Origin of the sequence: Pseudomonas cichorii (genome assembly GCF_015471405.1) — a bacterium.
GTDB classification, from domain to species: Bacteria; Pseudomonadota; Gammaproteobacteria; order Pseudomonadales; family Pseudomonadaceae; genus Aquipseudomonas; species Aquipseudomonas serbiensis.
In genome coordinates, this window is sequence record NZ_BLVZ01000008.1 from 115,343 (window position 1) to 344,189 (window position 228,847).

At 57.4% G+C, this 228,847-nt stretch carries 213 protein-coding genes, 3 tRNA genes and 4 pseudogenes (2 of these 220 cut by a window edge); 107 read left to right on the forward strand and 113 right to left on the reverse strand.

The genetic code is table 11. From position 1 onward, the window contains the following. The 5 genes in view from metW to JL015_RS14165 are tightly spaced (at most 26 nt apart) and all read left to right on the forward strand, a layout consistent with a single transcriptional unit that may run on beyond the window. Positions 1–248: the 3' portion of a methionine biosynthesis protein MetW gene (gene metW / locus JL015_RS14145; RefSeq protein WP_201003871.1), read on the forward strand. It extends 373 nt beyond the left edge of the window; 248 of the gene's 621 nt are visible here — the last part of the coding sequence; its start codon lies off the left edge, out of view; the stop codon is at positions 246–248. A gap of 26 nt (positions 249–274) precedes the next feature. Further along, positions 275–709: a DUF4426 domain-containing protein gene (locus JL015_RS14150; protein WP_201018879.1), complete on the forward strand. Its 435-nt coding sequence runs from the start codon at positions 275–277 to the stop codon at positions 707–709. Next, positions 706–1,302 (forward strand): RdgB/HAM1 family non-canonical purine NTP pyrophosphatase, encoded by a 597-nt coding sequence (gene rdgB / locus JL015_RS14155; RefSeq protein WP_201003874.1) that lies wholly within the window; start codon positions 706–708, stop codon positions 1,300–1,302. The genes JL015_RS14150 and rdgB overlap by 4 nt, the downstream gene beginning before the upstream one ends. After that, positions 1,299–2,513 (forward strand): radical SAM family heme chaperone HemW, encoded by a 1,215-nt coding sequence (hemW, locus tag JL015_RS14160; RefSeq protein ID WP_236124167.1) that lies wholly within the window; start codon positions 1,299–1,301, stop codon positions 2,511–2,513. Before rdgB ends, hemW begins: the two co-directional genes overlap by 4 nt. Before the next feature lie 9 nt (positions 2,514–2,522). Then, positions 2,523–2,846: a DUF3392 domain-containing protein gene (locus JL015_RS14165; protein WP_025262281.1), complete on the forward strand. Its 324-nt coding sequence runs from the start codon at positions 2,523–2,525 to the stop codon at positions 2,844–2,846. Positions 2,847–2,878: 32 nt separating this feature from the next. Here the strand turns inward: JL015_RS14165 and trmB are convergent, their stop codons facing one another. The 4 genes from trmB to JL015_RS14185 form a co-directional block, all read right to left on the reverse strand. Next, positions 2,879–3,526: a tRNA (guanosine(46)-N7)-methyltransferase TrmB gene (trmB, locus tag JL015_RS14170; RefSeq protein WP_236124183.1), complete on the reverse strand. Its 648-nt coding sequence runs from the start codon at positions 3,524–3,526 to the stop codon at positions 2,879–2,881. A 97-nt stretch (positions 3,527–3,623) separates the two neighbouring features. Further along, the gene (locus tag JL015_RS14175; protein ID WP_025262283.1) at positions 3,624–4,418 is read right to left on the reverse strand and encodes a thiazole synthase; all 795 of its coding nucleotides are present in this window, start codon (positions 4,416–4,418) and stop codon (positions 3,624–3,626) included. A 47-nt stretch (positions 4,419–4,465) separates the two neighbouring features. Next, positions 4,466–4,666 carry a sulfur carrier protein ThiS gene (gene thiS / locus JL015_RS14180; RefSeq protein WP_117166447.1) on the reverse strand — a complete coding sequence of 67 codons (201 nt, stop codon included), beginning with the start codon at positions 4,664–4,666 and terminating at the stop codon, positions 4,466–4,468. 99 nt (positions 4,667–4,765) lie between these two features. After that, positions 4,766–5,149 (reverse strand): DUF423 domain-containing protein, encoded by a 384-nt coding sequence (locus tag JL015_RS14185; RefSeq protein ID WP_201018880.1) that lies wholly within the window; start codon positions 5,147–5,149, stop codon positions 4,766–4,768. An 81-nt stretch (positions 5,150–5,230) separates the two neighbouring features. Between JL015_RS14185 and mtgA the strand changes: the two genes are divergently transcribed. Then, positions 5,231–5,941, forward strand: coding sequence for a monofunctional biosynthetic peptidoglycan transglycosylase (mtgA, locus tag JL015_RS14190; protein WP_201003884.1), 711 nt, complete (start codon positions 5,231–5,233; stop codon positions 5,939–5,941). A gap of 105 nt (positions 5,942–6,046) precedes the next feature. Here the strand turns inward: mtgA and rpoH are convergent, their stop codons facing one another. The 4 genes from rpoH to ftsY form a co-directional block, all read right to left on the reverse strand. Next, the gene (gene rpoH / locus JL015_RS14195) at positions 6,047–6,901 is read right to left on the reverse strand and encodes an RNA polymerase sigma factor RpoH (protein WP_025262287.1); all 855 of its coding nucleotides are present in this window, start codon (positions 6,899–6,901) and stop codon (positions 6,047–6,049) included. A 112-nt stretch (positions 6,902–7,013) separates the two neighbouring features. Continuing rightward, positions 7,014–8,039: a permease-like cell division protein FtsX gene (gene ftsX / locus JL015_RS14200; protein WP_201003886.1), complete on the reverse strand. Its 1,026-nt coding sequence runs from the start codon at positions 8,037–8,039 to the stop codon at positions 7,014–7,016. Continuing rightward, on the reverse strand, positions 8,036–8,707 hold the full coding sequence (gene ftsE, locus JL015_RS14205; RefSeq protein ID WP_201003888.1) for a cell division ATP-binding protein FtsE: 672 nt from the start codon (positions 8,705–8,707) through the stop codon (positions 8,036–8,038). The genes ftsX and ftsE overlap by 4 nt, the downstream gene beginning before the upstream one ends. Then, positions 8,704–10,161, reverse strand: coding sequence for a signal recognition particle-docking protein FtsY (ftsY, locus tag JL015_RS14210; protein WP_201018881.1), 1,458 nt, complete (start codon positions 10,159–10,161; stop codon positions 8,704–8,706). Before ftsY ends, ftsE begins: the two co-directional genes overlap by 4 nt. Positions 10,162–10,416: 255 nt before the next feature. Between ftsY and JL015_RS14215 the strand changes: the two genes are divergently transcribed. The 3 genes from JL015_RS14215 to rsmD are packed head-to-tail and all read left to right on the forward strand — an operon-like array spanning position 10,417 to position 13,843. Beyond that, complete coding sequence (locus JL015_RS14215) at positions 10,417–11,769, forward strand: M16 family metallopeptidase (protein ID WP_201003891.1); 1,353 nt, start codon at positions 10,417–10,419, stop codon at positions 11,767–11,769. Next, entirely contained in the window at positions 11,766–13,259 is a 1,494-nt protein-coding gene (locus tag JL015_RS14220; RefSeq protein WP_201018882.1) for a M16 family metallopeptidase, read from the forward strand. The genes JL015_RS14215 and JL015_RS14220 overlap by 4 nt, the downstream gene beginning before the upstream one ends. Further along, positions 13,259–13,843: a 16S rRNA (guanine(966)-N(2))-methyltransferase RsmD gene (rsmD, locus tag JL015_RS14225; protein WP_201018883.1), complete on the forward strand. Its 585-nt coding sequence runs from the start codon at positions 13,259–13,261 to the stop codon at positions 13,841–13,843. Before JL015_RS14220 ends, rsmD begins: the two co-directional genes overlap by 1 nt. A gap of 111 nt (positions 13,844–13,954) precedes the next feature. Here rsmD and JL015_RS14230 read toward each other — a convergent pair whose 3' ends face one another. Both JL015_RS14230 and JL015_RS14235 read right to left on the reverse strand, forming a co-directional pair. Next, positions 13,955–14,566, reverse strand: coding sequence for a hypothetical protein (locus JL015_RS14230; protein WP_201018884.1), 612 nt, complete (start codon positions 14,564–14,566; stop codon positions 13,955–13,957). Continuing rightward, positions 14,535–15,587, reverse strand: coding sequence for an AAA family ATPase (locus JL015_RS14235; RefSeq protein ID WP_201018885.1), 1,053 nt, complete (start codon positions 15,585–15,587; stop codon positions 14,535–14,537). Before JL015_RS14235 ends, JL015_RS14230 begins: the two co-directional genes overlap by 32 nt. A 272-nt stretch (positions 15,588–15,859) precedes the next feature. Between JL015_RS14235 and JL015_RS14240 the strand changes: the two genes are divergently transcribed. Next, positions 15,860–16,906, forward strand: coding sequence for a hydrolase (locus JL015_RS14240; RefSeq protein ID WP_201018886.1), 1,047 nt, complete (start codon positions 15,860–15,862; stop codon positions 16,904–16,906). A 55-nt stretch (positions 16,907–16,961) separates the two neighbouring features. Here the strand turns inward: JL015_RS14240 and JL015_RS14245 are convergent, their stop codons facing one another. Further along, entirely contained in the window at positions 16,962–17,816 is an 855-nt protein-coding gene (locus tag JL015_RS14245; protein WP_201018887.1) for a sulfurtransferase, read from the reverse strand. A gap of 50 nt (positions 17,817–17,866) precedes the next feature. Next, complete coding sequence (locus JL015_RS14250; protein WP_201018888.1) at positions 17,867–18,538, reverse strand: TetR/AcrR family transcriptional regulator; 672 nt, start codon at positions 18,536–18,538, stop codon at positions 17,867–17,869. 166 nt (positions 18,539–18,704) lie between these two features. Between JL015_RS14250 and JL015_RS14255 the strand changes: the two genes are divergently transcribed. From JL015_RS14255 to JL015_RS14265, 3 genes are all read left to right on the forward strand, one after another. Further along, positions 18,705–20,114 carry a coniferyl aldehyde dehydrogenase gene (locus JL015_RS14255; protein WP_201018889.1) on the forward strand — a complete coding sequence of 470 codons (1,410 nt, stop codon included), beginning with the start codon at positions 18,705–18,707 and terminating at the stop codon, positions 20,112–20,114. 159 nt (positions 20,115–20,273) lie between these two features. Further along, the gene (coaD, locus tag JL015_RS14260; RefSeq protein WP_025258126.1) at positions 20,274–20,756 is read left to right on the forward strand and encodes a pantetheine-phosphate adenylyltransferase; all 483 of its coding nucleotides are present in this window, start codon (positions 20,274–20,276) and stop codon (positions 20,754–20,756) included. An 88-nt stretch (positions 20,757–20,844) separates the two neighbouring features. Next, a complete protein-coding gene (locus tag JL015_RS14265) occupies positions 20,845–21,096 on the forward strand; it encodes a YfhL family 4Fe-4S dicluster ferredoxin (protein WP_025258125.1) in 252 nt (83 codons plus the stop codon). A gap of 32 nt (positions 21,097–21,128) precedes the next feature. On the opposite strand, the gene JL015_RS14270 is transcribed toward JL015_RS14265, so the two are convergent. The 3 genes from JL015_RS14270 to JL015_RS14280 form a co-directional block, all read right to left on the reverse strand. Then, positions 21,129–21,467: a multidrug transporter gene (locus JL015_RS14270; RefSeq protein WP_201018890.1), complete on the reverse strand. Its 339-nt coding sequence runs from the start codon at positions 21,465–21,467 to the stop codon at positions 21,129–21,131. A gap of 105 nt (positions 21,468–21,572) precedes the next feature. Continuing rightward, positions 21,573–22,385, reverse strand: coding sequence for a bifunctional DNA-formamidopyrimidine glycosylase/DNA-(apurinic or apyrimidinic site) lyase (gene mutM, locus JL015_RS14275; protein WP_201018891.1), 813 nt, complete (start codon positions 22,383–22,385; stop codon positions 21,573–21,575). Positions 22,386–22,430: 45 nt separating this feature from the next. Continuing rightward, positions 22,431–23,297, reverse strand: coding sequence for an HDOD domain-containing protein (locus tag JL015_RS14280; protein WP_201018892.1), 867 nt, complete (start codon positions 23,295–23,297; stop codon positions 22,431–22,433). A gap of 190 nt (positions 23,298–23,487) precedes the next feature. Between JL015_RS14280 and JL015_RS14285 the strand changes: the two genes are divergently transcribed. Then, complete coding sequence (locus tag JL015_RS14285) at positions 23,488–24,684, forward strand: class I SAM-dependent rRNA methyltransferase (protein WP_201003911.1); 1,197 nt, start codon at positions 23,488–23,490, stop codon at positions 24,682–24,684. A gap of 61 nt (positions 24,685–24,745) precedes the next feature. On the opposite strand, the gene JL015_RS14290 is transcribed toward JL015_RS14285, so the two are convergent. Beyond that, positions 24,746–25,204 (reverse strand): REP-associated tyrosine transposase, encoded by a 459-nt coding sequence (locus tag JL015_RS14290; RefSeq protein WP_201018893.1) that lies wholly within the window; start codon positions 25,202–25,204, stop codon positions 24,746–24,748. Positions 25,205–25,474: 270 nt separating this feature from the next. Between JL015_RS14290 and ilvD the strand changes: the two genes are divergently transcribed. Next, positions 25,475–27,322 carry a dihydroxy-acid dehydratase gene (ilvD, locus tag JL015_RS14295; RefSeq protein WP_201018894.1) on the forward strand — a complete coding sequence of 616 codons (1,848 nt, stop codon included), beginning with the start codon at positions 25,475–25,477 and terminating at the stop codon, positions 27,320–27,322. A 78-nt stretch (positions 27,323–27,400) separates the two neighbouring features. On the opposite strand, the gene JL015_RS14300 is transcribed toward ilvD, so the two are convergent. Beyond that, complete coding sequence (locus tag JL015_RS14300) at positions 27,401–28,456, reverse strand: haloacid dehalogenase-like hydrolase (RefSeq protein ID WP_201018895.1); 1,056 nt, start codon at positions 28,454–28,456, stop codon at positions 27,401–27,403. Between the two features lie 177 nt (positions 28,457–28,633). Continuing rightward, the gene (locus tag JL015_RS14305; protein WP_201018896.1) at positions 28,634–29,146 is read right to left on the reverse strand and encodes a dihydrofolate reductase; all 513 of its coding nucleotides are present in this window, start codon (positions 29,144–29,146) and stop codon (positions 28,634–28,636) included. 103 nt (positions 29,147–29,249) lie between these two features. Here JL015_RS14305 and JL015_RS14310 point away from each other — a divergent pair, with 103 nt between their 5' ends. The 3 genes from JL015_RS14310 (at position 29,250) to JL015_RS14320 (ending at position 32,598) form a co-directional block, all read left to right on the forward strand. Next, positions 29,250–30,629 (forward strand): DUF2868 domain-containing protein, encoded by a 1,380-nt coding sequence (locus JL015_RS14310; RefSeq protein ID WP_201018897.1) that lies wholly within the window; start codon positions 29,250–29,252, stop codon positions 30,627–30,629. Continuing rightward, positions 30,622–32,007 carry a GTPase/DUF3482 domain-containing protein gene (locus JL015_RS14315; protein WP_201018898.1) on the forward strand — a complete coding sequence of 462 codons (1,386 nt, stop codon included), beginning with the start codon at positions 30,622–30,624 and terminating at the stop codon, positions 32,005–32,007. The genes JL015_RS14310 and JL015_RS14315 overlap by 8 nt, the downstream gene beginning before the upstream one ends. Before the next feature lie 135 nt (positions 32,008–32,142). Then, complete coding sequence (locus tag JL015_RS14320) at positions 32,143–32,598, forward strand: YkgJ family cysteine cluster protein (protein ID WP_025258115.1); 456 nt, start codon at positions 32,143–32,145, stop codon at positions 32,596–32,598. 94 nt (positions 32,599–32,692) lie between these two features. On the opposite strand, the gene typA is transcribed toward JL015_RS14320, so the two are convergent. Beyond that, positions 32,693–34,513: a translational GTPase TypA gene (typA, locus tag JL015_RS14325; RefSeq protein ID WP_201003925.1), complete on the reverse strand. Its 1,821-nt coding sequence runs from the start codon at positions 34,511–34,513 to the stop codon at positions 32,693–32,695. A 140-nt stretch (positions 34,514–34,653) separates the two neighbouring features. Further along, a complete protein-coding gene (thiI, locus tag JL015_RS14330) occupies positions 34,654–36,108 on the reverse strand; it encodes a tRNA uracil 4-sulfurtransferase ThiI (protein WP_201018899.1) in 1,455 nt (484 codons plus the stop codon). Between the two features lie 332 nt (positions 36,109–36,440). Here thiI and glnA point away from each other — a divergent pair, with 332 nt between their 5' ends. The 6 genes from glnA (at position 36,441) to ntrC (ending at position 42,455) form a co-directional block, all read left to right on the forward strand. Then, complete coding sequence (gene glnA, locus JL015_RS14335; RefSeq protein ID WP_201003928.1) at positions 36,441–37,847, forward strand: glutamate--ammonia ligase; 1,407 nt, start codon at positions 36,441–36,443, stop codon at positions 37,845–37,847. A gap of 171 nt (positions 37,848–38,018) precedes the next feature. Further along, a complete protein-coding gene (locus JL015_RS14340; protein WP_201018900.1) occupies positions 38,019–38,441 on the forward strand; it encodes a cupin domain-containing protein in 423 nt (140 codons plus the stop codon). A gap of 34 nt (positions 38,442–38,475) precedes the next feature. After that, positions 38,476–39,003 (forward strand): DUF4124 domain-containing protein, encoded by a 528-nt coding sequence (locus tag JL015_RS14345; RefSeq protein ID WP_201018901.1) that lies wholly within the window; start codon positions 38,476–38,478, stop codon positions 39,001–39,003. After that, complete coding sequence (locus tag JL015_RS14350; protein WP_236250213.1) at positions 38,987–39,631, forward strand: DUF4124 domain-containing protein; 645 nt, start codon at positions 38,987–38,989, stop codon at positions 39,629–39,631. Before JL015_RS14345 ends, JL015_RS14350 begins: the two co-directional genes overlap by 17 nt. Positions 39,632–39,936: 305 nt before the next feature. Continuing rightward, positions 39,937–41,022, forward strand: coding sequence for a nitrogen regulation protein NR(II) (gene glnL, locus JL015_RS14355; RefSeq protein ID WP_201003932.1), 1,086 nt, complete (start codon positions 39,937–39,939; stop codon positions 41,020–41,022). Further along, positions 41,019–42,455 (forward strand): nitrogen regulation protein NR(I), encoded by a 1,437-nt coding sequence (gene ntrC, locus JL015_RS14360; RefSeq protein ID WP_201003934.1) that lies wholly within the window; start codon positions 41,019–41,021, stop codon positions 42,453–42,455. The genes glnL and ntrC overlap by 4 nt, the downstream gene beginning before the upstream one ends. Before the next feature lie 62 nt (positions 42,456–42,517). Here the strand turns inward: ntrC and mgrA are convergent, their stop codons facing one another. From mgrA to JL015_RS14380, 4 genes are all read right to left on the reverse strand, one after another. Then, positions 42,518–43,555 (reverse strand): L-glyceraldehyde 3-phosphate reductase, encoded by a 1,038-nt coding sequence (mgrA, locus tag JL015_RS14365; protein ID WP_201018902.1) that lies wholly within the window; start codon positions 43,553–43,555, stop codon positions 42,518–42,520. A 67-nt stretch (positions 43,556–43,622) separates the two neighbouring features. After that, positions 43,623–44,567 carry a sulfonate ABC transporter substrate-binding protein gene (locus JL015_RS14370; protein WP_201018903.1) on the reverse strand — a complete coding sequence of 315 codons (945 nt, stop codon included), beginning with the start codon at positions 44,565–44,567 and terminating at the stop codon, positions 43,623–43,625. A gap of 153 nt (positions 44,568–44,720) precedes the next feature. Beyond that, complete coding sequence (locus tag JL015_RS14375; protein WP_201018904.1) at positions 44,721–46,049, reverse strand: LLM class flavin-dependent oxidoreductase; 1,329 nt, start codon at positions 46,047–46,049, stop codon at positions 44,721–44,723. 45 nt (positions 46,050–46,094) lie between these two features. Continuing rightward, positions 46,095–48,362 (reverse strand): TonB-dependent receptor, encoded by a 2,268-nt coding sequence (locus tag JL015_RS14380; protein WP_201018905.1) that lies wholly within the window; start codon positions 48,360–48,362, stop codon positions 46,095–46,097. Between the two features lie 216 nt (positions 48,363–48,578). Here JL015_RS14380 and JL015_RS14385 point away from each other — a divergent pair, with 216 nt between their 5' ends. Next, positions 48,579–49,625, forward strand: coding sequence for a LacI family DNA-binding transcriptional regulator (locus tag JL015_RS14385; protein WP_201003944.1), 1,047 nt, complete (start codon positions 48,579–48,581; stop codon positions 49,623–49,625). Positions 49,626–49,766: 141 nt separating this feature from the next. Here JL015_RS14385 and betT read toward each other — a convergent pair whose 3' ends face one another. Together betT and epsC are read right to left on the reverse strand one after the other, a co-directional pair. Further along, positions 49,767–51,725 carry a choline transporter BetT gene (betT, locus tag JL015_RS14390; RefSeq protein ID WP_236124185.1) on the reverse strand — a complete coding sequence of 653 codons (1,959 nt, stop codon included), beginning with the start codon at positions 51,723–51,725 and terminating at the stop codon, positions 49,767–49,769. Positions 51,726–52,051: 326 nt separating this feature from the next. After that, a complete protein-coding gene (epsC, locus tag JL015_RS14395; RefSeq protein WP_201018907.1) occupies positions 52,052–53,005 on the reverse strand; it encodes a serine O-acetyltransferase EpsC in 954 nt (317 codons plus the stop codon). Positions 53,006–53,202: 197 nt separating this feature from the next. Between epsC and JL015_RS14400 the strand changes: the two genes are divergently transcribed. The 13 genes from JL015_RS14400 (at position 53,203) to JL015_RS14460 (ending at position 66,086) form a co-directional block, all read left to right on the forward strand. Further along, complete coding sequence (locus tag JL015_RS14400) at positions 53,203–54,201, forward strand: D-cysteine desulfhydrase (protein WP_201018908.1); 999 nt, start codon at positions 53,203–53,205, stop codon at positions 54,199–54,201. Between the two features lie 149 nt (positions 54,202–54,350). Then, on the forward strand, positions 54,351–55,148 hold the full coding sequence (gene tcyJ, locus JL015_RS14405; RefSeq protein ID WP_201018909.1) for a cystine ABC transporter substrate-binding protein: 798 nt from the start codon (positions 54,351–54,353) through the stop codon (positions 55,146–55,148). After that, a complete protein-coding gene (gene tcyL / locus JL015_RS14410; protein ID WP_201018910.1) occupies positions 55,145–55,813 on the forward strand; it encodes a cystine ABC transporter permease in 669 nt (222 codons plus the stop codon). The genes tcyJ and tcyL overlap by 4 nt, the downstream gene beginning before the upstream one ends. A gap of 3 nt (positions 55,814–55,816) precedes the next feature. Next, entirely contained in the window at positions 55,817–56,560 is a 744-nt protein-coding gene (tcyN, locus tag JL015_RS14415) for an L-cystine ABC transporter ATP-binding protein TcyN (RefSeq protein ID WP_201018911.1), read from the forward strand. 577 nt (positions 56,561–57,137) lie between these two features. Then, positions 57,138–57,863 carry a hypothetical protein gene (locus JL015_RS14420; RefSeq protein ID WP_201018912.1) on the forward strand — a complete coding sequence of 242 codons (726 nt, stop codon included), beginning with the start codon at positions 57,138–57,140 and terminating at the stop codon, positions 57,861–57,863. Between the two features lie 507 nt (positions 57,864–58,370). After that, positions 58,371–59,543, forward strand: a complete 1,173-nt coding sequence (locus tag JL015_RS14425; RefSeq protein ID WP_236250221.1) for an SfnB family sulfur acquisition oxidoreductase — start codon at positions 58,371–58,373, stop codon at positions 59,541–59,543. A 24-nt stretch (positions 59,544–59,567) separates the two neighbouring features. Then, positions 59,568–60,761: an SfnB family sulfur acquisition oxidoreductase gene (locus JL015_RS14430; RefSeq protein WP_201018914.1), complete on the forward strand. Its 1,194-nt coding sequence runs from the start codon at positions 59,568–59,570 to the stop codon at positions 60,759–60,761. After that, complete coding sequence (locus tag JL015_RS14435; protein ID WP_201018915.1) at positions 60,761–62,122, forward strand: LLM class flavin-dependent oxidoreductase; 1,362 nt, start codon at positions 60,761–60,763, stop codon at positions 62,120–62,122. The genes JL015_RS14430 and JL015_RS14435 overlap by 1 nt, the downstream gene beginning before the upstream one ends. Before the next feature lie 92 nt (positions 62,123–62,214). Next, positions 62,215–63,003, forward strand: coding sequence for a MetQ/NlpA family ABC transporter substrate-binding protein (locus tag JL015_RS14440; protein WP_198724076.1), 789 nt, complete (start codon positions 62,215–62,217; stop codon positions 63,001–63,003). Between the two features lies 1 nt (position 63,004). Further along, positions 63,005–64,126: a methionine ABC transporter ATP-binding protein gene (locus tag JL015_RS14445; RefSeq protein ID WP_201018916.1), complete on the forward strand. Its 1,122-nt coding sequence runs from the start codon at positions 63,005–63,007 to the stop codon at positions 64,124–64,126. Further along, positions 64,116–64,760 (forward strand): methionine ABC transporter permease, encoded by a 645-nt coding sequence (locus JL015_RS14450; protein ID WP_201018917.1) that lies wholly within the window; start codon positions 64,116–64,118, stop codon positions 64,758–64,760. Before JL015_RS14445 ends, JL015_RS14450 begins: the two co-directional genes overlap by 11 nt. 64 nt (positions 64,761–64,824) lie before the next feature. Then, the gene (locus JL015_RS14455) at positions 64,825–65,451 is read left to right on the forward strand and encodes a class I SAM-dependent methyltransferase (RefSeq protein ID WP_201018918.1); all 627 of its coding nucleotides are present in this window, start codon (positions 64,825–64,827) and stop codon (positions 65,449–65,451) included. 167 nt (positions 65,452–65,618) lie between these two features. After that, positions 65,619–66,086, forward strand: a complete 468-nt coding sequence (locus JL015_RS14460) for a hypothetical protein (RefSeq protein WP_201018919.1) — start codon at positions 65,619–65,621, stop codon at positions 66,084–66,086. A gap of 176 nt (positions 66,087–66,262) precedes the next feature. Here the strand turns inward: JL015_RS14460 and JL015_RS14465 are convergent, their stop codons facing one another. From JL015_RS14465 to JL015_RS14520, 12 genes are all read right to left on the reverse strand, one after another. Further along, complete coding sequence (locus JL015_RS14465; RefSeq protein WP_201018920.1) at positions 66,263–69,304, reverse strand: efflux RND transporter permease subunit; 3,042 nt, start codon at positions 69,302–69,304, stop codon at positions 66,263–66,265. Then, positions 69,301–70,371, reverse strand: a complete 1,071-nt coding sequence (locus tag JL015_RS14470; protein WP_201018921.1) for an efflux RND transporter periplasmic adaptor subunit — start codon at positions 70,369–70,371, stop codon at positions 69,301–69,303. The genes JL015_RS14465 and JL015_RS14470 overlap by 4 nt, the downstream gene beginning before the upstream one ends. Continuing rightward, positions 70,368–71,486: an efflux RND transporter periplasmic adaptor subunit gene (locus JL015_RS14475; RefSeq protein WP_201018922.1), complete on the reverse strand. Its 1,119-nt coding sequence runs from the start codon at positions 71,484–71,486 to the stop codon at positions 70,368–70,370. The genes JL015_RS14470 and JL015_RS14475 overlap by 4 nt, the downstream gene beginning before the upstream one ends. A 122-nt stretch (positions 71,487–71,608) precedes the next feature. Next, positions 71,609–72,850 (reverse strand): RHS repeat-associated core domain-containing protein, encoded by a 1,242-nt coding sequence (locus tag JL015_RS14480; RefSeq protein ID WP_201018923.1) that lies wholly within the window; start codon positions 72,848–72,850, stop codon positions 71,609–71,611. Positions 72,851–72,867: 17 nt separating this feature from the next. Further along, entirely contained in the window at positions 72,868–73,812 is a 945-nt protein-coding gene (locus JL015_RS14485) for an RHS repeat-associated core domain-containing protein (RefSeq protein WP_201018924.1), read from the reverse strand. 139 nt (positions 73,813–73,951) lie between these two features. Next, the gene (locus tag JL015_RS14490) at positions 73,952–74,971 is read right to left on the reverse strand and encodes an ABC transporter substrate-binding protein (RefSeq protein WP_201018925.1); all 1,020 of its coding nucleotides are present in this window, start codon (positions 74,969–74,971) and stop codon (positions 73,952–73,954) included. Positions 74,972–75,024: 53 nt separating this feature from the next. Continuing rightward, positions 75,025–75,891 (reverse strand): ABC transporter permease, encoded by an 867-nt coding sequence (locus tag JL015_RS14495; protein WP_201003983.1) that lies wholly within the window; start codon positions 75,889–75,891, stop codon positions 75,025–75,027. 40 nt (positions 75,892–75,931) lie between these two features. After that, entirely contained in the window at positions 75,932–76,816 is an 885-nt protein-coding gene (locus JL015_RS14500; RefSeq protein ID WP_236250214.1) for an ABC transporter ATP-binding protein, read from the reverse strand. 16 nt (positions 76,817–76,832) lie between these two features. Continuing rightward, a complete protein-coding gene (locus JL015_RS14505) occupies positions 76,833–77,729 on the reverse strand; it encodes a TauD/TfdA dioxygenase family protein (protein ID WP_201018926.1) in 897 nt (298 codons plus the stop codon). 195 nt (positions 77,730–77,924) lie between these two features. After that, on the reverse strand, positions 77,925–78,707 hold the full coding sequence (locus JL015_RS14510; protein ID WP_201018927.1) for a MetQ/NlpA family ABC transporter substrate-binding protein: 783 nt from the start codon (positions 78,705–78,707) through the stop codon (positions 77,925–77,927). 226 nt (positions 78,708–78,933) lie between these two features. Continuing rightward, positions 78,934–79,866, reverse strand: coding sequence for a sigma 54-interacting transcriptional regulator (locus tag JL015_RS14515; RefSeq protein ID WP_201018928.1), 933 nt, complete (start codon positions 79,864–79,866; stop codon positions 78,934–78,936). Between the two features lie 89 nt (positions 79,867–79,955). Beyond that, positions 79,956–80,537: an alpha/beta hydrolase gene (locus JL015_RS14520; RefSeq protein WP_201018929.1), complete on the reverse strand. Its 582-nt coding sequence runs from the start codon at positions 80,535–80,537 to the stop codon at positions 79,956–79,958. Between the two features lie 396 nt (positions 80,538–80,933). Between JL015_RS14520 and JL015_RS14525 the strand changes: the two genes are divergently transcribed. Beyond that, entirely contained in the window at positions 80,934–81,926 is a 993-nt protein-coding gene (locus tag JL015_RS14525) for an AraC family transcriptional regulator (RefSeq protein ID WP_201018930.1), read from the forward strand. 10 nt (positions 81,927–81,936) lie between these two features. Here JL015_RS14525 and JL015_RS14530 read toward each other — a convergent pair whose 3' ends face one another. Continuing rightward, entirely contained in the window at positions 81,937–82,647 is a 711-nt protein-coding gene (locus tag JL015_RS14530) for a Crp/Fnr family transcriptional regulator (RefSeq protein ID WP_201018931.1), read from the reverse strand. A gap of 84 nt (positions 82,648–82,731) precedes the next feature. On the opposite strand from JL015_RS14530, the gene JL015_RS14535 reads away from it, so the two are divergent. Further along, entirely contained in the window at positions 82,732–83,256 is a 525-nt protein-coding gene (locus JL015_RS14535; protein WP_201018932.1) for an Mpo1 family 2-hydroxy fatty acid dioxygenase, read from the forward strand. A 62-nt stretch (positions 83,257–83,318) separates the two neighbouring features. Here JL015_RS14535 and JL015_RS14540 read toward each other — a convergent pair whose 3' ends face one another. The 6 genes from JL015_RS14540 to dibA all read right to left on the reverse strand — a co-directional run bounded on the left by JL015_RS14540 (position 83,319) and on the right by dibA (position 89,594). Beyond that, positions 83,319–84,305 carry a sulfate/molybdate ABC transporter ATP-binding protein gene (locus JL015_RS14540; RefSeq protein ID WP_201018933.1) on the reverse strand — a complete coding sequence of 329 codons (987 nt, stop codon included), beginning with the start codon at positions 84,303–84,305 and terminating at the stop codon, positions 83,319–83,321. 3 nt (positions 84,306–84,308) lie between these two features. Then, positions 84,309–85,181: a sulfate ABC transporter permease subunit CysW gene (gene cysW / locus JL015_RS14545; protein WP_025258058.1), complete on the reverse strand. Its 873-nt coding sequence runs from the start codon at positions 85,179–85,181 to the stop codon at positions 84,309–84,311. 10 nt (positions 85,182–85,191) lie between these two features. Next, positions 85,192–86,013, reverse strand: coding sequence for a sulfate ABC transporter permease subunit CysT (gene cysT, locus JL015_RS14550; protein WP_117163651.1), 822 nt, complete (start codon positions 86,011–86,013; stop codon positions 85,192–85,194). Between the two features lie 104 nt (positions 86,014–86,117). Then, a complete protein-coding gene (locus tag JL015_RS14555) occupies positions 86,118–87,125 on the reverse strand; it encodes a sulfate ABC transporter substrate-binding protein (RefSeq protein WP_117182586.1) in 1,008 nt (335 codons plus the stop codon). A 145-nt stretch (positions 87,126–87,270) separates the two neighbouring features. Further along, positions 87,271–87,453 carry a sulfur starvation response protein OscA gene (gene oscA / locus JL015_RS14560; RefSeq protein WP_025258055.1) on the reverse strand — a complete coding sequence of 61 codons (183 nt, stop codon included), beginning with the start codon at positions 87,451–87,453 and terminating at the stop codon, positions 87,271–87,273. A 206-nt stretch (positions 87,454–87,659) separates the two neighbouring features. Next, complete coding sequence (dibA, locus tag JL015_RS14565; RefSeq protein ID WP_201018934.1) at positions 87,660–89,594, reverse strand: phosphodiesterase DibA; 1,935 nt, start codon at positions 89,592–89,594, stop codon at positions 87,660–87,662. A gap of 157 nt (positions 89,595–89,751) precedes the next feature. Here dibA and desA point away from each other — a divergent pair, with 157 nt between their 5' ends. Together desA and JL015_RS14575 are read left to right on the forward strand one after the other, a co-directional pair. Then, complete coding sequence (desA, locus tag JL015_RS14570) at positions 89,752–90,936, forward strand: delta-9 fatty acid desaturase DesA (protein ID WP_201018935.1); 1,185 nt, start codon at positions 89,752–89,754, stop codon at positions 90,934–90,936. A 137-nt stretch (positions 90,937–91,073) separates the two neighbouring features. After that, positions 91,074–92,075: a GGDEF domain-containing protein gene (locus tag JL015_RS14575; protein WP_307726211.1), complete on the forward strand. Its 1,002-nt coding sequence runs from the start codon at positions 91,074–91,076 to the stop codon at positions 92,073–92,075. Positions 92,076–92,205: 130 nt separating this feature from the next. Here the strand turns inward: JL015_RS14575 and JL015_RS14580 are convergent, their stop codons facing one another. From JL015_RS14580 to JL015_RS14595, 4 genes are all read right to left on the reverse strand, one after another. Then, the gene (locus JL015_RS14580) at positions 92,206–93,591 is read right to left on the reverse strand and encodes a response regulator (RefSeq protein ID WP_201018936.1); all 1,386 of its coding nucleotides are present in this window, start codon (positions 93,589–93,591) and stop codon (positions 92,206–92,208) included. Between the two features lie 160 nt (positions 93,592–93,751). Next, positions 93,752–95,032, reverse strand: a complete 1,281-nt coding sequence (gene gabT / locus JL015_RS14585; protein WP_201018937.1) for a 4-aminobutyrate--2-oxoglutarate transaminase — start codon at positions 95,030–95,032, stop codon at positions 93,752–93,754. 120 nt (positions 95,033–95,152) lie between these two features. Continuing rightward, positions 95,153–96,595, reverse strand: coding sequence for an NADP-dependent succinate-semialdehyde dehydrogenase (gabD, locus tag JL015_RS14590; protein WP_201004011.1), 1,443 nt, complete (start codon positions 96,593–96,595; stop codon positions 95,153–95,155). 242 nt (positions 96,596–96,837) lie between these two features. Then, a complete protein-coding gene (locus JL015_RS14595) occupies positions 96,838–97,161 on the reverse strand; it encodes a RebB family R body protein (RefSeq protein WP_374063426.1) in 324 nt (107 codons plus the stop codon). Positions 97,162–97,286: 125 nt separating this feature from the next. On the opposite strand from JL015_RS14595, the gene JL015_RS14600 reads away from it, so the two are divergent. Beyond that, positions 97,287–97,363 (forward strand) — tRNA-Arg (locus JL015_RS14600). 172 nt (positions 97,364–97,535) lie between these two features. Here the strand turns inward: JL015_RS14600 and JL015_RS14605 are convergent. The 7 genes from JL015_RS14605 to JL015_RS14635 form a co-directional block, all read right to left on the reverse strand. Further along, positions 97,536–99,188, reverse strand: a complete 1,653-nt coding sequence (locus JL015_RS14605; protein WP_201018939.1) for a hypothetical protein — start codon at positions 99,186–99,188, stop codon at positions 97,536–97,538. A 66-nt stretch (positions 99,189–99,254) separates the two neighbouring features. After that, entirely contained in the window at positions 99,255–100,256 is a 1,002-nt protein-coding gene (locus tag JL015_RS14610; RefSeq protein ID WP_201018940.1) for a glycosyltransferase family 2 protein, read from the reverse strand. Continuing rightward, the gene (locus tag JL015_RS14615) at positions 100,249–101,127 is read right to left on the reverse strand and encodes a hypothetical protein (protein WP_201004019.1); all 879 of its coding nucleotides are present in this window, start codon (positions 101,125–101,127) and stop codon (positions 100,249–100,251) included. The genes JL015_RS14610 and JL015_RS14615 overlap by 8 nt, the downstream gene beginning before the upstream one ends. 266 nt (positions 101,128–101,393) lie before the next feature. Then, positions 101,394–103,154 carry an ABC transporter ATP-binding protein gene (locus tag JL015_RS14620; protein WP_201018941.1) on the reverse strand — a complete coding sequence of 587 codons (1,761 nt, stop codon included), beginning with the start codon at positions 103,152–103,154 and terminating at the stop codon, positions 101,394–101,396. A 4-nt stretch (positions 103,155–103,158) separates the two neighbouring features. Beyond that, entirely contained in the window at positions 103,159–104,283 is a 1,125-nt protein-coding gene (locus tag JL015_RS14625) for a DegT/DnrJ/EryC1/StrS family aminotransferase (RefSeq protein WP_201018942.1), read from the reverse strand. After that, entirely contained in the window at positions 104,280–104,744 is a 465-nt protein-coding gene (locus tag JL015_RS14630; RefSeq protein ID WP_201018943.1) for an acyltransferase, read from the reverse strand. The genes JL015_RS14625 and JL015_RS14630 overlap by 4 nt, the downstream gene beginning before the upstream one ends. After that, positions 104,737–105,141 carry a sugar 3,4-ketoisomerase gene (locus JL015_RS14635; protein ID WP_236124188.1) on the reverse strand — a complete coding sequence of 135 codons (405 nt, stop codon included), beginning with the start codon at positions 105,139–105,141 and terminating at the stop codon, positions 104,737–104,739. Before JL015_RS14635 ends, JL015_RS14630 begins: the two co-directional genes overlap by 8 nt. A 420-nt stretch (positions 105,142–105,561) precedes the next feature. On the opposite strand from JL015_RS14635, the gene JL015_RS14640 reads away from it, so the two are divergent. Beyond that, entirely contained in the window at positions 105,562–105,843 is a 282-nt protein-coding gene (locus tag JL015_RS14640) for a hypothetical protein (RefSeq protein ID WP_201018944.1), read from the forward strand. Positions 105,844–105,855: 12 nt separating this feature from the next. Here the strand turns inward: JL015_RS14640 and JL015_RS14645 are convergent, their stop codons facing one another. From JL015_RS14645 to gabT (JL015_RS14665), 5 genes are all read right to left on the reverse strand, one after another. Then, the gene (locus JL015_RS14645; protein WP_201018945.1) at positions 105,856–107,439 is read right to left on the reverse strand and encodes a methyl-accepting chemotaxis protein; all 1,584 of its coding nucleotides are present in this window, start codon (positions 107,437–107,439) and stop codon (positions 105,856–105,858) included. Between the two features lie 128 nt (positions 107,440–107,567). Then, positions 107,568–109,064 carry a methyl-accepting chemotaxis protein gene (locus JL015_RS14650; RefSeq protein ID WP_201004033.1) on the reverse strand — a complete coding sequence of 499 codons (1,497 nt, stop codon included), beginning with the start codon at positions 109,062–109,064 and terminating at the stop codon, positions 107,568–107,570. Positions 109,065–109,212: 148 nt separating this feature from the next. Further along, on the reverse strand, positions 109,213–109,701 hold the full coding sequence (locus JL015_RS14655; RefSeq protein WP_002555947.1) for an Lrp/AsnC family transcriptional regulator: 489 nt from the start codon (positions 109,699–109,701) through the stop codon (positions 109,213–109,215). Between the two features lie 46 nt (positions 109,702–109,747). After that, positions 109,748–110,404 carry an HAD family hydrolase gene (locus JL015_RS14660; RefSeq protein WP_201018946.1) on the reverse strand — a complete coding sequence of 219 codons (657 nt, stop codon included), beginning with the start codon at positions 110,402–110,404 and terminating at the stop codon, positions 109,748–109,750. 77 nt (positions 110,405–110,481) lie between these two features. After that, positions 110,482–111,786, reverse strand: coding sequence for a 4-aminobutyrate--2-oxoglutarate transaminase (gene gabT / locus JL015_RS14665; RefSeq protein WP_201018947.1), 1,305 nt, complete (start codon positions 111,784–111,786; stop codon positions 110,482–110,484). A 273-nt stretch (positions 111,787–112,059) separates the two neighbouring features. Between gabT (JL015_RS14665) and JL015_RS14670 the strand changes: the two genes are divergently transcribed. After that, positions 112,060–112,989 carry a 2-hydroxyacid dehydrogenase gene (locus JL015_RS14670; RefSeq protein ID WP_201018948.1) on the forward strand — a complete coding sequence of 310 codons (930 nt, stop codon included), beginning with the start codon at positions 112,060–112,062 and terminating at the stop codon, positions 112,987–112,989. A 31-nt stretch (positions 112,990–113,020) separates the two neighbouring features. Here the strand turns inward: JL015_RS14670 and JL015_RS14675 are convergent, their stop codons facing one another. The 13 genes from JL015_RS14675 to JL015_RS14735 form a co-directional block, all read right to left on the reverse strand. Further along, positions 113,021–114,187, reverse strand: a complete 1,167-nt coding sequence (locus JL015_RS14675) for an AAA family ATPase (protein WP_201018949.1) — start codon at positions 114,185–114,187, stop codon at positions 113,021–113,023. A gap of 943 nt (positions 114,188–115,130) precedes the next feature. Continuing rightward, positions 115,131–116,588, reverse strand: coding sequence for an NAD-dependent succinate-semialdehyde dehydrogenase (locus tag JL015_RS14680; protein ID WP_201018950.1), 1,458 nt, complete (start codon positions 116,586–116,588; stop codon positions 115,131–115,133). A 114-nt stretch (positions 116,589–116,702) separates the two neighbouring features. Beyond that, entirely contained in the window at positions 116,703–117,860 is a 1,158-nt protein-coding gene (gene argE / locus JL015_RS14685; protein WP_201018951.1) for an acetylornithine deacetylase, read from the reverse strand. Next, on the reverse strand, positions 117,857–119,011 hold the full coding sequence (locus JL015_RS14690) for an NAD(P)/FAD-dependent oxidoreductase (RefSeq protein ID WP_201018952.1): 1,155 nt from the start codon (positions 119,009–119,011) through the stop codon (positions 117,857–117,859). Before JL015_RS14690 ends, argE begins: the two co-directional genes overlap by 4 nt. Continuing rightward, on the reverse strand, positions 119,008–120,414 hold the full coding sequence (locus tag JL015_RS14695) for an FAD/NAD(P)-dependent oxidoreductase (protein WP_201018953.1): 1,407 nt from the start codon (positions 120,412–120,414) through the stop codon (positions 119,008–119,010). Before JL015_RS14695 ends, JL015_RS14690 begins: the two co-directional genes overlap by 4 nt. Then, entirely contained in the window at positions 120,396–120,704 is a 309-nt protein-coding gene (locus JL015_RS14700) for a (2Fe-2S)-binding protein (protein ID WP_201018954.1), read from the reverse strand. The genes JL015_RS14695 and JL015_RS14700 overlap by 19 nt, the downstream gene beginning before the upstream one ends. Next, entirely contained in the window at positions 120,701–122,542 is a 1,842-nt protein-coding gene (locus JL015_RS14705) for an ABC transporter ATP-binding protein (protein ID WP_201018955.1), read from the reverse strand. Before JL015_RS14705 ends, JL015_RS14700 begins: the two co-directional genes overlap by 4 nt. A 1-nt stretch (position 122,543) precedes the next feature. Then, positions 122,544–123,419: an ABC transporter permease gene (locus JL015_RS14710; RefSeq protein WP_201018956.1), complete on the reverse strand. Its 876-nt coding sequence runs from the start codon at positions 123,417–123,419 to the stop codon at positions 122,544–122,546. Continuing rightward, positions 123,416–124,372: an ABC transporter permease gene (locus JL015_RS14715; RefSeq protein ID WP_201018957.1), complete on the reverse strand. Its 957-nt coding sequence runs from the start codon at positions 124,370–124,372 to the stop codon at positions 123,416–123,418. Before JL015_RS14715 ends, JL015_RS14710 begins: the two co-directional genes overlap by 4 nt. 32 nt (positions 124,373–124,404) lie before the next feature. After that, the gene (locus JL015_RS14720; protein ID WP_201018958.1) at positions 124,405–126,042 is read right to left on the reverse strand and encodes an ABC transporter substrate-binding protein; all 1,638 of its coding nucleotides are present in this window, start codon (positions 126,040–126,042) and stop codon (positions 124,405–124,407) included. Positions 126,043–126,135: 93 nt separating this feature from the next. After that, positions 126,136–127,410, reverse strand: coding sequence for an NAD(P)/FAD-dependent oxidoreductase (locus JL015_RS14725; protein ID WP_201018959.1), 1,275 nt, complete (start codon positions 127,408–127,410; stop codon positions 126,136–126,138). A gap of 51 nt (positions 127,411–127,461) precedes the next feature. Continuing rightward, positions 127,462–128,130 carry a haloacid dehalogenase type II gene (locus JL015_RS14730; RefSeq protein WP_201018960.1) on the reverse strand — a complete coding sequence of 223 codons (669 nt, stop codon included), beginning with the start codon at positions 128,128–128,130 and terminating at the stop codon, positions 127,462–127,464. A 397-nt stretch (positions 128,131–128,527) separates the two neighbouring features. After that, entirely contained in the window at positions 128,528–130,000 is a 1,473-nt protein-coding gene (locus tag JL015_RS14735; protein WP_201018961.1) for an aldehyde dehydrogenase family protein, read from the reverse strand. Positions 130,001–130,228: 228 nt separating this feature from the next. Here JL015_RS14735 and JL015_RS14740 point away from each other — a divergent pair, with 228 nt between their 5' ends. From JL015_RS14740 to JL015_RS14760, 5 genes are all read left to right on the forward strand, one after another. Beyond that, positions 130,229–131,086 (forward strand): GNAT family N-acetyltransferase, encoded by an 858-nt coding sequence (locus JL015_RS14740; protein WP_201018962.1) that lies wholly within the window; start codon positions 130,229–130,231, stop codon positions 131,084–131,086. Positions 131,087–131,107: 21 nt separating this feature from the next. Beyond that, positions 131,108–131,821 carry a cupin domain-containing protein gene (locus JL015_RS14745; RefSeq protein WP_201018963.1) on the forward strand — a complete coding sequence of 238 codons (714 nt, stop codon included), beginning with the start codon at positions 131,108–131,110 and terminating at the stop codon, positions 131,819–131,821. Positions 131,822–132,174: 353 nt separating this feature from the next. Next, a complete protein-coding gene (locus JL015_RS14750; RefSeq protein ID WP_201018964.1) occupies positions 132,175–132,621 on the forward strand; it encodes a hypothetical protein in 447 nt (148 codons plus the stop codon). A 125-nt stretch (positions 132,622–132,746) separates the two neighbouring features. Continuing rightward, entirely contained in the window at positions 132,747–133,469 is a 723-nt protein-coding gene (locus tag JL015_RS14755; protein ID WP_201018965.1) for a hypothetical protein, read from the forward strand. Between the two features lie 120 nt (positions 133,470–133,589). Beyond that, positions 133,590–134,330, forward strand: coding sequence for a hypothetical protein (locus JL015_RS14760; protein WP_307726268.1), 741 nt, complete (start codon positions 133,590–133,592; stop codon positions 134,328–134,330). A gap of 19 nt (positions 134,331–134,349) precedes the next feature. Here the strand turns inward: JL015_RS14760 and JL015_RS14765 are convergent, their stop codons facing one another. Continuing rightward, entirely contained in the window at positions 134,350–135,231 is an 882-nt protein-coding gene (locus JL015_RS14765) for an alpha/beta fold hydrolase (protein ID WP_201019036.1), read from the reverse strand. Between the two features lie 275 nt (positions 135,232–135,506). Here JL015_RS14765 and JL015_RS14770 point away from each other — a divergent pair, with 275 nt between their 5' ends. Then, on the forward strand, positions 135,507–136,409 hold the full coding sequence (locus tag JL015_RS14770) for a LysR substrate-binding domain-containing protein (protein WP_201018966.1): 903 nt from the start codon (positions 135,507–135,509) through the stop codon (positions 136,407–136,409). A gap of 72 nt (positions 136,410–136,481) precedes the next feature. On the opposite strand, the gene JL015_RS14775 is transcribed toward JL015_RS14770, so the two are convergent. From JL015_RS14775 to JL015_RS14790, 4 genes are all read right to left on the reverse strand, one after another. Continuing rightward, on the reverse strand, positions 136,482–136,694 hold the full coding sequence (locus JL015_RS14775) for a DUF6124 family protein (RefSeq protein ID WP_201018967.1): 213 nt from the start codon (positions 136,692–136,694) through the stop codon (positions 136,482–136,484). Between the two features lie 451 nt (positions 136,695–137,145). After that, on the reverse strand, positions 137,146–138,690 hold the full coding sequence (locus tag JL015_RS14780) for a phosphoenolpyruvate carboxykinase (protein ID WP_201018968.1): 1,545 nt from the start codon (positions 138,688–138,690) through the stop codon (positions 137,146–137,148). Between the two features lie 179 nt (positions 138,691–138,869). Then, positions 138,870–139,772: an Hsp33 family molecular chaperone HslO gene (gene hslO / locus JL015_RS14785; protein WP_201004080.1), complete on the reverse strand. Its 903-nt coding sequence runs from the start codon at positions 139,770–139,772 to the stop codon at positions 138,870–138,872. Positions 139,773–139,920: 148 nt separating this feature from the next. Continuing rightward, on the reverse strand, positions 139,921–140,331 hold the full coding sequence (locus JL015_RS14790; RefSeq protein WP_201018969.1) for an RNA-binding S4 domain-containing protein: 411 nt from the start codon (positions 140,329–140,331) through the stop codon (positions 139,921–139,923). Between the two features lie 176 nt (positions 140,332–140,507). Here JL015_RS14790 and rimA point away from each other — a divergent pair, with 176 nt between their 5' ends. The 3 genes from rimA to rimK are packed head-to-tail and all read left to right on the forward strand — an operon-like array spanning position 140,508 to position 142,685. Continuing rightward, positions 140,508–141,290, forward strand: a complete 783-nt coding sequence (gene rimA, locus JL015_RS14795) for a S6 modification regulatory phosphodiesterase RimA (protein ID WP_201004082.1) — start codon at positions 140,508–140,510, stop codon at positions 141,288–141,290. A 16-nt stretch (positions 141,291–141,306) separates the two neighbouring features. After that, on the forward strand, positions 141,307–141,783 hold the full coding sequence (gene rimB, locus JL015_RS14800; protein WP_117167480.1) for a retropepsin-like aspartic endopeptidase RimB: 477 nt from the start codon (positions 141,307–141,309) through the stop codon (positions 141,781–141,783). After that, on the forward strand, positions 141,780–142,685 hold the full coding sequence (gene rimK, locus JL015_RS14805) for a 30S ribosomal protein S6--L-glutamate ligase (RefSeq protein ID WP_201004084.1): 906 nt from the start codon (positions 141,780–141,782) through the stop codon (positions 142,683–142,685). The genes rimB and rimK overlap by 4 nt, the downstream gene beginning before the upstream one ends. Positions 142,686–142,762: 77 nt before the next feature. Here the strand turns inward: rimK and secB are convergent, their stop codons facing one another. Genes secB through JL015_RS14820 form a run of 3 tightly spaced genes read right to left on the reverse strand, consistent with a single transcriptional unit; the run spans position 142,763 to position 143,955 of the window. After that, on the reverse strand, positions 142,763–143,248 hold the full coding sequence (gene secB, locus JL015_RS14810; protein WP_025262429.1) for a protein-export chaperone SecB: 486 nt from the start codon (positions 143,246–143,248) through the stop codon (positions 142,763–142,765). A gap of 37 nt (positions 143,249–143,285) precedes the next feature. Next, positions 143,286–143,540 (reverse strand): glutaredoxin 3, encoded by a 255-nt coding sequence (grxC, locus tag JL015_RS14815; RefSeq protein WP_025262430.1) that lies wholly within the window; start codon positions 143,538–143,540, stop codon positions 143,286–143,288. 1 nt (position 143,541) lies between these two features. Continuing rightward, positions 143,542–143,955: a rhodanese-like domain-containing protein gene (locus tag JL015_RS14820; RefSeq protein ID WP_025262431.1), complete on the reverse strand. Its 414-nt coding sequence runs from the start codon at positions 143,953–143,955 to the stop codon at positions 143,542–143,544. 146 nt (positions 143,956–144,101) lie between these two features. Here JL015_RS14820 and gpmI point away from each other — a divergent pair, with 146 nt between their 5' ends. The 5 genes from gpmI (at position 144,102) to JL015_RS14845 (ending at position 150,867) form a co-directional block, all read left to right on the forward strand. Then, entirely contained in the window at positions 144,102–145,634 is a 1,533-nt protein-coding gene (gpmI, locus tag JL015_RS14825; RefSeq protein ID WP_201004086.1) for a 2,3-bisphosphoglycerate-independent phosphoglycerate mutase, read from the forward strand. A 153-nt stretch (positions 145,635–145,787) separates the two neighbouring features. Beyond that, entirely contained in the window at positions 145,788–147,080 is a 1,293-nt protein-coding gene (locus JL015_RS14830; RefSeq protein ID WP_201018970.1) for a murein hydrolase activator EnvC family protein, read from the forward strand. 33 nt (positions 147,081–147,113) lie between these two features. Further along, positions 147,114–148,442 carry a S41 family peptidase gene (locus tag JL015_RS14835; RefSeq protein ID WP_201004089.1) on the forward strand — a complete coding sequence of 443 codons (1,329 nt, stop codon included), beginning with the start codon at positions 147,114–147,116 and terminating at the stop codon, positions 148,440–148,442. Positions 148,443–148,445: 3 nt separating this feature from the next. After that, on the forward strand, positions 148,446–149,228 hold the full coding sequence (locus tag JL015_RS14840) for a divergent polysaccharide deacetylase family protein (protein WP_201018971.1): 783 nt from the start codon (positions 148,446–148,448) through the stop codon (positions 149,226–149,228). Positions 149,229–149,370: 142 nt separating this feature from the next. Further along, positions 149,371–150,867: a trypsin-like serine peptidase gene (locus JL015_RS14845; protein ID WP_201018972.1), complete on the forward strand. Its 1,497-nt coding sequence runs from the start codon at positions 149,371–149,373 to the stop codon at positions 150,865–150,867. Positions 150,868–150,871: 4 nt separating this feature from the next. Here the strand turns inward: JL015_RS14845 and JL015_RS14850 are convergent, their stop codons facing one another. The 9 genes from JL015_RS14850 to JL015_RS14890 all read right to left on the reverse strand — a co-directional run bounded on the left by JL015_RS14850 (position 150,872) and on the right by JL015_RS14890 (position 157,666). After that, positions 150,872–151,627 (reverse strand): substrate-binding periplasmic protein, encoded by a 756-nt coding sequence (locus tag JL015_RS14850; RefSeq protein WP_201018973.1) that lies wholly within the window; start codon positions 151,625–151,627, stop codon positions 150,872–150,874. Between the two features lie 143 nt (positions 151,628–151,770). Beyond that, positions 151,771–152,541: an imidazole glycerol phosphate synthase subunit HisF gene (gene hisF, locus JL015_RS14855; RefSeq protein ID WP_201004097.1), complete on the reverse strand. Its 771-nt coding sequence runs from the start codon at positions 152,539–152,541 to the stop codon at positions 151,771–151,773. 86 nt (positions 152,542–152,627) lie between these two features. Next, positions 152,628–153,371 (reverse strand): 1-(5-phosphoribosyl)-5-[(5-phosphoribosylamino)methylideneamino]imidazole-4-carboxamide isomerase, encoded by a 744-nt coding sequence (gene hisA, locus JL015_RS14860; RefSeq protein ID WP_201018974.1) that lies wholly within the window; start codon positions 153,369–153,371, stop codon positions 152,628–152,630. Positions 153,372–153,455: 84 nt separating this feature from the next. Next, on the reverse strand, positions 153,456–153,719 hold the full coding sequence (locus JL015_RS14865; protein WP_201018975.1) for a DUF2164 domain-containing protein: 264 nt from the start codon (positions 153,717–153,719) through the stop codon (positions 153,456–153,458). Positions 153,720–153,724: 5 nt separating this feature from the next. Next, on the reverse strand, positions 153,725–154,363 hold the full coding sequence (hisH, locus tag JL015_RS14870; protein ID WP_201018976.1) for an imidazole glycerol phosphate synthase subunit HisH: 639 nt from the start codon (positions 154,361–154,363) through the stop codon (positions 153,725–153,727). After that, positions 154,363–154,956 carry an imidazoleglycerol-phosphate dehydratase HisB gene (gene hisB, locus JL015_RS14875; RefSeq protein ID WP_025262442.1) on the reverse strand — a complete coding sequence of 198 codons (594 nt, stop codon included), beginning with the start codon at positions 154,954–154,956 and terminating at the stop codon, positions 154,363–154,365. Before hisB ends, hisH begins: the two co-directional genes overlap by 1 nt. A gap of 175 nt (positions 154,957–155,131) precedes the next feature. Then, positions 155,132–156,340: an amino acid aminotransferase gene (locus JL015_RS14880; protein ID WP_201018977.1), complete on the reverse strand. Its 1,209-nt coding sequence runs from the start codon at positions 156,338–156,340 to the stop codon at positions 155,132–155,134. 26 nt (positions 156,341–156,366) lie between these two features. Further along, positions 156,367–156,990 carry a YitT family protein gene (locus tag JL015_RS14885; RefSeq protein WP_201018978.1) on the reverse strand — a complete coding sequence of 208 codons (624 nt, stop codon included), beginning with the start codon at positions 156,988–156,990 and terminating at the stop codon, positions 156,367–156,369. A 211-nt stretch (positions 156,991–157,201) separates the two neighbouring features. After that, positions 157,202–157,666 carry an Lrp/AsnC family transcriptional regulator gene (locus tag JL015_RS14890; protein WP_236124175.1) on the reverse strand — a complete coding sequence of 155 codons (465 nt, stop codon included), beginning with the start codon at positions 157,664–157,666 and terminating at the stop codon, positions 157,202–157,204. A gap of 188 nt (positions 157,667–157,854) precedes the next feature. Here JL015_RS14890 and JL015_RS14895 point away from each other — a divergent pair, with 188 nt between their 5' ends. Next, positions 157,855–159,240, forward strand: a complete 1,386-nt coding sequence (locus JL015_RS14895; protein ID WP_201018979.1) for an amino acid permease — start codon at positions 157,855–157,857, stop codon at positions 159,238–159,240. Between the two features lie 63 nt (positions 159,241–159,303). Here the strand turns inward: JL015_RS14895 and JL015_RS14900 are convergent, their stop codons facing one another. After that, positions 159,304–160,965: an OFA family MFS transporter gene (locus JL015_RS14900; protein ID WP_201004110.1), complete on the reverse strand. Its 1,662-nt coding sequence runs from the start codon at positions 160,963–160,965 to the stop codon at positions 159,304–159,306. Between the two features lie 255 nt (positions 160,966–161,220). Here JL015_RS14900 and JL015_RS14905 point away from each other — a divergent pair, with 255 nt between their 5' ends. The 13 genes and pseudogenes from JL015_RS14905 to JL015_RS28110 all read left to right on the forward strand — a co-directional run bounded on the left by JL015_RS14905 (position 161,221) and on the right by JL015_RS28110 (position 170,962). After that, positions 161,221–161,667 (forward strand): acetyl-CoA sensor PanZ family protein, encoded by a 447-nt coding sequence (locus tag JL015_RS14905; RefSeq protein WP_201018980.1) that lies wholly within the window; start codon positions 161,221–161,223, stop codon positions 161,665–161,667. Positions 161,668–161,720: 53 nt separating this feature from the next. Next, a complete protein-coding gene (locus tag JL015_RS14910) occupies positions 161,721–163,940 on the forward strand; it encodes an AsmA family protein (protein ID WP_201018981.1) in 2,220 nt (739 codons plus the stop codon). Between the two features lie 14 nt (positions 163,941–163,954). Next, positions 163,955–165,022, forward strand: coding sequence for an A/G-specific adenine glycosylase (mutY, locus tag JL015_RS14915; protein ID WP_201018982.1), 1,068 nt, complete (start codon positions 163,955–163,957; stop codon positions 165,020–165,022). Then, positions 165,019–165,291, forward strand: a complete 273-nt coding sequence (locus JL015_RS14920; RefSeq protein ID WP_201004118.1) for an oxidative damage protection protein — start codon at positions 165,019–165,021, stop codon at positions 165,289–165,291. The genes mutY and JL015_RS14920 overlap by 4 nt, the downstream gene beginning before the upstream one ends. Positions 165,292–165,393: 102 nt before the next feature. Next, positions 165,394–165,469, forward strand: a tRNA-Phe gene (locus JL015_RS14925). Positions 165,470–165,846: 377 nt separating this feature from the next. Continuing rightward, positions 165,847–166,419 (forward strand): helix-turn-helix domain-containing protein, encoded by a 573-nt coding sequence (locus JL015_RS28090; protein ID WP_236250216.1) that lies wholly within the window; start codon positions 165,847–165,849, stop codon positions 166,417–166,419. After that, positions 166,416–166,547 carry a YHYH domain-containing protein gene (locus tag JL015_RS14935; RefSeq protein WP_117148191.1) on the forward strand — a complete coding sequence of 44 codons (132 nt, stop codon included), beginning with the start codon at positions 166,416–166,418 and terminating at the stop codon, positions 166,545–166,547. The genes JL015_RS28090 and JL015_RS14935 overlap by 4 nt, the downstream gene beginning before the upstream one ends. 31 nt (positions 166,548–166,578) lie before the next feature. Next, positions 166,579–166,815, forward strand: a complete 237-nt coding sequence (locus tag JL015_RS14940; RefSeq protein ID WP_201004123.1) for a hypothetical protein — start codon at positions 166,579–166,581, stop codon at positions 166,813–166,815. A gap of 485 nt (positions 166,816–167,300) precedes the next feature. Further along, positions 167,301–167,987 (forward strand): annotated as a pseudogene (locus tag JL015_RS28095) (PAS domain-containing protein); the annotation flags it as partial. A 102-nt stretch (positions 167,988–168,089) separates the two neighbouring features. Continuing rightward, positions 168,090–168,539, forward strand: a pseudogene (locus JL015_RS28100) (methyl-accepting chemotaxis protein); the annotation flags it as partial. 146 nt (positions 168,540–168,685) lie between these two features. Then, positions 168,686–169,171, forward strand: a complete 486-nt coding sequence (locus tag JL015_RS14950) for a hypothetical protein (RefSeq protein WP_201018984.1) — start codon at positions 168,686–168,688, stop codon at positions 169,169–169,171. A 180-nt stretch (positions 169,172–169,351) separates the two neighbouring features. Then, a pseudogene (locus JL015_RS28105) lies at positions 169,352–170,107 on the forward strand (MCP four helix bundle domain-containing protein); the annotation flags it as partial. A gap of 126 nt (positions 170,108–170,233) precedes the next feature. Beyond that, complete coding sequence (locus JL015_RS28110; protein ID WP_374005028.1) at positions 170,234–170,962, forward strand: methyl-accepting chemotaxis protein; 729 nt, start codon at positions 170,234–170,236, stop codon at positions 170,960–170,962. 79 nt (positions 170,963–171,041) lie between these two features. Here JL015_RS28110 and JL015_RS14960 read toward each other — a convergent pair whose 3' ends face one another. The 3 genes from JL015_RS14960 to gabP all read right to left on the reverse strand — a co-directional run bounded on the left by JL015_RS14960 (position 171,042) and on the right by gabP (position 173,162). After that, entirely contained in the window at positions 171,042–171,380 is a 339-nt protein-coding gene (locus JL015_RS14960) for a type II toxin-antitoxin system RelE family toxin (protein WP_201018986.1), read from the reverse strand. Next, entirely contained in the window at positions 171,349–171,618 is a 270-nt protein-coding gene (locus JL015_RS14965) for a type II toxin-antitoxin system Phd/YefM family antitoxin (protein ID WP_117167450.1), read from the reverse strand. Before JL015_RS14965 ends, JL015_RS14960 begins: the two co-directional genes overlap by 32 nt. Before the next feature lie 152 nt (positions 171,619–171,770). Further along, complete coding sequence (gabP, locus tag JL015_RS14970) at positions 171,771–173,162, reverse strand: GABA permease (protein WP_201018987.1); 1,392 nt, start codon at positions 173,160–173,162, stop codon at positions 171,771–171,773. Between the two features lie 529 nt (positions 173,163–173,691). On the opposite strand from gabP, the gene JL015_RS14975 reads away from it, so the two are divergent. The 5 genes and pseudogenes from JL015_RS14975 (at position 173,692) to JL015_RS14995 (ending at position 177,960) form a co-directional block, all read left to right on the forward strand. Continuing rightward, complete coding sequence (locus tag JL015_RS14975) at positions 173,692–174,465, forward strand: ABC transporter ATP-binding protein (protein ID WP_201004134.1); 774 nt, start codon at positions 173,692–173,694, stop codon at positions 174,463–174,465. Between the two features lie 13 nt (positions 174,466–174,478). Next, positions 174,479–175,243, forward strand: coding sequence for an ABC transporter substrate-binding protein (locus JL015_RS14980; RefSeq protein ID WP_201004136.1), 765 nt, complete (start codon positions 174,479–174,481; stop codon positions 175,241–175,243). 66 nt (positions 175,244–175,309) lie between these two features. Beyond that, entirely contained in the window at positions 175,310–176,005 is a 696-nt protein-coding gene (locus JL015_RS14985) for an ABC transporter permease (protein WP_201004138.1), read from the forward strand. Continuing rightward, on the forward strand, positions 176,002–176,691 hold the full coding sequence (locus tag JL015_RS14990) for an ABC transporter permease (RefSeq protein WP_201004139.1): 690 nt from the start codon (positions 176,002–176,004) through the stop codon (positions 176,689–176,691). The genes JL015_RS14985 and JL015_RS14990 overlap by 4 nt, the downstream gene beginning before the upstream one ends. A 1-nt stretch (position 176,692) precedes the next feature. After that, positions 176,693–177,960 (forward strand): annotated as a pseudogene (locus JL015_RS14995) (methyltransferase). 304 nt (positions 177,961–178,264) lie between these two features. Here the strand turns inward: JL015_RS14995 and JL015_RS15000 are convergent. The 4 genes from JL015_RS15000 to JL015_RS15015 form a co-directional block, all read right to left on the reverse strand. Beyond that, positions 178,265–178,588 carry a DUF6124 family protein gene (locus JL015_RS15000; RefSeq protein ID WP_201018989.1) on the reverse strand — a complete coding sequence of 108 codons (324 nt, stop codon included), beginning with the start codon at positions 178,586–178,588 and terminating at the stop codon, positions 178,265–178,267. A gap of 456 nt (positions 178,589–179,044) precedes the next feature. Next, entirely contained in the window at positions 179,045–179,374 is a 330-nt protein-coding gene (locus JL015_RS15005) for a hypothetical protein (RefSeq protein WP_201004144.1), read from the reverse strand. Between the two features lie 179 nt (positions 179,375–179,553). Beyond that, positions 179,554–180,828: a glucarate dehydratase family protein gene (locus JL015_RS15010; RefSeq protein WP_201018990.1), complete on the reverse strand. Its 1,275-nt coding sequence runs from the start codon at positions 180,826–180,828 to the stop codon at positions 179,554–179,556. A gap of 22 nt (positions 180,829–180,850) precedes the next feature. Then, positions 180,851–182,197, reverse strand: coding sequence for an MFS transporter (locus JL015_RS15015; RefSeq protein WP_201018991.1), 1,347 nt, complete (start codon positions 182,195–182,197; stop codon positions 180,851–180,853). A gap of 106 nt (positions 182,198–182,303) precedes the next feature. On the opposite strand from JL015_RS15015, the gene JL015_RS15020 reads away from it, so the two are divergent. The 3 genes from JL015_RS15020 to JL015_RS15030 all read left to right on the forward strand — a co-directional run bounded on the left by JL015_RS15020 (position 182,304) and on the right by JL015_RS15030 (position 185,082). Then, positions 182,304–183,215, forward strand: a complete 912-nt coding sequence (locus JL015_RS15020) for a LysR family transcriptional regulator (protein WP_201018992.1) — start codon at positions 182,304–182,306, stop codon at positions 183,213–183,215. Between the two features lie 204 nt (positions 183,216–183,419). Then, positions 183,420–184,253: a glycosyltransferase gene (locus JL015_RS15025; protein WP_201018993.1), complete on the forward strand. Its 834-nt coding sequence runs from the start codon at positions 183,420–183,422 to the stop codon at positions 184,251–184,253. 25 nt (positions 184,254–184,278) lie between these two features. Next, positions 184,279–185,082 (forward strand): 2OG-Fe(II) oxygenase, encoded by an 804-nt coding sequence (locus tag JL015_RS15030; RefSeq protein WP_201004154.1) that lies wholly within the window; start codon positions 184,279–184,281, stop codon positions 185,080–185,082. 17 nt (positions 185,083–185,099) lie between these two features. Here the strand turns inward: JL015_RS15030 and JL015_RS15035 are convergent, their stop codons facing one another. After that, positions 185,100–186,104, reverse strand: coding sequence for a J domain-containing protein (locus tag JL015_RS15035; protein WP_201018994.1), 1,005 nt, complete (start codon positions 186,102–186,104; stop codon positions 185,100–185,102). Positions 186,105–186,768: 664 nt separating this feature from the next. On the opposite strand from JL015_RS15035, the gene JL015_RS15040 reads away from it, so the two are divergent. The 8 genes from JL015_RS15040 to JL015_RS15075 all read left to right on the forward strand — a co-directional run bounded on the left by JL015_RS15040 (position 186,769) and on the right by JL015_RS15075 (position 194,027). Further along, positions 186,769–186,844 (forward strand) — tRNA-Thr (locus JL015_RS15040). A gap of 434 nt (positions 186,845–187,278) precedes the next feature. Further along, positions 187,279–187,539 carry a hypothetical protein gene (locus tag JL015_RS15045; protein ID WP_201018995.1) on the forward strand — a complete coding sequence of 87 codons (261 nt, stop codon included), beginning with the start codon at positions 187,279–187,281 and terminating at the stop codon, positions 187,537–187,539. Between the two features lie 550 nt (positions 187,540–188,089). Further along, positions 188,090–189,070, forward strand: a complete 981-nt coding sequence (locus JL015_RS15050; RefSeq protein WP_201018996.1) for an integrase domain-containing protein — start codon at positions 188,090–188,092, stop codon at positions 189,068–189,070. Between the two features lie 26 nt (positions 189,071–189,096). Continuing rightward, positions 189,097–189,342, forward strand: coding sequence for a hypothetical protein (locus JL015_RS15055; protein ID WP_374063428.1), 246 nt, complete (start codon positions 189,097–189,099; stop codon positions 189,340–189,342). A 297-nt stretch (positions 189,343–189,639) separates the two neighbouring features. Further along, complete coding sequence (locus tag JL015_RS15060) at positions 189,640–190,851, forward strand: DUF4297 family anti-phage-associated protein (protein WP_201018998.1); 1,212 nt, start codon at positions 189,640–189,642, stop codon at positions 190,849–190,851. Between the two features lie 16 nt (positions 190,852–190,867). Further along, entirely contained in the window at positions 190,868–192,553 is a 1,686-nt protein-coding gene (locus JL015_RS15065) for an ATP-binding protein (RefSeq protein WP_201018999.1), read from the forward strand. Positions 192,554–192,866: 313 nt separating this feature from the next. Continuing rightward, entirely contained in the window at positions 192,867–193,301 is a 435-nt protein-coding gene (locus tag JL015_RS15070; RefSeq protein WP_201019000.1) for a hypothetical protein, read from the forward strand. A 93-nt stretch (positions 193,302–193,394) separates the two neighbouring features. Further along, entirely contained in the window at positions 193,395–194,027 is a 633-nt protein-coding gene (locus JL015_RS15075; RefSeq protein WP_201019001.1) for a hypothetical protein, read from the forward strand. 645 nt (positions 194,028–194,672) lie between these two features. On the opposite strand, the gene JL015_RS15080 is transcribed toward JL015_RS15075, so the two are convergent. Both JL015_RS15080 and JL015_RS15085 read right to left on the reverse strand, forming a co-directional pair. After that, entirely contained in the window at positions 194,673–194,972 is a 300-nt protein-coding gene (locus JL015_RS15080) for a hypothetical protein (protein ID WP_201019002.1), read from the reverse strand. Positions 194,973–195,460: 488 nt separating this feature from the next. Beyond that, positions 195,461–196,243, reverse strand: coding sequence for a hypothetical protein (locus tag JL015_RS15085; protein WP_201019003.1), 783 nt, complete (start codon positions 196,241–196,243; stop codon positions 195,461–195,463). Between the two features lie 993 nt (positions 196,244–197,236). Between JL015_RS15085 and JL015_RS15090 the strand changes: the two genes are divergently transcribed. Next, the gene (locus JL015_RS15090; RefSeq protein WP_201019004.1) at positions 197,237–198,865 is read left to right on the forward strand and encodes a methyl-accepting chemotaxis protein; all 1,629 of its coding nucleotides are present in this window, start codon (positions 197,237–197,239) and stop codon (positions 198,863–198,865) included. Between the two features lie 4 nt (positions 198,866–198,869). On the opposite strand, the gene JL015_RS15095 is transcribed toward JL015_RS15090, so the two are convergent. The 7 genes from JL015_RS15095 to JL015_RS15125 form a co-directional block, all read right to left on the reverse strand. After that, positions 198,870–199,829, reverse strand: coding sequence for a quinone oxidoreductase family protein (locus tag JL015_RS15095; RefSeq protein ID WP_201019005.1), 960 nt, complete (start codon positions 199,827–199,829; stop codon positions 198,870–198,872). A 121-nt stretch (positions 199,830–199,950) separates the two neighbouring features. After that, positions 199,951–200,712: an AraC family transcriptional regulator gene (locus JL015_RS15100; RefSeq protein WP_201004266.1), complete on the reverse strand. Its 762-nt coding sequence runs from the start codon at positions 200,710–200,712 to the stop codon at positions 199,951–199,953. 122 nt (positions 200,713–200,834) lie between these two features. Next, positions 200,835–202,148, reverse strand: coding sequence for an OprD family porin (locus tag JL015_RS15105; protein WP_201019006.1), 1,314 nt, complete (start codon positions 202,146–202,148; stop codon positions 200,835–200,837). Between the two features lie 227 nt (positions 202,149–202,375). Then, a complete protein-coding gene (locus JL015_RS15110) occupies positions 202,376–202,576 on the reverse strand; it encodes a hypothetical protein (protein ID WP_201004183.1) in 201 nt (66 codons plus the stop codon). A gap of 203 nt (positions 202,577–202,779) precedes the next feature. Further along, the gene (gene aguA / locus JL015_RS15115) at positions 202,780–203,892 is read right to left on the reverse strand and encodes an agmatine deiminase (RefSeq protein WP_201019007.1); all 1,113 of its coding nucleotides are present in this window, start codon (positions 203,890–203,892) and stop codon (positions 202,780–202,782) included. A 5-nt stretch (positions 203,893–203,897) separates the two neighbouring features. After that, positions 203,898–204,776, reverse strand: coding sequence for an N-carbamoylputrescine amidase (gene aguB / locus JL015_RS15120; RefSeq protein ID WP_201019008.1), 879 nt, complete (start codon positions 204,774–204,776; stop codon positions 203,898–203,900). Positions 204,777–204,989: 213 nt separating this feature from the next. Then, positions 204,990–207,902, reverse strand: a complete 2,913-nt coding sequence (locus JL015_RS15125) for an aminotransferase (protein WP_201019009.1) — start codon at positions 207,900–207,902, stop codon at positions 204,990–204,992. Between the two features lie 260 nt (positions 207,903–208,162). Here JL015_RS15125 and rfbB point away from each other — a divergent pair, with 260 nt between their 5' ends. The 6 genes from rfbB to JL015_RS15155 all read left to right on the forward strand — a co-directional run bounded on the left by rfbB (position 208,163) and on the right by JL015_RS15155 (position 214,468). After that, complete coding sequence (gene rfbB, locus JL015_RS15130; protein ID WP_201019010.1) at positions 208,163–209,245, forward strand: dTDP-glucose 4,6-dehydratase; 1,083 nt, start codon at positions 208,163–208,165, stop codon at positions 209,243–209,245. Next, complete coding sequence (rfbA, locus tag JL015_RS15135) at positions 209,242–210,117, forward strand: glucose-1-phosphate thymidylyltransferase RfbA (protein ID WP_201004192.1); 876 nt, start codon at positions 209,242–209,244, stop codon at positions 210,115–210,117. The genes rfbB and rfbA overlap by 4 nt, the downstream gene beginning before the upstream one ends. Continuing rightward, positions 210,114–210,659 (forward strand): dTDP-4-dehydrorhamnose 3,5-epimerase, encoded by a 546-nt coding sequence (gene rfbC, locus JL015_RS15140; protein ID WP_201019011.1) that lies wholly within the window; start codon positions 210,114–210,116, stop codon positions 210,657–210,659. Before rfbA ends, rfbC begins: the two co-directional genes overlap by 4 nt. A gap of 155 nt (positions 210,660–210,814) precedes the next feature. Next, a complete protein-coding gene (locus JL015_RS15145; protein ID WP_201019012.1) occupies positions 210,815–212,629 on the forward strand; it encodes a sensor histidine kinase in 1,815 nt (604 codons plus the stop codon). Then, a complete protein-coding gene (locus JL015_RS15150; protein ID WP_201004198.1) occupies positions 212,626–214,011 on the forward strand; it encodes a sigma-54-dependent transcriptional regulator in 1,386 nt (461 codons plus the stop codon). Before JL015_RS15145 ends, JL015_RS15150 begins: the two co-directional genes overlap by 4 nt. Then, positions 213,998–214,468 carry a YiiD C-terminal domain-containing protein gene (locus tag JL015_RS15155; protein ID WP_201019013.1) on the forward strand — a complete coding sequence of 157 codons (471 nt, stop codon included), beginning with the start codon at positions 213,998–214,000 and terminating at the stop codon, positions 214,466–214,468. The genes JL015_RS15150 and JL015_RS15155 overlap by 14 nt, the downstream gene beginning before the upstream one ends. 38 nt (positions 214,469–214,506) lie before the next feature. Here the strand turns inward: JL015_RS15155 and cysQ are convergent, their stop codons facing one another. After that, positions 214,507–215,364: a 3'(2'),5'-bisphosphate nucleotidase CysQ gene (gene cysQ / locus JL015_RS15160; protein ID WP_201019014.1), complete on the reverse strand. Its 858-nt coding sequence runs from the start codon at positions 215,362–215,364 to the stop codon at positions 214,507–214,509. Beyond that, positions 215,361–215,927 carry an ADP compounds hydrolase NudE gene (nudE, locus tag JL015_RS15165; RefSeq protein ID WP_198729196.1) on the reverse strand — a complete coding sequence of 189 codons (567 nt, stop codon included), beginning with the start codon at positions 215,925–215,927 and terminating at the stop codon, positions 215,361–215,363. The genes cysQ and nudE overlap by 4 nt, the downstream gene beginning before the upstream one ends. 100 nt (positions 215,928–216,027) lie before the next feature. On the opposite strand from nudE, the gene yrfG reads away from it, so the two are divergent. Next, a complete protein-coding gene (gene yrfG / locus JL015_RS15170) occupies positions 216,028–216,690 on the forward strand; it encodes a GMP/IMP nucleotidase (protein ID WP_201019015.1) in 663 nt (220 codons plus the stop codon). 66 nt (positions 216,691–216,756) lie between these two features. Here the strand turns inward: yrfG and lysM are convergent, their stop codons facing one another. After that, positions 216,757–217,203 carry a peptidoglycan-binding protein LysM gene (lysM, locus tag JL015_RS15175; RefSeq protein WP_201004206.1) on the reverse strand — a complete coding sequence of 149 codons (447 nt, stop codon included), beginning with the start codon at positions 217,201–217,203 and terminating at the stop codon, positions 216,757–216,759. A gap of 153 nt (positions 217,204–217,356) precedes the next feature. Here lysM and JL015_RS15180 point away from each other — a divergent pair, with 153 nt between their 5' ends. From JL015_RS15180 to JL015_RS15210, 7 genes are all read left to right on the forward strand, one after another. Then, positions 217,357–218,235 carry a LysR family transcriptional regulator gene (locus JL015_RS15180; protein WP_122321598.1) on the forward strand — a complete coding sequence of 293 codons (879 nt, stop codon included), beginning with the start codon at positions 217,357–217,359 and terminating at the stop codon, positions 218,233–218,235. Between the two features lie 105 nt (positions 218,236–218,340). Further along, positions 218,341–219,180: a formate dehydrogenase accessory sulfurtransferase FdhD gene (gene fdhD / locus JL015_RS15185; protein WP_122321596.1), complete on the forward strand. Its 840-nt coding sequence runs from the start codon at positions 218,341–218,343 to the stop codon at positions 219,178–219,180. Next, a complete protein-coding gene (locus JL015_RS15190) occupies positions 219,177–221,513 on the forward strand; it encodes an FdhF/YdeP family oxidoreductase (RefSeq protein ID WP_201004212.1) in 2,337 nt (778 codons plus the stop codon). The genes fdhD and JL015_RS15190 overlap by 4 nt, the downstream gene beginning before the upstream one ends. 238 nt (positions 221,514–221,751) lie before the next feature. After that, positions 221,752–222,231 carry a YMGG-like glycine zipper-containing protein gene (locus tag JL015_RS15195; RefSeq protein WP_201004214.1) on the forward strand — a complete coding sequence of 160 codons (480 nt, stop codon included), beginning with the start codon at positions 221,752–221,754 and terminating at the stop codon, positions 222,229–222,231. 158 nt (positions 222,232–222,389) lie between these two features. Then, positions 222,390–223,220, forward strand: coding sequence for a hypothetical protein (locus JL015_RS15200; protein WP_201004216.1), 831 nt, complete (start codon positions 222,390–222,392; stop codon positions 223,218–223,220). A 341-nt stretch (positions 223,221–223,561) separates the two neighbouring features. After that, the gene (locus JL015_RS15205; RefSeq protein WP_201019016.1) at positions 223,562–224,713 is read left to right on the forward strand and encodes a DNA cytosine methyltransferase; all 1,152 of its coding nucleotides are present in this window, start codon (positions 223,562–223,564) and stop codon (positions 224,711–224,713) included. Then, the gene (locus JL015_RS15210) at positions 224,710–225,771 is read left to right on the forward strand and encodes a hypothetical protein (RefSeq protein WP_201019017.1); all 1,062 of its coding nucleotides are present in this window, start codon (positions 224,710–224,712) and stop codon (positions 225,769–225,771) included. Before JL015_RS15205 ends, JL015_RS15210 begins: the two co-directional genes overlap by 4 nt. Positions 225,772–225,851: 80 nt before the next feature. On the opposite strand, the gene JL015_RS15215 is transcribed toward JL015_RS15210, so the two are convergent. After that, positions 225,852–227,336: a YdgA family protein gene (locus JL015_RS15215; RefSeq protein ID WP_201019018.1), complete on the reverse strand. Its 1,485-nt coding sequence runs from the start codon at positions 227,334–227,336 to the stop codon at positions 225,852–225,854. A gap of 240 nt (positions 227,337–227,576) precedes the next feature. Between JL015_RS15215 and JL015_RS15220 the strand changes: the two genes are divergently transcribed. The 3 genes from JL015_RS15220 to JL015_RS15230 all read left to right on the forward strand — a co-directional run. Continuing rightward, positions 227,577–228,044 carry a helix-turn-helix domain-containing protein gene (locus JL015_RS15220; protein WP_445177107.1) on the forward strand — a complete coding sequence of 156 codons (468 nt, stop codon included), beginning with the start codon at positions 227,577–227,579 and terminating at the stop codon, positions 228,042–228,044. Next, a complete protein-coding gene (locus JL015_RS15225; protein ID WP_201019019.1) occupies positions 228,041–228,616 on the forward strand; it encodes a PIN domain-containing protein in 576 nt (191 codons plus the stop codon). Before JL015_RS15220 ends, JL015_RS15225 begins: the two co-directional genes overlap by 4 nt. 88 nt (positions 228,617–228,704) lie before the next feature. Beyond that, on the forward strand, positions 228,705–228,847 hold the beginning of the coding sequence (locus JL015_RS15230) for an HAD-IA family hydrolase (protein ID WP_201004221.1). The gene runs 547 nt beyond the window's last position; 143 of the gene's 690 nt are visible here — the first part of the coding sequence; the start codon lies at positions 228,705–228,707; the stop codon falls past the right edge of the window.

The following is a 228,847-nucleotide window of genomic DNA, read 5'->3' on the forward strand; positions in this document are numbered from 1 at the left end:
AGGGCCGCATGCCGGTGTCCGAGTTCCTGCCTTATACCTGGTACAACACGCCGAACATTCACTTCTGCACCTTTGAAGACTTTGAAGAGCTGTGCCGCGAACGCGAGGCACAAGTGATCGACAGGCTTGCCGTCGATCAACAGCATCGTCACGGGTGGGCCAGCAAGCTATGGCCTAATCTGTTGGGTGAAATCGGCATTTACCGGGTCAGTAGCCCCGGCCTGCTCGACCATCAGATCGCTGTCTGATTCATGGAATGTGAAGGAGAACGAACATGAGCCGCCTGGCTATTTTCCTGCTGACTGCCTGTCTGGGCCTGCCTGCACTGGCAGCCGATGCCATCAAGGGTGAGCGACAGGAAAAGTTTGGCGACATCACCGTTCACTACTCCACCTTCAACTCGACCTTCCTGCAGCCGGAGATCGCCAAAGGCACCGAGCTGATCCGCAGCAAGAATCAGGGCGTGATCAATATCTCCGTGCTGAAGGATGGCAAACCGCAGGCGGCACAGGTCAGCGGCACGATCAAGGACCTGACCAGCGCTTCGATCCCCTTGAGTTTCAAGCAGATCACCGAGCGCGGCGCGGTCTACTACATTGCGCAATACCCTGTGCCACAGCAGGAAAACCGAACCTTCGACATCCACGTTAAAACTGGCAGCGATACCAATAGCTTCAGTTTCAACCAAGAGCTTTTCCCGGGCCAATGATGAACCTCACGCAACTTGTATTGGCCAGCCACAACGGCGGCAAACTCAAAGAACTCCAGGCCATGCTGGGCGACAGCGTGCAGTTGCGCTCCGTAGGCGAGTTCAGCCACATCGAGCCGGAAGAAACCGGCCTGTCCTTCGTCGAGAATGCGATCCTCAAGGCCCGCAACGCCTCGCGCCTTTCCGGCCTGCCGGCACTGGCCGACGACTCGGGGCTGGCAGTGGATTTTCTCGGCGGAGCGCCAGGCATCTATTCGGCACGCTACGCCGACGGCAAGGGTGACGCGGCCAATAACGCCAAGCTGCTGGATGTGTTGAAAGACGTGCCCGACGAGCAACGCGGCGCACAGTTCGTTTGCGTACTGGCACTGGTTCGCCATGCCGACGACCCGCTGCCGATTCTCTGCGAAGGCCTGTGGCACGGGCGCATCCTGCATGCGGCCAGCGGCGAACATGGCTTCGGTTACGATCCACTGTTCTGGGTGCCTGAACGCAACTGCTCCAGCGCCGAACTCAGCCCGACCGAGAAAAACCAGCTCAGCCATCGCGCCCGCGCCATGGCCATACTGCGTCAACGCCTGGGTCTGAAATGATCCACGATCCACCTGCGCAGCCCCTGTTTCTGGGTGAGGCTGGCTTTTCGTCCGAAAGCCCAAGGGCTGCCCTGCCGCAACTGCCACCGTTGTCGCTGTACATCCATATCCCGTGGTGCGTGCGCAAATGCCCGTACTGCGACTTCAACTCTCACACTGCCAGCCCGGTGTTGCCGGAGCAGGAATATGTCGATGCGCTGCTGGCAGACCTGGATCAGGACCTGCCTCACGTCCATGGCCGTGAACTGCGCTCGATCTTCTTCGGCGGCGGTACGCCGAGCCTGTTCAGCGCCGAAGCCTTGGGCCGGCTGCTGGCCGGTGTCGAGCAGCGCATCCGCTTTGCCAGCGATATCGAAATAACTCTGGAAGCCAATCCAGGCACCTTCGAGCAAGTCAAGTTCAGCGCCTATCGCGGGCTGGGCATCAACAGGCTGTCCATCGGCATCCAGAGTTTCCAGGAAGCAAAGCTCAAGGCTCTGGGACGGATTCACAACGGTGACGAAGCGATTCGTGCTGCCGACATGGCGCGTATGGCCGGTTTCGACAACTTCAACCTGGACCTGATGCACGGCCTGCCGGACCAGTCTCAGGACGAAGCCCTGAACGACCTGCGTCAGGCCATCGCACTGGCACCGACACATCTGTCCTGGTATCAGTTGACGCTGGAGCCCAACACCGTTTTCTGGAACCAGCCGCCAGTCCTGCCAGAAGACGACATCCTCTGGGATATTCAGGAAACCGGTCAGCAACTGCTGGCTGACAGCGGCTATGCGCAGTACGAAGTCTCTGCCTATGCCCAGCCTGGCAAGGCAGCGCGACATAACCTCAATTACTGGAGTTTCGGGGACTTCATCGGTATCGGTGCAGGCGCCCATGGCAAACTCAGCCATCCGGACGGTCGCATTGTCCGCACCTGGAAAACACGCCTGCCCAAGGATTATCTCAATCCGAAAAAGCCGTTCCAGGCCGGTTCCAAGCTGTTGAGCGTCGAGGAATTGCCTTTTGAGTTCCTGATGAATGCACTGCGCCTCACAAATGGTGTGGACGCTGCATTATTTCGCGAAAGAACAGGTCTAAGCGTCGATTCACTGGCCAGCGCCCGCCGACAAGCCGAACAACGCGGCCTGCTGCAAGCCGACCCGACACGTCTGGTCGCAACCCCGCAAGGCCAGCTTTTTCTCAATGACTTGCTGCAATACTTTCTGACCTAAGGACCCTGCATGGATCTCATACTCGATCTGCTCGCCACCGTCTCGCGATGGAGTCGCAACAATCTGTCAGAAATTGCACTGGCACTTGTGGGCTGTTTGTTGGTGCTGTTCGGTTCGGACTTCAAGGTATGGATCGAGCAACGTATCAGCAGCATGACAGGCGCATTGCGCATCCCGCTTCTGGCGCTGCTGTGTACCATCGGCAGCGGCCTGGCGCTGATCTATGCAACACCCTGGGTCGTGCGTGGCCTGAGCCAGTTCAACAATTACAGTCTGGCGCCGGTCTTGTTGGTGGTGCTGGTGTTGATCGGTGTGATTGCGGATCGTAAATAGCTTTTCTTCGCGAATGAATTCGCTAACCGGTTTTAAGCCAGCTTCTCGAACTTCAGATCCCACACACCATGCCCCAGGCGCTCACCACGGCGCTCGAACTTGGTGATCGGACGCTCGGCCGGGCGCGGGACATACTGGTTGTCTTCTGCCTGATTGCGATAACCAGGTGCAGCACTCATCACTTCCAGCATGTATTCAGCGTACGGGCCCCAGTCGGTAGCCATGTGGAACACGCCACCGACCTTCAGCTTGCTGCGCACCAGTGCCGCAAACTCGGGCTGCACGATGCGGCGCTTGTGGTGACGGCTCTTGTGCCATGGGTCCGGAAAAAACAGCATCAGGCGGTCGAGGCTGTTATCGGCGATGCACCGGTTCAGCACTTCGATCGCGTCGCAATCGTAGACCCGCACGTTGGTCAGGCCTTGAGTCAGCGCGCCATTGAGCAACGCACCCACACCCGGCGAATGCACTTCGACACCAATGAAGTCGTGCTCAGGCGCAGCCGCCGCCATTTCCAGCAACGAGTGGCCCATGCCGAAGCCGATCTCCAGAGTACGCGGCGCTGAACGGCCAAACACCTGATCGAAATCCACAGGGGCGTCAGTCAGCTGCAAGCCGAACTTCGGCAAGCCCTGGTCCAGACCGCGCTGCTGGCCTTCGGTCATGCGACCGGCACGCATCACGAAGCTCTTGATGCGGCGGTGATGGCGCTCTTCGCCTTCTTCGGTAGCAGGCGACTCTGGGTGTGGAACGTGCGAATCAATCATCAACGGGCTCTTACTTGATCAGGCCATCCAGCGGCGAAGATGCGCTGGCATAGAGTTTTCTTGGCATACGCCCGGCGAGGTACGCCAGACGACCGGCAATTACAGCGTGCTTCATGGCCTCGGCCATCATGACCGGCTGCTGAGCATGGGCGATGGCCGAGTTCATCAGCACGGCTTCGCAACCCAGCTCCATGGCGATGGTTGCGTCGGAAGCAGTACCGACACCGGCATCCACCAGAACCGGAACCTTTGTTTCTTCCAGGATGATCTGCAGGTTGTACGGGTTGCAGATCCCCAGGCCACTCCCGATCAGACCCGCCAGCGGCATGATCGCGATACAGCCGATCTCCGCCAGTTGACGGGCGATGATCGGATCGTCGCTGGTGTAGACCATCACGTCGAAACCGTCCTTGACCAGCACTTCGGCAGCCTTGAGGGTCTCGATCACGTTAGGAAACAGGGTTTTCTGGTCAGCCAGCACTTCCAGCTTCACCAGATTGCGCCCGTCGAGCAGCTCGCGGGCCAGACGGCAGGTACGCACAGCTTCGACGGCATCGAAGCAACCGGCCGTGTTAGGCAGAATGGTGTAGCGATCCGGCGGCAGAACGTCCAGCAGGTTCGGCTCGCCCGGGTTCTGACCCAGGTTCGTGCGCCGCACGGCTACCGTGACGATTTCTGCACCCGAGGCTTCGATAGCCAGGCGGGTCTGTTCCATATCCGCGTACTTGCCGGTGCCTACCAGCAGACGCGACTCAAAGGTCCGACCGGCCAGGATGAATGGCTTGTCGCTGCGAACATTGCTCATCGGAAATCCTCTTTAACTAGCACAAGGGGGTCATTGCTGTGCCGGGGCTAGCCGCCGCCGATGGCATGGACCACTTCGACCTGATCGCCTTCGCGCAGGACTGTGGATTCATGCTGGCTGCGGGGCACGATATCCAGGTTCAGCTCGACGGCTACCCGGCGTCCGGCAAGATCCAGACGAGCCAACAAAGCCGCGACGGTTTCACCATCGGGCAATTCAAAGGATTCACCGTTCAACTGAATGTGCATGCGAGACAGCAGCCATCATTTTAGGGGCCAGCATTCTAGCCCGATCAGCCGGTATGACCAAGGCAAAGCCGCGCCATTCGTCTCAAGCGCGGCTCGCGATCACTGGGATACGCCACCCAGACGCCAGGCCGCAACGCCCAGGGTCAGCCAACCGATCAGAAAGGCCAGCCCGCCGAATGGCGTCACGATCCCCAGCTTGCTGATGCCGCTGAGGGTCAGCACATACAGGCTGCCGGAGAACAGCACGATGCCAATGGCGAAGGAGAAACCGGCCCAGGTGACCAGCCGACCGGGAATCTGTGCCGCGAGCACAGCCACGCCGAGCAAAGCCAGTGCATGAACCAACTGGTAAAGCACGCCGGTATGGAAAATCGCCAGATATTCGGGGCTCAACCGACCTTTCAGGCCGTGGGCAGCGAATGCGCCAAGGGCCACGCCGGTAAAGCCGAAAAAGGCAGCAAGCATCAAAAAGCTACGAAGCATCAAGGATCTCCAGTCAAAAATCGTCCAATGGCGCACGGTCTGTATAATGGCCCGCTCAACGGGTTCGGCCAAGCCATCTCTATGCTGCGTTTTCTCTTGCATCGTGTCGCCAAAACCCTGCTGTGGTTTGCAGCAGGCAGTTTCATTCTGGTTCTTGTCCTGCGCTGGGTCCCGCCACCGGGCACGGCGTTGATGGTCGAGCGCAAGATTGAATCATGGATTGATGGCGAGCCCATTGACCTGCAGCGCACCTGGCAGCCGTGGAACAGGATTTCCGACAGTTTGAAAGTTGCGGTCATTGCAGGCGAGGACCAGAAATTCGCCGAGCACTGGGGTTTTGATATCAGCGCCATTCAGGCTGCGATCCTGCACAACGAGCGCGGGGGTTCGATACGCGGGGCCAGTACGCTGAGCCAGCAAGTCTCGAAAAACCTGTTTCTGTGGTCGGGCCGCAGCTATCTGCGCAAAGGGCTTGAAGCCTGGTTCACGGCCCTGATCGAGTTGCTGTGGTCAAAGGAGCGCATTCTTGAGGTGTACCTCAACAGCGTCGAGTGGGATGAAGGTGTATTCGGCGCACAAGCCGCAGCGCAGCATCACTTCGGCATCAACGCCAGCGCCCTGTCGACGCAGCAGGCCAGCTACCTCGCCGCCGTACTGCCCAACCCGCGCCAATGGAGCGCCAGCCATCCCAGCAGCTATGTCTCACGCCGTGCGGGCTGGATTCGTCAGCAGATGCGTCAACTGGGTGGGGACAGTTATCTGGCGGGGTTGAACAGTAGTCGCAAGCTGTAATTACCTGCCTTCGCGAATGAACTCGCTCCTATGAAGTTTGTAGGAGCGAATTCATTCGCGACACAGATACAAAAACGCCCTGAGGTTATCAGGGCGTTTTGCGTATTACGCAGCTATCGATGTCTTCAGCTTGTTCATCGCGCTCTTTTCGAGCTGGCGAATACGTTCGGCGGAGACGTTGTACTTCTGCGCCAGGTCGTGCAGCGTGGCTTTCTCTTCTGCCAGCCAGCGCTGGTAGAGGATGTCGCGACTACGCTCGTCCAGTACGTCCAGGGCCTGATGCAGATTGGCCGTGGAGTTGTCGCTCCAGTCGGAATCTTCCAACTGACGCGCAGGATCGTAACGGTGGTCTTCCAGGTAGTTGGCTGGCGACTGGAATGCGCTGTCGTCGTCAGCTTCCGACGCCGGATCGAACGCCATGTCCTGGCCGGTCAGACGGCTTTCCATCTCGCGAACTTCACGTGGTTCAACGCCAAGGCTTTCAGCCACACGATGTACTTCATCGTTGTTCAGCCACGCCAGACGCTTTTTCTGGCTGCGCAGGTTGAAAAACAGTTTGCGCTGGGCCTTGGTCGTGGCGACCTTGACGATACGCCAGTTGCGCAGGATGAATTCGTGGATTTCCGCCTTGATCCAGTGAACGGCGAACGACACCAGACGCACACCCATTTCCGGGTTGAAGCGCTTTACAGCCTTCATCAGGCCGACGTTACCTTCCTGGATCAGGTCGGACTGGGCCAGACCGTATCCCGAATAACTGCGTGCGATATGCACGACAAAACGCAGGTGGGCGAGGACCATCTGACGAGCCGCATCCAGATCCTGTTCATAGTAGAGACTCTCAGCCAGTTCACGCTCCTGCTCAGGCGTCAGCAAGGGAATGCTGTTCACCGTGTGCACGTAAGCCTCCAGGTTCGCACCCGGGACTAAGGCATATGCAGGTTGCAAAGAAGTGGTCATACGGGAAAAACCTCCAACTCATGACTCGTGCAGTTCAGCACTGCGAAATTGACCGGGAACCGCTAGACAAGTTCCCTGCGCTGAAAAGTCAATTGGTTAAACAAAATTCACTTTAACGTGGCGCCAGCTCTCGCAAATGGCGGGCGACCGCAATCCAAGCACCGATATACCCTAACAAGACCGCTCCAAGCAAGAGCGACAGACCATCGGCCAACGGAACACCCGCCAGCGCGAAGTCGCTGCCGTACAGGCCTGCCAGCCCGACGACCGAGTCATTCAGCCAGTCCAGACCGAACGCCAGCACGCCCCAGGACAGGAAACCCGCCCCAAAACCATACAGCGCGCCCATATAAAGGAAAGGCCTGCGCACATAGCTGTCTGTACCGCCGACCAGTTTGATGACTTCGATCTCGGTACGACGGTTTTCGATGTGCAGACGGATGGTGTTACCGATCACCAGCAGCAAAGCGGAAACCAGCAAGACCGTCAAGCCGAAGACAAAACGGTCACCCAGCTTGAGAATCGCCGCCAGACGTTCCACCCAGACCAGATCGAGCTGGGCCTGTTCCACTTTAGGCAGGCCGGCCAGTCGGGAGCGCAGGGCTTCAAGTGCAGGCTTGTCGACCTCCGTTGGAGTGACAAGCACTACGCCCGGCAACGGGTTCTGCGGCAACTCCTTGAGCGCCTCGCCCAGGCCGGACTGTTGCTGGAACTCGCCCAGCGCCTGCTCGCTGCTTATGTACTCGGCATCGGCAACGCCTGGCATGGACTTGATTTCGTCACGCAAACGGGCGCCATCCGCCGCATTGGCGTTCAGATGCATATAGATCGATATCTGCGCCGCACGCTGCCACGACCCACCCAGACGCTCGACATTGCTCAATAGCAATGACAGGCCCATGGGCAGACTCAATGCAATGGCCATCACCAGACAGGTGAAGAAACTGCCGATTGGCTGCTTGCCCAGACGGCGCAGGCTGTCGAGCAGGCTGGAGCGATGGCTTTCCAGCCAGGCGGCCAGCAAAGTGCTGAAGTCCGGGCCATCATCATCGTGATCCTGGCGTTTATTCTGCTTCGGCGGGGAAGGATCGGCGGCCTTGGGCGCGACACGATCCGATACCTTGCGAGTGGCACTCATGCTCCGGCCTCCCCGTCACCGATCAGACGACCGCGTTGCAGGGTCAGCATGCGATGGCGCATACGCGCGATCAGTGCCAGGTCGTGACTGGCGATCAGCACGCTGGTCCCCAACCGGTTGATGTCTTCAAACACGCCCATGATTTCTGCGGCCAATCGAGGGTCGAGGTTACCGGTCGGTTCATCGGCCAGCAGCAAGGCCGGGCGATGGACGATGGCACGTGCAATACCGACACGCTGCTGTTGGCCTGTGGACAAGTCGCCAGGGTACAGATCCGCCTTGTCGGACAAGGCCACACGCTCCAGTGCCGAATCCACACGCTTGGCGATATCGACCTTGGACAGACCGAGAATCTGCAAGGGCAGCGCGATGTTGTTGAAAACGGTGCGGTCGAACAGCAACTGATGGTTCTGGAACACCACACCGATCTGACGCCGTAAAAACGGAATCTGGGCGTTGCTGATCTGTCCCAGATCCTGACCCGCCAGCATCAATTTGCCAGTTGTCGGGCGTTCCATGGCCAGCAACAGGCGCAGCAAGGTGCTTTTACCGGCACCGGAGTGGCCGGTAACGAACAGGAACTCACCGCGACGTACTCGAAAGCTCAGTTCATGCAATCCGACATGTCCATTCGGATAACGCTTACCGACCTGCTCGAAACGAATCATGTACGCTCCCGCTCCGCAAACAGAGCCTGAACAAAGGGTTCGGCTTCAAAGGTACGCAGATCGTCGATACCTTCACCCACGCCGATATAACGGATCGGCAAGCCAAACTGCTTGGCCAGAGCGAAGATCACACCGCCTTTTGCCGTGCCATCGAGTTTAGTGAGTGCCAGGCCGGTCAGGGAGACCGTCTGGTTGAATTGTTTGGCCTGATTGATGGCGTTCTGACCGGTGCCGGCATCGAGTACCAGCAGGACTTCGTGCGGTGCGTCGGCATCCAGCTTGCCGATCACACGACGAACCTTTTTCAGTTCTTCCATCAGGTTGTCTTTGGTGTGCAGACGGCCCGCAGTGTCAGCGATCAGCACATCGATGCCACGGGCCTTGGCGGCCTGTACGGCATCGAAGATCACCGAGGCCGAGTCGGCGCCCGTATGCTGGGCGATGACCGGAATATGGTTACGCTCGCCCCAGACCTGTAATTGCTCGACGGCGGCAGCGCGGAAGGTATCACCCGCCGCCAGCATGACTTTCTTGCCTTCGAGTTGCAGCTTCTTGGCCAGCTTGCCGATGGTCGTGGTCTTGCCCGCGCCGTTGACGCCTACCACCAGAATCACGAACGGCTTGTGCTCGGCCTTGATAACCAGCGGCTGCTCGACAGGCTTGAGCATCGCAGCCAGTTCGCCTTGCAGCGAGGTGTAAAGCGCCTGAGCATCGGTCAACTGCTTGCGCGCAACCTTTTGGGTCAGGCTCTGGATAATCACCGATGTCGCTTCGACACCCACGTCGGCCGTCAGCAAACGGGTTTCGATTTCTTCAAGCAAGTCATCGTCGATTGCCTTTTTACCCAGGAACAGGCTGGCCATGCCCTCGCCAATGCTGGCGCTGGTTTTCGACAAGCCCTGCTTGAGGCGGGCGAAGAAACCGACCTTGGGTGCTTCGGCCTGTGGCTCGGCAGGTGCAGCTTCAACAACAGGCTCGGCAACCTCGGCAACTGGCTGCTCCACTACAGGCGCGGCAACTGGCGGTATAACCGGGACAGGCTCAGGCACCACGGCTGGCGCAACTTCCAGCACCGGCGCGGGCTCGATCACAGGCTCGGGAGCCGCATGCACGGGTTCCGGAATCGGCGGCGTGACATGAGCCTCACGCTCATCGGTCAAGGCCACCGGCTCTTCAGCCACAGGCAAGGTCAGCCAGGGCTGCGGAGCAGGCTCACCTGGTTGCACAGGAGCATGAGCTTCTGGCGCGTGGGCTTCGAGGGAGGGCTCAGGAACTGGCGGCGCGAGTTGTGGCTCGACAGGCAGCGGCGCTTCGGCAACCGGCTCGGGCTGGGCTGTGGATAACTCTTGCGCCGGTTCTGCGGCTTCCTGCGGTTTTTTACGCAGCCATCCGAACAGGCCTTTCTTTTCTCCAGCCGCGGCTGGGGTCTTCTTGTCGTCGTTGGAACCAAACATGGAGGACGGCTATCTCAAGGTAGCGAAACGCCATAGGGCGTTTCGGAAAATTCTGACATGTACCAAGACTGCTTTTAGGGCTGCTTGTTCATTAGGCCGTTCTTTAATGGCCTGGTGTTTAACCGCGATTTGAACAGGTTTCACTCGCACTTGGCTAATGAAGGCTGTTTCTGTCGCAAACGGATCAGTATCCTAACACCCCCGCGCCCGCCGACGCTAAGTTCAAGCGGGCAGTCCTACAGGTTCAAATTACGAATGAATGCTCTAGCCCGCCGCGCCGCTGGCCTGCTGCTCAGCACGATTTGTCTGCCCCTGACAGCATTGGCCGCCGATCCACAGCCTACTCATGAATTCATGCTGGACAATGGCTTGAAAGTCATCGTCCGCGAAGACCACCGCGCACCGGTCGTGGTATCCCAGATCTGGTACAAGGTCGGCTCCAGCTACGAGACACCGGGCCAGACAGGTCTGTCCCACGCCCTTGAGCACATGATGTTCAAAGGCAGCAGCAAGACAGGTCCCGGTGAGTCTTCATTGATCCTGCGCGATCTGGGAGCCGAAGAAAACGCCTTCACCAGCGACGACTACACCGCTTATTACCAGCTTCTGGCCCGCGACCGCCTGAGCGTGGCCCTGGAGCTGGAAGCCGATCGCATGGCGACCCTGAAGCTGCCGGCCGACGAGTTCAGCCGCGAAATCGAAGTCATCAAGGAGGAGCGCCGCCTGCGCACCGATGACAAGCCCATGAGCAAGGTCTTCGAGCGCTTCAAGGCCATGGCCTACCCGGCCAGCGGCTATCACACGCCGACCATCGGCTGGATGAAAGACCTGAACCGCATGCAGATCGAGGATCTGCGCCACTGGTATCAATCCTGGTATACCCCGAACAACGCCACTCTGGTGGTGGTAGGCGATGTGAAGCCAGAAGAAGTCAAAGCCCTGGCCGAGCGCTTTTTCGGCCCGATCCCGCGCCGCGACGTGCCGCCTGCGAAAAAACCGCTGGAACTGGCCGAGCCTGGCGAGCGTCGCATCAGCATGCACGTCAAGACTCAGCAGCCGAGCCTGATTTTCGGCTTCAACGTGCCGAGCCTGAGCACTGCTGAGGACCAGCGTTCGATCAATGCCCTGCGCCTGATCTCCGCGCTGCTCGACGGCGGCTATAGCGCCCGCATCCCGACTCGTCTGGAACGCGGCGAAGAACTGGTTTCCAGCGCATCCTCCATGTACAACGCCTTCGTGCGCGGCGACAGCCTGTTCATGATCAGCGCGACACCCAACGTGCAGAAGAAAAAAACCCTGGCCGATGTCGAGGCTGGTATCTGGCGTCTGCTCAATGACCTGAAAACCAAGGCGCCTTCGGCAGAAGAGCTGGAGCGCGTACGTGCACAGGTCATTGCCGGTGTGGTCTACGAGCGCGATTCGATCACCAGCCAGGCCACCACCATCGGCCAACTGGAAACCGTCGGTTTGTCCTGGAAGCTGATCGACGAAGAACTGGCTGCTCTGCAAAGCGTGACCCCGGAAGACATTCAGAAAGCCGCCAACACCTACTTCACCCGTGAACGCCTCAGCGTTGCACACGCTCTGCCTGAGGAGAAAGCCAAATGATCAAGCGCAACACTCCCCGCAACGCCCTGCTGGGCCTGGCACTGAGCGCTTCGCTCGGCGCGTTCGTTGCCCAACCGGCTCTGGCAGACAATGCCGCAGGCAACGATGCTGCGCAGGCCACCCCGCAACTGGGCAGCCAACTGCAGACCCTCAAGGAACTGGACGGCAAGACCCCGGCCCGCCGCACGCTGAATATCCAGACCTGGAACACCGCCGAAGGCGCCAAGGTGCTGTTCGTCGAGTCCCGCGAGCTGCCGATGTTCGACCTGCGCCTGATCTTCGCCGCAGGCAGCAGTCAGGATCAGGCGTCACCCGGCATCGCGCTGCTGACCAACGCCATGCTCAATGAAGGCGTCAAGGGCAAGGATGTCAGCGCCATCGCTCAAGGCTTTGAAGGCCTGGGTGCCGACTTCGGCAACGGCTCCTACCGCGACATGGCCGTGGCCTCGTTGCGCAGCCTCAGCGCAACGGACAAGCGCGAGCCTGCCCTGAAGCTGTTTGGCGAAGTCGTGGGCAAACCCACCTTCCCTGCCGACTCGCTGGCCCGAATCAAGAACCAGCTGCTGTCCAGCTTCGAGCAGAAGAAACAGAACCCTGGCGCCATTGCCGGTCAGGAACTGTTCAAGAAGCTGTACGGCGACCATCCTTATGGGCACCCAAGCGACGGCAATGCCAAAAGCATCAACGCCATCACCCTCGCGCAACTCAAGGCTTTTCACGCCAAAGGTTATGCGGCTGGCAACACGGTGATCGCACTGGTCGGCGACCTGTCACGTGACGAGGCGCAAACCATCGCCGCACAAGTCTCGGCCTCGCTGCCCAAAGGCCCGGCACTGGCGAAGATCGCCAAGGCTGTCGACCCCAAGCCCGGCAGCACGCACATCGAATTCCCGTCCAACCAGACACACCTGATGCTGGCGCAGATCGGTATTGATCGTAACGACCCGGACTACGCGGCACTGAGCATCGGCAACTCGATCCTGGGCGGTGGCGGTTTCGGCAGTCGCTTGATGACTGAAGTCCGCGAAAAGCGCGGCCTGACCTACGGCGTGTCGTCCGGGTTCTCCCCGATGCAGGCGCTGGGGCCTTTCACGATCGGCCTGCAAACCCGCGCCGACATGAACGAAAACACCCTGAAACTGGTGCAGGACATCGTGCGTGATTTCCTCGCCAACGGCCCGACCCAGAAAGAACTCGACGACGTCAAACGCGAACTGACCGGCAGCTTCCCGCTGACGGCCGCCAACAACTCCGCGATTGTCGGCCAGTTGGGCTCCATCGGTTTCTATGACCTGCCGCTGACCTTCCTTGAGGACTACATGACTCAGGCCCAGAGCGTGACGGTCGAGCAGGTCAAGACCGCCATGAACAAACACCTGAGCGCCGACAAGATGGTGATCGTCACGGTCGGTCCGACCGTGCCACAGAAGCCACTGCCGCCTCCCACCGACAAACCCGTTCAACGACCTACAGGGGTTCCGGAGCACTAATGGCCAATCCACGTCCGAAGACCCATAACGGTCTGGGCCAACTTCGTATCATCGGGGGAGAATGGGGCAGCCGCCGCCTGACCTTCCCCGACGCCCCCGGCTTGCGCCCGACACCCGATCGCGTGCGTGAAACCCTGTTCAACTGGCTCGCGTCTTATATTGCAGGCGCCAAGGTGCTGGATGTCTTCACTGGCAGCGGCGCACTGTATTTCGAGGCCCTGTCGCGTGGCGCCAGCATGGGCCTGGCACTGGACAGCAACGCTGCTGCAATCGCCAGCCTGCGCCAGAACCTGAACCTGCTGAACTGCACGACAGGCCAGATCGCCCAGGCCGACGCCCTGCGCCACCTGGAAACAGCTACCGCAACGCAGTTCGACGTAGTCTTCCTCGACCCGCCATTCCACCAGGGTCTGCTGGCCTCGGCCTGCACCCTGCTGGAATCCCGTGGCTGGCTGGCAGGCAACGCCTGGATCTACACCGAAAGCGAAAACGCCCCCTCCACCACCGGCCTGCCGGGCAACTGGAGACTGCATCGCGAGAAAAAGGCCGGACAGGTTTATTACGCGCTTTGGCAGCGGGGGTAGGCCCCCGCTCGCGAATGAATTCGCTCCTACGCGGCTGAAGTCCCTGCCGCAAAAACCATTTCACAGGCTTTCCATGGAAGCCTGTGAAATCAGCAGGGCAAAAAATCAGGTTTATGGTGCTCGCGTTATTGCCGGATCCAGCCCTGGAACCCTACAGGTTTCATTCACTACAAACCCCGTCAGCCCATAGGGTTTCAAAGCCATATCGAGTTTTAACTTTAATCGAGCCGCCAAACGCCCATATTCCCGTGGCTCCCAAGTAAGCAGCAAGACCACAACCAGCGGCGGATTTCCTTTTATCGGCGCGACATAAGCACGCAACTCCTGATCACCTTCACGCTGAGCAATCACAACAGACGCCAAAGTGTCCCTGAACTTTTGCATCACTTCATCAATGATAAAAAGCTTTTGGCGCTGTACTTTGACGTCGCCAGCAAAAGACTGCCCGGCCAGCCACTCCTTGGTGCTTGTGACTCCCGAGGGGTCTGCACCTGACATTCTAGGAATATTGGCAGGCTCATAACCCAAGCAATCCTTGATCTCGATCCACCAATGCCTTTCGTCCTTGATGGCCAGAATATCCATCCCTTTGAGCTGCCTTTTCATCCGATCGCAGTACCACTGAGACTCATCGAACTTGATAACCTGCCACTCGTCATCGAATGAAAACGTCAACATCCCTTCAACAACATCAACCATTGGCAATATCCAGCTCTCGATCATACTGAGCGAGCTCTTCATCAAGCATGACCAGCCTCGATAACTCATTCAAAGCAACGGTTTGCTCTACGGCAACGCCTTCCCCCCCTTTCTCTCGTATCAGCCCCCAATACCGAAGCGGAAAAGGATTTTTACGCGCGAGAAGATCAAGCTCCTTCAGAAGGAAGAAGCTGTGGGTAGCGATAAATACCTGAACCCCATGGCTGGATAGAGCATGTATGACATTGGCCACTAGCCTGATCAAACGAGGATTAAGATTTGCCTCAGGCTCATCCCAGAACAGATAGCCCTTGTCGAGTAAAGACCCAGTGGCAATCAGGCGAGCAAGCATTGCAAGCTTCCTTAATCCTTCGGCCACCAGAGGCATCTCCATGGTTCCACTGCCCGGCACGCTCAGGTAAAAGCGCCCATTGGTGTCCAGAACTACCTTACCCCCAAGAGCATCCTCAATAGTCTCCAGAACACGGGCTGCCCATTTCCCTCTGGGACCTTTCAGCGTAGGCGAGCCAAGGTGCAGACATGTGTCACGCCATGTCTCCTCAAACTCAAGATAATGTCCCTCATATACAGAAACAAAACCTGGAAAAATCGTCAGCAATTCACGTGTTGGCAGGTAGAGAGGGCTTTGTCTGTCCCAGCTCACTGGTAGCCGTTCTATCTGCACATCCGTTTTGGCGCTGGTAGCGAAACTGATGGAAGTGTTCAGCGCCTCATCATCAAAAGTCAGTGACACTTCACACCTATCACGACCTTGCTTGCGACGTGCCAGCCTGCCAACCGATTCAGGCCTGAATACGCCGGTCAATTTTTCCGCATAGGCTTTTTGCAGATAGGTCTTGGTGGGTTCAGGCGAATGGGTTTTCTTTGAAGCATCGGAGCTGGTAGCGATCAGCGCATAGGCCACTTTCAACAGATGAGTCTTGCCCATGCCGTTCTCACCGACAATCACGTTGAGGCCAGGGCTGCAAATGAGGTTCAGTTCTCGGAAAACCGTGAGATTTTTAACGCTCAGAGTCTTGAGCATCAGAGGTTTCCTTATGCATCGAATTCAAAGAACGAACAGTATCTTCTGACTGCGCCTGTGTGTAGCACTCAATGCTCCACGAAGCATATATTGGCAGTTAATCGCCCCAAAAATCACGCCTCACAGGAATCAGGGCCCATTCCTACACGGCTCACACATTGACCAGATCCAACGCCATGTCTCCAGGACTTCACATGAGCCCATGTCCACTCAGCCAAAAACCCCTTACATCTCGCATCACTTAATGGCAACTTACGGATCTGCATTCATTGATGAGCAAGACCGTGTCAGCCAGCCCTATTCACAGTTCCTTCGCGAATCATTTCGTCCCGGCTTCAGGTCTGGGTAATCCGCACCTGCAAACATTGTGGGGGCCGTTATGGCGCAGGCGGACATTGCTTGCTCGTACGCGGGAGCGCATGTGGCTGGAGGATGGGGATTTTCTCGATATGGACTGGCATGGTCCGCATGAAGCTGATGCGCCATTGGTGCTGGTCCTGCACGGGCTGACCGGGTCCTCGAATTCGCCTTATGTGGCAGGTTTGCAAAAGGCGCTGGCCGCACAGGGCTGGGCCAGTGTGGCGTTGAACTGGCGTGGCTGTTCCGGCGAACCGAATCTGTTGTCGCGCAGCTACCATTCTGGCGCCAGCGAGGACCTGGCTGAAGTCATTGCCCACCTACGGGCCTTGCGCCCGCTGGCTCCGCTGTATGCCGTGGGTTATTCGCTGGGTGGCAACGTTCTGCTCAAATATCTGGGCGAATCAGGTTCAGAGAGCGGGTTACTGGGTGCGGTGGCGGTCTCGGTGCCCTTTCGGCTGGATGAATGCGCCAACCGTATCGGTCAGGGGTTTTCCAAGGTCTATCAACGGCATTTCATGCGTGAAATGCTGGCCTACATCCGGGACAAGCAACGACGCTTCCAGCATGAGGGGATGAGCGAAGGGCTGGCAGAACTGGCTGCTCTGGGCTCGCTGGAAAACATGCGCACGTTCTGGGATTTCGATGGCCGGGTCACAGCGCCTCTGCATGGTTTCGCCAATGCAGAGGACTATTATCGCAAGGCGTCGAGCCGGTATTTTCTGGGGCAGATTCGCACACCGACGCTGATTATCCAGGCGGCCGACGACCCGTTCGTATTTATCCACAGCCTGCCGGAGCCCGATGAGCTTTCAGCGTGCACGGAGTTCGAGTTACAGGCCAGGGGCGGCCATGTGGGTTTTGTCGATGGTTCGCTGAAAAATCCCGGTTACTACCTGGAGCGGCGCATTCCGCTCTGGTTGGGGATGGCCTATGAACGGGACAAGGCCGTTCGCGGATGAATCCACTCCAGCAGACTGGCCTGCGCAGGGTTCGAGCGGATTCATTCGCGAAATCTCAAGCGCCGGTCGCGACCTCGCGAGCAGGATCGGTGATCCACTCACTCCAGGACCCGGCATACAAAGTGCCCAGTGGATAACCCGCCAGGCACAAGGCGAACAGGTTATGGCAGGCCGTCACACCCGAACCGCAATAGGCAACCAGGTCCGTCGCAGAGCGGCCCTGTAGCGCCTCGGCAAAACGCTGCTTGAGTTGATCGGCTGGCAGGAAGCGCCCGTCCGGCCCCAGGTTTTCATTGAAGGCGACGCATTGCGCACCCGGAATATGGCCCGCAACCGGGTCGATGGGTTCGACTTCGCCACGAAAGCGGGCTTCGGCGCGAGCATCGATCAACGTCATTTCCTGGCGTCCGAGACGGCCCTGCAAGCGGCTGGCGCTGAGCAGCAGCGACATATCGGGCTCACCCGTGAACGTACCCGGTTTGTTGCCCGGCGAATCAAGGCTCAGCGGCAGACCCGCCGCATGCCAGGCCTTCAAACCGCCATCGAGCAGATAAACACCATCGCGCTTGCCCAACCACGCCAGCAGCCACCAGGCACGAGCGGCAAAAGCTCCGGGACCGTCGTCATACAGCACGATTTCACTGTCCGGGTTGATGCCCCATGCCTGGAAACGCTGCAACAAGGCTTGAGGGTCGGGCAAGGGGTGACGCCCTGTCTTGCCCTTGGTGACCGGGCCACTGAGATCACGCTCCAGATCCGCAAAAGACGCCCGGTCGATATGGCCTTGAGCGTAACTGCGTTGCCCATGATCGGGATCTTCAAGGGCAAAACGGCAATCGAGGATCACCAGCCCGGGCTCTCGTTGGCGGGCAGCCAATTGCTGAGGGCTGATCAGTTGCGCGATGGACATGACTCACTCCTGTAGGCAGAAAACCGAATATGGATTGCTGATGATTGCTCTCAGCCGCTTTCCCCAAGCACCTTGGGCAGGGGCGTGTAGAAAGCCTCACACAAGACACTGAACTCGTCGCGGGCCTTGGCGCTGATATAGCCGGACTCCAGCATAAGCACCTGATAGACGCCACGTCGAATGGCATCTTCATTCAAGTGCGTGGAATTTTCCCGCGAGGTACACAGAAAACGTACCCAGGATGTCAGGATGATCCAGGTATTGAGGGTCAGCGACTCGACCTGCACCTTGTCCATATTCAGGACACCGGCCTCGACGAAAGCACTGTAAATCGCCATGGCCTGAGCCAGGCAACGCTGGGAAAAACGCCGATAGCGGGTCGCCATTTCAGGGTCGCAAGCCAGCAGGTGCTCAAGGTCGCGATGCAGAAAACGGTAACGCCACATACCGTCGAGTATCGCCAGCAGGTAATCACGCTTGTCCTGGACTGTTGGCTCGCGCCCCTTGGGAGGAAACAGAAAGCTATCCACCAGCGCTTCGTACTCGCTGAACAGCGAGGCGATGATCGCCTGCTTGTTGGGGAAGTGGTAATAGAGATTGCCCGGCGAAATTTCCATGTGCGCGGCAATGTGATTGGTACTTACGCTACGCTCACCCTGCTGATTGAACAGCTCCAGACTGACCTGCACGATACGTTCACGGGTTTTGATACGTGGAGCCATACTCAGCTCGATCCCTCGGGTATGTTGGTATCGAATGTTAGCGCAAGCGGTCGGCATAGATGCAGTGATGTGCATGAAACCTTGAAGACAGAGGGACACGAGCCATTTGACTTTATAGAGCAACAGCTCTAAAACACTCAAAAAATCCCAGCAAGGAACGCATCACATGCCTGACGCCCCGCATTCTTCCAGCGAACTGGAGAACACGTTCGCTCTGCAGCGTCAGGCGTTCGCAGCCAACCCGATGCCCTCGGCAGCGCAACGCTCCCAGTGGCTCAAAAGCCTGGGAGAACTGCTCAGCGACCATCGTCAGGCACTGATCGACGCTATCAGCAGTGATTTCAGTCATCGCAGCGCCGACGAAACCCTGCTGGCCGAGCTGCTGCCAAGCCTGCTGGGGATTCGGGATGCGCGTAAACAGCTCAAACGCTGGATGAAACCTTCACGCCGTCGCGTCGGCCTGGCCTTTCAGCCGGCCTCGGCCAGAGTGGTTTATCAGCCTTTGGGGGTGATCGGGGTTATCGTGCCCTGGAATTATCCGCTGTTCCTGGCCATAGGCCCGTTGATTGGTGCTCTGGCCGCTGGCAATCGGGTGATGCTCAAGCTCAGCGAGTCCACACCTGCGACGGGCGAACTGCTCAAGCGCCTGTTCGCCCGAGTCTTCCCGGAAGACCTGATTGCGGTGGTGCTGGGCGAAGCCGAGGTCGGCATGGCGTTCTCCCGCCTGCCGTTCGATCACCTGTTATTCACCGGCGCGACCAGCATCGGCAAGCATGTCATGCGCGCTGCTGCCGAGAACCTCACACCCGTCACTCTGGAGCTGGGCGGCAAGTCGCCCGCAATTGTGTCCCATGACGTCCCGCTCAAGGATGCCGCCGAGCGTATTGCATTCGGCAAGACCCTCAATGCCGGGCAAACCTGTATCGCGCCGGATTACGTGCTGGTACCGCAGGATCGTGTGCAAGGGTTTGTCGACGCCTACAGGCAAGCGGTTCAGGGTTTTTACCCGACACTGGCTGACAACCCGGATTACACGGCGATCATCAATCAGCGACAACTGGCGCGGCTGAATCACTACCTGGACGACGCCGCGGGCAAGGGCGCGCAGGTCATTGCCCTATACGATCAGGGCCAGGCCCAGCGTATGCCGTTCAGCCTTTTGCTCAACGTCAGCGATGACATGCTGGTCATGCAGGATGAGATCTTCGGGCCGCTGCTGCCCATCGTGCCCTACAAGCATATTGATGAAGCCTTCGCCTACATCAATCAACGCCCTCGCCCACTGGCGCTCTATTACTTCGGCTACAACAGGACCGAGCAGCAACGAGTGCTGGAACAGACCCACTCCGGTGGCGTATGCCTGAACGATACGCTGATGCATGCGGCTCAGGATGACTTGCCATTCGGAGGCATAGGCCCTTCAGGCATGGGGCATTACCACGGGCGGGAAGGTTTTCTGACCTTCAGCCAGGCCAAAGGCGTGTTCATCAAGCAACGTTTCAATGCCGCGCGTTTAATTTACCCGCCGTACGGTAAAGCTATTCAAAGACTGGTCTATAAAGTGTTCCTGCGCTGAATATGGCCATGCATCCGGGCACAGAGATGCCATCAGCCTGATAAAAAATCGCCGATAATCGGCACAATAAGACCATTGCCTGCTACACCTCGACTTGGCCCACCGGGGCGGCTGCGATAACATCCGAGTCCCCAACCGGACTCCGACCAGGACGACGCGATGAACCGAGTGTTGTACCCAGGAACCTTCGACCCTATAACCAAGGGCCACGGCGATCTGGTCGAACGCGCCTCGCGCCTGTTCGACCAAGTGGTCATTGCCGTTGCTGCCAGCCCGAAGAAAAACCCGCTGTTCCCTCTGGAACAACGTGTAGAGCTGGCACGAGAGGTCACCAAACACCTGCCCAACGTCGAAGTCGTAGGCTTTTCGACCTTGCTTGCCCAATTCGCCAAGGAGCAGAACGCCAATGTCTTTCTGCGCGGCCTGCGGGCGGTTTCGGATTTCGAGTATGAATTCCAGCTGGCCAACATGAACCGACAACTGGCACCGGACGTCGAGAGCCTGTTTCTCACTCCGTCGGAACGTTATTCGTTCATTTCATCGACGCTGGTCCGTGAAATCGCGGCACTTGGCGGCGATATCAACAAGTTCGTACACCCGGCCGTGGCCCAGGCACTGACCGATCGCTTCAAACGCTCGTAACGCCGAGGTGCATCGAAAGCGCTAATGCGGCACAATTCGCCGCATTGGTTTTCATACGCCCCGGTACGACCCGCGGCTGGAGTGCTTCATGTCCCTTATCATCACTGACGATTGCATCAACTGCGACGTCTGCGAACCCGAATGCCCGAACGAGGCTATTTCGCAGGGAGAGGAGATCTACGTGATCAACCCGAACCTGTGTACAGAATGCGTCGGTCATTACGATGAGCCGCAATGCCAACAGGTCTGCCCGGTGGATTGCATCCCGCTGGACGAAAATCGCGTCGAAAGCAAAGACGAGCTGATGACCAAATACCGCCTCATCACCGGCAAGGCATAGCCTTTATCCGCCGGTGAACGAAGCGCTCTGCATCACTCCCGCTTGCCATAACCATCGCCGGTGCAACCCAGGCACCTGACGAATGCGGCCTTGCCCGGATCGACCACCAGCGCCTTGCCGGTTGCGCCCAGGTTGCCGCCAGCGGCAGCAAAAGGTGCAGCGATCACGAACAGACCAGTACCGATGATGGTCGCGGCAATCAGCAATGGGCGGGCGATGATCAGGTCACCGATCATGGCGAAAGCGGGTGGGGTCTGGATCTCGTAGGCCGGATCACCACTGCCCGGAGGCAGATCGGCAGCCACGGCAGGTAAAGCCTGTAACCCGATCAACAGGGTCAGAGTGGCGGCGATAATACGAAACGGGCGCATGGCTTGGTCCTTCAGGTGTCGCAGATTGGAGTGCTGATAACTATAAACAGCACTGGGGCTTAAGCAAGCGGCGCAGTATTTCAAGTATTGCACCGGACTACCCGATCAAGTCTGGCACTTGGGACAATAAACGCTCGCCCGCTGGCCCAGCTTGATCTCACGCAAGGTCGTGCCACACACCTTGCACGGCTGCTCACCACGCCCGTAGACAAAAAGCTCCTGCTGGAAATAGCCCGGCTTGCCGTCACCACCGATGAAATCGCGCAAGGTCGTACCGCCTCGCTCGATGGCATGGGCCAGGATGCGTTTGATCTCGATGGCCAGCTTCAGATAACGCGCGCGGGAAATACCCTTGGCCTCGCGGCGCGGATCGATACCGGCGGCGAAGAGCGCTTCGGTCGCGTAGATATTGCCCACCCCGACCACCACCGCGTTATCCATGATGAAAGGCTTCACGGCTATCGACTTGCCTCGGGAACGCTCATAAAGACGCTCACCATCGAACAGATCCGTCAGCGGCTCCGGCCCCAGACGGATCAGAAGTTCATGAGTGTGGGGCTCCAGGCTCCAGAGCATTGCGCCAAAGCGACGCGGATCGGTGTAGCGCAACGCCAGCCCTGACTCCAGCTCGATATCCACATGCTCATGCTTGAGCGCCGGCAACCCGGCTTCGACCAGCCGCAGATTGCCAGACATGCCCAGATGACTGATAAGCGTCCCGGCTTCAGCCTGGATCAAGAGATATTTGGCTCGCCGCCCGACCTCCACGATCCGCTGCCCGGAAAGGCGTACATCGAGGTCTTCGGGAATGGGCCAGCGCAAACGTCGATCCCGCACGATCACGCGGCTGACGCGCTGCCCTTCAAGGTGAGGGGCAATGCCTCGGCGCGTGGTTTCGACTTCAGGTAATTCAGGCATGGATAACTCGGTGGGGCAAAAGAGAAAAGCAGACGGCGGGCGTGATCAATTCGCGCCCAGCTCACGGATGCTTTCCTTGAGGTATTCAAAGTCGTATTCGGACAAGCCGACATAATCCAGCACAAGATGGCCAATGCTGTTCCACTCGTGGTCTTCGTCCTGATTGCCCAGCACCCGGCAGGACTCACAGATATGCTCGGCCATTTTCAAGGGCGCCAGAAGATTCTTGAGCGCGGCATTGCGGCTCGTATCATCCTCGAAGATTGCCAGGGCATTGTGGTGATTGGCGATGGCATTGCAGACATGTTCCGGCAAACGCCAGGACTTTGCAGTGAAATAGCCGACAACGGCATGGTTGGTGTCGAACCTGCTGTTTTCGGTGTCCACAACCCGGCAATCGGGACCGGCCTTGGCGTAGGACTCTTCCAGCACCGGCATGTAATCCGGGAAACGCTTGAGCATCAGCGGAATCCCGCAATCATGGAACAAGCCCAGCGCGTAGGATTCATCCACCGTTTGCGAGCCGATTCGCTTGGCCAACGTCAGACTGGTGATTGCAACGTCCTGGGCGCTGTCCCAGAAGCGGTTGAGCGTCACGATGGTTTCGTCGCTCATCTCGCCCTTGATCGACTGCGCGTTGATCAGGTTGATGACGGTGCGGCTGCCCAGCAGATTCACAGCCTTCTGGATAGAAGCGATCTTGTTGGACAAGCCGTAATGCGGAGAGTTGACGATCTTGAGCAGCGCGCCGGACAGTCCCGGATCCTGGGAAATCAACCGCGCAATCACCGCCAGATCAGGATCAGGCATGTACTGCTCCATTTGCAGATCCACCATGATCTGGGGCTGCGGAGGTACGCTGATACCCTGAAGGGCTTGCTGGATCTGCTCGGGGGTCAACTCTTCGGACATAGGTGCTTACTCAAGGCCATATAAAGATTTTGCCCGCTTAATGAGAATCGGTCCACCAACACTTGGGCACAAGGCTATGACTTTAGCCAACTTTCATGATTCACATCGATTGATCCGGTTAATTGACGGGATGATCCTCCGGCAGCCCAATCACAGGCTATAATCCCGCTCTTTTTTCCGGAGCGACGTCATGTCCCTGCCTAGCTTGCGCCTCAAAGCCAACGCCGACCGTCGCCTGCGCGCCGGTCACCTGTGGGTCTACAGCAATGAAATCGATGTAGCCGCCACCCCACTGAACGGTTTTGCGGCAGGTGATCAGGCGCTGCTCGAAGCCGCTGGCGGCAAGCCATTGGGCATCGTCGCCATGAGCCCGAACAACCTGATTTGCGCACGCCTGCTGTCGCGCGACATCAAGCTGCCGCTGGACAAGTCGCTGCTGGTACATCGCCTGAACGTTGCACTGTCATTACGTGACCGCCTGTTCGACAAGCCGTTCTATCGCCTGGTTTACGGGGACTCGGACTTGCTGCCGGGCCTGGTCGTCGACCGTTTCGGTGACATTCTGGTGGTGCAACTGGCTTCCGCCACCATGGAAAACCACAAGGAAGACGTGCTGGCCGCCCTGATCCAGGTGCTCAAGCCAAGCGGTATCCTGTTCAAGAACGACTCGGCTGCACGCGATGCGGAAGGCCTGACCCGCTACGTCGAAACCGCATTCGGTGTCGTGCCTGAATGGGTTGCGCTGGAAGAAAACGGCGTGAAGTTCGAAGCTCCGGTGCTCAACGGCCAGAAGACCGGCTGGTTCTATGACCACCGCATGAACCGCGCACGCCTGGCACCTTACGTCAAAGGCAAGCGCGTACTCGACCTGTACAGCTACATCGGCGGCTGGGGTATTCAGGCAGGTGCCTTTGGCGCCAGCGAAGTCACCTGCGTCGACGCCTCGGGCTTTGCCCTTGACGGCGTGGAGCGCAACGCAGCACTGAACGGCTTCGCCGAAAAGGTCACCTGTATCGAAGGCGACGTGTTTGAAGCACTGAAAGAGCTGAAAGCCGGCGAAGAACGCTTCGACGTGATCGTGGCCGACCCGCCCGCTTTCATCAAACGCAAGAAAGACCTGAAAAACGGCGAAGGCGCCTACCGTCGCCTGAACGAACAGGCCATGCGCCTGCTCAGCAAGGACGGCATCCTGGTCAGCGCCTCGTGCTCGATGCACCTGCCGGAGGACGATCTGCAAAACATCCTCCTGACCAGCGCCCGCCACCTGGACCGCAACATCCAGTTGCTGGAACGCGGCGCCCAGGGCCCGGACCATCCGGTACACCCGGCAATCGCCGAAACCCGCTACATCAAGAGCATTACCTGCCGGTTGTTGCCTAATAGCTGACCTTCGACCCTGTCGCGGGCAAGCGCACTCCTACAGTAGGAGCGCGCTTGCCCGCGATGGATTACAACCAAACCGCATCCCAAAGCGGATAATCACCCACCCGGTTCACCAAACCAGCCCTCAACGGATTAGCAACGATATACCTCGCAATACTCCGCAGATCCTCTTCTCGCCTGACAGCCCTGTCGTGATACCCCTTTTGCCATACCTGTGAATCAGCGCCAACTGCCGCCATTACAGCTCGTGAACTTCCCGATTTCACACGACGCATCAATAGCCCCAGACTGCCTGACTGCAACTCGACCAGCCAATGAAAGTGGTCTGGCATTACAACCCAAGCCAGCGAATGCGCTCTTCCCTCTTGCTGAGCCTTTCGGAACTCATCCACTAGCAAGCGCCCTGCTCGCCAGTCATCGAATATTTGACGACGCTCATGAACGACGGATGTCAGCAAATAAATACGTCCGGTTTCTGAGTACCGCCCTTTTCGCAAATCAGCTCCATGATTGACGCCAGACACACCGCACCTCGTCCCTGATGAGTACAAAGCAGGTTAGTGAAGTCTCCCCCCGATTAGCTGTTCAAGATGTGTCCGCAAGCCTGTCGACCCGTGTAGAATCGACCCTATTCATCGCCAGTCATCCCCCGGCGGGTTTATGAGCTCAGGCCGAGTGCACGGCGATCCCGTGGCGTTCGGTTTCTTCGCTGCGTCCGGTCACTGCCGTTTGCGTGTAGCGTCAATAGAAGCTCACTCCCCTTACTGATTAGCCTGTTTTGCCGGAGTGCTCCAATGCCTGATTACCGCTCGAAAACGTCCACCCACGGCCGCAACATGGCCGGCGCACGTGCCTTGTGGCGCGCCACGGGCATGAAGGACGAAGATTTCAAGAAACCGATCATCGCCATCGCCAACTCGTTCACCCAGTTCGTACCAGGGCATGTCCACCTCAAGGACATGGGCCAGCTGGTAGCCCGGGAAGTGGAACGCGCAGGCGGCGTGGCGAAGGAATTCAATACCATCGCCGTGGATGACGGTATCGCCATGGGTCACGACGGCATGCTGTATTCGCTGCCGAGCCGCGAGATCATCGCCGACTCCGTGGAGTACATGGTCAACGCCCACTGCGCCGACGCCATCGTCTGTATCTCCAACTGCGACAAGATCACCCCCGGCATGCTGATGGCGTCGTTGCGCCTCAATATTCCGGTGATCTTCGTTTCCGGCGGGCCGATGGAAGCCGGCAAGACCAAACTGGCCAGCCATGGTCTGGATCTGGTGGATGCGATGGTAATCGCGGCCGACTCCACCGCCAGCGACGAAAAAGTCGCCGAGTACGAGCGCAGCGCCTGTCCGACATGCGGTTCGTGCTCGGGCATGTTCACCGCCAACTCGATGAACTGCCTGACCGAAGCACTGGGCCTGGCATTGCCGGGTAACGGTTCGACGCTGGCGACCCACAGCGACCGCGAGCAACTGTTCCTGACAGCCGGTCGTACCATCGTCGAGCTGTGCAAACAGTATTACGGCAACAACGATGAGTCGGTTCTGCCACGCAATATCGCCAGCTTCAAGGCGTTCGAGAACGCCATGACCCTGGACATCGCCATGGGCGGTTCCACCAACACCATCCTGCATTTGCTGGCTGCCGCCCAGGAAGCCGAAGTCGCCTTCGACCTGCGCGATATCGACCGCCTGTCGCGCAAGGTTCCGCAACTGTGCAAGGTTGCGCCGAACATCCAGAAGTACCACATGGAAGACGTCCACCGTGCGGGCGGTATCTTCAGCATCCTCGGTTCACTGGCCCGTGGCGGTCTGCTGCATATCGACCTGCCGACCGTACACAGCAAGACCCTGGCCGAAGGCATCGCCAAATGGGACATCACCCAGACTGACGATGAAGCCGTGCATACCTTCTTCAAGGCAGGCCCGGCAGGCATCCCGACGCAAACGGCTTTCAGCCAGTCAACCCGCTGGCCGAGCCTGGACGACGACCGTGAAAACGGCTGCATCCGCAGTGTCGAGCACGCCTACTCCCAGGAAGGTGGCCTGGCCGTACTGTACGGCAACATCGCTCTGGACGGCTGCGTGGTTAAAACCGCAGGCGTGGACGAGTCGATCCATGTCTTCGAGGGCAACGCCAAGATCTTCGAGAGCCAGGACAGCGCCGTACGCGGCATCCTCGCTGACGAAGTGAAAGCTGGCGACATCGTGATCATCCGTTACGAAGGGCCGAAAGGCGGTCCGGGCATGCAGGAAATGCTGTACCCGACTTCGTACCTGAAATCCAAAGGCCTGGGCAAAGCCTGCGCCCTGCTGACCGACGGTCGTTTCTCGGGTGGCACCTCAGGCCTCTCCATCGGCCATGCTTCGCCGGAAGCCGCTGCGGGTGGTGCAATCGGTCTGGTACGCGATGGCGATAAAGTACTGATCGACATCCCGAACCGTTCGATCAACCTGCTGCTCAGCGATGAAGAGCTGGCCACGCGCCGTGCGGAACAGGACAAGAAAGGCTGGAAGCCGGTAGAAGTGCGCCCACGCAAAGTGACCACCGCCCTCAAGGCCTACGCCCTGCTGGCGACCAGCGCCGACAAGGGCGCTGTACGTGACAAGGCACTGCTGGACAAGTTGGTGCCATAAAAGCTGCAAGCTACAAGTCAAAAGCTGCAAGTCAAAAGCTTGCGGCTTATGGCTTGCAGCTTATAGCTACGTTTCCCCTTACTGAATCTCCTCCGGCTTGACGATCACCCAGTTCTTGTCGGCAGTCACCGGCAATCCTTCCCTGGCCTGAGCTTCGGCGTTGCTTTTGATCATGCCTTCCATCTGCTTCATGTACTTGTCTTTGCGGTTGACCCACAGGTGTACACCGCCTTTATTGACGTCCACGCCATGGAACAACATGTAGCCGTCACTGGTTGGCGTATCGCCAGCAACCAGAACGGGTTTCTTCCACTGGTCGATGTAGGTCAGGATGGCCGCCTGCTTGCCTGCCATCCAGGTGGCCGGCGTCCATAGGTAAGGCGTCAACTCCAGGTCCAGATTGCCTTTCTCGTCATATTTGCCAGCGGTGATCTGTTTGCGGGCAGTGGTCAGCTCGCCGGTCTTCCTGTCCTTGAGCAGCATGGTCACGCCAATGACGTTCTGCGGTTTGACGTTGTAGCCGTACTTGGGATCGGAAGCGACCATGCGCACCAGTTCTTCGGAAGCGGCGGTCATGACATAGACCTCGATACCGTTTTCCATCAGCTTGTTGAACAGTTCTTTCTGACCGGTGAAGATCCGTGGCGGCTCGACATCGAGCTTCTTGACCACATCACCTTCGTAATAAGTCGCCGGAACCGGCTTGCCCGATGCCATCAACTCGTCGACGTAACCTTTCAGTTCCTTGAGCGTGAAGCCCGAGAACACTTGCGCCACCCATGGGTAGCAGACCATGTCATCCAGTTCGCAAAGGCGGTAGTAGTAACTGAACAGGCTTTCCTTGTGGTCGGCGGTGTCCTTGAACGGAATCAGCTTCAGGGACGGGTCCAGTTTCTCGCGGGTGATAAGGCCCTTGTTTTCCATGTACGGCAGCAGCGACTCTTCGAGATCGAAGCGGTAGCTGGTGTTATCCATGTCAAAGACTGCGTAATTACCCTTGTTGGCGTTGGCGGCGATCATGGTGTCCAGTGCCTTGGCGGCAGGCTCTGGCCAGTGTTTCAGATCGGTGGCGAAAGCCTGACTGGCAAGACCCAGGCACAACGCGGCGGCAAGCAGTTTTGGCGCGAACTTCATCAGTGGTTTCCCCTTTGAAATGTATAGGGTCGACCGTAACAAAATGATGTGACTATTAACGTGCGTCAGCGACCCCGCGTGTTCTGACGGCGCCATGTCATGGATAGTTCGCGACACGAGGATTTGATTGCGACATATTGGGTGGCTTCGCGAATGGATTCATTCGCGAAAACCGGTTTACCGCCGCTCCCAAACCTCAAAACTGTAGGCAGGCTTGTCATCCTGCGCCGGGATCGGATTCTCGGACACCAGCGCCCATTCGGCGGCATCGAACTCCGGAAACCAGGCATCGCCTTCAGGGCTCAGCGCCACTCGGGTGAGGTAAAGACGGTCGGCATCAGGCAGGCCTTGCGCATAAAGCTGCGCCCCGCCAATCAGCATCACTTCATCGACGCCCTTTTCCTGCGCCCATTGCTCGGCACGCACCACGGCGGCTTCCAGGGAAGGAAAGACTTCAGCGCCTTCGAGCTGCAAGTCAGCCTGACGACTGACCACCAGATTCAACCGGCCAGGCAGCGGCCGCCCCAGCGAATCCCAGGTCTTGCGCCCCATGATGATCGGCTTGCCAAGGGTCGTGGCCTTGAAATATTTGAAATCCCCCGGCAAATGCCAGGGCATGGAATTGTCGACGCCGATCACCCGGTTTTCACCAAGGGCGGCAATCAGGCTGAGAGGGAGATTTTTTTTCATGGACGCGAGAATAACAGAGCAACGGAACTGATAGACACCGCATAAGCCCTAAGCTTCACCGCAACGGTTATGCTTTGTGCCTAATTCATCGAAGAGACGCTGTGTGACTGCTCTGACCCCACTCGACACCCTCTGGCTGACCGAAGCTGTACGCCTGCGAGAAGAACAGGCAGGCCTTCTTGAAGACCAGGAAGCCAACCGCCGCGCCCGCGCAACCGAAGGCAGCCTGAGCAGCCGGATCAAGCTGCGCGCCCTGTGGCTGGCCGAACGTGATGGCATGGTCAACGCCCTGCACCACTGGAAGCAAGGCGCTCGCCTGGCCTTGATCGCCTTGGCCGTTATCGCGGTGTTCAGCGGCGCGGGCCTTGCTTTTGCCGCCATGGGCAACGGACAGGCACCGGTCAATGTATTCTGGGCGCTGGGCAGCCTGCTCGGTCTGAACCTGGTGCTGTTGATCAGCTGGGCGCTGGGGCTGATGTTCACCGGGCGCAGCAGTTCGGGCCTGGGTCGACTCTGGCTGTGGGCCAGCGAAAAACTCGCTCGCGACGCACAGACCGCCCAACTGGCGCCTGCCCTGATTCTGCTGCTGCAACGCCAACGCCTCAACCGCTGGGCTCTCGGCCTGCTGGTCAACGGCCTCTGGCTGGCGGCCTTGCTAAGCGCCATGGTCATGCTGTTGATGCTGATGGCGACAAGACGTTACGGCTTTGTCTGGGAAACCACCATTCTGGGCAGCGAAACCTTCGTCAGCCTGACGCAGACACTGGGCATCATTCCGGCCATGCTGGGTTTCAGCACACCCGATGAACTGATGATCCGCGCTAGCGGCAATGGCGTATTGAGCCTGGAAAATGCCCGTCAGGCCTGGGCTTCCTGGCTGGTGGGCATCCTGCTCGTATTTGGCATCGTACCGCGCCTTATTCTGGCGCTGTTCTGCCTGTGGCGCTGGCAGCGTGGGCGCGCGACCTTGAAGCTGGATCTGGAGCTACCCGGCTACCTTCAATTGCGCGAGCGCCTGATGCCTAGCAGCGAACGCCTGGGCGTCAACGATGCTGCACCGCCACAACTGCATCAGGTAAAACCCAACGCAGGAACCGCCGATAGTGAAGGCGCCTTGCTGGTCGCCATCGAACTGGACGATCAATACCCGTGGCCCCCACAACTGCCGTCCAGCGTGGCTGACGCAGGTGTGCTCGACAGCCGCGAATCACGGCAAAAGCTGCTGGAGCAACTGGCCCACTACCCGCCTGCCCGCCTGCTCATCGCGTGCGACCCACGCCGCTCACCGGATCGCGGCAGCCTGGCCTTGATCGCCGAGCTGGCCAGATACGCCAGCCAGACCCGCATCTGGTTATTGCCAGCGCCAGCCGGTCAAACGCTTGATCCGCAGCGCCTCAATGACTGGCACGCCGCCCTGCAACAACTGGAACTGACGTGGAGCGAGCACTCGCAGGTGAACTGGCTGGAGACAGACAATGACTGAGCTGAGCAAACCACGCGCACTCAAGCTGGCCGTCGTGGGCCATACCAATGTCGGCAAGACGTCACTGCTGCGCACCCTGACCCGTGATATCGGTTTCGGTGAAGTCTCCCATCGCCCCAGCACTACACGCCATGTAGAAGGTGCGCGCCTTTCGGTCGAAGGTCAGGCTCTGCTTGAGCTTTACGATACGCCGGGCCTGGAAGACGCCATTGCCCTGCTCGACTATCTGGAACGACTGGACCGTCCCGGCGAGCGGCTGGACGGCCCCGCCCGGCTCGCGCGCTTTCTGGACAGCAGCGAAGCTCGCCAGCGCTTCGAGCAGGAAGCCAAGGTGCTGCGTCAGTTGCTCGACTCGGACGCGGGTCTGTACGTGATCGATGCCCGCGAACCGATCCTGTCCAAATACCGTGACGAACTGGCGGTATTGGCAAGCTGTGGCAAGCCGCTGTTGCCGGTGCTGAATTTCGTCAGCAGCCCACAGCAGCGGGAGCCGCAGTGGCGCGAATCCCTTTCGCGTCTTGGTTTGCATGCGCTGGTGCGTTTCGACAGCGTGGCACCGCCTGAAGATGGCGAGCGTCGGCTTTATGAAAGCCTGGCGCTGATGATGGAAAGCGCCCGCCCGCAACTGGAGCGGCTGATCGAGGATCAACAGGCCCAACGCAAAGCACGGCGGCATAGCGCAGCGCGGCTGATTGCAGAAATGCTGATCGATTGTGCGGCCTGTCGGCGTAGCGTGGAAACCGATGCGCAGCAGGAACAGAACGCCATCAATGAACTGCGCAAGACCATTCGCCAACGCGAGCAGCGTTGCGTCGAAGCACTGCTCAAACTGTATGCCTTTCGTGTGCAGGACGCTTCGGCAGCCGACTTGCCGTTGCTGGATGGTCGTTGGGGCGATGACCTGTTCAACCCCGAAACCCTCAAGCAACTGGGTGTACGGGTGGGTGGTGGCGTGGCGGCAGGTGCAGCAGCCGGAGCGGGTGTCGATCTGCTGGTCGGCGGAATCACTCTGGGTGCAGCGGCGCTGGTCGGCGCCATTGCCGGTGGCGCGCTGCAAACGGCGCGCAGTTACGGAGGACGACTGCTTGGCAAACTCAAGGGGCAGCGGGAACTGACGGTGGACGACGCCGTGCTGCGCCTGCTGGCTCTCAGGCAACATCACCTGTTACAGGCGCTGGACGTAAGGGGCCATGCGGCCATGGACAGCATCGAACTGAGCGAGCCGCAGGACAAGGCCTGGCGTGAGGGCAAGCTCCCCGACGCGGTACACAAGGCACGCGCGCACCCGCAGTGGTCATCGCTCAATCCTGGCGCGAAATTGAGTCAAGCCGAGCGACAGGAGCAGATCGAGAACCTGGCAAACTCGCGAATCGTGTAGAGCCCGTCGCGGCCAAGGCCCCTCCCACAAACCAGTGAAGTGACACCGACAGTCGCTTCACTCATTTTTGCCTACGCTAAACCCGCAAGCCCCGGTATGATCGCGCGCCCGATACACCCGGAAGCCTGAAAAGAAATGAAATCCACCTTGATCGCAGCCGCAGAGATCGATCGTCTCGATACCTGGGCCAAGTATTCCAGCCACATGTGCGGAGGCTGCATTTCCAGCTGCTGCACCTTGCCGGTAGAAGTGAAGATCAAGGATCTGATCCGTATCGGCATCGTTGACGAGTTCGAGAAAGACGAACCAGCCAAGAACATCGCCAAGCGTCTGCAGAAGGAAGGGATTGTCGAGCGCTTCAACCAGAAGTCCGGGATCTTCACCTTGCAGCGCATGAGCAACAACGACTGCCTGTATCTGGATCGCAAGAGCCGCCTGTGTACCATCTATGAAAAGCGCCCGGACACCTGCCGCAACCATCCGAAGATCGGTCCGCGCCCCGGATATTGCGCATACAAGCCAAAGGCCGTCGAGCGTCAGAACAGCGGCGCACTGAACTCGAACTCAGGTCGGGTACCGCTGAAGTTCTGATCAACAGCTTTCGTAGAAGCGCCAGACACCAGGCATAAAAAAACGCCCCCGGCCTTTCGACCGGGGGCGTTTTTCATTCAGCCGGGGCTAGATATCAAGCCTTGGCTTTCTTGGCAGCGCGGGTACGCTCGCTTTCGTCGAGGATCTTCTTGCGAAGACGGATCGACTTCGGCGTCACTTCGCACAGCTCGTCGTCCTGGATGAATTCCAGAGCCTGTTCCAGAGTGAACTTGACAGGTGGAACCAGAGCGATGGTTTCGTCTTTACCCGAAGCACGCATGTTGTCGAGCTTCTTGCCTTTGGTTGGGTTGACGCCCAGGTCGTTGTCACGGCTGTTCAGACCAACGATCTGACCGTTGTAGATCTCCTGACCGTGCTCAACGAACAGCTTGCCGCGCGCTTGCAGGGTTTCCAGGGAGTAGGTCAGAGCCTTGCCGGTTTCAACCGAAACCAGAACGCCGTTCTGACGGCCGGACATGTCGCCGGACTTCATCACGTCGTAACGGTCGAAGATCGAGGTCAGGATGCCTGCACCGGAGGTCAGGGTCAGGAACTCGTTACGGAAACCGATCAGGCCACGAGCCGGGATGTTGTACTCAAGGCGAACACGGCCTTTGCCATCCGGAACCATGTTGGTCAGGTCGCCTTTACGCAGACCCATTTGCTCCATGATCGCGCCTTGTGCATCTTCCGGCAGGTCGATGGTGACGTTTTCGTACGGTTCGTGTTTCACGCCGTCAACCAGACGGATGATCACTTCCGGACGACCTACGGCCATTTCGAAGCCTTCGCGACGCATGGTTTCGATCAGAACCGAGAGGTGCAGCTCACCACGGCCGGAAACCTTGAACTTGTCAGCCGAGTCGCCTTCTTCAACGCGCAGTGCAACGTTGTACAGCAACTCTTTGTCCAGACGTTCCTTGATGTTACGGCTGGTGACGAACTTGCCTTCTTTACCGCAGAAAGGCGAGTCGTTGACCTGGAAGGTCATGGCAACAGTTGGCTCGTCGACGGTCAGCGGCTTCATTGCCTCTACTGCAGTCGGGTCGCACAGGGTATCGGAGATGAACAGCTCGTCGAAACCGCTGATGCAGACGATGTCGCCAGCAGCTGCTTCTTCAACGTCGATGCGGTGCAGACCGTGGTGACCCATCAGTTTCAGGATACGGCCGTTGCGCTTCTTGCCATCGGTGTCGATAGCAACAACCGGAGTGTTCGGCTTGACTCGACCACGAGCGATACGGCCAACACCGATAACACCCAGGAAGCTGTTGTAGTCCAGAGCGGAGATCTGCATCTGGAACGGACCATCGCGGTCAACCGACGGCGCAGGTACGTTGTCGACGATCGACTGGTACAGCGGGGTCATGTCTTCAGCCATTTCGGTGTGGTCCAGACCGGCAATACCGTTCAGGGCCGAGGCGTAGACGACTTTGAAGTCCAGCTGTTCTTCGGTGGCACCCAGGTTGTCGAACAGGTCGAAGATCTGGTCCAGAACCCAGTCAGGACGCGCGCCTGGACGGTCAACCTTGTTGATGACCACGATTGGACGCAGGCCGGCTTCGAAAGCCTTCTTGGTCACGAAACGGGTTTGCGGCATAGGGCCGTCTTGAGCGTCAACCAGCAGCAGAACGGAGTCGACCATCGACATCACGCGCTCTACTTCACCACCGAAGTCGGCGTGGCCAGGGGTGTCCACGATGTTGATGTGGTAGCCATTCCAGTTGATCGCGGTGTTCTTCGCGAGAATGGTAATACCGCGCTCTTTCTCCTGGTCGTTGGAGTCCATGACGCGCTCGTCGTTGAGCTCGTTACGCTCCAGAGTGCCGGACTGACGCAGAAGTTTGTCTACCAGGGTAGTTTTGCCATGGTCAACGTGAGCAATGATGGCGATGTTACGTAGATTTTCGATCACTTGTGTATCTCGATCAGAGGATTCGGTGAGCTGACTGTTGTCAGGCAGCAATTAACATTGAGTCGGCAAAAGCCGTTACGGCTTGACGACTGGTGTCGGGGGGCCGGTGACGCAAGCCACAGGCAAACAGCCCCGGGCACTTAGCTCGGTCGATAAACGCGCACATTGGCATGCCCCTCACTGAGCAGATGGTGAGCATGCAGGCGACTCATGACGCCTTTGTCGCAATACAACAGGTACTGGCGCGTGTTATCCAGCTCCTTGAAGCGGCTGTTCAATGCATAGAACGGCAGCGTCTGTATTTCTATGCCCGGCACTTCCAGCGGCAGGTCTTCCTGGGCATCCGGGTGACGGATGTCGATGATGACCTGGCTGGCCAGCGCCTGGCTGACTTCCTCTATTTCGACATTCTGGCTCAGATCGTCGATCACCCGATCGATGGTCACCAGCCTGGCACGCTCGAGCGCTCGCTCGAGAACAGCCATGTCGAACTGCTTCTCTTCGTACTCAACGCGGTTACGCTTGGCGTTGGTCTTGGGGTTGACCGAAATCACCCCGCAATATTCAGGCATGTGCCGGGCGAATTCGGCAGTGCCGATTTCAGTCGCCAGATCGACGATGTCCTGCTTGTGGCTGGCAATCAGTGGCCGCAGCACCAGTTTGTCGGTAGCCGAATCGATGACCGAAAGATTGGGCAGCGTCTGGCTGGACACCTGCGAAATCGCTTCGCCGGTCACCAGCACATCGATTTCGAGACGGTCGGCAACAGATGAGGCAGCGCGTAACATCATACGCTTCAAAACTACACCCATATGACTGTTATCGACTTTCTGCAGAATTTCTCCCAGAACTTCCTCGAAAGGCACGCTGACAAACAGCACTCGCTGGGAACTGCCGTACTTCTTCCAGATGAAATGGGCGACTTCCATCACACCCAGCTCATGAGCACGGCCACCCAGATTAAAGAAGCAGAAGTGTGCCATGAGGCCACGACGCATGATCTGGTAAGCCGCAACGGTCGAGTCGAAACCGCCCGACATGAGGACCAGGGTCTGCTCCAGCGCGCCCAGCGGATAACCGCCCATGCCCTGATGCTGGTCATGAATGACGAACAGACGCTGGTCGCGGATTTCCATACGCACGACGAGTTCGGGCTTTCGCAGCTCGATACCGGCAGCGCTGCACTGCTGGCGCAACTTGCTGCCGACGTATTTTTCGACGTCCATGGAGCTGAAATCATGCCGCCCTGCACGCTTGCAGCGCACCGAAAACATCTTGCCGGGCAGCAGGTCGCCGTAATGCGTCCTGCATCTGGCAACGATGTCATCCAGATCACCCAGCGGATACTCGGCAACCTGCAGGAAATTGGCGATACCCGGCATGCAGCTCAGGCGCTCGGTGATGCCCTGCAGGACTTTGGGATCGGTCAGCCTTGTTTCGACCTCAAGATTGTCCCATACGCCACCCACGACAATGTCCGCGTCCAGTTCCCGGAGCACGGTACGAATGTTCTTGGCCAGCTGGCGGATGAACTTCTTGCGCACCGGCGGGCTTTTGATGGTGATTTCGGGAAAAACTTTAACGATTAGCTTCATGGAAACGGTACGTGAGGTGCCGGCCGAAAAAGGGGGGCGCGGATTATAGCGGAAATTGCTCAAGGTTTAACCAGTTATCGTACTACCAATCATCGTCGCACCAAAAAAGCACGCCGAGGCATTTTAAAGCCCCATAAAGGTGCGTCATTTTGCCGATAAATCCGTTTTTGACTCCGAAAAGGCTCTGTTTGGGGCGAAAAACCCAACTCGGGGCACTGGCATGCAAATTGCTCCCTTGTGAGGCAGGTTGCCTTGGCAGAGTATCTGCGCCGGCATCACCCAAATTTAAGGGGCCATAACCATAACCAGGCCCTAGCCACCCGGAGGACACCATGTCGAAGTCGGTTCAACTCATCAAAGATCATGACGTTAAATGGATTGATCTGCGCTTCACTGACACCAAAGGCAAGCAGCAACACGTCACGATGCCTGCTCGCGACGCGCTGGACGACGACTTCTTCGAAGTCGGCAAGATGTTCGACGGTTCCTCCATCGAAGGCTGGAAAGGCATCGAAGCTTCCGACATGATCCTGCTGCCGGACGACGACTCCGCCGTGCTGGACCCGTTCACCGAAGAGCCGACCCTGATCCTGGTCTGCGACATCATCGAACCTTCGACCATGCAAGGCTACGATCGCGACCCACGCGCCATCGCTCACCGTGCAGAGGAATACCTGAAGACTACCGGTATCGGTGACACCGTATTCGTCGGTCCGGAGCCTGAGTTCTTCATCTTCGACTCGGTCAAATACAAGTCCGACATCTCCGGCTCCATGTTCAAGATCTTCTCCGAGCAAGGCTCGTGGATGACTGACCAGGACGTGGAAGGCGGCAACAAAGGCCACCGTCCAGGTATCAAAGGCGGCTACTTCCCGGTTCCACCGGTCGACCACGACCACGAAATCCGCACCGCAATGTGCAACGCTCTGGAAGAAATGGGCCAGATCGTCGAAGTTCACCACCACGAAGTGGCAACTGCCGGCCAGAACGAAATCGGTGTCAAGTTCAACACCCTGGTGAAGAAAGCTGACGAAGTTCAAACCCTGAAATACGTTGTTCACAACGTAGCCGATGCCTATGGCCGCACTGCGACCTTCATGCCGAAGCCTCTGTACGGCGACAACGGTTCGGGCATGCACGTTCACCTGTCCATCGCCAAAGATGGCAAGAACACCTTCGCTGGCGAAGGCTATGCCGGCCTGTCCGACACCGCTCTGTACTTCATCGGCGGTATCATCAAGCACGGTAAGGCTCTGAACGGCTTCACCAACCCGTCGACCAACTCCTACAAGCGTCTGGTCCCAGGTTTCGAAGCTCCGGTAATGCTGGCCTACTCGGCTCGCAACCGTTCCGCTTCGATCCGTATTCCTTACGTCTCCAGCCCACGCGGCCGTCGTATCGAAGCCCGCTTCCCGGATCCAGCAGCCAACCCGTACCTGGCATTCGCTGCACTGTTGATGGCTGGCCTGGACGGCATCCAGAACAAGATCCACCCTGGCGATGCAGCTGACAAGAACCTGTATGACCTGCCGCCTGAAGAGGCGAAAGAGATCCCACAAGTTTGCGGCAGCCTGAAAGAAGCCCTGGAAGAGCTGGACAAAGGTCGTGCGTTCCTGACCAAAGGCGGCGTTTTCAGCGACGACTTCATCGACGCTTACATCGACCTGAAAAGCGAAGAAGAAATCAAGGTACGTACTTTCGTACACCCACTGGAATACGAGCTGTACTACAGCTGCTAATCCAGTTGCGCCAGCATTGATGGCGTAAATGAGGCCTCCTTCGGGAGGCCTTTTTCATGCCCGCGCTTTTTTTACTGACATGTAGTAAATACTTAGCACCTTGCTGCCCGAGCTTTTTGGAATCCTTGCGTTTCGCCTTGAAATCTATCAATCGCAAAACCGGGGGTCTCCATGAACATCAAAATCCTGCTGGTCGTCGCCAGCTTGTTATTGGGCAACATGGCTTTCGCTGACAAAAGCATGCAGGGCACAAACCAACCCACATCCCGGACATTGCTCGAAGCCACCCAGTCATGGGACGGAACGCTCTATAAGGCTTATCCCGAGGGCCAGCCGGAACTGAGCATTCTCAAAATCACCATCCCGGCGAACAGCACGCTGAAATGGCACCAGCACCCCGTTCCAAACGCAGCCTATGTCCTTTCCGGCGAACTCACGGTCGAAGCAAAGGAGGGAGGCAAGTCCATTCATATCAAAGCAGGTGACACCCTGGCCGAAATGGTGGATATCATTCACCGTGGCAAGACCGGCAATACACCGGTCGAACTCGTTGTGTTCTATGCTGGAGCCGCTGGAACACCGTTATCCCGGTAAAACGGCCATGCCTCGTATTGTCACTGGAGCCTTCATGCGTCTTTGCCTTGTCTGCCTGTTGCTGATGATCAGTTGGCCCGCCGCTGCGCAGATCTACAAATACACCGACGCCAATGGCAATACGGCCTACAGCAATCAGCCGCCGGATGGCACCAAGGCCGAGGCCGTCGTACTGCCACCACTCAACAGCGTCGATACGTTACCGGCACCCAGAAATCCCGCTCCCGCCCAGCAAGAGCGGCAGGCCTCGCAGCAACCCGCAGTCGCCTACCAGACCCTTGAACTCACCGACCTGCCGACGGACGAAGCGTTGCGCGCCAATAACGGCACCTTCACGATTGGCGTGCAGATTCAGCCACGCCTGCAATCCGGCCACAGGCTCCAGTTACTGGTGGACGGCAATCCTTACGGCACACCCACCAATATCCCACGCCTTCAAGTGGTGAATATCGACCGGGGCGAACACAGCTTTGCTGTAGTGGTGCTGGACTCTCAGCGCATCATCCAGCAAAGCCCGACACAGACCCTCACCGTGCAGCGCGTCCATGTCAACGGGCCTTGAAATGCGCCTGATTCATGGCCTGCTGATGTCCCTGCTACTGCTGACAACCCTGCCAGCAACGGCTGACGTCTATACCTACATCGACGCCAATGGCAATCGGGTGTTTACCGATCAGCCACACAAGAACGCCAAGCGCGTAGAGATCCCGCCCAGCAACAACATGACGGGCACGCCTCCCGCACCCACCCGGCAGGCAACGCCTGCAAAACCCAAGGCCAGGGCGATGTTTCGCTATCAACTGCTGCGGGTTCTGGTACCCGAACCTGACGGGACAGTGCGCAGCACAAGTGGCGATGCGATCGTGACCGTCACCAGCGAACCGGCCCTGCAACCCGGCCATAACTATCGACTGCTCCTGGATGGGCAACCTGTAGGCCAGCCCGGACGCAGCCCGGTCTTTGCGCTGAGCAATATCGACCGGGGCACGCATCAGTTGTCGGTCGAGATCTTCGACGAGTTTGGCCGCGTACTTGAAAAGACGCCCAACCAGCCCTTCCACATGCTGCGTATCTCGCTGGCACAAAAACGTGCCGCCAACCCCTGCAAGCTCAATGAGTACGGCGTACGTCCCGAATGTCCGCTCAAGGACAAGCCCAAAGAAGAAAACAGCATCCTGCCTTTTTTCTAGACCGGAAAAAGCATCTCGCCAACAAAGCACCTTAATGGTGCATCATGCTATCTGCTACGCATCAAGACAGCCCATTCTGGTTCAGAAATAGCCATCAGGCGGCGCTTTATGCGAGCACAGATCCCAAAAAAGCCCGATTTTGCGAATTAAAACGCTTCTTTTCGGAGCCTTGGTTTGGTTCTTGCAACTTCGCTGATACAGCACCCCATTAAGCACCCGTATCAGTGGCTTTGCTGATGCTGACCAGAACGGCTCAGCCCTGCACCTCCGCGATTGCAATGTGCCAAAAGAGGTCAACAAGATTCATGACTATCAGCGACGCGCTGCACCGTCTGTTACTGGACAACCTGACCACTGCCACCATTCTGCTCAATGCCGATCTGCGCCTTGAGTACATGAACCCGGCAGCTGAAATGCTGCTGGCCATCAGTGGTCAGCGCAGCCATGGGCAATTCATCAGCGAGCTGTTCACCGAGTCCGCCGAAGCACTGAGTTCGCTTCGTCAGGCTGTGGAGCAGGCTCATCCTTTCACCAAACGTGAAGCCATGCTTACCGCACTGACCGGCCAGACCCTGACCGTCGACTATGCGGTGACGCCTATTCTCAACAAGGGCGAAACCCTGTTGCTGCTTGAGGTTCATCCACGTGATCGCCTGCTGCGCATCACCAAGGAAGAAGCCCAGTTGTCCAAGCAGGAAACCACCAAGATGCTGGTGCGTGGCCTGGCTCACGAAATAAAGAACCCCCTCGGCGGGATTCGCGGTGCCGCTCAGTTGCTGTCCCGAGAGCTGCCTGAAGAAAGCCTCAAGGACTACACCAACGTCATCATCGAGGAAGCCGATCGCCTGCGCAATCTGGTGGACCGGATGTTGGGGTCCAACAAGCTGCCTTCACTGGCCATGACCAATGTTCATGAGGTGCTTGAGCGGGTCTGCAGCCTGGTCGAGGCAGAAAGTCAGGGATGCATCACCTTGGTGCGCGACTATGATCCAAGTATCCCCGACGTCCTGATAGACCGTGAACAAATGATCCAGGCTGTGCTCAATATCGTGCGTAACGCGATGCAGGCCATCAGCGGCCAGAACGAGCTGCGCCTGGGACGAATCACCTTGCGTACTCGCGCCATGCGTCAGTTCACCATCGGGCACATTCGCCATCGTCTGGTGAGCAAGATCGAAATCATCGACAACGGCCCCGGTATTCCGGCCGAGCTTCAGGAAACCATTTTCTACCCCATGGTCAGTGGCCGCCCGGATGGTACGGGACTCGGTCTTGCCATTACCCAGAACATCATTAGCCAGCACCAGGGCCTGATCGAATGTGAGAGCCATACTGGCCACACCACTTTCTCGATATTCCTGCCGCTGGAACAAGGAGCCGCTTCGACATGAGCCGTAGTGAAACTGTCTGGATCGTAGATGACGATCGTTCCATCCGCTGGGTACTGGAAAAGGCCCTGCAACAGGAAGGCATGACCACACAAAGCTTCGATAGCGCGGATGGGGTGATGAGTCGCCTGGCCCGTCAGCAACCGGACGTGATCATTTCCGATATCCGCATGCCGGGTGCCAGTGGCCTCGATCTGCTGGCGCGCATTCGCGAGCAGCATCCGCGCCTGCCGGTCATCATCATGACCGCCCATTCGGACCTGGACAGCGCCGTAGCGTCGTATCAGGGCGGTGCTTTCGAGTACCTGCCCAAACCTTTCGACGTCGATGAAGCTGTCTCGCTGGTCAAGCGCGCCAACCAGCACGCCCAGGAACAGCAAGGCCTGGACGTTGCCCCTGCCCTGACCCGCACCCCGGAAATCATTGGTGAAGCGCCAGCGATGCAGGAAGTGTTTCGCGCCATCGGGCGTTTGAGCCACTCCAACATCACCGTGCTGATCAACGGCGAATCGGGTACCGGTAAAGAGCTGGTCGCCCACGCCCTGCACCGCCACAGCCCGCGCTCGGCTTCGCCGTTCATTGCACTGAACATGGCAGCGATTCCAAAGGATCTGATGGAGTCGGAGCTGTTTGGCCACGAAAAAGGCGCCTTTACCGGCGCGGCCAACCTGCGGCGCGGCCGCTTCGAGCAGGCCGATGGCGGCACGCTGTTCCTAGATGAAATCGGTGACATGCCAGCCGATACTCAGACGCGCCTGCTGCGCGTACTGGCTGACGGCGAGTTCTATCGGGTCGGCGGTCATACGCCGGTCAAGGTCGATGTGCGCATCATTGCCGCAACTCACCAGAACCTCGAAACACTGGTGCAGGCCGGCAAGTTCCGTGAAGACTTGTTCCACCGCCTGAACGTGATCCGTATCCACATTCCACGCATGTCGGACCGTCGCGAAGACATCCCGACCCTGGCCAAGCACTTCCTGAGCCGCGCTGCGCAGGAACTGGCGGTAGAGCCCAAGCTGCTCAAGGCCGAGACCGAGGAATATCTCAAGCATCTGCCATGGCCGGGCAACGTCCGCCAACTGGAAAACACTTGCCGCTGGATCACGGTCATGGCTTCAGGCCGTGAAGTGCATATCAGCGACCTGCCGCCCGAACTGCTCAGCCTGCCACAAGACGCCGCGCCAGTGACCAACTGGGAACAGGCATTGCGTCAGTGGGCCGATCAGGCACTGTCTCGCGGCCAGTCCAGCCTGCTGGACAGCGCCGTACCGACCTTCGAGCGCATCATGATCGAAACCGCGCTCAAGCACACAGCCGGTCGCCGTCGCGACGCCGCCGTGCTGCTGGGCTGGGGCCGCAACACCTTGACCCGCAAGATCAAGGAGCTGGGCATGAAGGTCGATGGCGGGGATGACGATGAAGGGGATGAGGGTTAAACCCCCACTCCCCCCCATTCATGATGTGATCTGCAGGAGCGAATGAATTCGCTCCTACGCAGTTATTGGGCCAGCGAAGGCTTGGCCCAGAGGTTGATCCCGCCTTCCACGGCAAAACGATCGATCTCGGCCAGTTCCTCACTGCTGAACTCAAGGTTCTTCAACGCGCCGACGTTCTCGATGATCTGCTCCGGACGGCTGGCACCAATCAGGGCAGAGGTCACACGCGGATCACGCAGCGTCCAGGCCAGAGCCATCTGCGCCAGGCTTTGACCACGACGCTTGGCAATCTCGTTGAGCGCCCGCACATGGGCGATGTTTTCTTCGGACAAATGCGAAGCCTGCAACGAACCGCCACCCGGGCGATTGACCCGAGCGTCCTGCGGCACACCATTCAGATACTTGTCCGACAGCAACCCCTGAGCCAGAGCGGTAAAGGCAATCACGCCAGTGCCCAGCTCTTCGGTTGCATCGAGCAGATCTTTCTCGACCCAGCGATTGAGCAGGTTGTAAGCCGGTTGATGGATCAACAACGGTACCTTCCACTCTTTCAGCAGCGCGGCAATTTCGCGGGTTTTCGAGCCTGAGTAGGAAGAAATACCGATGTACAACGCCTTGCCCTGCTGCACGGCAGTGGCCAGTGCGCCAGCGGTTTCCTCCAGCGGAGTATCAGGGTCGAAGCGATGGGAATAGAAGATATCCACATAGTCGAGGCCCAGGCGTTGCAGGCTCTGGTCGAGGCTGGCCAGCACGTACTTGCGTGACCCGCCACCCTGCCCGTAAGGCCCAGGCCACATGTCCCAGCCTGCCTTGGTGGAGATGATCAGTTCATCGCGGTACTGCTTGAAGTCTTCGCGCAGCAAACGGCCAAAATTGACTTCGGCACTGCCATAGGGCGGGCCGTAGTTGTTGGCCAGATCGAAATGGTTGATGCCCAGGTCGAATGCCGTGCGCAGCATGGCGCGCTGGGTTTCGATGGGCGTGGTGTCACCGAAGTTGTGCCAAAGACCAAGCGAGAGAGCCGGCAACACTAGCCCACTGCGGCCGGTACGGCGATAAGGCATGTCGTTATAGCGGTTTTCGGCAGCGATATAGGTCATTGAGTCCTCTCTTGTAAGGTGGTTTCGGATGGCCTTCGCGTGAATGAATTCGTTCGTGAGAGCGAATTCATTCGCGAACGCCTCCCTTCAATACAGCCTGCTGTACATCGACCCGTTTGGGCACCAGTCGGTTCTCGTAGAACAGATCGGCGGTGGCCTGTTGGGCGCGGATGATTTCAGGCGTGATCGGCAGGCTGGGTGATTCTGGACGATGGTCGATGTACTGACCGATCACCGCTTCAGGCAAGCCCATGCTGCGCGACAGTATCTGGATACTCTCGGCACGCTGGCTACGGGTCAGTGCGTCAGCGGCGCTCAGTTCGTTCAATACCTGCTGAACGAAATCGCCGTTGCTCTCGGCATAGGCTCGACGAGCCGTGTAGATCGGACCGGACAACCCAAGCCCTTCGCCATTGGCCAGCACACGGCTGTGCCCTTCATTGATGGCGATGGAGTAATAGGGGTCCCAGATGGCCCAGGCATCGACGCTGCCGTTTTCAAACGCGGCACGGGCATCGGCCGGGGTCAGGTAGATCGGCTGGATATCCTTGAAGCTCAGACCGGCCTTGTTCAAGGCACGCAACACCAGATTGTGGGCGCTGGAGCCTTTCTGCAACGCGACCTTGCGGCCTTTCAGGTCAGTCACGCCTTTGAGCGGGCTGTCGTTGCGCACCAGTATGGTTTCAGCTTGCGGCTTGGCCGGCTCGGCGCCGATGTACACCAGATCGGCACCTGCCACCTGAGCGAAGATCGGCGGGATATCACCGGTCGAAGCGATATCCAGACTGCCGATATTCAAGGCCTCAAGCATCTGCGGCCCAGCTGGAAACTCGATCCACTTGATCTGGGTATTGGCGAAGCGCTTTTCCAGCAAGCCGTGTTCCTTGGCCAGTACCAGTGTGATGGAGCCCTTCTGATAGCCGATGCGCAGGGCGTCCGGCTCTTTGGCAATCGCGGTGTTGAACACCCCGCACAAGGTCAGGACGGCGGCGATGAAGGCCAGTGGTTTCATGGGAATTTTCCTTGTGAATAGGATTGCACTGCAAAACCATCGCAGGAGCGAATCGGGCGGCGCTCCGCTCATTCGCGAGAGGCCGCTACATCCGCAGAAGATCTGTCGCCTTCAATGGCGTCTCGCGGATGAACCCGCTCCTACAGTCGTCAGTTACTCAAACCGGTTCGATGGTCTTTGCAGCCCGAGGTTTTCACGCAGGGTCGAACCTTCGTATTCGGTGCGGAACAATCCGCGGCGTTGCAGCTCAGGCACCAGCAGGCGGGCCACATCTTCCAGACCGCCCGGCAGATGCGGTACCAGCACGTTGAAGCCGTCCGCAGCACCTTGCTCGAACCAGGTCTGTAGCTCATCGGCGATCTGCGCTGGTGTGCCGATCAGGCTGTAATGCCCTCGGCCACCGGCGATGCGACGTCCCAGTTGCGCAAGGTTCAGGTTTTCCTTCTCGGCCAGATCGGTCAGCAGCTTTTGCCGACTGCGCTGGCCGCTGTCGGTCAATGGCAGTTCCGGCAACGGTCCATCAAGCGGATAGCCCGACAGATCGAAGTTGCCCAGCATGCGGCCCAGCAACGCCACACCCACATGAGGGTCGACCAGATCCTGGAACGACTCGAATTTAGCCTGAGCCTCAGCCTCGGTTTCAGCCACCACGATAAACACGCCAGGCATGATTTTCAGCGACTCGGCACTGCGCCCGTATGCCTTCAGTCGCCCCTTGATATCGGCGTAGAACGCCTGGGCATCGGCCAGTGAAGTCTGGGCCGTGAAGACCACTTCAGCCGTTTGCGCCGCCAGATCACGCCCGACCTCCGAAGAACCCGCCTGCACCACGACAGGCTGGCCTTGCGGAGAGCGCGCCACATTCAGCGGGCCTTTGACATTGAAGTGTTCGCCGTGATGGTCGAGCACATGCAGCTTGGCGGGGTCGTAATATTCCCCGCTGGCCTTGTCGCGGATAAAAGCGTCGTCCGCCCAGCTGTCCCAGAGCCCGGTCACTACCTGATGAAACTCGCGGGCACGACTATAGCGCTCGGCGTGTCCCACATGCTCTTCACGGCCGAAGTTCTGAGCTTCGGCGGCGGCATCGGAAGTCACCAGATTCCAGCCAGCCCGCCCGCCGGACAGATGATCCAGCGAGGCGAACTTGCGGGCGACATGGTAAGGCTCGTTATAGGTCGTGGTCGCCGTTGCAATCAGGCCGATGTTATCGGTCACTGCGCTCAGGGCCGACAGCAGCGTCAGCGGCTCGAAATGATCGGAGCGCGCCATGTGACTGGCGATATCTCCGGTCGCGGCCGCCACACTGTCAGCCACAAACAATGCGTCGAACCGCGCATCTTCCGCCACCCTGGCCAGATGCTTGTAGTGCTTGATATCAAGCCCTGCATTGGCCGGAACATCCGGGTGACGCCAAGCCGCCACATGATGCCCGGTGGCCATTAGAAACGCGCCTAACTTCAACTGACGAGCGGACTCGCTCATAACCAACTCCTTACCGATTCATTGAGGGTTGTTGCACGCAACGGCTCAAAAATCCTTACGCAACTGCACACCGAAATAACGCTCGTCATCACGTGGTACTGCACGGTAGATGTAGTTACCGCCAGTGGCCAGTAGTGGCGAGTAAGACTTGTCAGCCAGGTTCTTGCCCAGCAACGCTACACGCCAGCCTGCGTTGTAATCCGCCAGGGCAACGCTCGCATTCCAGATGCCGTAAGCGCCTTGTTTGGTGTCGGCGTTCTGGCTGATGTCGTACTGCACTTCGCTCTGCCAGCTGTAATCGGTACCCAGCTCGATGTCCAGGCCGTTATCCAGCGGGATGGTGTAGTCGGCACGAACGTAGCTTTTCCAGTCAGGGCTGTATGGCAGAGTCTTGCCATCGACGTTGCAGGACGCCGCCGCACCGGCCGGGCATGCGAAGCTGTCGATACGCGCCTTGGTGTAAGCCACCGCACCGGAGATTTTCAGGTTGGCCGTGGCCTGCAAGGCGTAGTCGAGTTCGACACCTTCAGTGCTGACACTGCCAGCGTTGATCAGGCGCGTTACCACCTGCCCGGCCACGCTATCGAAGAAGTTCGCCTGATAGTTGTCGTACTCGCTGCGGAATACCGCCAGGTTGGTGGTCAGGCGATTGTTCCAGCTGGTGGCCTTGATACCGACTTCCCAGGTGTTGGAAGTTTCCGGTTTGAGCGCATCGGTATCACGCGGCTGCATGTTGAAGAACACGTTATAAGCCGGGCCTTTGTAGCCACGCGAGTAAGTGACATAAGTGGTCACCGCATCGCTGAGATCGTATTGCAGACCCAGACGACCGGACTTGCCATCTTCATCCACGGTGCCCGAGCTGCTGGTCGCCGGCTGGATGCCGCTGACCGTAGTGGCCGAGGTGGATACACGACGGTGGTCATATTCCAGCTTGTCGTGGGTCCAGCGCAGGCCGGCGATCGCACGGAAATCAGGCGTGAAGTTGAAGGTGGTTTCACCAAATACCGAGTAGCTTTCACTGGTAGTGCTGTAGTCGGCGATGCCACGGTCCTGGGTCGTTGGCGTGATCAAGGTGCGCTGATAGGTTTCATCGCTCTTGCCATGCATGTAGAACAGGCCGCCGACATACTCCAGGAACTCACCTTTCGGCGAAGCCAGGCGCAGTTCCTGAGAATACTGGTTGTACTCCAGCTGGCCCTTGTCTTCGGTGCCGGGGAATGCAGCGGTGATGGTGCCGAGACGGTCGCCATCCTGATACTGGGTGTTGTCCCAGCCGCGCCAGGCGGTGATGGAGGTCAGGGTGTAGTCGCCCAGCTTCCAGTCCAGTTGGCCGGACAAGCCTTTGTTGATGTCATCGACATGGCTGCGGTAATCGCTGTTCACATCGCGGTTGTCGCTGTCGGCCCGCACAGGCGACAAGGCACTGCTGAACGCTGGCGTCAGCGACTTGCTGACCACGCCGTTGGGCGCATCGTCATGAGCCTCCATGTAGTCGGCGGTCAGGGTGAACTTGATGTCGTCATTCGGGGTGAACTCCAGCTTGCCCCGTGCGCCCTTACGGTTATAGCCGTTGACTTCCTGACCGTTGAGCTTGTTGTCGACGTTGCCGTCGTAGCTGCCGAACAGGGTAGTGATCGAGCCCTTGAGGGTCTGCGGAATCAGGCTGCCGCCGATACCGAAGCGCGTGCGGCTTTCGTTACCGCTGAAATAGGACTGATCGATATAGCCATGTGTCTCTTCGGTCGGAGCCTTGGTGACCACGTTGAGCACACCGGCCGAAGCGTTCTTGCCGAACAACGTACCCTGAGGGCCGCGCAGGACTTCGATGCGCTCCAGATCCAGCAGGTCCAGGGTTGCCTGGCCGGGACGACCGAGCACGACACCGTCGATGACCGTCGCAACGGTCGGCTCGACGCCCGGCGATGTGGAGATAGTGCCCACACCACGGATGAACAGCGAGGTGTCCTTGTTGGAAGCGCCGGTGCGGAAGTTCAGGGTCGGGATCTGCTGCGCGATGCTGGAAACACCATTGCGGTTGTCGCGCTCCAGTTGCTCGCCTTCAACCACGGAAACCGCGACAGGCACCTTCTGCAACGACTCTTCGCGGCGCGTGGCGGTAACGGTGACCGCTTTGAGCGTGGGCGCCTCGGCGTTCTGCGTGGCTTCGGTTTCGGCCATCGCCGGAGCCAGCGGCAAAGCCGCCAGGCCCATCAGCAGCATGCCGCAACGACGTCCGCGCGCCGTGTTGGCCTGGCCGACGGCTTGCGCCAGAAGGTTGTGTTTGACGCTATCCCCAAGTGTTGTGTGCATCTGCGTGCCTGCCTGATATGTGCCCTGGTCGGTCAGTGTTCAAGCACTGACGTCTGAAATTGCTGGCTAACCGGGTTCGGGCATTCGCGGTGGCGAGTAGCAGACAAACCAGTTTGTTAGCGCTAACATCGCCAGTATCAGTAACCGACACATAGATCGTCAAATACTGAAAAATTACCTTTATATTCTTTTTTCTTTTATACGAAGTGACTGCACATGGCTGACGAGATTCCTGCGACACGCAAACGCCGAGGCGCAGGCCGCGTGACCATCACTGGCGTGGCAAAGCAGGCAGGCGTTTCGGCCATTACCGTGTCGCGTTATTTCAACCAGCCGGATCAGGTTTCCCCCGAACTGCGCGAACGCATCGCCGCAGCGGTCAATCAACTGGGCTATGTACCCAATCTGGTGGCAGGAGGTCTGGCATCGGCGCGCAGCCGGGTCGTGGCTATGGTGATCCCCAACATTTCCGGCCCGATCTTCGCCAACACCATTCAGGGCTTCAGCGATACCTTGAGCAAGCACGGTTTCCAGTTGCTGCTGGCCTCCAGCTACTTCTCCACCGAACAGGAAGAAAGCGCGGTGCGGGCATTTCTGGGCTGGTCACCGGCAGCGCTGGTGCTGACCAGCCGCTTTCACAGTGCTGCCACAGAGAAAATGATCGAGCAGGCGGATATCCCGGTGATCGAAACCTGGGACCACCAACCTGGTCGCAGCCCGATCCAGATCGGGTTCTCGCATTACGAAGTGGGCGTCACCGCTACACGTTATCTGCATGACAAGGGCTACCGACGAATCGCCTTCGTGCAGAACAGCATGGCAGGTGACTTCAGTGCTCTGGAACGTCGTGACGGCTACATCGCCACCCTGGAAACATTCGGCCTGAAACCCACAGTCTTCGTCCCGGATGAAGGGCTGGCACCCTTCGAGGCAGGCAAACAGGCGATGGATGCGCTCATGAGCCGCGCAACCAGGCCCGACGCCATCTTCTTCGCCAACGACAACCTGGCCGCCGGTGGACTGCTCGCCAGCCAGCGCGCAGGCCTGCAAATACCGAAGGACTGCGCGGTCATGGGCTTTGGCGACTACGCCTTCGCACAAATGATGATGCCCAGCCTCAGCACCATCAAACCACCCGCCCTGGAAATCGGCGTCCTGGCTGCACAGCGCGTACTGGAAAGCCTGGGCGTACTGCCGCTGGAAGGGGAAATACAAAGGCTGAACCTGCTCGATTGCAGCCTGATTGAGCGGGAAAGTACGTGAGAATGTAGCTGCAAGTTATAAGCCGCAAGCTGCAAGCTACAAGCTACAAGCTACAAGCTACAAGCTACAAGCTACAAGCTACAAGCTACAAGCTACAAGCTTTTGACTTGAGGCTTAAAGCTTGCAGCTTGCAACTTGCCCCTACCTCACCAAATGCAAAAACTGCATATGCCGTTCGTACTGGTCCAGTATGTCGTTGATGACCTGTTCCTTGGTGTAGCCCACCAGATCGTAGTCCTGGCTGCCTTCGCTCAAGTGGACTTCGGCTCGGTAGTAACGACGGTTGTTCAGTTGTTTCGAACCCATGCCGCCGCGGGCGAATGACGGGGTGAAGAAGCCTTTCATCTGCACCTGGTAAATGAACGGTCGTTCTTCGCCGTGGCCGATTTCCAGGCTGACGGAGTCGTTGGATGGATCGGGTTGAGTATCGACACTCAGGCCTTTCTCAACGAACACCGCAGTCACTTCTTCAATCGCAGGGCGCACGGTCTGGTCGAGGAAGCGATAGACCTCGTCACGCGATGGATAGTGCACGGCCTGGCTAAGGCGTTGTCGCCAGCCTCCACGTCGCGCACCGGAAGCCGGAGCCAGCGAGTAGGTCTGGGCGATCTGGCGCTGGCTCTCCATGAAGAACGCCTTGTGCAGCCCCCACATCATCAGCAGCAGAATCAGCGAGAACGGCAGCGAGGTCAGCACGACGGCGGACTTCAGCGCATCGATGCTGCCGGAGAACAGCAACCCGCTGGTAATCACCGCTGTCGCCACACCCCAGAACACACGCAGCCATTTCGGACCGTCTTCGTCCGGGCCGCCGCCCTTGGCCGACAGGGTAGACAGCACTACAGTGCCCGAGTCCGCCGAGGTGACGAAGAAGACGAAGCTGATGAACACCGTCACTGCAATGACAGTCTTGCTCCATGGATAGGTTTCCAGCAGCAGGTACAGGGTCATCGACGGATCATCGATGGCTGACTGTCCCAGCGCAGTCATGCCGTGGTTGAGCACTTGCTCGATGGCGCTGTTACCGAATATCGACATCCAGGCGAGGGTGAAACCCAGCGGGATCAGCAGCACGCCAAAGACGAATTCGCGAATGGTCCGGCCACGGGAAATACGCGCAATGAACAGGCCTACGAAAGGCGCCCATGCAATCCACCAGGCCCAATAGAAAACCGTCCAGCCGCCCAGCCAGCCATTGGCGTCGCTACTGTAGGCATAGACATCGAAACTCTTGGTCGGTAGCGCGCCCAGATAGTCGCCGATGTTCTGCACCAGCGTGTTGAGCAGATGTTGAGTCGGGCCGGCGAACAAGACGAACAGCAGCAGTGCGCAGGCGAGCAGCATGTTGATGTCGGACATGACTCGCACGCCCTTGTCGACGCCCGAGACGGCTACCAGAATTGCAGCGCCCATCATCAACGTGATCAACCCGACCTGAATCCATTGGGTATGGGACACGCCGAACAGGTAATCCAGCCCCGAGTTCAGGTGAAGCACGCCGAATCCCATATCGGCGCCAAGACCAAAGATGGTCGCGATGATGCCAAAACCATCGACGGCATAACCGATAGGGCCGTTGATACGCTTGCCGATCAGCGGATACAACGCCGAGCGCAAGGCCAGCGGCAGGTTGTGCCGATAGGCGAAGTAGGCCAGTGCCATGCCGACAAAGGCAAATACGCCCCAGCCATGCAAGCCCCAGTGCAGGAACAGCAACTGCATGGCCTGACGCGCAGATTCAGTGGTTCCGCCCTCGCCCTGCGGCGGTTGCAGCATGTGGGTCAGGGGCTCGGAGACACAGAAGAAGAACAGCGTGATGCTGATCCCGGCGGCAAACAACATGCCCGCCCATGACAGATAGCTGAACTCGGGCTCGTCGTGGTCGGCACCGAGCTTGATCTTGCCGTAGCCAGACAAGGCGGTGACCACCACGAAGACCAGATACAGCGTCATGGCCAGCATGTAGTACCAGCCGACCGTATTGGCCGCCCAGTTCTGCGCTGCCAATAACCATTCGCCGCTGGCTTGCGGGAAAGCAATTACGGTGACGCCAAAGATCAGGATGACACTCGCGGCAAAGTAGAACACCGGAGCATTCATGCGGACCTGGCCGCTGGATGGGGAAACGGACGTACTCATGAACTGCACGCCTCTGCTTCAAGACAAAAAGCGCCATAAAAAGAGGGGAACACGGGAAGGACTCCTGGTATGAGCGGGCAGAAAACTACCTGCAAAAAACAAATCGCATACAGGGGAATGCGGGCTCAGACCGGGATATGACGCACGATGGCGCAGGATCGTTCCCTACGCCAAGGAGCAACAGTGGCAAGTGGCAAGTGGCAAGTGGCAAGCGGCAAGCCACAAGCCACAAGCCACAAGCCACAAGCTTGAAGCTTGAAGCTTGAAGCTTGAAACTACCAACTCTCTTACTTCTGAGTTCCGTCGTCCTGTTGCAGCAGGTTGGCCTGGGTCAGGTTGCAACCGGCCGGGACGCTGCGGGTCAGCCAGACGTTGCCGCCGATGGTCGAACCCTTGCCGATGGTGATACGCCCCAGAATGGTCGCACCGGCATAGATCACCACGTCGTCTTCGACGATCGGGTGACGTGCATGGCCTTTCTGCAGCTGGCCATCTTCGTCTGCCGGGAAACGCTTGGCGCCCAATGTCACCGCCTGATAGATCCTGACCCGCTCCCCGATAATGGCCGTTTCGCCAATCACCACGCCCGTGCCATGGTCGATAAAGAAGCTCGGCCCGATCTGTGCGCCAGGGTGAATGTCGATGCCGGTGGAGGAATGGGCGATTTCCGAACTGATACGCGCCAACAGAGGCAGGCCGGCACGATACAGGTGATGCGCCAGCCGGTGATGGATCACCGCAAGAATGCCCGGATAGCACAACAGAACCTCATCGACACTGCGCGCAGCCGGATCGCCATGATAGGCAGCCAGCACGTCGGTATCGAGCAGCAGGCGAATGGCTGGCAAGGCCGTGGCGAAATCCTGGATCAGTTCCAGCGCCCGTTCGTCGATCCCCTGAGTCTCGCCGCCCTGTTGATGCGCCACGTAACGCAACTCCAGCCGAGCCTGGGCCAACAGCGCATTGAGCGCCACATCCAGGGTATGACCGACGTAGAAATCCTCGCTTTCTTCGCGCAGATCCACCGGTCCCAGACGCATGGGAAACAAGGCACCGCTCAAGGCTTCGAGAATCTCGCCCATGGCCGCCCGGGAAGGCAGCTCCCGACCACCATGTTCACCGCTCACCCGCCTGTTGCGAGTACGCCAGTCTTCTCGCGCTGTGCGCAACTGGCTGACGATCCGCTGCAACTGCCAATGGCTGGAGCGGCCTGGGGCAGGTGCTTCTGGAATATCGCTCACGCTGAACTCTCCTTGATTCAAAGAAGGCAACCCGATGATGGTGGCCACTGCGGCCTCCACTCTACGGCAAACATTTGTGCGGAAAAAATAACAATTTGCGTAGGGCTTTAACCCCCTTGTCATAAAACATCGTGGGTTGCCGTGCAGGAAACCTCTGCATATAGTCCGATAACTCCCTTCTCGGCTTATCTACCACGATGATCAAAAAACAGCTGGCACGTTTCAATCGCCTTGACCTGATCGGCGCTCCCACCCCGCTGGAAAAGCTTGAGCGCCTGTCGACCTGGGCGGGCCGTGATATCTATATCAAGCGCGATGACACCACGACCCTTGCGCTGGGCGGCAACAAGGTACGCAAACTGGAATATCTGGCGGCCGACGCACTGGCTCAGGGTGCCGACACACTGATCACAGCCGGCGCAATCCAGTCCAACCATGTGCGCCAGACCGCAGCACTGGCCGCTCGTCTCGGGCTGGGTTGCGTTGCGCTGCTGGAAAACCCCATCGGCACTGAAGACACCAACTACCTGCACAACGGCAATCGCCTGCTGCTGGATCTGTTCGACGCCAAAGTCGAACTGGTGGAAAACCTCGATAACGCCGATGAGCAACTGCAAGCCCTGGCCGCCCGCCTGCGCACCAGTGGCAAGAAGCCTTACCTCGTACCGATTGGCGGCTCCAGTGCTGTAGGCGCACTGGGCTATGTGCGTGCCGGGCTGGAACTGGCCGAGCAGATCAAGCAGACCGGCCTTGATTTCGCCGCCGTGGTACTGGCCTCCGGCAGCGCTGGCACCCACAGCGGTCTGGCCCTGGCGCTGGCTGAGCAGTTGCCCGAACTGCCCGTGATTGGCGTCACCGTTTCCCGTAGCGAAGAAGCCCAGCTCCCCAAGGTCCAAGGCCTGGCCGAACGTACCGCCGAGTTGCTTGATGTCGCACTCCCCCCCGCCTTCAAGGTGCAACTGTGGGACGAATACTTCGGCCCGCGCTATGGTGAACCTAACGCAGGCACGCTCTCGGCAATCAAACTGGTGGCCAGCCACGAGGGGCTGCTGCTTGATCCGGTCTACACCGGCAAGGCCATGGCGGGCCTGCTCGATGGCATCGGGCGTCAGCGCTTCAATGACGGTCCGCTGATCTTCCTGCACACCGGTGGTGCGCCAGCGTTGTTTGCTTATCCGGGTGTGTTCAGCAGCTAATGAAGCGGCGCTGACGCATATACCGAAAGAAAAACTGAAGATGCTTTTTAGTTCTTTTTGTTTATAAGCAACTCGATTTATATTCGCGACCGCCACACGCTGTCGCCAGGTCTGACTTGCCTGACATCTCATACAAACAAGGGGCTCGCATGAACATTTCCGCTATTCGTCGCACGTTTCTCTTCTCGGCTCTGAGCCTGGTGCTCGGCACCGGTATTGCGGGGCAAGCCATGGCAGGTGAACAACTGCAAAAGATCAAGGACAGCGGTACCCTCAATGTGGGTCTGGAAGGCACTTATCCGCCGTTCAGCTTCGTGGACGAAAACGGCAAGCTGACCGGCTTCGAGGTCGAATTGTCCGAGGCTCTGGCCAAGGAGCTTGGCGTCAAGGCCAAGGTGCAACCGACCAAATGGGACGGCATCCTCGCCGCTCTGGAGTCCAAGCGTCTGGATCTGGTGATCAACCAGGTCACCATTTCCGACGAGCGCAAGAAGAAGTACGACTTCTCCCAGCCCTACACCATCTCCGGTCTTCAGGCGCTGACCCAGAAGAAAAACGAAGACACTATCAAGACCCCTCAGGATCTGGCGGGCAAGAAAGTCGGTGTCGGTCTGGGCACCAACTATGAGCAGTGGATCAAGACCAATGTCCCGACTGCCATCGTCAAGACCTACGACGATGATCCGACCAAGTTCCAGGACCTGCGCGTAGGCCGTATCGACGCCATTCTGGTCGACCGTCTGGCGGCTCTGGAAATTGCAGCCAAGACCAAGGATGCCTTTGGTGTCGCGGGTGCTCCGTTCTCCCGCCAGGAATCCGGTATTGCCCTGCGCAAGGGCGAGCCTGAATTGCTGGACGCCATCAACAAGGCACTCGACAAGCTGCGTGCCGACGGCACTCTGGGCAAACTGTCGCAAAAGTACTTCAACGCTGACGTGACCAAATGATCGAAGAGGGTCTGAAACTCGTAGCAGACTCTGCGCCCTTTCTGCTCAAGGGCGCGTACTACACGGTCATTCTCAGTCTTGGCGGGATGTTTTTCGGATTGCTGCTGGGCTTCGGCCTGGCACTGATGCGCCTGTCGCGTTTCAAGCTGGTGAGCTGGACGGCACGTATCTACGTGTCGTTCTTCCGTGGCACACCGCTGCTCGTGCAATTGTTCGTGATCTATTACGGCCTGCCTCAACTGGGAATCGAACTGGACCCGCTGCCTGCAGCACTGATCGGTTTCTCGTTGAACATGGCTGCCTACGCCTGTGAAATCCTGCGCGCTGCCATCGGTGCCGTAGAACGCGGGCAGTGGGAAGCGGCGGCCAGTATCGGCATGACCCGCTGGCAGACCATGCGTCGGGCGATCCTTCCGCAAGCAGCACGTACTGCCCTGCCACCGCTGGGCAACAGTTTCATTTCTCTGGTCAAGGACACGGCCCTGGCCGCTACGATTCAGGTGCCGGAGTTGTTCCGTCAGGCACAACTGATCACCGCCCGAACCTTTGAAATCTTCACCATGTACCTTGCCGCCGCGCTGATCTACTGGGTCCTTGCATCGCTGCTCGCGCACCTGCAAAACCGTCTCGAAGCGAGGGTCAATCGGCATGATCTGGAGTCTTGAAGCATGATCGTGGTTGAAAACCTCACCAAGGAGTTCAAGGGCCAGCAAGTGCTCAAGGGCATCGACCTGCGCATTGAAGCCGGGGAAGTCGTGGCAATCATCGGCCCCAGCGGCTCGGGGAAAACCACGTTGCTGCGCTGCCTGAATCTGCTTGAAACACCCACCAGCGGGACGATCAAGGTAGGTGACATCCAGATTGATAGCAGTCGCACCTTGAGCCAGCAACAGAACCTGATCCGCCAGTTGCGCCAGCAGGTCGGGTTTGTGTTCCAGAACTTCAACCTCTTCCCCCATCGAACGGCGCTTGAAAATGTCATCGAAGGCCCGGTGGTGGTCAAGAAGGTTGACCGGGAAAAGGCCATTGCTCTGGCCCGGCAGCTGCTGGCCAAGGTCGGGCTGTCGGGCAAGGAAGATGCCTATCCGCGTCGTCTGTCCGGTGGGCAGCAGCAACGGGTCGCGATTGCCAGGGCATTGGCAATGGAACCCCAGGTCATCCTCTTCGACGAACCCACCTCTGCGCTGGACCCGGAGCTGGTCGGCGAAGTGCTGACGGCCATTCGGGCACTGGCCGAAGAAAACCGCACCATGGTTATCGTCACCCACGAGATGAGCTTTGCGCGGGATGTCGCCAACCGGGTGATCTTCATCGACAAGGGCGTGATCGTTGAACAAGGAGAAGCCAAGGCCTTGTTCGCCAACCCGAAGGAAGAACGGACAAGGCAGTTTCTGGAACGAACCAGGGCCTGATCCTGAAAGCAGCCCACCACACAAGCAGCGTCCCGATGGCGCTGCTTTTGCTGACATTACATTTCCACACGAATTGATCGATCAACATCCCTGGCAGGTGAACGCCTCAAAGCCAGGAAAAATATCGAATTGATTTCTTGAACCCTCCCCGCCTCACGATCAGCCCTTCATCCTGCCCCGACACGCACAAATCTCCCTCCTGCGCCTGCTCATCAGGTAGTTGTTGTTCATGTAACGAACATTACAGGGCACATCTTTGTAGTAGGACGTTAGTTTGTTTAAAAGTAAACAGCCTCGGTATATCGATGTAGGAATTATCTATTTTTTCAAAAGCTCCTCATCGCCCTCCATTCGCATATTGACACTCGCACACAAAACCCATTAGCTCACTCCAAATAACAGATATGGCATCACTGCAAGTTTCAAGTACGGTCTTACAACACCTTGCAATGTTTGCCACAGCTCCAAACTTCAAGGTACTTATCAACTCATACTTTCAGACCATGCGACCACAGAAAAACCGCACAGGCGATAACAACCCGTTACTGGCACTTCTGTTAACCAAGAGTATTCGGACATGAGCCACACCTATTGCAACCCCGCTTCCTCGAAGCTTTCACCCCCCTTCATTCCCCAGGCCAGCCGTCACGGCATCGGGGTGCGGATAGCGTCTCATTTGATGGTTCATATTCATCCCTATAACGATATGGATGAAGGTGACCTGATCGAACTGTTCTGGGATGGCTGCTACGTCGCGTCGAAAATCCTTACGGCCTCCGACATCGATCAGAACATCGCCCTGCGTGTACCGGAAAGCTTTCTGCAAAACGGCAAGGCACGTACCTATTACAAGATGATGAAAGTGGGCGGGGCTCCTGTCACCTCGCCCACCCGCAAGATATGGGTCAAGCTGGATGCACCTGGCGGTCAGTTGCTGGACCCCATCGAGGAAGAAAACCAGGGGCTGGCTCCGTTGTCCCTGCCACCTTCGGTCGTACGTCGCGGCTTGAGCAGCAGGCACATGAACAGCGGACTACCGATCACGATCGAGCCCTACCTGAACATGGCTCCCCATGACGAAATCACCCTGCGCTGGGGTGACCTGCGCATGGATCTGCCACCTCTGACTCTCGAAGACATTGGGGAGCCCATCGATCTGGTCGTACCTGCAACATTGATACGCGAAGCAGGCTGCGAAAAACTGGAGGCTACTTATTGTGTCATTGACCGTGTAGGAAACAACTCGCTTTGGGCACCACCACGCGAAATAAAAATCCGGACTTCAGGTGAACTTGTCCGGTGATGTTGAATAACGCCTATCTTACTGTACGCCAGCCTTACATGATTCGGACTCTGATCATGGACCGCTGGCGTCTTTCACATACACTCTATTTTCTGAAAGAGTGCTGAATGATGAAAACCTGTTCATCCACTCATTACAAAAACACATATAAATACATACAGCTAACATGGAGTAATATTTCCACATGGCCTGACTGACAAGTCAGTACTTGTGACGCCACCCAAGGGGTCAGCCAGCGCCTTCTGAATCGCCAACATTTGCCATCTATGCTTATTCCAAAAAGCACGTTTTAAAAAAATTGATACAAGATTAGGGTATATAAACCGGACCACCGGACATCGTGATGTTTTCTTGCTGCCCCTTGGGCGGCGCCCCCGTAACGAGGTTCCGATGGTTTCTTTCACAATTACCCCCGTGGATAACACCAGGGCATTACCTAAAAACACTGCCCAGCACACCTCGGCTCCACAAGAGCCAGATGTTGCGCCCTTGCTACTACCGGCCAAGGTGTTGCACAACGACGCCCAGGCCATTGCCGCCGCCCATGAGCTGGCAGGCATCGCACGCCTGAATGCAGCCAGAAGGGATCAGGAACGCAGGCTGCCCTGGTCGGAAATCGAGCAGTTCACCCGTAACGGGCTGGGCAGCATTTCCGTTCCCAAGGCTTATGGCGGCCCGCAGGTTTCCTTCGTGACCATTGCCGAAGTATTCCGGATCATCTCGGCCGCCGACCCTGCACTCGGGCAGATCCCGCAGAACCAGTTCGGCATCCTTCATCTGCTGCAGGACGGTGCCAACGAACAGCAAAAGAAGTCCCTGTTTCAAAGCGTCCTCGATGGCTGGCGCATCGGCAATGCCGGGCCCGAGCGGGGTACGAAAAACACGCTGGAACTCAAGGCACGCATCACTGCCGACGGCGACCGTTTTGTCATCAATGGCCAGAAGTTCTATTCCACTGGCGCCCTGTTCGCCCACTGGGTAGCGGTCAAGGCCCTGGACGACGAAGGACGGCAGGTCATGGCCTTCGTGAAACGCGGCGCGCCGGGCCTGAGCATCGTCGATGACTGGTCAGGCTTCGGCCAGCGCACCACGGCCAGTGGCACGGTATTGCTCAATAACGTACCGGTGGAAGCCGAGCACGTGGTCGACAACTGGCGCCTGGCGCTGACTCCGAATATTCAGGGCGCCGTCTCACAACTGATTCAAGCTGCCATTGATGCAGGTATCGCTCGCGAGGCCATCGACGAGGCCATCACCTTTGTGCGCGAGCGTGCTCGTCCATGGGTCGATGCCAACGTCGAGCGAGCCAGTGACGACCCTTATGTCATCGCTGATATCGGCAAGCTGAAACTCGACCTGCATGCCGCCGAAGCCCTCTTGCGCAAGGCAGCCCAGACCCTCGACGAAGTGAATGCTGCGCCAATCGACGAAGATTCCGCAGCCCGCGCCTCCATTGCAGTGGCCCGCGCCAAGGTACTGACCACGGAAATCTCGTTGCTCGCCAGTGAAAAGCTGTTCGAGCTGGCTGGCAGCCGCGCCACCCTGGCGCAGTTCAATCTCGACCGCCACTGGCGCAATGCCCGCGTCCACACCCTCCATGACCCGGTGCGCTGGAAATACTATGCCGTCGGCGCCTGGCATCTGAACGGCACCCTGCCCGCACGCCACTCCTGGATTTGAACCAGACAACTGGAGAACATCGTTATGAGCTTCACTCCACCCCCTGTCGTGATCACCAGTGACGCGCAGGCCCTGCAAGTGGCCAGCGAACTGGCGCAGATATTCACCACCGACAGTGCCCTGCGTGACCGCGAACGCCGTCTGCCGAACCCCGAACTCGACCTGTTCAGCCAGTCCGGCCTGTGGGGTATCAGTGTGCCAAAAGCCTTTGGTGGCGCGGGCGTGTCCAATGTCACCCTGGCCAAGGTCGTACAGATAATCGCCCAGGCTGACGGCTCGCTGGGGCAGATCCCGCAGAACCACTTCTACGCCCTTGAAGTGCTGCGCGTGAATGGCAGCGAACGGCAACAGGCACGCCTGTATGCCGAAGTGCTGGCCGGGAAACGCTTCGGCAATGCTCTGGCAGAACTGGGCACCAAAACCGCCAGCGAGCGCACCACACGTCTGGAGCGTGATGGCGACGGTTATCGCATCAACGGTCGCAAGTTCTACGCCACCGGAGCGCTGTACGCACAGCGGATTCCGACCTCAGTCATTGACGACCAAGGCATTCAGCAACTGGCTTTCGTTTCTCACGACAGCGCCGGTCTTGAAGTGATCGACGACTGGAGCGGCTTCGGCCAGCGCACCACCGGCAGCGGTTCGGTGGTGTTTGAAAATGTGTATGTCAGCGCCGAGGATGTCATCCCGTTCCAGAGCGCTTTCGAGCGCCCGACCACAGTCGGCCCGCTGGCGCAGATTCTCCATGCGGCCATCGATACCGGCATTGCCCGTGCAGCCTTTGAGGACGCGCTGGCATTCGTGCGCACTCGCACACGCCCGTGGAGCGACTCCGGCCTGGAAAAAGCCGTGGACGACCCATTGACCCTGCACAGCTTCGGCAAGCTGGGCATCCGCCTGCATGCAGCCGAAGCCTTGCTCGAACGGGCTGGCGAGTATCTGGACACAGCCCAGGCCGACAGCAACGACCAGACCCTGGCCGCTGCATCCATCGCCGTAGCCGAGGCCCGTGCCATCAGCACGGAAATTTCTCTGGAAGCAGGAAGCAGACTGTTTGAACTGGCCGGCAGCCAGTCGACGCTGGCCGAACACGGGCTGGACCGTCACTGGCGCAATGCCCGCGTACATACCCTGCATGATCCGGTGCGCTGGAAGTATCACGCCATCGGTAATTACTACCTCAATGAGATCAACCCTCCACGCCGGGGGACCATCTGATGGCCAAGAAGAAAATCCTGCTCAATGCGTTCAACATGAACTGCATCGGCCATATCAACCATGGGCTGTGGACACATCCACGGGACAACTCCACCCAGTACAAGACCCTCGAATACTGGACCGAGCTGGCACAACTGCTGGAGCGCGGCCTGTTCGACGGGCTGTTCATCGCCGATATCGTCGGCGTATACGACGTGTATCAGAACTCGGTCGACGTCACCCTCAAGGAGTCGATCCAGTTACCGGTCAACGACCCGTTGCTGCTGGTGTCGGCCATGGCAGCAGTCACCAGAAACCTGGGCTTCGGCCTCACTGCCAACCTGACCTATGAAACGCCTTATCTGTTCGCGCGACGCATGTCGACGCTGGACCACCTGAGCCGTGGCCGGGTGGGATGGAATATTGTCACCGGCTATCTCGACAGCGCGGCCAGAGCCATGGGCCTGACCGAGCAGGTCGAACATGACCGCCGCTACGATCAGGCCGACGAATACCTGGAAGTGTTGTACAAGCTCTGGGAAGGCAGTTGGGAGGACGGCGCGGTCATCAATGATCGCGAACAGCGCATCTATGCCCGGCCAGAGAAGGTCCACAAGGTTCGGCACAAGGGCGAGTTCTATCAGGTGGAGGGTTATCACCTCTGCGAACCGTCACCGCAACGAACGCCGGTACTGTTTCAGGCTGGCAGCTCGGAACGAGGCTTGCAGTTCGCCGGACAGAATGCCGAATGCGTATTCATCAGCGGCCAGAACAAGGCCGCGACACGTGAGCAAGTGGACAAGGTCCGCGCCAGCGCCGTAGCCGCCGGACGCAACCCCGACAGCATCAAGGTGTTCATGGGCCTGAACGTGATTGTCGGAGCCACCGAAGCCATTGCCCGGGAGAAATACGCCGAATACCGCAGCTACGCCAGTGCCGAAGCCGGCGTGGCACATTTCGCGGCCTCAACCGGCATCGACTTCGCCGAGTACGAACTGGACGAGCCTATTCAGTATGTGAAAAGCAACGCCATCCAGTCCGCGACGAAAAACCTCAAGAACAACGACTGGACCCGCCAGCGCCTGCTCGACCAGCACGCCTTGGGCGGCCGCTATATCACCTTGGTCGGCTCGCCTGAACAGGTCGCGGACGAACTGGAATCCTGGATCGAGGAAACCGGTCTGGACGGCTTCAACCTGACCCGCATCGTCACCCCGGAAAGCTATGTGGACTTCATCGACCTGGTGATCCCCGAACTGCAACGCCGTGGCTCGTACAAGACCGCTTATGAAGACGGCAGCCTGCGCAAGAAGCTGTTTCCCGAAGGCAATGCACACCTGCCAGACAACCATGCCGGATCAAGACACCGACTTCGCGACTGAAGTCGCTCCTACACAATCCCCGTAGGAGCGAATTCATTCGCGAAAAGGCTAACCACACGCTCCCCAAATTTTTCAAAACAACGGACAACACCATGAAAAAACCTTTTATCGCACTGGCCCTGAGCCTGTTGACCCTCACCGCTCACGCCGCTGATGCGCCGTTGAAAGTCGGCACCACCGCCGCTTTCGCCATCCCGCTGGAAGCTGCTGTAGAAGAAGCCGCCAAGCAAGGCCTGAAGGTCGAACTGGTGGAGTTCACCGACTGGATCGCCCCCAACGTCACCCTCGCGGCCGGTGATATCGATGTGAACTACTTCCAGCACATCCCGTTCCTGACCAACGCCAACGAGGCCGCCGGTTACAACCTGGTGTCCTATGCGCCGGGCATCATCAATAACGTCGGGCTGTACTCCAAGAAGTACAAAAGCTTCGATGAACTGCCCACCGGTGCCACCGTGGCCATCGCCAACGACCCGATCAACAGCGGTCGTGGCCTGCAACTGCTGGCCAAGGCTGGCCTGATCACCCTCAAGCAAGGCGTGGGCTACAAAGCCACCGAAGAAGACATCACCGCCAACCCGAAGAAGATCAAGATCATTCAGGTCGAAGCCGTGCAACTGGTTCGCGCCTACGATGATGCCGATCTGGTCCAGGGCTACCCGGCCTATATTCGCCTGGCCAAGACCTTCCCGGCCGACTCGGCCATTCTGTTCGACGGCCTGGATCACCCGGAATACGTGATTCAGTTCGTGATCAAGCCTGAGCGCAAGGACGATCCGCGCCTGGCAAAGTTCGTCGATATCTATCAGCACTCCCCGGTGGTGCGCGCCTCTCTGGACAAGGTCAACGGCAAGCTCTACCAGCCGGGCTGGAAGGAATGACATGAACGCACTCGCGCAACGGCAACAGCCGACCGCTCCCGGACATTCGGCCAGCAAGGCCGAATTGCACCCGGACCTGAATCACGCCCATGTGCGCTTCAGCAACCTGGGCAAGACCTACCACGGCCAGCAAGGCCCGGTGCAAGCGCTGAGCAACATCGAACTGGCAATCCAGAAAGGTGAAATCTTCGGCATCATCGGGCGCAGCGGTGCAGGCAAGTCATCGCTGATCCGCACCATCAACCGCCTGGAACAACCCAGCAGCGGCCGGGTGCTGATCGATCAGGTGGACATTGGTGAATTCAATGAAGACAAGCTGGTAGAACTGCGCCGACGCATCGGCATGATCTTCCAGCACTTCAACCTGATGTCGGCCAAGACCGTGTGGCAGAACGTCGAGCTGCCACTCAAGGTCGCAGGCGTTCCCAAAGAGCAACGCCAGCGCAAGGTCACTGAATTGCTGGAGCTGGTTGGCTTGCAGGACAAGCATAAGTCTTACCCGGCTCAGCTCTCCGGCGGGCAGAAACAGCGTGTCGGTATTGCCCGGGCGCTGGTACACGATCCGGCCATCCTGCTGTGCGACGAAGCGACCTCGGCGCTGGACCCGGAAACCACTCAATCGATCCTGGGCCTGCTGCGCGAGATCAACCAGCGCCTGGGCCTGACCATCGTGCTGATCACCCACGAGATGTCGGTGATCCGTGATATCTGCAACCGTGTGGTGGTGCTTGAAAAAGGCCAGGTGGTCGAGCAAGGCCCGGTGTGGCAAGTGTTTGGCAACCCGCAGCATGAGGTGAGCAAGACCTTGCTCGCGCCCCTGCAACTCGGCTTGCCGAAAGCCTTGCTGGAGCGCCTGGCACCGCAACCGGCTCACCCGGACGCCGCGTTGCTGCTGGATCTGAGCTTTACCGGCGTCAGTGCCGAAGAGCCGGACCTGGCTGCATTGTTCACAGCCCTCGGTGGTCAGGTGAAGTTATTGCAAGGTGGCGTGGAGCGTATTCAGGAGCGTGCCGTCGGGCATCTGATCCTGTCGATTACCCGTTCGCCACACAGTCGAGACGAATTGCTGGCTCGCGCACGTCAACATGCGCCCCAAGCGGAGGTACTGGGTTATGTGGGTTGATCGTTTGCTGCAAGGCGTGCTCGATACCTTTATGATGGTCGGCGTATCCTCATTCGTAGCCCTGCTGCTGGGCATTCCGATGGCGGTGATTCTGGTTACCAGCTCCAAGGGCGGCATCTACGAAGCACCGGTACTGAATCAGGTGCTGGGCGCCTTCGTTAACCTGTTTCGCTCGATCCCGTTCCTGATCCTGATGGTCGCGCTGATCCCGTTCACCCGCCTGATCGTCGGCACCAGTTATGGTGTCTGGGCGGCCGTGGTGCCGCTGACCATTGCAGCAACCCCCTTCTTCGCCCGCATTGCCGAAGTCAGCCTGCGCGAGGTCGATCATGGCCTGATCGAGGCCGCACAAGCCATGGGCTGCCGCCGCTGGCATATCGTCTGGCACGTGCTGCTGCCTGAGGCGTTGCCGGGAATCGTCGGTGGCTTCACCATCACTATCGTCACGATGATCAACTCATCAGCCATGGCAGGTGCCATCGGTGCCGGCGGGCTGGGCGATATCGCCTACCGCTACGGTTATCAGCGCTTCGACACACAGATCATGCTGACCGTGATCGTATTGCTGGTGGTGCTGGTTGCCGCCATTCAACTGGGTGGCGACCGGCTGGCGCGGGTTCTGAACAAACGCTGAGTAATTGCTTCGCACCGGGCTGGAGGTATATTGACGACCTCCATTGCCCGGACAACCGCTCGCCATGAAGCTCGACGCCCAAGACCTCGCCCAAATCACCGCCATTACCGTCGGCCATTACAACCAGGTGGCCGAAGACTTCCGTGATGGCACCCGCGATCACGACGTCAGCCAGAATATTGCCGCTCTCTTGCGACATATCCAGGCGCCGACGCCCTGGCAGATTCTGGACTTTGGCTGCGGACCGGGCCGTGACCTGAAAACCTTCAGCGCCATGGGGCACATTGCCGTCGGCCTGGACGGCAGCGAACGTTTCGCGCAAATGGCTCGCGCTGACAGTGGATGCGAAGTGCTGCAACAGAACTTCCTGGAGCTGGACCTCCCCGCCGCTCGCTTCGACGGCATATTTGCCAATGCAGTGCTGTTTCATGTGCCCCGCCAGGAGTTGCCCAAAGTCCTGCGTCAATTGCACGCCACGCTCAAGCCGGGCGGCGTGCTGTTCAGCTCCAATCCAAGAGGCCAGAACCAGGAAGGCTGGAAAGGCGAGCGCTATGGCTCATATCACGATCTGGAATCATGGCGCGAACTGCTGAACGAGGCGGGTTTCGTGGAGCTTGAGCATTACTACCGTCCGACCGGCTTGCCAATGGAACAGCAGCCCTGGCTGGCGAGTGTCTGGCGTCGTCCTTGAGCACGCCATCGACTTGACGAAAGCATTCAACTCCTATTGCGTGCCTTGCGTGACTGGCATTTTTGTCAGTATCAGCGCAGCAGCACGGCGCTTGGGATGGGCTCCACAAGCAGGTGCGCGCACCTTAATGATTTGGGCCCGAATGTTAATCGATCAAGGAGATGATCATGGCGACGCAATATATTCAGAACGGCAATTTCAAAGACGATTTCAACTATTGGAAAGGGCCAGTGGGTTTTGACCCCGGCCTTGAGCGTTACGGCTTCGGACAAAGCATCCTGTTACCGGTTGCGACCAATATCAGCCAGGCCCTGCCGGACTTGCCGGGTAAGGCCCTGCTTATCGAGTTTGACGCACTCAGCGCAGATGCAGCCGTGGAGGACGCCTCGTTTGTGGTCAGTGTCGGAGGCTTCAGGGCTGACGGTGTAATAATGGTTTCGCCTGTCACCGGCATGGCGACAGCGGACTGGCAGCGTTTCTCGGTCAACATGTATTTCGAGGACGATCTGACTTCCTGCTTCCTGAACGTATCGACCCCTCGCCCGGCCATATCCGCCAGCTCTCCAGGCGTCAGCCAGACCATGAGCCCTGTGCGGTTTGGCGACTTCAGCCTGGTTGAAAGCGATATCGGCTGACGCGGGACAAGCCGTGGGAGTATTGCTGACCAGTTAAGGTCATAAATCACTTTGTGGGATGCAGCTTGCTGGCGACTTCACGTACAGACACAGAATATCTGCCGGTTTTCAGGCCTTTTTCGCCAGCAAGCTGCCTCCTACAAGTTTGTGTATTGCCTTGACTGATCGGCATTAATCTACGCGGGCTCCTTGATCCGGTACCAGGCCACATACAGGGCTGGCAGGAACAAGAGGGTCAGCAAGGTGGCGATGATGATGCCGCCGATCATCGCGTAGGCCATCGGCCCCCAGAACACTTCACGTGCGATGGGGATCATGCCCAGGCTGGCCGCAGCCGCCGTGAGCAGGATCGGCCGGCGGCGGTGCTCGGTGGCCTCGACCACCGCATTCCATGGCGAGTAGCCGCTTTGCTCGTAGGCATCGATCTGGGTCACCAGAATCACCGAGTTGCGGATGATGATACCGATCAGCGCCAGCACACCCAGAATCGCGACAAAGCCCAATGGCGTTCCGGTCGGGATAAGCGCCAGCACCACGCCGATCAACCCCAGCGGCGCGACACTGGCCACCAGAAACATCTTCTGAACGCTGTGCAACTGGATCATCAAAAAGGTCGCCATCAGGAACAGCATCAACGGCACGACACTGGCAATCGGCCCTTGAGCCTTGCTGCTTTCTTCCACCGTCCCGCCGGTCGCCACCTTGTAGCCCACAGGCAATGCGGAGGCGAACTTGTCGATTTCCGGCTTCAGTTGATTGACCAGGTCAGTCGGCTGAATCTCGTCGCGCACCGCACCTTTCACGGTGATGGTCGGCTTGCGGTCACGCCGCCAGACCAGTGGCTGCTCCAGCTCGTAACCCACCGTGGCAAAGGCCAGCAGCGGAATCGAGGTTCCGGCAGGCGTGACAATCTGCAGGTTTTGCAGGGTTTCCGGCGTGCCGCGCTCGGCGTCCTCGGCACGTCCTACCACGTTGATCAGGTAGATATCGTCGCGCACCTGAGTCACCGAAGAGCCGCTGACCACGCTGTTCATCAGTTGAGCAACGTCTTCGGAGGACAACCCCAACTGCCGCGCCTTGTCCTGATTGATATCGATGCGCAGCACCTTGCCCGGCTCGTTCCAGTCGTAGATCACTTCACCGACATGAGGGTTCTTGCCAAGCAGCGTGGCCAGTTCGATGGCGTGCTGGCGAACCTTGTCGATGTTCTCGCCACTGACGCGATATTGCAGCGGACGCCCGACCGGCGGCCCCATTTCCAGCGGCTGCACGTAGGAGCCGATACCGACATATTCATCGCGCAGGCGCTTTTGCAGGCGTGCAGTCAGGGCACCACGCTCCTCCAGCCCTTTGCTGACAATGACCAACTGGGCGTAGAACGGGTTTTCCAGTTGCTGATCCAGCGGCAGATAGAAACGCACCGCGCCCTGGCCGATGTAGGTGCTCCAGCGCTCGATATCGGGATCGTCCTTGAGGCTGGCCTCAAACCGGTCCACCACTCTGCGCGTCTCGTTGATCGAGGCATTCTGCGGCAGGTTCAGGTCGACCAGAATCTCAGGTCGGTCCGATGACGGAAAGAACTGGTTCTGCACGAACTGCATCGAAAACAGCGACGACGCAAACAACAGCAGCGTAATGCCAATCGCCAGCCAGCGATGACGCATGGCCCACAGCATGCTGCTGTTGAACGCCCGCCCCACGCGCCCCGGCTCTTCGGACTTGGGTTTGATGTTGCTGCTCAGAATATGCACGCCGATAACCGGCGCAAACAGCACGGCCACGATCCACGACACCAGCATCGCTACGGCAATCACGGCAAACAGCGTGAAGGTATATTCCCCCGCTGAGCTGTTGTTCAGGCCAATGGGCACGAAACCGGCCACCGTCACCAGCGTACCGGTCAGCATCGGGAACGCCGTCGAGGTGTAGGCATAAGTCGCCGCCTGCTCCTTGGTTTCCCCCATTTCCAGCCGTGTGACCATCATTTCCACGGTAATCATGGCGTCGTCCACCAACAGCCCGAGGGCGATGATCAACGCCCCGAGAGAAATACGCTGCATGGTGATGCCGCTGTACTCCATGAACACGAACACCATGGCCAGCACCAGCGGGATGGAACAGGCCACCACCAGACCGGCGCGCACTCCAAGGCTGACAAAACTGACCACCATCACAATGATCACGGCCTCGAACAACGCACTGGTGAAACCGTCCACCGCCTTGTCCACCACTTCGGCCTGATCCGACACCTTATGCACACCGACACCCACCGGCAGTTCAGCGGTGGAGATGTCCATTCGATCATGCAACGCCTTGCCGAACTCCTGAATGTTGCCGCCCTTCTGCATGGCGATGGACAGGCCGATGGCGGGTTTGCCGTTATAACGGAACAGCGGTTTGGGCGGGTCGGTGTAGCCTCGGGTGATTTCGGCGATATCGCTCAGGCGGTAGAAACGATCATTGAGCCGCAGATTGACCGCCGCCAGATCTTTCTCCGAAGCGAACTGCCCGGAGGTGCGCACGGAAATCCGCTCCGGCCCGGCTTCGATCACGCCCGCAGGCGTCACCGCATTCTGGGATTGCAGGCTTTGCACCACCTGACGCTGATCCAGCCCGAGGGCCGCCAGCTTGCGGGTGGAGAAGTTCAGGTACAACACTTCATCCTGCTGGCCAATCATCTCCACCTTGCCAAGGCCTGGGACTTCGCGGATGTCGGCGCGAACCTTCTCGACATAATCGCGCAACTGACGCATCGAGAAACCATCGGCGGTAAAGGCATAGATCGAACCGAACACATCACCGAACTCGTCGTTGAACGCTGGCCCTTGCAAGCCTTGGGGGAACTGCCCGCGAATGTCGTCGATCTTCTTGCGCACCTGATACCAGATCTGCGGTATCTCTTTGGCATTCGTGGTGTCGCGCAGGTACACGAAAACCGTGGACTCGCCCGGCCGGGTGTAGCTTTTCACGTAGTCCAGGGAATCCAGCTCTTCGAGTTTCTTCTCGATGCGGTCGGTCACCTGTTTCAGGGTTTCATCCACCGTCGCACCGGGCCAGCGGGTCTGGATGACCATGGTCTTGATCGTGAAGGACGGGTCTTCTTCACGCCCCAGCTTCATGTAGGAAAACACGCCCATCAACAGGGCGACGAACATCAGGTACCAGACAAACGACTGATGCTTGATGGCCCACTCGGACAGATTGAAGCTTCCTTTCATCGTGGGCTTTCCTCATCGACTTTGACTTTCTGCCCCGGCTTGAGGCTGTTGACGCCCGCACTGACCACCTTCTCACCGGCATTGACCCCGCCTGCCAGCAGGAAGCTGTCGTCCTCACGACTGACGACATTCACTGCTCTGGGGTTTACCGTCTGGTTTTGTGAGTCGACGATCCAGACTTGAGTTTTGCCGTCGGTTTCCTGCAAGGCATTGATGGGCAAGCGTATGCGCGGTGCGATGGTCGAGCTGAGGGTCACGCTGATCGCGGTGCCAAGCCGAAATGCCTGTGGCGTTTCAGTCAGAGACAATCGCGCCCGGCGCGTGCGAGTCGAGCGGTCGGGTTGCGGCTCGATTTCCCGCAGCGTGGCCGTGGTATTCACCTGAGGGTCAAGCTGGCTGGCCACGGTGAACACCACATCGACAGGCAACTGATCGGCCAGCGAAGCAGGAAGGTCGATCACGGCTTCCTTGATATCGGGTCGCGCCAGAGTCACGACTTCCTGCCCGGCAGTGACCACCTGTCCAGCTTCGACTCTCCACTCGGTCACCACGGCATCGTCGTCACTGCGCAATTCGCTGTAACTCAACTGATCGCGGGCCTGCTGCGCTGCCGCCCTGGCCTGATCCAGTGACGAGCGCGTGGTTTTCAGCTCGGTCAGGGCATTGTCCAGTTGCGCCTGCGCACCGACGCCACGGTCGAACAATTCCTGCTGACGGCGGGCATTGGCCTGGGCATTGATCCACTGCGCCTCGATACGGGCCAGATCGCCCTGGCGAGCGCGCACGTTATTCTGCTGATCGGTCGGGTCGAGGGTCGCGAGCAGGTCGCCTTTCTTCACTTCACTGCCCACGTCCACATCGCGGCGGGCAATCCGACCCGGCACCCGAAAGCCCAACACACTCTGGTAACGCGCCTGAATATTGCCGGCGAAACGTCCGAACTCCAGTTGCGAATCAGGCCGCGCCTCGACAAAGACCACCGGCCGTACCGGTTCGGGCGGTGTTTCATCCTTGCCGCAACCACTCAACAACAGACCGCCCAACAACAGGCAAGACAGACGCTTCATGGTTGCACCTGAGCATTGTGCTGCTGTGGTTGATCTGCGATTTCGACCTGCATGTCCGGGTGCAATAACTGTCCACCAGCGACCACGACTTTCTCTCCACTTTTCAGCCCGTCACCGATGATGACTTTGGAGGTCAGGTAACGAGCGACCTGAACCTTGCGCAGATTGACCTTGCCCTGTTCGTCCACCACCCAGACGGCGGGCTTGCCCAAGTGCTCGCCAAGGTCCTTGGTCAGGGCCGACCACGGCAGCTCGACGCTGGCATTGGCCGGTGCGCTCAAGGCCACACTGACTACAGAGCCCAGGTCCATGCCCTCGGGCAATGGATCAAGCGCGACCTTGACCTGCAAGGTGCCGGTTTGTGCCGAGACCGCCGGAGTCACTTCTCGCACCTTGCCGCTGACCTTGATCGCCGGGTTTTCGAGCAGGGTCACTTGCACGGGATGGTCAGTCGGAGGCTGAACGAACAGCGATTCGTAAACGTTGAACACCGCATCGCGCTCGCCATCACGGGCCAGATCGAAGATCGGCACAGTCGCCTGCACCACTTGCCCGACCTCGGCCTGACGTGCCGTGATCACACCCGACGTATCGGCGACCAGTGCGGTGTAACTCAACTGCTCACGGGCATTGGCCAGTTGCGCCTGCGCGGCTTTCAACGCGCTCTCGCTGCCGCGCAATGCGGCTTGGGCAGAATCGTATTCGCTGCGGCTGGTGTAACCCTTGGGCAGCAACTTTTGCTGACGCACGAAAGCGGCACTGGCCTGGGTGACACGCGCCTGCTCGGCGGCCACCGACGCGAGGGCCGAATCGACATTGATCTGAAGATCCTTGGGGTCGAGTCGGGCTAGAACCTGTCTGGCCGTCACACGATCACCGACATCCACATTGCGCTCAATGATCTTGCCATTGACCCGAAACGAAAGCCGGGTCTGCACCCGTGCCTGGATATCACCGGTCAGGGCAACGCTGGCAGCAAAGTCAGCGGTTTTAACCGTCTGAACATAAACCCGCGGCAGATCGGGTGCTGCCGGCTTTTCCTGGCCGCAGCCAGCCAGTAACGTCATGGCCGTGGCAAGGCCGAGCATAACCAGTCCAGAAGAACGAGCAGGCATGCAGACTCCTTTTACGGCTGCCAGATGCGAGATTGATATCACGAGAGAGGAACGTGAACATGCGACTGCGCGCAGGCGGGAGGGTTCCTTGAGGGGGGATGTCTTGAGGCATGATTGATGACTCACTTCAAACGTTCACGCATCAATCTTTGTCGCTCTCGAGCCGCCTCAAACCAATGATGTCTCGCGCTTATTTCCTCTAGACCTGTATACCCATCAACATTGGTAATATGCGGAATTTCACGGGGGTCTATGCCTGTTTTAATAAGCTGTGCCGGTGTCGTACCGGGAGCATTTCCAGACGCAATATCCCGGGCGGTACGAATCAGATTGGCTCTTCCCTCCAAAGCCGAAGCGCTTTTGATGCCATCGAGCATCTGATCAATAGGCTTCAATGAGCCGTTCACAACCGCATTGATTCTTCTTGATGCCATGCTAAGCGCCAATAAGTCATTGGCAGATAGCATCCTGACTATTCGCTCAGTGACATGAGGCACGCCCTCAAAAACCTGAAAATCCCCTAAACCACTCATCTGTTTTGCTGCATTGATGGCACCCTTACCACTCAATCCATGCGCAAAGCTTCCTGCAAGTCTGTTCGCTATTGACTGAAATCCTGCAGCCGCCCCAAACCCTATTGAGGCAATACCTAACCCGCCCCCTATCAGGCCTAGTACAGAACTGGTCTCTGGGCTCATTTTTTCGGTGACAATCTGCGCAACACCGGCTACCCCCGAGGCAATGCCTGTCGCCACCCCTGCAACCGCCAAAAGAGTGGCTGCACCAAAGGTTGCAATGCTTGCCATGACTCCAAATATACTTAAACCCAAGCCATGACCGGCCTGCCAAGAAAAATGCCCTGAGGGATCAATACGGTTGACCGGATCGCCCAGGCAATAGCCATACGGATTCAAGCCGCCCCCCGAAAAAGGGCTCAGACTGTCAGGGCTGTTGAAACGCATCAGTACTGGGTTGTAGGCACGATAACCGTTACCCAACAGATAATGGCCCGTCACAGAATCGGGCTGCTCTCCATTGAAACCTGGCAAGCCTCCAAACAAAGCGGTCTCACGATGGCCGTAAGGCGAATAAGCAATGTCGGCTTGCCGGCTGCCTGTCGTTGCATATAAGACACTCTCTTGCCTATCACCTGCAATCAGGGTACTGGAGGTCCCGTTGCCATCACTCCTGTACTGTGCCAACAGATGTTTTTCAGCCCGAAAAAACGATAGAGAACTGTCAACGTGCAACTCTGTTACTAACTGTTCACGACGGTAGAAACGTCTGAAGTAGCCCTGCTCAAGTGGAGTAAAAGAAGCCACGCGGTCTAATGGATCGTAGGTATATTTGCAGAGAATTGCCATGGCATCATTTATTATCCTTAGCTCCGAATAACTGCAGCTGGACTTAACGCCCTGGGCATCTCGTCCAATTCGATGGGGGCGCTACTGAGTAGCTTCGGTGCTACCGCCCTCTGCAGATTCACCAGATTCTCTGGATTTCTCGCCGCGATCACCGTACCAACCCGTGTGCTGGCAGCAACGACACCAATCGCCAGAGCGGCCCATCCCATGGGCTCCAGCAACGGAGAATCGGGGGCGACTTCAGCCACGATTTGCCGGGTTACACCAAGTACACCACCTGCCACCGCACTCGTCCCGGTAATCATGGTGGACAGGCTACCCGCACTGAAAAAACCGGCTTGGGCGGCCTTCACGGATAACAGGAAAGGTAGCGAAGGAAGCAGAGTGGCGGCGGCCGCTGTCAGTGCGGCCACGCTGAGTACTATGCCGACGATGAATTGCCAGGACACATGCCCCGTAGGGTCATAGTGGTTGACCGGATCCCCCAGGCAATAGGCATAAGGATTCACGCCACCCTCGCCAAACGGACTCAGACTGTCAGGATTGTTGAAGCGCATCAGCACCGGGTTATAGGCACGATAGCCTTTGCCCAATAGATAATGGCCAGTGACGGGGTCTGGGCGTTCGCCGTTGAAACCGGGCAGATTCTTGATCGGATCGTGATAACCGTACGGGGTATAGGCGATGGCCGTGCGTTGCCCTGATGTTGTCGTGCCGAGCACACTGCCGGGCTGATCAGTAGCGGCCAGCGTCTTACTGAGAAGCTGGCCTGTTAACGTTTGCAGTGCCAGCAGTTGACTCTCCCGATAGAGAAAACTGCGCTGCTCGTCTCCTTGAATTTCGTTGGCCAGCCTGTCGGCGCTATAGAAAGAGCGAGTAACGGCATCTGCCAGCGGCGTGCGAGTCGCAAGGCGATCCAGAGGGTCGTAGTCATAGCGACACAAGACGATTCCATGAGACATGGCGAGGGACCATTTCGAGCAATATGCGCCCCTCACAATGCCCCCCCACGTGACTGTTGGCTACTCGTAGAAATGACAGTCACGCTCGCGAATGAATGCGCTCCGCTGCAGGACCGAATTCATTCGGGAAGGCGGTTTGTCAGCTACCCGAGCCGCCATGGGCTTCTTTGAAGAAGTAGTCCTTCCAACTTGCCGCCTTGTTCTTCAGCACGCCCAGTTCATGCAGCTTCTCGGCATAGATGAAAGTGCGCTGTGGCGTGACCGTGAAATCGATTTCCGGATCGGAGACGATTTTTTCTACAAACGGCAGCGGCAGTTTGGACTGCTCGACGCGGATATAGGTCTTGGCCGCTTCTGTCTTGTCAGCCTTGATGATCTTCTCGGCCTCCGCCAGCGCGTCGTAGAACGCCTTGTAGGTCTTGGGGTTTTCGTCGTGGAATTTTTCGGTGGTGTAGAGCACGTTGAAAGTGGCCTGACCGCCCAGCACGTCGTAGCTGCTCAGCACTTTATGAACGTTGGGGTTTTCCAGCGCCTGGTATTGGAAAGGCGGGCTGGAAAAGTGCGAGTTGATTTCCGAGCCACCGGCAATCAGCGCCGAGGTAGCATCAGGGTGCGCCAGGCTGACGGAGATGTTGTCGAACTTCTTGAAGTTCTCGTTACCGAACTGCTTGGCCGTCTCGATCTGCAAGGTACGCGACTGGAAGCCCACGCCCGCCGCTGGTACCGCGATGCGGTCCTTGTCGGTGAAGTCTTTCAGGGTTTTGACATTCGGGTTGTTGGTCAGCAGGTAGTTGGGCATCGAGCCCAGCGAGGCAATGGCCTTGACGTTCTGCTTGCCCTTGGTGCGGTCCCAGATGGTCAGCATCGGAGGAACGCCTGCCGAAACCACATCCAGCGCACCGGCCAGCAACGCTTCGTTCATGGCAGTCGCGCCGGAAATGCTGTTCCAGTCGACCTTGATATCCAGGCCCTGTTCTTTGCCGTGCTTTTCGATCAGTTTCTGATCGCGCACCACATCCAGAATCAGGTAACCGATACCAAATTGTTGAGCAATGCTGATCTTGCCTTCGGCTTGCGCGCCGCCGCTGAGCAGAGTGCCTGCCAGCCCCAGTGCAGCAGCCAGTGCGGTCAGTGCAGGACGTTTGAAAGAAGTAACCATGAAACCCTCACAGAAAAATCGAAAGACGATAAGAGACCCAGCGCTCCATGCACTTAGCGCTGCATGCCCCAGCGCTTGACCGTCAGGCGCTCGATGTTGGCAAACAGCAGGTTTTCCACCAGCAGACCGATGAGAATCACCGCCGCCAGCCCCGCAAAAACCTTGTCGGTATACAGCTCGTTACGGTTCTGGAAGATGTACCAGCCCAGACCACCCTTGCCAGAAGACGCGCCGAATACCAGCTCGGCCGCGATCAGGGTGCGCCAGGCGAAGGCCCAGCCGATTTTCAGGCCGGCAAGAATCGAAGGCAGCGCGGCCGGGATCAGGATGTGCCAGACAAAGCGCAAACCCTTGAGGCCATAGTTGCGACCGGCCATACGCTGGGTTTCCGAAACACCGAGGAAACCGGCATAGGTGTTGAGCGCCAGCGCCCACAGCACCGAATGCACCAATACGAAGATCAGGCTGTTCTGCCCAAGCCCGAACCACAGCAGTGCCAGCGGCAACAGGGCAATGGCAGGCAGCGGGTTGAACATCGCGGTGAGCGTGCTGAGCAGGTCACGGCCCAGTTGGGTCGAGACCGCCAGGGTTGTCAGGCCGAACGCCAGGACAATGCCGATCAGGTAGCCCTGAATCAGTACCGTCAGGGAAATCCAGACCTTGCCCGGCAATTCGCCACTGATGATGCCGTCATAGAACGCTACAGCGGTTTGCAGAAAGCTGGGCAGCAGAAGATCGTTGTTCTGGATGCGTGCAGCGACTTCCCAGAGCACCGCCAGCAGGACCATGATCACGCTTTTGCGCACCCAGCTCAGTTGCCAGATGCGTTGGGCCAAGGGGATATCACGCGCCAGATCTTCCTGGGTGAAAGGCTCCAGCGTGACTTCGTATTCTTCACGAACGGGGGGTGAAAGGCTCATGTCGGGTTCTCTGTTGTCATGTTGAGGCGCTGAACAGGCCTCAATAAGCGATGCGGATATCCTGGAAATTCAGCTCGGACTCGGCCTGACCGCCAGTTTCGTTTTCATTGAACAGCAAGTGGTGAATACGCTGTGCAGTCTGCTGAAAACCGACGCCGCCAAGGCTTTTCAGGTCGTACTGATGGCTGTTGATTTCCGCACGCACGCGGCCCGGATGAGGGGACAACAACAGGATACGATTGCCGACCACCAGCGCTTCTTCGATGGAGTGAGTCACGAACAGCAGTGTGAAACGTACTTCTTCCCACAGCTCCAGCAGCTCTTCCTGCATCTTGCGCCGGGTCAAGGCATCGAGCGCAGCAAAGGGCTCATCCATCAGCAGGATTTTCGGCTGCATCGCCAGGGCACGGGCAATCGCTACACGGGCCTTCATGCCGCCAGACAAGGTGTGCGGGTAAGCGTCGGCAAATGCACTGAGGCCGACCTTTTCCAGGTAATAACGCGCACGCTCCAGGGCTTCGGGACGCTTGAGAGTGCGCGAAGCCAGCAACGGGAACATCACGTTTTCGATAACGGTTTTCCAGGGTGGCAGTTGATCGAATTCCTGGAACACCACAATACGGTCCGGGCCAGGTTCCTTGACCTGTACGCCAGCCAGACGAATCTGCCCTTCACTGGGCTGAATGAACCCGGCCACAGCCTTGAGCAAGGTGGACTTGCCGCAACCGGACGGGCCAAGCAATACGAAGCGATCCGCCGGATCGACTTCAAAACTGACTTGATGGGTCGCCCGCACTACCCGCTCGGGAGTACGGTATTCAATACTCACGTCCTGAACCTTCAACAAAGCCTCAGTAGCATGCTGAGTGGCCTGTTGCGTAATCGTACCTTCGCTAGCCGTATGGCTTTGCACTACAGCATTCATGACCAATTCCCCTGAATCAAAACGGCGCATCGCCTTGAATGGTGGTGCGATACAACTTGCGTCGCAGATGAGTCGGGCAACCGGCTGCCAGATGGGTCAGGGAACGGTTGTCCCAGAAGACCATGTCATGCGGCTGCCATTTGTGGCGGTATATATGTTCGGGGCGCGCGCAGTGGGCATAGATCTCGGTCAGAATCCTGCGGCTTTCTTCTTCCGGCAGACCCACGATGCGAGTCGTGAAATTTTCGCTGACGAACAACGCCTTGCGCCCGTTTTCCGGGTGGGTACGCACGATCGGGTGCGTCACTTCCGCAACCTGAGCCAATTGCTCGGGTGTCAGGGTCGGACGCCAACTGGCAGCGTTATCACCATCCAGATAGCGGGAGGTGTAGCTGTGAACAGCGGAACGACCTTCGACCGCCTCGCGCAGATGCTGCGGCAGGGTTTCCCAGGCCAGATGCATATCGGCGAACAGAGTGTCACCGCCTTCGCTTGGCAATTCCTGGGCATACAGCATCGAACCCAGGCTTGGCAGCTCCTTATAGGAAAGGTCTGAATGCCAGTACTTCCCGGCATCACCCAGGCCCACAGGCTGACCGTTCTCGACAATGTTGGAGACGATCAGGATTTCCGGGTGGTTGGCCAGCAGGAACTGCTTGAGCACATGGATCTGCAACACGCCGAAACGGCGGCTGAAATCGATCTGCTGCTGCGGGGTAATGTGCTGGTCGCGGAAAACGATCAGGTGGTAATCGAGATGTGCTTTGTGTACGCGAGCAAAATCGGCGTCATTGAGGGTTTTGGACAAATCCAGCCCGACGATTTCCGCGCCCACATTGCCGGTGAATGGACGCACCTCAAACTGTTGCTCGGCGGCTTGGGTAGACGATGAAGCGAGGGCGGCTGCGGACATATAGGCTCCGACTCCAAAACATGTAGATGAATATAGAGACAGAACTTTATAGGTATAAGAAACTAAATTTAAATACCGTTATGGCATATTCATAGCGCGGAATGAGCTAGCAGACTTCGCGGCTGAAGCCGCTCCCACAGAGAACTCCATAGAAGCGGCAGCCGGGAAAGGGGATTAACCGTACCCGATCGGCAATCAGAACGCTGGCAATACCGCGCCATCGTACTTCTTGAGGATGAATTCCTTCACTTCAGGGCTGGTCAGTGCTTTGGACAGCTTCTGGATAGCGTCGGTGTTGGCGTTATCTTCGCGGGTCACCAGGTAGTTCACGTAAGGCGAATCGGAACCTTCGATGATCAACGCATCCTTGCGCGGGCTGAGCTTGGCTTCCAGCGCGTAGTTGGTATTGATCAGCGCAAGGTCAACCTGACTCAGCGAGCGAGGCAGCAAAGCCGATTCCAGTTCGCGGAATTTCAGTTTTTTCGGGTTGGTGGCGATGTCCTTGAGCGTCGACAGCGCGTTGGTCGGCTCCTTGAGGGTAATCAGGCCGCCCTTTTGCAGCAGAAGGAGTGCGCGACCGCCGTTGCTGGCTTCGTTCGGAATGGCAACGGTTGCGCCCTCAGGCAGATCCGCCAGGCTCTTGTGCTTGGAGGAATAAGCGCCGAACGGTTCAACGTGAACACCGACGCCGGTCACCAGTCTGGCGCCCTTGCCTTTGTTGAAGCCATCCAGATAAGGCTTGGTCTGGAAGTAGTTGGCGTCCAGACGCTTCTCGTTGAGCTGCACGTTAGGCTGCACGTAATCGGTGAATTCCTTGATTTCCAGATCCACGCCTTCCTTGGCCAGGGTTGGCTGGATCAGCTTCAGAATTTCAGCGTGTGGAACAGGGGTAGCACCGACCACCAGTTTTTCGCCAGCCTGAGCCAGGCCAATGGAAAGCGCGGCCGCCAGAGCGGTCAACAACAAGGTCTTCTTCATGCAATGTCCTTAGGAAAATCAAAGTCGTGGAAAACGACAGCTCACCAATGTGTTGCCCCCGATGCAGTGCTATCAGGGGGCATGGCATGGACATTACCGGGCTTTTTTATTCCAAGAAAATATCTTTTTCGTAAGTGCTTATGCCTGAATGAATCAAAACAGCAGCACATAGAACAAAAAACGCCCCCAGAGGGGCGCGCAGGATCAAACAAAGGTGAACGTTTTTTCAATCCTTGAACTGAATACGTTCCAGCAGGCGTTTTACGGCCAGCAGTTGTTCCTCTTTGGCATCTACCAGAATCCGCCCGACAAGCCGCTCGACCTCTGCAATCGGGTTAGTGCTTTGCGGCAGGTTCAGATGCTCCGGCAGAATCTCTTCGCCACTGCTGACCAGCAGCGCAAAGTGAATGACGTTTTCCAGCTCACGTGTATTGCCAGGCCAGTTATGGGCCTGGAGGGCAAGCTGCGCCTCATCGCTGAGCAACTGCACCGGCAGGTTCAGGCGCTGGCTGTAGATACCCACAAAATATTCCGCCAAAGGCACGATGTTGCCGGGCTGTTCGCGCAGGGCCGGCAGGTCCAGGCGTCCTTCGCTCAGGTAGTGGTAAAGCCGCTCGTGAAACTTCCCGGCCTCCACAGCCTGCGCCAGATCGATACTGGTCGCGGCCACCAGACGCACATCCACCGGGCTTGGCTGATGAGCACCAACACGGGTGACTTCGTGATTTTCCAGAGCCGACAGCAGCTTGATCTGAATCGGCAGCGGCAAGTCACCGATCTCATCCAGATACAGGGTGCCGCCATTGGCCGATCCGAACCAGCCGGCACGGCTACTGCCCGATACGCTGTGGGCGCCAGCAGCATAGCCGAACAACTCTGCATCGGCGTAGGAAGGGCTGATGGCACCGCAGTTGACCGACACAAACAGCCCGGAGCGGTCACTGCCACGGTGAATATGCCGCGCCAGCAATTCCTTGCCGGTGCCGGATTCGCCGCGAATCAATACTGGCAGCGAGCGAGGCGCCAGTTGTTCCATTTCTTCGCGCAACTGACGAGAACGTGGATCGATGAAAACCAGCGCTTTGGCGCGGATACTAAGAGGACTTTTGTCCGCTTCGGGAAAAGTCAGCAGCGGCTGACCGAAAGCTTCAAGGCTCATGACAAACTCCCGCCTGAGCCCTTGCGAGGCTCAAGCGTTAAAAAACAGGCAGGCCGAATGACCTGACGAAAACATGATGGTGTCGGTACTCATGCCCGACGACGTGCGTGCTGTTCCAAACGGTTCTGCAAGCGGTACAGGTAAGCGAAACCCTGTTCCCAGCGTTGATGGCCCGACTTGACATTGATATGCCCCGCCTGACTCAGGAACCCGACATCGGCGCCCCAGTTGCGGGCCATTTCCATGGCGCGCTGGGAGCTGACGGCAGGGTCGTTGTCAGAGCTGACGATCTGCGTCGGGAACGGCAGGAGGTCTTTGGGGATCGGTGCAAAATTACGCAAGGCCGGAGGGCAGTTCGGGCGTTCGACATCGGCCGGAGCCACCAGCAGCGCACCATGCACCTGACGCAAGGATTCCAGCGGGGCCAGTTGTGCCCAATGCGCAACCGTGATGCAACCCAGGCTGTGAGCGATCAGGATCACCGGCGTGTCCTGCGAAGAAATCATTCGCTGCAACTCGCCAATCCAGTCTTCACGTCGCGGCTTGAGCCAGTCGTACTGCTCCACGCGCGCGCTGTTGGGCAGACTGGCCTGCCAGTGACTTTGCCAATGATCCTCAGGCGACCCTTGCCAGCCTGGCACGATCAGGTAACGGATCGACTCGTTATGCATGGGTTCGCCTCCTGCATGTGGGCACTCATGGAACGAGTATAGGGACGAAACATATATCCGATAAGGAATAAGTAGCTATTTATTAATACCCATAAAGAATATGAAGCGCAAAAAAAAGGGACCGCCCCCTGTCTCAAGGACGATCCCCCTAAAAATCGCTTTCACAAGAGAAGATAAACCCGACGGGTTACAGCAAAGCTACAGAGAATGACGATGTGAGAGCGCAATGCTCATGTGCCTTATATGACCGCTATGCATTCAGTCAGGGAACACTTGCACAATTGTCATAAATGCTTTCATGCTCTGACATCGGTATCGGGCAAAGGAGTTGCCATCGGTACCTGTCGGCACTACCCCGACCTTGAGCAGCAACCTATGACAGGAAGGGTCGTTCATATGCCCGAGTCAAACAGCCTCACCACCTGGACCCGCGCCCTGCGCAAACAACTCGATGCCCTGAGCCTGGACAGCCTCGCGCTGTGCAAGACAGCCGGGCTCGATCCCCGGCTCATTGACGCTCCCAACGCCGAGTACTCACCCGTCGCAACCAACCGGCTCTGGCAACTGGCAGTACAGGCCAGCGGCGATTCGGCGCTGGGCTTGCGGGTTTCACGCTTCGTCAGCCCGACCACCTTTCATGCCCTGGGCTACACCCTGGTGGCCAGCGAGTCATTACGCGAGGTATTCGAGCGTATCGTGCGTTACCACTCGGTCGCCAATGATGCGCTGGTTCTAGACTTCAAACGGGTCGGTGAACATTATGAATTCCGCTTCAATGCACCGACGGACTCTGCGGCCCCGGCCCATGAAGTGCTGGATGCCTTTGCCGCCATTTATGTACGCACTTGCCGCAACCGGCTGGGCCGCAGCTACGCGCCGCTGAGTGTCCACCTGCAGCGGCCCGCCCCCGTCAATCCACAATCATGGCAGGACTTCTTCCGCGCGCCCCTACACTTCTCGGCAACAGAAAACCTGCTGGTATTTGCCTGCGCCGACTTCGACAGCCATCTGGACGACAACCCGTCGCAACTGAGCGAACCACCTCATAACGGCGAACAACTCCAGCCACTGATCTGGGAGCAGCGTGTACGCTCAGCCATCGAGAGCCTGCTCCCGGACGGCGAACCCTCGGCCGAAAGCATCGCCGAAGCCTTGCACCTGAGCCCACGCAGCCTGCAACGGCACCTGGCCGACGAAGGTTGTCGCTATGACCTGCTGCTCAAGCAATGCCGCCAGAACCTGGCCCTGCTGCACATGAGCGACCCGCAGGTTTCCCTGAGCGAAGCCGCTTACTTGCTGGGTTTTGCCGATACCGACAGCCTGAACCGCGCCTTCAAACGCTGGACGGGGCAGACACCGGAGCAGTATAGAAATGAGTTGGGACGATAAGTGGCCTCGGTCAACTCAACACCCTGGCCCGCGAGAAATTAGCCGCCTTGCGCAATCCGACCACATCGAAGACTTCCACATGCTCATCGCCAAGACGCACGATCTTGCGTTGATGCAGATCTTCGAGCGCTTCCAGCAAGTCGGGGCGGGCCAGCGCCAGTGTGTCCGTGGCCAGGATATCGTCCAGTGTGACCAGGCGCCGTGCATGGCTCAAATGACCATATCCCTCGCATAGCAACAACAAGCGCCAGGCCACTCTGGCACGGGCAGGCAACTGCTTAACTTTCTCGGAGCCGGGCAAGGCCAAGCCCAACTTATGGCTGAGCAGTGCCTCAAAATAACGCCAGTGCTGTGGGTTCTTTCCCAGCCATTCAACAAGTGTTTCATGGGGAATCTGCAGGAAGATCGTCTGATCCACCGAGTAGGCGTCCAGCATGCGGGGCATGCCGTCGAACAGCGAAACCTCGCCAAACCAGTAGGGCGGCCTGACTTCCTTCAGTCGTGGCGACAAGCGCTGCTCATGAACAGCCCCCATACGCACAGAGCCCTCCAGCAGGACATAAAGCCCGCACGGAGGGTCGCCCTTTTCAAACAGCAGTTTGCCGGGTGTCTTGCGACGCTGCCGAGCGGCGGCAAGCAGGCTATCCTGCAAATCGGCAGGTAAATAGGAAAACCAGTAATCGGACAGTAATCGTGACCGCCATCCCGCTCCATTTGTCATGTTTGCTCCCTTTTTTCACCAGCGCCCGTATTGCAAAAGCGATACGGTAGCTCAACCCGATAATCGTCTCAGGCAGGAATAATAATGAAAAACCTTGTCGATCATCTCAGCCAATACGCGGCCTATCACCGTGATTCGCGCAATATCGTGACCCACTTCGTAGGAATCCCCCTGATTGTGCTGGCTGTGGCGGTATTGCTGTCACGGCCGGGCTGGGACGTGGGCGGGTTCTGGCTATCGCCTGCAGCGCTGGTTACGCTGGCATCGATCATTTTCTATCTCAAGCTTGATAAGGCGCTGGGGCTGGTGATGACGGCCCTGCTCGGGCTTTGCATCTGGGCAGGCGCAAACCTGGCGCAGCAGACCACCATGGTCTGGCTGAGTGCGGGAGTCGGGCTGTTTGTGATCGGCTGGATCATCCAGTTCATCGGCCATTACTACGAAGGCCGCAAACCGGCATTCATCGACGATGTGACAGGCCTGATCATCGGCCCATTGTTCGTAGTCGCGGAGCTGGCGTTTCTGGCCGGGATGCGCAAGCCGTTGCAGCATGCCATCGAAGAGCGTGTCGGACCGGTGCGGCGCAACACACCAAAAGAAGCGGTGTAACGCTGTGTAGGAGCGAATTCATTCGCGAACAGTTCGCGAATGAATTCTCTCCTGCCGGGGTACTAGACGCCCGAAACCTTCTGCCAGACCTTTGGCTTGAAGAACAACGTCTCGCCACGCGCCAGACCTACCAGGCTGTCGTGATCCTTCACCACTTCAACCTCAATCAGATCGCTCTGGCCTTCGGCCTTGAGGGTTATCCGCGTGGTGGCGCCCAACGGACGAATGTCGCGGACTTCAGCAGCGTGGTGGTCTTCCAGCTCCTGACGTGACAGCGATACTTCGTGCGGACGGAACAGCACGTGACCGTCGCCCAGGCTCAGGCGGTTCGAGTCGCCGAGGAAGTGGTAGACGAAGTCGTTGGACGGTGCCTCGTAAACCTCGCCCGGCGAACCGATCTGCTCGATCACGCCCTTGTTCATCACCACGATGCGGTCCGCCACTTCCATGGCTTCTTCCTGGTCGTGGGTCACGAAGACCGACGTCAGGTTGATGTCTTCGTGCAGGCGCGCCAGCCAGCGACGCAGTTCTTTACGCACCTTGGCATCCAGCGCACCGAACGGCTCGTCCAGCAGCAACACCTTGGGCTCCACCGCCAAGGCACGCGCCAGGGCGATACGCTGACGCTGACCACCGGAAAGCTGCTCTGGGTAACGGTCGGCCAGCCAGTCCAGTTGCACCATGTTCAACAGCTCATGAACCTTGGCGGCGATCTGGGTTTCGTTCGGACGCTGATTCTTGGGCTTCATGCGCAGGCCAAAGGCAACGTTGTCGAACACGGTCATGTGCCGGAACAGCGCATAGTGCTGGAATACGAAACCGACATTGCGGTCACGGACATCGTGGCCGGAAACATCTTCACCGTGAAAAACGATGCTGCCTGCATCCGGGGTTTCCAGACCGGCAATAATGCGCAACAAGGTGGTCTTGCCGCAGCCTGACGGGCCGAGCAAGGCAACCAGTTCGCCACTCTGGATATCCAGATTGATGGTGTTCAGGGCCTTGAAGGCGTTGAAGTTCTTGCTGACGTTACGGACTTCGATCGACATGATTTATTCCTCCGCCGCGCTTTGGCGCAGACGGTTAATGCGGGATTCGCTCCACTGCTTGAGCAGCAGGATGAACAGCGCCAGGATCAGCAACAAGCTTGCCACGGCAAAGGCTGCGACGTGGTTGTACTCGTTGTAGAGGATTTCGACGTGCAGCGGCAGGGTGTTGGTTACGCCGCGGATGTGGCCGGACACCACCGACACCGCGCCAAACTCACCCATGGCCCGTGCGGTACAGAGCACCACGCCGTAGATCAGACCCCATTTGATATTGGGTACCGTAACGTGCCAGAACATCTGCCAGCCGTTGGCGCCCAGCAGACGTGCAGCTTCTTCTTCCTGCGTGCCCTGCTCCTGCATCAGCGGGATCAGTTCACGAGCCACGAAAGGCACCGTCACGAAAATGGTCGCCAGCACAATGCCCGGCAAGGCAAAAACGATCTGGATGTCGTGGTCCTGTAACCATGGCCCGAACAGGCCCTGAGCGCCGAACATCAATACATAGACCAGACCGGCAATGACCGGCGATACCGAAAACGGCAGGTCGATCAGGGTCACCAGAATGCTCTTGCCACGGAACGAGTACTTGCTCACGCACCACGCGGCGCTGACACCGAAGACCAGATTGAGCGGAACCGAGATCAGCACCGCGATCACCGTCAGCTTGAGGGCCGACAGCGCATCAGGCTCAAGAATCGCGGAGAAGAACGCACCCAGGCCGTTCTTCAACCCCTGAGACACCACGATGAACAGCGGCAAGCCCAGAAACAGAGCAAAGATCAGCCAGCCAAGACCGATCAGAATCCGGCGTGCGGTGGAATTACCACGGCGTGCAGCGTTGGCATCGGCGGCGGCAGAAACAGATGAATAAGACATGCGCGCCTCCTCAGGATGGGGTTTCGATGCGCCGCTGCAACAAGTTGATCAGCAGCAACAGAATGAAGGAAACCACCAGCATCATCACGCCGATAGCCGTCGCGCCGGTGTAGTCATACTGGTCGAGCTTGACCATGATCAACAGCGGCAGGATTTCGGTTTTCATCGGCATGTTACCGGCGATGAAAATCACCGAGCCGTACTCACCGACACCACGGGCAAAAGCCAGGGCAAACCCGGTCAGCCACGCGGGCAACAAGGCTGGCACCAGGATGTAGCGAAACACCTGCAACGGGCGAGCGCCCAGACAGGCAGCCGCTTCTTCGACCTCACGGGGAATATCAGCCAGCACGGGCTGCACGGTACGCACCACAAACGGCATGGTCACGAACGTCAGCGCCAGGGTGATACCCAACGGGGTGTAGGCGATCTTGAAACCCAGATCCGTGGCGAACTGCCCGACCAGACCATTGGGTGCGTAAAGCGCGGTCAGCGCGATACCGGCAACGGCGGTTGGGAGAGCGAACGGCAGATCGATCATCGCATCGATGATCTTGCGACCGGGGAAGGTATAACGCACCAGCACCCAGGCCAGCAGCGTACCGATGACGCCGTTGATCAAGGCTGCGTAGAACGCTGTACCGAAACTCAGCTTCAAGGCCGCTATCACGCGCGGAGCGGTGATGATGTTCCAGAACTGATCCCAGGTGAGCTGCGCGGCATGAACAAACATGGCCGCCAGCGGTATAAGCACAATCAGACTGAGGTACACCAAGGTGTAGCCCAGCGTCAGCCCGAAGCCGGGTATGACGGGGGAGATACGACGCGACATAAAAGTCCTTGGTTCCGCTTGCACAAAGCCCGGAAACGAATCCGGGCTAATGAACGTGTCCTGGACGGCACTGCTTTTGGGGCAGTACCGCCTGGTTGCACAGATTACTGCGCTTGGTAGATCTGGTCGAACACACCGCCGTCATTGAAAAATTTCGGCTGCGCAGTTTTCCAGCCGCCAAAGTCTTTGTCGATAGTTACCAGCTCCAGTTTCGGGAATTGCTTCTCATACTTGGCGGCAACTTCCGGGTCACGTGGACGGTAGAAGTTCTTGGCTGCGATCTCCTGACCTGCCTTGCTGTACAGGTGCTTCAGGTACTCGGTAGCGATTTCGGTGTTGCCCTTCTTCTCGGCGTTCTTGTCGACGACCGCGACAGGCGGCTCGGCCAGGATCGACAGGGAAGGTACGACGATATCGAACTTGTCGTTGCCACCGTCTTCCTTCAGAGCCAGGAAGGCTTCGTTTTCCCAGGCCAGCAACACATCACCCTGACCGTTGTTGACGAAGGTAATGGTCGAACCGCGAGCGCCGGTATCCAGAATCGGCACGTGCTTGAACAGAGTCTGCACGTATTCCTTGGCCTTGGCTTCGCTACCACCGGATTTCAGACCATAGGCCCAGGCCGCCAGGAAGTTCCAGCGCGCACCGCCGCTGGTTTTAGGGTTCGGAGTGATGACCGAGACGCCCGGCTTGATCAGGTCGCCCCAATCCTTGATGCCTTTAGGGTTGCCCTTGCGGACCAGGAACACGATGGTCGAGGTGTAAGGAGTGCTGGCATCCGGCAGGCGAGTCTGCCAGTTCTCTGGCAGGGTCTTGCCCAGCTTGGCGATTTCGTCGATGTCACCGGCCAGAGCCAGGGTCACGACGTCAGCGCGCAGACCGTCGATGACCGCACGACCTTGCTTGCCCGAACCGCCATGGGACTGCTTGACGGTGACGGTGTCGTCCGGGTGAGCTTTTTTCCAGTAGCTGGCGAATTCTGCGTTGTATTCCTGATACAGCTCGCGTGTCGGATCATAGGACACGTTGAGCAATTCATAATCCTTTGCAACAGCGGAACCTGCAAAAACAGCGCTGGCCAGAGCAGCCAAGGCAAAACGGCGAATTGACATAAGGTGGAGCTCCTGGAAATTCTAAGTGTTGGCTTTTTTGAATTCTTCTTGGCGCTTCAAAACCGCATTCGGAATGGAGCGCTGCTGTTCACGGGTGTATCAGGAGTCAAAGTGAAGCCCTCCGGTTAACCAGTCGGGTGCGGAATCAGCTCGGCTTGGCGCCGGAGTTCTGCAAACGAAACTTTTCCTTACGCTCGATCTGAACCACTTGGGCGTTATGCACAGTGATTTCGACGGCGCCAAAACGCAGGTCACGCAGCGCACTCTGAATTTCACGCAGAATTGCTGCTTCGTCCTGACCGTCAACACTACGTAGAGATGCGCTCATAATCGTATTCCTTGAAATTTGAGAGGCCTGCCTGTCGCGACTGGGGGCGATGGCTTGTGGCGTTGGGACAATATTAGATACGCAGAGTTATTCTTAAAAAGACTATTTAAGAATGCAGATATAACCAAAAGTCATTTGGCGTTACAGCCTATAGCCAGAGCGCGTTGCACGCCCCGGCAGGCCTGGATTCCACAGCCAGAAATCTTTCAGATCACAGGCTGTCGAAAGTCCGGCGCTCGTAACCAATCGATCTGTTCGGCAGGCATCGGCCGGGCAAACCAATAGCCCTGCCCAAGCTGACAGCCATTTTCCAGCAGGAAACCCGCCTGCTCGGCATGCTCGATCCCTTCGGCCAGTACCCGCATGCCCATGCTCTTGGCCAAAGCGATGATGATGCGCACAATCGCAATGTCGTCGTCATCGCCTGGGAGACCGGCGACAAAGCCCTGATCGATCTTCAGCTTCTGGACCGGCATGCGCTTGAGCCGCAGGAGCGACGAATAACCCGTGCCGAAATCATCGATGGCCAGGCTCAGCCCCAGATTGCGCAATCGATGCAGTTGTTCGATCGCCTGCTCGGGGTCGTCCATCACCGCGCTTTCAGTGACCTCCAGCTCCAGAAAGGCAGGGTCCAGCCCGGTATCGCGCAGCACCTGGGCCACTCGCAAGTCCAGATCACCATGGCTGAACAGCCGGCTGGAGATATTCACCGCAACAAATGACAGGTTCACGCCCTCCTCCAGCCAGACACGCATCTGCCTGCAGGCCGTATTCAACACCCAGGCATCGATATCGGCGATCAGCCCGCTTTGCTCGGCAATCGGGATGAACTCTCCCGGCGAAACCATGCCACGCCTTGGATGCTCCCAACGCACAAGGGCTTCGACGCCCTTGATATGGCTGTTCTCCAGGTCATGGATCGGCTGGTAGAACACCCGCAGTTCCTTCTGCTCGATGGCCCGGTGCAACTCACTGGCCAGTTCGACCCGCTGCTGGGCATGCGCCGTGAGTTCTTCGGTATAAAGCGCATAGCCTTCACGCCCGTCGCTCTTGGCCTTGAACAAGGCAGAGTCTGCGTTGCGCAACAATTGCACAACCGTCAACGCATCACTGGGAAACAGGCTGATGCCAATACTGGCGGTGATGAACAACTCATGCTCGTCGAGCAGAAAAGGCTTCTTGAAGCTGTCGATGATCTGTTGCGCCAAGGCTGCCGCCTGCACGGCCTGCTGACAGTTTTTCACCAGCAGCGCGAACTCGTCGCCGCCAAGCCGCGCCAGGGTCAATTCGCTATCGAACAGACTCTTGAGGCGTTCAGCCACTGCCTGGAGCACCTGATCGCCAACGCTGTGGCCCAGGCTGTCATTGATGTTCTTGAAATGGTCGAGGTCGATGAGCAGCAATGCGCAGCCACGCTTGCTGGAGCGGGCATGGGCCAACGCCTGAGTGGCGCGGTCGCTGAACAGCAGGCGATTAGGCAATTGCGTAAGGCCATCGTAGTGAGCAAGCTGGGTCAGCTCCTGCTCGGAACGCTTGATGGCCGTGATGTCCGAGAACACCGCCACGAAATGCCTGATCTGGCCATCCTGATCCTTGATGCCACGGATACTCTGCCACTGAGGATAAATGTCGCCGCTTTTGCGCCGGTTCCAGATTTCTCCGCTCCATTGCCCGGCGCTGAGGATGGAACGATACATCTGCCGATAAAACTCGGGGCCGTGGCGACCCGACTTGAACTTGCTCGGGTTGAAGCCCAGTACTTCCTCGGCCTGATAACCGGTGATTTCCATGAAGGCGCGATTCACATGAACGATCAGCCCCTTTTCATCGGTCACCAATACCCCTTCGCGGGTGCTGTCGAACACCGCCGAAGCCAGCCGCAAACGCTCCTGATCTTCCTCCTGCTGACGACGCAACTGCGCATCGACGCCCATGAACCGGAGCAATCGTCCACGAACGATAAAAATCATGGCCGCACTGAGGACAACCCAGAGGTAACCCCCTGTCCGCTGCCAGAAGACCAATTGAGCCGGTTCTTCGATCAAATGGGGCAGGAGATAATCACACGCCACAAACCACAGAAGAGAGCACACCCCATACAAAATGGCTGTCCGCAGGGCTTCATAAGAAGAATTGGTCATAAGAATGCATAAAACCTTACAAAATGGCCGGATTATAAAGCAAGAAACATCCTGCGACTCTTATCTAAAAGAGCGACTGGTTTTCTGTGAAGGCTAAGTGATAATGCGCTCTGTTACTTTTTTCTTCACACGTGTCTCTACGAGGGCCAAACAGCCTATGTGGTACAACGGTTTGCTCGACCTTTCCGTCTGGCAGTTAATAGCAGTCACGCTGGTAATGACCCACGTGACCATCGTCGGCGTTACGGTTTACCTGCATCGCTACTCCGCTCATCGCTCCCTGGAACTCAACGCCGGGCTCAAACACTTCTTCCGCTTCTGGCTGTGGCTGACCACTGCGCAGAACACCCGCGAGTGGACTGCCATCCACCGCAAACACCACGCAAAATGCGAAACCGTCGATGACCCACACAGCCCGGTCGTCAAGGGGCTGTCCACTGTCCTGCGCAAGGGTGCGGAACTGTACCGTGCCGAAGCGCAGAATCAGGACACCTTGCGTATCTACGGCAAGAACTGCCCCGAAGACTGGATCGAGCGCAATATGTATTCGCGCTACAAGATGCTGGGTATTGCCCTGATGGCCGTTATCGACCTGGCGCTGTTCGGTGTACTCGGCATCACCGTCTGGGCCGTGCAGATGATGTGGATTCCGTTCTGGGCCGCTGGCGTGGTCAACGGTCTGGGCCATGCCGTGGGCTATCGCAATTTCGAGTGCCGGGATGCGGCAACCAATCTGGTGCCGTGGGGTATCGTGATCGGTGGCGAAGAACTGCACAACAACCACCACACCTATCCCAACTCGGCCAAGCTGTCGGTCAAGCCATGGGAGTTCGACATGGGCTGGGCCTGGATCAAGCTGTTCAGCGCACTGCGTCTGGCCAAGGTCCAGCGGGTCGCGCCGATTGCCCACCGGGTCGAAGGCAAGGGCCACATGGACATGGACACCGCCATGGCGATCCTCAACAACCGCTTCCAGATCATGGCCCAGTACCGCAAGCTGGTCATCGGCCCGCTGGTAGCACAGGAACTGGCCAAGGCCGATGCATCGGTTCGTCATCAGTTCCACCGCGCCAAACGCCTGCTTTCCCGGGAGACCAGCCTGCTGGAAGACAAGCATCACATACGCATCCAGGCCATGCTCGAACACAGCCATGCCCTGAAAGTCATCTACGAGAAGCGTCTGGCTCTGCAACAGATCTGGCTCAAGACCAGCAGCAACGGCCATGACATGCTCAGTGCCATCAAGGATTGGGTTCAGGAGGCCGAGGCCAGTGGTATCCAGTCACTTCGCGACTTTGCAGACCAGCTGAAAACCTACTCCCTGCGCCCTGCCCAAGCCTGACGCCGTTGATCGGCGCGCCCCTCACGGGCGCGTCGATACCGGAACTTCCCCTCTCAAAATCAATCTCAATTGCTTTCCCATAATCCGTTTGGGTAGATGCTGCGGCCCTGGCCGCACGTCATTTGAGATGTAGCACCATGGAAAAGCAGACAGCCATCGCTCTACCCACCGCCACACAAATGGCCGAGATGCCAGCCGCAGCAGAAACCCTGCTGGCATTGATGCATGCCCAGGCAGAAGTCGCTCGCTTGAGCGAGCGCGAACAACTTTTCAGTTCACTGCTGGTGAGCGTCAACGCCGTACTTTGGGCGTTCGACTGGGAAACCCAGCGCATGATCTACGTCAGCCCCGCCTACGAGAACATCTTTGGACGTTCGGCAGGCCTGCTGCTGGCCGACTTCGCGGAATGGCGCGACAGCATCTATCCCGATGACCTGAACTACGCCGAGCGCAGCCTGAGCGACGTCATCGAAAAGGGCTCCATTGAAGACCGCGAGTACCGGATCATCCGTGCCGATGGCGAGATTCGCTGGCTGAGCGACAAATGCTTCGTCAGCCATCGGACAGACCCCAGCCAGCGCCTGATAGTGGTCGGTATCGCTGAAGACATCACCGAGAAAAAGCATCTTGAAGACGAACTGCAACGCCTGGCTACCACCGACGTGCTGACCCAGAGCAGCAACCGTCGCCACTTCTTCGAGTGCGCCCAACGCGAATTCGAGCTGGCCCGGCTGAACGGCACGCCAATGGCTTTCCTGCTGCTGGATGTCGATGACTTCAAGCTGGTGAACGACACGTACGGCCACCAGGAAGGCGACGTGGTGTTGCAGCGCATTGCCGAGAGCGGTCGCTCGGCGCTACGTCGTGGAGACCTGTTCGGGCGCATTGGCGGGGAAGAGTTCGCGGCAGTGTTTCCTGGCTGCGCCCCCGAAATGGCCATGCAGATTGCCGAACGCCTGCAACGCGAAATCCAGCGCCAAAACTTCCAGTGCGGCAACAAGACGTTTGGCATCACCGCCAGCCAGGGTCTGACCAACCTCGGCCCGGACGACGCCAGCCTTGAAGTGCTCTATGCAAGGGCGGATGCGGCCATGTATCAGGCCAAGCGCCAGGGCAAGGACCAGATTGTTCTGGTGTAACGGCGTAGATCACTTTGTGGGAGGAGGCCCCTCCCACGGATTGACACCCCAGCCAGCCGCTTTTTGAAATCAGCCTCTGAACGGGCTGACATCAGGGTTTGCCAGTCGGGCAGTCATTTGCGAAAAGCACTCACCCCTTGGGCAAATCCTGAACCCCGACGCCCGGATCTTCCGCACTGGCAACCCCTGGGTCCACAGGCTCTGACGTGATATCCAGCAGATCCGTATCAGCCTCCTTTTCAGGCTCAGGCTCTGCCACTTCAACCGCAACCGGCGCCAGCAGGCTTGGATCGGTCACGCCAGTCAGCTTCTTGCGCAGACGCTGCAAGTCTCCCACGCTCAACTTCAGCAACTTGGCAGATTTGGTCTTGACCAGCGTCGTCACTGTTTCGTGCTCCCCAAGACGGGCCATTTGCCCGGCAAGGTTCATGGCAAGCACTTCGCGCGTGTAGATGCCGGTGTTGTACTGATACACCGCGGCAATCAGCTCACGCAACTCAAGGGGCAGACGCCAGCGGGTGCGCAAAGCTGAACCGTAAGCGGCGGAATACTGCTCAAGGGATTGCCTGATGACTTCTTCGTCCAGATGACCGCCTGCCAGCAACCACTCCTGCAGACAGCCCAACACCGCCAGATCCCCCAGCGATTGCAGCAAACCGGCGCAGAAACAGCGCTCGACATCCAGCTCCAGCATACCGCCCAGAATACGAGCGTAGTCGGCCGTGCGCTGTGACATTGTCCAGAGCTGGTTGGCCTGGAGCAGCAGCGCATCGTTGGTCAACACCGCCATGCGTTTTTTCGCAAGACCGCTCACGATATTGGAAGCCTGCACCGCTCCCAGTACACCCATGGCCCCAGTCAGCGTCTGGACAGGCTTGCCAAGATGTTGCGCAGCGCTGTTGGCCGCTGCAATCAGAACTGCCGTGATGTGTGGATCGTTACGCAACTCCTGCTCAAGCAGGGCCGCATCGACGGAGCCCGAACCCTGACTGAGCTTGAGCGCCGTTGCGACATCCACAAACAGCGGCGCACCATCAGCAACATCACGCCGTTTTTCAAGAAACTTGGTCAGGGTCAGCCCTGGCGTCAGAGCGGGCATCTCACCGGGCACCGGCGCACGTCGCTCAAGCAACAGGCCCTCAAGGCGCTGGCGCAGCCCTTCGGTATTCAGGGGTTTGGTCAGGTAAGCCGTGGGCGCAAGCGGCAGGACTTCACGCACGCTGGCGCTATCGTTACGGTTACTGAGCAGAATGAAAGGAATGGGAGGCTGGCGACGCAATGCGCGAATACCGCGCAACAGGCTCAAACCATCGATAACAGGCAACTCTCTGGCAGCCACCACCAGATCCGGCAGATGTTTCTTGATCCATTCAACAGCCTGCTTGCCGTCGCTGCACATCTCCAATTCGACGTCAGCCCGCACGCTCAGCACCAGATCACTGAGCGTTTCACGAACCCACGGATCAGACTCAGCAATCAATACGCGAGGTATCGCAGGCAAATCTACAGCTGTCATCAGAACTCTCCGACATCGATTCGCTCACCTTAGCCAAAGCCTTCGTCCGGATATATAGCTATAAGCGAGAAAACCGGTCATCGACACGAAAAAACCCTGCCGAGGCAGGGTTTTTTCTGTCTGTCTGGTCACAAATCATTCAATTTGTGACCACACTTTCTCATGCAATCTCTGCGAAACACTCTTCCAGAATCGCCAGACCTTTGCTCAACAGCGCTTCATCGGCTGTCAAAGGCACAAGAACGCGCAAGACGTTGCCATAAGTACCGCACGACAGCAGGATCAGGCCCTTTTCACGCGCCTTGGCCACAACCTGCGCCACCGCAGCAGCGTTTGGCTTGTGGGTATCGCCGTCTTCAAAAAGCTCTACAGCGATCATTGCACCCAAGGCACGCACTTCACCGATTACCGGGTATTTGGCCTGGATGGCTTTCAGACCGGAAACCAGACGCTCGCCCACTGCCTTGCAGCGTTCCAGCAGGTTTTCCTCTTCAAACACGTCCAGAACCGCCAATGCCGCAGCACAGGCGACCGGGCTACCGGCATAGGTGCCACCCAGACCGCCTGGAGCGATGGCGTCCATGTATTCGGCCTTGCCGCATACGCCCGCCAGCGGGAAGCCGCCTGCGATGGACTTGGCAAACGTGGTCAGGTCGGCAGCAACGCCCATCTGTTCCATGGCGAAGAACGTACCGGTACGGCCTGCACCTGTCTGGACTTCGTCAGCGATCAGCAGGATGCCGTGCTTGTCGCACAGCTCGCGCAGACGCAGCATGAACGCCTTCGGCGCCACGTAGAAACCACCTTCGCCCTGCACAGGCTCGATGATGATGGCAGCGATGTCTTTAGGCTCGGCATCGTTCTTGAAGATGCGCTCGATGCTGGCGATGGAGTCATCCACGCTCACGCCATGCAGTTCGCACGGGTAAAGGGCACGGAAGATACCGCCTGGCATCAGGCCCATGCCTGCCGAGTAAGGCACGACTTTACCGGTCAGGCCCAGGGTCATCATGGTACGACCATGGTAAGCGCCCGTGAACGCAATCACGCCAGCACGACCAGTGGCTGCACGAGCGACCTTGACGGCGTTTTCCACAGCTTCGGAACCGGTAGTCACCAGCAGGGTTTTCTTGGCGAAGTCACCAGGAACCTTGGCGTTGATTTTTTCGCACAGCTCCACATAGGGCTCATAAGCCAGTACCTGGAAGCAGGTGTGAGTCAGCTTGGTCAGTTGCTCTTGCACGGCCGCGATGACTTTCGGGTGCAGGTGACCGGTATTAAGTACCGCGATGCCGCCGGCGAAGTCGATGAACTCACGGCCCTCAACGTCAGTCACGGTGGCATTCTTGGCCGAAGCGGCAAAGATCGGGTGGATCTGACCAACGCCACGTGGCACAGCGTTCTGGCGGCGTTGCATCAAGGATTCGTTTGTATTGCTCATGTATTCCTCATTCGCCGCTCATCGGTCGGCGTAGTTCAAGGATTAAGCAGCCGGGGTGAGTTGCAGCAGCATACGATGATCGACTGCTGCAACGCCCGACTACCGGTCAAGCCTGCGGCGTCAAACGCTCAGGCACAGGTATTTGATTTCCAGATAGTCTTCGATGCCGTACTTGGAGCCTTCGCGGCCCAGCCCCGAGGACTTGATGCCACCGAACGGCGCCAGCTCGTTGGAGATCAGGCCGGTGTTGATACCCACCATGCCGTACTCCAGCGCTTCGGCAACACGGAACACGCGGCTCATGTTCTGAGCATAGAAGTAAGAAGCCAGACCGAACTCGGTATCGTTGGCCAGCGCGATCACTTCGGCCTCGTCCTTGAAGCGAAACAGCGGTGCCAGCGGGCCGAAGGTTTCTTCCTTCGCCACCGCGGCATCCTTGGGCACGTTGACCAGAATGGTCGGCTCGAAGAAAGTGCCTTCCAGGCTATTGCCGCCCGACAGCACTTTTGCACCTTTGCTCACCGCATCGGCAATGTGTTCCTTGACCTTGGCCACGGCTTTTTCGTCGATCAGCGGGCCAGTGGTGATGCCCTCTTCCAGGCCGTTACCGATCTTGAGCTTGGCAACTGCGGCCTGAAGTTTCTCGGCAAACGCATCGTAAACCGCGTCCTGCACATAGATACGGTTGGCGCAAACGCAGGTCTGGCCGTTGTTGCGGTACTTGGAGATGATTGCGCCGTCGACCGCCTTGTCCAGGTCAGCATCGTCGAACACGATGAAAGGCGCGTTACCGCCCAGTTCAAGCGACACTTTCTTGATGTCTTGCGCGCACTCAGCCATCAACTGGCGACCAATTTCGGTCGAGCCGGTAAAGGAAAGCTTGCGCACGATCGGGTTGCCGGTCAGCTCGCTGCCGATATCGCCAGCACTGCCCGTCACCACGCTGAATACGCCAGCCGGAATACCTGCACGTTCGGCCAGCTCAGCCAGCGCCAGGGCAGAGTACGGAGTCTGCGAAGCAGGCTTGAGCACCATGGTGCAACCGGCGGCCAGAGCCGGACCGGCCTTGCGGGTGATCATCGCCGCCGGGAAGTTCCACGGCGTAATGGCGGCTGTCACACCAATCGGCTGCTTGAGCACGATCAGGCGCTTGTCCGGCTGGTGGCCCGGAATCACATCGCCATAAACACGCTTGGCTTCTTCGGCAAACCATTCTATGAAGGAGGCAGCATAAGCGATCTCGCCCTTGGCCTCGGCCAGCGGCTTGCCTTGCTCCAGCGTCATCAGGCGGCCCAGATCATCCTGGTTTTCGATCATCAGCTCGAACCAGCGACGCAGCTTGTTGCCACGCTCCTTGGCGGTCAGGGCACGCCAGGCCGGCAACGCCTTGTCGGCAGCTTCGATGGCACGGCGGGTTTCGGCAGCGCCCATCTTTGGCACAGTACCGAGGATTTCATTGGTCGCCGGGTTATTGACCTTGATCGTCTGACCACCGTCCGCATCCAGCCACTGGCCGTTGATATAGGCTTGCTGGCGGAACAGTTTGGAATCTTTGAGCTGCATGTCGGCCTCCTAAACAGCACCGCACGAGGGCGGAGCGAACTATTGAATATCGATGCACCCCATTTGGAAGCCATCGCCAGGAAAACATTCCATCGGCCTCAGCGACGCATGTCGCGGAAAAACGGGAGGACCGAACAAGAGCGTTTGAAATCTCAAACGAATCCTAGGGACTGCTGGGGTAAAGGACAATAGGCTGTTCAAAAAAAAGAACGGGGGACGACCGGAAATACGAACGTTCCGGTCTACTCAAAGCTTTTGAGTACCGTCAGCAGGCTTTTGAGGTTGTCAGGTGCTCCCGACTGGCCAACGGCTTCGGTCGCCTTGGCAGCAGAAGCAGTATCTACGTTATAGATCTGCATGACTCCCTGATTGGTAGCAGCCTGAGGCAACGTATTCTGTTGCTGTTGCGCGGCCACCTCGTTCTGAAACAGAATCGCCGTTGCCTGGGCCATCGATTGATACAGAGTGCTCATGGCCATGGGCGGGGACTCCCCCAGTACCTTGACGTTGGACTGGGTGACAGCATCGGTAATCTGGGGACTAACGATTGAGTAGGGCATGGACATCTTCTCCTGAGGAACCGCTACCGTTACGCCACAGCAGCATAGTTGTGAAACCGGATAATTTCCCGCCCGAAGCTAAAGCCAGCATGGACGCCCGCCCATCAGATGAGTATCATGGCGCCCGCGTTGCACTCGTAGCTCAGCTGGATAGAGTACTGCCCTCCGAAGGCAGGGGTCGTGGGTTCGAATCCCGCCGAGTGCGCCATCTTCCTTCCCTTGGTTCCAAGGGTTGTCGCTTCAGCCGAAAAACTCTCTTGCACCCAACCCAAACCGCCAAGGCTGACGGCAAGTTGTCCTGCATGTCATTTAATGACCCAGCGCATACCCCACCTTGAAACGGGTGGGGTATGAAGTCACTCAAGAAAACATGACAGCCTTCAGGCCTGCTTGGCAGCGCTCACCCCAGTGAAGTTTTGAGCATACCGGACAGCAGTACGACGCTTGTGGAAAATATAGAGCGCCGTGAGGATCCAGAAAGAAATCATGGTTTCCAAAAAGCTGAACACCTGATTATTCGCCGGAATGTACAAGAACATGATGGCAAATAGTGGGAGTAGCATTTTCGCAAAAAAGTCGTCATTGATGACAACCGAAAGATAAACGTTTGCGAAATACCAGCCCAGAACAAGCATGACAATCGAGACACCGAAGAAGCTGACGTCATTTGCTATATAGCTATAAAACGAATGCCAGTAGACATTTTCGTCCCAACGCGCGGTTATCTTGCGCTGGAATGTTTTATCCCTTACATCGATGCCCAGATGCTCAGCGAAGACTCTTTGCAGGAAGACGGAATGCCCGATTCCATATGAGCTATCGAATTTTTCCCCAAGGGAGATCGATACGCCCTGATAGCCCTGAACCAGATAGACTGTCAGCTTCTCATAAAAGTCGGTAAGTTTAGACTTCTCAGGAACAACGGCCACTGCAACCTGAGCAGGCACGTCTGCAATCTTGGCAATCTCTGGCAAGGCGGCGTTGTTGGCCTTCACAGACAACTCCGGAGCACTCGCTTTTTCTGGCAAAGCAGCACTATGACTCTTCGCTGCCGCGCCCTTGTGATCAACAGTCGCCGGCAAGGCAACAACATTGGTCTTCGCAGGAAAAACCGCAATATCAACGTTCTTTGGCAAGGCTGGAGCAGTGTCTTTTGCAGGGGCGTCTGCAACCTTGGGGGTTTTTGCCGGTTCCAGATCGCTTTTGAATACACTTCCCGTTTCGTTCAAATAACTGAACGAAACAGGTTTCTGGTCTTCAAAAAGAACCTTGTATGGCGACACGCCGGATTTGACACTATAAAACTGCCAGAACGAGAACAGGAATATAAAGCCCAGGAAAAACAGAAAAGTCTTGCGCCTTCCAAGCTCGACAAAAAAACCAGCAGATTTATTTGAAACCACAACGCCAAAAAGGCAAACCGACACGACAAAAAGATAGTAGAAATTTATCGCGCTCAAACTGGCAATGATACCCGTACACAACGGAATCATGACCACCGTGAAGCCCACCAGCTTGCGTGCCGTACTCAATCGGTCCCAAAAAAACACAAGGCCTGGTAGCAATATGTATTTAAAGACTCCGAAAAACAGGAGCAACCCTGTTACATATGGATTCCCCGAAAAGCCCTCTCTTGAAGCAGAGGAAGCATAAAAGCTGCGCACCTCTGCAGGCGCCAACAATCCCTTCAGTAACTCCGAGAAAAAGCCGGTAGGGAGATACGACCTGGACAGAGTCGTATTGCGGTGGAGGATGACCATTGCAATAAAAGCAAAAAGGATCACCACCCAGTAATATCTCAAGAACAGATTATCGCCATTCGATTCCACAGCCTTGAGCGGCTGCTTGGTCGAGAAGCGACAAGACAGGAGATACCCGGCTATGAAAAACGCATGGTACAGAGAAATAACAAAGAGGAATTCTTTTTTGTTCTCGACAGGCCAAAGCACCGGGCCGAAAAAAAACAGCCACAGCGTGAAAAGCAGGTAGCTTTCAACAAGTAAAAGCGGTATGTAGAATTTAGCAGTTTTCATCCAGCCCACCGAAGAAGGTTAAACTTTTTCCAATATCCAGAAACTCGAAGCTCACCCACTGCTCACTCATGGCTTGCCGTGCCCTGCATGAAAATCAGATGCCCTTTTACTGACCATTTCATAATGGGACTTGTAGCTCGACACATCCGGGATCGATTCAGAATAACGCTTCCAGGTGGGCACAAGCCTTGTCATCAACCGGAACAGGTAAACGTAGTAGTTCAGATTAAGCAACTTTTTCAAAATCCCGTCATCGCGTTTGTAGCAATACAGCCGATTCTTCAAAAGAAAACGCCCGAACCAGCTTTTCTCCAGAGACAGCATATAATTAAAAATATTCAGCTTGTCCTTGTCAAAGTCCGACCCCCTGACAAGATAGGTCGATCCAGACGTGCGCCGATAATAAACATACACTTTACTTGACTGATGAAAGCTGACATCACCATAAAGCTCGGCAGTTTTCACCAGCATCGGAAAGTCTTCAGTGACGCTATAGCTATTAATGAACGTTGAAAGCTCATCATTCAGGAAAAACTTTTTATTGCAGAAAAGATTCGGCGTATTGATGCTGCTGATGTTTTTCAATCGCGCCATGAACGGCTTGTCTTTATAGATGACATCAGAAGCCAGGATATGCAAAATAGTCGAGGGCGACTTGATGATTTCACCATCGATCAACAGCAAGGGCAGACCAGAAAAATAGTCATTCGCGCCTAACTGCTCGGCCTCTTCAAAAATATTCACGCACGAATAGACATCATCACCGGCGGTGATTTTAAATAACTCACCCTCAACATGAGTCCAGATGCGGGTATAGTTGAAGCAGGTGCCATTGTTTACAGTGTGGTCCAGAATCTTGACATCATGAAACAAGCCGCCATGAACAGACAGCCAGCGGTTTACCAGCTCAATGGTATTGTCCCGGGAACAGTCATCCGCGATCACCAGGCAAAAATCGTAGTCGGCACCGAAGCTTTCTATCAAGAATCTTATGCTTTCGAGGTGCTCGATAATATAAAGCTCGTGATTATAGGTCAAAACACCAAACGTAAATTTTTTCTTAACCACGAGAAACACCTTCACTCAATTTCTTTGCCAAGACTCTGTACAAGAAGATAAAAGCCTTAAAACCAACCATCTTGAAGCCGAGTACAAAAAAATCGACTTTCCATTTCAAGCTGTACTTTCCATCAGACAAAGACTCACTGGCCACACCTCTTTTATTGATGTCGATCGGCAAGTCATACTTCTTCAGTACCGGTGTAATAACGCTAGGCACCCACTTCCCTCGGCGGATGGCGCCGCCAAGCGTGTAGTTGTAGACAAACGTATCTTCCTTGCCTGTCTGGGCACAGTAAAAGATGTCGCCGCCGCCATAAGTTCGCGCACTACCGAAAAATTCCCATGCCCAGGGCGAATCAACTTCACCGGTGAACTCGACCAGCTTACGGGTTCTCCAGAGGGCGGGCGCAGAGTTCAAGCGGTAGTCATCTCGCGCCCCGACCACTTCAAAGCCGTCAAGGTCGCCCTCAACCCTGTTGACGCCAGGAATGTTGCTGAAATAAAAAACAGCGATTTCGGAGCGTTCTTTCATCGCCCGGACACAGTCAGCTATTTTCAACTGATTGACGGGTGATTCCAGAATGAAATCATCAAACAGGGTGATAACGAATTCCGTTTCAACCAAGGCCAGGGCCTTGCGTAACCGCCAGCCCCAAGGTCGCTTGGCTTCATCAGCCGACAGCTTCAATGTACGAACCTGAAACCCGTCAAACTCGAAACTTTTACGCTCCGTATTCAATATGACCCGACAGTCACAGTCAGGCCACATCTCCTTGAGTGAATAGAAAAAAGGGAGCCACACATCTTCATAACTGTCGCAGGAGTTAACAATGATTGTGCAATCCTTCCCACTCACCCTACCAACGTTATCACTCATGACCCACTCCAACGTAAACCGCCGGGGAGAGCCTGAAATATCCATGCATTTCTGACTGCTGCCCCTGATTCTCAAAGCAGCAAATCTATCCATGTGGATAGTTTCCGCTCAATTCTGTTTTTCAGCTATGAGGCGCATCTTGCAGCGGACGCACCTGCGCCCTGCTCCAGAGCAGGGCGCATGAATGTTTCTGGCATCGACGGTATGCATAGCGAGGTCCTGGGCCAAGAAAGCCCAGGATCTCCAAAGACCTGTTCATTTAAAAACTAACGAACAGCACAACACACGGACTCATAAGAGCCATACCTTACCACCGTTCCACCTTCAACCTCGATAACAGTATCACAGGTCTCCAGAGTGTTAAGCCGGTGTGCAATGACGATCAGCGTGGTGCCATCACCCAGATCATCGACGGCGCGCATGACTTCCTGTTCGGTTTTACTATCCAGCGCACTGGTCGCCTCATCCAGAATGATAACGCTTGCCTCTTTATAGAAAGCACGGGCTATCGCGATGCGTTGGCGCTGTCCGCCGGAAAGAAAAACACCTCGCTCTCCTACCGGCGTGTCATAGCCGGCAGACCACGATTCGATGACATCGGAAATTTGCGCCTTGGCTGCGGCTCGCCGCACACGATCGAAATCGATGTTTTCGTAAGACACCCCAAAAGCGATGTTTTCAGCCACTGAGGCGTCGGACAGGAATATCTGCTGCGGCACATGGGCAATGTTTCTTTGCCAGTTGCGGCTGTTGCCCGTATTCACTTCAACACCATCAACCGAAAATGCGCCTTCCGTTGGAGTCAGCAAGCCCATCAACGTGTCGATCAGCGTACTTTTTCCGCTCCCCGTGGCTCCCATCAGGCCAACTCGCGAACCCTTGGGAATGCTCAGGCTTATATCTTTCAACACCCATGGAGCATCCTTGCCGTAGCGATACGACACATGATCCAGCGACAGGCAGTCATTAAAATCCAGAGGGGTCGGCGTCGACTCGACTTCGACCTCGTCGCGCTTCTCTGGCAGAAGGTCCAGGACATCTCGTAACGAGTCTTGCGCGCCACTGATACAGGCCCAGGCCGCATAGGATTGCTGCAACACCGGAAGCAGGCGTTGTGCCGCAAGCGCCAACGCGCCCAGCATCGGGATCGATGCAAGCAGCCCACCGGGTTGCTGCGCAAGCCAGTACGCAAAAACCGCAATCATCAACATACCGAACGATTCGATAGCGAAGCGTGGCGAGTTGGCGATGATCTGGATATTGGCTCTGGCACGACGCAACGTGTAATCGGTGCGATCAAAGTCCTTGCGATAGGTCTGCTGAGACGAGTCAATAATAACGTCTCGAATACCTTCAAGACTTTCACTCATCAACTTCAGTTCTTTATCGGAAGTGACACTCACCACCAGGCTGTCTTTTTTCAGTTGCTTTCTTGTCACCAGCACAACCGCCAGGTAGACGCCACCAAAACTCGCAAAGGCGAGAAAGGCAACGATGGGCTGGATGACCAGCACAATGACAAGAATTGCCAACATCATGAAAGCCGAGCTGACAATGGTCAGCGACGGAAATAGAAACTCCCGCACCACCGTGTCGACCTTGTTGAAAATAGCCGTTATGACTTCGCTGCTATTCCTGGAGATGTGCTTGCTGTAAGGCTGATGAATGACTGTCTTGTATATATCGCTTGCCAGATCACTCCCCACTGCCGAACTCAATCTGTTCTGCGCCCACATCAAGACAAAACGACTGACACCGGAAAATATGGCGGCCACTGCAAAAATGACGGTCAACGGCAACAAGAGCCCGTTGGCAGAGTCAATATTCATCGCAGCAAAAACATCACCAACGAGCGGCTGACTCAGAAGTTTCTCGGGGTTGATCAAAACCGCCAGGAACGGAACGATTGCCCCGATACTGACGATTTCTGCAAGCGATGCGACCACCATGAGCCCGAGGATCACAAAGAACTGCAGCTTTCTTTTGAGTGTAAAACACTTCCAAAGACGGCCTAACAACTGAATCATTGAGTCACTCTTCGCCAGAAAAATTATTAACAGCTGCGATGACCGCCTCGACTTCAGACGAGGTCATTTCAGGACTCATGGGTAAACTCAGAACCTGCTGATGGATCGTCTCGGTCAACGGGTAGCTTTTCCCGTTCAGCTCTTTATATGCCTGCTGCTGATGAACCGGAATAGGGTAGTGGATGATGGTTTGAATGCCCTGATCAGCCAGATGCTGCTGCAATGCATCACGCTGCTGGCATCGAACAACGAACAGATGCCAGACATGGCTCTGCAGCGACAGAGGGCAAACGCCAGCAGAAAGCGGCAGCTCTAAGGCGGGGTTGCTGATGCCCTCCATGTACATTTTGGCGATTTCCCTGCGGCGCGCAGTCTGGTCATCCAGATACTTGAGCTTGACGCTAAGCATGGCGGCCTGAATCTCATCCAGGCGGCTGTTCACGCCCTGATAAAGGTTCTTGTATTTTTCATGGGAACCATAGTTGCGCAGTGCGCGCAGAACTTTCGCCAACTCGTCATCGTCGGTAGTTACCGCGCCGGCATCGCCCAGAGCACCAAGGTTTTTCCCTGGATAGAAGCTGAAGCCCGAGGCATTTCCCCAACTGCCTGCCCTTCGGCCATTGAAGCTCGCACCATGAGCCTGGGCAGAGTCTTCAAGAACCAGCAGTCCCTTTTCCTCAGCCAGCGCCATCAACGCCGTCATGTCGGATAATTGCCCATACAAGTGGACAGGCATGATGACGCGGGTTCTGGAGGTCACCGCAGCCCGGGCCTTGGCAGGGCACAAGTTATAGGTGGCGGCATCAGGCTCGACCAGCACCGGCACCAACCGATTTTCGGTGATAGCCAGAACACTGGCGATGTAGGTGTTGGCAGGCACGATGACTTCATCGCCATCCTTGAGTTTCCCCAACTCTTTCCAGGCACGCAGCGTCAGGTTCAGCGCATCAAGACCATTCGCAACGCCGATGCAGTGCCGACTGCCGCTATAGGCTGCAAAACTTTCTTCAAAGTTTGAAAGTTCATTACCGCCGATGTACCAGCCCGAATCGATGACGCGGGTGCATGACGCTATCAACTCGTCGCGCATCGTCGAGTTGATTTTCTTTAAATCCAGAAAACTGATCATTTGTCCAGGTACCTGATAATTCTTGCCGGGTTGCCAACTACAACAGCGCTGTCGGGCACGTCTTTAGTGACCACAGAACCTGCCCCTACCATTGCATTGCTACCGATGGTGATCCCCGGCAGTAATGTTGCATTGGCACCAATACTTGCTCCGGCCTTGACCGTTATCCCCTGAAAAGCATCAGGGTATACTTTTGACCTGGGCATCGGATCGTTGGTAAAAGTTGCATTTGGGCCAATGAACACGTTGTCTTCTATCCGCGTGCCGCTCCACAGGAAAACACCCGACTTGACGGTAACATTGTCCCCTACGATGACATCGCCTTCGATCAGCGTATGGGCACAGATATTACAGTTACGACCGATAACCGCTCCCTGCAGAACAACGGAGTATTGCCAGATACGTGTCGAACTACCAATGTCTGAACTTTTAACATCGGCCAGAGCGTGAATCTCAGACATTATTTATCTCCGCGAGAAAGCGATCATAATTCCTGATGTAATCCGACTCGTCATAATGTTCGCTGGCCAGTACGAGCAATATGCAGTCATCACTAAAGTCATGCATTTCGCGCCAGACCATACTTTCGATCAAGAGCCCTCTGGTAGAACTGTCCATCCAGGTTTCTTCACGAACTTCGCCATTATCCAGCACCATGCGGCACTTTCCGGCCACACAGATGGCAACCTGCTTCAAGTTACGGTGAGCATGATAACCGCGACTGACACCCTCGCCGGTTCGATAAATGTAATAAACGCGCTTAATATCAAAAGGTATTGCTTTTTCCATACCGATTTCAAGAGCGACCAACCCTCCTCGTTCATCGCCCAGACTGGGAAAGTCAATCCATTTCATCATGCTCACTTAACATGCTCCGCTATATTTTCTGGTTGGCGCCGTATAAAAATTCATCGAGATCGGCCATCGATACGAAACCGTATGGCTCAGCTGTCACCATGCGTTCTGTACCAGAGGTGCATAATGCTTTTTTGCCATCCCTGCCCCTGCATACAACACGTCTCGGAGATTGTACACCGAGGCTGCGCGGGTACGCCCGAAACTAAAACACCGATAATACGCAGAGCAGGCCGCCAGTTATACCTTTGTTAGCCATGATTGATAAAAACGACCGTATGTCCGAAGCTATAGCGCAGACATGTTTTGCATCATGGCCCTGAAATACGGAGCCCGGAGTGCATGAAGGACCACGCTGGCTCAAGGATTTCTGGAACGCTCATGGCATTCCTGTCCACCCCGACCATGGATGGCTAAAACGCAATGAAGGTGAAAAAGCGATCAGCCAGATCGCAACGCATACGTGAGCAGCAGCGGGTCAACCTGCAACGTTATTGGCTGAATTTCTATCGCGCCCGCTATTGGGCCAAGGTCATGGGCGCCGTTTCAATGATGGTGCTGATGGCGGGGGTGTCGCTGTTCACAAAAAGCATGATGCCCATCTATCTGATGACCCCCATTGTGGTGGTCGGTCTGCTGATGCTCACCTGGTTCTGGCGCAAACGAATCGGGCTGGTTGCCGATGAACAGAACCAGCCCGAATGAAGCCAGGTCACCTCAAAACTTGAACCGACCCACACTCGCCTGAAGGCTGCCGCCCAGCCTTGCCAGTTCGGTGCTGGACATCGCGGTTTCGCCGCTGGCGACGAAAGTCTGCTCCGAGATCACCCGCACGTTCACCACGCGACGGTTGATTTCGTCGGCGACAATGCTCTGTTGTTCGGCGGCTGCGGCGATCTGGGTGTTCATCTGCTCGACGGTGGAAACAGAGCGACTGATGCTCATCAATGAGGTGCCGGCACGACGAGTCAGTTCCACACTGCTTTTGGTCAGGGAAAGGCTGTTATCGAGAATCGTCGCCACTTTCTGGGTGCCGTTCTGCAGGCTGCTGACCAGCCCTTCGATTTCTTCTGTAGAGGCTTGAGTGCGCTGAGCCAGGCTGCGGACTTCGTCAGCGACCACGGCAAAACCACGACCGGCTTCGCCTGCACGAGCCGCTTCGATAGCGGCGTTGAGGGCAAGAAGATTGGTCTGTTGGGCGACCGACTTGATCACATCCAGCACCGTGCCGATCTTGTCGCTTTCGCGGCTCAGGTCGTTCATTGCGTCGGTCGAGTGATGGACTTCTTCTGCCAGGCGCCCGATCTGGTCAATCGCCTGAAGCACGACCTCATCGCTTTTACGGGCCTCGTCATGGGCTGCGATGGCTGCGTTGGAAGCGTCCTCGGCATTACGGGCCACTTCCTGAACAGTGGCGGCCATTTCGTTCATGGCAACCGCGACCTGATCCGTCTCGCTCTTCTGGCTGGTAACCCCGGCAGTGGTTTGCTCGGTGACCGCCGAGAGCTGCTCCGAAGCGCTGGCCAATTGCACGACGCCATCGCGAATGCCACCAATCAACTCACGCAGGTTGACTGTCATGCGCTGCATGCTGGCTTGCAGAAGGCCAAGTTCATCCTTGCGATTGGCCGTGATATCGACGCTCAGGTCACCGGCTGCCACCCTTTCGGCAGCGAGCAGGGTTTCCTTCAGTGGGCCAACGATCAGACGGGTGATGAGCCAGGCTGCCAACGCACCGAGAATGAGCGCAAAAATCGCGGCAGCAACCAGAAGATTCTTGGCCTGATCGACATCGTTATCGCGTTTGGTGGTCTGGCTGATATGCAGTTGCCTGCTGTCCTCGAACAGGTTGGCAACCTCTGTATTCAAGCCATCCTGCGCCTTTCTGGCTTTCGCCTCATCGTGGGCCTGGGTGGCCTGAACAAAATCCTGGAAGTGAAGGCGATAGCGTCTGCTCGACTCCACGCCTTGGCTGAGCAGTTTCAGATCCGAAGGGCTGTGAAACATCCCGCGGATATCTTGATAATGAGCTTCCAGACTTTCGTTCGTGCTGAGTACTGCTGCGGCGCGGTCCGCACTGGCTTCAATCGTGTAGCTCAAACGCCCAATGCGCATGTCACGCACAATCTCATTGAGCTCTGCGATGGCCGTCAGCTTTTGGCCTCGTTCACGCAGGATATTGATCTCCACCCAACTGAAAGCCGCTATCAGAGTCGTCAACAACAAAACGCTTACAAAGCCCAGAGTCAGTTTCGATCTGACGCTGATATTGCCCAGTACAAGTGCGAGCCAATTGAACATTTCAGAGCACTCCGAGAACGTTTAAGTGCTGATGAGTGTCCCTAGGGCAATCACAGTTCCCTGTAAACTCTGGAGTTGATTCTGTTTGTGTCCGGTAAAACCCGTACAGGCAGGCGCCCCCCTTCACCCTACCTGTGAAATGTCTTCCCCAATGCCTCAAGACGCACTGCCAAAGGAGGCAGGCGTTGGCTGCTTTGCGACAGTACGTCGATGTTGGCGGCGGTATCTTCGGCGATGCTTTGCACCGAGCGCAGTTGGTCGGCGATTTCGCGACTGGCGGTGGATTGCTCATCGGTGGTGGTAGCAATCAAACCGTTCAGTTGGGTGATATGACCAATGCCGTCGCCCACGGCACGCAATGATTCGGATGCCCGCTGGCTGTTCTCGACGCAGCGCTCGACACCTTCAAGGCTGTCCTGCATGGCCGTGGCGGCTTCGCGGCTGCCTTGTTGCAGGCCATGAATGATGCCCTGAATTTCCTTGGTCGACGACGCCGTGCGCTGGGCCAGGTTGCGGACCTCATCGGCCACGACGGCAAAACCGCGACCCTGCTCGCCAGCGCGTGCGGCTTCGATGGCGGCATTGAGTGCCAGCAGGTTGGTCTGCTCAGCAATGCTACCGATCACGTCCAACACTTTGCCGACCTGCTCCGACTGCTCGGCAAGGGCCTGCACGGTTTCGTCGGTGGTATTGATACGCTCAGCCAGTCGGGTGATTTCGCTTTGTGCCCGGTCAACGCTTTCACGTCCGTGCGCAACCTGTTCGCGGGCATCGCCAGCCCGTTGCACCGCCTGTGCGACATGCCCTGAAATATCGTTCATGGCATCGCCCATGCGCTGCATCGCATCGGTCATGCGGGCAATTTCACTCAGTTGATGCTGAGCACCGGTTTCCAGCGTGCCGCTGGCCCTGGCCAGATCATGACCCAGCTCGCCCAGGCCGCGTGTGTCGCGCACCACGCCATCCACAAGCCCGGTGATCTGTGACAGGAAACTCTCGAAGCGCTGGGTAAGGGAAACATGCTTGCCTGCCCGTTCGTCAGCCTTTGTTTCAGTCGTGAGCTGCGAGGCAGTGGCGAGCATCTTGTCGAGCATGTCCTGATTCTCGACAGCCTCGGCCTGATTCTGGACGGCGAGGTACATCAGGATTACCGTTTCAACCACCACGTAGACCGCATGCACCATGACCATGCCCCAGCCACCGGCATGGTGCATGACATACACCGGGAACCCCGAATGCTGCAAAGCGTGGAATACCACGTGATGAACGGCGATGACTGCGGCCGCAACCAGGATAGGCAGCCAGTCGCGGTAGAAGGTCAGCACGGCCAGGAAGACAAAGATACCGAAGTGGATTTCCACCACCCCTTGAGCCTGATTGATATGCAGTGCGGCCATGACCATCAGGCCGACGCCAAAACAGCAGCGCATCAATCGGGTCCCGCCAATGGCGCGATACAGTGCCGTCAGCACCAAGGCAGTGCCACCGCCCACCACCATTGCCTGGGTAAAGGTGTCGTGCCAGAACGCCAGACCGACTGAATACACAAACAGCAGCCAGATCAAGCCAAGCATGATGCGGTCGGCCTTGCGGTAATGCTCAAGAAAACGAGGAGCTGAAAGCATCAAACACTTCCTTATGAGAGGACCAAACAACAGACAGCCAGCATCATGGACGAGCAAAAGCCCGGCCAAGTCATAGGATGACTCGAAGACACGCAGAGAATGTGTCAAATCGGTGATCTTGCGCAACTGTGTTATTGGCGTTTAGCCATCAGTGACGCAAAAGCTTGCGTAAAGGCACACCGTCCTTCATGACCGGTGACTTGATGACGATGTAGCTGAAGTACTTGGAAATGCCGATATTCTTGTCCAGCAGCTCTTCGATCACTTCCTGATAGTGCTGAATACTGCGGGTCATGAAGCGCACCAGATAGTCGTAACCGCCACTGATCAGGTGGCATTCGAGCACTTCATCCACGTGACGGATATTGGCTTCGAACTTGGCAAAGTCTTCGCGCTTGTGGTCGCTGAGGGAAATTTCTGTGAAGACCGTGACCGATTCGGTGATCTTCGCGAGATTCAGGTGGGCCTTGTAGCTGGAAATATAACCGGCTGATTCGAGACGTTTGACCCGTTGCAGGCAAGGGCTGGCAGATAGCCCGACAGCGTCTGCCAGACTGACGTTGGTCATGCGACCGTCTTTCTGGAGCTCGACCAGGATGTTGATATCAATCCGATCCAGTTTGACCAAGCCTTCCATCACCTACCTCTTGATTGCCATTCACCAAAGCTCTCTTCTAGCAAAATCAGCGCCTTAAAGACAGCTGATGCTGCGCCACCAGGTCAGCCATGCTGTTGATGCACAGATCGGCAGTGCAAGGCTGGCGATGTTCGGCACGGTTGCGACGGATCAGACACAGGCCGCCGTTGCCCAGCGCTGACGCCGGAGGCCGGGACACCAGCAAGGTTTCACTGGGGGCCAGATCCATCCCGGCCAGCCAGCTCGTATCATCCAGCGGATGAGTGGTCAGCGACAACAAGCTGTCGGGCTCCAGCCCCAAACGCTCGCACAAGGCATTTCGATCCTGTGCATCGCGATCGGCATAAACCAGCAACCGGTAAAACTTGCGCAGGTACAACATGGCACCCGGCGCATCCTCGAACAAGGTCCAGGTGGCCACTGACCGCGCGAAAGCCATACCCTCCTCCCACGTGGCCCGGGCACCGAAACGCTCGGACAACTGGCGATGGGCAAAACACAGCAAACCGCTGAAACCCAGCTCGCCAAAACGCGGATAAAGCGCACTCACCACCTCACTGAATGCCGCCAGCACCTGCTCCTTGTCGGGTTTTTCAGCGCTGTGCTCCAACAATGGCTGCAACGCCGACCAGACACCGGAATCACGGTCCACCAGAACTTCATCGCAGTCGATCAACAGTGCTCGGTAATCAGTCAGCCCCATGACAGGTCAAGCCTCCATTAAACATTCAGTCCCAACGGCCGCGCAGTGTGCATATCTGCGCGACCAGGCTTGAGCGACTACTTGGACTTCAATACTCGTGCCAAGGCAGCATCGAGGATGGTCAAGGCTTCATCGATCTGAGCCTCAGTCGTCACCAGCGGCGCGAGGAAGCGCAAGACGTTGCGATAAACGCCGCACTTGATGACCAGCAGGCCGCCGACGCGAGCCTGATCGATCAGTTGCTGATTGAGGTCCGCGTCCGGGCTGCGCTCGGCGTCGTCCTTGACGATTTCCATCGCCAGCATGAAACCGGGGCCGCGTACGTCGCCAATGCAGGAATAACGGGACTGCAGCTTGAGCAGGCCGGCACGCAGGTATTGCCCCAGTTGTTCGCCACGCTCCAGCAGTTCTTCCTGCTCGTAGGTATCGATCACCGCCAGCGCTGCGGCGCAGGCCAGAGCGTTGCCGCCGTATGTGCCACCCAGGCCGCCCGGAAGCGGTGCATCCATGATCCCGGCACGGCCGACCACACCCGACAGCGGCAAGCCGCCAGCCAGGCTTTTGGCGACCGTGACCAGATCGGGCTGAATGCCTGCGTGCTGGAAGCCGAACCATTTGCCGGTCCGGCCGAAACCGGTCTGGATTTCATCGAGAATCAGGACAATGCCGTGTTGCTCGGTCAGGGCACGCAGCGCTTTGAGAAACGCCACCGGCGCGCTCAGAAAACCACCATCGCCCTGCACAGGCTCGATGATGATGGCTGCCACGCGATCCGGCGCAACCTGCGTGGCCAGCAACTCATGCAGCGCGGCCAGGGCCATTTCGCTGGTGAAACCACGGTATTCGTTGGGATACGGGGTGTGGAACACTTCAGGTGCCAGAGGGCCGAAGTTTTGTTTGTACGGCTGGCTCATCCCGGTCAGGGTCGTGCCCAGCAAGGTGCGGCCATGGAAACCGCCACGAAACGAGATGATCGCCGGGCGATTGGTGTGGGCACGGGCGATCTTCACAGCATTCTCGACCGCTTCGGCACCGGAGGTGAAGAACACCGCCTTGTGCTCGATAGCACTTTCACCTGCCACCAGATTGCTCAGGCGCCTGGCCAGATCAAGATAGGGCTGATAGGCAACGACCTGAAAGCAGGCATGGGTGACCTTCTCCAGCTGGCCCTGCACCGCTTTGACGACATTGGGATGGTTGTGGCCGATGTTCAACACACCGATGCCGCCAACGAAGTCCAGATAACGCTTGCCATCGACATCCCACAATTCGGAACCCTGGGCGCGCTCGATGACCAACGGGTGAGCGGTGACCACACCACGGGGTACGAACTGATCGCGCTGACGGAGCAGATGAGGTGTTTCGTCGACTTTGCTATTCATGACTTTACCTGTAGTGGACCGGGCAACCGGCAGGTGGTTGCGATGTTGTTCAGGTTAAGCGTTCAGCGAAACGATCTAAGCCGAACTTGCCGTCTCAGATGCCCATATCCACTGTTTTCACCCTTGCAAACGGCAGATTCCTTCTGGCCATGCAATCTGCCGCGCAACGCCCTGTTTACAGGCTGAGCCGCCCCTTTGCGGTGCCTCTTTCAACAGATCCTGCTCCAGCCTTGAGGCATGATGGAGGCCCACTTTCACGCTCAGGAAATGCCCATGCCCGCCCTGCTCTATAAAGCCGATCCTGCCCGCGGCGAACGCTGGAAAGCCTTGTTTGCCGAGCATGCTCCCGATATCGAATGGCGCGCATGGCCGGACATTGGCGACCCGCAGGACATCCACTATCTGGCGGCCTGGCTGGCTCCCGATGATCTGGAACAGGTGCTGCCCAATCTCAAGGTGCTGTTCGCCTTGTCAGCCGGTGTGGATCAACTGGACCTGAGCCGTATCCCGCAATCACTGCCAGTGGTGCGCCTGCTGGACCCCGGCATCAGTCAGGGCATGTGCGAATACGCCTGCTTCGCCGTGCTGAGCCTGCATCGTGAAATGCTGCGCTATCGTCAACAGCAGATCGAAGGCCGTTGGCAGGCTCATCCACTGATCCCGGCTCATAAAAGGCGCATCGGGGTCATGGGGCTCGGGTTGCAAGCGCAGCACATTCTGTCGAGCCTGAAAGGCTTTGGTTTTGCCCTGTCAGGCTGGGCACGCAGCGAGCATCGTATCGAAGGCGTCGACTGCCATGCTGGCACCGAACAACTACCTGCTTTCCTGACGCAATGCGACATCCTGCTGTGCGTGCTGCCCCTGACAGAACAGACCGAAGGCATCCTCAATCGCGACCTGTTCAAGCACCTGCCGCAGGGCGCGGCGCTGATCAATATGGGTCGCGGCAAGCATCTGGTGGAGGACGACCTGCTGGAGGCGCTGGACAGCGGCCAGCTCAGCGCAGCCGTGCTGGATGTGCTGCAAAAGGAACCGGCAGCAACCGATCACCCGTTCTGGAAACACCCGAAGATCCTGCTGACCCCCCACATCGCTGCCATGACCCAACCGGAAAGCGCGTTTGCGGGGCTGCTGGAAAACATTCGGCGCTTTGAAAGAGGCGAGCCGATGGAGGGGCAAGTGGATCGCGGGCAGGGGTATTAGCCTTGGCGAATGAATTCACCCCCACACAACCTTAATCATGCCAATGCCACGCGGGTGCATCCAATGGCCTCTGGCCTTGCACTTCGGTCTGGCCCAAGGTCTTTTGCAGGACGATTTTCTGGCAGTCTTCATGGCGGCTCAGCTCTCTTATCAGGATGCTTGAGTGAGACACCACCCAGACCTGACAACGCTCCGAGGCGCGGATAATCAATCGCGCCAGGGCGGGCAACAGGTCGACATGCAGGCTGGTTTCCGGCTCGTTCAAGACCATCATCGACGGTGGTCGCGGTGTCAACAGTGCGGCCATGAGCAGCAGATAACGCAGCGTTCCATCCGAAAGCTCAGCCGCCGTCAGCGGTCGAAGCAGCCCGTGCTGATGAAGGAGCAAGCTGAACAAACCTCCCGGCGTGGCGTCGATTTCCAGACGGGTTCCGGGAAATGCATCGGTAAGTGCTGGCTGTAAATCCTCCACTTCGCCCACTTCGATGATGGTCTGCAAGGCCGCCGCCAGATTGCGCCCATCGTGATGCAGCACCGGTGTGCGGGTACCCAATTGTGGCTGGCGAACCGGGGCATCCCGATCTATGCGGAAATGGTCGTAGAAACGCCAGCCCTTTATGAGCGTACGCATTTCGGCGATTTCAGCAAAATTTCTCGGGCTGCCCAGTTGAGCGAACAGGCTGTCGAACGGCTGCCCATGTTGCTGGAGGATGTCCCATTCCCGGCCCTGACGTGCACGGATCATAGGCCCCTTGCGATCCACCAGCAGGGAAGCCGGCCGGTACAACGGCCCGGCCCAGATGCATTCCCGCTTGATCTCCGGGTCCAGCATGAAAGCGGTGGGATACGGCAGTGGTTCCGGCAAACCCAGGGAAATGGCAAAACCGAAGTCCTCGGTGGCAAACCCCAGGCGCAGGCGCTTTGCCTCTCGACGCACGGATGCCTCTAGAGGCACTTCGCCCTTTTTCATGCGCTGGCTGACCACTTCAGGACCGGCCCACCAGGTCGAGTCCAGTCCACCTTCATGGGCCAAGGCTTCCACCACACCGCCTTGAGCCGTCTCCGCCAATAGCCGCAAAGCCTTGTAGAGATTGGACTTGCCACTCCCGTTATCACCCGTAACAAGGTTGAGCCTCCCCAAGGGCACAACCAGATTATTGATCGAACGATAGTTGGCAACGGCCAGAGTTTTCAGCATCGGTGAAGCAGCTCCTGAGTCCATGGAGCCGCACTATCGCCCACCGGTCTGCAGCACTGCAACCGGTGTTCTGATCTGTAGAAGTACTTTATGGGAAGCAGCATGCTGGCGACTTCATTGAAGGTATCCACAGAATCACCGCAAATCCGGTAGAAGTAGCTTCAGCCGCGAAGCCATCTTTCGGGTGCTGAAATGTGTGCTGACTTCACCGGCCTCGTCGCGAGCAAGCTCCCTCCCACGATGGGTGCAGCTCAAAAAATGTGACGATTCCGAAAGACCAATCCGTATCTTCTGCATGAAACTTCCCTGACAATCCAACCCGCTTGTGCCTGCCAGATCCGGGAACTAGTCTGCGCTCCGTCGCTGCAAAATCAGCGATCGGGTGTGGAAACCTGTTCTTTTCTGTAGGCGCACAAGCGTCACCAAGTTGCTTGCCGGATATGTAATCGGCGAGTGCACTATGGCGGCTATGTGCGGGCAGACTTCGGTCTGGCCGGGTGCCTACAGCCTGGTTTTCCACCCCGTTCATAGCTGCCACCTTTTGTCGTGTGGAAACGGCAAGAGATGGCTCCGGAATGTGTAGGAGTTTCATCATGTTAAAAGTAACCCCCGATCCACCCATCAAACTCGAAGAAACACTTCTGCGGGTTTCTGAGGTTGGGGCCTGACGTATTCGTGAATCACCGCAAACCCGGTAGGAGTGGCTTCAGCCGCGAAGCCATCTTTCGGGCGCTGAAATGTGTGCTGACTTCACCGGCCTCGTCGCGAGCAAGCTCCCTCCCACGATGGGTGCAGCTCAAAAAATGTGACGATTCCGAAAGACCAATCCATATCTTCTGCATGAAACTTCCCTGACAATCCAACCCGTTTGTGCCTGCCAGATACGGGAACGGCCAATGCGCTGGTGGAGCGACAGCCATCCCTTCACTGATCGGTATCAGGCCTACAACCCGCCCACATGAAACGCCTTCACTTCCAGATATTCGTCCAGCCCGTAGCTGGAGCCTTCGCGGCCCAGGCCTGACTGTTTGATCCCGCCGAAAGGCGCGACCTCCATGGAAATGATCCCGGTATTGAGCCCGACCATGCCGAACTCCAGCGCCTCACCGAAACGCCATGAGCGGCGCAGGTCCTGGGTGAAGTAATAAGCACCCAGCCCATACGGCGTGGCGTTGGCCAGGGCCAGCGCCTCGGCTTCGTCGGTAAAGCGCATCAGCGGGGCAACCGGGCCGAAGGTTTCTTCGTTCGCCAGCAGCATTCCGGCATGGGTATCGCCCAGCACGGTCGGTTGCACGAACTGGTTATCGCCATCCGGAAGACCACCGTACAGCAGCTTCGCGCCCTGGCTCAGGGCATCGTCGATATGTCGGGCAACCTTGTTCACTGCCGCCGTGTTGATCAGCGGCCCAATGGTGACACCCTCCTCCAGTCCGTTACCGACCTTGAGCTTGGCGACTTCTTCCACCAGCCGTTGGGCAAAGCGGTCATAGATACCGTTCTGCACCAGAATGCGGTTGGCGCAGACGCAGGTCTGCCCGGCATTACGGAATTTGCTGAGCATGATGCCCGCCACAGCCTGCTCCAGATCGGCATCGTCGAACACGATAAACGGCGCATTGCCGCCCAGTTCCAGGCTCAGGCGCTTGATGTGCTCGGCGCTCTGGCGCATCAGCAGACGACCCACAGGCGTCGAGCCGGTAAAGGAAATCTTGCGCACTGCCGGGTTGCCGGTCAGTTCTTCGCCAATGCCGGTGGGTAACCCGGTAATGACGTTGAACACGCCTGCGGGAATCCCCACGCGCTCGGCCAACACCGCCAGCGCTAAAGCAGACAACGGCGTCAGGTCCGACGGTTTGACGATAATCGGACAACCCGCTGCCAATGCCGGGGCGCATTTGCGGGTGATCATTGCGTTGGGGAAGTTCCAGGGCGTGATCGCAGCGCAGACACCCACGGGTTGCTTGAGGGTCATCAAGCGACGGTCGGCACTGGGCGTGGGGATGGTTTCGCCATAAGAGCGGCGCGCCTCTTCAGCGAACCATTTGACGAAACTGGCGCCATAGCGGATTTCACCACGGGACTCGTTGAGCGGCTTGCCCTGCTCAAGGGTCATGATCAGCGCCAGGTCCTCAAGGTTGTCGAGCATGGCCTGACACCAGCGCTCCAGCAACACGGCACGCTCGGCGGCAGGACGTGCCCGCCAGGCTGGCCAGGCACGCTCGGCAGCTTCGATGGCGCGCCGTGTCTCGGCACCGTTCAGGGCCGGCACCAGCGCCAGACTTTCGCCCGTCGCCGGGTCTGTCACAGTCAAGGTTGCGCCGTCATCGGCGGCAATCCACTGCCCATCGACGTAAGCGCGTTCTACCAGCAGGCTGGGGTCTTTCAACTGATTCTTGAGCATGATCGAGTCCTGTTCCGGGATGACTGCCAGTCTAAGCAGCCGCCACAGTCCAGGATGCTGAAAGCGGCGAACCAGCAGCGTCGGATGCTGAAATTCGCCCTCTCACGGCAGCCTCTACTGCTTCAACGAGCCCAACAGGTTCTGCAAAAAGCGCTCGCCTGCCGTCATCTGGCTTACATCGATAAACTCGTCGGGCTTGTGCGCCTGCTCGATGGAACCCGGCCCACACACCACCACCGGTACATTGAGTCGCCCCGCGAACAAACCACCTTCAGTGCCATACGAAACCTTGATGTGCTGCGTGCCCGGCTCGGCGAAGGCATGCAACAGGCGCACGGCCTCAACGCTTGGGTGCGTCTCCAGCGCCGGGTATTCGTTCATGATTTCAATCTCGATGTCCGCCACGCCGGACAACTGCTTGGCCTCGCGCACCAGCACTTCGGCCTGCTCACGCAACTGCGCCAGCAACAGATCCGGGTCATCACCCGGCAAATTGCGGTACTCGAACTCAAGCGTGCAGAGGTTCGGCACGATATTCAGCGCCTTGCCGCCGTCGATACGGCCGATATGCACGGTGCTGTAAGGAATGTCATAGCCGTCGTCCCGCGAGCCCTGCTGTTCGATCAGCGCCTGACTCTTGCGCAGCTCGGCAATGAAATCACTGGCCAGATGAATCGCATTGACCGCGCGCGGTGCCAGCGAGGAATGCGCTTCCTGGCCACGACAAAAGGTCCGGTAGGAGCTTTTGCCTTTATGGCCGATGGCGAACTGCATCATGGTCGGCTCACCCACCACACACAGAAAGGGCCGCAGCGGCGCCAGATGCAAGACATCCAGTAAACGCCGCACGCCGACACAGCCAATTTCTTCATCGTGGGACAAAGCCAGTTGCAGCGGTCGAGTCAACGTCATGTCCGCCGCATCGAGCATGGCGTCGATGGCCAGGGCAATGAAGCCCTTCATGTCGCAGGTCCCACGGCCATAAATCCGCCCGTCACGTACCGTCGCCTCAAACGGCGGCACGGTCCAGGCCTGCCCGGCGGCGGGCACTACGTCGGTATGGCCAGACAGCAACACACCCGGCTGGTCACGCGGACCGGTGCTGGCAAACAGGTTGGCTTTCTTGCCCGTCTCGTCCTTGACGATCAATGACTCGATGCCTTTGCTCGCCAGCAGGTCGCGAACGTATTCGATCAGGGCCATGTTCGGCTCCGACGACACCGTATCGAAGGCAATCAGTCGCTTGAGGATTTCCAGTGCGCGGGGCGTCATGAGGCTTTACTCGCTTGCTCGTTCACCATGGCAAAACGGCGAATGTCGAAGGGGCTGATAGAGGTGGAGGTACTGCCAGTGCTGATCAATTCAGCCATCACGTCACCCACGCCCGGACCGAGCTGGAAGCCGTGACCGCAGAAGCCGAAAGCATAGAACAACCCGTCCACCGCGCCGCTGCGGCCCATGACCGGCAACGAATCCGGCGTATAGCCTTCGATGCCGCTCCACACCCGAATGATGTTCAGGTTGCCCACGCCCGGCAGCAACCGGCGCATCTGCTGCACCTGATTGATGATGCTGCGCGGCTCGACATAGGCCTTTCGGTTGATCATGTCCGGTTTGCTGCGAAAGCCACCGCCGATGATGATGTTGCCCCGCGGGATCTGCCGGAAATAGATCACTTCGTGGGCAATCTTCGTGTACACGCCAATCACTGTCGGCAGGGCGTAAGGCACAGGTTCGGTCACAGCCATTTGCGGGCCGTGGGTGTCCAGCGGGACTGGCTCACCGAACTGTTCGGACAGCTTCTGGCCCCAGGCGCCAGCAGTAATCAGCAGGTTGTCGGCGGTAAAGACCCGGCCATCGGTGGTGGTGACTTCAAACTCGCTCCCGACCTTTTGCACATGGGCGACCTCAGTCCGCTCCTCGATGCGCGCGCCAGCCCGAATCGCTGCACGGGCAAAGGCCGGCGCAGCCAGACGCGGGTTGGCGTGACCGTCGTGGGGCGCGTAGGAACCGCCTTTCACGTCAGGCCCCAGGAACGGGAAGCGCTCATGCAACTCCTTGCCGCTGTAGATCTGCAGATCCAGCTCGCGGGCTTCGGGCGCGGCGGCATAGGCTTCCAGCTCCGGGATCTCGTCTTCGCGGTAGCAGACACGCATGTGCCCCGAGGGAATGAACTCCAGGTCGTCATCGATCAGTTCCGGCAAGCGCTTCCACAATGCCCAGGAGCGGTTGGACAACTCCAACTGGCCGAGGAAACGACCCTGACGGCGGACATTGCCAAAGTTAACGCCACTGGCGTACTGGCCGATCATGTCGCGCTCCAGCAAGGTCACCGACTGGCCGCGCTGGCGCAGGAAAAAGGCCGAAGCCGAGCCCATGATTCCACCGCCAATAATCAGCACATCGACTTTCGGCTGCTTCATGACACCACCTCATCTGTGAGCATGGACAAGGGTTTGACCGGAGCCTGCCCACGCTGACGCCCCACCTGTTCGACCGGCACGCCCGCAGCGGCGGCGATCACTTCAGCGCCCGCCTGGGAGCAGTAACGCCCTTGGCAGCGCCCCATGCCGACCCGGCTGAACGCCTTGGCGCGGTTGACCTCGCAGGCGCCTTTCTGGCGAACGACACCCCGCAACTCACCAGCACTGATCATCTCGCAGCGGCAGACAATCGCATCATCGGGCAATGCCTGAGCCTGGGCCGCTGGCCACGGAAAGGCCTCGGCCAGACCGACACGAAAGCGATCCATGACTTCAAGGTCCTTGCGCACCCCGGCCTGAAGCGCCTGGTCCACGGGAAGGTCCAGGTCCTGCAACAGAGCCAGCGCCGCAAGGCGTCCAGCCTGCTCGGCAGCGTCGGCACCGCGAATCTTCGCGCCATCGCCTGCGGCGTAGACGCCTTTGACCGAGGTCCGGCCTTCTTCATCGACGGCCAGCAGCCATTGCCCGGAAGCCTCATCGAAGCGCAACTGGCAACCCGCCAGATCGGCCAGCTGGGTTTCAGGCCGCAAGTGGTAACCCAGCGCCAACGCATCGCACTCGACGCTCAAGGACGTGCCATTCGCCAACCGCACTTGCACACCGCTGACGCCCTCTTGAGCGTCGCCCAGTATCTGTTCCGGCTGAACACCCATGTGTACCGGCACCTTGGCGCGGTAAAGCTGAGCCAGCAGTTTCATGCCGTTGAACAGCAAACCCGGACGCGCCATCAGTTTGGGCAGTGCGCCGATGCGCTTGCTGAAAGGAGAAGTGTCGAGCACCGCCGCCACCTCGGCACCGGCCTTCACGTACTGGCTGGCGACCAGATACAGCAACGGGCCGCTGCCCATGAACACAACCCGGCTGCCAATGGATACCGACTGCGCCTTGAGGGCAATCTGCGCGCCGCCCAGGCTGTAAGTCCCTGCCAGTTGCCAGCCCTTGATCGGCATCAGGCGGTCGGTGGCGCCGGTACACAAGATCAGTGCATCGAAATCCTGAACGGTATGCAGGCCCTGGCTGACACAGCACAACTGGCCGGGCGTCAGGTTCCAGCCCAGCGTGTCGGGGCGATAGTCAATCTGCGAACGCAGGCGGTCGAAGCTTTCATGCAGCGCACGGGCCTTTGGCGCTTCGGTGCCATACAGTGCCGAATAGTCGCGCTTGAAACCTTCGGGCTGACGCCGATAGATCTGCCCGCCATCACGGCGGTTTTCATCGATCAGAACCGGCTTGAGGCCCGCCGCCAGCAGCGTCTCGGCGCAGCGGGTTCCGGCAGGCCCGGCACCGATGATGACGACCCTGGCAGCCTTGGGATCTGCAACGCCTAACCGTGAAGTGGCCATGTCGCCTCCGGTTGTGTAGTGACGATATCAAGCCCCTCGCGGACTTCATTGGAGCAGGCGCGCAGGCGTTCGCCGCTGCGGGTCCATACCCAGCAATCCTGGCAGGCGCCCATCAGGCAGAAACCGGCACGACGCCCCGAGTCGAATTCGGACTGGCGTAATGCCGCGCCCTTGGTCAGCAAGGCGACCATCAGGGTGTCGCCCTGCAAGGCTTCGACGGGCAAGCCATCGACTTTCAGGCTGACAGTGGGCCGATCACGCTCGCCCAACCTTACGAAACGCCCTTTCATGCATAGGCTCCCACGGTCACGTTATTCAGGTTCTCTTGTGCGCCCTGCAATTCAGCGCTGTCACGATGACAAAGGATTTCGCTGCCACCACCAATCTGGCGGCGAGCGGGTGCAGTCTTGTTGCACAGCCCCTCGACACGGACCGGGCAACGATTGAGGAAAGTGCAAAGCTCCGGATTATTGGCCGGGGCACTGATCGACGGCAGCTTGCCACAAGTGGAAGAACACTCTTCCAGCCAGCCTTGGCGCAGTTCTGGTACCGAACTCACCAGCAAGTCCGTGTAAGGATGGAAAGGCGCCTTGCTGAAGGACTCGCAACTGCCCTCCTCGACCTTGTGGCCGCTGTACATCACCACGATGTCATCGCACAGGGCGCGGACGGTGGATATGTCATGGCTGATGAACAGATAGGAAACCCCAAGCTCGCGTCGCAGATCACCCAGGAGTTCAAGAATGGCTGCGCCGACCACAGTATCCAGCGCCGAGGTCACTTCATCGCAGAGGATCAGGTCCGGCTTGGCCGCCAGAGCGCGGGCCAGGTTGATTCGTTGCTTCTGCCCGCCGGACAGTTCGTTGGGACGGCGCTCGGCCAGCTCACGGGGCAAGCGCACCAGATCCATCAATTCGTCGATGCGTTGACGCAAAGCCTGCCCCTTGAGGCCGAAGTACATCTTCAGCGGTCGGGCCAGAATCGTGCTCACGCTATGCATCGGATTAAGTGCGGTATCGGCGTTCTGGAACACCATCTGAATGCGTCGAAACTGGTCTTCCGTGCGCCCGGCCAGGGTGCCGGACAATTCAGCGCCATCGAACACCAGGCTGCCGCGAGCCGGGTCCAGCAAACCGGCAACCACACGCGCCAGGGTCGACTTGCCCGAACCGGACTCACCGATCACGCCGATGGCCTGGCCACGACGCACGGTCAGGTCGATGTCTTCGAGCACGCGGATCATCGGCATGCCTTGCAGGTTCTTCTTGCCGTAGCCGGCGGTCATGCCCTTGATGGTCAGCAGCACGCTGTCCTTGGCCACCTCACTGGCCGGGCTCAAGGTAGCGTCTGGCCGGGCGGCGGCCAACAGGCTGCGGGTATAGGCTTCTCCCGGGCCTTTGAGCAACGCCGTGGTGCTGCTTTTTTCGATGATCTGCCCGCCGTTGAGCACCACGATCTGATCCGCCATCTGCGCCACAACCGCCAGATCATGGGAGACATAGACCGCCGTCGCGCCACGCTCGCGCACCACCCGCTTGAAAGCCCGTAGCACGTCGATCTGGGTGGTGACGTCCAGCGCCGTAGTGGGCTCGTCGAGAATCACCAGCAAAGGGTCGCTGATCAGCGCCATGGCCGCCATGACCCGCTGCAACTGGCCGCCCGACACCTGATGCGGATAGCGTTCACCGATCTGCTCCGGGTCAGGCAGTGCCAGATCCCGGAACAGCTCGATAGCCTTGGCTTCCAGCGCCGCCTGGGTGCCGAGGCCATGAATCAACGCGCCCTCGATCACCTGATCGATCAGTTTCCTGGCCGGGTTGAAAGCGGCGGCAGCACTTTGCGCAATGTAGGAAACACGGTTGCCACGTAAACCCTGCAACTGTTTTTCCGGGAGGCTGAGCATGTCGTGCTCGCCGACCTGCACCACGCCGCTGGCCAGACGACAACCACGTCGCGCATAACCCAGCAGCGCCAGAGCGATGGTGGTCTTGCCGGAACCGGACTCACCGATCAGCGCCAGCACTTCGCCTTTTTCCAACGCGAAACTCACGCCTTTGACGATCTCGATTTCGCCCTGCTCGCCACTGGCAACGACCCGCAGGTCTTGGACACTTATCAATTCACTCATCTCATCGACCTCCTGCGCGGCGACTGCGACTCGATGAAAGCCGGTCGATAAACAGGTTGACTCCGATAGTCAGCGTGCCGATGGCCAATGCCGGAATCACGATGGCGGGAGCACCCTGATTGAGCCCGCCAATGTTCTCGCGCACCAGCGAGCCCAGGTCGGCGTCCGGTGGCTGAACGCCCAGCCCCAGAAAGCTCATGCCGCTGAGCAACAGCACGATGAAACCGAAGCGCAGGCCCAGATCGGTCATCACCGGGTTGAGCATGTTGGGCAGGATTTCCTGGCAGGCAATGTAGATGCGCCCTTCGCCACGGGTACGGGCTACCTGCACGTATTCCAGCGCCTCAATGTTCACCGCCAGACTGCGTGCAATCCGAAAAGCACCCGGCATGAAACTCAGCACCGCCGTGCAGATCAGCAGCGTGATGGACGAACCAAAGGCCGACACCATGATCAGCGCGAGCATCTTGCTGGGGATCGAGATCAAAGCATCCATCAGACGGCTGATCACTTCATCCAGCCATTTGGGCGCTACCACCGAAAGCAGGGCACAGAGCGTTCCGATACCACTGGCCAGGACCGCGGCGACCAGCGCCAGACCGATGGTGAAACGCGCGCCCACCAGCACCCGACTGAGCATGTCACGGCCCAGATAATCGGTGCCGAACAGATGCGTGGCGCTGATGGCGTCGAACACGTTGTCGGAAACCACTTCGCCTACTGAGTACGGCGCCAGCCATGGGCCAAACGCCGCGACCAGCAACCAGATGAAACACATCGCCGCGCCGATCAGACCAAGCCACGAAGGCCCATGGGAAATTTTGCCAAGCGCCAGGTCTGGCGCGGCTGGCGTCGATTTCACAATGATATTGTTCATTGGGTTCTCAGCCTCGGATTGGAAAGGATTGCACACAGGTCGGCCAGCAACACCAACCCCAGATAAGCCGAGCAGAACAGCATGGTGCAGGCCTGCACCAACGCCATGTCCCGGTTGGTCACGGCATCGACCATCAGGCTGGCGATGCCGGGATAGTTGAAGATGGTCTCGACGATCACCACGCCGCCCAGCAGGTAAGACAGGCTCAACGCAACGGCGTTGGCAATCGGCCCGATGGCATTGGGCAAGGCATGTTGCAGCACGATGCGCGTCGGGCTAACGCCCTTGAGCCGAGCCATTTCCACATACGGGCTGTCGAGCTGGTCGATAACGGCAGCGCGGGTCATGCGTGCCATCTGGGCGACAATGACGCAGCACAGGGTCATCACCGGCAATGCATAGGTGCGGATGAATTGCAGCGGCGAGCTGACATCGCTGGCATAGGACAACGCAGACAGCCAGCCCAGGTTCACGGCAAAGATCAACACCGCAAGAGTCGCCACCAGAAACTCGGGCACGGCCACCAGAGCCAGGGTGATGAAACTCAGCGCGCTGTCCAGGCGACCGCCACGGCCCATTGCCGAGCCGATGCCCAGCGTCAGAGCAACCGGCACCGATACCAGCGCCGTGGTGGCCGCCAGCATCAGGGTGTTGGGGAAGCGTCCGGCAATCAGCTCGGTCACTGGCATGGCGTTGGACACCGATTCGCCCATATTCCCGCCCAGCAGGTTCATCAACCATTGCAGGTAACGCACCACACCTGGCTGATCCAGACCCAGCTTGATGCGCAGGGCCGCAACCTGTTCAGGGGTCGCGAACTGCCCGAGAGCGGCTTGCGCCGCATCGCCGGGCAACACTGCCGTAATGGCGAATACCACCACGGAAACAATCAACAAGGTCACGATCGCAGCGCCCAGGCGCTGGACGATCAGCCAGAATGTGTTGCTATTCATCTGCCTGCTCCCGCATCAGTCCACAACCGTTGTTACACGTCCAGCCACACCTGCTCGCTGAACATGTAACCCATGAAGCCACCCAGCGGATTGCTGGAGTAACCCTGGATGCGCTTGTCCACACCGTCGATATTGCTGATGAACACGGGGATGCCGATACCGCAGTGCTGGCTGACCAGCGCTTGCATGTCGCCATACATCTTCGCTCGCTTCTCGTCGTCGGTTTCGCCACGGGCCAGCATCAGCAACTGGTCGAACTGATCGTTCTTCCAGGCGGACTCGTTCCACGGCGCGGACGACTGGAAGAACTGCGAGAAGATCACATCGGCATTGGGACGCGGGTTGATGTTGCCGAAGCTCAGCGGGTGCTTCATCCAGTGGTTGGACCAGTAGCCATCGCTGGGCAGGCGGTTGACGTTGAGGGTCAGCCCGGCCTGCTTGGCCGACTGTTGCAGCAGCACGGCAATGTCCACCGAACCCGTCGCGGCGGGCGATGCGGCAACCGGCATGGTGATTTTTTCCATTCCGGCTTTCTTGAGCAGGAATTTGGCTTTCTCGGGGTCGTACACGCGCTGCGGCAGGTCGGCATTGAAGTAGCGCGAACCGGGCGCAATCGGGTGGTCGTTACCCACGCGGGCATAACCACGGAACACCGCCGACTTGACCTGTTCGCGATCGAGCAGGTACTTCATGGCCTCGGTGAATTCGGGGCTCTTGCCCGGCATCTGGTCCTGGCGAATGATCAGATCGGTGTAGTTGCCCGACGGCGCATCCACGACACGGTGACCGGCACTGGCGGCAATGCGGGTGGTGGAGCGCGGGTTGACCTCGTTGATCATATGCACATCGCCGGACAGCAGCGCGTTGACCCGCGATGGCTCGTCGCCGATGGCAATGAACTCGATCTCGTCCAGGTATGGCAGGCCCGGTTTCCAGTAGTTCGGGTTGCGGGCGCTGACGGAGCGCACGCCTGGCGTGAATTCCTTGACCGTGAACGGGCCGGTACCAATGCCCTTGCTGAAGTCGGTGGTGCCTTCAGGCACGATCAGCAGGTGCGAAACCGCCAGGATCGACGGCAACTCGGCGTTTGGCGAACTCAGGGTAATCTGTACTTCCAGCGGGCCGGTCGCCTTGATCTCGGCGAACTGCGCCATCAGCGGCATGACTTTCGAGCCGGTGGCAGGGTCCTTGTGGCGCGACAGGGAGAACACCACATCGGCGGCGCTCAGCGACTTGCCGTTGTGGAACGTGACGTCCTTGCGCAAGGTGATGGTCCACACCGTTGCGTTGCTGTTTTCGATCTTCTCGGCCAGCTCCGGATGCGGCACCAGATGGCTGTCGAAGCGGGTCAGACCGTTGTAGAACATGAAGTGGCGAACATAGTCAGTGGACAGCGCCCCCTTGGCCGGGTCGAGGGTATCGGCCGTGGAGCTGGACATGCCTGCCACACGAATGCGTCCGCCCGGCTTGCCTTTCACGGGTGCCGCGTCGTCATCGGCAAACACTTTCCCCGCCGCACCGAACAGGCTGGTGGAGCCTGCCGCCACGACACCCGCGACGCCCAGCATGCGCAATGCATCACGGCGCGACAGACCGCGATTGAGTCCCTCGAAAACCCGCAGGCTGTCTTGGCCTGAAATCAATGGGGAATCGGTTTTCTTGTCAGCCATATCAGTTCTACCTGTCGAAAAGGGGAATGTCCGAGTTGCTCACGGTTGGCCGGAGCGTCCTTTAAGCACACACGACGACGGTGAAACAAAAACTCAGTAGCGACTGTCCTGATAGCGGTAATACGCGCCCACCAGTGGCAGAAACCACGGCTTGCCAAAGTGTCCGGGAATCGCCGGCCAGCTCAGGTCACGCCAGGGGTTTGCCTGCGCCTTGCCGTCCATGACCTGCGCCATGACCTGGCCCATGTGCACCGACATCTGCACGCCATGGCCGCTATAGCCCATCGAATAGAAAACCCCGCCATGCTCGCCGGCACGCGGCAGACGGTCGGACGTCATGTCCACTAGCCCACCCCAGCAGTAATCGACCTTCACATGTGCCAGTTGCGGGAACATCTGCACCATGGCCGCCTGAAGCACCTTGCCGCTCTTGGCATCGGAACTGCTGTTGGACATGGCAAAGCGCGCACGGCCACCAAACAGCAAACGGTTATCCGGCGTGAGGCGGAAATAGTTGCCGATCAAACGGCTGGTGACGTAGGCACGCTGGTTCGGGAACAGACGGTTGATCAGTTCCTGAGGCAGCACTTCGGTGGCAATCACGAAACTGCCGACCGGGACGATGCGACGCCGATACCAGCCCAATCCGCCGTGTTGGCAAGCGCCGGTTGCCAGCAGCACTTGCCCGGCCTGAATCGAACCTCTGGAGGTGTTGACCACAAAGCCGTTCTTGCTGGCTTTCCAGTCCTTGACCACTGCGTTCTGATAAACCCGCGCACCGTGCCGCACCGCGGCATCGGCAAGGCCCAGACCAAAACGGCCGACATGGATCTGTACGCCATTGCGTTGCAGCAGGCCGCCATGAAACTCGGCCGAGTCGATCTCGGAGCGCACATCCTGTGCAGAGAGCAACTCGACATCGGCATCCACTTCACGACGGATCAGGTCGCAGGTTCGCGCCAGTCCTTCGTAATGACCGGGTTTGGCAGCCAGCTTGAGCTTGCCGTTACGCTTGATGTCACAGGCGATGCTCTCCTGCTCGATCACGTCGACAACGCTTTGCACCGCGCTTTCATACGCCTTGTAATACTCACGGGCCTGATCGGCTCCCAGGTTCTGGCTCAACGCCGCATAGTCCTGGGCAACGCCGGTATTGCACTGCCCGCCATTGCGCCCGGAGGCTTCGCCGATGACTCGACCCGCCTCCAGAACCACCACACTGGCACCTTTCAAGGCCAAGGCACGAGCTGCCGCGAGTCCGGTAAAACCTCCCCCGACAATCACCACATCTGCCTGCCCTTCTACCGCGCCATCCTGGGCACCGGTAAAGGCTGGGGCAGTATCGAGCCAGTAGGACTCACTGTGCATCTCGTTCTCCTTGTCGCTTGCTGGGTTTGAAGCACCCTGGAAATACCGTGTTTACAGGCCGACCAACCCGGCCAGACCGCCGATGTCAGGGATCTGGTGATACTCATAGAAACTGTTGGCTGGCTGTTCGTGCCCTCGGGCCACGAATGCCTTGTTCCTGATCTTCATGTCGTGTGCTGAAAACAGGTCGTAACGGAAGCTGGAGGACACATGCAAGATGTCTTCCGGGCCACAGCCGAGGTTGTCGAGCATGTACTCGAACGCCGCCAGACGCGGCTTGTAGACCTGAGCCTGTTCGGCAGTGAAAACCTTGTGGAAAGGAGCGCCGAGCTTGTCGACGTTGGACATGATCTGGCTGTCGCTGGCGTTGGAGAAAATCACCAGCGGGATCTTGTCGGCAATCTTCGCCAGACCGGCCGGCACATCAGCGTGCGGCCCCCAGGTTGGAACGGCGTCGTAGTAAATCTGGCCTTCGCCACGGTACTCGACGTTCCAGCGTTTGCAGGTACGTGCCAGGGCGACCTTCAGGATTTCGTCATACGGCATCCACTCACCCATGACCTGATCCAGACGATAGGCCGAAAAGTCCTTCACGAACTGGTCCATCTGCTCGACAGGAACACGGTCGGCAAACAGCTCACGGGTCATGGTGCCCATATGGAAATTGGTCAACGTGCCGTAGCAGTCGAACGTAATGAATTTTGGTCGAAGAAAGCTCATTTTGTGCGGTCCTGAAGTTCGTTGAGGTCATGGCAAGACGCGCAATCAACCGGGTCGAAAAGATCGTTGATGCACGCTGAAGCACATCTTCATTACAACACCGAGAAATCAGCATATGGCGTTAAAAGTGCTGGCTGCTTGATAGAAAGCACCGTTTTGAGGTGCGCGCTCAGCAGACTTTGCGGGGCGCTCCAGCCTTGGGCAAACCCCGGTTTCAGGCGCTTTTATGACCCTTTTCGGGGCGCTATCGCTCAAACACGGGGGTTTGCGCCGCAGAAACTGCGTTTGGGCGGCCTAGGGTTCTTCGCGAATGAATTCGCTCCCACAAGGGCAAGCAAAAAACAAAAACGGGCGCTTCCCCTACAGGAAGCGCCCGCCCGATAAAACCTTGAAACGATCAGCCAGCGATATCGATCAACACACTCTTGAATCGCAGGTTGGCTTCAAACGCTTCCTTGCCCAGGTCCTTGCCGATCCCGGAGCGCTTGTAGCCTCCGGTCGGCAGAATGTAATCGTTGCTGCGCCCATAACGATTCACCCAGACAGTCCCGGCCTCCAGGCGACGAATCAGGCGCAGGGCACGGTTCAGGTCCGCCGTATGCAGCCCGGCCGCCAGGCCATAAGTGTCGTGTTCAGCCAGGCTCAAGGCCTGCTCTTCGTCATCGAAAGCCTGAATGGTCAGCACCGGGCCGAAAACCTCTTCACAGACCGCAGGGTTCCGATTGTCCAGCCCGGTCAGCAAAGTGGGCTGGTAATAGGCGCCCCCCATGCCCTCGAACAAGGCGCCACCGGTCAACACCTCGGCACCGGCGTCACGCGAGCGCTGCACGATGTTGTCGATACGCGAGGCCTGCAAGCGGGAAATGATCGGCGACAGGGTGCTTTCCGGTGACCATGTCGGGCCGGGGCGCAGTGCCTTGAAGTACGCCTGAAGATGCTCGACGAAAGGCGCCATGATCGAGCGTTCGATAATCAGTCGGGAGCCCGACACACAGACCTGCCCGGCGTTACCGGTAATGGCCAGCGCCACGGTGCGGGCAGTCTTGGCGATATCCGGAATATCCGCGAACACCAGTTGCGGGCTTTTGCCGCCCAGTTCCAGTGTCACCGGCTTGGGGCCGACCAGCGCGCAGGTGGACATGATGCTCGACCCGGTCGCGGTCGAGCCGGTAAAGGTCACTTTCGAGACTTGCGGATGCCGACACAACGCATCGCCGGTGGTGCGGCCATCGCCCTGCACCACGTTGAAGATCCCGGCGGGAATCCCGGCCTGCACGGCAAGCTCGGCATAACGCAGGGCAGAAAAAGGTGTCAGTTCGGAAGGTTTGAGCACCACGGCATTACCTGCCGCCAATGCCGGCGCAACTTTCCATGACGCCATGCTCAGCGGGAAATTCCACGGCGCGATGGCGGCGATTACGCCGTAGGGTTCAGCAATCTGCATGCCCAGCCGATCCGTCTGGGTCGCCGCGACTTCCCCACCGTGCTTGTCCGCCAGTTCAGCGAAGAAACGAATACCTTCGGCCACATAAGGAATGTCCCAGGCCAGCACATCTTTATGCGGGCGCGTAGAGCCCACCGCTTCCAATGGCCCCAGAACCGCGCCGTCGGCTTCGATCAGGTCGGCCCAGCGACGCATGACACGGGCACGTTCGCGTGGCGGACGACTGGCCCAGTCGCTGCGCTTGAACGCCTGCCAGGCATTGCTGACCGCTTCATCCACCAGCGCGGCATCGGCAATCGGCAACTCGGCATAAACCTGGCCATCGGAGGGACGAGACACCTCCATACCCGATTGCGCATCGCGGTATTGCCCGGCAATGAAATGAGCGCTGCGCACAGCAATGACACGAGGATCGAAGCTATCCATGAAGGACTCCAGCCAATGAAAAGCGAGGTGTCCATGCTAGAAAAAAACCGCAAGCATTTGCTGCCGACCTTTCACCCCGTTTAAGAAGTAACTGCGGTCTGGAGCGCTTGCGATTATTGAATCTGCCGAATGCTTGTACCCCTCTTGCCACTCCTCTTCACAGGTGGGATACAGCAACCCTGCCGCAGACTTTTATCGCTTGTGCATCCCTTTTCACGGAGATACCTCATGCTCGCTCAACAACGCATCGACTATGAATATCGCCCCATGACCGCAGACGATGTCGGCCATGCACATAACCTGTCCATTGACCTGAAATGGCCGCATCGCCTGGAAGACTGGGCCATGCTGCAACGTGTCGCCCAAGGCTTTGTAGCGATCCATAACGGTCGGCTGATCGGCAGCGCTTTCGCCTGTCATCAGGGCGATTACTCCACCATTGGGCTGGTGATTGTCAGCGACGACTATCAAGGCAAAGGCGTCGGCCGCAAGCTGATGGAAATGGCGGTGGGCAGCGTCGCACCTCGTACCGCCGCTCTCAATGCCACGCTGGCTGGCGCCCCCTTGTACGCCAAGATGGGCTTCGTCGCTTTTGGCGAGGTCGAGCAACGTCAGGGGCAGGCGCAAGTGCCGTCCTCAACGGCACTGAAAGCAGGCGAACACTGTCGCCCGTTGAGCGACGCCGACAAGCCTCGTGTGCTGGAGCTGGCCAATGCCGGCAGCGGGCTGGATCGTACGGTCACGCTGGGCGACGTACTGAACAATGTCGAACATGCCGTGGGCATCGAGCGCGAAGGCCAGCTCAAGGCCTTCGCCATCATGCGACCTTTTGGTCGTGGCCTGTGCATCGGCCCGCTGATTGCCGAAGACGTCGAGCAAGCCAGGCACCTGATCGAACAACTGTTGGCCAAGGTGCCTTACGCCTTTGTGCGCATCGATATTCCGGTGGACAGCGGCCTGCCGCAATGGCTGGAAGAAGCCGGCCTCAAGCGCGTGGACAGCGTGACCTGCATGAGCATGGGCGCCGTGCCGCAGCCGTCCCGAGGCGTTCGTCAATTTGCCCTTATCACTCAGGCCATCGGCTAGATTCCCGGAGATTCAGCGCACATGTCACACCCAACCGCCTTGTTGCTGGCCCATGCCGATAACAGCCCTGTAGACACCGAATTCACCAGCGGCCCATTGAGTTCAAGCGATCCGTTTGCCAGGCAGCGTCGCATCGCCTTCATTGATGACCAGGGCCTTGCTGCCGGTCTGGTAAACCTCAGCGAATCGTTAAGCGTGGAGGATTACCCCTACACCGAAATGCTGGTGGTCCATCGTGGCGTAATAACCCTGCGCTCGGGTGACGACAGCATCACCGCAGGCCCAGGCGAAAGCGCCGTGATCGGGCGCGGCACCAGTCTGCAAATCGAAGCACAACCGAACAGCCAGTGGGCATTCTGCGCCGCGACCCAGGCTACAGGCCCGGATAAACCGGGCGTCACGCTGATCGAGCAGTACGCTTCGCTCACCCCGTCGTCGCCACCGGAAGCCGGCATCCTGATCGGCACGGCACCACAATGTCGCAGCAACAACATCTTCGAGGACACCGCCAGCACTTTGCGCATCGGCGTCTGGGACTCAACCCCTTACGAACGCTTCGCCCGCCCGCACAAGATCCACGAACTGATGCACCTGATCGAAGGCAGCGTGGAGCTGCAACTGGAAGACGGCACGACCCTGAACGTAAAGCCGGGCGATACCGTATTTGTCGCCCAGGGCGCACCGTGCAAATGGACAAGTACGGTGTATGTACGCAAGTTTTATGCAGTGACCTGAAATTGAAAAACAGGCGTCCTTCACGTTATCGAAGGACGCTGCAACAGGCATGCAACAAAAAATTCTTATTATTTTATTTCTTCAGAAAAAGCACTTTACTGGCTACCACTTTTGTATCGACCATGATACAAACCTGACATGGATAGAGTGATGCTGAATATTGATATCAGCATCTGCACAGGGAAAAAGTGCATGTTTCGTTGCCCGCCAAGCTTCTCCCCGTACTTTTCTCGCCTCTGAATCCATACATGTAACAGCATAAAACTCTGGCATGACGGCGGGCCATCGCCTTGTTTATTCATATGAAGAACACAACAAGAAGTTGACACTTTCACTCAAGGAGCTTCACCGTCATGAAACTTTCAAAACTGCTACTGCCCTCCCTTGCATTCGCCACAATGGCTGTCGCTGCAACGGCACAGGCGGGTCCACCGGTTACTGTGACATTCAAGAATCTGGGAACTGCACCTGCCGAACACAAGGTCGTTACCACCAATGAAAGATCGACACTGTTGTACGTAAAAGAGCCGATCGATGCCATTGTCGCTCCCGGCGGTTCTGATACTTATGTTGTTCAAACCATCTTGCCCGATTCAGGCTATGCCAGCGTTCGCTACGCCATCGGAACAAAGGTCTGTGTATTCTCAACGACCTTCACCAACACCATCGCAACGGGTGGCGTGAAAGTCCCGAGATGGACCCGCACAGCGACTCCTAGCGGCGGTGCCGTCTGCACAGCCACCTCAAGTGTCACCAACCTGTCCACCTACGCCTGGTCTGCTGAATTCACCATGAAATAAGGCTGTACACGTGTGCATCAGTGCCTGATGCACACGTTCCTGCGATAAAAACTAAAGCTTGCTCCTCCCATGCCGACATAATGGCGATAGATCCATGGACAGGGCCCCGCTGCGAGGAAGCACATATGATCGATACCAACTCCATCTCGGCTTTTCTTGCCAGCAACACGATCAAGACCGTCGCAAAAACGGCTTCCGTGGCCCCTGTCACTGTCGACCCGAAAGAGCTGTCTTCAACAACGGAAAACGCGGATACAGCGACCCTTTCAACACTGGCCAAACAGTTGAATGACAGTGCCGCTCGCGCAGAATCTCGCGACTCGACACTGGGCAGCAAAGAGTTGGGAAAGCTGGCCACCAGCATCATTTATAAACTTGCAGGCCCCGAATACTACGAGAATCGAAAGATTCACGATGCCGAAGTTCCGGACACGGATGATCCCGAACTGCTGGAAAGAGCCAGACAAGCGACACAATTCAAAAATGGCACGGGCGCAAATCCTTTTGCCAGTTTGTCCCAGGATCAGTTGAGATTAGTCATCTACGATGAAAGTGGTGATTACACCATCAACGAACGAAGTGCCGCTTTTTCCGAAAACAACGACCGTGAGCAAGTATGGAAAAGGGCCATTGCAAAAAAATACGTAGATGAATACAACGAAACCGGCAAGAGCACCAACACACTGGTCGAAATGCTCGCGCATTACAACGATCTTCCGCCGATAGAAAAAGCACAATACCCCAATGGCTACGTGGCCAATCTGACATCGGGCGATAGTTCAGCTCTGGAAATCTTCAACAGCGTGAAGAACAGCACAGCCAACCCGACAGACAGTAAAGAAGCATAACTAAGCCATCCCCTGCACGAGCAACCGCCTTCATGCGGTTAACATTTGTATCGTCACTGGCAAACAGCATCCATCCCGTTTACGCTCTGACCTCAGCGCACAGGACGCGCAGCTCAGTGAATGGATGCCATGCAAGACAAACGCAGCTCATACGAGCACTTCAGTGCCGATGAGGAAGACGCGGCGCATTATGTGCGACGCCACCCATCGACCAGTTCGACCTTCTACCGCAACCTGTTGGCCTTGCTGGTTTTCATAGGCCTGAGCGGCTATGGCGTGCTGCATTACAGCGGAGCCTTGCAGGCATTTGCCGGCAAGTCTGTATCGGCCCAATCCCATATACGCCAGCTCACACAACCCGCTGCCCTGCCCGCCCCGACCACTCAAACCACCCAACGCCCCCAGCCGCTGGCCGATTGCATAGGCCCGGATAATGTCATCGACGAAGCCGTTGCAACCTGCCGCTTCGGCCAGTTCCCCCAAGTGACCCAAAACCATGAGGCCCAAGGCATGGTGTCCGACAGGTACATGGCGCAATACAAGGCCGACCAGCAAAAGCCACAAGCCGGACGCGCCAGCATGGAAAGCGTTGAATGGGCGACCGTTACCCAATGGGATAAAAAACGCACGTACCGAGCGGTGTGGAGTATCACCGACAACCGTATCGAAGGCAGCAGCGTATGCACCAACTGGTCCAAGGGCTCGATTGAATACCGCGAATGCCGAAAAGGCGCGAAGGTGTATTTCAGGGAGCAATGCAAAAGCTGGGGCCGGCAATGGGACAGAACCCAGGCCGACTCAAGCAAAGCCGCGCAGCAACGCTATTGCAGCGCGGGTGAAGGGTTCAATCCGTTGGGATGAACCCTGTTATTGCGGCGTGTCAGGCTTTCAGCTTGCGTGAAAGGAAATCGCGAATGTACCCGGCAACCTCCGGTGCGTGAGTTTCCAGAGTGAAGTGGCCTGCGTCCAGAAGATGCACTTCGGCAGTCGGGATATCCTTACGATACGCCTCGGCTCCTGGCGGTATAAAGGCCGGGTCATGCTTGCCCCAGACAACCAGCAATGGCGGCTGGTGTTTGCGCAGATACTGCTGGAACGCGGGATAAGCTGCCACGTTGCTGCGATAGTCGAGTATCAGATCAAGCTGGATCTCTTCTGCGCCTGGCCGTGCCATATAAAGGATGTCCAGGTTATACCCGTCTGGTGACAGCTTTTTCAGATCGGAGCCCGTGCCATATTGCCAGTCACGAATCGTTTCCGGCGATAACGAAGCCCGGCAGGCCTCGCGATTGGCCGCCGTAGGCTCGCGCCAATAGGTTTGCCAAGGCCCCCATTGATCGCTGAAACCTTCCATGTAGGCATTGCCGTTCTGGCTGATGATGGCCGTGACTTTTTCCGGGTTGGCGGCAGCAAGGCGCAGGCCTGTGGGCGCGCCGTAGTCGAAAATGTAGAGGCTGTATTTCTTCAGTTCCAAGGCCTCGGTAAAGCCTTCGATCACCTTGTAGAGGTTTTCAAAGGTGTAATCGAACTGACCGCGCGGCGGCGCTTGAGTGTTACCGAAACCTGGCAGGTCTGGCGCGATCAGCCGGTACTCATTCGCCAGCAACGGCATCAGGTTACGGAACATATGGCTGGAGGTCGGGAAGCCGTGCAACAGCAACAACACCGGCGCATCCTTGGGGCCGGCTTCGCGATAGAACACTTCGACCTCGCCAACCTTTTGCGTGTTGAACGTAATGCGGAAAGCATCATCAACTGGCAAAGCGCTTTCTCTGGCCGCAGAGCTTTTACCGGAGAGCCCGGCAGCACCTACCGCCGAAACGGCAAGCGCCGACGCAGCGCCCACTGCAGATGCCATGAGGATTTTGCGCCGGCTGACATCCAGCGTGTCGCTGCCTGCCTGGGAGTTGGAGTGGTTCATGGTTAAACCTCAAACAGAATGAAATTGAGGTTCATACTAAGCATTGCGCCATTCGCCTAGAATCACCACACACCTCAATTCACTGTTGCAGTTACTGCAATGCTGACAGGAAGCCTATGGACCGAATTCAGGAAATGACCCTTTTCTCAGCGGTGGCGGAGCAATCCAGCTTCGCCAGCGTGGCTCGCCATTTCGGTCTTTCTACCGCCACGGTGACACGTGCAATCGCCCAACTGGAAAGCCGGCTTGGGGTTCTGCTGGTCGTGCGCACAACCCGCAGCCTGCGCCTCACGGAAGCAGGACAACGTTTTGCCACGGACTGCCGTCGGCTGCTTGCAGACCTTGATGAAGCGCAAAGCGCAGCGGCAGGCGTCCACACGACTCCCAGCGGTCTGCTGACGGTCACAGCACCGCAGATGTTTGGCGCGTTGCACGTCACGCCGGTACTGACTCGCTTCCTTGACCAACACCCCACCGTAGACATCCGCGCCATCCTGGTGGATCGAGTCGTACACATGCTGGATGAAGGAATCGACGTAGCCATACGAATCGGTGCCCTGCCCGATTCGTCACTGACCGCTATCCCCGTAGGCAGCGTGCGGCGCATGGTCTGTGCATCCACAGCCTACCTGTCGGCACATGGCACACCGCAACACCCAGACGATCTGCGGCGACATTCGACCATTTCAACATCCGCTTCCGAACGCCCACCCAAATGGGCTTTCCGGGTCGATGGGCGCGACCACTCAGTAGACGTCGGTTCAAGGCTGCACCTGACGTCCTTCAACGCAGCCATCAGCGCAATGATGCAGAACTGGGGGCTGACTCAGGTGCCGTCGTACCAGATACGCGAGCGTCTGCAGGATGAGAGCATCGAATGCGTGCTGGAAGCGTTTGAAATCGCCCCGGAACCCGTACACGTGGTCTATCTGGAAGGCCGTCGCGGCTCATCCAAAGTACGCGCCTTCGTAGACTTCTGCGTCGAGGCTCTGAGGCAGGATCTGGGGTTTGAACGCTGAAGGGGTTCGCGACTGAAGTCGCTCCTACGAATTTTCGGCGGTTCGGTAGGAGCGAATTCATTCGCGAACGCATCAGGCCCCAACCTCAATCTTTTCCAGAGATCGCTCGACCAGCGCATTGGCCATCTCCACCAGATAGATCACCGAAAACGCCAGATCACGCTTCTGGCCGCTGAGCTGGTCACCGGTTTCATAGGCGGCGGCTGAGGCACTGCGCAAGAGGTCGGAAATACGCAGGAGGGTTTCTTCGAGTTTGATGGGTGGATCGGGGGTTATTTTTAGCATGGTCTTTCTCCCTACGCTGAACGGGAGCCAGCTTTTGCCGTTCTCACACGACAAAGGGTGGCAGCTGTGTACAGGGTGAGAAACCGGTGTAGGGTAACCCGGCCAGACCGAAGTCTGCCCGTACACAGCCGCCATAGAGCACGCCGAAAGACGACGAACAATTGACTGCTCATTACCCAAACAAAACAGGTTCTCACACCCGGTCGCTGATTTTGCAGCGACGGAGCGCAGACTAGTTCCCGTATCTGGCAGGCACAAGCGGGTTGGATTGTCAGGGAAGTTTCACGCAGAAGATACGGATTGGTCTTTCGGAATCGTCACATTTTTTGAGATTTTCGCGACTGAAGTCGCTCCTACAGCGTTCGGTGTAGGAGCGACTTCAGTCGCGAAAAGCCGCACCGCACAATAAAAAACCGCCCCGAAGGGCGGTTTTTTGTGCAGCTAACCCGAATTACAGCTTCGGACCAGCAGCCTTGATAGCGTCGCTCACGTCGAACTTCTTGAAGTTCTCGATGAACAGACCAGCCAGGCCTTTGGCTGCTTCGTCGTAAGCCGCTTTGTCAGCCCAGGTGTTGCGTGGGTTCAGCAGGCCGGTTTCAACGCCCGGTACCGACTTCGGTACGTCGAGGTTGATGGTGTCCAGATGTTCGGTTTCTGCGCCGATCAGCGCGCCGCTCTGGATGGCTGCAATCACGCCACGAGTGGTCGGGATGTTGAAGCGTTTGCCAACGCCGTAGCCACCGCCGGTCCAGCCGGTGTTGACCAGGTAGACCTTGGAGCCGAAGCCGCGGATGCGCTTGATCAGCAGCTCTGCGTATTCGCCAGCCGGACGCGGGAAGAACGGTGCGCCGAAGCAGGTGGAGAAGGTGGACTTGATGCCAGCGCCCGAACCCATTTCGGTGGAACCAACCAGTGCGGTGTAACCCGACAGGAAGTGGTAAGCCGCTTGCTCTTCGCTGAGGATCGACACAGGCGGCAGTACGCCAGTCAGGTCGCAGGTCAGGAAGATCACAGCATTTGGCTCGCCGCCCAGGTTCAGCGGTGCGCGTTTTTCGATCAGTTCACGCGGGTAGGCTGCGCGGCTGTTCTGGGTCAGGCTGTCGTCGGCGTAGTCGGCTTTCTTGGTGGCCGGGTCCAGAACGACGTTTTCCAGTACGGCGCCGTGCTGGATGGCTTTCCAGATGACAGGCTCGTTCTTCTCGGACAGGTCGATGCACTTGGCATAGCAACCGCCTTCGATGTTGAACACAACGCCCACGCCCCAGCCGTGTTCGTCGTCGCCGATCAGGTAGCGGCTTTCGTCAGCGGACAGGGTGGTCTTGCCAGTGCCGGACAGGCCGAAGAACAGGGTCACGTCGCCCTCTTCGCCCATGTTGGCCGCGCAGTGCATCGGCAGGACGTCGACTGCTGGCAGCAGGAAGTTCTGTACCGAGAACAGGGCTTTCTTCATTTCGCCGGCGTAACGCATGCCAGCGATCAGCACTTTCTTGGCTGCGAAGTTGATGATGACGGTGCCATCGGAGTTGGTGCCGTCGCGCTCTGGTTCGCAGACGAACCATGGAGCGTTCTGGATCTGCCACTCGTCCTTCTCGGCCGGGTTGTACTGCTCAGGGTTAATGAACAGGCAACGGCCAAACAGGTTGTGCCACGCAGTCTCGGTGGTCATCTTGACTGGCAGGTAGTGCGCAGGATCGGAACCTACATGAACGTGGGAAACGAAACGCTCGCGCTCGCTCAGGTAGGCCGCAACGCGGTCCCACAGAGCATCGAACTTGTCAGCCGGGAACTTGCGGTTGATCGTGCCCCAGGCGATTGCGTCCTGAGTGCTCGGCTCTTCAACGATGAAACGATCGGCTGGCGAACGACCAGTGCGATGGCCTGTTTGCACAACCAGTGCGCCGGTGTCGGAAAGCTCGCCTTCACCACGGGCAAGGGCTTCCTTGACCAGTTCGTCGATGCTCAGATCGGTGTACACAGCGTTGTTTGCTTGCGTCATCAGGGTCCCCGTCGGCCAGTGGCCGAGTGCTTCAAACGGTTTTGTAGTAAAAAAACAACCACTACTACAGCGGAAAAGTGGGCGGGATTATGCCAGAAAAGCCCAAAAATGGTAGGACCCTCCTGTCAGAACAGCATTACAACCGCCCACACGATGTTCTGAGACAGTTTCGCCAGCGATTAGTGGCGCGTGTCAGATGGTGAATCGACACCACCGCCAGCAAACAGCTGGGCGACGTCAGCGGCATCGAACAAATAGCGCTCATTGCAGAACTGGCAGTCGATCTCGATCGCGCCCGCATGCTCCTGAACCAGTTGCTGCGCGTCCTCCAGACCCAGGCTGACCAGCGCATTGGCGGAACGCTCGCGCGAGCAGCTGCAACGGAAGCAGATAGGCTGGATATCGAACAGGCGAACAGGGTCTTCGTGATACAGGCGATGCAGGATGGTCTGGTTGTCCAGCCCCAGCAGTTCTTCGGCCGAGAGGGTGTTGGCCAGGGTGACGACATGCTCCCAACTGGCATCGCGCTCTTCGGGGTCGGTGATCTGCGCCACGGGAAGCTGTTGCAACAATAGACCACGGGCGCGATGCCCGTCAGCCTTGAGCCAGAAACGTGTGCCAAGCTGCTCGGACATCACGAAATAGCTGGAGAGGCTTTCCGACAGGTCTACGCCATCCAGAGCCACGATGCCCTGATAACGTTTGCCCTTTTTCGGGTCCACGGTCAGCGTCAACGAGCCATCGGGCATCAGGTCTTGCAGACCGGCACCCGCAGCGATCAGGGACTCGTCATAACGGGCAATGCCGCGCAATTCGCGCTCGCTGGAACACTCGACCATCAGCAGTGGTACAGCGCCGCTGGAGCGCGCCTGCAGAATCAGCAGACCCTCGAATTTCAGCGTACCGACCAGCAAGGCCGCAGCAGCCATCAGCTCGCCGAGCAGTTGCGCGACCGGCTCCGGGTAAGGGTGCTTGGCAAGCACTTCGGCGTAACTGCGCTCCAGCGCGACCAGTTCTCCACGAACGTCGCTTTCGTCGAAGATGAAGCGCTGGGTGAAGTCGATGTCCGGTAAATCATGCATAAGAAGAAGGTATCTGAAGGAATGACAATTGATGGCAGTGTCGAGCATCCACGGATGCACCCTGCCATACCGTTGCAGGGCATTTTATGGGCTATGCGGCACTCTTCCAAGCCGAATGGCGATTCGTGCTGATTACTGGCGCACAGTTTCAGTCGCCGTGATTGCTGCCGTGAAACTCGAAAAGCTGTCGCCGCTGCTTCTTGGTCGGTCGCCCATCAGTGGTGACGCTCAGGTTCCCTGCCTTGCGCTGAGCCGCTGCATGCTCGCGCTTTGCAATGCTGTCCGGCGTTTCGCGGTACAGGGTTTGCGCCTCAGGCGCACCGCGCCGCACGATGGATAACGCCTCGACCACGACCGTGCGCTCATCGAAGCCCGTGCGGACCAGAATCTCGTCACCGACATGGGGTTCCTTGCCCGGCTTGCAGCGCTCGCCACGGCAATGAACCTTGCCGCTTTCTATTGCAGCCTTGGCCAGTGCCCGGGTCTTGAAAAAGCGTGCAGCCCACAGCCATTTGTCCAGGCGAACCTTGTCGTCGTCTTCTTCAGTCTTTTTCGCCATGTGAATTCCTCATTCATGAAACAGTCTGAACCTGCGGGCGCGGTACGGAAAGTGACTGGATACAGTCGCCGATCTTCGTACATTCCCTGCGCCCTATCGAACATGAAGCAATCAATCCTTGCCTGTCAAAGCCGGTCAGTGCGAATTTTCTCCCGATATAAACATGGAAGTGCGACATGACAGAATTCCCGACCTCATTGACCGCGCCCCGAAAGGGCTGTGAAGGTTGCACGGGCAGCCCCGCACTGGACTTCGCGTTCGAGTTCGCCTATCAGCCGATCGTTGATCTGCGCGACCAGTCGGTGTTTGCCCATGAAGCGCTGGTAAGAGGCCCGAATGGCGAGAGCGCTTACTCGATCCTGAGCCAGGTCACGGACAGCAATCGCTATCGCTTCGATCAAGGCTGCCGTACCAAGGCCATTGCAGGCGCGGCTCAGCTGGGAATGACCGAACGTTTATCGATCAACTTTCTGCCCAATGCCGTGTATCGTCCCGAGCTTTGCATCCGCAGTACGCTGGAGGCTGCACGGCAGCACAACTTCCCGCTGGACCGGCTGATTTTCGAGACACTCGAAAACGAGCATGTAGATAACTATGGCCATTTGAGCAATATTCTGCGCGAATATCGCGAATTCGGTTTCATGACGGCCATCGACGATTTTGGCGCGGGCTATTCGGGGCTGACGCTTCTGGCGAATTTCCAACCCGACCTGATAAAACTCGACATGGATTTGATTCGCGATATCCATCGTGATCGCGCACGTCAGGCTATCGTTCGTGGTGTTGTCATAATGTGTGCCGAGTTGGGGGTTACAGTGATCGCCGAAGGCATCGAACACGCCGAGGAACGAGACTTCCTCGCTGACTGCGGAATTTTCCTGATGCAGGGTTACTGGTTCGCCAGGCCTGCGTTCAAAGCACTGGCCCAGGTTGACCCTGGTGTCTGGCAGACGTCTTGAGTCATATGGAATCGCTTTGAAGACATTCGATCATCTGACAGTTATCGGCCTGCGCGAGTGGGTGGCGCTACCCGATCTGGGGGTAGCAGGCCTGCGGGCAAAAATCGATACCGGTGCAAGCACTTCAAGCCTGCATGCCACCGAGATCGAGCCTTTTGAACGCGATGGCCAGAAATGGGTTCGTTTCAACGCTCATCTGGGCACCGTGGTGCAGTTGCGTCATCGCCGATGCGAAGCCCAACTGGTCGCCATGAAGACAATCAAAAGCTCCAATGGCCAGGCGCAGGTTCGCTATGTGATCCGCACCACGCTGGCCCTTGGTGATCGCGTCTGGCCGGTGGAGTTCACCCTGGCCTGCCGCAAGTCGATGCGCTATCGGCTGCTATTGGGTTCAAACGCCTTGATCGATGGCCAGTTGGTGGTCAATCCAGGCATTACTTACGTTCAAGACAAGCCGGTGTTCCCGGTCTCTACTTCCTCAGGTGCTGCATGAAGATCGCTGTGCTTTCGCGTAACCCGCGTCTGTATTCCACCCGTCGTCTGGTCGAAGCTGGTATCGAGCGTGGCCATGAGATGGTGGTGATCGACACCCTGCGCGCCTATATGAACATCGCCAGCCACAAGCCGCAGATCCACTATCGCGGCAAGCCGCTGGAAGGCTTCGATGCGGTCATCCCGCGCATCGGCGCTTCGGTAACGTTCTATGGCTGCGCGGTGTTGCGCCAGTTCGAAATGATGGGCGTGTTCCCGCTCAATGAATCGGTGGCCATTGCCCGTTCACGGGACAAGCTGCGCTCGCTGCAATTGCTGTCGCGCCGGGGCATCGGCCTGCCGGTCACAGGTTTTGCCCACTCGCCCGACGATATCCCCGACCTGATCCAGATGGTCAACGGCGCACCGCTGGTCATCAAGGTGCTCGAAGGCACTCAGGGCATCGGCGTGGTGCTCTGTGAAACAGCCACGGCCGCCGAGTCGGTGATCGAGGCGTTCATGGGCCTCAAGCAAGACATCATGGTTCAGGAGTACATAAAGGAAGCGGGTGGCGCGGATATTCGCTGCTTCGTGGTTGGCGACAAGGTCATTGCTTCGATGAAGCGTCAGGCCAAGCCAGGGGAATTCCGCTCCAACCTGCACCGTGGCGGCAGCGCCAGCCTGATCAAGATCACACCACAGGAACGCATGACTGCCCTTCGCGCTGCCAAGGTCATGGGTTTGAGTGTCGCGGGTGTGGATATCTTGCGCTCCAACCATGGCCCGCTGGTCATGGAAGTGAACTCATCGCCCGGCCTGGAAGGCATTGAAATGACGACCAGCAAGGACGTGGCGGGGATGATTATCGAGTATCTGGAGAAGAACAGCGGGCCGCATATGACGCGGACCAAAGGCAAAGGCTGAACCCTGGTGGGAGCGAATTCATTCGCGAATGAATTCGCTCCCACACAAAAAAGCGCCTCGCAAGGCGCTTTTTTTATTTACTGCACGGTTGGCGTTTCGCCAGCTTCCTGCATGCGTTGCAGCTCTTGAGCGTACAGCGCATCGAAGTTCACCGGGGACAGCATCAGCGCTGGGAACGAACCACGAACAACCAGGTTGTCGATCGCTTCGCGAGCGTAAGGGAACAGCAGGTTCGGGCAGAACGCGCCCAGGGTGTGGCTCAGCGAAGCATCGTCCAGACCTTTGATCAGGAAGATACCGGCTTGCTGGACTTCAACGATGAATGCAACTTCGTCGCCGTTGTTGACGGTCACGGACAAGGTCAGCACCACTTCGTAGAAATCGCCTTCCAGCGGCTTCTGACGGGTATTGAGGTCCAGGCTTACGCTAGGAGTCCACTCCTGACGGAAGATCGCAGGGCTTTTTGGCGCTTCGAACGACAGGTCGCGAACATAAATACGTTGCAAGGAAAACTGAGGAGAGTTCTCTTCGTTGGTAACGCCGTTGGTCGATTGTTCGGTCATGTCGAATCCTTATGAAAAATAGGGTGTGAAGTTGAACTCAGTTTTCCAGCCACTGGTCGAGCTTGCCTGCGCGCTCAAGGGCAAAGAGGTCGTCGCAACCGCCGACATGCCTGGAACCGATCCAGATCTGCGGCACTGAGGTACGACCGGCCTTTGCGACCATCTCAGCGCGAACCTGCGGTTTGCCATCGACTCTTATCTCGTTAAAGGCAACTCTCTTGCTTTGCAGCAACTGCTTGGCGCGTGTGCAATAGGGGCAATAGTCGCTGGAGTAGACGATGACTTCAGGCATTTCATTTCACCAAAGGCAAGTTATCGGCGCGCCAGCTGGAGATACCGCCAGACAATTTGGCCGCCTTGAAACCCGACTTCAGAAGCTCGCGGGCTGTGCTACCTGCATGCTGCCCGAATGCATCGACTATGATCAACGTCTTGTCCTTGTGTTTTTGCAGTTCGGAAGTGCGGGTGAGCACTTTGTCCTGCGGAAAATTCAAGGAGCCAACGATATGGCCTGTCGCAAAATCCTTGGTGGAGCGCACGTCGATGACCACGCCCTGGTCGCTGTTGACCAGAGCTGTCAGCTCGCGCGTGCTCAGGCTGCGACCGCCCTTGCTCAATTCATAGGCAATCAGCAGGGCCAGCAGAATGAAGAAAGCACCGGTGATCAGGTAGTGGTTAGTGGCGAATTCAAGCAGATGAGCAACCATCAGTAGGTTCCAGGGCGTTAAAATGTCGGCCAGTATACACAGCACCCATGGAGGGCCAAAGTCCGTGCGGCAGTGACGCCGTTTGAACTTGCCCTTAAAATGCGGATCTTTTTTGTACTTTCTTTAACCAGCCTCGAGTGGGTTCTATGACTGCCACCCCAAAACCTCTGGTCCTTATCATCCTGGATGGCTTCGGACACAGCGAAAACCCTGAAGGCAACGCCATTCTGGCAGCCAAGATGCCAGTCATGGATCGCCTCTATGCATCCATGCCTCACGGCCTGATTTCAGGTTCGGGTATGGATGTGGGTCTGCCGGACGGGCAAATGGGCAACTCCGAAGTCGGCCATATGAACCTGGGTGCCGGGCGTGTGGTTTATCAGGACTTCACTCGGGTGACCAAAGCCATCCGCGACGGCGAGTTCTTCGAGAACCCGACCATCTGCAAGGCCGTGGACAAGGCTGTCGAAGCCGGCAAGGCCGTCCATATCCTGGGCCTGCTGTCTGACGGCGGCGTTCACAGCCACCAGGATCATCTGGTCGCCATGGCCGAACTGGCTGTAAAGCGTGGCGCCGACAAGATCTACCTGCATGCCTTCCTCGATGGCCGCGATACACCGCCGCGCAGCGCGAAAAGCTCCCTTGAGCTGATGGACGAAGCCTTCGCTCGCCTGGGCAAGGGCCGTACTGCAACCATCATTGGTCGCTACTTCGCCATGGACCGCGACAATCGCTGGGACCGCGTGTCCACCGCCTACAACCTGATTGTCGACAGCACGGCCGAATTCCAGGCAGAAACCGGCGTTGCCGGGCTGGAAGCCGCCTATGCACGCGAGGAGAACGACGAATTCGTCAAGGCCACGCGCATCGGTGAGCCCGTCAAGGTCGAAGACGGCGATGCCGTAGTCTTCATGAACTTCCGCGCCGACCGTGCCCGCGAGCTGACCCGCGTCTTCGTCGAAGACGATTTCAAGGACTTCGAGCGCGCCCGTCAGCCGAAGGTCAACTACGTCATGCTGACCCAATACGCCGCCAGCATTCCTGCACCATCGGCATTCGCTGCCGGCAGCCTGAAAAACGTGCTGGGCCAGTACCTGGCCGATAACGGCAAGACGCAACTGCGCATCGCCGAGACCGAGAAGTACGCACACGTCACCTTCTTCTTCTCCGGTGGCCGCGAAGAGCCGTTCCCGGGCGAAGAGCGCATTCTGATTCCGTCGCCGAAAGTCGCCACTTACGACCTGCAACCGGAAATGAGCGCACCGGAAGTCACCGACAAGATTGTCGACGCTATCGAGAACCAGCGTTATGACGTCATCGTCGTCAACTATGCCAACGGCGACATGGTTGGCCATAGCGGCGTCATGGCAGCGGCGATCAAGGCCGTGGAATGCCTGGACCTGTGTGTCGGTCGCATCACCGATGCTCTGGAAAAGGTCGGCGGCGAAGCACTGATTACCGCAGACCATGGCAACGTCGAGCAGATGACCGATGACTCCACAGGTCAGGCTCACACTGCACACACTTCAGAGCCGGTGCCTTTCATCTACTTTGGCAAACGCCAGTTGAAAGTCCGTGAAGGCGGCGTCCTGGCCGATGTCGCGCCGACCCTGCTGCACCTGATGGATCTGGAAAAACCGCAAGAGATGACCGGTCACTCGATCCTGGTCGCGGAGTAAAAGGCTCTGAACCGGCATTTCGACATCAGACAATGCCGGTTTTTTATGTATCAGGCCCCAAAGCAGTGGCTGCGGGGCGTTTTTTTTGTGCCGTATGGCGGGCATACTAGGCCTGTCATTTTTTCTCACAATTCCTCGGTATCGCCCACCCTCATGCTCCGCGCCTTGATTGCCCTTGTTCTGATTTGCCTGCTCAATCCGGCGTTCGCCGATGATGAGCGTGCGCAAACCCAAAAACAGATCGACGCTGCGCGTCAGGATGTTGCCGAGCTGCAGAAAGTCCTGAACAAGCTTCAGGAAGAGAAAGCGGGCGTCCAGAAGGACCTTCGCACCACCGAAACCGAAATGGGTAAGCTGGAAAAGCAGGTCGAGGTCCTGCAAAAGGAACTAAAAAAGACCGAAACCGAGCTCCAGCGGCTCGACAGTGAGAAAAAAAAACTCAACACCGCTCGCGCTGAGCAACAACGCCTGATCGCCATCCAGGCCCGCGCCGCCTATCAGAGTGGCCGGCAGGAATACCTGAAACTGCTGCTCAACCAGCAGAACCCCGAGAAATTCGCCCGCACCCTCACCTATTACGACTACATCAGCCAGGCTCGGCTGACCCAGTTGAAAAACTTCAATGAAACCCTGCGCCAGCTGGCCGGTGTCGAAAAAGACATCGACCTTCAGCAAGCACAGTTGCTGGTTCAGAAAAGCAACCTGGACAGCCAGAGCGAAGAACTGGCCAAAGTACGCCAGGAACGTCAGCAAGCGCTGGCCAAGCTCAACCAGGACTACAAGGCGCGGGATCAGAAACTCCAGGCGCGCCAGCAGGATCAGGCCGATCTGGCTAAAGTGCTGAAGACCATCGAGGAAACCCTCGCCCGTCAGGCGCGTGAGGCCGAGGAAGCAAGGCAGAAAGCACTGGTTGCCGCCCGCGAAGCCGAAGAGCAACGCCAGCGTGCGGCCAGCAGCAGAAATACTGATGAACCCACGCCCAGGCGCCCAGTCAAAGCTCCCGGCGCACTTGTTTCCAGCTCTGGCGCGTCTTATGGCGGCGCCTTTGCCGAAGCCAAGGGAAAACTTCCATGGCCTGTCGATGGTCGATTGCTTGCCCGCTTCGGCGAAGCACGTGGAGATGACGAGCGGACCAAGTGGGACGGCGTGATGATCAGCGCGGGTGCCGGAAGCCAGGTCCATGCCGTGCATGGCGGTCGCGTGGTTTTCGCTGACTGGTTGCGCGGCGCCGGTCTTCTGGTCATTCTCGACCATGGCAACGGATATCTGAGCCTGTATGGTCACAACCAGAGCCTGCTCAAGTCGGCAGGCGACATCGTGAAGGCCGGTGAGGCAATATCCACCGTAGGCAATAGCGGCGGTCAAGACACATCAGCGTTGTATTTTGCTATTCGTCAGCAGGGTCGCCCAAGCGATCCAGCCCAATGGTGCCGCACTCAAGGATAAGTCGGCCCCAATATCTGTAGGAGTTCGTTAGACATGCTGCATTTGTCCCGCCTCACCTCGCTGACCCTGGCTATCGCCATCGTTATTGGCTCGCCTCTGGCCCAAGCGGCCGAAAAAGCCACGCCAGCACCAGCGCCAGCAGCTGTCGCGCCCGCCAACGCCAAGGCGCCGCTGCCGCTCGATGAGCTGCGCACCTTCGCCGAAGTCATGGATCGGGTCAAAGCCGCCTATGTCGAACCTGTGGACGACAAGACCCTACTGGAAAACGCCATCAAAGGCATGCTCAGCAATCTTGATCCGCACTCGGCCTATCTCGGGCCAGAGGACTTCCAGGAGTTGCAGGAAAGCACCAGCGGCGAGTTCGGCGGCCTGGGCATAGAGGTTGGCGTCGAGGACGGTTTCGTCAAAGTGGTTTCGCCCATTGACGACACTCCGGCCTCCAAGGCGGGCATCGAGGCAGGCGACCTGATCGTCAAGATCAACGGCGCACCGACCCAAGGTCAGACCATGCAGGAAGCGGTCGACAAGATGCGGGGCAAGATCGGTGAAAAGATCACCCTGACGCTGGTACGCGATGGCGGCACGCCATTCGACGTGACGCTGGCGCGGGCCACCATTCAGGTCAAGAGCGTCAAGGCGCAGATGCTGGAGAACGGCTACGGCTATATCCGCATCACCCAGTTCCAGGTCAAGACCGGCGATGAAGTCGGCAAGGCGCTGGCCAAGCTGCGCAAGGACAACGGCAAGAAGATGAGCGGTCTGATCCTCGACCTGCGCAATAACCCGGGCGGCGTGCTGCAATCGGCGGTTGCCGTGGCGGATCACTTCCTGACCAAGGGCCTGATCGTCTACACCAAGGGCCGTATCGCCAACTCCGAACTGCGCTTCTCCGCCGACCCGGCAGACGCCAGCGAAGGCGCGCCTCTGGTGGTGTTGATCAACGGCGGCAGCGCCTCGGCCTCGGAGATTGTCGCCGGCGCCCTGCAGGACCAGAAACGCGCCATCCTGATGGGCACCGACAGTTTCGGCAAAGGCTCGGTGCAGACCGTCCTGCCGCTGAACAACGACCGCGCCCTGAAGATCACTACCGCGCTGTACTACACGCCTAACGGTCGCTCCATTCAGGCTCAGGGCATCAACCCGGACATCGTTGTGCGCCGCGCCAAGGTCACCAATGAAGCAGACGGCGAGAACTACAAGGAAGCCGACCTGCTCGGTCACCTGGGTAATGGCAACGGCGGTGCCGACAAGCCGACCGTCAAGGGCGGCGCAGCGGCCAAGGCCCGTCTGCAGGATGAAGACTACCAGCTCAATCAGGCCCTCAGCCTGCTCAAAGGCCTGAGTATCACCCGCGGCAACTAAGGCATGCGTTTTCTCTCATGCCTGTGGCTGGCCCTCTCGCTGATCGGTGTTGCCCATGCAGCACCCGACAGCGAGAAGGCCAGGCCGTCCTCCGCCTATCTGAGCCTGATCATCGACGATCTGGGCCAGAACCCGGCGCGTGACAGTCGCACCCTTGCCCTGCCCGGCCCCGTGACGTTGGCGATCATGCCCGACACGCCTCATGCCACCGACTTCGCCAGACAGGCACACGCTGCCGGCAAGACCGTCATGCTGCACATGCCAATGGACCCGGCAACCGGGCCGTATGCCTGGCATCCCGGCCTGCCGTTGCCGGAGCTTGAAAGCCGACTGAGCGCAGCACTGCTCAAGGTGCCTTATGCGGCGGGCATCAACAATCACATGGGCAGCCGCATGACCAGCGAACCAGTGGCCATGGCCTGGCTCATGGAAGAATTGCAGCGGCGGCACATGTTCTTTGTCGACAGCCGCACCAGCGCCAAAACCGTTGCGGCAGCCGCGGCACAACGTATCGGCCTGGCCAGTGTGTCCCGCGATGTATTCCTGGACGATGAGCGCACAGCCGATGCCATTACCCGGCAATTGCAGATCGCGATCAAACTGGCCCACAAACAAGGATCGGTGGTCGTCATAGGCCATCCTTATCCTGTAACCCTGGATGTCCTGGAGCGGGAACTGCCCAGGCTCAAGGCGCAGGGCATCGAATGGATCGAGCTGCGCCACATGATCAGCGAGAGGGGCAATAAAGCCATGGCCGGGCACGGAAAAGATGGCTTGTACCGCTGATTCCCGTCCTGACCGGCTTCGACTTTTCCACACTGGCTGTAGGCTCCGCCTGCTTTAAATGTCTCCCGCCGTTACTGCCTTGATAACAGCGTCAGCCCCCGATTAAAGGGACTGATCTCCATGTCGTTATCAAGGAAGAAACATGAATCTCAGCATTTTCACTGCCGCGTGCTGCATCGTCAGCCTGCTGTACTTGCCCGGCCATGCCACCGCCCACGATCATGGCGAAGGCCTGCTTGCTCTTGCCCCGTCCAGAGTCCTGCTTAACGCGGACGGCCAGAACAATCGCTGGAACGGCATCGGTCGCATCAAGAGCCGAAAAGGTTCGCACTGCACTGCGACGTTAATCGATACACGCAGCAGCGGCAGCCCGGTCGAAGCGCCTGCCTATCTGCTTACCAATGGCCACTGCATCTCCCGACGCAACGGGCTCATCATCACCGATGCTGAAATCGAGGGCACGGTCGAGTTCAACTTTTTCACTGACAGCACTGTGTACAGCTATCCACTGAAGCGTGTGCGCTGGAGCAGCATGCAAGGCGTGGATCTGGCGATTGTCGAGTTGCAGCCGACGCTCGGGGAACTGATCGCTGACGGCATCCAGCCACTCAGGCTCACCAACCAGATGCCGGAAGATGGCCGCGATATCCTGTCGATTGGCGCCCCTCTCTATATAGGCACAGGCCATCTGCGCATGGCGGCATGTGTTCATCAGTCTTCGGGGGAAATCCTGCAACAGCCCTGGGTCTGGCGCCACACGGTCAGCAATCAGTGCAAGGACATCGCCAAGGGCTCATCCGGGAGCCCTTTGCTGACCCGTGACACCCTTGAAATGTTCGCGGTATTGAATCTCACCAACCAGCCATCACCAGAGAGCTTTGCGATTGAGCGTGGCATGGAGTTTCCACCCGGCTTCCCGCCACAGGCGCCCGACAGTAACTTTGGCAGCCCGGTCACCCGCCTGAACGAATGCTTTATCGACGGCGAGCTCAACACCGATCCCCAGCAGTGCAGGCTATTTCCTGCACACTCGATCATCTTTGAAAAACCACCCAGGCAATACGTAAAAGTGCGGCTGGACGCACAGGGTAATGAGGTTTATCCGGGATGGAATCTGAAATTCACTGTGGATAAACCCTTCTATCGCTACAAGAAGGTCGATTCGCCACTGCAATGTGAAAACCCGGTGGGCTACAGCCACACCATCGCCTCGCAGGACGCCAGCATTGATGACCCTGTCGACCGACAGATCGGCATCAACTGGCTATGTATTGTCGGGGTAACGTCAGCCGATGAGCGACCCAGCCACGGCATGATGCGCAACACACTGACACTGGCTGTGGAGTTGCAAGCAGCAGGCCCGACAAGCGAGCCGCGAGTGCATATCGAAAAGAACCGGTTCGGTTCTTATGAGATCAACTGGCTGCGTGATTCCGGTGGCCTGATTGACCGCTACACCGTGAAGATCGGCCCTCCCGCGAAAACAGACTGCGCCGACCCGCAAGGTTTCAAAAGGCTCTTGGGCAGCAATCTGGTGCTGCGCAGGAAATCACTGCCAATAAAAATCTGCACCTACGCCCATGATGTCAACGGCCAGCGCTCCAGCGTGCGCGAGGACATTGTGTCCGTGACCGAGTGAGGCGTTATTGATAGCGCGCCTGAACCTTGTCGACCCAGCCTTCGGCGCGCATTTCATCCAGCTTCTTTTGCAGGCGTGCGACAACGTCGTCGGACGTATCCTTGTTCAACGCCAGAAACAACTCGGCTTTATGGAAGCGCAAGACCGTCTTCAAACCAGTGATGCCTTCCTGCTTGGCCAGATAGCGGCCTACAGGATCGGCGGTGGCCCACAGATCGATCTGGCCATTGACCAGTTTTCTGGCGTTGTCCTGATCACGCAGCATCAAAACAGGGTTGAAGCCCTGGAGAGTCAGGCTTTGGGCGACCGCATCACCTTTATAGGCGCCGACCTGATAAGCCTTGGCCTGCTCCAGATCGGTCAGGGCAATCGTGCTGTCCTCACGAGCCAGCAGGACCCAGTCAACCGGGCCGATGGGGCCAACCCATTTGAATAGTTTTTCCCGCTCGGGCGTACGGACGGTGGAGAACACGCCATAACCGCGCTTCTCCAGCGCAAGCTTGTAGATACGCTCCCAAGGAAAACGCAGGGTCAGGTTGTAGCCGATACCGGCGCGCTTGAACATCTCGCGCACGATCTCGACAGCGATGCCATCGAGGTTGTTTTCCTGGGCGAAGTTCTTGCCATCGACCGCCATGTTGTAAGGCGGATAGTTTTCGGTCAGCAGAACAATCGAAGAGGCCGGCGCGTCACTGCCCCGAGCGCTGAAACTCAGAAGAGTACTGACACCGATCAGTGCAAGAAAAAGACGTTTGAACATATTTCGGCACTCGATCATGACAAACCCGTGCAGAGTGCCGTGATCCCATGACAGTGTCTAGCTCGGCACTTTGCAATGTCGCTTTCAGATACCTGAAACCAGAAGCTTCATGGCAGGCGGGCAAGGACTTGCCCGCCTGTGCATCAGCGAACGACGATACCGCGCTGGGCCATGTAGGCCTTGGCTTCAGGCACTGTGTATTCGCCAAAGTGGAAGATGCTCGCCGCCAGAACAGCACTCGCATGCCCTTCAATGACACCGGCAGCCAGATGCTCAAGGTTGCCGACACCACCGGATGCAATCACAGGAATCCCCAGCGCATCGCTGATCGCACGGGTAACGCCCAGATCGAAACCGTTTTTCATGCCGTCCTGGTCCATGCTGGTCAGGAGGATTTCACCGGCGCCCAGGTCTTCCATCTTTTTCGCCCACTGCACGGCGTCCAGACCGGTCGGCTTGCGGCCACCGTGGGTAAAGATTTCCCAGCGCGGAGTTTCGCCCGGCAGGGAAACCTTCTTGGCATCGATAGCGACCACGATGCACTGCGAGCCGAAGCGTGCAGCGGCTTCGCCGACGAACTCCGGGTTGAACACTGCCGCCGTGTTGATCGAGACCTTGTCGGCACCGGCGTTCAACAGGTTGCGGATGTCCTGAACGGTACGCACACCGCCACCGACGGTCAGCGGAATGAACACCTGGCTGGCCATGCGCTCGACGGTATGGAGCGTGGTATCACGGCCATCGACGCTGGCGGTGATATCCAGAAAGGTGATTTCGTCAGCACCTTGCTCGTTGTAGCGACGAGCAATTTCCACCGGATCGCCCGCATCGCGGATGTTCTCGAACTTGACGCCCTTGACCACTCGACCGTTGTCGACGTCCAGGCAAGGGATGATGCGTTTGGCCAGAGCCATGGGGTTATCTCCGATAACAGCAGTTGCAAGCGGCAAGTTTCAAGCCGCAAGACAAAGCAGATCTGCTTCAGCTTGCGTCTTGCAGCTTATGGCTTGAGGCTCTCCAGATCACAGAGCGCCTGCGCCTCAGCCACGTCCAGCGTCCCTTCGTAGATCGCACGGCCGGTGATGGCGCCGATGATGCCAGGGGCCTTGGCGTCCAGCAGGGCCTTGATGTCGCCCAGGTTGTGGATGCCACCGGAAGCGATCACCGGAATACGGGTCGCGGCGGCCAGCGCGGCGGTGAACGGGATGTTGCAGCCCTGCATCATGCCGTCTTTGGCGATGTCGGTATAAACGATAGCCGAGACGCCATCAGCCTCGAAACGCTTGGCCAGATCGATGACCTGTACGGTGCTGACTTCAGCCCAGCCGTCGGTGGCGACGAAACCATCCTTGGCGTCCAGGCCAACGATCACTTTGCCTGGGAATGCACGGCAGGCTTCAGCCACGAACTCGGGTTCCTTGACTGCCTTGGTGCCGATGATGACGTAGCTCACGCCCGCCTTGACGTAATGCTCGATGGTTTCCAGCGAGCGAATACCGCCACCGATCTGGATCGGCAGTTGCGGGTAACGCTTGGCAATGGCAGTGACAACCTCGCCATTGACCGGCTGACCTTCAAACGCACCGTTCAGGTCGACCAGATGCAGACGGCGGCAACCACCGTCGACCCACTTGGCAGCCATGCTTACCGGATCATCGGAAAACACCGTGGAATCTTCCATACGGCCCTGGCGCAGACGTACACAGGCACCGTCTTTAAGGTCGATCGCGGGAATAATCAGCATACTTTTTCCTTCGTCAAAAGAGCGGCAAGCTTCAAGCGTGCGTGTCTATCAAATTCAATTCTTGCAGCTTGAAGCCTGAAGCTTTCAGCTGCTCTTTTCGAGCGCCCACAGATCGCTTTCGATGCTCTCGAACCGCTCCTTGAGGAGCTGCTGAGCATCGAAAACCGCTCGATTGTAATAGTGCGGGGCAATCTCGCTGGTAAAGAACTCAAGCACTTCGGCCACTTCAAACGACCCCAGCTCCATTTCGAAGCGCTGCGAAAACAACCGCTTCAGCTTGTCGATGGCCTGCTGCTCCTGCTCAGGAGTGAGGGTGAGAATCGGCGGCTTGGTCCTGGCTTTACTCATGGCGATTACCAGCGACCGTCCCAGGCAACGAAGTTCTGCAGCAATTGCAGGCCATGGGTATGGCTCTTCTCGGGATGGAACTGCACGGCAAAGCGCGAACCGTCCGCAAGGGCTGCGGCGAAATCGACGCCGTAATGCCCACTGCCCACGACCTGACGCGGGTTGGCCGCCTGGATATAGAAGCTGTGGACAAAGTAGAAGCGCGCCCGATCTGGAATGTCGTGCCACAGCGGGTGATCTACCGCCTGGGTCACTTCGTTCCAGCCCATGTGCGGCACTTTCAGGTGTTCGCCCTGCTCTTGCAGGTCCTTGCCGAAGAACTTCACCTGGCCGGGGAACATGCCGATGCAGTCCACGCCGTTGTTTTCTTCGCTGCGATCCAGCAAGGCCTGCATGCCGACACAAATGCCGAGGAAAGGACGATCCTTGCTCACTTCACGCACCAGCGAATCGAACTCCAGGCGGCGGATTTCAGCCATGCAGTCGCGGATCGCGCCCACACCCGGAAACACGATGCGGTCGGCTTCGCGAATGACTTTGGCATCGCTGGTGATCTGCACACGGCCTGCGCCAACATGCTCAAGCGCCTTGGCGACCGAGTGCAGGTTGCCCATGCCGTAATCGATGACAGCAACCGTCTGCATCAGAGCACACCCTTGGTCGAAGGCATCTGCCCGGCCATACGCTCATCCAGCTCTACCGCCATGCGCAGCGCGCGACCGAATGCCTTGAAGACGGTTTCGATCTGGTGGTGAGTGTTGGTGCCGCGCAGGTTGTCGATGTGCAGGGTCACGTTGGCGTGGTTGACGAAGCCCTGGAAGAATTCCTGGAACAGGTCCACGTCAAAGCCGCCGACCACGGCGCGGGTGTAAGGCACATGCATTTGCAGGCCAGGACGACCCGAGAAGTCGATGACCACACGCGACAAGGCTTCATCGAGCGGCACATAGGAATGGCCGTAGCGACGAATACCCTTTTTATCACCGATGGCCTGGCTGAATGCCTGGCCCAGGGTGATACCGACGTCTTCCACTGTATGGTGGTCGTCGATTTCCAGGTCGCCTTTGCACTCGATATCAAGGTCGATCAACCCGTGCCGGGCGATCTGGTCGAGCATGTGCTCAAGGAAAGGAACACCGATATCGAATCGGGCCTTTCCGGTGCCATCCAGGTTGATCGAGGCTTTGATCTGGGTTTCCAGGGTATTGCGCTCGACGGATGCCTTACGTTCGGCCATCACCAGCTCCGCAAAATCATTGGGCGAAAAAGGTGACCATTATAGGCCCAGATGCGGCCGGCATGAAGCAAACAGACGAGGGGAAGGCAAGATGATGGCTGTTTATGGGGCTTGAGGGGGCAAAATCGACGATTTCACGCCCCTCAAGCCTGCTGACACCAGCCTCGGGATGGCTTTATGCAGCGGCTGCGGTAAACAGACTGCCGAGCGCATCGCAGAACTTGCCGATATTCGCCTCGTTCAACCCGGCCATGCACACACGGCCACTGCGCACCAGATAAACGCCATGCTTCTCACGGAGTTCATCGACCTGCTCAGGCGTCAGGCCGGTGTAGCTGAACATTCCGCTCTGGCGAAGAATGAAACTGAAATCACGGCCCGGGACTTTCTGCTCCAGTGCCGTCACCAGCTTCTGACGCATGTCGATGATGCGCAGACGCATGCCTTCCACTTCACTCAACCACTCGTCGCGCAGTTGCGGGGTGTTGAGCACCTTGGAGACGACATACGCGCCATGAGCAGGCGGGCTGGAATAGTTGCGACGAACGGTCGCCTTGAGCTGCCCCAGCACATTGGTGGCTGAAGCCACGTCTTCGCAGACGATGGACAACCCGCCGACTCGCTCGCCATAGAGCGAGAAGATTTTCGAGAACGAGTTGCTGATCACCGTGGTGATACCCGCGCTGGCCATCGCTCTGATCGCGTAGGCATCTTCATCCATGCCTTTGCCGAAGCCTTGATAGGCCGTATCGAGGAACGGAATGAGCTGGCTGCTCTTGATCTGCTCGATCACAAGGTCCCACTGCTCGACCGACAGGTCGGCGCCTGTCGGGTTGTGGCAGCAAGGGTGCAGCAACACGATGCTGCGTGCCGGCAAGGTTTTCAGCTTGCCGAGCATGGCCTCGAAGTCCACGCCACCGGTGCGCGAATCGAAGTACGGATAGGTGTGGACCTTGAAGCCCGCGCCACCGAACAAGGCGTGGTGATTTTCCCACGTAGGGTCGCTGACCCAGACCTGGGAATCCGGGAACGCATACCTCAGGAAGTCCGCACCGACTTTCAGTGCGCCCGAGCCGCCAACGGTCTGGATGGTCGCCACACGACCTTCAAGCACAGCCGGATGATCGGTGCCGAACAGCAGGGTTTGCACCGCCTGACGGTAAGGGGCCAGACCTTCCATCGGCAGGTAGAGAGAAGCTGCCTTCTCGCTCTCGGCCACTTGCTGCAGGGCGCTGACAGCGGCGGCCAGAGGCGGAATGAGCCCTTGAGCGTCATAGTACAGACCGATACTGAGATTGACCTTGTCTTCACGCGGGTCCTTCTGAAAGGTTTCCATCAGCGAAAGAATCGGATCTCCGGCGTATGACTCTACGTGGGCTAGCATGCGGAACAACTCCTCTAATTAATGAATCAGGCCGAATAGCGGTCGGATCTGTGATTTTGCGCAATGATGAAATTCAGCAGCACGGCACCAGCAATGGAAGCTACCAGAGTCGGCAGGCTGATGAACGTCAGGGAGGCGATAAGCACGCAAATATCCACGCCCATCTGCAACCAGCCAGCCTTGAAACCATATTTTTCCTGAAGGTACAGCGCAAGAATATTCACGCCTCCCAGGCTGGCCCGGTGCCTGAACAGAATCAGGAAGCCCACGCCCAGAATCAGGTTACCCAGCACGGAGGCATAAAAAGGCTGCAACTGATCGATATGGATGAACAGGCCATGCTGATCGGAGAAGAAGGATACCAGCCCTACTGCACAGAAGGTCTTGAGCGTGAACAACCAGCCCATCCGACGGAAGGACAGGTAATAGAACGGCAGGTTGAGGGTGAAGAACGCAACGCCGAAAGGCACAGCAAAGGTGTAGTGGAAAAACAGTGCAATACCCGCCGTGCCGCCCGTCATGACGCCAGCCTGGCGCAGCATCAGTACGCTGAAGGAGATCAGGATAGTGGCAATAACGAGGGCAAATACGTCTTCCTGGGCCGAATGACGGGTAGCAAGACTGTTGGGAGTGGCGGTGTGGGTGGTCATTATGGCGCTCAGGCATGGTCGATGAGGGTGAATGACAGCGCTCTTTATCCAGCAACGCCATGGCAACTCACGATATGAGCGCAAATCCTACACAAAGAGACCGATGTTAGCCAATAAATACATTTACACGCACACAAGTAACGATAACAACAAAACATATGCATCATTTGCGCACACAAATATTAATTATGTGCCATTACAGTGCATCGACTTACACTGTCACAACACTGTTTTCCTTGAGGCGCTCCAGAACAACAGCCGTCTTGATATGCGCAACACTGTCGCTTGCAGTAATACACTCCATCAGGCGATTGAGACTATCGAGGTCTGCAACAGCAACCTTGAGCGTATAATCCGCATCCCCCGTCGTCTTATAGGCGTCGATGATCGAACTGAGGTCTGCAACCAACGCCTGGAATATCTCCCGGTATTCAGTGCTGTGGCTGACCAGACGGACTTCGATCATTGCCAGCACCGCGCGGCTCATGGCCTGCGGGGCGACACGGGCATGGTAGCCAAGGATCAGATGACCCTGCTCCAGACTGATTCTGCGACGAGAGCATTGCGATGCCGAAAGCCCGACCAGGTCACTAAGCTCCTGGTTGGTCAAGCGACCATTGGCCTGAAGCAGGGTCAGGATCTTCAAGTCGAAGTCGTCGATTTCATTCATTTTCATTGAGGGCAATCGCTCGTACCAAAGAGTTCCAGGCCGGGAAGCCTATCAGTTTCAAAGCATCAACAGCGACAACCCGAAGTGCATCACCAGACCACAATAGAGATGGCACCTGTCTTGCAATCGAGCCCAATCGTAAAGCCAAGATGGCCAACCAGCCGATCCGTAATCAATACTTGCAGGGATTTTCAATGACCCAATCAACGCCGCCCGATCAATTGCATCGGGGATTGAAGAATCGGCATATCCAACTGATCGCGCTGGGTGGCGCGATTGGTACGGGGTTGTTTCTAGGAATTGCTCATACCATCAACATGGCTGGCCCTTCGGTGCTTCTGGGTTATGCGATTGCAGGCATGATCGCCTTTTTCATCATGCGCCAGCTCGGCGAGATGGTGGTCGAGGAGCCGGTCGCAGGAACCTTCAGTCACTTCGCCAATAAATACTGGGGCAGCTTTGCAGGCTTCATGTCCGGCTGGAACTACTGGGTCCTGTACGTGCTGGTCGGGATGGCCGAACTGACAGCGGTCGGCGTGTACGTTCAGTATTGGTGGCCGGAAGTCCCCACCTGGGTTTCGGCAGCAATCTTCTTCGTGATCATCAACCTGATCAACCTCAGCAGCGTCAAGCTCTATGGGGAAATGGAGTTCTGGTTCTCCATCATCAAAGTGGTCGCGATCATCAGCATGATCGTCTTCGGCGCCTATCTGCTGGCCAGCGGCAATGGCGGGCCTGACGCTGCTGTCGCCAATCTGTGGCAATACGGCGGATTCTTCCCCAATGGCATCGGCGGGCTGGTGATGGCCATGGCCTTCATCATGTTTTCATTTGGCGGCCTGGAGCTGATCGGTATCACCGCTGCCGAAGCGCAAGACCCTCAGCGCAGCATTCCCCGCGCCACCAATCAGGTGATCTACCGCATTCTTCTCTTCTATGTAGGCGCACTGGCCGTTCTGCTGTGCCTGTACCCATGGCAGAAAGTGGGTGCCGGTGGCAGCCCCTTCGTCATGATCTTCCATGCAATGGACAGTAACATCGTTGCGACCGTACTGAACGTCGTGGTCCTGACGGCTGCGCTGTCGGTCTATAACAGTTGCGTCTACAGCAATAGCCGGATGATGTTCGGCCTGGCCAAACAGGGCAATGCGCCCAAGGCGATGCTCAAGGTCAATGCCCGCGGCGTACCGGTCAATGCTCTGGCGATCTCGGCAATCTCTACCGGCATGTGCGTACTGATCAACTATCTGGTACCGGAGCAGGCCTTTAAATTGCTGATGGCGCTGGTGGTGTCGGCCCTGGTGCTCAACTGGGTCATCATCACCATTACCCATCTCAAGTTCCGCAGCGCCAAGCGTCAGGCCAACGAAACCACGCTTTTCAAAAGCTGGGGCTATCCAGCCACCAACTACATCTGCCTGGTCTTCCTGTTCGGCATTCTGGCAATCATGCTGTTCACACCGGGCATCAGCATCTCGGTGTACATACTGCCGTTCTGGCTGATCGCGCTGGGTGTGGCTTACGCCATCAAGACCCGCAACACACCTGCAACCTTCGCGGATAAATCGGCCACCCGATAAAAACAGGCCATAAAAAAAGCGCTTGCACGTCCTGTGCAAGCGCTTTCTTTTTGCCCGACTGTTTTAGTGGAACAGTACGGCAGTCTTTTGCAGGGTGACCCACACGCCCCACGCCAGAGGAATACCAACAGCCAGCCAGGCCAGGATAACAAATGGCTTGCTGCCTTCAGACGCCTTCCACTCCAGAGAAGTGGTTGCAGCAGCGCCCTTGTCATGACCGATTGCCTGTTCAGCAGCCAGTTCGGCGTCAGTCATGAAGTACTTGTCGGCAACCGGGCGAATCAACAGGTTGCAGATGAAGCCCAGAACCAGCATGCCAGCCAGGATGTACAGCGTGATGTCGTAGGCAGCAGCGCGGGCAACGCCGTGGCTGAGCTGATATTCACGCAGGTAGTTGACCAGTACCGGACCCAGTACACCGGCAGCAGCCCATGCAGTCAGCAGACGACCGTGGATTGCACCCACCATTTGCGTACCGAACAGGTCAGCCAGGTAAGCCGGAACAGTCGCGAAGCCACCGCCGTACATCGACAGCACGATACAGAAGGCACCCACGAACAGTGCGATGCTGCCAATGTGGCTCAGGGTCGGAACCGATGCATACAGCACGAAGCCCAGGGCAAAGAACACGAAGTAAGTTGCCTTGCGACCAATGTAGTCAGAGCACGATGCCCAGAAGAAACGACCACCGATGTTGAACAGGCTCAACAGACCGGTAAAGCCTGCCGCGATGGCAGCGATTGCTTTCAGTTGATCGGCATTGAGCTGGCTGAAAGTCAGATCATTACCCAGCAACTTGCCGGCGAACACTTCCTGCAACAGTGGCGAAGCCATGCCCAGAATACCGATACCCGCCGAAACGTTCAGGCACAGCACCAGCCATACCAGACGGAATTGCGGAGTTTTCCAGGCCACGCTGACGTGTACGTGACGATTGGTGATCATCGCATTGCTGGCTTTCTTGGCAGGAGCGGTCCAGCCTTCAGGTTTCCAGCCAGTCGGAGGAACGCGATAGCCCAGTGCGCCGCCAAGCATGAAGATGAAGTAGATCACCGCCATCACGACGAAGCTCTGCCATACACCAACGCTTTCAGCGGTAGCAAAGTAGCCCATCAGAGCGGTTGCCAGAGGAGCACCCACCATCGCGCCGCCACCGAAGCCCATGATCGCCATGCCGGTCGCCATGCCGCGCTTGTCCGGGAACCACTTGATCAGCGTCGAAACAGGGGAGATATAGCCAAGCCCCAGACCGATACCACCGATCACACCGGAACCGAGCCACATCAGCCAGATCTGGTGAGTGTAGATTCCGAGTGCGGAAATCAGCAGACCGCCACACCAGCACAGAGCCGAAACCACACCGGCCTTGCGTGGGCCTGCGTGTTCAAGCCAGCCACCCCAGATGGCAGCCGAGCAGCCCAGGAAGATGAAGAACAGTGTGTAGATCCAGCCCAGCATGGAGATCTGCCAGTCACAGGTCGACGAGAAGATCTGTGCAAAGAAGCCCATGTCAGGTGTACAGGCAACGGGTGCCGAGATGCCGATGGCTTTGGAAAGCGGCAACCAGAATACCGAGAAGCCGTAAGCCATACCGATACAAAGGTGGATTGCCAAAGCAGCAGGCGGGACCAGCCAGCGGTTGAAGCCGGGCTTGGCGATGATGCGTTCCTTGGACAAGAACGCAGGTTGAGCGGTAGCGCCGCCCAAAGCTGTACTTGTGCTCATTGTGATTACCCCCAGATGTGTAATGCTCGCAGGACTTATGCGCTGGTCCGCCCACAGTCTCCATGCCAGACGGCCATGACTGTTTTATCGGCGGAAGTTCCAGAGACGTGGCAAAAAGCCGCACCTGACCAGCGATGGCGAGAGACTAACACTTACCAAGGGCCGTAAGTATCGTGTTACATCAATTAATTACTTACCCAATCCATGCCATCTATGAAGTAATAGACACAATCAATTACGAACAGAGGAAATAGAATGCCGGTCTTAGTTGGGATTATTAATTCCCCCACTTATCAGGATCAGGAAGACCTGCAAAAGATATATCGCGACGCCCCGCAATGGCTGTTTTCGCCCTTCACCGATGCGGCGCAATTGATTGAAACAACGCTGAGTGACGGAACACTTCTGGCGGGACGCTTCAACGACCGGTTACTGGGCGCGGCACGCCTGGAACAGACCGGCGACATCTGGCGGCTGTCGCATCTTTGCGTGCGCGCACTCACCCGTCGACGTGGCGTTGCCGAGCGCCTTGTGGCTCATGCACAGAAATCGGCCAGGGATGCAGGTTGCGAACTACGCTTGCAGACAACCGCCGAGCTTCCTGAAGTCCTGGCCCTTGCGGCCAAGCTCAACGTGCCGCTGGAAATCGCAAATCCTACCCGCGCAGCAGCCCAAGGCATCCAAAGCCCCCGACACTCGTGAGAGCGGTATACTCGTGGGCTATTTTTTGAACGATCGATAACAAGGACTCGCCCATGAAAGCGTTCGGCAAAATCCTGGGGCTGTTTATTCTCGGGTTGCTGCTGATCATCGTGGCTCTCGGCTTCGCCTTGACCCATCTGTTTGATCCCAACGACTACAAAGACGAGATTCGGCAATTGGCGCGCGACAAGGCGAATGTCGAGCTGACGCTGAACGGTGATATCGGCTGGAGCCTGTTCCCCTGGCTGGGCCTTGAGTTGCATGACGCCAGCGTCGCAACCCTGAGCGCCCCCACCGCACCGTTTGCCGACCTGCAAATGCTCGGATTGTCCGTTCGCGTACTCCCGCTGTTGCGCCGCGAAGTACAGATGAGCGACGTTCGGGTAGAAGGCCTGAACCTGCGCCTCAACCGTGATGAAAACGGCCATGGCAACTGGGAAGACATCGGCAAGCCGGCCACCGCTAGCGCGCCAACACCCGAGCAACCTTCAGGCACGACGCCTGCCTCGCCAGCAGACAAACCGTCGCGCCCCATCAAGCTGGATATCGACAGCCTGACGGTCAACAACGCCCGCGTCGAATACAGCGACGCCCGCAAAGGCCGGACCCTTACCGCCGAAAGCATTCAGTTGAGCACCGGTGCGGTACGGGAAGCCTCGGACATCCCGATCAAGCTGACGGCTTTTCTGAGCACCAATCAGCCGGTTGTGCGCATCAGGACCGAACTGGTCGGCGACCTGCGCCTGGACCGCGCCCTCAAGCGCTACCAGTTCGAAGACATGCGCCTGTCAGGCGAAGCTGCTGGCGAACCCTTGCAGGGCAAGACCGTGACCTTCGCCGCTCAGGGCCAGTTGCTGGTAGACCTCGCGGCCAACATTGCCGAGTGGAACAGCCTCAAGATTTCCGCCAACCAGTTGCGCGCCCTCGGCGAGTTGCGCGCCCGCGATCTGGACAAGACTGCACAAATCAGCGGTGGCCTGTCCATCGCCCAGCTCGATGTACGCACCTTCTTCGACAACATCGGCCAGCCTCTGCCAGCCATGGCCGACGGAGCACTGAGCAAGGTCGAAATGGTCACCCGCCTGAGCGGTACGCCGAACAGCCTGGTGCTCGAAGACCTCAACCTCAAGCTCGACAACAGCACCTTCACGGGCCGTGTCGCCATAGATGACTTCGCCAGACAGGCACTGCGCCTTCAACTCAAGGCTGACACCTTCGATGCCGATCGCTATCGCCCGGCCGAGAGTGAAGAAAGCAAAAGCGCCAAAGCCGCTCGCCAGTCCGAAGTGCAAAGCGGTGAAGCGGCAGCTCTCGCCGGCAACACGCCGCTGCCGGACCAACCTGCCAAGGTCGCCTGGAGCACTGCCAAACTGCTGCCCCTTGAGCGCCTGCGCACCCTCGACGTCCAGGCAGACCTGAGCTTCGGCAAACTGACCATCGACAAACTGCCGATCGACAATGCCGTACTCACCACCCAGGCACAGAACGGCGTCATCAGCGTCGAAAGCCTGCGTGGCGACCTCTACAACGGCAACTTTGAAATCAAGGGCAACCTCGACGCCCGCCCGGACATTCCTCTGGCCAGCGTACAAGCCAAAGCCAGCCGTGTGCCGGTCGAGCGCATTCTGCAAAGCCAGGGGCAAACGCCACCGATCACAGGCCTGCTGACCCTCAATAGCAACCTGACCGGCAAGGGCAACAGCGAAAAGGCTCTGGTCGACAGCCTCAACGGCACAGCCAGCTTTGCGCTCAACAATGGCGTGCTGGTCAATGCCAACCTTGAACAGCAACTGTGCCAGGGCATCTCGACCCTCAACCGCAAGACGCTCAGCGGCGAACCTCGCGGCAAGGACACTCCATTCCAGCAACTCAATGGCAACCTGACCGTGCGCAATGGCGTGGCCAGCAACCCTGACCTCAAGGCGCGCATTCCGGGCCTGGCTGTCAACGGCAATGGCGATATCGACCTGCGCGTGCTGGGCATGAATTATCGCCTGGGCATCATCATCGAAGGCGACAAGAGCGACATGCCGGACCCAGCCTGTGAGATCAACCCGCGCTACGTGGGCATCGAATGGCCAATCCAGTGCCGGGGCCCACTGGAACTGGGCGCCAAGGCCTGTCGTCTCGACAAGGAAGGCATCGGCCAGATCGCGGCCAAGCTGGCCGGCGACAGGATCAGCGAAAAGCTTGAAGAAAAACTGGATGACAAACTCGGCGACAAAGTCAGCCCGGAACTCAAGGACGCCCTCAAGAACCTGTTCAAACGATGAGAGCCGATTCTGCAATGCAACCCGAGCAATTCTCCCAGGCAGTACTGAACTGGTACGACCGTCATGGCAGGCATGATCTGCCATGGCAACAAGGCATTACCCCGTACCGGGTGTGGGTGTCGGAAATCATGCTGCAACAGACCCAGGTCAGCACTGTGCTGAACTACTTCGACCGCTTCATGGAGGCGCTGCCCACCGTACAGGCCCTGGCCGAAGCACCGGAAGACGAAGTGCTGCACCTGTGGACCGGGCTGGGTTATTACACCCGCGCCCGCAACCTGCAGAAGACCGCAAAAATAGTCGTTGCCGATCACGGCGGTGAGTTTCCTCGCGATGTGGAAAAACTCACCCTGCTGCCCGGCATCGGCCTGTCGACTGCGGGCGCCATTGCCAGTCTGAGCATGGGCATTCGTGCGCCGATCCTCGACGGCAACGTCAAGCGCGTTCTCGCCCGCTACACCGCACAGGAAGGTTACCCGGGCGAGCCCAAGGTCGCCAGACAGCTATGGGCCACTGCCGAGCGCTTTACACCCCATAGCCGCGTGAACAACTACACACAGGCGATGATGGACCTGGGCGCCACGCTCTGCACCCGCAGCAAACCCAGTTGCCTGCTCTGCCCGCTGGAGCGTGGCTGCGAAGCGCACCTGCTGGGCCTGGAAACCCGCTACCCGATTCCCAAGCCACGCAAGACCGTCCCGCAGAAACGCACCCTGATGCCCATGCTCGCCAACCGCGACGGCGCGATTCTGCTTTATCGCCGCCCTTCCAGCGGCCTGTGGGGCGGGCTGTGGAGCCTGCCGGAGCTGGATGACTTCAACGACCTCAAAGACCTGGCACTGCAACACTCGCTGGAGCTTGGCGCGCATCACGAAATGCCGGGGCTGGTCCACACCTTCAGCCATTTCCAGCTGAGCATCGAACCCTGGCTGGTTCAGGTTCAGGAGTCCGCCCATCACGTGGCCGAAGCCGACTGGCTCTGGTATAACCTCGCCACCCCGCCGCGCCTGGGCCTTGCCGCCCCAGTGAAAAAGCTGCTCAAACGCGCGGCCGACGTATTGAATGCAGGAGAGTCGTCATGACCCGCACCGTAATATGCCGTAAATACAAAGAAGAACTGCCAGGCCTGGAACGCGCCCCGTACCCGGGAGCAAAAGGCGAAGACATTTTCAACAACGTCTCGCAGAAAGCCTGGGCCGACTGGCAGAAACACCAGACCCTGCTCATCAACGAACGTCGCCTGAACATGATGAACGCCGAGGACCGGAAATTTCTTCAGACCGAGATGGACAAGTTCCTCTCCGGCGAGGAATACGCCAAGGCCGAAGGCTACGTTCCCCCCGAGAAATAAAGCGTTTCCAGCAATGAAGGTCGTAAGCGTCGGTAATAATTCAAATTTTTTTCAACATGACGCTTGACGACCTCCTGAAAAACACGTCTAATGCGCCCCGTTGCCCAGATAGCTCAGTCGGTAGAGCAGGGGATTGAAAATCCCCGTGTCGGCGGTTCGATTCCGTCTCTGGGCACCACTAATTAGATTCAGGTGGTGTCAAAGCCATCTGAAAAACAGAAACCCGCCTAGTGCGGGTTTTTTGTTGTCCGGGATTTTTCATTCCCACACTCATACTGCGCTGACCGCAGTAATGAAACGTGTAGGACACCGCCCTCTCATAGCACCCCCAAATCCTCTCCCTAGCTCAGAGCTGTCTCTATTCTCCAAACCGGTAATCAAGCCGATTTCTTCGCACACCTACAGACCTATAGTCACGCCCTCGAGAAGAAAGCTTTCAAGTCATTTGACTGGGCTTTCAATTGAGTCAAAGGGGTTGTGCTATGTAGTAGTCGCCATCAAACCTGAACCAGAGCCAAGCCAGCTTTTCACTATCACGGTCTGGGAGATATGAAAATGTACGAATACACAGGTAGCGGCCTGAATGGCATCTTCCTGAAAAATGGATACCGAATCGTGGAAACGCCCTATGGAAAAGGCGTATCGATAGAGAATATCGAAGGGCTGCACAGGGCAATTGCTGCTGATATTGTTCAGCAAGACTCGCCAATGACAGGCCATCAGTTCCGCTTCCTGCGCAAGGAACAGGATCTGGTGCAAGCGGAATTGGCAGAGATTTTACGAGTAGATATCCAGACCATAGCCAATTGGGAGAAACGCGGTCCCGAAGGGGTTCCCGGCCCGGCAGACATTGCCATGCGCGGTTTGTACTCAGCCTACTGCCATATTCAATATGGCCCTTATCAAGCCCTGCGCTCAAACATACCAACCGAAACCGCCACCTTCACTCACTTCTGCTCTCAGCACAGCCCCCTCAATAATTTCCTGCCCACCACGAATAAGCCTTTGCTATATTCGAGCAGCATCAAAGAGCCACCTTGCGATCTCGCCAAGGGACTCCGCTGCTCGCCCGAGCGGTCTGGAACGTCGGGGAGCCACAGGATTTATCAGCAGAAGGATCTGTCATGAAGTTCACTACCCTCCTCCTCGCGGCCATTCTTGCCGCCACCTCCTTTTCCGCAATCGCGCACGGCGGCCGAACCGACAAGCAAGGCTGTCATAACGACAAGAAGGCCGGCACCCGGCATTGTCATTGACTGTGGGCCTCGCGCCCCACCGGAGACAAACATGGCCTTGAACAAACCCAACCAGGACCTGCGTCGTGACCTGCAAGGCATCGCCTCCGATCTGAAATGGTCGGCGGTTGAATTGATGCGCATTGCGGAGCGGCTGAGCACCTCAGGAAATGAGCCGGATGCTCAGGCAGTGCTTCGCATATGCAACGTGATGCAGGCCGGGGAAGAGAAGCTGCAAGGCGTGACGAATGAGGTATCACTGGGCAGGCTGGTGCGGGCTCGATCCTGACGCGGATGTGCCCGAAAAATAATTTTCCATATCCATGGAACCGAATCGGGTCATTTGCCACTCACCTGTAAATCCTGTCGTTTACGGACCTGGCCATGAGTAGCCTTTTCTACAAGACGTTGCTCATCGATCTTTCAAAACACTTTGAAATGCGCCCCTTGCAACCCTGAAAACCCGGCATTCAGACGCACTCAATAAGCGCAGGCCTGTCAGTGTTGAAAATATCCGTAAAGAGTAATCACAGCCGCTGAAACATCCAAAAAAAGACCGCTTTTTTTGACGTCAAAAAGCACTCTGCCCATTGATCGGAATCGGCCAGCGCCGGATTAATGCCCCTCACCTTCAGGTCGATATCGTCTTGAGAGTCAGTAGGTCAAACAGCACTGGGGCAGGTTATGTTCGGGACAAAAATCAAAGCTGAACTGGCAGCCATGAAGGCCGAAGTTGATGGACTCAAGGGATTGATGGGCGCGCTGGAACGTTCGATGGCCGTGGCAGAGTTCGATCTGGACGGGAAACTCATCCGGGCCAACGATAATTTCCTGACTGCAATGGGATACCGGGCCGAAGAGCTGGCCGGCAAGAACCACCGCGAGTTCTGCTCACCGGCACTCTCGCGCAGCAGCCAGTACAGTGAACTCTGGGCTTCGCTACGCGCTGGCCGCTTCGTCTCGGGCACCTTCCAGCGCGTGGACAAGAACGGGCATAGCGTCTGGCTCGAAGCCAGTTACAACCCGGTACTCGATACGCAAGGCAAACCCTTCAAAGTGGTGAAATACGCACTGGACGTCACCCGCAAGGTCATTCAGGAAAGCGAGTCTCGCGGCAAGCTTGTCGCTGTCGACAGAGCCATGGCCGTGTGCGAATTCGACCTCAACGGCAATGTGCTGGCTGCCAACGATAACTTTCTGCATGTCATGGGTTATGGCCTGAATGAAATCAAAGGCAAGCACCACCGTGGCTTTTGCGAACAGAGCCTGGCCAACAGCTCTGAATATGGCGATTTCTGGCGCAAGCTGAACCAGGGTGAGTTCTTCAGCGGACAGTTCAAGCGTATCGGCAAGCATGGCAAGGTGGTCTGGCTGGAGGCGACTTACAACCCGGTCTACGACGCGGAAGGCAAGCTCTGCAAGATCGTGAAGTTCGCCAGCGACATCACCGAACACGTGGAAAAACAGCAGGCCGACTCGCTCGGTGCTTCGCGGGCTTACCACATTTCGACTGAAACCGAAAAAGTGGCCGAGCAAGGCACGCTGGTCATTCAGGAAACCGCCCGAGAGATGCGCCAGATTGCAGACAGCATCGGCGCCTCCGCAAAACTGGTGGGGCAACTGGGATCGCGCTCCGAGCAGATCACCGCCATCGTCAACACCATTCGCGGCATCGCGGACCAGACCAACCTGCTGGCCCTCAACGCGGCAATCGAAGCTGCTCGCGCAGGCGATCAGGGCCGGGGGTTTGCGGTGGTTGCGGATGAAGTCCGCCAGCTGGCTGGTCGTACAAGCGGCTCAACGACAGAAATCGCGGACATGATCGGCAAGATCCTGAACGAAACCCGCGAGGCTGTCGCCAGCATGAGCACGACTCAGGAAGGCGCAATTCGGGGCGTGACCCTGGCCGATCAGGCTGGCCAGGTCATTATCCAGATTCGTGATGGCGCCAGCGAAGCCGTAGAGGCCGTCAGCATGTTTGCCACGCGATTCGACGAAGCAAATAAAACCTGAGCCGTGATCAGCATCCCAGGCTGTACCTTGAAAACCCGCCTCGTGCGGGTTTTCATTGCCCGGCAAGCCCACGGCCCCTTGGTTATTGAGAGCGTCTGGGGTTCAATGATCGCCATTGCCCTTATCGCCTGCCAAAGGACCCGTTCATGGCTTCGCCAGACAAACAGCAAAAACGTGCCAAGCGCGCCAAGATCAAAGCCAAGCAGAACCGCTCGGGCAAACCGGCACAAAATGTCGTTCATCCTGTATTCGCTTCCCCTCTTGTGAATCAACCGTTCGATGATGTGCAGCTCGATCTGAACACCTTCGATTTTCAGGACATCGTCGAAAACGGCTTCGACCCGGCCGATTACGAAGACCTGTTTGAAGCCATGAAAGCTGCCGAAACCATCAGTCAGTTGGCGTTGTGCGTGGTCTTCCTTCAATACCCGGTGCTGGCACTGGTCATCAGCGAAGAAGACGAAGAGCAAGCCACCGACTTCATGATGGGCCTGCTCATCACCTACCGCGCCCTGTTCCACGATGAAGATGAAGACACGGCTGTTGAATGGATCGGTAGCCCGACATTCCAGGCCGATTACAACAAGGCATCCGAGTTGCTGGTCAAGCGGGACTCAAAAGGGCAGCGTTGAAGTGCACAAAAACGTCATGTCCACCTCAATAACGACAAGACCGCTCTAAACCGCAGGTTTCATCTAAAGCAGGCTTCAGCTTCTACCCGAGAATCCGATATAGCTGCGTACGCGCCTGCTCAAGGCGCCCCTCAGCGCAGCACATCGGATGAACTCGGAGCGGGTATGTATTTGAGAAACATGAAAATAGCCAAACGCACCCTGACCTGCTTCACGTTCATGGTTGCCATGGTTATAGGGCTCGGCATTTTCAACATCCAGCAAATGGGCAATATTCGCTCGGAAGGCCTGGAAATCGAAAATGACTCAATGCCTGGCATTGCATTGGGCGATGACATCACCCTCGCATTCGCCAACACCCGCATCGCCATCCTCAGAATGATCTCAAGAAGCCCTGCCGAGATAGAACAGGCTTATACCGAGTTGCTGAAGGAAGAGGACAAGTTCTACAACGCGGTCAAAGCCTACAAACCGCTTATCAACACGGATACCGAGCAAACGCTGATCGCCAGCATCGAGTCCACCTACAAGGCCTATGCCGATGGTGCAGAGCGGGCGTACAAACTGATCAAGGACAACCAGCAAGATGCGGCTCGTCAGGTCATCAGGGTGGAAATGCCAAAAAGTGCAGAAGGCATGGCGGCTGCGCTCTCCAGACTGGAAAAAGTAAACGACGAGGCCGAAGCCGAATCCAGCGCAAGTGCGACAGCGGCGTATGAAAAAGCCAAGACCATTTCTGTTTCAGTCATGGTGCTGGCGGTACTGGCAACACTGGTCATGGCATGGCGTTTGACGCAAAGCCTTTCCACCCCTATCAACCAGGCCCTCAAAGCCTCCGAAATCTTTGCGTCGGGAGATCTGCGCCCGATCGATGTGGACAGTCGCGGTGTCGATGAAGTCGCCCTGCTGCTGCAATCGATGGAACGCATGCGGGAGAACCTGCGGGCCACCTTGAATCAGGTCGACGATGCAGCCCAACAGCTATCGTCAGCCACCAGCCAGATGAATGCGCTGATGGCCAGCAGCAACGCCGACCTGATAACCCAGAACAGTGAAATCGAAATGGCAGCCACTGCCGTGACCGAGATGAGCCAGGCCGTTGAAGAGGTTGCGCGTAGCGCGGTGTCGACTTCGGAAGAGTCGAAATCGTCTTCTCGCTCAGCACAGCAAGGGCAGGAAGAACTCAAGCAGACCGTCAACTCCATCACCGAGCTGACGAAGAATGTCGGCAGCGCTTCAGAGCAGGCCCAGCAACTGGCGAGTCGGACGCTGGAAATCAGCAAGGTCCTGGAAGTGATTCGCTCGGTATCCGAACAGACCAACCTGCTGGCCCTCAACGCCGCCATCGAAGCAGCTCGCGCCGGCGATGCAGGCCGTGGCTTCGCGGTGGTCGCCGACGAGGTTCGCGCACTGGCACACAGGACCAGTGAGTCGACTCAGGAAATTGAATCCATGATCGGCCATATCCAGCAAGGCACCAAAAGTACGGTGTCTGCACTGGAGATCAGCACCGAACAGGCCCAACGCACCAAAAACCAGGCGGAGTCCGCAAACTCGGCATTGGCGATTATTGCCAACTCGGTGATGGTGATCGACGATCGCAACACCGTGATTGCCAGCGCGTCCGAAGAGCAGGCCCAAGTCGCACGCGAAGTGGACCGCAACCTGGTACGCATCCGTGACCTTTCAGCACAATCAGCCGTAAGAGCTGATCAGACCAGCAGCGCAAGCAATGCACTCGCGACACTGGCTACAGAGCTGAATACGACCCTGCGCCAGTTCAAGTTGTGAAGTCTCGCGGATGAGCGGATCGCACTCCCTCATCCGCGAATAGGCCAACGCACTCAATGCACAGGCATGCTTTGAACCATCAATTGAGCCTTTTCCTGGCCACCTGATAGGCGACCTCATGATCACGTCGACCAACCGCAATCACGCTGACAACAAGCCTGGCATCAATGACTTCATAAACCAGTCTGATGCCACTGGCTCGCAACTTGATCTTGTAACACCCGGGCATATCTCGCAGCTTGTCAGCCTGAACCTTGGGCTCCAGTAATCGTGACCGCAGTTTTTTCAAAAGCTGAAGCTGAACTGTCTTGTCCAGGTCGTCGTATTCTTTTTTGGCCTCTATCAAAAACTCAAGCGTATAAGTTCCTGTGGCATGAGAGACCGACTTATCGTTTCTCTGCCTCGGCGATGAGGTCATTTATATCTACCTTCACAGTGCGGCCACCTCTGCGCTCTTTGATCTTGCGGGCAAGCGCAGCGTCATCGAGCAGGTCAAGAAGCTCTTCATATCGTTCTGGCGAAAGAATGTAGAAAGCAGGCTCATTACGATTAAGGATCACCATCGGGTCGCCATTGCTTTCACGATAAGTCCCCATAGGATCTTTCTTGAGGTCAGTCACAGACGCAGCGACTTCCGCCAGTAGTGCGTATGCCATTGTTTTTCTCCTGTCGACCCAAGGCCGAGCCACATAATGGTGCCCAAAAAAGCACTTTAAAAAGCATATTTAAATATACACAAAAAACGGCCGTTCTCATTTATCAAGAACGACCGTTCAGGGTCATGCGCTATTTTTCGCTTCTACGGGGCTCAACTCAACGCCGCAGCTCCAACCCGTGAAGCCTTGCGGCGGCGGGAAACCAGCAGGCCTGCGGCGATCACGCTCAGGCTGAGCACGCCGGTGGCGATGATTTCATAGCGATGGTCTTCCTGAATCAGCATCACGGTCAGCACCGCAACGATGAAGAAGATCGCAGCCCAGGTCAGCCACGGGAACAGCCACATCTTGAAGTCGATGGCTTCACCTTTGGCGATACGTTTCTGACGCATGCGCAACTGGGAAACGGCGATCACCAGATACACCAGCAAGGCGATTGCGCCGGAACTGGCGAGCAGGAATTCAAACACGGCAGCCGGAGCAACATAGTTGGCGAACACGGTCAGGAAGGCAGCGGCAGTCGAAAGTATCACCGCCCAGTGAGGCGTGCCGCTCTTGCTGATGCGGGTAGACATTGCCGGAGCATCGCCACGCTTGCCCAGAGAGAACAGCATGCGCGAAGCGGTATACAGCGCAGAGTTCAGGCAACTGGTCACCGCGACCAGTACAACCAGATCCACGATCAGCTTGGCGTTGGGAATACCCATCACATCCAGCACCGTCTGATAGGAACCGACTTCAGCCAGACGGCTGTCGTTCCAGGGCACCAGCGACACAACGATAAAGATCGAAACCAGATAGAACAGGAAGATCCGCCAGATCACCGAATTGGTGGCCTTGGTGATCTGCTTGCCCGGGTTCTTGGACTCGGCGGCTGCAATAGTCACGATCTCGGTCCCCATGAAGGAGAACATCGTGGTCAACATCGCTGCCAATACCGCGCCCAGGCCGTTAGGCATGAAACCCTGAGTGTCGAACAAGTGGCTGACGCCGCTGACATTACTGGTCGGTAGCAGACCGAAAATCGCGACAACCCCCAGCACCACGAACGCAATGATCGCCACGACCTTGATCAATGCAAACCAGAACTCGAACTCGCCGTAGTTCTTGACACTGAACAGATTGGTGGCCGTCAGCAGCAACGTAATCACCAGCGTGAACACCCAGATCCCCACATCGGGGAACCAGGCATGCAGGATGGTCGCAGCAGCGTTGGCCTCCAACGGAATCACCAGAACCCAGAACCACCAGTACAACCAACCGATGGTGAAACCGGCCCAGTGCCCGATGGCGCGGTCGGCATACGTGGAAAACGAACCGGTGTCAGGCGAGGCTACAGCCATTTCGGCCAGCATGCGCATCACCAGCACAACCAGCGTACCGGCTGCGGCATACGCGAGCAGCACGGCAGGACCTGCCTCGGCAATCGCATGGCCTGAACCTACGAACAGGCCTGCGCCGATCACACCGGCAATCGACAGCATCGTGATGTGTCGAGGTTTCAGCCCCTGTTCGAGCCCGGAAGAGTTAGCGGTACTGCTCATAAAACCACCTTTTGCAAGACGAGCGATGCACACCGAAGCGCTCGTAAAAAGAAAGCAACGGTGCCGTTCTTTATTCTTTACGCAAAAACTGCGCCAAAATATTTCAAAAGCGACGTCGCATAGAGAACAGAGGGCTCGCAGCCCTGAAAGTGCGGAAATGCCAGGAAGGATTTTTTATCAAGCCTGCAAGTTTTGTTACCCAACACCTCAGGACATACCCATATTGGCGCACCGAAAACACACACCAAAAACCAGACAAGCTCGCATATGGTGCGCAAGACCGTAAAAGCTACTTCCAACACCCAGCCAAAGCTGGCAACATCGCGCCCTTTTCGCGCATTCAGGCTATAAAGCGGGCATCAAACAGACGCATCCATTGCCTTGCGGCGACAGTCTGCTGCGATGATGCGACACCCCGCCGCATAACACTGCCCGCCAGACCTGACGCTGTTGGTTGTCTTTCGAGCCCTGTGCTAGCTTGGCGCTCGCCCCACTCGAAGGGCGTACAAAATATATGAGGTCCCCCCACATGGCCGAGGCCACGCCCGCCCTGGAAATCCGCAATCTGCACAAGCGCTATGGAAAGCTGGACGTGCTCAAAGGCATCTCGCTGACTGCTCGTGACGGTGATGTGATATCAATCCTGGGCTCATCCGGTTCCGGCAAGTCCACGCTGCTTCGCTGCATCAACCTGCTGGAAAACCCTCATCAGGGGCAGATTCTGGTGGCAGGCGAAGAGCTGAAACTCAAAGCCGCCAAGAATGGCGAGCTGGTCGCCGCCGACAACCGGCAGATCAATCGCATGCGCAGCGAGATCGGTTTTGTCTTTCAGAACTTCAATCTGTGGCCGCACATGAGCGTGCTCGACAACATCATCGAAGCACCGCGCCGTGTGCTGGGCCAAAGCAAGGCCGAAGCCATCGAAGTCGCTGAAGCGCTATTGGCCAAGGTTGGCATCGCCGATAAACGACACGCTTATCCGGCACAGCTTTCCGGTGGTCAGCAACAACGCGCTGCCATCGCACGCACTCTGGCAATGCAGCCTAAAGTGATTCTGTTCGATGAGCCCACCTCCGCGCTGGACCCGGAAATGGTCCAGGAAGTGCTCAACGTCATCCGCGCACTGGCCGAAGAAGGCCGGACTATGCTGCTGGTGACCCACGAAATGAGTTTTGCACGACAAGTTTCCAGTGAAGTCGTCTTTTTGCATCAGGGACAGGTCGAAGAACAGGGCACACCACAGCAAGTATTCGAGAACCCGCTGTCGGTAAGGTGTAAACAATTCATGTCGAGCAACCGCTAACGGAGCAACCCCCATGCAGATGTACAAGAAGTTCCTGCTGGCAGCCGCTGTCACTGTCGCATTCACCAGCAGCGCTTTTGCTGAAACCCTGAAAATGGGCATCGAGGCCGCTTACCCACCGTTCAACAACAAGGACGCCAGCGGGCAAGTCGTCGGCTTCGACTACGAAATCGGTCAGGCCCTGTGCGCCAAGATGAAAGCCGAGTGCTCCGTCGTCACCTCTGACTGGGACGGCATCATTCCGGCGCTCAACTCCAGAAAGTTCGACTTCCTGATCTCGTCGCTGTCGATCACCGAAGAGCGCAAGCAGGCTGTGGACTTCACCGACCCGTACTACTCCAACAAGCTGCAGTTCATTGCGCCGAAAGACTCGCAGATCAACACCGAAAACGTCGAAGCCGCCAAGGCATCGCTCAAGGGCAAGATCATCGGAGCCCAGCGCGCTACGTTGTCCGGTACCTGGCTTGAAGACAAGCTGGGCGACAGCGTGACCGTCAAACTCTACGACACCCAGGAAAACGCCTACCTCGACCTGGCATCCGGCCGTGTCGACGCCATGCTGGCCGACAAATACGTCAGCTATGAATGGCTGAAAAGCGATGCAGGCAAAGGTTTCGAGTTCAAAGGCGATCCCGTCGAGCAGAACGACAAGATCGGCATCGCTGTGCGCAAGGGTGACCCGCTGCGCGAAAGGCTGAATGATGCACTGAAAGAAATCATCGCTGACGGCACCTACAAGAAGATCAACGACAAGTACTTCCCGTTCAGCATTCTCTGATCTGCCTGACGTGACCGTCGCGCCCTCTCTGAAGGCGTGACGGTCCGTCCCTAGCAAAGCCTGCCCATGAATATTGACCTCCAAGGATTCGGCCCGGCCCTTGCGGCTGGTGCGCTGATGACTGTTCAGCTTGCCCTTTCGGCCCTGTGTCTGGGCCTGATACTGGGGCTGCTCGGCGCCCTGGCAAAAACGTCGCCTTACAAGCCACTGCAATGGCTGGGCGGTACTTACTCGACGCTGGTGCGCGGTATTCCTGAATTGCTCTGGGTGTTGCTGATCTACTTCGGCACCGTCAACGGCATGCGCGCCCTGGGCGAAATGCTGGGTATCCCCGGCCTTGAACTCAACGCCTTTGCCGCGGGCGTCATAGCCCTTGGCCTGTGCTTCGGCGCCTATGCGACCGAGGTCTTTCGCGGTGCCATCCTGGCCATCCCCAAAGGCCACCGCGAAGCGGGTCTGGCGTTGGGCATGTCGCGTTCGCGCATCCTCTTCAAACTCATCCTGCCGCAGATGTGGCGCATCGCGCTGCCCGGCCTTGGCAACCTGTTCATGATTCTGATGAAAGACACCGCACTGGTTTCGGTGATCGGCCTGGAAGAAATCATGCGCCACTCGCAGATTGCCGTCAGTGTCACCAAGGAAGCCTTCGTGTTCTATCTGGTCGCAGCCTTCATGTACCTGGGCCTGACGATACTGGCCATGGTCGGTATGCACTTCCTGGAAAAACGTGCCGCTCGCGGCTTTGTGAGGAGCGGGTCATGAACTGGGAAGTCATCATCAAGTGGCTGCCAAAGCTGGCACAGGGCGCAACCCTGACGCTGGAGCTGGTGGCGATTGCGGTCATCGCCGGCCTGATCATCGCGATCCCGCTGGGCATCGCACGTTCGTCAAAACATCTGCACGTACGCGCCCTGCCTTACGCCTACATCTTCTTCTTTCGCGGCACGCCGCTGCTGGTGCAGTTGTTCCTGGTCTATTACGGCCTGGCGCAATTCGAGGCCGTGCGCAAAGGGCCGCTCTGGCCGTATCTGCGCGACCCGTTCTGGTGTGCCGTCATCACCATGACCCTGCACACCGCCGCTTACATTGCCGAGATCCTGCGTGGCGCGATTCAGGCCGTACCGGTGGGTGAAGTCGAGGCGGCGCGGGCGCTGGGCATGTCCAAATGGAAAGCGCTGTTCTACATCATCCTGCCCCGCGCAGCACGCATCGGCCTGCCGGCCTACAGCAACGAAGTGATCCTGATGCTCAAGGCCAGTGCCCTGGCGAGCACCGTCACTCTGCTGGAACTGACCGGCATGGCACGAACCATCATTGCCCGCACTTACCTGCCGGTGGAGATTTTCTTCGCAGCGGGCATGTTCTATCTGGTCATGGCTTACGTGCTGGTCCAGGGGTTCAGATTGCTGGAACGGATATTGCGCGTAGACGCCAGCCAAGGGCGCTGATATGAAGGGGGCTGGCTTTCATATAGTCAGCCCCTCTACACGGTCACCATCATGCCCTCTGACACTTGCTTGCAGGATGAACACCTTCGCAGCCGCTTTCGGGCGCTGGACAGCTTTCTGTTCGCGTACCAGTCGCTGTGGCGACCAAAGCCTTTCACGCAAGCGCACATGCCGTGGGAACAGCAATATCCAGAACTGGCCACATGGCTGCGCCAGCGCACGCTGGATCAAGCAGAAACCGCGCACAACCACCCCGAACGGCTCGATGCGCCCTACCCCTTCAAGCAACTGGCGGACGAAGCCTTTGAGCTGGGGCAGCTCGGCGAACTGCCTGCCTACCCGCTTGAACCGGTGGAGCCACACCAGAGCGTCGATGTGCCGGGGCGTAAATGGCAACAGATCGAAGCCTTTGCCAGCCATCTGCAATTCCGGCAAAGCGCCACCCACTGGCTCGACTGGTGTTCGGGTAAAGGGCATCTGGGCCGTCGCCTGACACAAAGCGGACAGAAAGTGACCTGTCTGGAGCGCGACCCGGCCCTGATCGAGGCCGGTCGTAAACTCAGCGCACGCCAACACATCGAAGCTGAGCATGTGGAACAGGATGTCATGGCAGATGACACCTGGCGCCACCTCAAGCCCGAACACTCGCCCGTCGCCCTGCACGCCTGTGGCGATCTGCATGTGCAGTTGATGCATGTCGCTAGCCAGACAGGCTGCATACAAATGGCCATCGCCCCGTGCTGTTACAACCGCACGCGGTTCGACGAGTATCAGGCACTTTCCAGCGAAGGCCGCAGCTCAGCCTTGAAGCTGTCGCGGGACGAACTGGGCCTCCCACTGAGCGAAACCGTTACAGCAGGCGCTCGTGTCCGCCGCCAGCGCGACACATCCATGGCCCGGCGACTTGGGTTTGACCTGCTGCAACGCCAGTTGCGCGGCATTGATGAATATTTGCCCACACCCTCGCTGCCTGTCAGTTGGCTGGACAAACCCTACAGCGATTACTGCCACGAACTGGCAGACCTGAAAAACCTTCCAGATCCGGGCCAGCAGGACTGGGCAGAACTGGAGGCCGCAGGCTGGAAGCGACTGGCTGAGGTGCGCAATCTGGAACTGGTGCGCAACCTGTTCCGTCGACCTCTGGAGTTATGGCTGGTCCTGGATCGAGCCATGTACGTGCAGGAGCATGGTTACAGCGTCAGCGTCGGCACTTTTTGCGACAGCCAACTCACCCCGCGCAACCTGCTGGTTCTGGCACAAAAGCAATGACCCGAATCAACGGAACATCCTGTGGATAACTCTGTTGATGAAAATTCAGACAAGCGTTCTAAAACCTTAGTGCGCCAGTTACTGAAGCGCCTTGTTTTTTCCTGACACCCCGGTCAGAAGCCGCGGAAAACGGCACTTCGCGACAAAACGCGAGCATCCGCACGGATCGGCGGAAAAATCGTTTTCATTCTGAACGGGTTGTGCATAAAGGCTCTGGGACGAGGTGTTTTTGAAGACGGCCTTCGCGAGCAAGCTCCCTCCCACAGTCTCAATATGGGGGGGCTTGCTCGCGAAAGATCGTGCATCAACTCGCTTCCACACACTCCAGTGATCGCTCCACCATCACCTTGGCCATTTCTGCCATATGCATGGCGGCAAAAGCCAGGTCGCGCTGCGAACCATTCAGATCGTCTCCCAGCTCATAGGCCGTTGCCGATGCACATCGCAGGAAATCCATCGCATGCAGCAACGTCGCCTCAAGGCTCATGAAATCAAATCCTTTGTCGTCTCCTTTTGGCGGACGACTTGTCGGCAGATAACAGGCCATGGCCCGCTTGACGACTGATTGATCGAAAACAGGCGCAGTGGACGCCTCGTTGAAAGGTGGATCAGGGGTAATCTTGACCATGCGTTTAGCTCTCCATTATGGAGCTGCCAACAGATCGCTACTAAACGAAAGGGTGGCAGCTGTACGCGAGTTAGTAGACCGGTGAGCTAAGAACCGGCGCACCCGGAGGTGCCAAGCGCACAGCCGCCATAACAGGCAGGCATGAAACGCCTGACAGAATGCGGTTGTGTTACGCCTTAACCCACTGGGCTACTAAACCCGATCGCTGATAAGCAGCGACCGACGCAGACTAGAAGCACAAACAGAGAGGCGCAAGCGGGCTGGGATTCTCTCGGAAATGTCTGTCAAAAGAAAGGGAACGGACCTGCAAGTTCAGGCCAAAAACGTTGCAAGGCATCACAAGACAGGCGATGAGGGGTGGCAGCCGTACACAGGTTAGTCGACCGGTGAGCTAAGAACCGGCGCACCCGAAGGTGCCCTGCGTACAGCCGCCATCAAGGAGTGAGCAGCGAGGTTTTATCTGCGTGCCAGCTCATGTTTGACGCATTGCTCGTAGTAGGTTTGCTTGATGGCAGCGGGTTTGAGGCGAGACGAACTTTTATAGGTCTGTTCCGTGATGCCCATGGCGGTCATGCGCATCCAGGGTTGGGGGAACTTGCGGGTCTGTAGTTTGTTGCGAGCACCATAGAGAGAAATCCCGGCAAGCTTCGACTCCTGAGCCCCCGCCGCAATGCCCGAACCCCATGTGCATATAGAGCGAGTGCTCTTGGTCAACTCCTTGGCCTGAACCCCGACCGAAACGCCGGCCAGGACAAACACCGCAACGGTCAATGCAAAACTCCGCATAGCGCCAGCACCCAAGCTTCTGAAAGGAAAGCGAGTTTGCCAACGAAACAGAAATCAAAGGGCCAGCTATGTGCTTCTTTTCAGGGATGTTTTTTGAATGTGGCGCTGGTTCGCGAATGAATTCGCTCCTACGGACAAACAGGGTGGCTGGGCTCCCGCAAGAGCCCACTTCCAAGGCCTCAAAACCTTGGTTTGACGGTCTTCCAGTCCGGCTTGTAACGCTGCATCTGTTTCACATCATCGCGCTGACGGATGCCGCAGCTCAGGTATTGGTCGTGTAGCTTGCCCAACTGGTCGTAATCCAGCTCCAGCCCAAGGCCCGGGGCGCGGGTGATTTTTACGCAACCGTCGACAATGGGTAGCTTGCCGCCTTTTATCACCTCTTCATCCGGCTCCTGCCAGGGGTAATGGGTGTCGCAGGCGTAATCCAGATTGGGGACCGAAGCGGCGACATGGGCCATGGCCATCAGGCTGATGCCCAAGTGCGAGTTGGAATGCATGGATACGCCAAGGCCAAAGGTCTGGCACATCTTCGACAATGCCTGGGTATCACGCAGTCCGCCCCAGTAATGGTGGTCGGCCAGAACGATCTGCACGCTGTTCAACGCCACGCTACGGCGGAACTCATCGAAGTCGGTCACGACCATATTGGTGGCCAACGGCAGACCGGTACGTTTGTGCAACTCGGACATGCCTTCAAGCGTTGGCGTCGGGTCTTCGTAATATTGCAGATCATCGCCCAGCAATTCGGCCATGCGAATGGAGGTTTCCAGTGACCAGTTGGCATTGGGGTCGATACGCAGCGGGTAACCGGGGAATGCCCTCTTCAGGGCCTTGATACAGGAGACTTCATGCTCAGGTTCCAGCGCACCGGCCTTGAGCTTGATGCTCTTGAAGCCATACGCCTCGATCATGCGCCGGGCCTGGGCCACGATCTGTTCTTCGTTCAGGGCTTCGCCCCAGTTGTCCGGTTTGTAGGGCGAATCGATGTGCTGGGCGTACTTGAAGAACAGATAGGCGCTGAACGGCACTTCATCACGAATCGCGCCGCCCAACAGATCCACCAGCGGCACATTCAGGTAATGGGCCTGAAGGTCCAGAAACGCGACCTCAAATGCCGAGTAAGCGTTGCTGACCGCCTTGCTGGCATGAGAGCCGGGCGCCAGTTCCGCACCGGCCAGGCTGTCGGTCTTGTTGGCGGCTACAGTGGCCTGCACGATGGCGCGTAACTGGTTGAGGTTGAACGGATCAAGGCCGATCAACTGGTCTTTCACACGCTCCTGAATCGCCAGCGCCGGAGCGTCACCATAGCTCTCGCCCAAACCTATATAGCCGTTGTCGCTCTCGATCTCGATGATCGAGCGCAGTGCGAAGGGTTCGTGAATGCCGCTGGCATTGAGCAGCGGCGGATCGCGAAAGGCGATGGGGGTCACGGTCACTCTTTTGATTTTCAAGGTAAGGCTCCTGATCCTGGTATCAGTGTGTTGCCGCGCGCTCAGGCACGGCCGCTTCGACGGGTTTGCCATGGCGGCTGACGGGCGTTGTGCGAGCAAAGAAGATCACTACGGCGGCCAACAGCGAGGTCGCTGCCAATCCGTACAGGCCACCCTCGATCGAGCCGGTGGTCTGTTCCAGAATTCCGAACGTCGTAGGCGCAACAAAGCCGCCAAGATTGCCGATGGAGTTGATAAGCGCGATCACCGCTGCCGCGATGCGAGCGTCCAGATAGCTTTGCGGGATCGGCCAGAACAGCGCGGATGCAGCCTTGAAGCCGATGGCGGCAAAGCAGATCGCGACGAAGGCAAAAACAGGCCCGCCGGTTGTCGACATGAACATGCCAAACGAAGCGATAACCAGCGTCAGCGCAACCCAGGCCTGTTGAAACTTCCATTTGCTGGCCATGGCAGCAAAGCCGTACATCGCCACGATGGAGATGATCCAGGGCACCGAGTTGAACAGTCCGACCTGGAAGTCGCCCAGGCTGCCCATTTTCTTGATCATGCTGGGCAACCAGAAGGTCGCGCCGTAGATCGTCAGGGCGATGGAAAAGTAGATGAAGCAGAACAGCGCGATCTGCCGGTCAGCCAGCAGTTTGAACATCGAAGGCCTGACAACCTGTACGGCCTCACGATCACGCTGCTCCTGGGCAATCGCGGCAATCAGTACGCTTTTCTCTTCCTCGCTCAGCCATTTCGCTTCGCTTGGATGGGATTGCAGCCAGAACCAGACAAAACCGCAGAGCAGAACGGAGGCAAAGCCTTCGATCAGAAACATCCACTGCCAGCCATGCAGGCCGAGCCCCGAGATATGCAATAGCGCGCCGGAAACCGGCCCGGAAATCACCGAGGCAATGGCCGAACCGCTGAGGAAAACCGCCATGGTCTTGCCACGCTCGGAAGACGGCAGCCATTGGGTGAAGTAGTAAATGATGCCGGGGAAAAACCCGGCTTCGGCCGCACCGAGGATAAAGCGCAGGACATAGAAACTGGTTTCGCCACGCACAAAGGCCATGGCCATGGCCGCTGCGCCCCAGGTGAACATGATGCGCGTCAGCCAGACGCGGGCACCGTAGCGTTGCAGCAGCATGTTGGAGGGCACTTCAAACAATGCGTAGCCCACAAAGAACAATCCGGCACCCAGCCCGTAGGCTGCGGCGCCAATACCCAGGTCGGTTTCCAGATGGCTGCGCACAAAGCCGATGTTGACGCGGTCGATGTAATTGACGATGAACATCACCACGAACAACGGCAGCACATGGCGTTTGACTTTGGCCGCTGCCCGGGCAAGCACAGGAGCATCGGTGGGGCTCTGGAGGCTCTTCAAGATACGACTCCCGTTCATTGTTTTTTTAGGGACGAGTCGATCATGGACGCGGCGATTGATCCCGTCTAATCTAACTTGGCATTCCATTGATACCCGGATTAGATCAATGTTCGAGCTCACTCAACTGCGCTGCTTCACCACTGTCGCGACTGAACTCAACTTCCGCCGCGCCGCCGAACGGCTGAACATGACCCAGCCGCCGCTCAGTCGGCAGATTCAGTTGCTGGAACATCACCTCGGGGTCGACCTGTTTACCCGTAACACCCGCAATGTCGCCTTGACTGCGGCAGGCCGCGCCTTCTTTGTCGAAGCCCAGAACCTGCTGGAGCGTGCCCAACAGGCTGCCGCCACGGCCAGGCGATTCGCCGAGGGTGATATCGGCTCAGTAAATATCAGCTTCGTCGGCAGTGCGGTGTATGAGTTTCTGCCCAAGGTCATCGCCGAATCGCGACTCAAGCAGCCTCACGTCAGAATCAACTTGTCGGAAATGAACACTTATCAGCAGCACGAAGCTCTTCGTGCGCGCCGCATCGACCTGGGTATCGTGCGCACCCCGTTGCTGGAGCCCGGTTACGCCACCGAATGCCTGGTGCGCGAGCCCTTCGTGCTGGCCGTGCCTTGCAGTCATCGTCTGGTCGACAGCAAAAGCGTGTCGGTCCAGGACCTCGATGCACAGCCGTTCCTGATGTACTCCCACTCAGCCTACCCGCCGTTCAACGAACTGCTGACCGGCATGCTCCGCTCTGCCCGCGTTGCTCCGGAATATGTGCAGTGGCTTGGCTCGTCACTGACCATCCTGGCGCTGGTCAATGCGGGAATGGGGCTGGCGCTGGTCCCGCGCTGCGCAACCAGCGTGGTATTCAAGAACGTGGTGTTTCGGAATATCGATCTGGGGGAAGGTGTACAGAGCGAACTGCACCTGATCTGGACCGAAAACAACGACAACCCGGCCTTTGCGATGCTGCTGGAGGGGATCCGCAAAGCTGTGCGCGAAGGATGGGGCGACAGCAGTCATTAGGGTTTACGTACCGGACGAGGGCTTATAGGATAGCCGCGCTAGTTTTTTCTGTTAGTTCCCTTGGACAATAACCGCAATTGCCTGGCTATTGAGTCAATAGCCATAGCGTATGTCTGTGGGAGACAATCAGGAAACATAAAGAAACAATTAAATACGAGTACGCTTCCTTGCGCGCGTTTCCAAGCGATTACTGAGTACATGACGATGAGCAATCCTGATTCTGTATCTGATAAAACACCTACCTTCAGCATTGCCATAGTCAATTACAAGACTCTCGAAATTACCAAGATTTGTCTGGATCTGCTGCAACAGCACCTGGGCGGCACCCCGAATCAGGTCTGGGTGGTGGACAACGATTCAGCCGATGACAGCACTGAATACCTTCGCACTCTGGACTGGATCAACCTGATCGAGCGTAAAAGCCCTGGCCCGGAAAGCGGCCACATCGCCCACGGCAAAGCCCTCGATATGATCCTTGAGCGGGTCGAAACCGATTACCTTTTCCTGCTGCACACCGATACATTCATTTTCGACAAAAACGTATTTTCGATGATGCTGGACAAGATCATCCAGAACCCGAAAGTTGCGGCTGTTGGCTGTGTAGAGCAACTAAACCGTGGCACCGCCAGAACCATCTGGCGCTTCAGTTCCCGACTGTTCAAACACCACTTCCGCCGCCTGAAACTCTCTCTGGGCCTGCGCTCCAAACAGCCCAAGCCTTATCGCGAAGAACACCTGAAAAGCTTCTGCACCCTCTGGAACACCAAGCTCATGAAGCAGCACGGCCTGCACTTCCAGATGGATGATCGGGTACCGGGTTATACCCTGCAGGACACCATGATCCAGCTCGGCTATGACATCGAGTTTCTGTCGCCACGCAAGATATTCAGCTACCTGGACCACATCCAGGCAGGTACTGTCTCGGCAGCCGGTGGTTATGACACGACCCATCGACGGGTCAAGATGTACAACGATATCCTGCGACGTATCAACAAGAGCAATGCCAACGGGCAAAGCGCGTCGACAATGAACACGTGATGACTTTCCAACTATTGGAGCGGCAATGACTGCAACTCAACAAACACTGCCGATCACCTTGGCTCCAGAGCTTGATTTTGACCTGGCTGCCGCTGGCGAGCTGGGTCAGTCGCTGACCGATACCTATACCCAGGCTGCACCCTTTGCGCATATCGTCCTCGACGACTTTTTACCGCAAGACCTGATCGCCAGCATCTGCGAGCACTTTCCCGCCGAGCCGACCGACAACGAAATGCTCTACGAGCGCGGCTACAAAGGGCAGCACAAAAGGCAGATCAGCCCCAATGAATGCGACCCTCATCTGAAGAAAGTCTTCAACGCCTTCAACTCGGCACCCATGCTGCACTTTCTTGAAAAGCTCACCGGCATCGAAGGCCTGATACCTGACCCGTATTTCACAGGCGGCGGCCTGCATGAAACCAAAAAGGGCGGCTTCCTGGGCGTGCATTCGGATTTTCGGCTGAACAAAAAGCTCAATGTCGATCGCCGGATCAACGCCATCATTTACCTCAACCCGGACTGGAAAGAGGAATACGGCGGCAACCTGGAACTCTGGGATGTGGACATGCGCACATGCCTGAAAAAAGTCCTGCCCATCTACAACCGCTGCGTGATCTTCAACACCGACGCCGACAGCAACCACGGCCACCCGGAACCCCTGACGACGCCCGAGCACATCACCCGCCGCTCAATCGCGCTTTATTACTACACCGCCTCAAAAGGGCCGGTCGACCCCACGCAAAGAAACAAGACCCACTACAAGCCAAGGCCCAAAGACCTGCTAAGCCCCAGGTACTACCTGAACAAACTCATCAGAAAGAAAAACTGAGGGGGGCGTCGCCAAGGTCAAAACTGATCGTGTCTCAGATTGGAAAACTGCGCATTGCGATTCTGTAGCTTGCGCAGTGTCAGTTTGTAGACGCTGGATTTGACCTGGCTGCCCATCGGCGTTTCTTCGAGCAGGATCCGGTTCGAGGCATAGGCACAGCCGGTGTTGATCATCTTGTACTTGAGCTGGTACAGGCCGGCATCCATCTTGGAGAACGCGAACACCGCACCGGCCGGGACGAATGCATGCCGAAAGGCATTGCGGCCCACTGCATCCGTGACCTTGGCGTAAACCGCCGACTCACCGCCCGTATTGTCGATGATGATCTGCGACCAGCCGTTGTCCTTGCGCAGCGGCATATCCTTCACATAACCCGCCTTCTGCGGCCATGCAGCGCCCATTGGATCAAGATCCGGTATCACGCACTCGGGCTGTGCCGGGTCCACCAGCTTGATCGGACTCCCCACTGGCGCATCCACTGGAGCAGGCGCTGGCTTGACCCAAGTGTGAGCAACCGGCAAGGCCTCGGTAGGCACGTAGGCTTTGCCTGCATCCGGGTCATAACCCATCCAGACACCGGCCCCGCAAAAAATCATGAACACCAACGCCCAGCGCAGCACACTGCGCCGACGTTTACGGCCTGTTGGCCTGGATGGCGGCGGGCTCGCCTGAGCCGCCCGAGGCGGCGGTGAAGCAGGCTGAGGCCTGTGGGCAGGACCTGCGGCCGCATAAGCACTGGCAGCGCGCGCACCACTGGTCTGAAGCTGCCGACTCCGGATATAGGCTTCCCTGGCCTTCTGTTCCTCATAAGCGAGCTGCGCGTCATAAGCCGCGCGCTTTGCAGCATCTGCCAACACATCATGAGATGCATTGATAATGCACATCAGATCCGAAGCGTCGGGAGCCGGGTTTCTGTCCGGATGCAGCTGCTGCGCCAGCTTGCGATAAGCCTTCTTGATCTGTTCAGGAGAGGCATCGCGAGCGACCTTGAGCTGCTCGTAATGAGTAAGTGTTCTTTGCATATGTCTTGCAATCCATGGCGGCATGCCATTTAACAAGCTCTATATCGGCAAGATTTCCTCTTACATCAGTCTCATGTGGCCAGCGGACAGACTGAAATGCCCGGATCCTTGGATCCGGGCATTTTTGAAGCATTAGTTCAGATTAAAAATGACCACTTTCCAGACAACCCCCGACCAGCGGTTTACTGCACTACCGTAGCCAGGTCTCGATCCCTCGAATACCAACGACAATCCTTGTCTTGTCGGCTGAAAAGCCAACAACCCTTTCCGTTACTGCCAGTGGTCCGGGCCGTTGAAACCAAGCTTATGCAAGCCCCGGCAGCCCCGCAAACGGTGGCAAATGGCCGATCTCTATCCCGAGAGGAATACCAGTCCGAATGGCCACTATTCCTCAAGTACCTGATTCAAAAGGCCTACTCAAAAAGTCCGAATACCACACAAGCATCAGCCACCCGCCAAAGCGCCCAAGACAACGCCTCCCCTCCTTACTTTCAACACCACCCTCCAGCCCCATCGCCCAGCAACCGGGGAAATCCCCTACGCACCGACCTCCCGCTATCCTGCATTCAGGCCATGAGCCACAAGGGTTTTCAGTTTTTTTCAACCGAATCAGACAGCTAGGCTTTACAAGCGCAACAGACTCTATATACTCGCAGCCCATTACGCCGGTATAGCTCAGTTGGTAGAGCAACTGACTTGTAATCAGTAGGTCCCGGGTTCGACTCCTGGTGCCGGCACCATACGAAGTACCAAGAAAGGCTCACCGAAAGGTGGGCCTTTTTTGTTTGTGGCGCAGTTTGTGGGAGGGAGCTTGCTCGCGACGGGGCCAGTGAAACTCTCGACCCCATCAGCCCAGACTTCCACCAGATGTAGGACTCTTCTGAACTTCGAGGATACCCGCAGCAACCGCTTGTAGATGCCTGACGCCGCGACTACCTTCCTGCCTGTCGCGAAACCAGCGACCGGGTTTAGTCGCCCGAACATCGTCAAGCCAGAATGCGCCCCTATCCAGCGCCCGCGTCCTTGAGACCGGCGTGATGTTTTATGGTGGCTATGCACGGGGCACCTTCGGGTGCGCCGGGTGCTTGACGTCCCGGTCGACTAACCCGCGCATAGCCGCCACCTTTCGTTTAGTCGCGAAACGTGATGGCTCAACCACGTCAAGGACGTCACCATGATCAGCACTACGCCACACCAAGCTCACGACATCAGCGTCGGCCTGTTCAACGTAAAGCCAGGCATCAAGATTGAAGATGCCTTGGGGCTTGCCTCTGAATATCTACTTTGCGCAGGGGCAACCGCTTACGAGACTGTGGATAACAGCACAAAGGAGTTTCGGCCATTGGCCCAGGCAGTGGTGCATCAGATAGAGGCAGCGCGGGCATTGGTTCAGGCGGCGGTGGCGGAGCTGGAAGACAGGAAGAAGGCGGTATGAAAGTCTGTATGAGTTCGTGTCCTGTGATGGATGCATATTTCTAAGAGGGTATCCCCTCCATAGCTGCCCTGAGGCACCTATCAGCTTGGCCATTTCTTGCGCCAACCTTCGCCCGTCTCTTTCTTCAGGAAAGAGACGGGCGCTCCTACTGCTGCAGCTCAACTCGTATGAGGCTTTGCGGCATTCCGCCTCGTGACAAACACCGAAGTCACCAGCAACAGCGATGCAGATGATGATGCCGCAGACCAGGGAATGGACTGCACCTGACTGACAGTCAGGCATGCCCCAGTCGTCCCATTGCTGCTTGCACCTGGCTCAGGATCCTCAGGCGCTGGTCTCGTCAGCCAGTGCTGCCTCCACCCGCCCACCGGTAACGGTGTTCAGGAGGCCAGATCATGAGATGTCCTTGCTCCCGGTTGTAAGGAGCCGCCAGTCCCGCGTAGTGGACATTCCCCACAGGTCGCAGGGGCCTTGATCCCTGATAACACTCAGCATTCTTGGCGGGATGACGTGGGGCGAGGATCGGAGAACGGCAGATGAGGTGACCGATATGGCACTGGTGGGTAGGCGCGACGGCCGCAATTTTGGCTACGGCAGGCAATTGAGCTATGCAGGGCCGCAGGCACTGAAAGACATGTTCGGTGGCGGTCATTACGGCACTGTGAAGGCACACTGTGATCGTTGGTTAGCATTCGTGAAGTGGTGCCGCTCCGAACAGGGGCCTGGTATCAATGATGCCAGGCAGATTGATCGGAAGGTGTTGGCCGATTATGCGGCGTATCTGAGCGACGTGGTTAGGCGCGGTGAGCTTGCTGTCAGCACCGCACAAAACCGGCTATCCAGCGTTAACAGAACCATGGCGGCGCTTCGCGGTGATCAGTGCGTGAAATTGTCCAGCCCGAGCAAGGCGTTGGGCATGCAGCGCACTGGCGTTCGCGAATCGGTGCCGCAAGGCCAAGACCGCGAACAGGTTCAGCAGATCGCCCATGCGCTTTGCCTCCATCATCAGCAACGGGCCGCCGCGATTGTTCTGCTAGCGCGAGCCACCGGCATGCGTTTGCGTGAGGCCATCTTGGCGGATCTGCCACGACTAAGCCGTGAGGCTAACGAACTAGGCACGATTAACATTCAGGAAGGTACCAAAGGCGGCCGCGTCGGGGCTTCAGCGCCCCGTTGGATTACGGTGAACGACCATGTCCGCGAGGCGCTTGGGTTTGCACAACAGGTTTCGCCTGCGGGTAGCCGCAACATGATTGCGCCACACGAAAGCTACCTAAGTCTTCTGCAACAACTTATCCGCCCGGCGCGGGACATCCTGCATGCACTCAACCTCAAAGGCTTCCACGAGCTACGTACGGCGTACGCATGTGAGCGCTATGAGCAAATTACCCAACATCGCGCACCTCTCAACGGCGGCCAATGCTGGCAGGTAGATCGGAACCTTGATCGTGAGGCCCGGAGGCAAATCAGTTATGAGCTGGGGCACGGCAGGATCGACGTGGTCGCTGCTTACATTGGCGGGCGAGCTTGATCATGTCATTTGATATGGAGGTGTTCATGGCTGGCGTGCTGACCGGCTCGCACGCAACTCGGCAACGCCATGTGCGGCAGGCGAAAATCATCCAGGCTGAGATTGCCGCGCGCTGGCAGCGAGAGACGCCTTGGGTTTGGCAGAGAAAGCATGTCGCGTGGTTTCTCGATCATCGGATGAGCCAGCGCAGTGAAGCGACGCGGTATTACTACGTGCTGACGGCCCGGCTGCTCGCTCGTCGCCTAGAAAAGTCATGGGTGTTCAGGCTCTAAGCGAGGAGCTGATTTTTGATAATCGTCATGGAAGGCACTCAACCGGAAGCGAACCGCCAAGGGGCCCGGCTCATGGCTTGCCCAGGGTGGGTCCGGCGCCTCGGCGAAAAAGATGGCATTAGGATATTGCTCCATGCTATCTACTGTGTATGTTCAGCAAAAACCTGTCATCTCCTCGATGACGCATGTTCGGATTATCGCGAGTGCTCATCAGCGTCAACGGATGGCAGGACTTTGACCAGCTTGTATTACTAATTGTAAAAAAATCTCTCATAACACATAGCAGATGGACATGCCATGACCGACAGAAGTGCAGTTGATACTATCCGAGGGTATTTTTACCAGTTTGATCTGTCCATCCTCAGCGTCTTGCAACTGCCGTCACTGGAAGACTCCATTGAAATCGAGTGCGTCGAGGACATTGATATCCGGACCGCAAATGACGTCACTGCTACGCAGTGCAAGTATTATGCGAAGACCGAATACAACCATTCCGTTATAAAAGACGCAGTCAAGCATATGCTATCCCATTTCAAGGAAACTTTGACAGGAACGAAATCTAAAGTCTCTTACTCAATTAGAGGGCACTATGCCTGTGGCCAGGAAAAACTGGACGCTGGTGTAGATATCGATTTTCTGAAGAAGCACTTCCTGACCTACACGAAAGAGAAAATCACCTACTACCATCACGTGGAGTTAGGTCTTTCCGATACTGAACTTGAAGAGTTCCTTAAGCTTTTGAGCATCGACATTAGGGCAAAAGCATTTGATCAACAATTTGGAGAGGTTATCGCGGCCCTCCAGGCGGCGCTCGGAGGGACGAAATTTTCAGCCGAGTATTTCTTCTACAATAACGCGCTTGCGATCATTCGTGACTTATCGATCAAAGCTGCGACGAAAGACCGAGTAATTACGAAGAAACAATTCTTGGCCAGGATCAACACTTCTAGCATTCTGTTCAATGAGTGGTTTGTCGAGAAGAAAGGCAAGAAAGCTCACTTAGCAATGCTTCGCAGTGAGTATTTTACGGAGCTGAATATTTCAGCGCACGAGCGCTTTTTCATGCTACAGGTAGACACGAATTCATATGAGCGAGGCGAACTCAAAGAGTTAATCTTTGAAATTTCAAAAAAATGGTCAAAATTGTCTGTACGTGAACCTTCTCCTTTCTGCCCATACATATATATTCACGGAGTCTCAGACTGCGAACTGATCAATCTGAAGAGAGAACTTAGCACAGAAGGGTTCAAGGTAATTGACGGTCACGACTTCCAAGGGGCGGAGTTCAGCCACCAATCGATAGTTCAGAAGGCAACGCACGGCAACGGCATTAAGATCAAGGTGTTGAACACACTTCCCAATGTCGAGGAAACCGTAAACACTATTACAAAGACACGGCGGGTCTACCAATTTCACTTAGGCAACTCTTACTTCCAGTATGACAATCCCGCGGTCCGGCACATAAAGATTCAAGTAGAACGGCTGACGGACGTCAAATCAATAATCTAACCGCAGGGACGTGAATATGAATTACGAGCAGGTAGAAGACAAAATAAATGCCCAGGTAATCGCGGTATTTCCCGACAAAGTACGCATTGTTGTAGATGACCTCGAAGAATTTAAAACTGCGGAAGAATCGCTGAGGGTCGGCTCTTACGTGAAGATTGCCGATAACGAAAATGCTGTTCTTATAGCAATTATCGAAAACTTCCAGATTGCCGTCAGTGCCACCGGGAAGCGAGATTACATAATCGAAGCATTCCCGATCGGCATCCTGCGAAATGGGAAATTTGAACGCGGCGGAGATTCGCTTGCCATCCCGCCCAAGGAGGTTCAGCCCGCGACCATAGCTGACATTACGAAGATTTACGACGACTCAGTCCCCCCGAGTGAGAGGTTCCTTTTTTCGAAGCTGGCCTCAAACGGGAACGTTCCAGTGCCCGTCAACGGAAACAAGTTTTTCAACAAGCATATTGCAGTGGTCGGTTCAACCGGTTCCGGGAAATCGCACACATTGGCTACCATTATCCAGACGGCGGTAGCAGGAAAGGACGGCGACTTTTCCCTTAACAATTCTCACGTAATCATTTTTGATATACACGCAGAGTACAGATCGGCATTTCCTGCTGCGAACTATATCGATATCTCTAATTTGGTTTTGCCGTACTGGATGCTGAACAGTGAAGAGTTGGAAGAGTTCTTTCTGGACACCGAGGCGAATGATCATAACCAGAGGAACATTTTCAAAGAGGCGATTATTACGGATCGACGCGCAAAGTTCGGTGGTTCAGAAATCGACAAGCAAAAAATCCACCTCGACACGCCGATCCTGTTCGATATCAAAGAAGTGCTTTCCTATGCCATAGCCAAAAACGAAGAAATGATTGACAGCGGAGAAGTCTACGCTGCCAGTAACAAGGAGAAGGCCGGGCAGCCCAAATACACACAAGGCAGTCTGTACGGAAAGCTTACTAATTTTATCAACCGACTCGAGAACAAGGTCAACGATACTAGACTTGAGTTCTTCCTAGGCGAAAAATCAAAAAACATCACGTTTGAAGAAACACTTCAGCAATTGCTCGGATATCCTCTGCAGAGCAAATCAAACGTGACTATCATTGACCTTAGCGGAGTTCCATTTGAAGTACTCAGCATCACAGTATCGCTTATTTCGCGACTGATTTTCGAGTATGGATACATCTACAAACGCATACGTTGCACAAAGAATCCTAGCGAAAAAATAAACAACGACGTGCCAATTCTTCTGGTCTATGAAGAGGCACATAAATATGTCCCTAACAGCGAGCTTTCTAAGTACAAGTCTTCCAAGGGCTCTATTGAGCGGATTGCTAAGGAAGGCCGCAAGTATGGCGTCACACTTTTGTTAGCGAGCCAGCGGCCCTCAGAGATATCTGAGACGATCTTTTCCCAATGCAGCAATTTCATTGCGATGCGCCTCACCAATCCGACGGACCAGAGCTATGTCAAAAAGCTCCTTCCTGATTCACTTGGATCTTTAATCGACAAGATGACATCGTTCCGGCAGGGAGAAGCTCTATTAGTAGGTGAGTCCATCATCCTACCCTCAATCGTCCAGATTGAACCTTGCGCCGATGCTCCGTCGTCCAATGACATTCCTTATTGGCAACTTTGGAAGCAAGAATGGAAAGAGATGGACTTCGCAGAAATAAAAGCTGAGTGGTATAAGTAGCCCAGCACTCGGCAAGCCGGGTCGCCGCTGTCGTCCACCGAAGGTAGCGGCCCTAAGTCAAAATATGGAGCTCCCTTAGAGATATCAGCAACTCTAGTGGGGACGCCCCATTTTACACTCTACTCTGGCTACTCTTGGCCGCTATTAACTGCCAGACGTACTTGTCAAGGTACTTTTAGAGATAGTAAAGGAGTAAAGAGGACAGATTTATTTTTCAGCGCTGATTGATGTGTGCCATTAAATAAATCTACCTCCTTCTCTCTGAGATCTTCCTCGCTTGTTAACTTATTTTTATGTCCAGGAGGTATCACAATTGGGCAATGAGCGCTTCGTAAGGTGGCAAGGGCAAACAATCAGCCAGCTATCTACCGCCCTCGCTTTGTTTTCTGGCCTGTCGGTGGGAGGCCTAGGCTTTCTATTTTCCCTTCTGCGTGATGCTTCATTCAAACCCACAGGGATATTGGCTTTACTATTTTTACTTGCCCTCCTATCGCTGCTTGTTGCTTCTATTTCTGGCTCAGCAGCCGTGGTAACACGCCTGCTTGACTTCCGCCTTACCGCTCAGAAGTTGCGCAAGACGAATAATGAACCGCTGACACTCTTTGGCACAGACGCCTCAAAATATGGCAAAGCCACATGGATATTATTCTGGATTCTCTTAGTCTCCTTCACCATTGGTATACTACTAAGCAGCGAAGTGATAGGAGCGTCCTATTTAGCCAGCATATTTTGCGCCGTTGGCTTCTAACGCCCCAAACCCCGCTAATTTAATCAAATGGATAGCCAGAGGCTGCGCCTTTGCCTACCTGTTAGCCTAATTATTATGCACAAAGGTGATTCTGTGCCACTCAGCCAAGAAGCGCATCAATTTCTGACAGATGAAATGTGTATAGACACCCAAGATCTGACAGAGAAGATCAGCAGTTTAAGTTGCGGCAGTCATGTGGGCGACATTTGCAGAATGGTTGAGGACTTCATCATCTCTTTGAAGAAAGAGGATGCCGAAGAGGAGATTCAGAAAATCTTCTTAAGATACGAGAACCTCTTTGAAGACGAACATGCTTACGCAATCATCGATCCAATTCGGCACGCATTTGATGGGTTTGCATACGGAGGGCTTCACCAACTCTTCACTAGACAAGAAAATGAAGCATGGTACCCAAGGGTACTTCTAACTAAAGAGCTAAAGCCTAACGACATCGAAAGCCTTGCAGAAATTGTTGATATCTACCGAGGGTGCAGCATGAGCGAACACATAACCCAAAAATATGGCCAGTCTTGGTCAACATCTAAGAACGTAGCTAAACAATTTGCTTATGTGCACTACCAAAATCAACCATGGTTTAACTTACAAGACCGCACAGTACTGCAGTCCACAATTTCCAAAACAGCTATTTTTTACTCAAAGCAAGAATGTGAGTTTGAGGTTGTGGTAAACGTTGACCTACTAGGAAAAGTTCTAATTTGTCCATAACAAACAACTCAACTATCGCTTGTTTCATTTGCTATGAATACAAGGCCTACACTTTTCCTGGCCGCAAACAGCTTTTATGCAAAGTAACTGGGTCGTTTACCATTACTTAGCATAGCTGGGGAGACGCCAATTTTTACTCAAGCACAATATCCTGCCATGCCTCAAGGGCAATAGACTTTAATTTGAATTTGCCTGCGTCTACGTAAGATCGAATGAATGCCAAAGGATAGCTTTAGGGATACAGACCCCAGCATAAAAATAATAAAACTATATAAAACAGGTGGTTATGTATACCTTCGACTCCTGGTGCGACCATACTCAGTACCAAAAGAGGCTCACCGAAAGGTGGGCTTTTTTTGTTTGTGGTGGTTTTTTCGCGAATAAATTCGCTCCTACCCCGTCCGCCGTAGGAGCGAATTTATTCGCGAACCACCCGACTGTAGGACTCCCCTGAACTTCGAGGATAGCTGCAACACCCGCTTGTAGATACCTGACGTCGCGACTACCTTCCTGCCTGTCGCCGAAGCCAGCGTCCGAGTTTGGTCACCCGAACATCGTCAAACCAAAATGCGCACCTATCCAGCCCTTATCGCCAGCAGCCATCCCTCGGGCACCCGAGACAATGTTATAGGTAAAGCCTTTACCTCATAACCTCAGCTCTTCACCTGAGTCATTCGCCGCCAGCCATGTCGTGAAAATTCCAATGGCACGGGGCGACGACAAACTAAGTCTCTGAAAAGCCAGGGTATAGAGCGCTATACCGTCGGTAATCAACCGATGAGCCAATCGTTCCTGCTCCTGGTCACGAAAGGCCACACATCGGGCACCGTCCAGACAGAGACGGGCGGCAATACGAAAATGGGCCGCAGCTTCATCAGGCTTGAGAGACGCCAATCTGATCAGGTCGTGGGGTGGAAGGCGGGACAGTAGTGAGCGATCAATCATGAAGGGAACCTCCGTGATCGAAGTGCAATAAGGTCTGACGTAGCGGGCGGTGCCCGTGCGTAAAAGGGGGGTAAGCCAGCATCCTTGGTTCCTCAGACGGATTAAGGAACTGCCATCCACCGTTGCGACACGGAAAAGGGTGGCAGACCGTACGAGGGTCGCAAACCGGTGTCTGAGGAAACCGGCCAGACCGAAGCCTGCCCCGCACGGTCCGCCATAGAAATACGCTAGCTGGACACTAGAAGCGCCAGCTAGAGAGCTATGGCACGAAACCGCGCCTCAGAAACACATCAGGTTGCGACACCCGGCCACAGGATTGACTGTGGCGAGACTAGGCTAACGGCAGGGCTGCAAATCTAATAGTCAGACCACACCCACGCAATCAACGTATGTGTCTTGTTGTTTCGTAGGCTTTTTCTGGCAGAGCTTTCTAACCAATACCTGCCAGCCCAGACACAATTGGCAGCAGAGGATGTCAGCCCAACCAATCAGGAAACAACAACCCTCTCAACCTTGGCCTCATCAATTGCATCAACCGCAGCAGCACTCGTAACCGCCGACTTCCGTTTCCGTGCATCGCGAAGCTGCATCCAGAGCAGGCTTGCGGCGAGGGAGGCGGCAACGGTGAGGGTCAGCCACAACACGATCAGCAGGTTGAAGGAAACGCCGTTGTTCAGTTCGCGGAAGATGCCGAGTGCAAATGCGGTGTACCAGGAGATCGCGGACAGAGCGCCAGAAACCAGGAATATGGCGATACGGCTACGCGAAACGCCATCGAGGATCGGTTGACTCATGTCGCGCAACACGACGGGCAATACGAAGACATGGATAAGCATGCCATTGAGTGTCAGGGCCGAGACGATGCATATCTTTGCCCAGAGTTTGGGGTTGCCGAGCTTTTCCGGGGATTCAAGGCTGTAGAGGGCGAGAAACCCCAGGCCGGAAAGCCAAAGAAGGCCAAGGCCTATGGCGACCACGGTGCTGATGAAGGTGAAAGTGCTCTTTATTTCAGCCGGCAAACTGCCCTTGCGCATCCAGCGAAGGATCCAGTAATCCAGCATGGTCGCGCCGCCCAGGCCGAAGCACAGGCCGAGAAGGTGAAGGCCCACCAGAACCGTCAGTACGCGCACGTGCGGGAGCGGGTCCGGTAAGTCGATCCGCAGTTCACGTGTGTCTGCCAGAGCGGGCTCAGAGACAATTATTGCCAATGTGGCAGCCATTAAAGGCATGACTAAATCAAGCGGGCGAGCAGTTCGTTTATGCATTGTCATTACCCCGGCCAAGCAGACCTTATCCGTAAGAAAACCAAATCCTTGCCGAAGAATAATGAATAGCAGCTAAAAGAATAATTAAAATTCTGTATTGTTGAGTTTGAAAAATATTGCTTGATTTTTATTGCCGACAAATGAGTAATTGGAAGTTTTTTATTTTTCCTCACAAACTATCGATACCGAAACATTTTCTTACAAATCCCGTATCAATCTTTAGCTTTTTACCCATACTTACTCTGACGTAAGTACTTTAAATCTTCTGAAAACAAATTAACAGTTTCATTTTTCAAATGTCCTGAAATTCCGATTGGGCATGACCACCCTGCCTGCCTGCTTGCTGGTGACGCAGGCGGGCATGGGTGCGGCCATCCCATAAATGACTGTGTGCAGAGGAAACCTTTGCGCCGGGAGCGGCATATGACCGCATTCATATAAATCCGTTCGCGGCTACAGCATGTGTAAAGATTCTTATCACTTACATCAATTATGAAGGCTTTTATAACGATTGTTATCTAGCCTCTTCAAACCTCTGCCAGATCAAACAGCACCCGAGAGCATCGGGTCGGGCAAGTCGAAGAAACGACAGCCTGAAGTTTCAATTGATTCACAAGGCACGCTACGAGTGATGCAAAACTTCCAGCAAACCGACGAAAAGCGGAATAACTGGCGTTTAATGATGTGAATAATGAATTAACAGGCACTTGGGAGTCAGCCATTCGCGTCCTCCCGAATGCGTCTCCCAGTGCTGCTGAAGATCCGTCGCAATGCCAAATGGGTGCTGGAAGCCCCACCTCTTCACATGCCTGACAGATCAATACGCTGCCGCGCCCGAGCTTTGCCATGTAGCCGAGTTGGTAGAGGGCGTGGGCAAAAACCGTATCCAAACCATGATCACTGATACCCATTCAGTATCACCGAAATATTAAGAAACATTCCCTGCGACCGATATAGCGTTATTACTCCAATCGTCTTGGCTCTCACGAGAATACAAAAATGTCGTTACGGAACCTGGGTATCGCATCAAGGGCCACTCTGGGGTTTGCGCTGATCGCTCTGATCGTGGTGCTGCTCGGGCTGTTGAGCTTGCAGAAATTGCAGTCGTTGAATAAATCGAGCAGTGATATCGGCAAGATCTGGTTAACCAGTACACGCTTGCTCGGCGAGATGGCTGACACCACGACTCGCTTTCGTACCATGTCATATTTCATCCTGGTCAATCGCTCCAAGGCTGATGTCGACAAGGCCGAGGCTCGGCTCAATACGCTGACGCAAAAGGCCAATCAGATCGCAGAAAGCTACACATCATTGATCAGTTCCCCGGAAGAAGCTGAGACGTTCAAGCAGTTCAAGGGTGCCTTGCAAAGTTATCTGCAAGCGCAAGACCGCCTGCGCAAGATTTCGTTGGCGGGTGAAACCGATCAGATCAATGGCTTGATTGTCGGCGATCTGAAGGTCTACTCGGACCAGATGGCACCGCTCCTCGAAAAACTGATTGCCTTGAATACCGCCGGCGCCAACGCGGCCGTGGAAGATGCCAGTAATCAGTACCAGAATTCTCGCTTCATCATTGCCGGGGTGATTATCGCAGCAGCCTTGCTGACGGCTCTGCTGGCGGTGCTGCTGACTCGCAGTATCGTGCGTCCGCTCAAGGATGCAGTCCAGGTGGCGGAAGATGTGGCTGCGGGTGACCTGAGCAAAGACGTTGTAGTGCAAGGCAACGACGAGATCTCGCGCTTGCAGCAGGCCTTGAGCGGGATGCAGCTCAATCTGCGCAAGACCATCCAGCAGATTTCCGGGTCTGCCACACAACTGGCGTCTGCGGCAGAGGAGCTGGATGCCGTGACCAATGAGAGCAGCCGCGGGCTTCAGCAGCAGAATAACGAGATCGAGCAGGCAGCCACCGCGGTCAATGAAATGACGGCGGCAGTTGAGGAAGTGGCGCGTAATGCGGTGTCGACCTCCGAGGCTTCGCGGCTTTCCAGTCATTCGGCGCTGGAAGGACGTAACCGGGTCAGTGAAACCCTGTCATCCATTCAACAAATGACACGGGATGTGGCGGTGACGTCCGATCAGGTCCGCTCGCTGGCTCAGCAATCCCAAGCGATTGGCAAAGTGCTGGATGTGATTCAGGCCATTGCGCAGCAAACCAACCTGCTGGCTCTGAACGCGGCCATCGAGGCTGCGCGTGCCGGTGAGGCAGGCCGTGGGTTTGCGGTAGTGGCCGATGAGGTTCGGGCACTGGCGCATCGTACCCAGACATCGGCTCAGGAAATCGAAGTCATGGTGGGCGGCATCCAGAACGATACCGAACAGGCTGTGATATCGATGCAGAACAGCAGTTCCAAGGCCGAAGCAACTCTGGATGTTGCCCAAAGCGCGGGGCAGGCGCTGGAAGAAATCACCAAGGCCATCAATGAAATCTCCGAACGCAACCTGGTCATTGCCAGCGCCGCCGAGGAGCAGGCACAAGTGGCGCGTGAGGTTGATCGCAACCTGGTGAACATTCGCGACCTCTCGTTGCAGAGCACGACCGGTGCCGATCAAACCACCACTGCCAGCCATGAGCTGTCACGCCTGGCAGTGGATCTGAACAAGATGGTGACCCGCTTCAAGGTTTCATGAAGCGTCAGGGGATGAGGATGACCTTCTCTCCCCTGCCCTCGTTCACTTCGGCATAACGCGCCAGCCCTTCGCTCAAGGGCGACTCAAGCAACCCGCTCGGCAGTTCCAGCAACCCTTGATCGAAGAACTGCCCGAACTGGTTGAGCATCCCGGCACAGGCCCGGCAGTCGTAGAGCAGCGAGTTGATGCCGACCACAGAACCGCCCTTGCGATACAGCGCCAGGGCTGGCAGTTGCACATGCCCGTCGACAGGCGCGGCGATGATTGCGATGCGGCCGAAGGTGGCCAGCGCCGGTACGGCAGCGGGCAACCAGAAGCCGGTGGTGTCGAAGATCACGTCTGCGCCACCCTTGAAGGTTTCGTTGACCTGGCTGGCCAGGCCTTGCGGCGTGTCGAGCAGAATCCCGTCGAAACCTGCGGCTTGCAGGTTTTCCAGATGCTCGGGACGACGCACCGCACCCAGCACCTGAGCGCCAAGTATCTTGCCCAGTGCCATGGCCGCGCTGCCGACCGCGCCGTTCGCTCCAATCACCAGCAAACGGGTATCGCGCGCCACAAGGCTGCGTTGCAGTGCGTCCCATGCGGTGGTGTAAGGCACGCCGAGGCTGGCGGCCTGAACAAAGCTCAGGGCCTTGGGTTTCAAGGCAACGCCTTGGGCGGGCAAGGTCAGAAACTCGGCGTGGGAGCCATCCCGAAAAAATCCCGGTTCCTTGCCGGTTCCCCAGACTTCCTGGCCCAGCAGCGCTTGAGGGCCTTCGATAACCACTCCGGCGAAGTCGCGTCCCGGGATACGTGGCAGTGTGGTGTAGGGGAAACGTCCCAGTACGTTCTTCACATCGCTGGGGTTCAGGCCTGCGGCTTTCACCTGGATCAGGACTTCGCCTTCACCGGCTACGGGCTTGGGCAGTTCGACGAACTCCAGGGCCGCGAGGTCGCCGGTTCGGGAAAATTGCAGGGCTTTCATGGGTGTCTCCGCTCAAACGTATGGAATGCGCAGAGTGTAGGGAAAGGTTGAGGGGGCTATCGGCCAAGGGCTTCTGGCTATCGGTCAGGTAGACATATTCATGTCTTTCATAGAATCGCGCTTACAGATAGCGCGAAGGTGCCATGCCCAGCTCGCGACGGAACATGTCGCTGAAGCTGCTGGGTGTATAGCCCAGTGACCGGGCGATACGGCTGACCGGTACACCCTGAATGATTTCCGCCACGGAGGTCGCCAGTTGCACTTGTCTGCGCCATTCAGCGAAGCCCATGCCCAGCACGCCTTGAAACAGACGGGCCAGAGTCCGGACGCTGGCACCAGCGTTTGCAGCGTGTTGCTCGAACGGGATATCCAGCGATGGTTCGCTCATGACTGCCTGGCAGATATTCATAAGACGCCGGTCGGAGCCGTCGGGCATCGGGACTTTCAATAGTGATCGCTTGGCTCGCTTGAGTTCCAGCAAGGCCAGATTGACGAGCGCATCGTAGTAGTGCGGCTCACGATCACGATCCAGTGCGACGAGACTGAGGATAAGCTCACGCAACAAACCTCCGGCCTCGAAAACCTGGACCGTACTGTCCAGTGTCCGGGCCAGGGCCGGTTGCAGGTAGAGGGTGCGCATTTCCAGTTCGGACACCACGCGGATGCCATGCTCGACACCCGGCGGTAACCACACAGCCCGCTGTGGCGGTACGACCAGCGCTTCCAGCGGTGTCTCGACCCACATCACCCCGGACATCGCATACAGCACCTGACCCCATACATGTTGATGCGGCTCGGTGTAATGCCCACGTGGATAGGTGCGCGCCAGAGGTTGCACGGGAATGTCGGTATCGGTGAGGTCGGGAGGTACGGCGAGGGCCATGGGCTTGACCGGCTGGTGCGGGAATCTGTGAATGGTAGCCGACAACATTGATCGGCCCCCATAAAAAATGCCCCGATCCAGAGACCGGGGCATTTTCAAACAGCGGTTACACAATCACGTCATTAGAAAACGTTGATTGGGTAGTCGACGAAGATACGAACTTCGTTACCTTCGCTGTTGTAGTTTTGAGCATCAGCGGAAACACGCAGGATCGAGCTACGCAGGCGAACGGACAAGTCCTTGGCCGGGCCGCCTTGTACAACGTAGGTCAGCTGGTTGAAGAACTCACGCTCTGTACCATTGCCGCTACCAACGGTGCCGTCGTCGATGTTGTCACCGCGAACGTAGGCAGTCTTGTAGCTCAGACCTGGAGTGATCAGGCTGGACAGGTCGACGCCGTAGGCAACTTGCCACGAACGCTCGTCCTTGCCGTTGAAGTCAGACCAGTAGGAGTTGGCCAGGTAGATGGTGTTGCCGCCATCACCGAAACCACCGGCATTTTTATAGCCGCCGTAGTTGTAGGCAGTCTCGCCGCTGCTGCGTTGGTGAGCCAGGGTGAAGGAGTGAATACCCACTGCCCAGGTCGCCGCCAGGCTCCAGATCTTGTTGTCACGTGCGCCAGCGGCTGCAGCAGCCGAGTAGTCCTTGTCCAGCTTGGTCTTGTAGCCGTTGAAGTCCAGAGTCAGAGACTGGTCTTGTGGCAGAGCGAAGACGTAGTTCAGGTTCAGGTACTGCTTCTTGAAGACATCTTCGTTGTCGGAAGCATAAGCCGCAGCGCTGAACGCGTCAGTGAACTTGTAGCTACCACCGAACACGTTGATGCTCTTCAAGCCACCGCTGTCACGACCTTCAGCACTCTTGCGAGCTTCCTGAGTGAAACGGCCAGCAACGACTTCCAGACCCTCGATCTCTTTGGAAGTGATCATGGTGCCGGTGTAACTTTCTGGTAACAGGCGCGAGTTATCGTAGCTCAGCACTGGCAGCTGAGGCATTTGATCGCCGTACTTGAGCACAGTGTTGGAAACGCGGAATTTTACCGCTGCGCCAGCACGTGTCAGGTTGTGGTTCGATGAGGTAGGAATATTGTTGCCATTGGCGTCAACGCCATCGCTACCTGGTTTGAAGAAGTCGATACCGCCAGCGCCGCTACGACCGTTACCACCGTCCAGACGCAGGCCGTACAGGCCGAATGCATCAACGCCCACACCCACTGTGCCCTGGGTGAAGCCGGACGTGAAGTTACCGATGAATGCCTGGCCCCATTCAGCCTTGTCTTGCTGCCTGTTCTTGTAATCGCGGTTGATGTAAGCGTTGCGCAGATTGATGGTCAAGTGGCTGTCGTCAATGAAGCCCTTGGATTCTGCTTGCCCCTGCGCCATTGCCTGGCTGGCGCTGATAATGCCCAGAGCGAGCAAACCGATACGTTTATTAAACATCTTATTTTCCTTCATTACGGATTTACACGCGCCGTGGCGGCTTCCCTAAGGTTGACCGTGGATTCTAACTTTGGGCAAAAGTATAGAGACCGAACGAAATCATCGCAGTGGACTACAGATGGACGTACATGGCTTATAGCCACAAGCGGTGGGACGTGAATCCTAGTCCCAAGGCTTGAGGGGTGTCAAACACGGAGATGGCCGCTGTGCGAGGGCCCACACAATAGTCAATCTTTTAGCACGCCTAGCAGAGCTTCCAGTTCTGCATCATTAAACAGGCCGGCTGGATATCGCTGCAAAAGCATTGCACGCACATCCGGTCGGGGTTTCGGGAGTTTGGTCGTCCTTAACCAATCCGCCATCATCTGACGAGCCTCGTTACTAGCAGACAAACCACGAGCATGATGCTGGTTGATACCTGCGTTCATAATGACAACCTCTTGAGCCATGAGGGGCTAAATCTACGGACGCTTTGTGACAGAAAAACGAAAAAAACCTCCCGTTATTTACCCGCCGTCGGGCCAGCCTCAAGGTAATTGCTACAAAGCGTTACCCAAAAAAAAGCCCATCGGTGGATGGGCTTAGTGCAGCAAAAAAAGGACCATTTGCCAGTTACGCATGTAAGCAAATGTTACCGAATTGATTTCCGGGGCGCAGGCTGCTGCTGCGTCAGGCAGTGAATATTGCCTCCACCCAGCAGCAATTCACGGCCAGGTGCCATTACCACTTCATGCTCCGGGAAAAGCCGTTGCAGGATTTCACGGGCCTTTTCGTCCATCGGGTCGTCGAAACTCGGTGCAATGATGCCGCCGTTGACGATCAGGAAGTTCACATAAGAGCCTGCCAAACGCACCGAAGGGTCGCGTTCCTGACTACCGTGCACCTTATCAACGCCTGCGCATTCTTCTTCGGTCGCGAACAAAGGACCGGGAATGGGCATTTTATGAACGATGATTTCGCGGCCTCTGGCATCCCGAGTGTTTTCCAAAATACTCAACGCTGAGTGACAACGTGTGTAGTTGGGGTCTTTGGGATCATCGGTCCAGGCCAGCAAAACTTCACCGGGGCGCACATAGCAGCAGAAGTTATCCACATGCCCGTCGGTTTCGTCGTTGAACAGGCCGTCTGGCAACCAGATGACCTTGTCCACCGCCAGGTTATCGCTGAGTACCGCCTCGATCTGCTCGCGAGAAAGGTGCGGGTTACGGTTGCGATTGAGCAGGCATTCTTCAGTGGTAATCAGCGTGCCTTCGCCATCGACATGGATCGAGCCGCCTTCCAGCACAAAACCTTCAGTCACGTAACGCGGGCAACGCTCGATTTCCAGGACCTTGCTCGCCAGTTGCGAGTCCAGATTCCACGGTGAATACAGGCCACCGTCAAAACCGCCCCAGGCATTGAAGTCCCAGTCCACGCCGCGCACTTCGCCTTGGTCATTGATGACGAAGGTCGGGCCGGTATCACGCACCCAGGCATCGTTGTTGCTGATTTCAACCACGCGAATGTTGGGCATGTCGAGGTGCGCACGAGCGTTGTCATACTGGCTGGCCGAAACCGCGACCGTGACCGGCTCGAAACGGGCAATCGCCTTGGCGATGGCAACGTGTGCAGCCTGCGCGGGCTTGCCGCCCAGGCGCCAGTTGTCAGGACGCTCAGGCCAGACCATCCAGACCTGACTCTGAGGCGCCCATTCAGCGGGCATGTGGAAGCCGTCAGCACGCGGCGTGCTCTTGAGCGTCGTCATGGCGATCAGGACTCCAGCGAGCCGTCGAGGGTCTTGATCGCGCCGTACAGGTTCGGGCGACGGTCACGGAAAGAGCCCCAGGCGCTACGAATGTGCTCCAGTTCGTCCAGGTCGAAGGTGTGGACCAGCACGCCTTCTTCGGTTTCGTCGAGTTCAGCGACTTTCTCACCGAACTGGTTGGCAATGAACGACGAGCCGTAGAAGGTGATGTCGTAACCGTCCTGCTCTTCGTTGCCGATGCGGTTGCTGGCAATCAGCGGCATCAGGTTGGCGCCGGCATGGCCTTGTTGCACACGCTGCCAGTGATCGCGGGAGCTGATGGTCTTGTCATGCGGCTCGCTGCCGATGGCGGTCGGGTAGAACAGGATTTCCGCGCCTTGCAACGCCATGCTGCGGGCGCACTCCGGGAACCACTGGTCCCAGCAGATGCCCACGCCGATTTTCGCGTAACGGGTCTGCCAGACCTTGAAGCCGGTATCGCCCGGGTTGAAGTAATACTTTTCGTGATAACCGGGACCGTCCGGGATATGGCTCTTGCGGTAGATGCCCAGGTTGGTGCCGTCCGCATCGATGATCGCGATGGTGTTGAAGCGCGCACGCCCGGCCAGCTCGAAGAAGCTGATGGGCAGGACGACTTGCAGCTCCTTGGCGATCTTCTGGAAGTGCTTGATGGCAACGTTGGATTCCACGCTGGTCGCCAACTGCAGATAGTCCGGGTTGGGCTTCTGGCAGAAGTACGGCATCTCGAACAGTTCCTGGATCAGGATGATCTGTGCACCCTTGGCCGCAGCCTCACGCACCAGCTTCTCGGCGGTTTCGATATTGGCTTCCAGATCCCAGGAACAGGCCATCTGGGTGGCGGCGACGGTGACGATACGGCTCATGGAAATGCCTCCTGGGCGGGCTCATGACAATCATGGATGACGTAAAAACTGCGTAGGAGCGAATTCATTCGCGAATGAGCGGAACGCCGCCCGATTCGCTCCTACGGATATCAGTAAACAGTTGCCGTTTTATAACGGATAAAAATCGGCTTTTAAAGTGGATAACGGCTCAAAACAAAATAAAAACTCAATTTAAGCCGATACCAATCGAATTTATTCCAGCTCGCTCAACACTTTGGACACACTCTCGACAAAAAATTCCACACTTTGCCGGGTGGTACACATCGGCGGTTTGATCTTGAGAATGTTCAGGTAATCGCCGGTCGGCTGCATGAAAATGCCCAGTTCGCGCAGGCGGTCACACAGTTGTGCGGTTTCTTCGGTGGCAGGCTCCAGAGTCTGGCGATCCCGGACAAACTCGACGCCCAGATAAAACCCCATGCCATGCACCGCGCCCACCAACGGATGTTTATCGGCCAATGCTTGCAGGCGCGCCTTGAAGTGGTCGCCGACCTGCCGGGCGTTTTCCCACAGGTTTTCTTCCTCCATCACATCCAGCACCGCCATGCCGATACGGCAACTGACCGGGCTGCCGCCGGATGACGAGAAGAAATACCCCTCAGCCTCCAGTGCTTCGGCAATTTCGCGGCGGGTAATGACGGCACCCAGAGGGTGCCCATTGCCCATGCCTTTGGCCATGGTGATGATGTCCGGCACCACGTTCTGCTCTTCAAAACCCCAGAAGTAGTGGCCCAGGCGTCCGTAACCCACCTGAACTTCATCCGCAATGCACACGCCGCCCTGCTCACGGACTTTCCGATAAACCTGTTGCAGATAACCCGGCGGCAGGGAAATCCCTCCGGCATTGCCGTACACCGGCTCGCAGATGAACCCCGCTACCTGCCGCTGCTGCCCGGCCAGTTTCGCCAGCGTCTGATCGACACTGCGCACATAGTCCGGCGTGCTGTCGCTGCCACGATAAGGACCGCGGTAGGTATTGGGGGCCGTCACCGGATGTACCCAGTCCGGACGGGTGCTGAGCGCCTGCGGGTTGTCGGCAATAGAGGTGGAGATAGCATCGGTGGCCACCGACCAGCCGTGATAGGCCTCCAGCACGCTGAGCATGTCGCGCCCGCCGCTGTAGGCCCAGGCCAGACGAATCGCCAGATCATTGGCCTCGGTGCCGCTGTTGACCAGGAACACACGATCCATTCCTTCGGGTGCCAGCTTGAGCAGGCGCTCCGAAAACTCGACGATGGAAGCGTAATGAAAACGGGAGTTGGTGTTGAGCAACGACCACTGGCGAGCGGCTTCGTGTGCCATGCGCGGGTGACCATGGCCCAGCACTGCCACGTTATTGAGCATGTCCAGGTAGGAACGGCCCTGCATGTCGATCAAGTGATTGCGCCAGCCCCGTTCGATCTGCGGCGGGGCCTGGTAATAATGCTTCTGGGAACGGGCGAAACTGGCATCGCGACGGACCAGCAGTTGAGGGGCATCCTGGACAACAGGCGCATCACAGTCGAACCCCAGCAAGGTCGCGGGTGACGGGCTCAGCACCCGCCACGCAGCGGCACGGGACGCTGTAGTAAACAGCGGCGGGCTCAGTTCGGCATCGGTGCAGAGTTGCAGCAGCAGGGAGCCACCGCCTTGCCCGATCACATCTCCGGCCGCAACGAGGCTGCCCGGCTTCAAGTCTGTCGTTGCACCCCACAACCTCAAGCTCAGCGTATCGCCGACCAGCCATAGCGCCGCATCGGCCGTCAGACGCAGGGTCGCGTTAAAAGGCGCATGCAGAGGCGTCTCGGCCGGGATGTGCAGTTCAACGTGCAGAGCAAAGGTGTCAGGCTCTATGGCGCTATCGGGCAAGGTTCGTGACAAGCGATATTCGCCAAAACGGCTTGAGGCCTGCCCGGCCTGAGCAGCGGCTTCCATCAACAAGCGTTCGTCGATGCCGCTTTGCTCCCAGTTCCCGGCGACAAAGTGCTCGCTGAGCACACTCAGATCGACACTCTGGAACTCACGACCAGCCAGGCTGGGCAGCAAGGGGAAATAGACCGGCTGCGCGACTGTCGGCGGCTCGACCCCGACCGCCTGCAGGATCGCCACTTCCATCAGGCTCATCGGCACCGAAGTCGCAGCCTCGAAAATACCCCATTCACCTTCGAGGTTGGCCTGGATATAGGCGTTGTCCGGCTCGATGCTGACCTGTTGTTCACTGCTGAGTACCAGCACCGCAGAGCGGGCGACGATCAGTGGCCACAAGGCCTGCAACTCTGCAACCTTCAGCGGGTTGATGGCGTGATAAGCGCGAATCGCAGGCAGGATGTAGAACGGATCACCCTCGGCATGGTGCAACAGCGCAGCACACGTGACCGACAGATCCGCAATCCGCCAGGTTGTAACCAGATCACCGAAATCAATCAGGCCCTGCAATTGCCAGCGTCGCTCTGCGTCACGTGCCCAGACGACGTTGTGCTCGGTGATATCCAGATGAACAGCCTGGACCGGCAGTTCCGGGATCAGTGGCAGCAATCGTTGGTGCGCCTGTTCGGCCGCTTCCATGAGGCAGGTGCGCTCATTGGCATTCGAGATGACCGGCAACAGATGCTTGATCAAGGCATGGGCATGCCTGGGGTCCCATTGCAGGATACGTTCAAGGCCGGGATGCTCGAACGCCGCAAGGGCCTGATCGACCTGGGCGCACAACTCACCCAGCCCGGAAACGACTTCATGGCTCAGGTGCTGAACATGGCCCAGAGACTGACCATCGATAAACTCCAGCAAACGCACATGAACGGCCCGGCCATCGACATCCAGAGACAGCAACTGCTCGGTGCTGTTAGCGCGAATCACGCCCGGCACGCGCACCGCTGAATGGCTTGCCAGATGCTGTAGCGCCGCATGCTGGGCGTCCAGCTCCACAGTGGAGTAATCGCCGTGGCAGATTTTCAGCACGTAGCGGCGCTGCCCGGCGTCGAGCAGAAAGTTGCGATCCTGCTGGCTGCCCAGCTCTTTCAGTGACCCGCTCAACCCGTAATGCTGCCCAAGCAGTTGCAGGGCCTGGTCAACATCGACCTGCGGGCAAGGCAGGCTGGATCGGCGGATAAGCGTAGCGAGCGGCATGTCACAACCTCGTTCTTGTTATGATCCCCGGCCAGCTCAGCCGAGGCACTCCAATCGAGCAACTATAGGGTGCCTGATCCACGCCACCAACCTCTGTTCAGTGACCGGGCGGCAGTTTTATGGCGATGGGGCGCTGATCTATCAATTTATTTCATTACGTCTACACCTGATATTGCCCGATGCTGTCGGCATGCCGTGCGTCGTAATGCGACAGGCTATGCTGCATAACGATCAAGACCTACTACAGAGAAGACCCGATCATGCGAATACTCGTGACCGGTGGAGCAGGCTTTATCGGCTCTGCATTGATCCGACATCTGGTACAGAACACAGAGCACGAAGTACTGAACTTCGACAAGCTGACCTATGCGGGCAATCTTGAATCACTGGCAGGCATCGCGACCAACACACGCTATGAGTTCGTGCAGGCCGATATCTGTGATCAGGCCAGGGTAAGCGCCGTGCTTGAGCGATTCGAGCCCCACGCAATCATGCATCTGGCTGCCGAATCCCATGTGGATCGCTCCATCGATGGCCCAGGCGATTTCATCCAGACCAATATTGTCGGCACCTACAGTCTGCTGGAAGCTGCTCGCGGCTATTGGCTGACATTGCCCGAGGCCGAGCGCCGGGTCTTTCGCTTCCATCACATCTCCACCGATGAAGTGTATGGCGACCTGCATGGCGTCGATGACCTGTTCACCGAAACCACGCCCTATGCGCCCAGCTCGCCCTACTCCGCCAGCAAGGCGGCTTCGGACCATCTGGTTCGAGCCTGGCATCGCACCTACGGGCTGCCAGTGGTAGTGACCAACTGCTCGAACAATTACGGGCCGTTTCATTTCCCCGAAAAACTGATCCCGCTGATGATTCTCAACGCACTGGCGGGCAAACCACTGCCGGTGTACGGCGACGGTCTGCAAGTGCGTGACTGGCTGTACGTCGAAGATCACGCCCGGGCGCTGCTCAAGGTGGTGACCGAGGGCGCGGTCGGCGAGACCTACAATATCGGTGGGCATAACGAGCAGAAGAACATCGATGTGGTGCGCGGTATCTGTGCCTTGCTGGAAGAACTGGCTCCGGCTCGCCCCCCGGGTGTGGAGCACTTCAGCGACCTGATCACTTACGTGGTCGACCGGCCCGGCCACGATCAACGCTACGCGATCGATGCCGGCAAGATCGAAAACGAACTGGGCTGGACGCCTGTCGAAACCTTCGACTCAGGGCTGCGCAAGACCGTGCAATGGTATCTGGATAACCTGGACTGGTGCCGCAGGGTTCAGGATGGCAGTTATCAAGGAGAACGACTGGGCTTCACTGACCACAAGGATCTGATCGCATGACCAAGGGAATCGTACTGGCCGGGGGCTCTGGTTCACGCTTGCACCCCATCACACTGGGTATCTCCAAGCAACTGTTGCCGGTCTATGACAAACCTATGATCTACTACCCGATCTCGGTGCTGATGCTGGCCGGAATCCGGGAAATCCTTATTATCTCGACACCCCTGGATTTGCCGCAGTATCGCAAGCTGCTGGGCGACGGCAGCCAGTTCGGCGTAAGCTTTCATTACGCCGAGCAGCCCAGGCCCGATGGTTTGGCCCAGGCGTTTCTGATCGGGGAAGAGTTCATCGGCAATGACTCGGTGTGTCTGATATTGGGTGACAATATCTTTCACGGTCAGCATTTCAGCGAACAATTGCAAAAAGCCGCGGCCAGTACCAAGGGGGCAACGGTATTCGGCTACTGGGTCAAAGACCCGGAGCGCTTCGGAGTCATCGACTTCGACGATGAAGGCCGTGCGCTGACCATCGAGGAAAAACCCAAGGCTCCAAAATCCAACTACGCGGTCACAGGTTTGTATTTCTACGATAACGAAGTGGTTCAGATCGCCAGAGACGTCAAGCCTTCACCACGCGGCGAGCTGGAAATCACCGATGTGAACAATGCTTATCTGCAGCGCGGCGAGCTGCGGGTCGAACGTTTCGGACGAGGCTTTGCCTGGCTCGATACCGGCACCCATGACAGCCTGCTCGATGCCTCGGCGTATGTGCAGACCATCGAGCATCGACAAGGCCTGAAGGTCGCTTGCCTTGAAGAAATCGCCTATCAGAATGACTGGATAGACCGTAAACATTTACTGCACCGTGCCGACTACTTTGGCAAGACCGGTTACGGTCAGTATCTGTTCCAACTTGCAGGGGAACGTAAGTGAAAGTGATTGCCACAGAGTTGCCAGACGTCTTGATCATCGAACCCAAAGTGTTTGGCGATGAACGCGGCTTCTTTTATGAAAGCTACAACGCTAAAGCCTTCCACGAAGCGACCGGCCTCAAGCCGGACTTCGTTCAGGACAACCACTCACGCTCGCAGAAAGGCGTACTGCGTGGCCTGCATTACCAGATCGAACACAGCCAGGACAAACTGGTGCGCGTCACCGCAGGCGAAGTCCTGGATATGGCCGTGGATATTCGTCGCAGCTCCCCGACATTCGGCAAATGGGTGGGCGTCAGGCTGTCGGCTGAAAACAATCGCCAATTGTGGGTCCCCAAAGGTTTTGCCCATGGTTTCGTGGTGCTGAGTGACTACGCGGAGTTCCTGTACAAGACCACCGACTATTACACCCCGTCCGCCGAGCGCTGCATTCGCTGGGATGACGCTGACCTGGCAATCGACTGGGAACTTGCCGGAGCCCCGCAATTGTCGGCCAAGGATCAGCAAGGCAAGAGCCTGAAGGAAGCAGATCTGTTTGCATGAGTGCCTGTCGGTTCAGCGGCAGGCATAATGCTGCTTACTGAGACGCCTGCTCTGACGCGATCGTGAGGTTCGCGAATGAATTCGCTCCTGCGCACGGTAGAAGCCAATTCGTTCGCGAAAGACAGGCCCGCACCCCCTTCGGCCATCGCCCAGACATGACTACCAAAGCCGCTATTCCACAACGTCCTCGCTGGCGCAGCCTCGCCCTTCTGGCCTTGTGCCTGGCGCCGATGCTGTGGCCCCTTGAGCACCTTGCCGAACGCTACTATCGAAGCGAGCTGGCCAGCCAGAATCGACAGACGCTTGATCTGTACGTTGCCAGCCTGCTGGGCACCCTGCATCGCTACGAAACCCTGCCACAGATTCTCGCCGACCTGCCGGCCCTGCATGAGGTCCTGGCCCAGCCTCGCGATCAGGCAACACAGCAGCACGCCAATCAGTTGCTCAAGGATATCGTTCGACAGACCGGCGCGGACGTCATGTACCTGATGGACCGCCACGGCCTGACCATAGCAGCCTCCAATTCGGATCAGCACGACAGCTTCGTGGGCCGCAACTTCTCGTTCCGCCCTTACTTCAGCGATGCGCTGGCCGGAAAACTGGGGCGCTTTTTCGGCCTGGGTACAACCTCGGTCAAGCGCGGCTACTTTTTCGCCGCGCCCGTCAGTGACAACGGGGTCGTCACCGGAGTGCTCGTAGTCAAAGTCGATCTGGACCACACCGAAACCCTGTGGGGCAAGACGCCCGAGCAATTGCTGCTCACGGACCAGAACGGCGTGGTGATCCTGACTTCCAACCCTGAATGGCGATTCCGCTCGACCCGTGAATTGAGCGAAAAGGAAAAGGAGGCCATTGTCGCCATACAGCCTTATCCAACACGTGATCCCCGTCCGCTAAAGCTCGATGAACGCTCCTGGCTGACCCAGACCCGTTCGATTGCGGAAACCGACTGGAGCGTGAGCATCCTTGCGCCGCGTGTTCTGGTCGACCGGCAGGTTCGTACTGTCGTGGCGATTGGTGGTGCCGGCTTACTGGTGCTGATGTCGCTGCTGGGCCTCATGATGCAGCGCCGCCGTCACTATCTGGAACGCATCGCCTTTGAGGCAAAAGCCAGACGTGAACTCGAAATGCGCGTCATCGAGCGCACCAGCGATCTGGAAGGCCTCAACAGCCGGCTCAAGCAGGAAGTTCTGGAGCGCGAGCAGGCTCAACAAGAGCTGGTGCGTGCTCAGGATGAACTGGTCCAGGCAGGCAAGCTCTCGGCGCTGGGTACCATGTCGGCCAGTATCAGCCACGAACTCAACCAGCCTCTGGCGGCAATCCGCAGTTATGCCGAAAACGCCGAAGTGCTGCTCGACCATCAACGTACCGAAGACGCGCGCGGTAACCTGAAACTGATCAGCGAGCTGACCGGGCGCATGGCTTCAATCATCGCCCACTTGCGCGCCTTCGCCCGGCGGGATCGGCATGCGCCGGAAAGCGTTGCGCTGCAACCGGCGCTGGACGACGCTCTGGCGCTGCTGGCCAAGCGGCGACGCGCCATGGAAGTCGAACTGATCCGTGATCTGCCGGACGCCACGCTATGGGTTCAGGCTGGCGAAACCCGTCTGCGCCAGGTACTGGGCAACCTTCTGGCCAATGCGCTGGATGCCCTGACCGAAAAAGGTCCACCCCGCCGGCTGTGGATAAGTGCCGAAGCCACCGATGAGGGCGTCAACCTGTACATTCGCGACAATGGACCGGGCTTTACCCAGGAAGCACTGGCACGGGCACGTGAACCGTTTTTCACCACCAAGACCCGCACCCAGGGCCTTGGGCTCGGGCTGGCGATCTGCGATACGCTGATGCGCGCTCTGGGGGGCGAGCTGCTGTTCGCCAATCACCCGACCGGCGGCGCATTACTCACCTTGCGCCTGCGCGCCGGCTCTTCAGGGGCCAACCTTCAACCGCCAGAGGATCTCTCCGCATGAGTTCGGATACCGCCATCGACAGCCAGATTCAAGTGGTGCTGATCGACGACGACTCGCACCTGCGCCAGGCATTGAGCCAGACGCTCGACCTGGCGGGCCTGAAAGTCCTGCCTCTGGCCGAAGCCAGCGGGCTGGCCAACCGCATCGGGCGCGACTGGCCGGGCGTCATCGTCAGCGATATCCGCATGCCAGGCATGGATGGACTGGAGTTGCTGAGCCACCTGCATAGCCAGGACCCCGAACTGCCGGTGCTACTGATTACCGGCCATGGTGATGTCCCGCTGGCCGTTCAGGCCATGCGCGCCGGAGCCTATGATTTTCTCGAAAAGCCTTTCGCCAGCGATGCCTTGCTCGATAGCGTACGCCGGGCCCTGGCCTTGCGCCGGCTGGTACTGGATAACCGAAGCCTGCGGCTGGCCTTGAGTGATCGTCAGCAATTGAGCACCCGGCTGGTCGGCCAGTCCACGCCGATGTTGCGGCTGCGCGAACAGATCGGAGCCCTGGCCGCAACACGGGCCGACGTGCTGATCCTCGGTGAAACCGGCGCAGGCAAGGAAGTGGTTGCCAGAGCCTTGCATGACCTGTCCAACCGCCGCAACGGCCCGTTCGTGGCGATCAACGCCGGGGCCTTGGCTGAATCGGTAGTGGAAAGCGAGTTGTTCGGCCATGAGCCCGGCGCTTTCACCGGTGCGCAAAAGCGCCGCATCGGCAAATTCGAGTTCGCCAACGGCGGCACGCTGTTCCTCGACGAAATCGAAAGCATGAGCATGGATGTGCAGGTCAAACTGCTGCGTCTGTTGCAGGAGCGCGTGGTCGAGCGCATGGGCAGCAACCAGCAGATCCCGCTGGATATCCGCGTGATCGCCGCCACCAAGGAAGACTTGCGTCAGGCCGCCGATCAAGGGCGTTTCCGTGCGGACTTGTATTACCGGCTGAATGTCGCCTCGCTGCGCATCCCGCCGCTGCGTGAGCGAGGCGAAGACGCGCTGATGCTGTTCGAGCATTACGCCGATGCCGCCAGCATGCGCCACGGCATTCCCAAGCATGAACTCACACCGGGCCAGCGCGCTCTTTTGCTGCGCCACAACTGGCCGGGTAACGTGCGCGAACTGCAAAACGCCGCCGAACGCTTTGCCCTGGGGCTGGAACTGGAGCTGGAAGGCAGCACCACGCCGGAAGCCGCACCGGTCAGTGGCGGCTTGAGCGATCAGGTGGAGAGTTTCGAGCGCGCCCTCATTGCTGCCGAACTGGCTCGCCCGCACAGCTCGGTCCGTAGTCTGGCCGAAGCGCTGGGGCTGCCACGCAAGACCTTGCACGACAAGCTGCGCAAGCACGGCCTGAGTTTTGGCGATAGCAACGGAGCCTCCGATGACCTCGAATGAACATGACTCGGCAGCACAAGCGCTGGAACACGTCCTGCACCACGACATCCCGCTGACTCGTGAAATGGGCATGCGGGTTATCGACTGGCAAAATCGCAGGCTGCGCCTGCACCTGCCGCTGGCACCCAATATCAACCACAAAAGCACTCTGTTCGGCGGTAGCCTTTATTGCGGTGCGGTACTGGCGGGTTGGGGCTGGCTGCATCTGAGGCTGCAAGAGGCCGGGATCGACGATGGGCATATCGTGATTCAGGACGGGCAGATCAGTTATCCGCTACCGGTTCGCGGCGACGCCATTGCCTTGTGCGATGCACCGGATGATGCCCAGTGGGACAAGTTCATCACCACCTACCAACGCCGAGGCCGCGCACGCCTGGCCTTGCAGACCCGCATCACGGCTCAGGACAGCGAAGCGGATGCCGTGAGGTTTACCGGGCAGTTTGTACTGCATCGGTGAACCGGCATTCTATGGGAGCGAATCGGGCGGCGCTCCGCTTATTCGCGAATGAATTCGCTCCTACAGAGTGCCAGCAGTTTCTCGCGCCATGTCGCCTTGGCAGGCAAGGCCAGGAAAAACGGGTTGAGCAAGGATTCGCGGGGCGGATAGCTGAACGGTTCGCCATCGAGTTGCAGCACTTCGCCGCCAGCGCCTTCAAGTACACCTTGGGCTGCGGCAGTATCCCACTGAGAAGTGGGAGCCAGACGCGGGTAGCAATCGGCTGCGCCCTCGGCCACCAGACAGAACTTCAATGAGCTGCCGATGCTGGTCAGTTGCAACTCGCCCAGGCCAGCGGACAATCCTGCCAGCAGGCGCTCCTGCTCGGGGCTGGAATGGCGGCGACTGGCGACAACGGTGAATTCCTGGCCGGCACCCGGCTCGTTACGCACCGCGATGGGCGCAATGTGGCTGTCATTGTCGCTGCGCCAGGCGCCCAGGCCGGCACCGCCGAAATAACAGCGGTTGTTGGTGGGCATGGAAACCACACCAAACACCACACGCCCGCGCTCGATCAGCGCGACATTGACCGTGAACTCTTCGCTGCCAGAGATGAACTCCTTGGTGCCGTCCAGCGGGTCAACCAGCCACCAGCGCTCCCAACCAGCGCGCTCGCTCTGGGGGATATCGGCATCTTCTTCGGACAACACATGAATCGAAGGATCGAGTGCCTGCAAGCCCTCGACCAATACCTGATGAGCCGCCAGATCGGCAGCGGTCACGGGGGAGTCATCGGCCTTGGCGGTCACGGCAACGCCCGAGCGCCAGAACGGCAGGATCGCCTCACCCGCCAGCCGGACAAGACCGATCACAGGAGCAAGGAGCGGATGCGGCAGGTTGCCGAACACATCAGTCATGGCAGAAAAAATCCACGTTGGGTTAACAGGTCGCGTGCCAGATAGAGAGCCGCCAGGGCGCGGCCTTCGGTGAACTGGGCGTTCTGGGCCAGGTTGGCCAACTCCCGCAGGTTGACCTGGTCTACACGAATCGGTTCAGGCTCATCGCCTTCAAGACGCTCTTCGTACAGGTCGGTAGCGAGCACCACCTGAATCTTCTGATTCATGTAACCGGGCGACAAGGACAGCTCGGTCAGGTGTTCCAGTTGGCGGGCACCGAAGCCTGCTTCTTCCTTGAGTTCGCGATTGGCGGCCGCCAGCACATCTTCGCCTGGCTCGATCAGCCCCTTGGGCAAGGACAATTCATACTCGTCCGTGCCGCCGCAATATTCTTCGATCAATAGCGCATGGTCGGCATCGATCATGGCAACAATCATTACCGCGCCATATCCCGCGCCCCTGCCCACCAGCCTCTCGTAAGTACGCTCGACCCCGTTGGCAAAGCGCAATTGCAGCTCTTCAACTCGGAACAAGCGACTACTGGCGACGATTTCGCGGGCGAGTACGGTAGGTTTCTGGCGCATGACAGGCTCCTTTGCGGTGACAGGGTACTATACCGTGGCTTTTCCGATTGTCTGTGTCGGATATGCTTACATCCGCCATCAATTCCCTGAAGAGGCCAGAATGCTTTCAATGCCCTGGAGCACTATCGATACCGTCCTGCTGGATATGGACGGCACTCTGCTCGACCTGCATTACGACGACCACTTCTGGATGCAGCACTTGCCCCAGCGCTATGCAGAGCTGCATGGAGTCAGTCTGGCCATGGCCTTGATGGAGATGCAGCCGCTGTTCGAGAGCCATGCGGGGACGCTCAACTGGTACTGCCTGGACTTCTGGAGCAAGGAGTTGAAGCTGTCGGTGCGCGACCTGAAACTCGAAACCGCACACCTGATCGCCTTGCGACCCGACGCTCAGACCTTTCTGTCTGCGCTCCAGAAAGCCGGCAAGCGCGTGATCATGATCACCAACGCCCATCGCGATTCGCTGTCATTGAAGCTGGAGAGGATCGAACTGGCGCCCTACTTCGAGCGCCTCATCAGTTCCCATGACTACGGTTTCCCCAAGGAAAACCAGCAATTCTGGGACGCTTTGCAGGCCGACACCGCGTTCGACCCGGCGCGCAGCCTGTTCATCGACGATACCCTGCCGATCCTGCGCAGTGCCCGACGCTTTGGTGTGGCGCATTTGCTGGCAGTCAGCGAACCCAATAGCCAGAAAGGCCCCAAGAACACTGAAGAGTTCGAGGCGGTAAGGGATTATCTGGAGTTGATCAAGGGTTTGTAGGAGCGAATTCATTCGCGAAGTGGCCTCTTCGCGAATGAATTCGCTCCGAAAACTCCATTTGAAAACCTAGTCAGGAATCCTCAACTGCTGCCCCGGATAGATATGGTTCACATCCTTGAGCATCGGTTTGTTGGCCTCGAAGATTTTCTGATACTGGTTGGGGTCGCCATATACACGCTTCGAGATGGCGCTCAAGGTATCGCCCTTTTCCACTGTGACGAATCGGGCCGCGGCTGTCGCCGGAGCACCGGCCGCGAGGGTCAGTTGATCGTCCACTGTATCGACACGCGAGATATTGCCCAACGCGAGCAAGATCTTTTCCTTTTCTTCCTGACTGGATACTTCTCCTGTCACGGTGACCTTGCTGCCGTCCAGTGTGATCTGAACATTGGGATTACCCAGCCCGACCTCGGAAATATGCTTTTTCAGGACTTCGTCGGCATTGGCATTGCCCGGTGTCAGCGCATCGAGGATGTTTTTACCTGCATCTTTCAAGAAACTGAAAAGACTCATTGCCTATTCTCCTTCACGGTTGTTGCCACGCCCGCAAGGATTAACCATAGCTCCCGTAACCGTGGGTTTGCGGAGTTCCGACCAACGTTGCCCATCCCATCGTCATCGTTGAGCGCGTAGAATCGATTCCCTGCCTCGCCTATCGGAGTGAAGATGGACATCAAGCAACTGAAATTCCTGATCGCGCTCGACGAGACCCGTCACTTCGGCCAGGCCGCAGCACGCTGCAATATCACCCAGCCCACTCTGTCCATGCGTCTGCGCAATCTTGAAGAAGAACTGGGGTTGCCGCTGGTCATGCGCGGGCAGCGCTTTGAAGGTTTTACAGCTCCCGGTGAGCGAGTACTGGCCTGGGCCAGGACAGTCCTCTCGGCTTATGACGGCCTGCAGGCCGAAGCAGCGGCCTGCCGTGGGCATCTGGTCGGGACCCTGCGCCTGGGCGTGGTGCCCCTTTCGAGCTTCGACCCGCTCTCGCTGCTGCACCGGCTGCATCAGATCCACCCCAACCTGCGCTTTGAACTGTCATCGCTCAGCTCCGAGCAGGTTCTGGAACAACTGGCGAGCAATCGCATCGATCTGGGCGTCTCGTATCTGGAGCGCCTGGATAACGAACGCTTCGACACCCTGACTCTCGACGAAACCCGCATGGGCCTGCTGTATGACCGACGCTACTTCAGTTTTGGCGAGCAACCGCTGAGCTGGAGCGAACTGATCGGGTTGCCGCTGGGCACGCTGACCAGCGGCATGCATTTTCGCCAGTCCATCGATCACAACTTCCACAGTCGCGGCCTGCATCCACAACCCTTGCTGCAAACCGATGCCGTTCACCAGTTGATGCAAGCCGTACATGGCGGTTTCTGCTGCACCATCATGCCGCTGGATGGCGGTCTGGACATGCTCACCGAACACCTGGGCCTGCACCCCATCGAAGACGCACGCACACTCGCCCCCATAGGCTTGATCATGCGCCGCAGCGCACCGCGCTCGGCGCTGGCGGAGGCCTGCTTCACGCTGCTAGCAGAAAATCATTAAAGATTATTGATCGACGTCATCTATCAGAGCATTGGAACTAGCGATTAGACGATACCCGACAAGAGGCCTAGGCTAAGGGCTATCAAATTGCCGGTAATCCAGCTCATGCACGCCAAGCGCACGGCCAGCGCGGCGCCCGCTCTTCAGGCGCACGCGCCTCAAGCAAGCCAGTTCTACAGCTACTCGAATCTCGAGGGCGATGAATCGGCACAGACAGCACTTGCCGAAGAAGTGGCGCTTGCCATTGCCTATAACGGCATCAGCCAGGCAGTGATGCTGGTCAGCCCGACTGATCTGGAAGACTTCATTGTCGGTTTCAGCCTGGGCAGCGGCATCATTGCCTCAACGGATGAAATCTACGACTTCAAGCTCAGCGGTTGCGGGTCGGCCATGCAGGCCGAGGTCGAGATCGCCAGCCGTGCCTTCTGGAACCTCAAGCAGCAACGTCGGCAACTGGCCGGTACCAGCGGTTGCGGGCTGTGCGGCGTTGAAGCGGTCGAACAGGCCCTGCCAGAACTGAATGTATTGCCCGGCGCGCCGCTGCCTCCGGCCGAATGGCTGCAAGGCCTGCGTCAGCGCATCGGCGAATTCCAGCCACTGGGCCAACATTGCGGTGCCGTGCATGCCGCATTGTTCATGGACAGCAACGGCCAATTGTTGCTGGGACGTGAAGATATCGGGCGCCACAACGCCCTGGACAAGCTGATCGGCGCGCTTGTCCGCCAGAACATTGGCCTGACAGGCGGTATCGCCATCGTCACCAGCCGCTGCAGTCTGGAGTTGATCCAGAAGGTCTTGCGTGCCGGTATCCAGACGCTGGTCAGCCTGTCATCGCCCACTGGCCTGGCCCTGCAATGGGCACGCCGTCATAACCTCAATCTAATTCACCTGCCGCAGCACAGTGCGCCGCGGGTCTATAGCCCTGCGATGGAGATTCAAGCGTGAGCACTCATCACCAAGCCGACAAAACACCGACGCCTCGCTACAAGCCTTACAAAGGCCCGGCGGGTGGCTGGGGCGCACTGATCAGCGTGACACAGGCCTGGTTGGGCAGTGACAACGCGCTGAAAAACCTGCGCATGATGCTCAAGACCAACCAGAACGGCGGCTTCGACTGCCCTGGCTGCGCATGGGGCGACTCGCCGGAAAGCGGCATGGTGAAGTTCTGCGAGAACGGCGCCAAGGCGGTCAACTGGGAAGCCACCAAGCGCCGCGTGGACGCTTCGTTCTTCGCTCGCTACAGCGTCAGCTCGCTGCTGGAGCAAAGCGATTATTGGCTGGAATATCAGGGCCGCCTGACAGAGCCGATGGTTTATGACAAAGAAAGCGACCGTTACAAACCCATCAGTTGGGACGATGCCTTCGCGCTGATCGCCAAACACCTGAACAACCTGCCAAGCCCGAACATGGCAGAGTTCTACACCTCGGGTCGTGCCAGCAACGAAGCGGCTTATCTGTATCAGTTGTTCGTGCGCGCCTACGGCACCAACAACTTCCCTGACTGCTCGAACATGTGCCACGAAGCCAGCGGTGTGGCTCTGTCGCAAAGCGTGGGCGTGGGTAAAGGCACGGTGACGTTCGATGACTTTGAACACGCCGACGCGATTTTCGTACTGGGCCAGAATCCGGGTACCAACCACCCGCGCATGCTTGATCCGCTGCGCGATGCGGTGAAACGCGGTGCTCAGGTGGTCTGCGTCAACCCGCTCAAGGAGCGTGGTCTTGAGCGCTTCCAGCATCCACAGCACGCGATGGAAATGCTCACCAACGGTGATCGCCCTACCAACACAGCGTATTTCCGTCCAGCATTGGGCGGCGATATGGCGCTGCTGCGCGGCATGGCCAAGTTCCTGCTGCAATGGGAGCGCGAGGCCCAGCTCAACAATGCGCCAGCCGTTTTCGATCACGCTTTCCTCAACGAACACACCCAAGGTGTTCTGGACTACCTGGCGGCCATCGACGAAACCTCATGGGAAGAAATCCTTGAGCAATCCGGCCTGCCGCTGAGCGATATCGAACAGTCGGCCCGGATGTATGCCAAAGGCCAGAACGTCATCATGTGCTGGGCCATGGGCATCACCCAGCATCGCCACTCGGTAGCGACCATTCAGGAAATTGCCAACCTGATGATGCTGCGCGGCAATATCGGCAAACCGGGCGCAGGCCTGTGCCCGGTACGCGGCCACAGTAACGTTCAGGGCGACCGGACCATGGGCATCAACGAACGCCCACCGGTGTTCCTGCTCGACGCGCTGGAAAAACGCTTCCAGTTCAAGGTCCCTCGCGAAAACGGCCATAACGTGGTCGAAGCCATTCATGCCATGGCCGATGGCCGCTCCAAAGTGTTCATCGCGCTGGGCGGCAACTTCGCTCAGGCGACGCCGGACAGCCCGCGCACTGCGGCGGCACTGAGCAACTGCGACCTGACCGTACAGATCAGCACCAAGCTCAATCGCAGCCACCTGTTCCATGGCAAGGAAGCGCTGATCCTGCCGTGCTTCGGTCGTACCGACATCGACATTCAGGCCAACGGTCCGCAAGCGGTCACCGTGGAAGACTCGTTCAGCATGGTCCATGCCTCCAACGGGCAGTTGCAGCCATCCTCGTCGCTGATGCGCTCGGAGCCTGCAATCATCGCCGGTATCGCCAACGCGACCGTAGGCAAGCAGCCCGTGGACTGGCTATGGCTGATCGAAGACTACAGCCGCATTCGCGACCTGATTGCCGACACCATCCCCGGCTTCAAGGACTTCAACGAGCGCGTGAAGAATCCTGGCGGTTTCTATCTGGGCAATGCCGCAGGTGCCCGACGCTGGAACACGGCGTCGACACGCGCCAACTTCAAGCCCAATGCATTGCCGCTCAAGCTGATTCATGAAGGCATCAGCTCCACGGGCCAGACCCCGGACCTGATCATGCAGTCCATGCGCTCCCACGATCAGTACAACACCACCATTTATGGCCTGGATGACCGCTATCGCGGCGTGAAAGGACAACGTGACGTGCTGTTCGTCAATGAAGCCGACATTATCCGTCTGGGCTTCCAGCCGGGTCAGAAAGCGGACCTTGTCTCGATCTGGAGCGATAACCACGAGCGTCGCGTCAAGGGCTTCACTCTGCTGCCATTTGATATTCCTGCGGGGCAGGCGGCAGCCTACTATCCAGAGGTCAACCCGCTGGTGCCACTGGAAAGCGTCGGAGAAGGCAGCCATACGCCAACGTCGAAGTTCGTGGCGATTCGTCTGGAGCGCTCGAGCGAGTCGGCGCGGATTATCTGATTCTGCGTTGACCGCTTCGCCAGCAACCTGCCACAGATTTGTGGCCATGAAAAAGGCCCGAATTCGTAAGAATCGGGCCTGCATCAAGTGAACTCAGACTGCATTAAATAACTTAAGTTCCATATGTAAAACAATAACTTAGCTATTTGTGTTGCAGTCGTGTTACTCGTCGGATTCTCATTGCGACATTTCCTGCGCCACATCAGGATCGCCTCGTCATCCCTATGAGATTCCATACATGAAGTATTCCTCGATTCTGTTGTTGTCTCTTACTCTCGCAAGCGGCTTCGCCTCAGCAGGCGGAACTGTGGAAGCAGGCGTAGGCGGTGCATTAGGTGGGGTACTCGGTTCGGTCGTCGGCCAACAGATCGGCGGCAGCACAGGTTCAGCGATTGGCGCAGGCCTGGGCGGCGCAGCCGGCGGTGCGGTTGGTGCGGATCGTCGCAACCGTACAGAAGCAGCCATTGGTGGCGGTCTGGGCGCGGCGGGCGGTAACGTGATCGGCCGTAGCGTAGGCGGCAACACTGGCAGCCTCATCGGCGCAGCCGCTGGCGGCGGTGCAGGCGGCGCACTCGGTAACTACATGGGTAACGAGAGCCGCGAAGACGACCGTCGTTACCGTAACGGTCGCGATGATCGTCGCGACTACCGCGGCGGCCATGGCCACCGCAAGCACTACGGTCATCGTAAACACGGTCGTGACTGGCGTCATCGCTGATCAATCTGCGCAATACCTGACTGGCCGCCCTGAAAAGCGGCCAGTTTTCGTTCAGGCAATAAAAAACAGAAAAAAGCACTTTAGAAATCCAGCCCTCTGCCGAAACGCCGTCTAGAAAAACTGCGCGTTGCCTACCGACCAGCACTCAAGGAGCAGGGATGGATTCCACCAAGCCACAGGATGACGACGGGATCATTCGCATTCAGCGCCTTGTCCCCGGCCAGGTCGATGTGGTGCTCGGCTCGCATCCGGGCAAACAGCGAATCGTTCGCCCCCGCAAATCATCACGTCGTTATGTATTGGCCCTGCTCTGCCTGAGCATTTTCGCTGTGCTGGCAGTGGGGCTGTATTCGCGTGCTTACTCGCCCAAGCCTGTACCGCTGATCGCTCTTGAACAGCCAGAACCTGCAACTGCGCCAGAGCCCGTCGATGAGGCTCCTGTCCAGGTCGTCAGCGAGCTTGCACGCCCGGCCTTGCGAGTGGAGCCCTACATCGTTCCGACGCCTGTCGCACAGGGCTCGGCCCCCGTTGCGCAGCCGTTGGATAACTGCATCAAGGACGGCAATGTCATTGATGAAAGTGTTCTGAACTGCCGCTTCGGCCAGGCTTCGCGCCCTGCTCAGACTGCTCCCGCCACAGGCATGGTGTCTGCCAGCTACATGGCTGACTTCAAGTCAGACGCCTCGCGCAAAGCCCCCGCACGCCAGCAAAAACCTCATACAGTCGCCACCGTGTCGATTCGAGAGTGGGACGGCAATGGCCGCTATCGTGCGCAATGGCGTCTCTATGACAACCGTATCGACGGCGACAGCGTTTGCGAGAATTTTCTCAATCGCTCAGTGGAAAGGCGCGAGTGCCGCCTCTCTGCCCAAGTGCATTTCAAGGAAGAATGCCGGGAATGGACCAAGCGTTCGGCGCGGGATCGCAATGAAGAAAGCAAAAATACAGCGCAGCGGTATTGTGAAGCCACCACGACCTTTACCCCTTGAAGGCCTATATGAGATTAAATCTCAATCTCATGTATAGCCAAAGGCTTACACGCCGTAGCGGCATTTGGCTCTTTTTACCCTCTGACAACCCCCGTACTATTGGATCCAACAAGTGGCGAACAAGGAGTTCGCCAGGATCAGGGATGATCGACCATCGCCGGGAAGGCAGCCGACAGGGAGTTGGAATGGTCTTGGAAAAACCCGCTTCGGCGGGTTTTTTGTTGCCTCGCAAAAATGAGAAAGCCTACCGGGATGCGGATGCAAAACCTCCGCGATTCTCCCTATTTGGGGCATTCGTGTAGAATTGCGCCATTTCAGGCTCTGCACGATGTACATAATCAATGAAAGCAATTGAACTCTTTTCAGGGATTGGCGGATTTAGAATAGCGTGCGACTCGCTAGGTATCGAAACCATCTGGGCCAACGATATAAATACCAAAGCAGCTGCCGTTTATCGCGCCAACTTCGGATCTGAGAGTTTTCATGAGGGTGATATAAACCTCTTGCTGGATACCATACCCGATCACGATATATTGACCGGGGGCTTTCCATGCCAGCCTTTTTCCAGCGCCGGGAAAAAACTGGGCATCGAAGACATGCGCGGCACACTGTTTGAAAAAATCGTTGATATTCTCAAGAAAAAAAGCCCACGATACTTTGTACTTGAGAATGTAAAACGGCTGTTATCCATGGATAACGGAAAGCACTTCGCAACCATTCTGGATGCACTTTCAAAAGTGGGTTATCTCGTTGAGTGGCGCGTGCTCAATGCCATTGATTTTGGTCTTGCCCAAAACCGTGAGCGTATTGTTATCATCGGCAGAAAAGACCAAACGCCAAACTCTCACCTGTGCAATCAGGAAGATATCTCCGAGCTGACACCCGCACAGATCAGACAAGCCGCTGACTTTTCAAGCTGGAAAAACATTGAAGACCACGGAGCAAAGTTCAACACGTGGGGGCTCGCGCTACACGGAAAATTCTTTCATGCAAAACTCAATCGCTTTTCGGAAAAACAGAAAGACGTAAAGCTTTATGACATTCTGGAAACCCGGCCTGACGCCAGGTTCTTTTTCACAGAAGATACGCTTGAAAGAATAAAGAATAGCGACGAGGTCAACAGATACTATAGCGGCGTGGAAATCCTGTATAACCAGAAAGGCGGTGCCCGCATGGGCTACTCCATTTTCGGGATCAATGGCGTCGCCCCCACACTCACCTGCACCGCCAGCCGTCATTATGAGCGCTATAAGGTAGGCAACGAATATCGAAGGCTGACAAACGTCGAATATGCACGGATTCAGGGGTTTCCTGACCAGCATTGCAATACAGCCTCGGTCTACGACCAGTACACCCTTTATGGCAACGCCGTACCGCCAGTGCTTGTCGAGTGGGCCTTGCGCAAAGTCATCAACCACGAGGGTACTTCTTTTCAAAGCGCTCTGAATACAGCGGCTAACACCACGATTGAAAGGCAAATGGACTTAATATGATTCATAACTCACATCTGCGCGACCACATAAAAAACAACTTACAGAGTATTGTTTATCAGCTGAACAGCTACCTGCGCGGGGAAAATGTTGCCAATATTCAAGGAACTCTCCAACGCATCGGGCGAGGGGGTAAGCTACCTCATTGGTATGAGCTGCTGTTGACAGGGCAATCAATGCCCAATCTTGATGGCAAGACGATCGGCAGTGTTATTGAAATGACGTTGATCGGTGTGCTTGAAAAACACACATTGAACGCCTTTGACATTCCTGCCCTGGTAGTCAACCCGGCAAAAGGCGTCGATATTCCTCTCTTGAATCTCGGGGTCAAATCTCCGTCCGAAAACTTTTGCACAAGTGAACCGTTCTTCTCTGCCTATGAGCGAGTACTCGGTAATGAAAGTGATGCAATAATCCTGCTTACCGACTACCAGACCGCTAAACGAAACCCACCGCCCGTTCGTATCCAGATCATCAACGCAGCCTATCTTCGTGGTAGTGAAATCGCGGACAGAAACCTCTGCGCGATTGCCAAACGAAACAAGGACGAACTGTTTCACAGAAACGAAGCCGCCTGCAAAAAGATGCTTCAATTCCTCTGCCACGTTAACCAGCAGGACTGGCGCGCCAAAGCACTGCTCAGGCTGGTTTACTCGCTATTCGAAACGGATGATATTCTTCTTGGTTTGCTGGACGGTATCGAAAAAGATTTTGATAAAAAGCAGGCAATTGATCTGCGCAAAGGCATTGAGCCGCTTGATAGAAGCGAGTTGGAAAAGGTGCTGGAAATCCGGCTCTCTAACTATAAGGCTTCGGCAATCATCAATGCGTGCAGTGACTGGGTTATCGACAACCACAAAGACTTCGCCCGCCTTCCCAATGATAATGAATGGCAACGTTTCCTGCGCAGTGACCTTGATGGAAAGATTGGCATGAGTTTCGCGCTCCAGTGGCGTTATAACTTCGGCAATCTCTTCAACTCGATGGACATCATCCCTGCACTGCCCACCCTGGACCCACAAGATCTGGTTGCACTGGAAGACGGAAGCGAGCTTTTTTAAAGACGGCCTCGCAGGAGTCACTTCATTGTCAGATCAGGACTGCGGGCAGCGCAGTCCTGACGCAATGGAGACACACCTCACTACTGACTCAACGCACCCACTTTGACCATGACAGTTGCCAGGAACTGTTGCAGGGTCATTTTCTGGCCGTTGAAGTCGACCATACCGTTGGCGTAGTGCAAGTTGGAAAAGATGGTGTCGCCCTCTACCTTGGCCAGTTGCAGCATGACGGCCATGGCGCTGAGCATGTCGCTGGCGGCAGTGGCCTGATCGGCAATCGCCTGAGCATCGGTCTGCCCGTTAAAGCCTGCCTGCAGGGTCGCGACGTCCTTGATCATCGGCTTGGACAGAAGTACCTGGGCCTTGAGCTGGCTAATGGTTTTTACCGCCGTATCGCTGCCAGGCTGATCGAGGGAGCCGGGATCGGTCAGGTCAACGGCAAGACTCATGTGGCTTTCGCCATTGGCGGTCTTGAGCGAGAGTTTTTCCAGCTCGATATGAGGCTTGCCTGCCAGAAACTTGCTCAGCTCGCTCTTCATCAATTGCTCGTCAGCCGGGCTGAGCTTCAATTGGAATGGGCGTTTGGCCTGTGCTGCAGCCTGTTGCTGTGGCAGAACCTGCTCCTGATAGAACTGATACAAGGTCTTGGTCGATAGCGCGTTGAAACCGGAAAGCTTGAAGCCCAGATGTGAAGAGCCAATATCCTTGCCGCTGTAGGAAATCATGCCCAGGTCATAGTTGATCTGCATGGCCAGATTACCGCCCTCTTCCTGCGCAAGGTTGGTATTGGCGAAGTTCTTGATCAGCACAGGCTGCTTGCCGACTATCTGGAAGCCGGTACTGTCGATTTTCAGGTTGCTGTGGCCCAGATACAGGCCGGACTGGCCCTTGGTACCACCGGTGTCGAAGGTCAGGCCCTTGATATCGATGCTCACAGGCCCTTCTTGTGAAGCCACATTGAGCTGCAGGTTATCCAGCTTGCCCGTGACCTTGATCTTCTCGGCGTCGGCAGATGCTTCGGCATTGATGTCGAGGCCGGAGAATTTGAACGTCCCGTCCGCATCGACCATTTCCAGAGGCGACATTTTCAGCCAGCCACTGGTGGAGCGGTCATAGCCAATGCTGGCCTGTCCCTTGAGGGGCGTAGCATCGCCGCTCATGGCGAACCATTTTTCCGAGGTGGTGTTCTTCTCCATCTCGAAATTGCTCTGGGCCATGACCGGCATGAGCTTCAGGGTTTTCAGACGCGACAGCGGAATCGGCCCGTGCTCAATGTGATCGACGAACACGAACTGCGGATCCTGGCCATTGCGGCTCAAATCCGGGCCTTTCAGATCAACGCGATAATGGGCGGTGCTGCTGAAGAAATGACGCTCCAGCGAAACCAGTTGCAGGGTAATGCTGTTGTCCGTGCCGTCGAGAGACTTCTTGAGCTCCTGATTGGCGGCCTGGATCGAGTCGTTGAGCACGCCGCCCAGTTGATTGCCGGTGTACCAGGCGCCAGCACTTGCCAATGCACCGGCCACAACAATGACGCCTACCGCGATACCTGCTGATTTATTCATAGCGACTTGAAGATGTCCGTTCCGATAATTGAAAAAGCCTTCCCTGCGCCCACGACGGGCTTCAGACACACGCCTTGAATAGCGGGGTTGGCGTAGCACACGCCACTGCCGAAAAAGTCGCGAGAGATTAGCATTGTGCGTTTGTTATCGCCCTCTTGTTTCGTTTATTTCGTTTATTGTGATTTTCGTTTATTTCGATTAGGCTCGGGACCCAGTAACAATTTCAGAAGGACTGCCATCGTGACCGCTACAGCTTTGTCGAAAACACATCTTCCTCTCGACAGGGAAGTCAAAGCAGCCGAACAGGGCCAGCGTGAATTGGCTGCCTTTCTGTCAACGAAATTTGAAACGCAGCGTATTGAAATCTTCGATAACGAAAACAAGGCGCACCCCATCGAGTTGCCCACCTCAGCCCTACGACTGCTTGTAGATATTCTTGGCGAACTGGCTATTGGTAATGCTGTCAGGGTTGTGCCGATTCACGCCGAACTGACCAGCCAGGAAGCCGCTGACTTGCTCAACGTTTCTCGACCACATCTAGTGAAATTGCTGGAGGCTGGAGAATTACCTTTTCACAAGACCGGCAGGCATCGCCGGGTTTTATTCTCCGATTTGACGGCGTTCAAACACCGTCGAGACATGGCTAGCCAGGAGGCGATGGAAGAATTGGCTAGGCAGGCACAAGAGCTTGGGATGGGCTACGAGTGAGGCATTCGCCATTTACAGCCGTTTATGATGCCTGCGTCCTTTATCCCGCCCCCTTGCGCGATCTGCTGATGTGGCTGGGTCTTTCAGGGTTGTATAGGGCTCGCTGGAGTGCACAGATTCATGATGAGTGGACACGCAATGTGCTGAAAAACCGGCCAGACCTGACAATGGAGCAATTGGCCCGCACAGTCCAACTGATGGATAAGGCAGTGCCGGGGGCCTTGGTGACGGGCCATGAAATGCTTTGCGCGGATTTGAACCTACCTGATCCTGATGATCGGCATGTGCTTGCAGCAGCGATACGTTGCAAGGCAGAAGTCATTGTGACGTTCAACCTGAAAGACTTTCCTGATGCGGCCCTTGAGGCTTTCGATATCGAGCCCCAGCACCCGGACGAATTCATTATTGACCTCTGGGATCTGGATCAGGCGGCAGTCCTCACGGCAGTACAGAAACACCGAGGCACATTAAAAGCGCCGCCCATGGATGTTCAGCAGTATCTCGACATGATGCTCCGCCAGGGAGTCCCTCAAACAGTCAAAGCGCTTAAGCCTTACGAGTTAATTTTATAAAGCATGGATGCCATGTATTAGCCACTGGTTTGTCGCAGCAACCCTATAGGTTAGGCTGACATCGAATTTGAAAACGGGATCTGATGACATGAGTGCACAGCAAGGTGAGCGAGGCCCGATCAAGGCCGTGATTTTCGATATGGATGGTTTGTTGCTGGACACGGAAGGGGTCTACACCGAAGTCACCCATCTGATTGCCAGCCGTTATGGAAAAACCTTCGACTGGTCAAT

Excerpts from the sequence above, each read along its gene's own strand:
- JL015_RS14370 (WP_201018903.1), bottom strand. The coding sequence starts at position 44,567 with ATGAAACCACTGGCCTTCATCGCCGCCGTCCTGACCTTGTGCGGGGTG.
- JL015_RS14480 (WP_201018923.1), bottom strand. The coding sequence starts at position 72,850 with ATGGCAATTCTCTGCAAATATACCTACGATCCATTAGACCGCGTGGCT.
- JL015_RS14350 (WP_236250213.1), top strand. The coding sequence starts at position 38,987 with ATGTCAACGGGCCTTGAAATGCGCCTGATTCATGGCCTGCTGATGTCC.
- JL015_RS14500 (WP_236250214.1), bottom strand. The coding sequence starts at position 76,816 with ATGAATGCTGTAGTGCAAAGCCATACGGCTAGCGAAGGTACGATTACG.
- gpmI (WP_201004086.1), top strand. The coding sequence starts at position 144,102 with ATGACTGCCACCCCAAAACCTCTGGTCCTTATCATCCTGGATGGCTTC.
- lysM (WP_201004206.1), bottom strand. The coding sequence starts at position 217,203 with ATGAGTCTTTTCAGTTTCTTGAAAGATGCAGGTAAAAACATCCTCGAT.
- JL015_RS14905 (WP_201018980.1), top strand. The coding sequence starts at position 161,221 with ATGCCGGTCTTAGTTGGGATTATTAATTCCCCCACTTATCAGGATCAG.
- JL015_RS14715 (WP_201018957.1), bottom strand. The coding sequence starts at position 124,372 with ATGAATAGCAACACATTCTGGCTGATCGTCCAGCGCCTGGGCGCTGCG.
- JL015_RS14660 (WP_201018946.1), bottom strand. The coding sequence starts at position 110,404 with ATGGGGCTGACTGATTACCGAGCACTGTTGATCGACTGCGATGAAGTT.
- JL015_RS14885 (WP_201018978.1), bottom strand. The coding sequence starts at position 156,990 with ATGACCACCCACACCGCCACTCCCAACAGTCTTGCTACCCGTCATTCG.
- JL015_RS14740 (WP_201018962.1), top strand. The coding sequence starts at position 130,229 with ATGCTCGCTCAACAACGCATCGACTATGAATATCGCCCCATGACCGCA.
- cysW (WP_025258058.1), bottom strand. The coding sequence starts at position 85,181 with ATGTCTTATTCATCTGTTTCTGCCGCCGCCGATGCCAACGCTGCACGC.
- JL015_RS14375 (WP_201018904.1), bottom strand. The coding sequence starts at position 46,049 with ATGAGCGAGTCCGCTCGTCAGTTGAAGTTAGGCGCGTTTCTAATGGCC.
- JL015_RS15035 (WP_201018994.1), bottom strand. The coding sequence starts at position 186,104 with ATGCAAAGAACACTTACTCATTACGAGCAGCTCAAGGTCGCTCGCGAT.
- JL015_RS14175 (WP_025262283.1), bottom strand. The coding sequence starts at position 4,418 with ATGAGCAATGTTCGCAGCGACAAGCCATTCATCCTGGCCGGTCGGACC.
- JL015_RS28090 (WP_236250216.1), top strand. The coding sequence starts at position 165,847 with ATGTACGAATACACAGGTAGCGGCCTGAATGGCATCTTCCTGAAAAAT.
- secB (WP_025262429.1), bottom strand. The coding sequence starts at position 143,248 with ATGACCGAACAATCGACCAACGGCGTTACCAACGAAGAGAACTCTCCT.
- JL015_RS15155 (WP_201019013.1), top strand. The coding sequence starts at position 213,998 with ATGACCTCGAATGAACATGACTCGGCAGCACAAGCGCTGGAACACGTC.
- yrfG (WP_201019015.1), top strand. The coding sequence starts at position 216,028 with ATGCTTTCAATGCCCTGGAGCACTATCGATACCGTCCTGCTGGATATG.
- JL015_RS14595 (WP_374063426.1), bottom strand. The coding sequence starts at position 97,161 with ATGTCCATGCCCTACTCAATCGTTAGTCCCCAGATTACCGATGCTGTC.
- JL015_RS14640 (WP_201018944.1), top strand. The coding sequence starts at position 105,562 with ATGAAGGTGAAAAAGCGATCAGCCAGATCGCAACGCATACGTGAGCAG.
- hisF (WP_201004097.1), bottom strand. The coding sequence starts at position 152,541 with ATGGCTCTGGCCAAACGCATCATCCCTTGCCTGGACGTCGACAACGGT.
- dibA (WP_201018934.1), bottom strand. The coding sequence starts at position 89,594 with ATGACCAATTCTTCTTATGAAGCCCTGCGGACAGCCATTTTGTATGGG.
- JL015_RS14230 (WP_201018884.1), bottom strand. The coding sequence starts at position 14,566 with ATGATCGAGAGCTGGATATTGCCAATGGTTGATGTTGTTGAAGGGATG.
- JL015_RS15055 (WP_374063428.1), top strand. The coding sequence starts at position 189,097 with ATGGCTGGCGTGCTGACCGGCTCGCACGCAACTCGGCAACGCCATGTG.
- JL015_RS14400 (WP_201018908.1), top strand. The coding sequence starts at position 53,203 with ATGATCAAAAAACAGCTGGCACGTTTCAATCGCCTTGACCTGATCGGC.
- JL015_RS14835 (WP_201004089.1), top strand. The coding sequence starts at position 147,114 with ATGCTGCATTTGTCCCGCCTCACCTCGCTGACCCTGGCTATCGCCATC.
- JL015_RS14985 (WP_201004138.1), top strand. The coding sequence starts at position 175,310 with ATGAATATTGACCTCCAAGGATTCGGCCCGGCCCTTGCGGCTGGTGCG.
- JL015_RS14675 (WP_201018949.1), bottom strand. The coding sequence starts at position 114,187 with ATGCTGAAAACTCTGGCCGTTGCCAACTATCGTTCGATCAATAATCTG.
- mgrA (WP_201018902.1), bottom strand. The coding sequence starts at position 43,555 with ATGACCTATATCGCTGCCGAAAACCGCTATAACGACATGCCTTATCGC.
- JL015_RS14270 (WP_201018890.1), bottom strand. The coding sequence starts at position 21,467 with ATGCGCCCGTTTCGTATTATCGCCGCCACTCTGACCCTGTTGATCGGG.
- mutY (WP_201018982.1), top strand. The coding sequence starts at position 163,955 with ATGCAACCCGAGCAATTCTCCCAGGCAGTACTGAACTGGTACGACCGT.
- argE (WP_201018951.1), bottom strand. The coding sequence starts at position 117,860 with ATGACGCCCCGCGCACTGGAAATCCTCAAGCGACTGATTGCCTTCGAT.
- rfbA (WP_201004192.1), top strand. The coding sequence starts at position 209,242 with ATGACCAAGGGAATCGTACTGGCCGGGGGCTCTGGTTCACGCTTGCAC.
- JL015_RS14605 (WP_201018939.1), bottom strand. The coding sequence starts at position 99,188 with ATGAAAACTGCTAAATTCTACATACCGCTTTTACTTGTTGAAAGCTAC.
- JL015_RS14845 (WP_201018972.1), top strand. The coding sequence starts at position 149,371 with ATGAATCTCAGCATTTTCACTGCCGCGTGCTGCATCGTCAGCCTGCTG.
- betT (WP_236124185.1), bottom strand. The coding sequence starts at position 51,725 with ATGAATGCTCCGGTGTTCTACTTTGCCGCGAGTGTCATCCTGATCTTT.
- JL015_RS14620 (WP_201018941.1), bottom strand. The coding sequence starts at position 103,154 with ATGATTCAGTTGTTAGGCCGTCTTTGGAAGTGTTTTACACTCAAAAGA.
- JL015_RS14580 (WP_201018936.1), bottom strand. The coding sequence starts at position 93,591 with ATGACAGCTGTAGATTTGCCTGCGATACCTCGCGTATTGATTGCTGAG.
- JL015_RS14510 (WP_201018927.1), bottom strand. The coding sequence starts at position 78,707 with ATGAAGAAGACCTTGTTGTTGACCGCTCTGGCGGCCGCGCTTTCCATT.
- JL015_RS15215 (WP_201019018.1), bottom strand. The coding sequence starts at position 227,336 with ATGAATAAATCAGCAGGTATCGCGGTAGGCGTCATTGTTGTGGCCGGT.
- JL015_RS15110 (WP_201004183.1), bottom strand. The coding sequence starts at position 202,576 with ATGAACGCAGGTATCAACCAGCATCATGCTCGTGGTTTGTCTGCTAGT.
- JL015_RS14655 (WP_002555947.1), bottom strand. The coding sequence starts at position 109,701 with ATGGAAGGCTTGGTCAAACTGGATCGGATTGATATCAACATCCTGGTC.
- glnA (WP_201003928.1), top strand. The coding sequence starts at position 36,441 with ATGTCGAAGTCGGTTCAACTCATCAAAGATCATGACGTTAAATGGATT.
- JL015_RS15060 (WP_201018998.1), top strand. The coding sequence starts at position 189,640 with ATGACCGACAGAAGTGCAGTTGATACTATCCGAGGGTATTTTTACCAG.
- JL015_RS14440 (WP_198724076.1), top strand. The coding sequence starts at position 62,215 with ATGAAAAAACCTTTTATCGCACTGGCCCTGAGCCTGTTGACCCTCACC.
- rimA (WP_201004082.1), top strand. The coding sequence starts at position 140,508 with ATGACAGAATTCCCGACCTCATTGACCGCGCCCCGAAAGGGCTGTGAA.
- JL015_RS14470 (WP_201018921.1), bottom strand. The coding sequence starts at position 70,371 with ATGAAGCGTCTGTCTTGCCTGTTGTTGGGCGGTCTGTTGTTGAGTGGT.
- ntrC (WP_201003934.1), top strand. The coding sequence starts at position 41,019 with ATGAGCCGTAGTGAAACTGTCTGGATCGTAGATGACGATCGTTCCATC.
- JL015_RS14890 (WP_236124175.1), bottom strand. The coding sequence starts at position 157,666 with ATGAAAATGAATGAAATCGACGACTTCGACTTGAAGATCCTGACCCTG.
- thiI (WP_201018899.1), bottom strand. The coding sequence starts at position 36,108 with ATGAAGCTAATCGTTAAAGTTTTTCCCGAAATCACCATCAAAAGCCCG.
- JL015_RS14910 (WP_201018981.1), top strand. The coding sequence starts at position 161,721 with ATGAAAGCGTTCGGCAAAATCCTGGGGCTGTTTATTCTCGGGTTGCTG.
- aguB (WP_201019008.1), bottom strand. The coding sequence starts at position 204,776 with ATGAGCCGTATCGTCACCGTCGCCGCCACCCAGATGGCCTGTTCCTGG.
- JL015_RS15205 (WP_201019016.1), top strand. The coding sequence starts at position 223,562 with ATGAAAGCAATTGAACTCTTTTCAGGGATTGGCGGATTTAGAATAGCG.
- JL015_RS14775 (WP_201018967.1), bottom strand. The coding sequence starts at position 136,694 with ATGCTAAAAATAACCCCCGATCCACCCATCAAACTCGAAGAAACCCTC.
- JL015_RS14965 (WP_117167450.1), bottom strand. The coding sequence starts at position 171,618 with ATGGCATACGCACTACTGGCGGAAGTCGCTGCGTCTGTGACTGACCTC.
- JL015_RS14540 (WP_201018933.1), bottom strand. The coding sequence starts at position 84,305 with ATGTCGATCGAAGTCCGTAACGTCAGCAAGAACTTCAACGCCTTCAAG.
- ftsY (WP_201018881.1), bottom strand. The coding sequence starts at position 10,161 with ATGTTTGGTTCCAACGACGACAAGAAGACCCCAGCCGCGGCTGGAGAA.
- JL015_RS14250 (WP_201018888.1), bottom strand. The coding sequence starts at position 18,538 with ATGGCTCCACGTATCAAAACCCGTGAACGTATCGTGCAGGTCAGTCTG.
- JL015_RS15105 (WP_201019006.1), bottom strand. The coding sequence starts at position 202,148 with ATGTTTAATAAACGTATCGGTTTGCTCGCTCTGGGCATTATCAGCGCC.
- hisH (WP_201018976.1), bottom strand. The coding sequence starts at position 154,363 with ATGCAGACGGTTGCTGTCATCGATTACGGCATGGGCAACCTGCACTCG.
- JL015_RS14380 (WP_201018905.1), bottom strand. The coding sequence starts at position 48,362 with ATGCACACAACACTTGGGGATAGCGTCAAACACAACCTTCTGGCGCAA.
- JL015_RS14750 (WP_201018964.1), top strand. The coding sequence starts at position 132,175 with ATGAAACTTTCAAAACTGCTACTGCCCTCCCTTGCATTCGCCACAATG.
- JL015_RS15145 (WP_201019012.1), top strand. The coding sequence starts at position 210,815 with ATGACTACCAAAGCCGCTATTCCACAACGTCCTCGCTGGCGCAGCCTC.
- JL015_RS14975 (WP_201004134.1), top strand. The coding sequence starts at position 173,692 with ATGGCCGAGGCCACGCCCGCCCTGGAAATCCGCAATCTGCACAAGCGC.
- JL015_RS14520 (WP_201018929.1), bottom strand. The coding sequence starts at position 80,537 with ATGCATAACGAGTCGATCCGTTACCTGATCGTGCCAGGCTGGCAAGGG.
- JL015_RS15000 (WP_201018989.1), bottom strand. The coding sequence starts at position 178,588 with ATGGTCAAGATTACCCCTGATCCACCTTTCAACGAGGCGTCCACTGCG.
- JL015_RS14630 (WP_201018943.1), bottom strand. The coding sequence starts at position 104,744 with ATGTCTGAGATTCACGCTCTGGCCGATGTTAAAAGTTCAGACATTGGT.
- JL015_RS14285 (WP_201003911.1), top strand. The coding sequence starts at position 23,488 with ATGTCCCTGCCTAGCTTGCGCCTCAAAGCCAACGCCGACCGTCGCCTG.
- JL015_RS14670 (WP_201018948.1), top strand. The coding sequence starts at position 112,060 with ATGCCCGCCCTGCTCTATAAAGCCGATCCTGCCCGCGGCGAACGCTGG.
- JL015_RS14730 (WP_201018960.1), bottom strand. The coding sequence starts at position 128,130 with ATGAGCTTTCTTCGACCAAAATTCATTACGTTCGACTGCTACGGCACG.
- JL015_RS14840 (WP_201018971.1), top strand. The coding sequence starts at position 148,446 with ATGCGTTTTCTCTCATGCCTGTGGCTGGCCCTCTCGCTGATCGGTGTT.
- JL015_RS14760 (WP_307726268.1), top strand. The coding sequence starts at position 133,590 with ATGGATGCCATGCAAGACAAACGCAGCTCATACGAGCACTTCAGTGCC.
- JL015_RS14420 (WP_201018912.1), top strand. The coding sequence starts at position 57,138 with ATGAGCCACACCTATTGCAACCCCGCTTCCTCGAAGCTTTCACCCCCC.
- ftsX (WP_201003886.1), bottom strand. The coding sequence starts at position 8,039 with ATGAGTGCCACTCGCAAGGTATCGGATCGTGTCGCGCCCAAGGCCGCC.
- JL015_RS14485 (WP_201018924.1), bottom strand. The coding sequence starts at position 73,812 with ATGTCTCATGGAATCGTCTTGTGTCGCTATGACTACGACCCTCTGGAT.
- cysQ (WP_201019014.1), bottom strand. The coding sequence starts at position 215,364 with ATGACTGATGTGTTCGGCAACCTGCCGCATCCGCTCCTTGCTCCTGTG.
- JL015_RS14880 (WP_201018977.1), bottom strand. The coding sequence starts at position 156,340 with ATGCTAGCCCACGTAGAGTCATACGCCGGAGATCCGATTCTTTCGCTG.
- grxC (WP_025262430.1), bottom strand. The coding sequence starts at position 143,540 with ATGCCTGAAGTCATCGTCTACTCCAGCGACTATTGCCCCTATTGCACA.
- rfbB (WP_201019010.1), top strand. The coding sequence starts at position 208,163 with ATGCGAATACTCGTGACCGGTGGAGCAGGCTTTATCGGCTCTGCATTG.
- aguA (WP_201019007.1), bottom strand. The coding sequence starts at position 203,892 with ATGACGACGCTCAAGAGCACGCCGCGTGCTGACGGCTTCCACATGCCC.
- JL015_RS14790 (WP_201018969.1), bottom strand. The coding sequence starts at position 140,331 with ATGGCGAAAAAGACTGAAGAAGACGACGACAAGGTTCGCCTGGACAAA.
- JL015_RS14220 (WP_201018882.1), top strand. The coding sequence starts at position 11,766 with ATGATCAAGCGCAACACTCCCCGCAACGCCCTGCTGGGCCTGGCACTG.
- JL015_RS14495 (WP_201003983.1), bottom strand. The coding sequence starts at position 75,891 with ATGAGCCTTTCACCCCCCGTTCGTGAAGAATACGAAGTCACGCTGGAG.
- JL015_RS14450 (WP_201018917.1), top strand. The coding sequence starts at position 64,116 with ATGTGGGTTGATCGTTTGCTGCAAGGCGTGCTCGATACCTTTATGATG.
- JL015_RS14255 (WP_201018889.1), top strand. The coding sequence starts at position 18,705 with ATGCCTGACGCCCCGCATTCTTCCAGCGAACTGGAGAACACGTTCGCT.
- JL015_RS14455 (WP_201018918.1), top strand. The coding sequence starts at position 64,825 with ATGAAGCTCGACGCCCAAGACCTCGCCCAAATCACCGCCATTACCGTC.
- JL015_RS14515 (WP_201018928.1), bottom strand. The coding sequence starts at position 79,866 with ATGAGCCTTGAAGCTTTCGGTCAGCCGCTGCTGACTTTTCCCGAAGCG.
- JL015_RS15100 (WP_201004266.1), bottom strand. The coding sequence starts at position 200,712 with ATGGCCCTCGCCGTACCTCCCGACCTCACCGATACCGACATTCCCGTG.
- trmB (WP_236124183.1), bottom strand. The coding sequence starts at position 3,526 with ATGCGTGCCGGTCGCATGACCGAAGGCCAGCAGCGCGGTCTGGACCAG.
- JL015_RS14895 (WP_201018979.1), top strand. The coding sequence starts at position 157,855 with ATGACCCAATCAACGCCGCCCGATCAATTGCATCGGGGATTGAAGAAT.
- JL015_RS14235 (WP_201018885.1), bottom strand. The coding sequence starts at position 15,587 with ATGCTCAAGACTCTGAGCGTTAAAAATCTCACGGTTTTCCGAGAACTG.
- tcyL (WP_201018910.1), top strand. The coding sequence starts at position 55,145 with ATGATCGAAGAGGGTCTGAAACTCGTAGCAGACTCTGCGCCCTTTCTG.
- JL015_RS14575 (WP_307726211.1), top strand. The coding sequence starts at position 91,074 with ATGGAAAAGCAGACAGCCATCGCTCTACCCACCGCCACACAAATGGCC.
- glnL (WP_201003932.1), top strand. The coding sequence starts at position 39,937 with ATGACTATCAGCGACGCGCTGCACCGTCTGTTACTGGACAACCTGACC.
- JL015_RS14490 (WP_201018925.1), bottom strand. The coding sequence starts at position 74,971 with ATGGTTACTTCTTTCAAACGTCCTGCACTGACCGCACTGGCTGCTGCA.
- JL015_RS14525 (WP_201018930.1), top strand. The coding sequence starts at position 80,934 with ATGCCCGAGTCAAACAGCCTCACCACCTGGACCCGCGCCCTGCGCAAA.
- JL015_RS14300 (WP_201018895.1), bottom strand. The coding sequence starts at position 28,456 with ATGAAGTTCGCGCCAAAACTGCTTGCCGCCGCGTTGTGCCTGGGTCTT.
- JL015_RS15125 (WP_201019009.1), bottom strand. The coding sequence starts at position 207,902 with ATGCCGCTCGCTACGCTTATCCGCCGATCCAGCCTGCCTTGCCCGCAG.
- JL015_RS15025 (WP_201018993.1), top strand. The coding sequence starts at position 183,420 with ATGAGCAATCCTGATTCTGTATCTGATAAAACACCTACCTTCAGCATT.
- JL015_RS14385 (WP_201003944.1), top strand. The coding sequence starts at position 48,579 with ATGGCTGACGAGATTCCTGCGACACGCAAACGCCGAGGCGCAGGCCGC.
- gabP (WP_201018987.1), bottom strand. The coding sequence starts at position 173,162 with ATGAGCAGTACCGCTAACTCTTCCGGGCTCGAACAGGGGCTGAAACCT.
- JL015_RS15090 (WP_201019004.1), top strand. The coding sequence starts at position 197,237 with ATGTCGTTACGGAACCTGGGTATCGCATCAAGGGCCACTCTGGGGTTT.
- JL015_RS14770 (WP_201018966.1), top strand. The coding sequence starts at position 135,507 with ATGGACCGAATTCAGGAAATGACCCTTTTCTCAGCGGTGGCGGAGCAA.
- JL015_RS15150 (WP_201004198.1), top strand. The coding sequence starts at position 212,626 with ATGAGTTCGGATACCGCCATCGACAGCCAGATTCAAGTGGTGCTGATC.
- JL015_RS15085 (WP_201019003.1), bottom strand. The coding sequence starts at position 196,243 with ATGACAATGCATAAACGAACTGCTCGCCCGCTTGATTTAGTCATGCCT.
- hemW (WP_236124167.1), top strand. The coding sequence starts at position 1,299 with ATGATCCACGATCCACCTGCGCAGCCCCTGTTTCTGGGTGAGGCTGGC.
- JL015_RS14165 (WP_025262281.1), top strand. The coding sequence starts at position 2,523 with ATGGATCTCATACTCGATCTGCTCGCCACCGTCTCGCGATGGAGTCGC.
- JL015_RS15065 (WP_201018999.1), top strand. The coding sequence starts at position 190,868 with ATGAATTACGAGCAGGTAGAAGACAAAATAAATGCCCAGGTAATCGCG.
- JL015_RS14950 (WP_201018984.1), top strand. The coding sequence starts at position 168,686 with ATGGCTTCGCCAGACAAACAGCAAAAACGTGCCAAGCGCGCCAAGATC.
- JL015_RS14680 (WP_201018950.1), bottom strand. The coding sequence starts at position 116,588 with ATGCTCAAGAATCAGTTGAAAGACCCCAGCCTGCTGGTAGAACGCGCT.
- thiS (WP_117166447.1), bottom strand. The coding sequence starts at position 4,666 with ATGCACATTCAGTTGAACGGTGAATCCTTTGAATTGCCCGATGGTGAA.
- rimK (WP_201004084.1), top strand. The coding sequence starts at position 141,780 with ATGAAGATCGCTGTGCTTTCGCGTAACCCGCGTCTGTATTCCACCCGT.
- JL015_RS14465 (WP_201018920.1), bottom strand. The coding sequence starts at position 69,304 with ATGAAAGGAAGCTTCAATCTGTCCGAGTGGGCCATCAAGCATCAGTCG.
- cysT (WP_117163651.1), bottom strand. The coding sequence starts at position 86,013 with ATGTCGCGTCGTATCTCCCCCGTCATACCCGGCTTCGGGCTGACGCTG.
- JL015_RS14850 (WP_201018973.1), bottom strand. The coding sequence starts at position 151,627 with ATGTTCAAACGTCTTTTTCTTGCACTGATCGGTGTCAGTACTCTTCTG.
- JL015_RS14240 (WP_201018886.1), top strand. The coding sequence starts at position 15,860 with ATGAGCAAGACCGTGTCAGCCAGCCCTATTCACAGTTCCTTCGCGAAT.
- JL015_RS14245 (WP_201018887.1), bottom strand. The coding sequence starts at position 17,816 with ATGTCCATCGCGCAACTGATCAGCCCTCAGCAATTGGCTGCCCGCCAA.
- JL015_RS14320 (WP_025258115.1), top strand. The coding sequence starts at position 32,143 with ATGAAATCCACCTTGATCGCAGCCGCAGAGATCGATCGTCTCGATACC.
- JL015_RS14150 (WP_201018879.1), top strand. The coding sequence starts at position 275 with ATGAGCCGCCTGGCTATTTTCCTGCTGACTGCCTGTCTGGGCCTGCCT.
- JL015_RS14635 (WP_236124188.1), bottom strand. The coding sequence starts at position 105,141 with ATGATGAAATGGATTGACTTTCCCAGTCTGGGCGATGAACGAGGAGGG.
- fdhD (WP_122321596.1), top strand. The coding sequence starts at position 218,341 with ATGCACGCCAAGCGCACGGCCAGCGCGGCGCCCGCTCTTCAGGCGCAC.
- JL015_RS15095 (WP_201019005.1), bottom strand. The coding sequence starts at position 199,829 with ATGAAAGCCCTGCAATTTTCCCGAACCGGCGACCTCGCGGCCCTGGAG.
- JL015_RS14705 (WP_201018955.1), bottom strand. The coding sequence starts at position 122,542 with ATGAGTGAATTGATAAGTGTCCAAGACCTGCGGGTCGTTGCCAGTGGC.
- JL015_RS14435 (WP_201018915.1), top strand. The coding sequence starts at position 60,761 with ATGGCCAAGAAGAAAATCCTGCTCAATGCGTTCAACATGAACTGCATC.
- JL015_RS15210 (WP_201019017.1), top strand. The coding sequence starts at position 224,710 with ATGATTCATAACTCACATCTGCGCGACCACATAAAAAACAACTTACAG.
- mtgA (WP_201003884.1), top strand. The coding sequence starts at position 5,231 with ATGCTGCGTTTTCTCTTGCATCGTGTCGCCAAAACCCTGCTGTGGTTT.
- ftsE (WP_201003888.1), bottom strand. The coding sequence starts at position 8,707 with ATGATTCGTTTCGAGCAGGTCGGTAAGCGTTATCCGAATGGACATGTC.
- tcyJ (WP_201018909.1), top strand. The coding sequence starts at position 54,351 with ATGAACATTTCCGCTATTCGTCGCACGTTTCTCTTCTCGGCTCTGAGC.
- JL015_RS14535 (WP_201018932.1), top strand. The coding sequence starts at position 82,732 with ATGAAAAACCTTGTCGATCATCTCAGCCAATACGCGGCCTATCACCGT.
- gabT (WP_201018947.1), bottom strand. The coding sequence starts at position 111,786 with ATGAATAGCAAAGTCGACGAAACACCTCATCTGCTCCGTCAGCGCGAT.
- JL015_RS15050 (WP_201018996.1), top strand. The coding sequence starts at position 188,090 with ATGGCACTGGTGGGTAGGCGCGACGGCCGCAATTTTGGCTACGGCAGG.
- JL015_RS14650 (WP_201004033.1), bottom strand. The coding sequence starts at position 109,064 with ATGCTTTCAGCTCCTCGTTTTCTTGAGCATTACCGCAAGGCCGACCGC.
- JL015_RS14280 (WP_201018892.1), bottom strand. The coding sequence starts at position 23,297 with ATGTCCGAAGAGTTGACCCCCGAGCAGATCCAGCAAGCCCTTCAGGGT.
- hisA (WP_201018974.1), bottom strand. The coding sequence starts at position 153,371 with ATGCTGATTATTCCCGCGATCGACCTTAAAGACGGTGCCTGTGTACGT.
- JL015_RS14305 (WP_201018896.1), bottom strand. The coding sequence starts at position 29,146 with ATGAAAAAAAATCTCCCTCTCAGCCTGATTGCCGCCCTTGGTGAAAAC.
- JL015_RS14865 (WP_201018975.1), bottom strand. The coding sequence starts at position 153,719 with ATGAGTAAAGCCAGGACCAAGCCGCCGATTCTCACCCTCACTCCTGAG.
- JL015_RS14505 (WP_201018926.1), bottom strand. The coding sequence starts at position 77,729 with ATGTCCGCAGCCGCCCTCGCTTCATCGTCTACCCAAGCCGCCGAGCAA.
- JL015_RS14900 (WP_201004110.1), bottom strand. The coding sequence starts at position 160,965 with ATGAGCACAAGTACAGCTTTGGGCGGCGCTACCGCTCAACCTGCGTTC.
- desA (WP_201018935.1), top strand. The coding sequence starts at position 89,752 with ATGTGGTACAACGGTTTGCTCGACCTTTCCGTCTGGCAGTTAATAGCA.
- JL015_RS28110 (WP_374005028.1), top strand. The coding sequence starts at position 170,234 with ATGGCAGCCACTGCCGTGACCGAGATGAGCCAGGCCGTTGAAGAGGTT.
- JL015_RS14820 (WP_025262431.1), bottom strand. The coding sequence starts at position 143,955 with ATGGTTGCTCATCTGCTTGAATTCGCCACTAACCACTACCTGATCACC.
- ilvD (WP_201018894.1), top strand. The coding sequence starts at position 25,475 with ATGCCTGATTACCGCTCGAAAACGTCCACCCACGGCCGCAACATGGCC.
- gabT (WP_201018937.1), bottom strand. The coding sequence starts at position 95,032 with ATGAGCAATACAAACGAATCCTTGATGCAACGCCGCCAGAACGCTGTG.
- JL015_RS15195 (WP_201004214.1), top strand. The coding sequence starts at position 221,752 with ATGAAGTATTCCTCGATTCTGTTGTTGTCTCTTACTCTCGCAAGCGGC.
- JL015_RS14755 (WP_201018965.1), top strand. The coding sequence starts at position 132,747 with ATGATCGATACCAACTCCATCTCGGCTTTTCTTGCCAGCAACACGATC.
- JL015_RS14340 (WP_201018900.1), top strand. The coding sequence starts at position 38,019 with ATGAACATCAAAATCCTGCTGGTCGTCGCCAGCTTGTTATTGGGCAAC.
- JL015_RS14530 (WP_201018931.1), bottom strand. The coding sequence starts at position 82,647 with ATGACAAATGGAGCGGGATGGCGGTCACGATTACTGTCCGATTACTGG.
- JL015_RS14700 (WP_201018954.1), bottom strand. The coding sequence starts at position 120,704 with ATGAAAGGGCGTTTCGTAAGGTTGGGCGAGCGTGATCGGCCCACTGTC.
- JL015_RS14830 (WP_201018970.1), top strand. The coding sequence starts at position 145,788 with ATGCTCCGCGCCTTGATTGCCCTTGTTCTGATTTGCCTGCTCAATCCG.
- JL015_RS14555 (WP_117182586.1), bottom strand. The coding sequence starts at position 87,125 with ATGTCAATTCGCCGTTTTGCCTTGGCTGCTCTGGCCAGCGCTGTTTTT.
- JL015_RS15045 (WP_201018995.1), top strand. The coding sequence starts at position 187,279 with ATGATCAGCACTACGCCACACCAAGCTCACGACATCAGCGTCGGCCTG.
- nudE (WP_198729196.1), bottom strand. The coding sequence starts at position 215,927 with ATGCGCCAGAAACCTACCGTACTCGCCCGCGAAATCGTCGCCAGTAGT.
- JL015_RS15200 (WP_201004216.1), top strand. The coding sequence starts at position 222,390 with ATGGATTCCACCAAGCCACAGGATGACGACGGGATCATTCGCATTCAG.
- JL015_RS14645 (WP_201018945.1), bottom strand. The coding sequence starts at position 107,439 with ATGTTCAATTGGCTCGCACTTGTACTGGGCAATATCAGCGTCAGATCG.
- oscA (WP_025258055.1), bottom strand. The coding sequence starts at position 87,453 with ATGAGCGCATCTCTACGTAGTGTTGACGGTCAGGACGAAGCAGCAATT.
- JL015_RS14345 (WP_201018901.1), top strand. The coding sequence starts at position 38,476 with ATGCGTCTTTGCCTTGTCTGCCTGTTGCTGATGATCAGTTGGCCCGCC.
- JL015_RS14920 (WP_201004118.1), top strand. The coding sequence starts at position 165,019 with ATGACCCGCACCGTAATATGCCGTAAATACAAAGAAGAACTGCCAGGC.
- JL015_RS14625 (WP_201018942.1), bottom strand. The coding sequence starts at position 104,283 with ATGATCAGTTTTCTGGATTTAAAGAAAATCAACTCGACGATGCGCGAC.
- JL015_RS14735 (WP_201018961.1), bottom strand. The coding sequence starts at position 130,000 with ATGGATAGCTTCGATCCTCGTGTCATTGCTGTGCGCAGCGCTCATTTC.
- JL015_RS14710 (WP_201018956.1), bottom strand. The coding sequence starts at position 123,419 with ATGAACAATATCATTGTGAAATCGACGCCAGCCGCGCCAGACCTGGCG.
- JL015_RS15180 (WP_122321598.1), top strand. The coding sequence starts at position 217,357 with ATGGACATCAAGCAACTGAAATTCCTGATCGCGCTCGACGAGACCCGT.
- rsmD (WP_201018883.1), top strand. The coding sequence starts at position 13,259 with ATGGCCAATCCACGTCCGAAGACCCATAACGGTCTGGGCCAACTTCGT.
- hisB (WP_025262442.1), bottom strand. The coding sequence starts at position 154,956 with ATGGCCGAACGTAAGGCATCCGTCGAGCGCAATACCCTGGAAACCCAG.
- JL015_RS15030 (WP_201004154.1), top strand. The coding sequence starts at position 184,279 with ATGACTGCAACTCAACAAACACTGCCGATCACCTTGGCTCCAGAGCTT.
- JL015_RS15020 (WP_201018992.1), top strand. The coding sequence starts at position 182,304 with ATGTTCGAGCTCACTCAACTGCGCTGCTTCACCACTGTCGCGACTGAA.
- JL015_RS14185 (WP_201018880.1), bottom strand. The coding sequence starts at position 5,149 with ATGCTTCGTAGCTTTTTGATGCTTGCTGCCTTTTTCGGCTTTACCGGC.
- rdgB (WP_201003874.1), top strand. The coding sequence starts at position 706 with ATGATGAACCTCACGCAACTTGTATTGGCCAGCCACAACGGCGGCAAA.
- JL015_RS14695 (WP_201018953.1), bottom strand. The coding sequence starts at position 120,414 with ATGGCCACTTCACGGTTAGGCGTTGCAGATCCCAAGGCTGCCAGGGTC.
- JL015_RS14315 (WP_201018898.1), top strand. The coding sequence starts at position 30,622 with ATGACTGAGCTGAGCAAACCACGCGCACTCAAGCTGGCCGTCGTGGGC.
- gabD (WP_201004011.1), bottom strand. The coding sequence starts at position 96,595 with ATGCAGCTCAAAGATTCCAAACTGTTCCGCCAGCAAGCCTATATCAAC.
- JL015_RS15005 (WP_201004144.1), bottom strand. The coding sequence starts at position 179,374 with ATGCGGAGTTTTGCATTGACCGTTGCGGTGTTTGTCCTGGCCGGCGTT.
- JL015_RS14745 (WP_201018963.1), top strand. The coding sequence starts at position 131,108 with ATGTCACACCCAACCGCCTTGTTGCTGGCCCATGCCGATAACAGCCCT.
- hslO (WP_201004080.1), bottom strand. The coding sequence starts at position 139,772 with ATGCATGATTTACCGGACATCGACTTCACCCAGCGCTTCATCTTCGAC.
- JL015_RS14990 (WP_201004139.1), top strand. The coding sequence starts at position 176,002 with ATGAACTGGGAAGTCATCATCAAGTGGCTGCCAAAGCTGGCACAGGGC.
- JL015_RS14780 (WP_201018968.1), bottom strand. The coding sequence starts at position 138,690 with ATGACGCAAGCAAACAACGCTGTGTACACCGATCTGAGCATCGACGAA.
- JL015_RS14960 (WP_201018986.1), bottom strand. The coding sequence starts at position 171,380 with ATGACCTCATCGCCGAGGCAGAGAAACGATAAGTCGGTCTCTCATGCC.
- mutM (WP_201018891.1), bottom strand. The coding sequence starts at position 22,385 with ATGCCTGAATTACCTGAAGTCGAAACCACGCGCCGAGGCATTGCCCCT.
- JL015_RS14725 (WP_201018959.1), bottom strand. The coding sequence starts at position 127,410 with ATGCACAGTGAGTCCTACTGGCTCGATACTGCCCCAGCCTTTACCGGT.
- JL015_RS15080 (WP_201019002.1), bottom strand. The coding sequence starts at position 194,972 with ATGATTGATCGCTCACTACTGTCCCGCCTTCCACCCCACGACCTGATC.
- JL015_RS14720 (WP_201018958.1), bottom strand. The coding sequence starts at position 126,042 with ATGGCTGACAAGAAAACCGATTCCCCATTGATTTCAGGCCAAGACAGC.
- JL015_RS14265 (WP_025258125.1), top strand. The coding sequence starts at position 20,845 with ATGTCCCTTATCATCACTGACGATTGCATCAACTGCGACGTCTGCGAA.
- JL015_RS14980 (WP_201004136.1), top strand. The coding sequence starts at position 174,479 with ATGCAGATGTACAAGAAGTTCCTGCTGGCAGCCGCTGTCACTGTCGCA.
- JL015_RS14615 (WP_201004019.1), bottom strand. The coding sequence starts at position 101,127 with ATGAGTGATAACGTTGGTAGGGTGAGTGGGAAGGATTGCACAATCATT.
- tcyN (WP_201018911.1), top strand. The coding sequence starts at position 55,817 with ATGATCGTGGTTGAAAACCTCACCAAGGAGTTCAAGGGCCAGCAAGTG.
- JL015_RS14460 (WP_201018919.1), top strand. The coding sequence starts at position 65,619 with ATGGCGACGCAATATATTCAGAACGGCAATTTCAAAGACGATTTCAAC.
- rpoH (WP_025262287.1), bottom strand. The coding sequence starts at position 6,901 with ATGACCACTTCTTTGCAACCTGCATATGCCTTAGTCCCGGGTGCGAAC.
- JL015_RS14445 (WP_201018916.1), top strand. The coding sequence starts at position 63,005 with ATGAACGCACTCGCGCAACGGCAACAGCCGACCGCTCCCGGACATTCG.
- JL015_RS14935 (WP_117148191.1), top strand. The coding sequence starts at position 166,416 with ATGAAGTTCACTACCCTCCTCCTCGCGGCCATTCTTGCCGCCACCTCC.
- JL015_RS14475 (WP_201018922.1), bottom strand. The coding sequence starts at position 71,486 with ATGCCTGCTCGTTCTTCTGGACTGGTTATGCTCGGCCTTGCCACGGCC.
- JL015_RS14940 (WP_201004123.1), top strand. The coding sequence starts at position 166,579 with ATGGCCTTGAACAAACCCAACCAGGACCTGCGTCGTGACCTGCAAGGC.
- JL015_RS14215 (WP_201003891.1), top strand. The coding sequence starts at position 10,417 with ATGAATGCTCTAGCCCGCCGCGCCGCTGGCCTGCTGCTCAGCACGATT.
- JL015_RS14430 (WP_201018914.1), top strand. The coding sequence starts at position 59,568 with ATGAGCTTCACTCCACCCCCTGTCGTGATCACCAGTGACGCGCAGGCC.
- JL015_RS14690 (WP_201018952.1), bottom strand. The coding sequence starts at position 119,011 with ATGAAGCAGCCGAAAGTCGATGTGCTGATTATTGGCGGTGGAATCATG.
- coaD (WP_025258126.1), top strand. The coding sequence starts at position 20,274 with ATGAACCGAGTGTTGTACCCAGGAACCTTCGACCCTATAACCAAGGGC.